Source organism: Vibrio sp. Vb0304 (assembly GCF_033338995.1).
GTDB classification, from domain to species: domain Bacteria; phylum Pseudomonadota; class Gammaproteobacteria; order Enterobacterales; family Vibrionaceae; genus Vibrio; species Vibrio alginolyticus.
Genome location: NZ_JAWOTT010000001.1, coordinates 645,678 through 876,363 on the forward strand (window position 1 = coordinate 645,678; position 230,686 = coordinate 876,363).

Sequence of the window (230,686 nt, forward strand, 5' to 3'; positions counted from 1 at the left end):
CGGCTATATCCCGCACTGACACCAGCCGAATCACTTGTTGCTCTTCCCAATGTAACATTTCAAGAGATCCCCAGTGCGAGTCAGTTTAGTGCGTTCGCAGAATGTACTGAGCGTGGCATTAAAATTCTCGCATCAGAAGGGGAGGAAGCACTTTGCCAGGAGCGTGACGAGGTTTCCAGAAAGGACAATCATCAGCACATTTTGGATGTAATTCTGGCCAGGTTAACAAAGTCATAAGAGTGCAACAATGAGGAGCTTTCTTACACATTGTGTGCTTGGACCAGCAAAGCGAGAAGTAAGTTTTTGCAGGCTTATCCTTTCACCATAGTGCAAGGCCTACTAGTGACCGTGTTATTTGCTCTAACTAAGTACTTGTACCAACATTTTAAAGCTTAGAAGAACACACAAAATACCAACGATTTTCTTAAGAACTTTATTTGGGAAATACTCTGCACAACGCACGCCGAGGCTAGTAGTTAAGTAGCTACTAATGGAGAAGCTGAGCATTGCAGGAAGGTATATGTATCCTAAGACTAAGTTGTTCCAATCTGTATTTTCCCATCCGTTTAACATGTAACCGAGGCTTCCTGACAGCGCGATAGGGAAACCTATCGCAGCAGAGGTTCCAATAGCACGTTTTACTTCAAAATTTTGCTGGACAAGATAGGGGATGATCAACCCCGCACCGCTTATAGAGACAAGTGCTGATACAGAGCCAATCACCGAGCCTACAGTGATATTACCGATAGCCCCATGTGGGTTAGGGTTGTACTCATTTTCAGTGTTGAGAAACATCTTATAAGCAACATACAACATGAATACGCTGAAAAAGCCTGCCAGATAGACTCCTTGTAGATACGATGCTACGAATGTGGCGCAAAATGTTCCGACTAGAACTCCGCTCAACATTTTTACTACCATTGTCGAGTCTACATTCTCTTTTTTGTAGTGAGCGCGCATGCTGCCCAATGTTGTAACAATCATCGAAGCCATTGATGTCCCCAACGCAAGATGCACTACTTCCGTATCAGCTATTCCTTGTAGTGAAAATAGAAACGCAAAAATAGGGACGGCCATTCCACCACCACCCACACCAACGAGTCCTGCGAGAAAGCCAATGCCCAAGCCTGCCGTAATGTAATAGATAATAAAGATAGGTTCGTTCATGATGGTTCTGCCTTCGATAAAATGGTCGTTGCTAAAATGTTACTCGAACGCTAACTTGCTATGGTAACGTTAAGAGGACAGAAAATAATGAATAATGGCCAAAATGGAATTGAGTAAATAAAGTGACAAACTCTGATTACAGCGAATGGAAAAATGGCGCCGCACTGATCGTTAAGGAGTGGCAGCATGAAAGGAGCGACTTCAACCATTTGGATCAACGGCCACATAATTGGCACAGTCATCATCGAGGCCAGTTACTGTGTATAGATGAAGGGCTAATTCAGGTCAAAACCGATGAAGGAACGTGGATACTACCACCTCACCGAGCTGGTTGGATCCCCCCGGGTGCGATGCACAGTGTTTATTTTTGTGGTTCTCTGAAAGGTCGTTCATTACTGTTTACTCCAGAGAGTTGTGAGCGGTTTCCAATGAGACCTTGTGTTATCCAAATGAGCGATGTGTTGAAAGCCCTATCGGTTAGAGCATCGATATGGAGCAAAACAGACGATCTATCCATACAGTCTTTACGTATTCTTGCCGTAATATCCGATGAAATCGTCAATAGCCCTCATGAGTCACTCCACATCCCGCTGCCCAGAGATCCGAGACTGCAAAAAGTTACTCAAGCAATTTTAATAGACCCAAACAGCAAACATTCTGTGGAGCATTGGGCCAATATTGGGGCAGTCTCATCTCGGACGTTAAGACGATTGATTCGAAGTGAGTTAAACATGAGTTTTAGTGAATGGCGGCAACAAGTACTGCTAATACATTCATTAGAAATGATAGCTCGAGGGGAATCGGTGGGAGATATTGCACATGCTTTAGGTTATTCGACGCCCAGTAACTTTATTGCGATGTTTCGTCGGGTCTATGGCGATTCACCCACGCGTTACTTTTCTAATCGCGGAATATAATTTCCGTGCTCGCATGCTCATGATGTTCCCCTAATTATCTTTAATCAAAAAAGGTAAATATTGAAAAGATTAATTGTTATGTTATAACATTTCCTTGTTTGGGGCTCTACAATTTGTTGTTTAAAGAATTGATCTCACAACCAGTAGTCTCCTATTGAGAGAGAGTAAACGTTGATTTCTTCACAAGCGCTGTCTGACTTGACTCTACATGGGGTGGGACTGTGTCAATATGTCCGTGAACTAGAGCGAAATCGTAACGATTACTAGGTCTCATAGCCCTAGAAAATCAACGTTATTAAAACCTTTACCTGACCTTTTTAACGCTTGGGAGGAAGATATATGAGCATTGATGTAGTTGAGAACCCGCTTCGTGTCCAAACAACATCATCGTTGGCGATATCGACATCAGCGAACATACTTAGCGACATCTACAAACCAGAGCACAATATTGCCATATGGCAGCGAACGCTCTCGAAAGAGTTGACGAAGGACATTAATCTGATGCTGGCTCAGGAGCCTAGATTGGCACTGGTACAAAGTGTCACGCCAGATGATGCTGCACAATGGGTACGAAGCAAGTTAGAGGGCTATGCGTGTGCTGATGCGCTGAGTGAAGATGTTGCTTTAATCGTCGATATGTTCTGCTGTTTGTTTGAGGTTAAAGAAGCAGGTTTGAGACTAACTCGCCTAGACAGCCCGATGTGCCCGAAATTTCACTTTGATCGTGTGCCTTGCAGACTTGTCATAACTTATACCGGCCGAGCGACCGAATGGTTAACCAACGATACCATTGATCGCACTAAACTCGGTGCCGGTAGTCTTGGTCAACCTGATCACCTATCGGGCTTATACGACTCTGAAAGTGCCATACGACGAATGCAGCCTGGCGATGTTGCCCTGCTCAAAGGAAGTGGTTGGGAAGGCAATGAAGCCACTGGACTTATACATCGCTCTCCACATGTTGCAGACAATGAACGTCGCTTACTACTCACATTGGATTTCATCTAGAGATATGAGAAAGCTCAAAACGGTAGATGACGTCATGAAGCAGGTAGAGAAAATCTGCCTGCTGCGAGGTAAACAACTCACTACTAAACGGAAATTGATACTGACTTCGCTGCTATATGCGGAGAAGCCGCTTTCTGCCTACGAACTAGTTGACTACTGCAATCACAACTTTTCTCAAAACATTCAAGCGATGTCGGTTTATCGAATACTCGATTTCCTTGAAGCAGAGCACTTTGTCCATAAGCTCAATACATCTAGTAAATACGTCGTTTGTTCTCAAATCGCGTGCGATCAGGAGCATGGCGTTCCACAGTTTTTGATTTGCTCTCAGTGTGGAAAGGTTAGTGAAATAGCGGTTGAAGCCAATGTTATTTCTAGCGTATGTGCGAAAGCCATACAAGAAGGCTTCACCGTTCTTAGCCCACAATTTGAGATTTCCTGTGTTTGCGATGAATGCGCAAAGCGCCCCCTATGAGGCGGACACACGATCTCCCCTTATAGCTTCACAAGGTGACCGAGTATTGGCCACCTTTTCAAATTATCTAAAAGAATGAATTATATGTCAGCAACATTGATTAAAAACGCTCGGGTGGTCAACGAAAGAGCCATTACCGAAACAGATTTACGTATTGTTGATCAAAGAATTGACAAGATTGCTACTAATATATCCGTACAACACGGAGATATTGTAATTGATGCTAAAGGGGCTTATTTACTGCCAGGCATGATTGACGATCAAGTGCATTTCCGAGAGCCAGGGCTGACACATAAAGGCACAATTGCAAGCGAGTCGCGGGCAGCGGTAGCCGGCGGTATTACAAGCTACATGGAAATGCCCAATGTTAGTCCGGCTACAACGACTATTGACTCGTTAGAGCGCAAGTTCGCTCTCGCTAAAGAAAGCTCGTTTGCGAATTATTCTTTCTACCTCGGTGCAACCGAAGACAATCTTGAACAGATTAAACAACTTAACCCCAAACAACATTGTGGTGTGAAAGTATTTATGGGGGCATCAACGGGAAATTTGTTAGTCGAAGATCCGCAAGCGTTAGAGGCAATTTTTCGTGATTCTCCAGTACTTATTGTTACTCACTGTGAAAGTGGGGCTGTCATTAAACAAAATCAGCAAAAGCAACGACTTAAGAAGTCAGAGTTCACCATCGAAGACCATCCCATTTTGCGTGACGAAGAGGCGTGTTACGCCTCATCTGCTTATGCGGTAGAACTTGCCAAAAAATATCACAGCCAACTGCACGTGCTGCACATCACAACGGCGAAGGAGCTAACGCTGTTTGACGCGAGTGATATTCGAGATAAATCAATCACCGCGGAGGCTTGTGTTCATCACCTTTGGTTCAGTAGCAATGATTATGCAGAGCTCGGTAACCTGATCAAATGCAATCCTTCAATCAAATCCCCTAATGACCGTGACGCACTATTGGCAGCGTTAAATACAGGTCAAATAGATATCATTGCAACAGATCATGCTCCTCATACCTGGCAAGAAAAACAAGTGTCTTACGAGCAGGCGCCAGCGGGGTTGCCGTTAGTTCAGCATGCGTTACTTACACTCTTAGATCATGTCCGTTTGGGCCATATGAGCTTGACTCAAGTAGTCGAAAAAACAGCGCACAATCCAGCCATTCGCTATGGCATTCAAGGCAGAGGCTTTATTCGTGAAGGTTACTACGCTGATTTGGTATTAGTTGATGCTCATACCCCAACACGAGTTAGCCACGAAAACAGTTTATATCACTGTGGTTGGTCGCCTTTTGCTGGACATGAATTTTCAGCTCAAATTCAAAAGACTTGGGTCAATGGCGCGCTAGTTTATGCCAATAACAAAGTCATCGATAAACCAGCTGGAGCGATGCGTTTATCCTTCAATCGTTAAGTCGCTGACCGTAAAAAAAGAGCCATAAACAAACTGGAAGCATTATGTTAAGAAGAAACCCAACGGGCCATATGCCACAGGTGTCCTCAACAGCCTTTATCGATCCAACCGCTATTATCTGTGGCAAAGTCATTATTGAGGATAACGTTTTTATTGGACCCTATGCTGTTATTCGAGCTGACGAAGTTAATAACCATGGAGACATGGAAGCTATCGTCATCAAACGTGACACCAATATCCAAGATGGTGTCGTAATTCACTCTAAGGCAGGGGCTGCGGTGACCATTGGTGAGCGCTCATCCATTGCTCATCGTTCGATTATTCATGGTCTTTGCCAGGTTTGTGATGATGTTTTCATTGGCTTCAACTCCGTCGTGTTCAATAGCGTCATCGGTGAGAGGTGTGTTATTCGTCATAACTGTGTCGTCGATGGCCTCGATTTACCCGCTTATTTCCATGTACCACCGATGACCAATATTGGTGTCGGTTTTGATTTAGAGAGTATCTCTAAAGTGCCGCCAGAATATTCAGCTTTTTCCGAATCCGTCGTTTCTGCCAACCATGAACTAGTCCAAGGCTACCGGAGAATTGCCAATGAACTTTAATAAGCCACTGATTTCGCGAGTGCCGACTAACATCATCACTGGCTTTCTCGGGGTGGGGAAAACATCGGCAATAATGCACTTATTGACCCATAAACCTAGCCATGAACGTTGGGCTGTATTGGTCAATGAATTTGGCGAAGTTGGTATTGATGGCAGCTTGTTACAAGGCCAAAAAAAACAACAAGACCAAGTGTTTATTCGAGAGGTCCCCGGGGGATGTATGTGCTGTGCAGCAGGTCTTCCGATGCAAATCGCTTTAAATCAATTATTGTCTGAAGCAAGGCCAGATCGATTGTTGATTGAGCCTACAGGTCTTGGTCATCCTAAAGAAGTACTGCAAGTGCTATCGACCGAGTATTATCGTCAAATTCTCGCTTTGCAAAAAAACATTACTTTAGTCGATGCACGTAAACTATCGGATCCTAAGTACACTGAGCATGAAACGTTTAACCAGCAAATCACTATCGCAGATACAGTGGTAGGTAATAAGCGCGATCTCTATCAAGATGAAGATGAGCAAAAGCTGACGGCTTATATAGCAAAGCTCGGTCTGCGGGAAACAAAAGTGATTTTCGCTGAACATGGCGCTATCCCTTTTCATGAATGTGAGGGAACGACTCGTATTGACGTGCAAAAAACGCCCTCTGTTCTTTATCGTGAAAGAGAGAAAAAGTCACTTGTTCCTGAGTTGCCTATGCCTGAGAGCGGCATTCTAAAAGCAACCAATCAGGGGGAAGGTTTCTACAGTATCGGTTGGCGTATCTCCGCTGAAAACGTGTTCGATCATCAAAAGCTGAGATTATTGCTGCTCGACCTCAAGGTCGAACGAATGAAAGCGGTTTTTATCACGGGAAGCGGTATTTTTGGTTACAATCTAACATCAGATGGACTCACAGAGTTTGAACTAGACGAGTGTTCAGAAAGCCGCCTAGAACTGATCTCTTCCGGTCTAGATGACCAATTTGAAGATAGATTATTTCGATGTTTGGAGAAGGCATCATGATAGAAAAGAGAAAACTCTCCTTTTAACCATAATGTCTTACCTCCTTAAAATTCTAGTGGGGTTTCTTTTAAAGCTGCGCTTAAGGCACTTATGCTGCCGTATTAGGGTGGAGTTAGTACCCGTATTTTCTGCCTATGCGGCTCAGGCACAGTTTTATTCATGGGGTGAGGTATCCACGTTACACGTGGCCTAATTACTTGCTTTAAGTTACACGGAAGAAACACGTCTTTTTTTAGCGAGGGCCATTGCTATATTTGCGGTACTGTAGGCGCTCTCATTGATAAAGTGCGGGTAAATTTCCCCTTTGCCATTCCAATGGATATCATAACCAGCGAAAGTCGCTAATAAAGGTGCTCCTGGTTTGACCGCCTCAAAATCTCTGCCACAAATAGTAGGGTGTACTAGTGCTTGCCGCATACCCTCTTGATCAAGTGGAACCCTGATTTCTTCGGTGTAAAAAAACGCCTCATAATCGCTCAGTAAGCCTATTTGGTTGAGGTTGTGCTTTTCAACATAGTCCAATACTGCGGTAAGCATCTGTTTCATCAACTCCAACGTACTGTACTCTAGGGCACCATGTGCTTGCGCCCCGACCTCAATCATTATTCCATATTGCCCAGCAGTACAAAGGTAAGGTTGCTCTTGCCATTCTTTTCGCTCTTCGAAAAGGATATGTGCTGATGGCATTCGTTGTTTGACGTACGCGCCCAGTTTCCGATAAAAAACATCGTTAGAAAGCAAAATCAACGTCGCTCCCATATTGCTTGTTGTATTGTGCAGGTCAACAATCAACAGTTTTTCTTGGTTTGCATATTTCTCGATAAATTGATGTGTAATCTTGCTTTCATGCAAATCAGGACAATGATTGCTATTCATTGCTGAGAACTCGCGATTTAAGTCTGTATCGATGTATCGGACGTTGTGTTTTACTGCTTCGGAGTTTGCGATGATCGAGCAGGCTGAAAAGGTTGATCTATTGACAGAGTAACGTTTTTCTTTGATTAGTTTATGTAAATAAATACCAGAAAGTTCGTTTCCGTGTGTTCCTGCAACGATAAGTGCTGAATTGAATGTGTTCATTATTGAGCCTTCTCAAAGAGAATGGGTTGAATGACTGGTCTTCTCTTAGCCAATCCAGTGAACTGAATAAACGTTTACTAAACTGAGTAAAAATAATCCTAGATATGTTATAACATAACAATCGTTATTATTGATACTTAGTTTCTCATGAGTCAGTTTAAATTTATTGCTTTAATCGTTGCTGTGTTTTGTTTTTCGGTCGCTTTGCTTCTACCTACAGAGGATGAGCCAAATCAAGATAGTCACAGCGTTCAACTGAATCAAAGCAGTGATTCGTCACCACCTCCATCATCAAAGATAGTGGTTCCCTCAGATGTCAGTTTGACTCCGTTGCCTAAACCTAAACAAATACACTATATAGTTAAAGTGGGAGATACGCTCAGTGGTATCTTCGCTCAATTGGGTCTCCCTTACGGTATTTTGCAGCAAATTCTCTCAGTTGATCTTGATCACCTGCAGCTAGATATGATTAAGCCCGGAGAAGAGCTTGAATTAGTGATGGATGACATGGGGCAATTGAGTCGACTAATTTATCATATGAGCCTTGTAGAGAAGGCTATCTACACTAGAGAAAACGATGGCTCCTTCTCTTACGAATTTCAGGAAATTTCAGGGGAATGGCGTGAAACCTTATTTTCGGGAGAAATCAAAGGGAGTTTTTCAGTCTCGGCACATCGAGTAGGATTGGCATCAGGCCACGTCGCAAATATTACGCAGGTGATGAAAGATAAGATTGATTTTGCGCGATCTCTTAGAGCCGGTGACCGTTTCGATATATTAGTGAAACAGCAATATTTAGGTGAACACAAAACTGGCAATAGTGAGATTAAGGCTATTTCTTTTAACTTAGCGAGGGGCGAAGTCGCTGCATTTCTAGCCGAGGATGGACGGTTCTATGATAGAGCTGGTAACAGTTTGGAGCGAGCGTTTAACCGTTATCCTGTCGATAGGGCATACCGCCGAATCACCTCTGGGTTTAACCCCAAGCGTAAACACCCAGTGACGGGAAGAGTCACCCCGCATAACGGAACGGACTTCGCGACACCAATCGGTGCGCCAGTTTATTCTACTGGGGATGGAAAAGTAATTGCGGTCCGCAAGCACCCTTATGCCGGTAATTATTTAGTGATTGAACATAACAGTGTGTACAAAACTCGTTACCTACACTTGAATAAAATCTTGGTTAAAAAAGGTCAAGTTATAAAGCGTGGGCAAAAAATAGCCCTCTCTGGGAATACTGGTCGTTCAACCGGACCACATTTACATTTTGAAGTTTTAGTTCGTAATCGTCCGGTTGATGCAATGAAAGCCGACTTACCTATCGCGAAGTCGCTTCCTAACATCCAGAAACCTTCATTTTTGGCGCGAGTATCAGAGTTTGATTATCTAGTAGAAACGAAAAACTGAGTCCCGACAATTTGTTAGGGCTCAGTTATGCTATTTTGTGTTGTGAGGTTGGAGCAATAGGTGAGTGTCAATATGTGTTCCTAGAAGAATAATGACTGCGATTTTTTCTTTTACGTGTGCCCACATCCGCAACATCGGACGCTTTGCAACAACCTCCGCCTTTGATCGGCCTACGTGAAAACATCACACCAATTGCGAGCATCGCAATACAACTTAGGAAAATAAGAACGGTAAGAACTAAAGTCATAACACCACCTCCTATAAATCGCTGTATTGTCATCTTTCTCCAATTTTATAAACAAAGCAATGGTCGTTTTGTAACCACTTATTATTTTTATCAATAGTCAGACCTTTGCTTGTGATGAAACGTGATGAGAAACGAAGGAGAGTTCTGAGAAATCAGCCCCTGTGATCTTTACCGATTCTTAAGTTTTGCGTCTAAGACAGCAATTGGATTCCTTCTATAACTCACTAAGTTGTTATGTTATAACATGCGTTCATCCAGAGTTTGTAGGTCAAAAGTATGCCATCAATTCCAGTCACCATTTTGCATGGGTTTCTCGGGTCCGGGAAAACCACGTTTTTACGCAACATTCTTCAACAAGCCGATTCTTCTGGTATTGATCTGTCCGTTATTGTTAATGACATGAGTGAGTTAGACGTCGATGGCGTGCTTATCTTAAATACCGATGCGGTGAGTGAAGAGCAGGGCAACTTTGTTACGATCAGTGGAGACAGCATCAGCAGCCTGAGTGGTGTAAAGCAGCTCGATAAAGCCCTTAAAAAGCTCTGCGCAGAAAAATCGCCAGAATGGGTTGTGATTGAAACGTCGGGCAGTAGTCATCCTTTACCTTTGGTCGAGTACTTCAAAAGTAACGCACAATTCGCACTCAAAGACGTAATTACGTTGGTGGATGCGACTTGGTTGCGAGATGACTATCGACAAGGTTCTGCCTTAATCCCTAAGTGGCAGGAGAACGTGCAGCAGGGTGTTCGCGGCGTTGAAAACTTGTTGGTAGAGCAAATCATGTTCTCAAACCGTATCATGCTCACCAAGACGGACAAAGTGGACGACAATACCGTTCGCAACATCGCACAGGCGATTCACCCGCTTAATGTTTACACCGAGATAATCAAAACGTCATGGGGAAACTTGGATATCCGCATGTCGAAAGGTGAGCAAGACTACAATTTCTTCCTTGTTGAGCAGCTAATCGCAGAACTTCGTGAGACGGTGAATGAGCCGTTGAATCTCTCTGATAAAGACGAACAAAGCCTTGTCGCCAAAGTGATCAAAGACGATCGGCCTTTTCATCCTGCGCGTTTGTGGAATACCTGCCATCAGTATTTAACTAAAGGTGTGTTCCGTAGTAAAGGGTTCTTTTGGTTCCCAACTCGAGACGATGTTTCACTGCTTTGGAGTCAAGCAAACGGCAACGTGGGGCTTGAAATTACAGGCTTTTGGCGTGCTTCGATAATCAATGACGAATCGCAAAACTTCACTGAAGAGCATCGTCAAATCCTGCAAGATAAGATAGACAGTGTTGAAAGCCGCTTTGGTGATCGTCGTTGTCGCTTAACGGTGATTGGGCAAGAAAACGAAATCGATGTGTTTATTGATGCGCTGGAAAACTGCTTTTTAACGGATGCGGAACTGGAGCAATGGCAACAAGGGGCAACATTTGAAGATCCTTGGCCAAAGAAAATAGCTAAGTTGAGTCAGAAGAAGACGCTTTGAATGCACTGGTGAGGATTCCCTCGCTGCATGTTTGCTCGGGTTGTTTCGAGAACGGACTTACTGAATTGGCTCGGTATACCAAAATTGGCTCTGTGTAACGAGAAAGCCTCCCGAATGGTGGGAGGCTTTTTGTATCTCAGTCGTTTACTGTTCCCATTCAGGGAAAGGGTCTTCCAGAGATAACCAATAGTCGAGCCCTTGCTCCATCTCAACTTCTGTTAACAAGCATTCGTTGAGACGAGCAATCAACTTCTCTTGCTCTAATCCCTGACCAATAAACACCAATTCTTGTCGCATATCGCCGTATGGTTCTTGCCAAATGTCGTTTATAGCATCGAGGTAATCTTGATCCGTCGGCCATTCCTCCTTCGGAATCGCTTTCCAAAACATACCCGCAACACCATAACGTGCGATGCCTCCCGCTTGGCTCCATTGACCGACAAACTCTGGTCTGGTTGCTAGCCAAAAATAACCCTTGGAACGAATTAGTTTGCCGTAATCTTTCGCATTGTGGAGGAAGTCGTAAAACTTCTCTGGATGGAAAGGGCGTCTCGCATGATAGGCAAAGCTAGAAATGCCGTATTCTTCGGTTTCCGGTATGTGCTCGCCTCGCATTTCCTTCAACCAACCTGGGGCTTGTTGTGCCTTTTCAAAACTGAAGCTTTGTGTGTCGAGTACCGCATCAAGTTCTACTTCACCATTCGAGATAGGAAGAATAGTGGCCGATGTATTAAGAGTTTTAAGAATCGCAAGAAGCCTTTCGATTTCTGATTTCTCAGCAAGGTCGGTTTTACTTATCAAGATAACGTCAGCGAACTCTACTTGATCAACGAGTAAGTCAGCAACGCTGCGTTCATCGTCTTCACCTAATGATTCGGCTGTCTCTGTTAAGAACTTAGCTTCATCGTAATCACGCAGAAAGTTAATCGCATCAACTACTGTAACCATGGTGTCTAAACGTGCAACGTCTGAAAGTGAGAGCCCGTTTTCATCGGCAAAAGTAAAAGTCTCTGCAACGGGGAGTGGCTCGGCGATGCCAGTGGACTCGATAACTAAGTAATCGAATCTGCCTTCTTGCGCGAGTTTAGTAACTTCTTCAAGTAGATCCTCACGCAGGGTACAACAGATGCAGCCGTTACTCATTTCAACCAACTTTTCTTCACTGTGGTTGAGAGAAACTTCATTCTGAACGGTCGCTGCGTCGATGTTGACTTCGCTCATGTCGTTGACGATGACCGCCACTTTTCTGCCTTGTCTATTGTTAAGAATATGACTTAAAACGGTTGTTTTTCCTGCGCCTAGAAAGCCGGACAAAACCGTAACAGGGAGTTTCTGGGTGTTCATGCTCATGCTCTTTATAGTGTAATGTTATAATATAACAATTAATATAGTCGGTGATCTTAACTCTGGCATCAAGCAGTTTGTGACTGTGTCGAGTACTGCACCTTATTGGCGCATTCATTCGTCGTTAAGTTATACAGATTCAGATGTACGGAATTTAGAGAGCGAACTCTTATCTCGGTGTGGAGGTTCTATGAACGAAGAGAAAAAGCATGTCATGACAGAAGAAGAAATTCTTGCAGCGCCCGAGGCGGATTATATGAATGAAGCTCAGCTCGCATTTTTTGAAAACCGATTATTTGAGCTTTATGAATCGACGTTAGCGCATATTGAACGCGCGAAAGAAGAGATGATTGCGCCAATGGAATTCAGTGACGAAAGCGATAGGGCGTCCAGTGAGGAGCAATCTGCAATCGCATTAAGAATCATAGATAGAGAGCAAAAGCTGTTACCTAAGATTCAACGATCGTTGGCTCGCTTGCGCGCAGGGGAGTATGGCTATTGTTTAGAGTCCGGAGAACCTATCGGCATTCCAAGGTTATTGGCACGACCTACTGCTGAATATAGTGCAGAAGTAAAAGCTCAAATGGAGTCAAAAGAGCACTGGTATAAACACTAAAGCCTCACTATCTTATGACGTCGATATTCTTCTCGTTCACTTGTTTTTTTTGATGTTCTCTGAGAAGTCTAAAGCGATGGCGACTACCGTTAGGTATGGTAGTCATTACCTTTGAGATATTAATAGTTATCGATAGGATAGAAGTAAGTTCTGTATTGTAAATAACGCACCATTTTTGTTTTTCTGAATGAGCTCTCGCTATGTTAGCGTCAAACATTTTCTCTGCTACTTCAAGCTGATCTTCTATCCTTAAAGCTAAATTGGTACTGGAGAAAGTAGCATGATTGACTTTGTGGCAACTTTTATCTTTTTCTTTGCTGTCATCGATCCCATAGGTACTGTGCCCGTTTTTATCGCAGCCACAAAAAGCTATGAAGAAGTGGCAAAGCGTAAGGTCGCTCTGTTTGCGACTCTATTCTCCGCTGCTATCCTACTGTTTTTTGTTGTTGCTGGTGAAATCATACTTACAGCAATGCGTATTCCCTTGTCTGCGTTTCAAATCTCGGGCGGTATCGTATTGTTCTTGTTTGCTTTGACTATGATATTTGGTGAGAGTAAACCAGCAGAAGAAATCAGAACGCTCAATAGTCATCATGATACAGCAGTTTTTCCTCTAGCCATTCCATCAATTGCTAGCCCTGGCGCAATATTAGCCGCCGTTTTACTCACAGAGAACGTGCGGTTTAATATTTGGGAGCAAGTCCAGACCGTGGCTGTGATGCTACTGGTACTATTGGTTGTTTATATCTTGCTATTAATGGCCAGCGGCATACACAGGATTATTGGGAATACAGGAGCTAGCGCTGTAAGTCGGATCATGGGGTTGATATTAGCCGCTGTGGCCACGACCAACACTCTGAATGGGATTGAAAGTTACTTTGACCTTTAAGGCTGTTTCGCAAACTGAGCTGAAGGTATACGTTAAGAGCTAATTTTACGGCGAGATGACCGACCACCTGACAATCACTTTTCTGGCTGTTACTTCTAGCCGGATGTAATCCTTCAGGCTACTCGTGACGACCTTGTTTAAGAGGACCACGGAAAAGTTGAAAGTAAAATGCATAGATGTTGAGGGTATATATCAGATGGGGGAACTGGAGCAACACTTGCCCCCATTGAGCTGTGCCAATACTCAAAGATTAGCTGCTAGAAAACAATATCGATAATTTCTCCGCCTAGGCACTACTCTATAATCTTGTAGTCTCGCAGTATATAGAGCCTAGCATGGAGGAATTTATTAGCTTCAACGTGCCAAGACAAGACTTTTTCATGCCGTGAGAGTATCTGAAAAGTCGGGAGGCTGAGAAGTTTATTCAGTATGGCTCTTATTGGGCAGTTTATGGATCAGCCAGTAACCAAGACTCATACTAAGAACTACAGCCGCAATTCCAATCAGGTACATTGGAGACAAGGTTTCAAAGTCTATAATAATGACCTTTCGGGAGATTGCCATCAGCGCGGTGGCCATGACGATTTTTACATGAATAACATTTTCTCTCAGGTAAATAGTTATATTGATGAAAATTTCAATAGCAATTAAAACGGCCATAAAAGCACCAAAAGTGGCTAGCATATCTGAAATCGTCAGAATGAGTTTAGGTGGCGTGATAAGTTTTTGATATATCGTCCATGCAACATCTATCACACCCATGACGATTACAAACAACATAACTATCGACAATACTCTTACAGACCAATGAATCACTATCTGTAATTTTTTTGTTAACTTATCATTTTTATCGACTTCCATGGCCCTGTTTCCTTCGCTTGTTTATGTTCACTTAACCTTCATATGTTGAAGCTAGACAATTGAATACATGTCGTTTAAAGCATAGTTGCTGTGGTGAGAGATAGAAGCGTCCGAGGGAAGGAAGTTATGAAACTTAGGAGTGGGCACAATGTTGGACACATAATGTAATCTCTGGTGTCATGCGTTATTACCTCATTACCTCATTACCTCATTGCCTCATTTCTGATCGTGACGAGTCGACTGGTGAGGTGGTGATTCATCACCTTCACGGCAAACTGAATGAGCGGATACCACAACGTATTGATACTGGGCAAATCGATGCGCTTGTTGCTGGTTCCTCCGTGCGTTGTTAATAGAAATACAAGCGAATAAGGAGTGGGTAATCGCTCAAAAGTCGGGTGGAAAAGCGGTAAAACGGCGAAAATTATTGGAACTAAGTCAAGGCCCTTTTTTTAAATGAAAAGGCTTATTGATCTGAACACACCACTTCTCCATATAAGTATATCCACAAATACAAACCTCAAATTGGCGATAAAGAGCTTTAATATTGATAAATATATAAACAACTTGGGTGCTGAAGAAATTTCAGTATACTGCGCTTAGGTTACACTGGAGAAAAAATCGCCGTATTCCCTGCGGGGTCCTTTGATAAGAAATAGAAATCGCGTTTGAATATGCAACCAAACGATTTTGCCGCTTGCAGTTTATTCGGTATACAAATAATAAACCTTTGACTAATCCGAAGGTCGGTCAAATGAGAGAAAGTCATGTTTTTTAATAAGTCGCTTCAACAAGAAAATCAACGATTAAAGCAGGAGTTGCAAATCCTGCAGCAAATCCAAACCAGTTTAGATGAAGAGATGATCCGCTTAACATTGGATAGTAAAGGCCTCATTACTTCTGCAAATACTAAGCTACAGCAAGAACTTTTCTTAAATGATGATGAGATCTTAACGAAATCAATTACTGAATTGGTACCGTCAAATTCGCGCAATACAGATCACTTTCATCGAATGAAGAAAGCCGTCCAAGATAAAGTGTTCTGGAATGGGGCATTGCAAGTACAGAAAGGTAATGGTGAGGAAGCCTGGTTAAGAACGATTATCCAGCCTGTTTTAAATGAGCACAGAGAAGTAGAAAGCTTTTTTGTTTTTGCTTCTGAACTTACGCGAACGATCAAATCATCCCGTGAGCAAGAGGACATGCTAAATGCATTAAGTCGTTCTATGGCGGTGATTGAGTTCACATTAGATGGCCATGTTTTAAAAGCCAACGATAATTTCCTAAACACAATGGGTTATACGCTTGATCAGATTCAAGGGAAGCATCATCGCATGTTTTGTGATCAGGAAGAGTCGAGCTCTCAAGCTTACCGTGAGTTTTGGCAACGTTTAGCAAAAGGGCAATTTTCATCAGAGCGATTCAAACGAGTTAACCGTTATGGTGAAGAGGTGTGGCTAGAGGCTTCATATAACCCTATCCATAACGACAGAGGAGAGCTCTACAAGGTCGTTAAGTTCGCGACAGATATTACCCAGCAGGTGATGCAGGAACAGAAAATGGCCCAGGCTGCGCAATTGGCGAACGAAATCTCCCAAGAAACTGGTACACAAACCCTGCAAGGGCAAGAGGTTATAGGCTCAACGTTAGAAAAGATGCAGATACTTTCCGAGCAAATGCAGCAAGCGAACACCGCGATTGACGAGCTTAAAGCGCACTCATCGCGTATTAGCGAGTTGGTAAATAGCATCAGTGGTATCGCTGACCAAACTAACTTATTGGCGTTAAATGCGGCGATAGAAGCGGCTCGTGCGGGTGAGCATGGTAGAGGTTTTGCCGTTGTTGCTGATGAAGTCAGACAGCTTGCTACAAGAACCAATGCAACCACCGATGAAATTGTCACAATGGTCAGTGAAAACCTACAGCGAACAGATAACGCAGTTAAGCTGATCGCTAAATGCCAAAAAGAAGCACTAGATACGCTAGAGCTCTCTGAAAAAGCAGGCAATGTGATGAATGAAATACAAGATGGCGCTAGCCGTGTTGTAGAGGCCGTGGAGCAATTTAACCGCTCGTTGTAGTTAATCAATAGGTTTTCATTGTAGGGGCGATGGGTAAAAAGCAATTCACCTTATTCAACCTGTATTGAGGAGCGTTGAAGTCGCAATACTACTCCTGCCGCAGTCAAGTTAAGCGTTTTGAAGGGGAGGTAGTTCGACACCCGGTACAGGTTTTAGCCAGTTTGCTTGCTGTATAGAATGCTAAAGTAATTTAGTATGCGAAAAGGCTTGCCTTAAGACTTTGCCTGCATTTAATGTATCTAGCAGCAGAACTTCAATCTGCGTGACAACAATACAGGAGAGGATCGGGCTTTCACTTCCGCTCGACAGAAACTCCTTTCAAATTTACACAATAGCGCAGTAAAACTCTCTTGCTGCGCTATTGTGTGTTCCATATTTTGTGAGTACTTATGTTTAACTCAGAACGCAAAGCGACGGTTATTCTGGTTGCGACGACGATGATCGCTGCACTTGGCTGGATATTCTCTAAGGAAACAATACAGGGTTTACCACCTTTTGGCTTTATTGGGGCGCGATTTACTATCGCTTCGCTCTGCTTACTGCCTCTATGTTACCGACCTTTGCTGAAAGCAAACTTAAAAGATGTGCTTTCTGCTGGTGGTGTCGGGCTCCTGTTAGGCAGTGCCGTTATGACATGGATTTACGCTATTTCTATCAGTGATACTCTCGGGGAGGGCGCATTTATCATGAGCCTTTCCATGCTGTTTGTGCCGATTGTTGCATGGGTTATGTTTCGTCAACGACCACAACGAATTTTCTGGCTTTCTTTGCCTATCGCTGTACTAGGTCTTGCTTGTCTTTCTTTAGTTGATGGCTGGAAACAATCGGCCAGTCAATTGTGGTTTCTTGGTGCAGCACTGGTTTTGGCGCTTCATTTTAATGTGAATAGCAAATACTCTCAAAAACTACCTGTGCTGCTGCTTACTTGCGTGCAACTTTTTTCAGCAGGTTGCTTAGGTTTGTTGGTTTCATTTTTTATGGAATCTTTCCCGGCAGAGGTTGACTCCTCTATTTGGTGGTGGTTTGCGTTGAGTACCTTATTAGCGACGAGCTTGCGTTACGTAATGCAAACCATGGGGCAAAAATTTGTTCAGGCAGGTAACGCTGCTCTAATTATGATACTAGAACCAGTTTGGACGGTTATTCTGAGCGTGCTGTGGTATGGCGAAGTGCTAACGGCAAATAAACTAGTAGGTTGTGTGCTTATCTTATTTTCTCTAATTATTTATCGTACTGGCGGGCGGTTTCGCTTCCCTACTCGAAAGTAGAGCAAGTTAACTTGGGTTGGGAGAATTTGAGGTGCCGGATGGCCTTCTACGAAAGTGATAATACGCGGTTACGCAATGCTAATGACACTTTTGATGTAGGCTGCCGACCCAGCTCTTCGCTGATCATCCAGCCAGCTTTAGCCAGTAGCTCTAAGTCGATCCCCGTTTCTATTCCTAACCCTTGGCATAAATATAGTACATCCTCCGTTGCGACATTTCCTGATGCGCCATGAGCGTATGGGCATCCACCCAGCCCAGCTACACTGCTGTCGATGGTATTGATGCCCATATTCAATGCTTGATGAATATTGGCGAGTGCTTGTCCCCATGTATCGTGGAAATGGACAGCAAGCTGGGGAAGAGGTGCAACCAACATGACGGCTTCTAGCATAGCAGCGATACGGTTTGGCGTGCCTGTACCGATTGTGTCGCCTAGAGACACCTCATAACACCCTAAATCGATGAGTGATTTGACCACGCTCGCCACTTGTTTAGGGGCTGTCGGGCCATCGTAAGGGCAGTCGGCAACGCAGGATAGATAGCCACGAACAGGGATGCCGTGTTTGGTGGCTAATCGCATTACAGGTTCGAAGCGAGTTAGGCTTTCTGCAATCGAGCAATTGATATTGTGTTGGCAGAATCCTTCTGAGGATGAAGTGAAAATTGCGACCTGATTGGCGTCAGCCTCCAACGCTTGTTCTAAGCCTTTTAGGTTTGGAGTCAGGGCAGAGTAGGTAACATGATTTCGCCGTGTTATTGCTTTCATGACCTCTATTGAGTCCGCCATTTGTGGCACCCATTTGGGTGAGACAAAAGAGCCCGCCTCAATATGCGTTAACCCAGTATCAGAGAGTAAGTTGATCAGCCGGATTTTAGTTTGGGTCGCAACAGGAGATTCATTTTGCAACCCATCTCTAGGACCTACTTCGACAATCTTTACTTTGGAAGGTAGCATTACTTGTCCTGTGACTTGGTGACCCAACTTGGGCTACGTTTTTCAAGAAACGCTTGCAGCCCATCTTGACCTTGGGGTGATACTCTAATGTCCGCAATGAGCTTGCTAGTATAGTGAATCAGTTGTTGATCAATGGGGTTTTGATGACATTGATGGCAGAGCGTTTTTGCTTTACGCATCGCATCTGGGCTATTCAGTAGTAAAGTCTTGATTACGCTACCGACCGCACTTTCAAGCTGTTTGGCTTCTTTCACTTCGTGCACAATACCAAACCGTTCGGCATCTTCGGCTGAAATGACTTCACCACTTAAGATATAGCGTCTAGCTTGTCTATTCCCCATCGCGCGCATGACGTAAGGCGCAATGGTTGCTGGAACTAAACCAAGCCTAACTTCACTTAAGCAAAAGTTGGCACTTTGGCTTGCGATGGCGATATCACTACAACAAATCAACCCTAAAGCACCACCATAAGCGGAACCTTGAACAACTGCGATGGTGGGTTGAGGGAACGAATCTAATGTTTCCATGAGTCTTGCCAAGTTTTGGGCATCAACGAAGTTATCTTGCCTCGTGCTGTCGGCCATCGACTGCATCCAATTCAAATCGGCCCCGGATGAAAAATGCTTACCGTTACTTCTTAATACCAAGCACCGCACATCCGTTCGTAAAGCGAGATAATCTAGGCGGTGGATCAGCAAGTCGATCGTACAAGCGTCAAAAGCATTGTGTTTGGCTGTTCTGTTTAGGGTAATGGTCGCTACGCCATTATCATCGACATGCCAAAGAACATCATCTTGCCTTTGGGCGTTGGGAACAATGCTTGGTTGCATTTCCTGCATACTAACTTCCTTAATTCATCTTTGGATGTTTACATTCTGAAGACGCCAAACTCGCTATCAGGAATGGGGGCGTTTAATGCTGCCATTAACGCTTGACTCAACACCTGACGCGTTTTTTTAGGGTCAATAATTCCGTCATCCCATAGCCGAGCACTCGCAAAATAGGGATGTCCTTGTGTTTCATACAAGTCTATGATCGATTCTCTAAAAATGTGCTCTTCTTGCTCTGACCACTCTTCCCCCTGACGTTCCTTCGCGTCTTTTCGAACTTGTGTTAAAACGCCTGCTGCTTGTTCTCCGCCCATAACAGAAATACGCGCGTTCGGCCACATCCACATCATGGTTGGATCATACGCTCGGCCGCACATGCCGTAATTACCAGCGCCGTACGATCCACCGATGATCACGGTAAACTTCGGCACGTCAGCACAAGCGACGGCCATCACTAGCTTGGCGCCATGTTTTGCGATGCCTTCTTCTTCAACCTTTTTTCCGACCATAAAGCCGGTAATGTTTTGGAGAAAGAGAAGCGGTGTTTTCCGTTTGGCGCACAGCTCAATAAAGTGCGCGCCTTTTTGTGCCGATTCAGAAAACAAGATACCGTTGTTTGCCACAATACCAATCAAGTGTCCTTGAATACGAGCGAAGCCACACACTAGCGTTCTGCCGTACAAGGCTTTGAATTCGTCGAAATCAGAATCATCGACGATGCGGGCAATAATTTCTCGAACGTCGAATGACAGTCGTAAGTTGGCATTCACAATTCCGTAGATTTCTTCTGCGTCGTAGCGGGGAGGAAGCACGGTGTTTTCTGGCTTAACAGGTCTTGTTCTATTGGCATTGGCAATGGCTTCTCTCGCAAGCATTAGGGCATGTTCATCATTTTCAGCGTAATAATCTGCGACACCAGATTTTCGACAATGCACGTCTGCACCGCCGAGCTCTTCACCCGTCACGACTTCGCCAGTGGCCGCTTTCACCAAAGGTGGCCCCGCCAAAAAAATGGTGCCTTGCTCTTTAACCATAATGGACACATCCGCCATGGCAGGTACGTACGCGCCCCCAGCAGTGCAAAGCCCCATCACAACAGCAACTTGGGGGATGCCTTTCGCCGACATTCTCGCTTGGTTAAAGAAAATGCGACCAAAGTGTTCTTTGTCGGGGAAGACGTCGGACTGATGAGGGAGATTTGCGCCACCGGAGTCCACCAAGTACACGCAGGGGAGTTGGCAACGTTGGGCAATCTCTTGCGCTCTAAGGTGTTTTTTTACCGTGAGTGGGTAGTAGGTTCCGCCTTTTACCGAAGCATCGTTGGCGATGACCATGCATTGAATCCCCTCTATGATACCAATGCCGGCGATAACGCCAGCGCAGGGGATCGCTTCGTCATACACTTGCCAGGCGGCAAACTGGCTGATTTCAAGAAAGTCAGTGTTGTCATCAAGCAAGCGCGCGATGCGTTCTCGTGCGGGGAGTTTTCCTTTTTGCCTCTGGTGCTGAATGGCTTTTTCACCGCCGCCCTGTTTGATGGTCTCGATGTGTTGATTAAGTTGAGTGACCAACGTTTCCATCGCAGCTTTATTGGAAAGAAATAACTCGTCAGTTGGCTTAGTTTTACTTTTGATAATGGCCATAATGACTTCCTTGTCGTATGTTCCGTTAGCGAGATTCTTCGAACAACTCTCGGCCTATTAACATGCGGCGAATCTCTGAGGTACCCGCGCCGATTTCATAAAGCTTTGCATCACGTAGCAAACGACCAGCAGGGTATTCATTGATGTAGCCATTCCCACCGAGCAGTTGTATTGCATCGAGTGCCATTTGTGTGGCGAGCTCTGCACTGTACAAAATCGCTCCTGCCGCATCTTTGCGTGTTGCGTTACCTCGATCACAAGCCGCTGCGACGGTATATACATACGCTTTTGCTGCACTCATTCGAGAGTACATATCGGCGATCTTGCCCTGAACTAACTGAAACTCGCCAATGGGTTTTCCAAACTGCTCTCGTTCATGTACGTACGGGACCACGATGTCCATGCAAGCTTGCATTATCCCGAGTGGTCCGGCAGCGAGGACGACGCGCTCGTAATCCAGCCCACTCATTAACACCTCGACGCCTTGATTCAACTCGCCAAGAATATTCTCTTTTGGCACTACGCAATGGTTAAATACAAGTTCGCAAGTATTCGAGCCTCTCATGCCTAGCTTGTCCAGCTTTTGAGCATGAGTGAAACCTGCGAAGTTACGTTCAATAATGAATGCGGTAATGCCACGTGAACCTGCGCTGACATCCGTTTTAGCGTAAAGCACCACTACGTCAGCATCGGGCCCGTTTGTTATCCACATTTTGTTGCCATTCAGTACAAAATGGTCGCCCTTGTTCTCCGCTTTCAGTTGCATGCTTATCACGTCTGAACCTGCATTGGGCTCACTCATCGCTAGGGCGCCAACGTGCGTACCATCAATGAGTTTTGGAAGGTATTTTTCACGTTGAGAAGGCGTGCCGTTACGAAAGATTTGGTTGACGCACAGGTTAGAATGAGCGCCGTAGCTTAAAGCGACAGACGCAGAGGCACGGCTGATTTCTTCCATGGCAACAACATGAGCGAGGTATCCCATGCCTGCACCACCAAGCTCTTCATCGACGGTCACACCAAGCAACCCCATTTCTCCCAACAAAGGCCATAAATGATTCGGGAACTGGTTATCGCGGTCTATCTCAGCGGCGATGGGCGCAATATGTTCCGTAGCAAAGGCATTAACGTGTTCTCGGAGCATATCGATGGTATCACCAAGTCCGAAATTGAGTGGGGTATAGGTGCTTTTCATAACGTCTCCCGGTATCAGAGGTAAGGTGGAAAAGCCTGTAGCGGTGTTGCTAATTGAGTATAGCGTTTATGTCTGCTTGCTTTTGAGTGTTTGAATACAACGCTCCTTAGCGGCATTCAACTCTGCCATAACGACGCTGATGTCGTTGAGTTGTTGCTGTAGGACGGCTTGTTTCTCTTCAATGATATTGAGCATTTTCAACAACTGTCCTTCGGTTTGTTGCATGTCGTAGAGCTCGAAAAGTTCACGAATTTCTGCCAACGAAAAACCGAGTCGTTTCCCTCTTAAAATCAGTTTGAGGCGAATTCTATCCCTGCGTTGATAAACGCGCATATTGCCTTTTCGCTCTGGTTCAATCAGACCCACGTCTTCATAAAACCGGATACTGCGAGTAGTAATATCAAACTCCTTGGCGAGGTCACTGATCTTGTATTTTTCCATAACATACTTACCTCGAATAAAAATCCAGTTTCTGGAAATCGAACCTTTAATGGGAAGGTCGAACATCAACTTTGAAATATAAACGCCTGCTTGGTGTGTTTTTTCATCTCATTGTAAAGGCTAGTGCTATGCTTACGTAAACGTCAAGAAATCGCGGAATGAAAGTTTGCTAGTGAAAAAGGCGATAAAGGCTGGTGCGGCGCTTGGTGAGTAATTCTATGTAGGGTGTCATCAGTCTGCCAAGTGTTCACATATACCTTAAGGGAATGCGAATCATGGGAAAAGACATCTGGATTGTCAGCGCGAAAAGAACGCCAATTGGGCGCTTTCAAGGCAAGTTGCAAACTTACTCTGCTCCTCAATTAGGCGCACTGGCGATCAAGGCGGCAATGCACGAAGTGAATGTGACTTCGGTGGATGAAGTGTTCATGGGATGTGTGCTTCCAGCAGGGTGTGGACAAGCTCCTGCGAGGCAAGCATCTATGGGGGCAGATCTTCCTTTGGGTGTAGGGTGCACCACCATTAACAAAGTGTGTGGCTCTGGCATGAAGAGCGTCATGTTAGCGCACGATCTCATTAAAGCTGGAACGATTCGCTCTGCCATTGCTGGTGGTATGGAAAGTATGACCAATGCGCCGTATTTGCTGAGGGAGGCGAGAAAGGGAATGCGTATGGGGCACCAGTCTGCGTATGACCACATGTTTCTCGATGGGCTACAAGATGCTTACGAAGGGCACTTAATGGGTGTTTATGCTCAGCAAGTCGCTGACAGGCTTAAGTTCACCAGAGAGCAAATGGATGAATGGGCCGTGATGTCGGCAAAACGTGCGTTGGAAGCTCAAGAGCGAGGCTTGTTTGCCGATGAACTTTCGCCGGTTTCACTCAATACCAAGTCAGAACAAGCGGTGCTGGACTACGATGAGCACCCACGCTCGATTGACCTTGGTAAAATTCCTCAACTCAAACCTGCATTCGATGAAAAAGGTACGGTGACCGCTGCTAATTCGAGTGCCATTTCAGATGGCGCGGCGGCTCTTGTGCTTATGGATGAAGACACTGCGCGTCATCAGGGGCTTAAACCACTTGCGATCATCAAGGCGCACTCTACACATGCCAGAAAACCTGCAGAATTTACTTTGGCACCCGTCTACGCAATTGAGCAACTGCTGTTCCAGCTAGATTGGTCAATTTATGAAGTGGACCTGTGGGAAATCAATGAAGCCTTTGCCGTTGTGACACAAATAGCGGTGGCGGAACTTGGACTAGATACGAGCAAAGTAAATATTAAAGGTGGAGCTTGTGCGCTTGGGCATCCGATAGGGGCTAGTGGCGCACGAATTCTGGTGACATTGATTCACAGTTTGCGTCAGCTACAAGCGCTAGGCACCAATGGTGATCTCGAAGCCAAAAAAGTGATGCGGGGTGTTGCGTCACTTTGTATCGGTGGTGGAGAAGCCACGGCGATAGGCATTGAAATACCGCTTTAATTGAAATTAGAAAGGAGTAAATGATGACTCGTTTGGTTCCCTTGTTTATTGGTGGCGAGTTTCGTGAATCTCAAACATCGGATTGGGTTGAGGTAACCAATCCCGCCACTAATGATGTCATTGCGTACGTTCCATGTTCCACAGAGCACGAGATGGAAGCCGCCATTGATAATGCGAAAGAGACATTCCAATCTTGGAAGGAAGTGGCAATATCCGAGCGTGCCCGAGTTATGCTGCGTTATCAGCACTTGCTCAAAGAGCATCATGATGAGCTTGCCACACTGCTTTCTCATGAAACGGGTAAGATTTTAGCGGATGCCAAAGGCGATGTGTGGCGTGGTATCGAGGTGGTTGAGCAGGCTGCAAACATTGCCAGCAATATTATGGGAGAAACCGTCGAAAACGTTGCCACGGATATTGATAGTTACTCAATGATTCAGCCCCTAGGTGTGTGTTGCGGCATTACGCCGTTTAACTTTCCAGCCATGATTCCGTTGTGGATGTTCCCAATCGCTATCGCTGCGGGCAATACGTTTGTGCTCAAACCCTCCGAACAAGTGCCATTGACCTCTATTCGTTTAGCTGAACTATTTGAGCAAGCTGGCGCGCCGAAAGGAGTGTTGCAGGTCGTTCATGGCCGCAAAGAGCAAGTCGACTTTCTTCTGGCTCATCCTGATATTCGAGCGGTGTCATTTGTTGGCTCGGTTCCCGTTGCCCGTTATATCTACACTACAGGGACTAAACATTTTAAACGGGTTCAAGCTTTTGCTGGTGCAAAGAATCACATGGTGATCATGCCTGATGCAAACAAAGATCAAGTGGTGAATAACCTAATCGGAGCCTCCGTAGGGGCTGCGGGGCAGCGTTGTATGGCAATTTCTGTTGCGGTATTTGTCGGCGATTCAAAACAATGGATTGCAGACCTGAAACTGGCGATGGCGAAAGTACACCCAGGGCCTTGGGATGATGAACAGGCTGCTTATGGCCCACTGATCAGTGAGCAAGCCAAGCAACGCGTATTGGACCTAATCGAAGATGGCAAACAACAAGGCGCAGTGTGTGAACTCGATGGCAGTCAGTGTGAAGTGGACGGCTTTCCCGGTGGAAACTGGATTGGCCCAACCTTGTTTAGCGGTGTAACAGCGAACATGTCGATTTACACGCAAGAGATATTTGGCCCTGTTTTAGTTTGTATGGAAGTCGAAACGTTGCAAGAGGCCATTGAGTTAGTGAATCGCAACCCTTACGGCAACGGAACTTCTATATTTACCGCTAATGGCGCTGCTGCGAGAAAATATCAGCATGACATTCAAGTCGGTCAAGTTGGGATTAATGTGCCAATTCCAGTCCCTTTACCATTTTTCTCCTTTACTGGTTGGAGAGGCAGTTTCTATGGTGATTTACATGCGTATGGTAAACAAGCGGTACGTTTTTATACCGAGACTAAAACGGTGACGGCACGTTGGTTTGATGACGATATTCCGACGGGGCCCAATCTGACCATCCAACTGCGCTGAGTGAATAAAAGGAGCTTTTATGGACTTTGAACTTAATGAAGATCAACGTGCATTTGCTGATACCGCTCAGCAATTTGCCGATGAGTGTTTAGCACCGATGGCGGCGGAGTGGGATGAAAAGCAGATCTTCCCCAAAGACGTATTGAGAGAGGCGGGGGAACTGGGGTTTCTCAGTCTCTACACTCCAGAAGCGCAAGGTGGCCTAGGGCTGAGTCGCTTGGATGCTTCAATTATCTTTGAACAACTGGCCATGGGATGTACGTCCACTACGGCGTTTATGACGATTCACAACATGGTCAGTTGGATGATAGCCAGTTTTGCTACCGATGAAGCCAAAACGCAGTTCTGTCCGAAATTGGTTACGGGGGAGTGGTTAGGCTCCTATTGCTTAACCGAGCCTAATGCGGGATCGGATGCCGCTTCGTTGGCCACAACCGCGAGCAAAAAAGGTGATACTTACGTGTTGAATGGTGGCAAAACCTTTATCTCTGGCGCAGGAGAGACAGATGTTTTGGTCGTGATGGCGCGAACCGGAGAAGCGGGTGCCAAAGGCGTGTCCGCATTTGTTATTCCTGCTCACGCTGATGGTATCAGCTATGGGCGCAAAGAACCCAAAATGGGTTGGAACAGCCAACCAACACGAGCGGTTACTTTTGAAAATGTCGTTATTCCAGCTAGCCATTTACTGGGCGAAGAAGGGCAAGGTTTTGTCTTTGCGATGAAAGGGCTTGATGGAGGGCGTATAAATATTGCGACCTGTTCCGTCGGTACGGCTCAACAGGCCCTTGAACGGGCGGCACGGTACATTCAAGAACGTAAGCAGTTCGGCAAGTCGCTTGCGCAGTTTCAAGCCTTACAATTCAAATTGGCAGACATGGCAACAGAGCTAGTGGCTGCGCGGCAGTTAGTGCGCTATGCCGCCAGTAAACTCGACCGAAATGACCCGGATGCCACGGCTTATTGCGCGATGGCAAAACGGTTCGCAACTGATGTGGGCTTTCAGGTTTGCGACCAAGCGCTGCAGCTTTATGGCGGCTATGGTTACATCAAAGAGTATCCAATGGAGCGTCATTTCAGAGATGTGCGTGTGCATCAAATTCTGGAGGGAACGAACGAAATCATGCGCTTGATCATCGCGCGCCGTTTGCTCTCTGAGGAATCGGCCTTGCTGTAGCGAAGTATTGGATTTGCTCATTGAGAAAGGATTCAGATATGCCATTAACCCAAACTGCCATTCAACATACGATCGCTAATCACGTTGCGCTGGTGACGATGAACAACCCGCCAGCCAATACGTGGACAGCAGAGAGTCTCAAGGCACTGAAATCGCTGATACTCACACTTAACGATGATAACCAGGTTTATTCACTGGTTTTAACTGGCAGTGGAGAAAAGTTTTTCTCTGCTGGTGCGGATCTCAAGTTGTTTTCTGACGGTGACAAAGCGGTTGCGTCAGACATGGCGCGATGCTTTGGTGAAGCCTTTGAAACGCTCTCGGAATTTCGTGGTGTTTCCATTGCCGCCATTAATGGTTACGCCATGGGCGGAGGGTTAGAAGTGGCATTAGCTTGTGATATTCGAGTCGTTGAAGAGCAAGCGGTACTTGCTTTACCAGAAGCCAAAGTCGGACTTTTGCCCTGTGCTGGTGGTACCCAAAACCTCACAGCGTTAGTGGGGGAAGGCTGGGCAAAGCGCATCATTTTATGTGGAGAGCAAGTCAGCGCTGACAAAGCAAAAGAACTAGGCCTAGTTGAGGAGTTGGTTCCCAAAGGCGAAGCTTTAAGTAAAGCGCTGGAGCTTGCTGAATCTGTTGCGAACCAGTCACCATCTTCTGTCGCCGCATGTAAGGCGCTCATTCAAAATATGCGCTCTGCGCCACTTAAGCACGGCTTAATGAAAGAGCGAGAGTTATTTCTGAATCTTTTTGATACGGAAGATCAAGTTGAGGGTGTTCGCGCCTTTTTAGAAAAACGCCCACCGCAATGGAAAAACCGATAGGAGGCCACATGGCAGGGATGGTAACCATTAGTGAAATAGAGTGCTTAGATGGCGTGCACCGCATTGGTATCGCAACGTTAGAAAACACCGCTTCATTGAATGCATTGACGTATGACATGTTGGTCCAACTCAACGATCAGCTTATCAAGTGGCAAGATGATCCACATATGGCTTGTGTGGTACTGACTGGCGCTGGAGAAAAAGCATTCTGTGCTGGTGGTGATGTTCGAGCTATGTATCACGTCATGCATAACGAGAGTAAAGAAAAAATCGTAGAGTTCTGTACGAACTATTTCTCGTTGGAGTATGAGTGTGACTATCTCATCCACACTTACAACAAACCCATTATCGGTTGGGGAGAAGGTATTGTCATGGGCGGTGGGATGGGGCTTTTTATGGGAACCAGCCATAAAGTTGTGACAACAACATCACGCCTTGCTATGCCAGAAATCAATATCGGACTGTATCCTGATGTGGGAGGTACGTGGTTTTTAAGCCAGATAGATCCGCAAGTGGGCTTATTCCTCGGATTGACAGGTTCAATGGTAAATTCAAGTGACGCTGTCACTATTGGTTTGGCCGATTGGTTACTGTTGGAAGAGCAGTATCCCACCTTACTGGATGAGCTAAAGCGGCTCCAGTGGGGCAAAGAAGACGCGAAAGAGTTGGTAACTGCACTACTACAGTTAATGGAAGAACAAGTTATTGATAGCAAACCAACCACGCAAATTTGTCCATACTTAGATCAGATAGAGGAAGCGTGCAAAGGCTTTGATCTTAATGCGATAGCACAGCGAATCATGACTATCGAAGGGAATAGCCAGTGGATAGAAAACGCGAAACAAACGTTCGCATCGGGCAGTCCGATCACCGCGCATATTTGCTTTAGACAAGTGAAAGAGTACCACAGCTTACCGCTTGCAGATTGCTTCCGTTTAGAGTTGAGTTTGTCGGTTCGCAGTGCCTTATTAGGTGAGTTTAAAGAGGGCGTCCGTTCTCGGCTCATTGACCGGGATGGCGAGCCGAGCTGGATGTTTAACAGTGTCAGTGAAGTCGATGAAGATGTTATCGATACTTTGTTTACCTCGCTTTGGTCGGATAACGAGCATCCGCTTGCTAATTTGGGTGAACAAACACTAGGTCAATAAGGAGAATGATCATGAGTACCATCGCATTTATCGGTTTAGGAAGAATGGGGCATCCTATGGCGCAAAACTTACTCGCGTCTGGATTTAACGTGCAAGTATTCGATGTCGATAGCGAAGCCGCAAAGCAACTAGTACCTTTTGGTGCGGTGGTGGCGAGCTCTATCGAAGAGGTAGTAGATGGTGCTAGCACAGTCATCACGATGCTACCAGCAGGGTCTCACGTTCGTTCCGTGTATCTTGGTGACTTACACGGCGGCGTAGGTGTCCTCAATCTTGTCTCGCCAAGTACCTTGATGATTGATTGTTCAACCATTGATCCGGACTCTGCGCGATTAGTCGCCAATGAAGCGGCAAATAAACGTGTGTTGTTTGTCGACGCGCCCGTTTCGGGAGGCGTTGCTGGCGCGAAAGCGGCGACATTAACCTTTATTGTTGGTGGTTCGGATCAAGCGTTTTCTAAAGCCAATGCGATTTTGCAGTATATGGGAAAAAATGTTTTCCATGCTGGCAAAGCAGGCGATGGTCAAATGGCGAAAATCTGTAACAACCTTATGCTCGGCATTTTAATGTCTGGTACGTGCGAGGCATTAAACCTAGGTATCGATCATGGACTCGATCCAAAAGTGCTATCAAACATCATGCTGCAAAGCTCTGGCCGAAATTGGGCATTGGATCTTTACAATCCTTGCCCAGGTGTGATGGACAGTGCGCCAGCCAGTCACGATTACCAGCCGGGCTTTATGAGCAAACTCATGCTAAAAGATCTCGGCTTGGGGTTAGATGCGGCGTTACAAACACATTCTTCGGTTCCGATGGGGTCGTTAGCGCGCAACTTATATTCTTTCCACAACGCGAGCGGCCACGGCGAGCTCGATTTCTCAAGCTTATTTGAGTTATACAAGAGTAAGAAAGGCTAGACCGAGTTTTGTGACAAACCAGCCCGAGATGGTGACCTAAAACGCGCATCATTTCGGCCAACTTAGACTGGTTGAGATAGAGAACATTACGAGCTATGGAGTGCACCAATATGGACATAAAAAGTAGTGTTATTGCCATTACAGGAGCAGGGCAGGGGCTTGGGCAAATGATGGCCATTACCCTTGCTCAAGCTGGCGCTGATTTAGCGTTGTTGGATGTAAACGCCAGTGGCTTAATGGAAACACAAGAGCAGTGTCGAATGCTGAGTGCGAAAGCGTTGACATATCAAGTGGATGTCACCAACGAAATCGATGTTGAAACCACGTTTGAAGCGATTATCCAAGATTTTGGTCAACTCAATGGGTTAGTCAATAATGCTGGCGTATTAAGAGATGGGTTACTTGTAAAAGCAAAAGATGGCGTGATCAGTAAGATGTCTTTGGATCAATTCAATTTGGTCATGAACGTTAACGTGACAGGAACATTTTTGTGTGGGCGTGAAGCTGCCGTCAAGATGATTGAGAGTGGCTCCCAAGGCGTTATCATCAATATTTCTAGTGTTGCGAGAGCAGGGAATATCGGACAAACCAATTATTCTGCGTCAAAAGCGGCGGTCGCGACCATGGCGACAACATGGGCTCGTGAGCTCGCAAGATACGGTATTCGCGCGGCGGCGGTTGCACCAGGTGTAGTTCATACCGCGATGGCAGAGCAAATGAAACCCGAAGCCATAGAGCGATTAGAAAAGATGATCCCAGTTGGCAGGATGGGCGAAACAAGCGAAATCGCGCATGCAGTAAAATACATTATTGAGAGTGATTACTTTACTGGCAGGGTTTTAGAAGTGGATGGCGGCATTCGTATGTAAGTGATCACTGAAATAAGGCTCTGATAGACCTGAATAATAAGTCTCTTTCCATTTCAACATTTTCTATGTTGTGGAGTGCTAATTCTGCGCAACCCAAATGTATTTACAACTTATGTTTGGATTTACCTTGAGAATGATTTCTCACAATCCAATAAAGAGATGTAAATACCACTCAAATATTAAGTGAAATCATTAATTTGATGCTGGTCACACTTTTTGTTTTTTAGTTTCCGCTTCTCATTAAGGCTATCTGCATAAATGAAGTTGATAGTCAGTCTCATTAATTTTAAGTTTCAACTGTTTGTTTTTAAATAATTAATTGTTGAAGCACGAGAAATTCGTGTTGAGGTTAATATTCGATTTAAAGTGTGTAACTTCCATTAATGGAAGGTTAGTTTCCAGTTGTGGCTAATGAGCTTTAACTTTTTACTCCTCATAATGCGCCAAATGTAACATAGTGTTTCAAAGTGTAACAATAAACTCACACTAAGAGTGTGGTTTTGATCTCCACTCAATTCCGTTTTGTTTCGCTCTGAGCCCGACGTTACTCATGCTCAACACATAAACATTCTAATGACTATAACAACTGGTTCTTGGCTTGGTACCAATCGTATCGTAGTAAATAACGGTTCATTCTAGCTGGTTAAATGCTTGATGACGAAGTTGAAAAATTGTAAGTAGAATAACTGCTTATCGAAGTTTCTTCTTGTTCTCATACATTACCTCTGCGCAATTTGTGAGCTCTTATTTACTTTGATTGGCATCTGCTTTGAAACCAGACAACCATCGAGAAAGTTAATGGAAGCCTCAAGATATAAACGCATCTTGTCGAGGGGAAGTTTGGCGTCCGTCATACTTATGCTCTCAGGATGTAATTCAGCTTTACTTGACCCCAAAGGTGCCATTGGTGTGCAAGAAAAAGAGTTAATTATTACTGCTCTTTTGCTGATGTTGATCGTTGTAATCCCTGTGATTTTAATGACGATTTACTTCGCTTACCGATACCGCGCCTCTAATACTGAAGAAGAGTACGCACCCGAGTGGTCACACTCGACCAAAATCGAAGTGGTGGTATGGACAATTCCAATCATCATCATTGCGATTCTTGCGACGATCACATGGCGTTCGACTCATGAACTAGAGCCATCCAAACCTTTGGAAAGTGATGTTAAACCAATGACCATCGAAGTGGTGTCACTCGATTGGAAATGGTTGTTCATCTATCCAGAGGAAAACATTGCGACGGTGAACTATGTGGCGTTCCCGAAAGACGTGCCAGTGCAGTTCAAACTGACTTCGGACAACATCATGAACGCGTTTTTCATCCCTCGCTTAGGTACACAGATCTACGCGATGCCAGGAATGGTAACCAAGCTCAACCTCATAGCGAACCACGAAGGTGACTATAAGGGTTTTGCATCGAACTACAGCGGCGAAGGCTTTTCGCAAATGAAGTTCACAGCTTCAGCAATGTCTGATCGTGCTGCGTTCCTAAATTGGGTGCAGAAAGTGAAGGCGAGCCCTGATCGTATTGAAGATTGGGAGCAATACAGCTCACTGGCAGCGCCAAGTATCGCAGAGCCAGTCACTTTGTTCTCTAGCGTTCCTCCGTTCTTGTTCACCGACGTTGTGACTCAGCATCCTGGTTCAATGAACTGTTTGCCTGAAAACCAAGGATAATCGTAATGTTTGGAAGATTAACTCTTGATTCAGTTCCATTCCACGAACCTATTATCGTCATCACCCTAGCGGTTGTGGCGCTGGTTGGTTTAGCCGTAGTTTACGCGGTGACCAAAGCCGGAAAGTGGCAATATTTGTGGAATGAATGGTTTACTTCAGTAGACCATAAAAAACTTGGCTTCATGTACATCGCAGTAGCGATGGTGATGCTTGTTCGTGGTTTTGCTGACGCAGTCATGATGCGTAGTCAGCAACTCCTTTCTTCTGCGGGTGAAGCAGGTTACTTGCCACCGCATCACTACGATCAAATTTTTACTGCCCACGGCGTGATCATGATCTTTTTTGTAGCGATGCCATTGGTCATTGGTTTGATGAACATCATCGTGCCATTGCAGATTGGTGCGCGTGACGTAGCTTTCCCGTATCTGAATAACTTGAGCTTCTGGCTGTTTGTTGTTGGTGTCATCCTAACAAACATGTCTCTCGGCTTAGGTGAATTTGGTCGTACAGGTTGGCTAGCGTATCCGCCGCTTTCAGGTATTGAGGCAAGCCCAGGAGTCGGGGTCGACTATTGGATTTGGGCGCTGCAGATATCAGGTGTTGGTACGACGTTAACAGGCGTGAACTTCTTCGCGACCATTTTGCGTATGCGTACTCCGTCTATGCCAATGATGAAGATGCCAGTTTTCACTTGGGCGTCTCTGTGTGCAAACATTTTGATCATCATTTCATTCCCAATCCTAACGGTGACTATCGCTCTGCTAACGCTGGATAGATACCTAGGCATGCACTTCTTTACCAATGATCTTGGCGGCAACGTAATGATGTACGTCAACCTGATTTGGGCTTGGGGTCACCCAGAAGTGTACATTTTGATCTTGCCAATTTTTGGTGTGTTCTCAGAAGTCACCGCAACCTTCTCACGTAAAAAGTTGTTCGGTTACACATCGCTAGTTTGGGCTACCGTAGTTATCACGATTCTTGCCTTTGTTGTTTGGCTACACCACTTCTTTACGATGGGGTCTGGCGCGAACGTAAATGCCTTCTTCGGTATTGCCACGATGATCATTTCTATCCCAACAGGGGTGAAGATCTTCAACTGGCTATTCACCATGTACAAAGGCCGCATCCGCTTTACGACGCCAATGATGTGGACGGTGGGTTTCCTGATCACCTTTACTGTTGGTGGTATGACGGGCGTACTAATGGCTGTTCCGGGTGCAGATTTCGTTCTGCATAACTCAGTATTCCTTATCGCTCACTTCCACAACGTTATCATCGGTGGTGTGGTGTTTGGATGTTTCGCTGCGATCACTTACTGGTTCCCGAAAGCGACCGGTTTCACCATGAATGAAACTTGGGGCAAACGTGCGTTCTATCTTTGGATTATTGGTTTCTTAATGGCGTTCCTACCGCTTTATGCGCTGGGCTTTATGGGGATGACTCGTCGTTTAAGCCAAGACATCAACCCAGAATACTTCCCACTGTTGTCGATTGCCGCAGCAGGTACGGTTGTGATTGCGCTGGGCGTATTGTCTCAGTTCATCCAAATTTACGTGAGTATCCGTGACCGCGAGCAAAATCGTGATTTAACTGGTGACCCGTGGGGTGGACGTACTCTTGAGTGGGCAACATCGTCTCCACCGCCGTTCTACAACTTTGCGCACCTACCAAAAGGTGATGTGCTGGATGCCTTCTGGTACCAGAAACAAAGTGGCGAGTTCGATCCAACTAAAGAAGTGGAATACGAACGTATTCATATGCCAAAAAACACGGCAACAGGCATCTACGTGTCGGCTTGGTCGCTCCTATTTGGCTTCGGCATGATTTGGTACATCTGGTGGCTAGCGGCGGCAAGTTTGGTCGGTATTATCGTGACGTGTATTCAGCATAGCTATAACGATGATGTGGATTACTACGTGGAAGTTGAAGAGATCAAAGCAATTGAGGCCGAACGTCGAGCTCAGCTTGAAGAAGCGAAGAAAAACTCAGTGAAAGACAGCGAAAGTAAAGATGATCTGGAGGTGACGTATGCAAACTAATATCGCAGCACATCACGACCATGATCACCACCATGGCACGAATGGCAACAAGCTATTTGGCTTCTGGGTTTACCTGATGAGTGACTGTGTACTGTTTGCGACCTTGTTCGCGACATACGCTGTGCTGTCGAGCAATTCAATTGCGGGCCCAACAGGTAAAGACATTTTTGAACTCCCATTCGTGTTTGTCGAAACCATGCTGCTTCTGTTTAGCAGTATCACATTTGGTTTTGGCATTATCGCGATGAAGCGCAACAACGTTGCTGGTCTCAAACGTTGGATGTTAGTCACGTTCGCGCTTGGTCTTGGCTTTATCTGTATGGAGGTCTATGAGTTCCATCACCTGATTGAAGAAGGCTATGGGCCACAAACAAGTGCATTCCTATCGGCATTCTTTACGTTGGTTGGTACGCACGGCCTGCACGTAACCTTTGGTCTGATTTGGTTAGCGGTAGCGTATCATCAACTGTCGACGAAAGGTCTGAACGACAATATGGCAATGCGCTTTAACTGCTTAAGCCTATTCTGGCACTTTCTAGATATCGTTTGGATTTGTGTCTTTACCATCGTTTACTTACTGGGGGTAATGTAATGGATCAACATGTAGAAACCAGTTCGTCAGATTACGTGAAAGGCTTTATTGCCTCACTGATTCTGACGGTAATTCCGTTCTACTTTGTTTGGACGAAATCATTACCAGATACAACGACCTATGCGATTCTATTTGGATGTGCATTAGTGCAGATATTTGTTCACTTTAAATACTTCTTGCACATGGAAACAAAAACATCCGACGGACGTTGGAACCTTGTATCACTGATGTTTACCGCCATTGTTGTACTTATCCTTATCGCTGGCTCGGTATGGATCATCTACAACATGAACGTCAACATGAAGTTGTAGGTCAAGGTATGCTGAAAAGTTATTTGTCTATCACTAAACCGGGCATTATTTTCGGCAACCTGATTTCTGTTGCGGCGGGGTTCTTCCTCGCCGCAAAAACAGAACCAGCCAGTCTAATGTTGTTCGTTACGACGTTAGTTGGTGTTGGGTTAGTCATCGCTTCAGGTTGTGTGGTGAATAATATTTTCGATCGTGATATCGACCAAAAGATGGCACGTACACGAAATCGTGAAACAGTGAAAGGCAACATCAATATCGATATTGCGTTTGTTTATGCACTTGCATTATTGCTGGTAGGAACCGCACTGTTATTTATCCGAGTGAACCCACTATCCGCTGTCGTCGTGTTGCTTGGCTACGTGTATTACGTGTTCTTTTACACGATGTGGTACAAACGTAACTCGGTGTATGGGACCTTAGTGGGAAGTATCTCAGGCGCAGTTCCGCCATTGGTGGGTTACTTAGCGGTAACAAACTTCATTAGCTTGGAAGCGATTTTACTCTTTACCATGTTCTGTCTCTGGCAAATGCCGCACTCGTATGCCATTGCCATGTTCCGCATGCAAGACTACCGAGAAGCCGGGATTCCCGTATTGCCAGTTAAAGAGGGCATTCATAAAGCGCATCGACACATGAAAGCGTATGTCGTGGCTTTTGGAGCAGCATCATTGGGGTTATTTTTACTAGGTGAAGCCGGGTATGAATACTTAGCAGTTGCAGCGGTTGTTTGCTTTATGTGGACGAAAGTGACCTTTCGCAGCATTGATGACAACAACTACATCGCTTGGTCAAAGTCGGTGTTTAAAGTCTCACTGCTAGTGGTGATGGGGATCAGTGGTGTGCTTGGCGTCGAGTTGATTCCTCTAGCTCTGTAATAACCAAACCTAAGCGTTTGCTACGCGCTAATATCTTTTGCTGCTGAATGCATGAATGACCTTACCTAGAAGTAAGGTCATTTCACTTTCTATTGTCCTTTATTTTCACTGTTTTTCCTGTTCCTCCTCTAGCTTCACTATCACGTATTCATATCTAAAAGCAAAAACAACCAGTGTGTAAAACATAGTGAAGCACGTTTCCGCTGACGCGTAATAATGCCAAGAAATAGCGACTTTTAAGCTAAAAAGTATAAACAGCGCAATAACTCTACTTACCATATGAGAATTCAATATCGATAGTTTGTAATGTAAACATTTGGGGGGAGTGCTAGTTCCCATAGCAGCATACAAACTAACAATGTGAATGTTTGAGTTGAAGCGAAATACAAAAGTTTTACGACTGAAAGTGGGTGAGGAAGCATCTTAGCTCCAGTGAAATGAACACGATTAAGAATCATCCTTTTACATAATCTAAAAACTCACCAAACCTTAACCCAGATTAAAGTTTTGTCGTCTCCGAGGCATTAAGGTGCGCCTGTAGTTTGCAGGTCTCAAGGATTCAGAGAAGGAACAGCCATACATCGTGTATCGCTGTTCCTTTTTCGTTCTTGTTTTCTTGCGAAAAGATAAAACATAAAGACAACTTTAAGAGGACTGGTTTTGAGCATTTTGTTTTCCGAAGCCCGCATTGGCAACATGCCCCTAAAGAACCGTTTTGTGAGAAGCGCAACGTGGGAGAACATGGCGACCGAAGATGGTCACATGACGGCAAAGCTTTACGATATTTACGAAACGCTTGCGAAAGGGGAGGTTGGGCTTATTGTCACGGGTTATGCCAATATCGTTGAAGAAGAGAAACCCAACGCAGGTATGATGGGGATCTACAACGACTCTTTTATTGAAGAATACAAAAAGCTAACAGAGCTAGTACATCAACAAGATTCTAAAATCGTGATGCAAATTGCTTACGGTGGCACCAAAACCACCCATAACGTCGGTGAGCGTGTCATCTTCGCTCCGAGTGACGTGCCTGAGCGTGGTACAAATACGCAAGGCAAAGCGATGACAAAGGACGAAATAGACTACATCGTAAAGGCATTCGCATTGGCGAGTAAACGTGCTCAAGACGCTGGTTTTGACGGCGTAGAGATTCATGCGGCGCACACTTATTTAATTAACCAGTTTTTAAGCCCGTACTATAATCGTCGAGAAGACGAATATGGCGGTGACTTAGAAAATCGCATGCGCTTTCTTTTAGAAATTTATTCTGAAACCAGAAAGCTGGTTGGAAGCGAATTTCCCATCCTCGTTAAACTGACGGCAACTGAGTTCTTTGACGGCGGTTTAACGTTCGATGAAACTCGCGTCGTCTGTAAGACACTTGAAGAAGTAGGCGTTGATGCGATCGTCGTGTCTGGCAATATTCACGGCAAAGCAAACGAACTTGTTGGTCAAACGTTCGATGGTTACACACTACAAAAAGAAGGTTACTTTCACGAATATGGTCACGTGATCAGTCAGGACGTTAGCATACCGGTGATTACTGTCGGCGGGCTGAGCGACATTGATGCGATTGAGAAAATTGCAGAAAACACAGATATCCAATTTTTTGCTGTGTCACGCCCTTTATTGGCTGAGCCGCAGTTGATCAAACGTTGGAAAGAAGGCAATCGCGCACCAGTAGATTGCGAACGTTGCTCAAAGTGTCGTACCAAGCGTGGTAACTTTTGCGTGGTGTATAAGAACCGAAATCGTCGCAAAAAATAGAACGAAGCGAATACACAAATACAAATTAGCCTCCACTCTGAATATGGAGGCTTTTAATTATCCGCATGTTAATCGAACCATTATTTATCTTCTTTTTGATAGTTTAAATAATGCACACAAAGATCGTGAAATGCTTTAGCTTGAGGCGAGATCGTGCGATCGGTTAACGTAAATATACCAATTTGCCTTTCAAGTGGTGGCTCGATAAGCGGAATCCAAACCAAGCGTGTTTCATTGGTTGGGAAAGCAAGCTTCGGTAGGGTCGTGACACCAATCCCAAGTTCTAAGACAGAAAACAGCGAAGTAATATTTTCGACCGAATAGAGCGCTTGCTGACTCAGAGCTCTTGCTGGGGTTGGATCGAGAAGTGTACAAGTGCCGTTACGGATAAAGGGTTGTTCCAACAAAGTTTGCCACTCGATTCCTTCTGGATGACTCGCAATAGGGTTATCCTTTAAACATACCACGCCTATTGGATCGGCTAACAGTGGCGTAAAGTCAATGCCGCCCTCATCGAGGTGAGAGGGGTTACCGAGCGCTAAGTCGACCTCACCGGAGAGTAGGCGAGCCTCGACGCCAGCGGCATTATCGTCTATCAAGCTTACTTCTACATTTGGATACTGTTCGCAAAAGGCGCCCAACACGCTAGGAATGAGCTTCGCTGAAACAGAAGGAACGCTCGCAATTCGCACTCTCCCTTGCTGTCCGGCAGCGGCTGCTTTGAGATCGTTGTCTAGTGCACTGTAGATATTGAGAAACTGAACCACTTTGGGCAGACAAATTTCACCAAACGGGGTCAATTTGGTTTTGTTTCCGGGTTCAAACAGCGTTTGCCCTAGAATTTTTTCAAGCTCTTTTATCGATGTGGACAGTGCCGCCTGAGAACGATTTGCACGATGTGAAGCGGCTCGAAAGCCTCCTTCCTCGACTACCATCACAAAATGCATTAATTGTTGAAGCTTAATACTCATCCCTAATGCCTCTTAATCCCTTTATTTACGTTATTTTAAACAGAGTGATAAGTTTAATTTATCAAATGTCAAAAATTTACCGTTAGATTTATCGCCTGTCAATGTGCATCATTTAACCATATTGAAACAAAGTTGTTACAAAGGTTGAAAGGCACGTGAATACTCCTACTAAAAAACACCCAGTTAAAACCAGTCTATTTGCTTCTAAAGCGCCGCTTGAATGGGCGATAGTCAACAACGGAACCCTGTATACGGCTCAAATTCCTATTGATGACACAGGCGCGGTTGTGGAAGGCGGTATCGAAGCACAAACACGTCAAACCTTTAACAATCTCATTCACACCCTGGAGTGTGCAGGGGAGTCTTTGGACTCGGTGTTGCAGGTCCTGATTTATGTGACTGACAGGGAATACTTAAAGACCGTTAACCAAGTGTACGCGGAATATTTTGAAGCGCCGTACCCAAATCGCGCCGCCATGGTGGTTGCAGGGTTAGCGCGAGAAGAGATGTTGGTGGAGTTTGTTGTCTACGCGTCGGCAAGCCAACCAGAATAAATCCAACGAGAATAATTAGAGATCAGTGAGTGAGTGGCTTGCCATCACAAATCGGAAGAACAAGGAAAGAACCATGACTTTTATTAACAATGTTCAAGCAGAAAAATCCCTCTATATAGCAGGTGAATGGCAATCGGGCATGGACACCATCGCCAATATTAACCCTTCTGATATCAGCGAAAACATTGGCGATTTCGCACAAGCGAGTGTGTCGCAAGTAGAGCAAGCGATTCAAGCGGCTAAATCAGCGCAGCCAGAGTGGGAAAAAACACCAATCGAGCGCAAGCAAGCAGTGCTACAAGCGATTGGTGATGAGCTCATTGCACGATGTGACGAATTGGGCACCTTGCTTTCGCGTGAAGAAGGTAAGCCATTTGCTGAAGGTCGAGGTGAGATTTACCGTGCTGGCCAATTCTTCCAATACTTTGCTGCTGAGGTTCTGCGTCAAATTGGCGATAGCGCTGCTTCCGTCCGTCCAGGTGTCTCCGTTGAAGTTACTCGCGAAGCCGTCGGCGTTATCGCCATTATCTCTCCTTGGAACTTCCCAACAGCAACAGCGGCTTGGAAAATCGCGCCAGCACTTGCGTTTGGCAACAGTGTCGTCTGGAAGCCTGCCAACCTAACTCCAGCGAGTGCCGTTGCACTGACTGAGATTGTCCATCGCCAAGGTTTACCTGCTGGCACGTTTAACCTCGTTTTGGGTAGCGGTTCGCAAGTTGGTAATACCCTTATCAATTCGAAAGATGTGAACGGCGTGAGCTTCACTGGTTCTGTGGACACAGGCCGTAAAGTAGCGGCAGCAACGGCACCAAACTTTGTGCGTTGTCAGCTAGAGATGGGCAGCAAAAACGCGCTCGTAGTGGCGGATGATGCAGACATTCAAATTGCCGTTGAAGCCACAATCGCAGGCTCATTCTCGGGTGCAGGTCAAAAATGTACCGCGTCTTCTCGTCTTGTGGTTATGGACGGAATTCACGACGCGTATGTTGAAGTGCTAATCCAACGCATGAGCGAATTAAAAGTGGGTCACGCACTGGAAGAGGGCGTATTCATGGGTCCTGTTGTTGATGGTAACCAGCTGAATGCGAACTTTGAGTGGATTGAAAACGCACGCCAAGCAGGCGCGGAGCTGGCTTTCGGTGGTGAGCGTCTGAGCCTAGAGCATGACGGTTACTACATGTCACCAACTCTGTTTTTAAATACACAGAATGGCTGGGAAGTGAACCAAGAAGAAGTCTTTGCACCAATGGCAAGCGTGATTCGCGTTTCTGATCTGGATGAGGCAATTGCAGTCGCGAACGATACGCGCTTTGGCCTGACAGGCGGCATTATCACGCAAAGTCTGCGCAATAGCGCGATCTTCAAACAGCAAGTCCAAACGGGCTGCGTCATGGTTAACTTGCCAACTGCGGGTACAGATTATCACGTCCCATTTGGTGGCCGTAAAGAATCTAGCTTTGGCCCTCGTGAGCAAGGGCAGTACGCCAAAGAGTTCTACACCGTAGTGAAAACCGCTTATCAGCGCCCTTACTAAGAACAGCAGGGTAGCTGATGGTGTCAGTTACCCGCACTGAAAGGCTAAGAAATTGTTTAAGGAGTGGTTATGTACCAACAACGGATTGTGATTGACGGATTGCAGTACTGCAATTGGGATCGAGAGTATTTCCAAACGCTTAAGGCGAGTGGCATTACCGCCGTTCATGCCACCATCGTCTACCACGAAACTGCGCGCGAAACCTTAACGCGTTTTGCTGAATGGAACTTGCGCTTCGAGCAAAATGCGGACCTCATCATGCCTATTTATTCAATGGCAGATGTAGAAAAAGCCAAAGCAGAAGGTAAAGTCGGCATCTTCTTCGGCGCGCAAAATTGCTCACCGATTGATGATGAAATTGGCCTGATTGAAGTGATGCGCCGCCAAGGTCTGCTGATCATGCAACTGACCTACAACAACCAAAGCTTACTGGCGACAGGTTGTTACGAACAAAACGATTCCGGCGTAACTCGCTTTGGTAAGCAAGCGATTGAAGAGATGAACCGAGTCGGGATGATCATTGATATGTCCCACAGCGCGGAGCGTTCGACGTTGGAAGCTATCGAGCTCTCTTCGCGTCCAATTTGTATCAGCCATGCTAACCCGACATTTGCGCATGACGCACTGCGCAACAAATCCAACACCGTGATCAAAGCACTGACGGAGCGCGGTGGTTTGATTGGATTCAGTTTATATCCATTCCATTTGCCAAATGGCAGCCAGTGCACGCTGGATGATTTCTGCCAGATGGTAGCGAAAACCGCAGACATGTTTGGCGTCGACCATTTAGGCATCGGTAGTGATCTGTGCTTAAACCAACCGCAACAAGTATTGGAATGGATGCGCAACGGGCGTTGGTCAAAAGCGATGGATTACGGCGAAGGTTCAGCAAGTAACTCGGGATGGCCAGATGCGCTGCCATGGTTCTGCGGCAGCGCAGGGATGGAGAACATCTACAACGGATTAATGGGTCACGGATTCAGTGAATCTGAGGCTGGAAAAATATTGGGTGAAAACTGGTTCAACTTCCTTAAAGAAGGATTAGAGCCTTTTTCATAGCATTCCCCAAAGTAGGAACCGCCTGCCCACATAATAACAATACGGCAGGCGTAAAACTCACATTTGTAGCCAGTCTTTGGCTGCTGCAAAGAACCTCTGGAGCCAGAGTATGTCTGATTTAACCAATAGCATGAAAGCTTCCACGATGAGCGTGTCATCGGGCAAGTCGAAAGCAAAACACAACACATCAACAACAGAAAACACGACGGACAAATTAGGACTGAATAACCCGGCCTTTTGGTATAGCGGTGGTTTCATCGCGTTGTTCGTTGCTATTGCACTTTATGACGGCGAGCTGTTATCTACGATCGTTAACGCTGGCTTTGGCTGGGCAGTTCAGGTATTTGGTCCATACTGGCAGTTACTGCTGCTTCTCACTTTTCTTATTGGTCTTGGCTTGGCTGCAGGGCGAACAGGCAAGGTGATGTTGGGCGGGATTGCAAAACCAGAAATGGACTCTTTCCGCTGGATGGCGATTATTTTCTGTACCTTATTGGCTGGTGGTGGTGTTTTCTGGGCCGCGGCTGAGCCTATCGCACACTATGTTAGCCCACCCCCTTTGTACGGCGCGCAAGATAACCCGCAGCAAGGTGCGGTGAATGCGTTGTCACAATCCTTTATGCACTGGGGCTTTCTAGCTTGGGCGATTGTAGGTAGCTTAACTTCCATCGTGGTGATGCACCTACATTACGACAAAGGTTTACCACTAAAACCACGTATTTTGCTTTACCCAGTCTTGGGCGAACGAGCACTTAAAGGCCAACTCGGTGCATTGATTGACGCGTGCTGCATTATCGCGGTAGCCGCGGGCACCATCGGGCCCATTGGGTTTCTAGGCTTGCAGGTTAGCTACGCGTTAAATGCGCTGTTTGATATTCCTGATGGCTTTACCACTCAGCTTATCATCATCTTGTTTGCGATTGCGCTTTACACCTTGTCAGCACTCAGTGGATTAAGCCGAGGCATGCAACTGCTTAGTCGTTACAACGTGATTCTGGCAATGGCATTGATGGTTTACATCCTGTTTTTTGGCCCTACGAATTTTATCTTTAACGGATACATTCAAGGTGTAGGGAGCATGCTGGATAACTTTATCCCAATGGCGACCTACCGTGGTGATGAAGGTTGGCTAAGCTGGTGGACAGTATTTTTCTGGGGCTGGTTCCTTGGTTATGGTCCGATGATGGCAATTTTTATTGCGCGTATTTCCCGTGGTCGAACTATCCGACAAGTCATTTCCACCATCAGTATTGTGGCTCCGTTAACCACCTGTTTTTGGTTCACGATTGTGGGCGGCTCAGGTCTTGCGTTTGAAATTGCTGAACCGGGTAGCGTGAGTGCGGCGTTCGAAGGCTTTAACCTGCCAGGTGCTTTGCTTGCGGTGACTCAGCAACTACCAATGCCAATGCTGACTTCAATTCTATTTCTGATTTTAACCACGATCTTCATCGTCACGACGGGCGACTCAATGACCTACACAATCAGTGTCGTGATCAGTGGTGAAACGGAGCCGAATGCGATCATCCGTACCTTTTGGGGCGTAATGATGGGTGTGACGGCACTAATCCTGATTTCTCTTGGCTCTGGTGGCATCTCTGCACTGCAATCTTTCATTGTGATTACCGCGGTTCCGGTTTCGTTGATTCTGTTACCGTCACTTTGGAATGCGCCGCAAATCGCAATCAAAATGGCGAAAGAGCAAGGGCTATAACAATTATCTAATTCAAACAACGTGGAGCTTGTGCGGGTGTTTTCCTCCTGCATCCGCACAAACCCTAGTATTCTTACAATAACAAATAGGTGGTGAGCAAAATGGATGCACATCGTTCTACTTATACGGAAGCAACTATGCGCGATGCAGCGATTGTCATGGCAGCCGAAAGGCTTGGCGCAATGCACCAAAACCGAATCAGCTTTGTTCGCAGTCTGATTCGTAATATGGCAAGCCAAAACTGGCAAGTAACCAAGCATGAGTGGCAGCTTTGTCCTCGTGGTTATGGTCATGTGATTTACAAATTGACCACGCCAGAGCACGTTTATCATTTGGTGGTATTCTGTGATGAAATTGCCGACGACGAGCGTAATGATCGCGTAATTGCTGAAAAGTGGGACGTCACATTTGCACTGGTTCAAGGCGATGTTGATGTTACTTTGTTGGAAAGATTGCGAGAAAATGTACCGCTGCAAGAAGCGGGACGTAATCCAAACAACGTACTTGTTCTTGCTCGCGCAAACAAAAGTGTGCGCGTGTTTGAGCACATTGTTAGCGCGCTTTCTCAAGGCGAGCAGCCTGAGCCGAAAGAGTTAGCTGAAGTGGGTTATATCCTGCGTACCACAGCTGTTTATGGTAACGGAAAGTTTGGTATCGCCGATTTCAAACTGTTAGAGAACAACTCAGATTTCAGCCAGTCTTTTAGTGCGCAAATGTGTGCCGTATATATGTTGCGTGAATTCAGCCTAGATTGGGTGCACTATCTGGCACTTCAGCAAGGTGGCGACAACGCGGTGGCTTTGCATCGTGGCTTGCAGCGCTACCTTGGTGTCGGCAATGCGACTGGCTTAGGCATGGCTCCATACTTGATTAATCACCCGTGCATCGTTGACCAATGGATGACCTCTCGCGAACGTGCGGTAGCGCGAGTCTTTGCGATGCCATGTGAAGCGTCGTTCCATGCTCCTTTGCAAGGATTGCTGCAAAAAGCACAGCGTCATTTAGAGCAAGTCATCACCATCAATGAACATCAAGACAGGCTCAATCATCAAGCGATAGCAGACATCAAACAACTGCTATCGGAGCTAACAACGTTAATGGCATTACATCCGAACTGGGCGAGTTTGGTCGAGCATAAGAAAACAATGAGTGTGGAAGCCCAAGAAATCCTCACCTCTTGCTTGATCGAACTCTACCCATCTTTAGTGGATGAATTTGCTAGCCAAATGAATACGGATGAAACGTTATCTATTCCGGGCGGGAAAAAGATCCAAGATTTACTGGAAGTGTTGCAAAGCAAGTACCGCTGGGCGATTGATGCGGATTACTCACTAGCCGAGAACAACTACTGGTTCTGGTATCGCTCACAAGATAAAGAAGAGCCAAGGCTTGGTGTTCGCGGGGAAGAGGCTGGAGAAGAAAAAGAACTGCCGCTTGATATCGGCAGACAAGTGAATCGCTTGTACCAGGCCTTGCTTGACTGTGATGTAGAAATGTCCGTAGCAGAGTTTCTATTGCAAAAACCGGCTTATCGTTCGATCACACGTCGCGTATGGACGCTAGGCAACCGTGCGATGGGGGATATTCAAATGAATGTGCTGCGTAAAGATGCGTTACCAATGCACTTACTGCGCTGTAAATTGGCGATCTTTGGCGCGACTAAGTTTGATCCGCGCTCGGATCGTTGGGTTCGAGTAACCTTCTTCCAGGGCGCGCCGCTGTTAGATGAAATTCACGATCCTAAACTGGCAGACACATGGATTTTCCCTAGCATGCCGCCGCGTGACGAAATTGTGCAAAGTGACAATCAAAAAATCAACGGAGGATTTGCATTATGATCGTCTCTCACAACGAATTGGTGGCCGCGGTTAATAAGGCATTTCTTGGCATGCGCCGTCACTGTGGTGAGGCGGATGTCATTGCGAACATGGTGGCGGACTTGCAAATGGTTGGCTTACATGGAGTTCGTCATTTTAATAACGCCAGTCTGTTTCTTGGGTTAGATTCAGACTGCGCCGTATCGGTGACCAACAGTACGCCGTCAAGCATAGAGGTAGAACTGCACAACGGGAGTGTAGCGTGTCATTTACCCGCGGTGTTGGATTTCGCGCTCGAGAAAATGATCAACCGTAAGTCGATTACCATTACGTTGAAACAGTGTCATAACCGTTGGCTAGGTTTTAGTGAGTTGTTGAAGCTCTCTGCAAAAGGCATTGCGTGCCGTGCACAATGGGTCAATGGCTCTAGTCCCAAGCGAACGCTTTATGTGTTAAACCGTGGACGAATCGCGCCAGAAGTCTTTTTCTCGGATCAGTTTGATGGGCATGATACGGATTTGCATAGTATGGTTATCGAGCTCTCCGTGAACGATTTCGATATCGAGAAAAGTGCACAAGGGTATACCACCCACATTGAAGGTGATGAGTTAAGCCGCACGCAACAAGCTTCTTGGCAAAATGGTATCTTTGTCGAAGACCAAGAATGGGAAACACTGAAACAAACCGCAACCGCGTTGCTGGTGGAGAACAGTGAGCGTTCTATGCTCGGTGCTGGCGGTGTGGTTTAAGCGATGAAAGGCGATGATTCCAAGTAGAAGTGATGAAGGCTGCTCTTTAGCGGCCTTTTTTGTGCGCGAAGTTTGGTCACTTCTGAAGTTCAAAGACTATGATTACCGTTATCCGCAAGATGGAGCAACACAGGTAAGAAAAATGGATCTGCAAGAGAATAAAAGAAATGCCATTGCGTTTTACGAAACCGCCTATCGAGGTAATCCAAGAAAAGCGGTTGAAGACTATGTTGGCGATGAGTACATTCAGCACAATCCATTAGTTGGAAATGGCCCCGAGGCTTTTATCGAGTATTTTGAGCGGATACAAAATGAGTATCCCAATAAAGACATTACGTTTGTGCGAGCCATTGCTGAAGGGAACTTGGTGGCACTACACACTCACCAAACATGGCCTAATGATATTGAATACGTGACAATGGATTTCTTTCGTTTTGATCACAATGGGAAGATCGTCGAACATTGGGACGCTCTGCAAGAGATTCCTAAAGAAACATTGAATGGTCACACCATGTATTAACGAGTCGTTGACGAGTCTCCCATGCCGTTTATTCAAACGGTATGGGAGGTTAAATGATTTGTGGCACTTTAAGTATTAATCATCAAAGCGCTTTTTCGATTCTCACCGCGACGTCTTCAGATACCCAGCCTTTCCACAAGTCAGGGTAGGTATTAAAGAAGTAAAACATCGCTTCTTCACCGTCCGCGTAGTTATCTTCCATCCAGGCCAGCATTTCACTCATTTGCTCGTTGGTAAATCCGCGTTTCTGCAAGTACGCGAATGCTTGGGGTTCTTTGCTCGCAAACGCCTCAGTTGTTACTGTGCGAACTGGAGAAGGTGGGTACATTGTTACTTTTGGTGAAGCGCAATCAGGCTGAGTGGTACAGTTGCGATACTCTTCTAAATCTGTTCCGCTACCAAAATCCACTTTGACCATATCATACTTGCCCAATACGGGGGTCGGTGACCAGTAGTAACCAAACCAAGGCATTTTGCGATCATAGGCTTTGGCGATGGTGCCAGCTAATGCTGCGCCAGATCCTGGGTCAACCATCTCAAAGCCGTGCTCACTTAACCCTAATGCATTAAACAAGTGACCGGAGGTGATTTGGCATGTCCAACCAGCAGGGCAGCTATAAAACGCGAACTTGTCATCATCCTCTGGGTGTTCAAATAGTTTGGCGTGCTTGATGACGCCTTCTATTGTCGCGAGTTCTGGATACTGTTTTACCAGATAGGCGGGAACCCAAAACCCTTCTTCACCACCATTGACAAGCGATTCACTAGCGATGCGCAAGCGTTTATCCGCAATCCCTTTATCAAGTGCTTCTTTAATACCGTTTGTCCATAACTCTGGCGCAACGTCAGGCTGTCCCTTTTCAATCATAGAGGTGCCTGTAGGAACGCTATCACCAGGGATCAATTCCGCATCGCACTGGTAGCCTTCATTTAAGACAAATTGGTCGATGTGCGCCATTAAGCTGGCCGAATTCCAATTCATGTCTGCGATGGTTATTTTTCCGCATTCGTCCGCATTTGCATGAGTAGATAATGCTGATAGCAGCAGAACAGAGAGCATTGAAGGTGTCGTCTTCATGTGACTGAATTTCCTTGTCGTTGTCATTTACTTCAGTATATACATCGGTTTATAAAGATTCAGTGAACAAGTTTTTTTCAGTGACGTTAAGCATAAAAACGGCGATTTATGAAGCGTTTGGTGAGGCGTGTTGAAAGGGAGTTAATACAGCAAGAACACTCCTTCGTAGCCGCCAATCTCAATATGAGAAACATAGTCGCCGATGTTACCGTCTTGATCTACAGGTCGCATAGGCTCTGGAAGTGCGATAGTTATCTTCGGTGAGGAGAAGTAATCGATATTTTTGCCAAAGAAATCAGTCCGATACAGCACTCGGCCTTTGGTGAATTCGCGGGCTAACACCATCTCTGTAGGGCCATGCATCACTACCGCATCGTCTGAGTGATACGCAAAGTACGTATGGGTTGGTAACAAATCGATAGCGCCATTAGGCAAGTCAGGGTGAGCCACTTTGCTCATAGAAGCATCTCCAATCACCGTGTAATCGGCGGAATAGGGCGTGCTGGTGGACATCATTAGCGGAGTCGCCTGATATCCTTCTGGTATTTGATTGGCAGGCTCTCCCAAATCAACGGCAAGCAAGGAGCTAGGTTGATAAGCAATATTCTTTGGTACGCCTGCCTTCCAGAAGTTGTCACTTGTTGTGTTATTACTTCCATATAAGTAGCCATTGTTCCACTGATTAAAGTAAATGCGCTCAGGGTGATAGTTTAAGTAGAACACCGCTAGTGCAGAGTATTGGTCCTGTTTCCAGTTATCCTCAGTGTTGCCAAAGTATTGAACTCGACCATAACGCGTGGTCGCTTGATAAATCACTTTCTGACCCGCTTTGGCGAGTGCAGAGTTATCCCAAAATTTAGCCAAGCCAGCATAGCCACTAAAGCCGGTAGCAGGGAAAAGGTAGTGCTCGCGCAAGTACAAGGAGCCAGCGTTAACCAAGTGGTTTTGCCCATTACGACCGAATAAGTTTGCCGTACCTATGTTGAGGCCAATTAACGCATCTTCATCCAGCGTTGCCAGTTTATTCAAGAACGCCGAGAATTGCGCTTTGTAAGCATCGTCAGCAGCTTGGCTACCCGCCACCAAACCAAGTTCATCCACTGTGCCTCCGGAATATATGTAGAACTGATTTGCACCGAGTAACTTATTCGTATCGTCGTTGTACGCACCATTTAAACCTTGTTTCGCCCATTCAGCTTGGTAATAGTGGCGCATTGTATTGGTAAAAACGGGATTACCGAGATTGGTCAATGCCCAAGAAGAGGTTTGATTCCACATACGACCAAATGGAATAACCCGTGACTCCCAACGAAATCGGGCCGTTGCATTCTTATTCGAACGGTTTTTGTATTCATTCCAAGAAAGATAATTGTCTTGGTTTCGATCTGCAGATTTGTCGAAGCCACGAATTTTACGCCGGCGTTGAATGGTTTGACCTTCCGGTGTCTCCGTTGGTGCTCCTGAGATATTGACGGCAGGGAAGCTATTTTTGAGTTGAATGTTTTCGAGACGTGGGCGGTTTTCTATGTTGCCGTCATGCCAAGTAATTTTCGCAAAGTAAAGGCGGCCGCCGTCGCGTAAAAAGGTGGAGCCAAAGTACTGACCGCCACCATAAGTTTTTCCGCTACCATCATGCGTTGTAGCGCGAACCCAATCCGAAGGAACAGACCAGTTTACTGTTTGGTTTTTAGTCATGTTCTCAGTTTTGTCTTTTTTAATCGCGAAGCGTTTCCATTCTGTTACCCGACCAAACGAGTCGATAGCAGAAGGGTATTCAATCGTGAAGCTGCCGCCTTGAGCAAACTGAGAGAACGTAAAGGCTAAGCGGTCGAACTTCTCTGAGTGATAGACATAGAGGGCTCCACCATTATTCGCCTGGCCAAATACATCAGCATCCCATGGCGGTGGTTGATATAGCCAAAAGCCGGCGTGGTCAGCGCTGGCGGTATAGCCAACGATCATCGGTTTTCGATTGAGTAAGGTATTTTCACCATGGCTTGAGTCGACTTCAGCTAGGATAGTGTCTTCAGAAAAGTGGAGAAAGAAATCTTCGTAGTCAATTCCATTCAGTTCTGCTTGGTTACGTATATCGTTTTCCAGCCAACCTGAGTTAAGTTCCAGCTTTTGGTTGTACATGTAACCAAGCGCTTTTACACGCTCGTTATCACTCTTATCTTTGTAAGCTCCAAACACGATATCGGCATTATCCAACTCCCATTCAAGTGCAGCGGCAGCAGATATAGGCTTATCTTGAAGATCAATACCCTGTTCATGCAATCCAGGTAACACGATTGATGTTCTACTCCAAACGCTGGGTATAGAAAGTAAGCTCAGAGAAGCAAGTGCAATGAGAGAAAAACAATGCGACTTCAACATGGGGTTATCTCACTCATACTTAGATGACTCGAATTAAGGGCCAGAATACAAAGAGAAATTATAGTCCATTCACAAAGTCCTAATCAGGAACCCGCCGATAGAAGGCTTTACCGGAAATCGAGGGGGGAAGCCCGGCAAAAATGAGAAGGTCTGCGTCGGGTGTAGTACGTTCAAAGACTCAAAATTCCATCTACACAAGCACAAAAGTAACCAGAATTTTAACCTTGTTTCGATTGCCATCATATTGTTGGATTTTCATCAACAATTTCAGTTAAAACCAACTGATTAAACCAGTCATATTCTCTGTTGTATTGATTGCTTATCATACAAAAATTTAACGAAATTAATTTTTATACATTTTTATTGCATAAAAAATCCTTTTGAGTAATATAAATGCCAAGTGACAATTAATGCGGTATGTCAGCATGACTATTCAGGTAAGCGGAATCAATAAATCCTACGGTGAGACACAAGTGCTTCACGATGTCAGCTTTAAGTGTGAAAGCGGCGAAACACTGGTGTTACTCGGTCCGAGTGGTGCAGGGAAGAGCTCTCTACTACGTGTTCTTAACCTTCTTGAAGGAGCGGATAACGGCCAGTTAAACATCGCTAATGACGCATTCGACTTTTCAACTGAAATCAAAGAGAAGCAAGGTTTAGCGCTTCGTCGTAAAGTGGGCATGGTGTTCCAACAGTACAACCTATGGCCGCATATGACAGTGATGGAGAACCTGATTGAGGCTCCGGTAAAAGTCGCTGGCATGGATAAAGAAGAAGCGAAGAAGCAGGCAATGCAAATTCTTGCGACGCTGCATTTGGCAGACAAAGCGGATGCATGGCCGATGCAACTTTCTGGTGGTCAGCAACAACGTGTGGCGATTGCTCGTGCATTGATGATGAAACCGGAAGTCTTGCTTTTTGATGAACCGACCGCTGCGCTTGATCCGGAAATTACTAACCAAGTCGTTAAGATTATTAAAGATTTAAGCGAAACCGGAATTACACAAGTAGTTGTGACGCACGAAGTGGATTTCGCCAAGAAAATCGCTAGCCACGTACTGTATTTAGAAAAAGGACACATCGTTGAGCACGGCACAAATGATTCGTTTTCTAACCCGCAAACCGCCCAGTTTGCTGACTACTTAAATCACTAAATCACGTTTTTAAAGTTCAGTCTATTTAACAGATAAGCTCGGCTGTCATTGCGAGTGTCAGCCCACTAAGTACACACGGAGTATTGCAATGAAAAAGATTCTACTAGCTTCACTAATCGGCCTTTCTTCTGCAACTATGGCAGCAAACGCAGCAGCACAAGAAGAGATCAAATTCGCGATGGAAGCGACGTACGCACCGTTCGAATACATGGATGAAAACAACCAAATCCAAGGTTTTGATGTGGATCTGGCGAATGCACTATGTAAAGAAATCGAAGCAAAATGCACCTTCCACAACCAATCTTTTGACAGCCTGATCCCAGCATTAAAATTCAAGCGCTACGATGCGGCAATCTCTGCAATGGACATTACTGAGGCGCGTTTGGAGCAAGTGAATTTCACGAATGCATACTATGACAACTCAGCAGCGTTTGTTTCTATCAAAGAAAAAGTGGCCGATCAAAAAGCACTAGAAGGTAAGCGTGTTGGTGTTCAAAACGGTTCAACACACCAAAGCTACCTGATTGAGCAAATGCCTGGCGTAACAGCGGTTCCTTACTCAAGCTACCAAGACGCATTCATCGATATGAAGAATGGCCGTATTGATTCTGTATTCGGTGACACAGCAGTCGTAGCAGAATGGTTCAAGAAAGAAGACAACCTAGCTTACGTGGGTGAGCACATCACTAACCCTAAATACTTCGGTAACGGTTTCGGTATCGCAGTAAATAAAGGTAACGACGAGCTAGTGAACAAGCTGAACACAGCACTGAAAACAGTGAAAGCAAACGGCGAATACGACGTAATCTACAACAAATACTTCGGTAAGTAATATGGCACTAACGGGTTACTCTTTATCGCTTGTTCAAGCTAGTTGGATGACTGTCCAGCTAGCCTTCACAAGCCTCTTAGTCGGTTTGATTCTGGCAGTGGTATTCGCCAGTGGTGAAATGTCTCGCCGCGTTTTCGTTAAATGGCCAATGACGGCGTTTGTGACGATTGTACGTGGCTTGCCAGAAATCCTTGTCGTGTTGTTCATCTATTTTGGTTCGACGCAGGTTCTGTTTTTAATCACCGGCGACTTTATTGAAGTTAGCCCGTTCTTGTCTGGCGTGGTGGCGTTGTCATTGATCTTCGCTTCCTACGCTTCTCAAACTCTACGTGGCGCATTAAAAGCCGTTGGAAGAGGGCAGAGAGAAGCAGCAAGTGCACTCGGCATCAGTCAAGCACACGCTTTCGTTCGCATTGTTTTACCACAAGCAGTAAGACACGCACTACCAGGTTTAACTAACCAATGGTTAGTTCTGCTGAAAGACACCGCGCTTGTATCACTGATCGGCGTGACGGATTTGTTGAAACAAGCGCAGCTAACATCTGCAGCGACGCATGAAGCGTTTACATGGTACGCAACCGCTGCGGTGATTTACCTAGGCATTACTTTGATTACACAACGTGCCGTCAAACTGATTGATAAGAAGTTCTCAATTCAAGGCATGAGCATGGGACAGGAGGCGACCGCATGAACGAACAACACGTTTGGCAAATGCTGGATGGCTTAGGCACTAGCCTCCAATTGACCGCCGCTTCCTTGGTTGTGGGCTGTCTTTTAGCTCTGATGATGACGCTGACTCTGATCCTACGTACTCCGGGTTTGCATTGGGTAAGTCGTGGCATCATCACCTTGTTCACAGGTACGCCTTTGCTGGTACAGATCTTCTTGGTGTACTACGGTCCGGGTCAGTTTGATGCCGTAAGAGAAAGTGTATTCTGGACATGGTTAAGCCAACCTTGGTTCTGTGCGATGTTAGCGCTAGCACTCAATACCGCTGCATACAGCACTCAGTTGTTCAAAGGAGCGTTTAACGCGATTCCTTCTGGTCAATGGCAAGCGTGTCGTGCATTAGGTATGAACAAAACCGCAACACTAAAAGTGCTGCTGCCATACGCTATTCGTCGTGCGGTTCCGGCTTACTCGAACGAAGTGATTTTGGTCTTCAAAGGTACGTCACTAGCAAGCACGATTACGATCATGGATCTGATGGGCTACGCGCAACGCATTAACGCACAAACCTACGACACGTTGACGGTATTTGGTATTGCAGGCGCATTTTATTTAACGGTAAATGGTGTGCTGACTCTCATTTTCCGTCAGGTAGAGAAGAAAGCATTGGCGTTCGAAGCCGCATAAACCTTCAATCAACACTCATCACTTAGTTTCACAGTGCCTCTGCAAATGACTCTCTTGCAGGGACATTTTTTATATTCGTTATGGCAAATCCCTCAAGTTCCACCAAACTTAATTCAACGTAATTGCATTGGTGGCACCATGGAAAGAAGACACTTTTTAGCGCTGTGGACATTGTTGTTCGTACCCTCTTTAAAAGCGAAAACACCAATGCGGCCAACGCCAGCACAAACTGAAGGGCCATTTTATCCAGTAGTGAACATTCCTCTTCGTCAAAACTTGATTCTGCAAACAGAAGGTTTGGTCGGTGAAGCTATCGTGTTGCAAGGTAAAGTCGTAGATACATCGGGAAACCCTGTCTCGGGTATCAAAGTAGAAATCTGGCAATGCGATGGGCAGGGGATTTACGATCATCCTAAGCAGCCAAATAATGATAAGTTTGATGCTCACTTTGCAGGTTTTGGCGCGGTAGAAACTCAATCGGATGGTCGCTACTTATTCCAGACTTTGTACCCCGTGCCTTATGCCTCTCGTCCACCGCACATTCACGTTAAGTTGTGGCGGGATAACCAAGAGCTTCTGACCACTCAGTTGTACTTAAAAGGCAATACTGGTGATGAATGGTGGGGTGGCAAAGCCCGAGATTATCTACAGTTTGAAACCATACGAACCGACGGGCGATTAACTGGCCAATTTAACTTTGTGATTGGCTAGCTAATCCGGTTAAGCCATTAACTCAACCAATTGCGCCAAGCATTCTTTATCCAGTATCGGATGAGGCTCGACGCCCGTGACCAAAACGATATCCACGGAAGGTAGCGATGGCATATCGTCTAAGATCTTAAGATCCTCGCTAACGCTAATACTGCCCATCGCACCGATAGCCATGCCTGAACGTACAATTGCTCGTTGTGCAGAAGCCGTATTGCAACATGCCAGTAGTTGATAAGGAGTGCCACGTTTGGTTAATCCGTCTACTGCTGCCGCATGGTATTTACAGTCGGTTTGGAATAGGGCGAGAGGGAGAGGTTGGGCGTTCTCAATGTCAAAATCAGGATGAGCAATCCACACGCCTTTGTCGCTCGCTAGCCAATAACCTTCTTCACTATCCGGTGCTCTTGTCACAATAGCGGCGTCTAGCTTTCCTTCATCTAGTTTCTCTCTCAAGGTGATGCTTGGCTCACTGAAGACTTGAATTGAACATGTGGGCTCAGATTGCTGTAATACGCGGATGACTTTAGGCAAGATATTGTCGTTGTAATCCTCTGGGCAACCTAAGCGAAGAGGGCGCTTGTTTTCATAGCGCCTCACTTGTTTCAGTGCTTGATTGTGCAAGCTAACCAATTGCTCTGCGTGAGAGCGTAGTGCTAATCCCGCTTCACTTAAGACAAGATTGCGACCTTCTTTTTCAAACAAACTGACGCTGAGTTCGTCTTCTAGCTTACGCATTTGCGCACTGAATGCGGATTGGGTGCGATTGATCTGCTTGGCTGCACGAGTGAAACTTCCCGTTTCGACAAAAGCCAGAAAGCTGCGTAACGCATCGATATCCATATCTAAAACTCATCCATCGTTTTTGTTGAAGTGTTCCATCAAAACTATCCGTTAGTCCCCTTAAATACAATCAGATATTGTGAATGGGTACTCAAAACACAAACCGCATGGAGGCGTCATGAAACTGTTTATTGCTAACCAAAACTACTCAAGCTGGTCACTGCGCGCATGGCTGATCTTTTCTCAATTCAAACTGGATGTCGAAGTCACCAAGCTCAAATTATTCACGGAAGATTTTTATAAGACCTTGGAAGGTATTACACCAACCGTGAAAGTCCCTACCTTAGTGGATGATGACGCAACCGTGTGGGATTCATTAGCTATTTTGGAATACGTTAACGAGCAATACTTACAAGGCAAAGCATGGCCAAGTAAGTCTGCGGAACGGGCTAAAGCACGCGCCATCGCATCAGAAATGCATTCGGGTTTCTTTAACTTAAGAAGCGAACTCCCAATGAACATCCGCGCACGCAGAAAAGTCGATCTAACGGAGGGAGCACGTAAAGATATTGCTCGCATTGACGCTATTTGGGCAGAGCAAGCAGAATTGCATCCAAACGGTTGGCTATTTGGAGAATGGTCGATAGCGGATGCTATGTATGCACCTGTGGTATTGCGTTTCCAAACTTACGGTATCGAGTTATCCGAAGGTGCCAAAGCTTACCAACAGAAGGTGCTAGCAAGTGAATCTTTACAGCAATGGTTGGAAGAGGCGAGCCAAGAAACGGATATCGTAGAAGAGGACGAGGCAGGGGAAGAAGTATAAGCGCATCTTGCGATCGCCTGTAGCAAGGGAAAGCATGACAAAGCACGCTTTCCTCTTCTAGGATAGTTGTAGTTTCCGGCGCGTTTAAGCTAGGTGTTCAACAATCGCTCTGCCTACGCCGTGTGCGCTCGTTGGGTTTTGACCTGTGATGACACGATCATCCACAATTACAAACTCTTGCCATGGTTGCACTTTAGAGTAGCGCGCTGCGCTGCGTGCAAGAGATTCTTCCAATAGGAATGGGATATCGTTGATGGTGCCGAAGTCGATCTCTTCTTCGCGAGTGAAACCTGTTACTGATTTAGACGCAAGCAGCTTTTCGCCATTGCTAAGCGTGATAGGAAGAAGAGCGCCCGGACCATGACAAACTGCTGCAACAATACCGCCATCTTCATAGTGTTTTGCAGAAATCTTGGCAAAATCTTCGTTGCTCGCTAGGTCTGAAAGAAGACCAAAACCACCCGGATAGAAGATCGCATCATAGTTGTCACCGTTGATTTGTGACACTGGAATCGTGTTGTTGATGCGGTTCTGGAAATCATCATCCGCCAAGATTTTCTCGTTCACTGCGTCGCCTTCGATGTCGGTTCCGTACAGTGGTGCTTGTCCACCTTTGATAGAGGCAATGTCGTAATCGAAGCCTGCACCTAGTAGCTCGCTAAGGGCATGAGTGAGCTCTGGCGCGTAAGTTCCGTTTGCTTGGTCAGTTTCACCAAGAGTCGCATGGTTCGTCACAATGATGAGTACTTTCTTCATGATGGTTTCCTTTTTGGCTTACGTGTATTTGTTGAACACCTTCATACTAATTGCTAAACAAATAAGTGATAATATGATTAATTGGCAAAACATTATTGCTATATAGCAAAGGTAAGTATGGACAGTTTTGAAGGCATCAATGAGTTTGTTACGGTTGCTGAGAGCTTAGGGTTTTCTGCAGCGGCAAAACAGTTAGGTTGCAGTACCAGTCATGTCAGTCGCCAAGTCACAAGATTAGAAGAGCGATTAGGTGTCGCTTTGTTAGCCCGTTCGACAAGAATGGTGAGTCTAACGGAAGCGGGGCAAGCGTATTATCAGCAGTGTAAAGAATTGGTGATTGGGCTTCAGCAAGCCAATGAACAGCTCACCACGCAGCAAACTCAGTTGAGTGGTACGTTACGCGTGAGTGCCGCTGGTGCGTTTTCTGAGAACCATGTAGCGCCTGCCTTGATGGCGTTTGCCAAGCAACATCCTAATCTCACGGTTGAAATTAACTTCAACACCAGCATGGTCAACTTTATTGAAGATGGTTTCGATTTTGCCATTCGTTACGGCAGGTTGAGTGATTCAGGCTTGGTTGCGAGAAAGCTGGTGGATCGTCCCATGGCAGCGGCAGCCAGTCAGCGTTATCTCGATGAACATGGTTTACCAACGCACCCAGAGCAACTCAAGCGTCATAGCTGCATTATTGCCAATAAGGACGTTTGGTTGTTTGAAAAAGACGGCAAGCCTTTAGATGGCGTAAAAGTGCAGGGCAGATGGAAGAGCAATAACGCACACACGGTCTTGCAAGCCTGTGCAGAAGGATTAGGTGTTGCGTACTTACCGAAGAGTAGTTTCAACGATGCTATTTCGTCTGGTCGTTTGGTGCCAATACTAGAGCCGTATTGGGGAAGCGGCAACAGCAGCTGGATTGTTTATCAGAATCGTCACTTTCTACCACTACGAGCGCGATTGGCTATCGACTTCTTGCTTGATCATTTTGTCGATTGGCAGGAGTAATGAGGCTCTGCCAATCGGTTTGTTTATCCATTTGTTAGATCGTCAACATACTAACGTATCTACATGTTTTGATAGCTTGGTCCGCCGCCACCTTCTGGTGCTTTCCACGTGATGTTTTGCGAAGGATCTTTGATGTCACAGGTTTTGCAATGCACACAGTTGGCGGCATTTATCTGAAACTTCAACTTATTGTTCACTTCCACCACTTCGTAAACCCCTGCGGGGCAATAGCGCTGACTTGGTTCGTCATACATGCCTAAATTCACATCAATTGGAATGTGAGGGTAAGTCAGAACAAGGTGACAAGGTTGATTCTCTTCGTGCTGTGTTCCCGACAAAAATACCGACGAAGGCTTATCAAAACTGATTTCACCATCTGGTTTTGGGTATGCAATTGGGTGGCACTCTTGTTTAGGTTTTAACTGCTCATGATCGTGCGAATAGTCCTTGATAGACCAAGGTAACGGCCTCTTAACCAGTGGTTGCCACAGGTTGTGTTCAAAAGTCGAAAGAGCACCGCCCAGTATGCTGCCAAACTTATGAATGTTCGCACCAAAGTTACGCGTTTCAGCGAGTTCGTCATACAACCATGATGATTCGAACAACGACTGGTAGTCTGGCTCAGAAGCTCCAGTTTGTCGGGCCGTATGTACCGCTTCTGCTGCAATGATTCCGGATTTCATTGCTGTGTGGCTGCCTTTAATTTTAGCAACGTTCAAAGTCCCCGCATCACAACCAATCAATAAACCGCCAGGGAATTGCTGTCTCGGCAGAGAGGAAAGTCCACCTTTCGCAATGGCTCTTGCGCCGTAAGCGATGCGCTGAGCACCTTTCAAATGTGGCTCAATAGCAGGATGGTGTTTAAAGCGTTGAAATTCGTCAAATGGACTCAAGTAAGGATTGCTGTAATTCAAGTCGACAATAAGCCCCACGGCGATTTGGTTGTTCTCCATGTGATAGAGAAAACCGCCGCCTGTGGTATTTGTTTCACTCAAGGGCCAGCCAGCGGAGTGGATAACACTGCCAGATACATCCTTACTGTCAGTGGGTAACTCCCATATCTCTTTTAGGCCAAGCGCGTAGTGCTGTGGTTGCTTTCCTGCATCTAGGTCGAACCTTTGAATAAGTTCTTTACCCAGATGTCCGCGACAACCTTCAGCAAAAAGGGTGTATTTTGCCCTTAGCTCGATACCTGGTTCAAAGTTAGGTTTGGCCTGGCCGTTCTTATCTAGTCCCATATCGCTCGTGTTAATGCCTGTCACTGCGCCAGTCTGATCATAATTGATGCTTGCAGCGGCAAAGCCCGGAAAAACTTCCACCCCAAGATTTTCTGCTTGGTTAGCGAGCCAACGGCAAAGGTTGGCAAGGCTAATTACGTAATTATTCTCGCTATTTATCATTGGACGCGGTGTAAGGATGTGAGGAACTCGAATATGGTTTTGTTCAGTAGTAAGATAAAGGAAATTATCTCGTTGAACCGAGGCTGCTAGCGGGGCGTCCATTTCTTTCCAATTGGGGAAAAGCTCATCTAAGGCACTAGTTTCAAAAACAGCGCCAGATAAAATATGTGCGCCCACTTCTGAGCCTTTTTCTACAACGCAAATTGAAAGTGCGTCACCTTCACTGTCTTGGCTGAGTTGAGCTAGCCGACAAGCGGCGCTTAAGCCTGCAGGTCCGGCCCCCACGATCACGACATCAAACTCCATGCATTCTCGTTCCATCTTTATGCTTCCTTTCTATTATCGTCATCTGCGTGACAGGTTTTGGTTTCTATACAGAAAACTATAGCTCAGTTGACGTTAACGTGAAGTGGACTAAGCTCAAGTAATGGATCTGACGTGTTATATGAGGCATGACCATGGAAGACCGACCATTAGCAACACTTGTGCTCGCAGAGCATGACAACCAATCGTTGGCTGTAGGGACGCTGTGTGCAATTAAAGCGGCATTTGAGATTAAGGATGATGATAAATCGCTTCCTGTTTCTGTGTTGCTTATTGGTTATCAGTGCCAATCAGTTTTGGATGAGTTGAATTGTGTTCAGGGTGTTGCAGAAATTATCTGGGTTGATGCGAAGGGATATGAACATGGATTAGCGGAAAATATCGCACCTTTGATCTCACAAGTAGCCAAAAACTACTCACACATTCTTTCTCCTGCCAGTACATTTGGTAAGAATGTGATGCCTCGTGTGGCGGCGTTGCTTAATGTTGGTCAACTTTCTGACGTGATGACAATCGAGTCTATCGATACGGTTATTCGTCCAATTTATGCTGGAAATGCATTGGCGAGAGTCACGTCGAATGATCCCTATAAAGTGATGACCATAAGAAGTACGGCTTTTGATGCCGCAGAGCTATCTGACACACCAGTTGTCCCTAAGCTTACTCAAGTCGACACGGTGATTATCAATAAACTTAGTGAGTTTGTTTCGCAACAAACGCCAGAAAGTGAGCGACCAGAATTGCCAGCGGCTAGAGTAGTAGTGTCGGGTGGTCGTGCATTCGGGAGTAAAGAGAAGTTTGTTTTAGTAGAACAATTGGCTGACAAGCTAGGTGGAGCGGTAGGGGCGTCACGAGCGGCGGTCGATGCGGGCTATGTGTCTAATGACCATCAAGTCGGGCAAACCGGCAAAATTGTTGCACCGGAGTTATACATTGCCGTCGGAATTTCTGGCGCGATCCAGCATTTGGCGGGAATGAAAGATTCCAAGGTGATTGTTGCAATTAATAGCGATCCTGATGCGCCTATTTTTGACATTGCAGATTATAGATTGGTCGGCGATTTGTTTGTGGTAATGCCTGAGCTGTTAGAGAAGCTGTAGATATAGTCTTGTTCCCTAAAACAAAAGGCTTCCAAATTGGAAGCCTTTATCATTTGATTTTAATAAGTTACTTTTCGCTCGGACGTTGCAGGTGCTCTGCAAGTACTTTCGTAAACCTTGCAGCTTCACCACCAGTACAAGCGCGATGATCAAACGTTACGGATAGCGGCATTGCTTTCACCGAAATTGCTTGACCATTTCTTATCACAACTCGGTCGAGTATTCGGCCCGCGCCGACAATAGCGACTTGTGGCGGTGTGACGACAGGTGTTGCGTAAATACCGGCAATCGCGCCGAAGTTGGAAAGCGTAATCGTCGCGTGCTGCAATTGCTCACGACCGATTTTTCTCTCTCTGATCCCTTCAACGGTTTGATCGAGCCAACGACGAACATCTTGTGGCTCGTATTCATCTGCGTGGCGCAAAACTGGTACGTACAATCCATGACGGCTATCTACTGCAATTCCTACATTGACCGTTGTGTGTACACAGCGTGTCATGGTTTCGGCATCAAACCAAGCGTTTAAAGCAGGCTCTTCTTTACACGCATGAACAATCGCTTGAACAAGGCGGATACTGATATCTTCGTTTGGCAGCCAATCTTCCAACAACGCTTCTTCCGTAATGGTTACGGCGGCAACATGTTCGTGCGATTCGGTCATAGACGACACCATGGTACGTCGAGCGCCTTTCAAAACTTCGGTGCCTGGACGCTGTTTTCCGGCTTCGTCGTAAATATCGGCATCAACGATAAGTCCGTTCGGGCCACTACCTGACACGAGGTTAAGATCTACCCCAAGTTTTTGTGCCAACAAGCGAGCCGAAGGCAGGGCGGTAACGAGGTTACTTTCTGTCGTGTTGTGGTTGCCACCAATCCAGAAATCATCAACGTTAACATGATGCGCTTGGTGAGAAACGCTACCGACGACGGTTGCGGCGTCAGCAGTGGCTTTTTTCTCTTCCGTTACTTCTATCCCGGCACCTGTTTCATCAATCTCTAGCAGTAATGTTCCAATATTGACGATTTCACCTTCCTCACCATGACGGCTGACCACACGGCCCGAATAGGGGGCAGGGACGTCTACCGTCGCTTTTGCTGTCTCTACGGTTAAGATCACTTGATCTAATTTAACCATGTCTCCGACATTAACGTGCCATTTGACAATTTCTGACTCAGCGAGACCTTCACCGAGATCGGGTAAATTAAACGTTTTCATTTCCAATCCTCCACGAGTTCGCGCGCTGCGGTCACAATGTCTTCTTTCTGAACCATGAAATAATCTTCGTTACGGTAATAAGGCATAATGGTGTCCATTCCAGTTACTCGTTTAGGTGGGGCTTTAAGTAAGCACATGGCGTGTTCAGCTGTTCGAGCTAATAGCTCAGATCCCACACCACAAGTTTTACTCGCTTCATGAACAACGAGTAAACGTCCAGTTTTTTCTAGTGAGCTGAAAATCGTCGCGGTATCAATTGGCTTAATACTCGCCAAATCAATCACCTCGACTTCAATTCCCTGACTAGACAAGGTTTGCGCGGCCTGAAGTGACTCTACGACGCATGCGCCCCAAGTAACGAGCGTGATATCTCGCCCCTTGCGTAAGGTGAAGCAGGTGTCGAGTGGGAGTGCTTCGCCGTTATCAACGACTTCAGATTTAACGGTGCGATATATGCGCTTCGGTTCGAAGAACATGACGGGATCATTGCTTCTAATTGCAGCGAGAAGTAAGCCGTATGCGCGTTGTGGAGAAGAAGGAATCACCACTTTAAATCCAGCAGTGTGAGCAAATAACGCTTCCACGCTTTCTGAGTGGTGTTCCGGAGCGTGGATACCGCCGCCAAATGGCGCACGGAAAACCGCGGGACAAGTGAGCCGACCGCGAGTTCTGTTACGCATTCGAGCCGCGTGGCACATTAAGTGCTCCATCGCAGGAAAAACGAAACCTTGAAACTGAAATTCGGCGACAGGTCGTAATCCTTGCGTTGCCATACCGACCGCAACCCCGCCGATTAAGGCTTCAGCGAGTGGCGTATCGATGACTCGTTTAAGACCAAACTCTTGCTTGAGTCCAACAGTGGCACGAAATACACCACCATTATCGCCCACGTCTTCACCTAATACGACAACATTGGGGTCTTGTTGCATTTCGTGGTGCAGGGCAAGGTTTACTGCTTCAACCAACGTTAGCTCAGCCATGTCTGCCTCCCTGCATTCTCATTGCCTTGTTGATGAGTTCATCTCTTTGTGCATGAAGCTCTTGAGGTAGCGATTCATACAAATAATCGAAACCGGTTTCTGGTGCTTGTGGCGGTAAGCTCAGATAGCGTTCAACAGCTAACTCTACTTGCTCTTTACAGTAATCTAGCCATTGCTGTTCTTGTTCGTCGCTCCAAGCGCCTTGATTAAGGAGATACGTTTTAAGACGTGCGATAGGTTCGTATTGCCATGCGGTTTGAACATCATCTTCTTTACGATAACGAGTCGCATCATCGGCCGTAGTGTGGTCACTCAGTCGGTAACTCACCGCTTCGATGAGTGTTGCGCCTTTCCCTTTTCTTGCTCTCTCAAGGGCGGTTTTAGTTGCATCATAAACGGCGACGACATCGTTACCATCGACAGTAATACCCGGTATACCTGCACCTTGCGCTTTTTCTGATAAGAAATCGGCGGCACATTGGAGACTACGCGGCACTGAAATTGCCCACTGGTTATTGTTTACGACGAAAACAAGTGGAATATTCCAAGTACCTGCGCAGTTTATTGACTCAAGAAAGTCCCCTTTGGATGTACCACCATCGCCGCACATGACTAGCGCAGCTTCATGGTTACCTTGAATTTTTAGCGCGGAAGCCACCCCGACAGCATGCGTACATTGCGTCGCTATGGGTACACAGTAGGGAAGGTCTCGGCTAGGAACCGGACTGCCCTCAGGAGCAAAATCACTCCCGCGCTCATCGCCCCCCCAGTATTGAAGGTTCTTTTCCATGCCAATGCCACGACACCACATCGCAGGCATATCGCGGTAGTAAGGGACAAAAACATCATCGGCTTTAAGTGCTCTGCCTACCGCAATGCCTATGGCTTCCGCGCCTAAGTGTGAGGGATAGGTCCCTAGCTTACCGGTGCGTTGCAAGGCAACTGCTTTGTTGTCGTAAGTGCGAGTTAATACCATGTCTCGGTAAAACCCGACCAATGTTTCAGTGTCAGCCCAGTTGGGTAGTTGGCCGACTAGGTCCCCACGATGGTCGATAAACCGATGCATGGGTAATGCCTGAACGTTCATCTCAAGCTCCTTTTGACGCTGCGGGTCTTTTGGACTGCAGCTATTCATACAAAACCAGAGTTTGTATGGGTACTCAAACTCTGATATCAGCGCAAAGGCCATACCTAAGGTTGCGTGTGCTTTCGATAGCGGTAGGCATCTGTTCGTCCCTTAAACTATTTGTCGATAACATCGCTGCGATTATTTCACCGCAAGATACAGAGAAAGGCTTTTCTGTATCTAACCCTCTAACTAAATCGTGGTATAGCCAGATACAATAAGTGTAAACAAATTGTTAAATTATGCTTCATTTTGACTTTCGCTCAGTAGTAAAGTTTTGCTTACACCCTAATTTTGCAGAGTAATATGCTGCTATTTTGTTGGTGGTATTTTTAAACTCGAATTTAATTACTGGTTAATGAAACATATTTGCAACAAAATTTGGCTGTAAAATTTGACAAAGTGAGTCATTATTAATGAATCAACTCAAACAGTTGCTAGATGATGAATTGCAAATTTTTGTTGTGCTCGAAGCCTCGACCTTATGAGAATGCATAACTTCTTCCCAACTGAGTGGAATCAAGGTAGGGTGACGGCATTACAAATGTATACCCTCGGCAGTCCTTGAGCTTATCCAAAGTAGGTGGTGCTCAAGTGGAAGTGATTATGGAGAAGTTATGTACCACGCTCATGTTTATTTTCCCCTAAGAGAACAAGATAAAGCGCAAGCCTTGAACGAGATCATCCGTCAAGAGCGTCAAGATGTGCTGCGTGTGTTTCCATTAGTTGGAAGGTTAGTTGGCCCACACAAGATGCCGATGTTTGAAATTCACCTAGAATCATTGAGTGAAGAGTTCTTGGCGTGGCTTGATACGATTCGAGGCGATTTTTCTGTGCTTATTCACCCAGTAAGCGAAGAAGAGTTGCTCGATCACACAGAACGCGCGATTTGGTTGGGCAGAGAGATTGGTGTATTTGAAGAAAAGTTAGAGAAATAGTTGCTCCTCTTGCCCATGCATGGCCGCTTTGAATCCTTCTCTTCTCATTGCGGTCACAGCTTCTGCTTAACGCCTCATCTTCATTGATGGGTGCGGAATCCCTCTCTTACGCTTTGCTGTAGCTATTTTTGTGCTAAACCTAAAAGTAGGCTTTCGAACTTCACACAAAGCGTGAAAATGTCGCTGTTTAGTATGCCGTTGAATGAATTTTGGTGGTAATAAAATAATAAGTCTTTGATAAATCAAATAGGTATAGCAGGGAAGTGCAGTTTACGACCCCAACGCCATTGGCAGTGGCGCCGATAATTTCTGAGGGGGAAGGGTATGTTTTCAATACTCTTGGTTATACTTGCACTCTATATATTTTGGCTGTTGTTTCGCAACGGGCCTGAGTTTGCCGGGCGTACCGCCCAAAAAAAACGTGACTGGGTTGGGCCTACCGCCAACAAAGAAGAGTGGCGAGGATTTTGTACGGATGTATTTCAGCCGTTCAGTTCTCAAACGACTTTCTACGCCATTGCTTATTTTGCCAATTACGTAGCAGCAGCGAACGCAATATCTTGGTCAACGATATACGAAGGCGATTATCCGGTCATCATAAGCCGATTTGGTAGCTACTTCATTTTAAGCACGCATGATGCACTGGTCGTAGCTGGGTTTATTGCGCTTGCTTTCTTTATCATTAATTGGCAACTTGCCATGCGCTGCTCTGGTATTCTTAGCCAGTATCTAGTGCGGATTCTTATTATTAATCAAAAGCGCTTTGTCGCGATTAGCTTGGTGTTTTGCAGCTACTTTTCGTACCTACTGACGCTTGGTATATTCTGGTTGTTCCATGATGGGTATTCAATCTGGCATGGATTAATGCTTAGCCCCGTGTTCCTGTTGTTAGCTTTACTGGTAGCGGTTGTTGTGCCATCTGCAAAAAGAGAAAGTAGTGTACCTTAGATAGGTTTTCCACGTTAAATTACACTTGATTTTGGGATAGTAATTCTTATGCCATTAAGTTAGCATTGCCAGCTTTTTAACGGTCAAAAGGCCACTAATCAGTGGGACAGTGGGAGAAACAATGTTTATCGGCTTTGACTATGGTACTGCAAACTGTTCAGTGGCTAAAATGGAATCGGGTGATCCAGTACTGCTTAATCTAGAAGGAAACAGCCCTTTTATTCCTTCCACCCTTGCTGCACCGACTCGTGAATCGGTATCCGAGCATTTATTTCGCCATCGAGATATTAAACCATTAGATCAAGTTGGTGAGCAGGTTTTACGCCGGGCAATCAATTTAAACCGAGAAGAAAGTATTGACTTAGAATCCGACGACATCGCGTTTGGTCAGGCTGCACTTAATCTCTATTTGGAAGATCCTCGCGATATCTATTATGTGAAATCGCCGAAGTCTTTTCTTGGTGCATCTGGCTTGCGTGATGTGCAATTGGCTTTCTTCGAAGACCTTGTCTGCGCGATGATGGACAATATTAAGTCTCAAGCCGAAAACGATGCGCAGCAAAGTATTACCGATGCTGTGATCGGCAGACCAATTAACTTTCATGGGCGTGGCGGTGAAACGGCTAACATTCAGGCTGAACGCATTTTGTTGCGGGCAGCGAAACGTGCGGGCTTCCAAAATGTGGAGTTTCAGTTTGAGCCTGTCGCGGCGGGCCTAGAGTATGAAGCGACACTCAGCGAAGATAAAATCATTCTAGTAGTCGATATTGGCGGTGGTACAACGGACTGTTCGTTGATCCAAATGGGACCGTCTTGGCGCGGCAAAGCAGATAGGACCGCAAGCTTGTTAGCTCACAGTGGCCAGCGTGTCGGCGGGAATGATCTTGATATCGCGCTAGCATTTAAGCAGCTCATGTTCCCTTTTGGCATGGGAAGTAAAATGGAGTCAGGCATTGTGATGCCGACTACCCAATTCTGGAACCCGATAGCAATCAATAATGTAGAAGCGCAGAGTGACTTCTATTCGCGAGAGAACCTATCAGCGTTAAAGTTGCTTCAAAAGCAGGCTCAAGAGCCAGAAAAACTTGCTCGTTTGCTAGAGGTGTATCATGAGTCTTTAGGCTACAACATTGTTCGCCGTGCCGAAGAGGCAAAAGTGGCACTTTCAGAACAAGCTTCTTACCGAACTGGCATCAACTTACTATCAGAAACGATTGAAGTTGATGTACAACGTGACGAAATGATCGAAGCGATCCAGTCGCCAAAGAATAAAATGACGGCGTTGGTGACAGAAGCGGTAGAGCAAGCTGGAGTTAAACCCGATGCTATCTTTATGACTGGAGGTTCGGCACGCTCGCCAATCTTGCGCGATGCGGTGCAAACCGTACTGCCAAGTATTCCGGTTGTCAGTGGAAACTATTTTGGCTCAGTAACTGCCGGCTTAGCTCGTTGGGCTGAGGTTTGTTTCAAGTAGAAAGAAAGCCGATTAACCGTGGGTCTTTGTTGCCAAACTTATGATTTCATTTAGGCTTGCCAAGTGATGGTTGGATAACTTTGTCGAGAGGTTGAGTTTTAAGCGGGTAGGGAACCTTTTTAGGATCTTAAGTCTTTCAAGGTCATTCTGAATAGCGAGGAACGAGCGTGATTTAGAATCTCTTGCCCGAGCACGCTGTTATGATATATGACGCCGTTTCGCCAAGCGTTATTTATCACCATTGTTCTGAAGAGTCGAGTTAGGACCTGTTGGATAATGATTTTGACTAAGCTGAGATAAAAATGCCCGCTAAATCAGCGGGCACTTTTGTTTGCGTCATTAATGATGCATGTGTTTTTCCATGTGGCCTTGTTTCTCAACCGCCATTTCCACTTCAACCTTACCTGCGTTTTTAAAGGTTAAAGTCATAGGGAAGCGGTCACCCTCTTTAAGAGTTTGTGTTGGATTGAAAATCATTAAATGGAAGCTGCCTGGCTTAAACAACACTGAGTCATTGGCTGGAACGCGCACTTCGTCAATCTTAATCATTTTCATCACACCATCTTCTTTCTTATGCGTGTGAATTTCGACATGCCCTGCGATTGGGCTTTCTGCTGCGATCAATGCATCTTCACTGTCACCGTGGTTGGTTAATTGAAAAAAACCACCGATAACAGGTGCGTTTGGTGGCGCTTCGCGGCTCCATGGATGGTCGATATGAATTTTTCCTGCTTCATAATCGTGCGCTAAACTCAGTGGGCTAGCGATGACAGCAATAAGCGCGATAGCGGCGGTTTTAAATGATTTAAGCATGTGTTTTTCCTTTTGAATGAATAGCTTCTCTGAATGGACAACAAACAGAGTCATCGTTATTTTTGAATAAAGTTGTCAATGATTAGATGCCTGTTAGGCAGGAAAAACACTCGGCGGAGAGTGCTTAGGCGCGATGTGTTTGTAAACGAACTTATCGCATTTTGAAAAATGATAAGTCGTCAGTGCATACTTTACTCGGCGCAGCCAATGGATGGTTGTCAGGTAAAGCCCAATCGCAACCAGAAGAAAGAATTGAACAGCTTGAAGAAGCGGACATTCAAACTGAAAGCCGTCGTGTAAGTTAAGATCTTGGATGAGCTTAGAAGAAGATTGAGCGTTAGCCTCAATCAACGTATTGATATCCACCCATTTGAAACCATCTGCGGTACACAGTAAAACCTTTTCACTTTGGACTTTGTTGAGCCAAGTTGTGCTGTGAACTTGTGTAGGATTAAGAGCGGCTGTGGACGCTAAATACAACTGAAACAACACCGCGATAATAACCGCAATAGCGTGCAAGCGATGGTGTTTGTGCTGTATTAGAGTGTTTTCCATACAATTGAGTGCTTATCTTCTTCGGCGCGGGATACTAACAAATTAACCAAACAATGTAATTATCAGTTTACTAAAAGGTGATGCAAGTGTGCATTATTTGTTTTGTTGCCTATTTTTAACGCTTTAATGTCTTGATTCGGCTGACATTCACAACCTCCAATTCAACTTGTCAGTCTTGCTTAGTCGCTTCTGAAGATACCGAATTAATCTCTCTTATATGTCACTGAAGCTTCGGTTAGTGGGTGTCGTGGTGGTGTTTTTACGTGCTAGATTTGGCTGATATCGATTCAAAATGCACACCGAATCTTCACTTGTTTTCCATTAACGGAATTATGACAGTAATTTAATAAAGGATACGGTATTCTGCGCTCCTTTGTACATGCCAGAAACGTCCGTCCTACTTAGTCGGAGGGGCGATTAATCTTAAGAAATTTCTCAAATGAAATACGAACAACAGATTGGATATCGATACCCTAAAGGTCGATTTGCCATGGTGAGTGTATATGCATTCACCGGTGCTGCGATTTTAGCATCGACTATTTTTTCTCTATTGCTATTTTTGTCTATCGACGAAAACCCGATGATGCAAACCTTATTTGGTGGTTTAGCGATCATTTTTGAAGCGGGTAAATTTTACGCTTGGTATGAATACGGTGAGCGCCGAGCCCATCGCAACTACACAGGAGCAGCAACCGCTCTCGTGTTTTATTTAGTTTTAGCTGCGATTTCCATTGGCGGTAGTATTGGTGGGATTAATAGTGCAACCAATAGTGCACAAAGTCATATTTCGGTAGAGCAGGCGAAAGTGGAAGCGTTTAATCGTCAGATTGCGGCAATCGATAAGCAGATTGAGCTCAACAATATGGCAGCGCAGAAATACATCGAGATGGAGCGTATCGCGACTGGTGTAACTCGCATTCAGGATCAAAACAAAACCTTACGTGAAGAGCAGCAACGCTTGGCTATGGAGCGTGATAGTTTACCGCCGGTTACGCAAGGCTCAGTGATTGGTTTGATTGATAGCCTAGCCAACGCATTTGGTACCACCTCTCAGCAAGCTCAGCTTGGCTTGGTTGTATTTCTTTCGATTCTTTTGGACTTCTTTGCTGCATTTTTTGTTGGCTTGATTGGTGAAGAGCAACGGTTCCGATATTTCTATCGCAGAAATGAGGGCATGATATTGAAAACAGTTCGCGATATAGACCCAGCGCCTGCGGGTTATCTTCCTCATATAAAAGAGGAAGAAGAGCAAGAAATACCAGCTGCGCCGGAGCCAGAAGAACCAAAGGAACCGAAAACCTTGTTAGAGCAAGTTAGCGATGCACTTAAAACGCATCAAATTACGTGCACCAAAAAAGCCGTTGCTAAACAGTTTAGGCTGTCTGCGGAAGAGGTAGACAAGGTATTTGAAGAATTGGCAGAGCTCGGTTTAGTGGGGAAAAAAGCCAACCACCATTATCATTGGATAGGTGAAGCAGAAACCGCATAATTGGTTATCTATTAGAGTTCGGAAAGAGCGTCAATCGGCGCTCTTTTTTTTTGGGAGGGGGGAGTTTCGCTATTAAAGTTAACTACAAGAAAGCGTATCAATCTTTATTGAGCTTTTTGGTTACGTCTTTCACCGTTTTCTTCTCTTTTTCCGGTGTCATTGCATCAACAGCTTTACCCGCCATCCCTTCATCTGGCAATTTGTCTTTTCCTGCATCAACTGCGGTATCTTTCAGTGCCTCTTTAGGCGTACAGCGACCCCCAACACCAACCACGGCTTTTGTCGCAGCGGCTTTAGCTGCCTTTTCTGCATCGCAGTCAGGATCCATAACGCTAGCTAAGCTCGTGGCTGAACCAAAAAACAAGATTAACAAAATGAGGTTGCGTTTTTTCATATTCGTCACCAATGTTGTGAAACATAGGTAAAGTGTAACGGAGAGAAAAGGCTTTGACTGAGAATTTGTTGGTTTGAGCTTGGGAAGCAAAGTAAGGTGAAAAGAAAAAGTGCCACCGAAGTGACACTTTTTCTTAAGCGTAGAAGGGATTAGTTGTCGTAAACGTCTAACTCCACTTCACGGGCAATATTTTGGTCGTTAATGATCACACCTTCGACTTCGACACGAGCACCATTTAGGTTAAGTTCTTCAATGCCTTGGAAGCGTGTTTGCGCATCAATCACAACGGTGGTATTACTTAGTACTTGATCAGCATCATTCTCACAATGCTCGATTTTAAATGCTCTTGAATCAGCATCGTAGTTTGATACATAGCCTTCACATTCAAACTCTTTACCTCGCCATTGGTTGTCATTGTCAAACTCCGACCGCTCAAATTCGATGACGGTAGCGGTGCGTTTGCCATTTTTCATCACAGAGGTCACTTCTACTTCTTGACCTTGTTCTAGATTAGCTTTGCTACCATCCTCAAAGCGTGTTGCGTTATCAATGAAGAAGGCTCCTCGGTAGTTTAGAGAGAACTCACTATAATCCTTGGCAACCCAAGTCACGATACCTTCCACATCGCTGTCATTTTTTAGATCGTCGTAGTCTTCAACTTCTACCTCATGTGCCATGAAGATACCGTTTTGCATTTCACCTTCGGCTTCAATCCATTGACCAATGCTAAGCTGGTTAACGTTGTTATATGCCACCGTTACTTTTCCACGTAACTTAAATGTTCCAGCATTTTCATCGATACTGGTAATACGGCCTTCCAGTTCGTAGTCGTTATCAAGTACTGGGTAATCGTTATCTACGTCGAGTTCGACCACAGACAACACTCGATAACCCGCATCAGCAGTTGGCAATGATGACACCATCACCCAGTCGTTGACTTCTATATCATCACTTAAATCGTCAAACTGCAGCTCTATGCCGTTTACCGTGAATGCTTTCTTCACATGATCAATCGCTGTGACACGTCCTGTAATGGTTGGTTCAAGTGTGACTCGGACGCCATTGTCCGAAGCTTGCCGAATATCTGACCCCACGCGAACCACCATTTTGGGTTTTACATCGGCCAATTGCACTTGTGTGTCGTCATAAACCACCTCAGACACACGATACGTATGTCCATTGACGGTTAACGTGCTTTCTTCAGCGTTGACCGCTTCAACAGAGCCCATCGCTACACTTGGTTTCACTGTTGGTTGAGTTGGTGTGCTATCGCTATTGCTGCCACCACCTGAACCACCACAACCAGACAATGCCAAACCTACTACAGAAATAAGAGCGAGTTTTTTCATTGTATTAACCTCAATTTACGAGCGAGTTTAGGAAATTGCCTGTATCTTATTGGGCATATCGTGAAGAGATCGTGAAGAAATGTGATTTTATGAAAATTTTAATTGTAGATGACAACCATAACGTCTCGGAGACGATTGCAGACTATCTTGAGCTCGAAGGCATGATTATCGATTGTGCGTTTCATGGAGAGGCTGCGATTAAGTTAATCGAGGAAAATCATTACGATGTAATTATCATGGATATCATGATGCCGAAGCTCGATGGCATCAGTACGGTACAGAAGCTTCGACAAGATAAGTTATGTGGAACGCCAATTCTCTTCCTAACGGCAAAAGATACGCTAGATGACAAAATCGCGGCTTTTAAAGCGGGGGGAGATGACTATTTAATGAAGCCATTTGCGATGGAAGAGCTCAGTTTGCGTGTTCATGCTTTGGCTAATCGTGGTCCAAGACAAGATATCGGAACGCTCAAATTTGCAGATATTTGTTTAGATGCGCGTACAGGAAAAGTAACGAGAAAAGACAAAGAAATTAAGCTGAGTCGAATTCAAACTAAAATTTTAAAATTGCTCCTCCAACGTGCTCCAGCAGCGGTCTCGCGCACAGAAGTGATCGATAGTGTGTGGGGAGACGAACCACCGGGAAGTGATGCACTTCGTAGCCATATTTATGGTTTAAGAACCGCACTAGACAAAGGTTTTGAAGAATCACGATTAGAGACTATTCATGGACAAGGTTACCGACTTAAAGCATAACGAATATCCAAGCATTTATCGCAAGATCCGTTGGGGTTTTGGGGTCATGACGTTTGTGATGTTTACTCTTTTTTGGTCGCTGATTTATGTGGCAGAAAACAAACTGGAAGTGCTGAGTTTACATCACTGGCTCGATACTGAAGCTGCGCTTTATAGTGAGAATTTCGAGAAACAGGGCTGGGATGCGCCATTGCCAAACGTATTGGAGTTCAACTCATATTGGAGTGAAGCTCCGACACCGGATTGGTTGCTCTCTTTTACTTCACCTGGTTTTTACGAATACCTGCTTGGTGAAGAAGATAAACACTTTGTTGTATTGAACCATCCCTCAGGGAAGGGGCTTATGTACATTGTATTTCAAGATGACTCAGATGATTACTTGGACGAATACGAAAGCTCGCTGCATCAGTTTACGCTGCTGCTCGGTGGTTTGTTTTCATTTGTCATGGTTGGGTATGGCATTTACATGGTGCGAATATTGTCTCGGCCATTAGCGCAAATTGAAGACAAAATTAGCCAAATGTCACCGGATCAACCCGCTTTCCAAGTTGAAACTAAGTTCAGCGAAACACGCCAGATAGAGCAGACTTTGCTGGATAATAAGAACGATATCGCGGGCTACTTCAAACGAGAACAAGAATTTAGCCGTTTTGCATCGCATGAGTTGAGAACGCCAATCATGGTGATTAAAGGCTCAACAGACATTCTGACGCGTCTTCCTGATCAACCTCGAGTTGCGCAAAAAGCCATCACGAGGATGCAGTCAGCTTGTGACGAGATGCGTGTACTGACAGAAGCGTTTCTCTTACTTGGTAAAGAGAAAATAGAGCCTCAACATTACGGAGAGCATCAGCTTCTTACTTGTTTACAAAAACAAATGGAAGAGCTGGCTCCTTTATTTGCCAAGCAAGATTCGAACTACGCTTTGCACGAACAACATAGTGGTGTCGTGAATGCACCGGAGAGTTTTGTGACCATTGTAATCAACAATCTGATTAAAAACGCCTTTAGCTATAGTGTGGGAGATATTGAAATTGAGTTGAAAGGTCATGCGCTTAAGATCCTAAACCGTCACGATGGCAACGAGACGTACAACGCTGGTTATGGTTGTGGGCTTGTTATCGTACAACGAATATGTGAACGGATGGGGTGGGCGTTAGTACTGGACGATGATGGTGTTCGATTTAGTGCAAAAGTGGAGTTCTGCTCTTAGCTTTGTGCGTATTGATTCAAGTGAGACTTAACGCTCTGGCTTTTTCTTGTCGTACGCATCTAACCCGCAGTCAAACAAGAAAAAACTGGAATTTGAATTAGACTGAAGTTAGTGAAGCGGAAACTCGAGGAACCGTTATGCTCTCTTATCAGGTCAGCCGAAGTATTGAAATTAATAAGAATCAAAGTGAAATTATTGGCTATCTCAAGAACTTCAAACACTGGCCCAGCTGGTCACCATGGATCATTCTTGAACCAAGCTGCGAGCTGACATTCAGTGATAATCAGGGCCACGTTGGAGCTGGTTATCAATGGAATGGTCAGCGTATTGGGACTGGCGCGATTGTACTGGAAAGTACTCAAGAGCATCGATTAGATATGGAGCTACATTTCTTTCGCCCAATCAAGAGCCATGGAAAGGTGACTCTAATCGTGACGCCGTCACAAAATGGCTGTTTAGTCGAATGGCAAATGCAATCTCGCGTCCCTTGGTATCTGTTCTTTCTGAAAAGTATGTTTAAGTCGATGATAGAGATGGATTATCAACGTGGGTTACGCATGCTCAAAAGTAAGCTTGAAACCGGAAGAGTGCATTCAGACTTAGTCGAAATAGGTAACCGAACGTTGCCTCAAATTCATTACATTGGGATCAAGGGTGTGGCTAGCTTGCAGGAATTAGGTTCGGTAATTGAGAAGCATGTTCAGCAACTAGAACAGTTAATTAGTGACGAAACCCTATCCGTGAATGGTGAATTGTTTTGTTATTACCAGTCGATGGATATGCAGAAAGGTACATTCGAGTTTATCACTTGCTTTCCTCTTCATAACTCAGTACCAGCGCCTCAAGGGGCGGTTACCGGTACCATTCCTGAGAGTGAAACATTTGTCGTTGAACACCGAGGTGAATATCAGTTTTTGGGAAATGCATGGGCTTTAGCGATGAACTTGGTTCGTCAGAGTGGTATGAAAGTCAAAACCAGTCCTTTAGGAATCGAACGCTATCTGAATAGCCCGAAGGAAACCACGGAAGAAGAGCTAAGAACGGAAATTATTTTGTTTAAGAAATGACAGGCGCAGGCGAGTAGGGTGTTTAGGTATCATACTGGTTATGCGAAATGTTATTAAAGAATAATAGCCTATCTGTTCCTACCCATAAAAATGCCTCAGCAATCGCTGAGGCATGGTTTTACAGGCCAACTTCTCTTGTTAGAGAATTATTGTGCACGGTATTTACCGCTGTTTAGTTCAATTTTAGACGCTTTTACCCGGCTGTCTGCGTTTAGGTAGTCGCTAATACTTAGCAGATCTTGATCTTGAGATGCTTTTAACACCGCTGATTCCCCCTCTGCGAAGATAACTTCTAATTTTAACTCTTTGGCGACTGCTTTCGCTTCGTTAGGATTGTTTACGGTGATATAAACCAGTCCAGTGGCTTTGGATACGTTACTAAACGCATTCTTAAACACCTCATCACCCGCTTGAAGTTTTACGTCTTCAGATAGGGTTCTAATAGTGCCAGTTTGCACTTTTCGATAATCTTGGCCATTAATCTCAACCGCTTCTGATGGCACAAACAGTTCTGGTGCAGGCTGTTGAGAGAGCTGTTGCTCAGCGTATACACTCGACGTCATGATAACGAGAGCCAGCATAGAAAATGATTTGTATTTCATGTTATTGACTCCTTAGTGTCCAAATATGCGCATCGACCAGTTCTTAATAACACCGGGCTGAGCGTTGTTTGCCATCGGAACGTCATAGATGGTGGAAGAGTTGAAATATGCAATGTAAGAATAGACTTCATCGCCGTTCGTATCTATTGCTCGCAACGTCCATTCGCCTTTTGCATCTTCGCCATAAAATTGGTTAGACAACATTAATTGATCTTTGTAGCCAGTAATCGATGAATCAAGAGATTGACCAACAAGACCATTGCGCGGTGTTTGCAAAACGGAACGAGTCCCTGATGGCGAAATGAGCTCGATAGCTAAGTCGGGCAGACGAGCGTGGTCCAGTGTCAATGTCACTTGAACGGATTCTACTGTCAGCTCATCGGCAATGGCGATACTTGAAGAACCACCAACTAGACTTGCATCGGGTACACTTACTTCTGTAGCGTTATTAACCCATGGCGTAATGACTTGAGTTGGCAAAACACGATTCGTCATGCGAGCACGTTGCATCGCTTCATCTAAATCTACAGCGCCGAAGCCATAAAAAGTATGGAAATCTACGCCTGCTGCGTTTTTTTGCCAAGGGGCAATTGCCTCGTAGCTAACCTGTTCACCTTTATGGTTAGTAAATTCAAGCTGTACGCCTGGATGCGCTTTATCCGTTACTTTTGCTGTCTCCGCTAGTAAAGCACGTACATCACGAGCAGAAAGTGCGTGGTTGGTTGACATGATTGCCGCGATGGCACCCGATGTGTTCGGCGCAGCCGATGAGGTTCCGTTCATCGTACTGGTATAGTTACAGTTCGGATCGAGCTCCGTTCCGCCGTGTAACCCATTAATGCCAAGGCCATCACTGGTATTTTGCCCTTCTTCACAACCCATTAAATCAGTGGTGACCATAGCAGGGAAATCTTGCCCATATTCACCTGCTGGTGCTGCAACCCACACGTTCGAACCCACCGATGAGTAACTCGCTCGCGTACCATCCGCTCGTAGTGCACTAGTGACTAAATTGAAGTAATTGGCGTTATCATAAGACTGAGCAGAGTTGTGCATCGGTAAGCCTTGATTGTCTCCACCAGCAAAGAAGTTACTTGGCAATACGAAGAATCGCCCTGCATTGAAATAACGGTAACCATTACCTGCTGACTTTACAAATACAGCACCTCGACCCCAGGCGTTACTCTCGCTGACGTTTTTCATCACGTCCATTTCAAGTTTTAGTTGAGGGTCGCTTTCATCAAAAGTAATCGGGTTTATAGGGCTGAAACCGTAACTTTGGTTAAATACGCGAACATCACGTGTTGCTGGGTCCATGCCATGGGAGATTAACCAGCCTTCTAATGTCTGGTTGGCTAACCAGTTAAAACCGATGAGGGAAGAGAGAGAAGCGACACCGCGTCCGCCTTCACCGTTGTTGCCGACGGCGCTAATCAAACCGGCTACAGCAGTGCCATGACCATTAGTATCAACCGGATAACTTGGTGGGAATGAAGAGTCTTCGACGAAGTTTCTGCTACCTGTAACTATATTACCTGCAAGGTCGGGGTGATCGATCTGCACTCCAGAATCAATAACGGCAACTTTCACACCAACACCTGCAATCCCCATTGCCTGAGTGAGCTTAGTGTTTAAGTCGTTCCCAGCAACAGCAGGATTAGCCGCAAACGCAGTTTGCCCCGTGTTGTCTAAGTGCCATTGTTCAGAATAGAGTGGATCAAACGCCGAGACGGCAGGTGCAATGCCTACTGCCAACATAGCAGCAAATAGGCGATTAATGCGTATTTCCATTTTTGACCTCATGTCTTTGTTTGGAATTTTTTAGTTCCTGTTTCATATTCCGCTAACAGGAACAAACAAAGCTAACGACAAAGAATAAGGACGAAAACCATTTACAACTTGTTTACATTAAAAGTTCGATGGACAACATAAGTCTTTGTTAATTTGCTGAAACTATGAGGTTTTTATATGTCGTATCGAACATGCATGAAAAGTGAAAAGCAGAAAATACGAGTGTACCGTCTGCTTCAAGAGAGGAGTTATTTAGTTGAAGCGGGTTGAATAGTTGCCATTGGTTTTTTAGGTTCGGCTTTTTCCTTAGGCAGCACGTTATCAATCCATTTTTTAATGTACAACTTATCGAATTCTTTATCACACCACTTTTTGTTTAATCCACGTCGATTGAACTCAGCACCAATCGCCACTTTGGTTTGGTTAGTTGCACGGTTGTAGTAGAGAGTTTCACATAGTTGAGTGTTACTCATTTGCTGGGCATATACGTTGACACTGCTGCTGCGCATTCCCAGTTGAGATGCTTGCTGATTACTGCACGCCATAAGAAATAGAGGCGCAAAAGTAATAATGATTAGATTTTTTTCCATGTGTGCTTTTTTATGATGTAGGGTGAATGATGAACTGGTTTCTGCCAGCTTGCTTCGCATCATACAAAGCTTGGTCTGCCAAGAAAAACCACTGATCCCATTCTTGTTTAATTGTTTGTGCCGACAGTTTGTCCACTGCTCCAAGGGAAATTGTCGCGCTTAATGGTTTAGAGTCAACCACCAATGGTGTGTTTTCAACAGTATATCTCAATCGCTCCAAAAACTTAGCGCAATCTTCAACTCGCTGTACTTCGAATAATAGGACAAACTCTTCTCCACCCCAACGAATGAGTAGGTCACCAGAGCGGGTGGATTCATTAAATAGCGTGGCAATATGAGTCAGCATTTTATCGCCAATATCGTGTCCATATTGATCATTAAAGGTTTTAAAATGATCGACATCTAAAACGGCTAAGGCAAATGTTCTATCTGGGCTTCTACGAGCCATTTTGTCCAACCAAATGTGAAGATAGCGACGGTTATGCAGTTGAGTTAATGGATCGGTAGTATTTTCTTGAGTGAGTGCTTTATTAATACGTCTAACGCGCAGTACGTAACGAAAACCAACGACTCCAATTGCCGCAATAGCGATAAAGTAGAACATTTCTCGATAGCGCTGTGAACGCAGTTCAGAGGCTTGTAGCGCATTTTTTGTTTCTAGCAATTTGAGTTCTTTCTGGGCTAACTTAGCTTCGAGGTCAAACTTAATGTTAATCATCTCTTCACCATGAATATGATGAGAAAACTCAGCCTCTAGCTCTCTTAATTGGGTTAAATAATGAAAAGCAGCTTCATAGTCATTAAGAATTTGATGAGCGTTTACCAGTACCGAAAGCATATCAATACGCTGACGCAGCTCTAATTCACTGGTTGATTTGGTTTGTTCTAGAACGTTAAGCGCTGTTGTAATAGCTTTATCGTATTGTTTGTTTGCGAGGTAAGCCTCTGCAAATGCCTCGTAACAAGACGTTTTTAGCATTTCTAGATTTTTTGGAATGGGCAGGTCTACGCAACGTTGTGCGACCATTAATGCATCATCAATTTTTCCTACCGAGCTCAACATTTGTGAAAAGCTGGATAAAGAGTGGTGCTTGACTGTGTCCGACCCCGTTTGCATTGAAAGTCGAATGGCTTCATTGAAATAATATTCCGCTTTTTTGTTATCTCCGAGGCTCGAGTGAACGATGCTAAGGTTTGCGTAGATAACCCCCATAAAAAAGCTATTATCGTATTGATATTCGCTCTCTAGGTAAGTGTCGAGAGCTTGCGTTAGGTAACTGTTGGCCCGAGCCCAATCTGATGCGTCGATGTAGACCGTCCCAATGTTGTTCAGTGTCATCGCGACTTGTATTTCAAACACTGTTTTTTCTAATAACTCATAGGCATTGCGATAATATTTTAGGCCACTGCGTAGTTGATTTCGAGATACTTCTAGATTGCCTAACCAGCGGTAAGCACGGCCTTCTAATGCTAGATAACCAAGATCACGGGCTGTAGAAACAACGTCATGGAGTAACAATTCTGCGTTCCAGTTATCGTCTTGCTCAATCATTGTTACAGCCTTATTGAGCTGTGCTTCAGCGACGACCCATTCCAAATGGTGCTTTTTACCGAATTCGATTAAATCGGGCATATCTTTCGGTAATGGAACGCCTTCGTAACGCTTAAGGTACTTTCGTGCAAAGTAATACAGAGCAAGAGACTCCGCTGATGCATTCTGTGGCGCATTTAACTCATCTTTTTGAATTGATCGCGGCTTACCCATCGAGCGAAAGTAGAGTTTTAACATGGGCTTGCTTTCTGCTGAAATGTGTTCTTCCAGATAAGCTTGCTTTTCGGTACTCGCCAGTACGTTAGTCGGATGCAAGAAAAGTCCAAGTGCAGTACAAAGTGCGCAAGCCAGGGTTTTAATTGAGAAGTGCATGAGCGTATTAATAAAATCTGATCTCTTAACCGAATACCAGTTAAGTCTACCATTTCTTGTTGGTTAAGTGCGGATGGATTCTCAATGGCAAAGTGTTTTGGGAGTGAGAGACGAGAAGGATCTCTATAATATTATGATTTATAAAAACAAAATCTATTGAAAACTTATGTAATGATTGGAAGATGGCATAGGTAGGGTAACGATGGAAGGTAAGTGAGCATATTCGGTGGACTCAATCTAATGATTTAAGCCGCGGATTCATCGCTCAAAATCAGGGCGAAGTGTAAAAAATTACGTTTCTGTCATAAATATTTAATGTTTGTATGGGTTGTTAAAAAACTGGATATTAGACATAGTGTTATTAAGCCAATAAAAAATGGCTTTTATAATAAATAGGAGATTAACTATGCATAATGAAATGATTCAACCTTCGCACTTCGGCATTATCGGCCGTACCTGCATCGCTTCAGTACTTATGATTGCGGGTGTTTTCGCTCTTATTTAAGAGTCAAGGGTAACGATGATTACCTTTTAAAGAGTAAGAAAATTCAGGGAATCACCTTAACCTTGTGTAAGGTATTCCCCTGAAAATCCAAGCTAGTCTTTAGTTATTAGCTGAAGAAGCTAAAAATTAATGCACTTACCGCCACAATGCCTGCTGCTAGAACAAAGTAAGTAGAGACATTTCCTCGATATTGTTTCATCGCCTCGATTTTATACACCGCTAACATTGGCATAATAAATAAGATCATTGCAATAACAGGCCCTGACAATGCTTCCATCATACCAAGAATACTTGGGTTCATGATCGCCGCCGCCCAGATTGAGAAGAACAGTGCTGCCACGCTGATACGATCAACACGCTTCTCAGATAGGTTAAAATGCTTGGTAATTAAACCATTTAAGCTTTCACGCGCACCTAAAAAATGCCCAAGGAAAGATGAAGTGATAGCAACAAACGCTACTAAAGGACCAAGTGTTGCAATAAATGGATTATCGGTTGCGTTCGCTAGGTAAGACAATACGGATACGTTTTGTTCTTTTGCTTGAGCCAATTGTTCAGGTGACAGTGTTAGCACACAGGAAAATACAAAAATAAGAACAAAGGCAATCAGCATGATGCTAGTGCGGCGAAGAATAACTTCGGATTTGGCATCTGCCTGCTTACCGTAATGGCGACGTTGTACATTTGCAAAGCTTGAAATTGCAGCTGCGTGACTAAACGAGAAAATCACCACAGGAACTGCTAACCACATAGTGCTAGCAAAAGCTGATGCTTCTGGCACATCCATGACAGGCATGGTCCAGTTCGGTATTAAGTAAAATGATAGAAAGGCAAGAATGGCAACAAGTGGGAACACCATAATGGCAAAGGCCCGTAGCATTACTTTTTCACCCGCCATCATAATAGCAATTAGTGCAAACACTAGTACGCCAGAAAGCAAAGGTCTAGGTAAAGAAGCCATATCAGCCTGATTTACCATGAAGCTATCTACTGTGTTTGTTATTCCAACACCATATATCAACAGGATCGGGAAGATCGAAAGAAAATACAGTAGTGAAATAGAACGGCCTGCTTTTGCGCCGAAGTGCTCTTCCACTACATCAGTGAAGTCTGCGTTTTTGATCTTAGAAGATAGTACAAAACGAGCTAAGCCACGGTGCGCAAGATAGGTCATTGGAAAAGCAAGTACTGCCATCGCGACTAAAGGCCAAAAACCACCAATCCCAAGGTTAATTGGCAGAAACAGGATGCCTGCGCCAACGGCTGTTCCAAATAGGCTAAGAACCCAATGTGTATCATGTTTTGACCAAGCTGTGGTTGTGTTTATTTCACTAGGATTTAAGGCATTTCGAGATTCTTTCACTTTAAAACTCGCTTTTATAAAAATAATAATGCTGAAAATGGTAAAGGTTTTAGTGTTTATTATCACACGCTAAGCTTGGTGAATAATGCTGTGAATTTGGGGTGGTTGTAAATTATCCAACTATGAATTTTTCAATAAACCAGAATAAAGTTCTTAAATTTAATTTGTTTAATGGTTGTATGTGTTGAAATTTTCATCTTGTGTGGTTTTTGATTTTGTGGTTAAAACTTAATCACGGATGTATGTTCTAAGTGAGTTAGGCCTAATTTTCAGGAAGAATATTACATTTCTTAAGCACTTAATTGAGATGTTTGTGTCCCGTCATTTAGATGAGATTTAGGTATACTGCTGCCATTCATGTTAAAGAAGGAGTCATTGAATGGACATCTTGTCTGCGCAAAAAGAGGACTTATTTGCCATATATAAGCTCGAAAATACTTTATTTGGAGAACACGCCTATCCTCAATTTTTCTTTCGGCAAGCTTTTGATTGTTGGGGAGAGAGCTTACTGGTAGCAAAAGAGGGAGAGCAGGTCGCAGGGTATATATTGCTAACGACTAGCACAAATGCACATCAATATTGGATCATGTCATTGGCCGTCGATATTCAACATAGAGGTAAAGGTATTGCGCGTTCCCTCCTTGAAAACGTTATTGCGCCGTTGACGTTAGGCTCAAGCGTGAAATTGACTGTCGATCCTAAGAACCAACCTGCATTGTCTTTATACCTCTCCCTTGGCTTTAAAACGTTAGAAGAAGAAGCGCATTATTTTGGTGACGAAGAATCCAGGTTAGTCATGGAATTAGTAAAGTAATACTGCACGATAATGATCGAAATTTGCACACAATCAGTGCGTAGCATTATGTTGCTATAATTGGTTTTAATGTAACCCGTTGTATAGTAAAGGTTTTTAATATTGGCACCTCACTTGCTTTACATAAACGTTCATCGATAACTCGATGCGCCGCTCTTAATAGCAGGCGAGAGCGGTATAGGGTATTACTTTTTGAAAATGTACTAACAGCGTTAAAGGCATTGCTGCCTCTCTCGATTCGGGAGAGGCTTTTTTTTGCTAGTAAGTTGGGCTGAATCGCACTGGAGGTGTTATGTCGCAAGGATGCAAAAAAACCACTTGTCCCTATTGTGGTGTTGGATGTGGTGTCGAGGTCAATGCGAAAGGAATCGTTGGGGATGCGTGTCATCCTGCAAATGCGGGCTCACTGTGCGTAAAGGGTGTCGCGTTGGCAGAGAGCTTGAATATGCCTTCGCGCTTGCTGTATCCAAAGCTTGTCACCAAGCAGCGACCTCAAGGGCAAGAAGTGCAATGGCAACAAGCCACGGATCTGATTGCAGAAAAGATTCATCAAGCGAAAGCAGAGTTTGGACCGGAATCCGTCGCGATGTACGTGTCAGGCCAGTTGTTGACGGAAGACTACTATGTCGCCAACAAACTCATGAAAGGCTATGTTGGCAGCGCAAACATCGATACGAACTCCCGTTTGTGTATGTCTTCGGCGGTTGCGGCTCATGTACGAGCATTTGGTGAAGATGTCGTTCCCGTCAATTACGACGATATTGATAAGACTGAGCTATTGATAATTTGCGGTGCTAATACCGCTTGGACGCATCCTGTTTTATTCCGACGTATTCAACAAGCGAGAGAAAGCAATCCTAACCTCAAGCTGGTGGTCATTGACCCGCGTGAAACGGTCACCGCGCAGCAAGCTGATTTGCATCTACCGATTAAAAATGATGGTGATGTGTCACTCTTCAATGGGCTGCTCAAGTTTCTTATTGAACAGCAATGCATTGATTCTGAATACATAAATTCTTATACCGACGGGTTTGATGCGCTTGCAGAAGAAGCTTCTGATTTACGTTACAGTGTCGCTAATCTAACGTCTTCCATTGGCATTTCAGAGGAAAAACTCACGACATTCTTCCAATGGTTTGCGCAAAGCCCAACCGCAATCACGCTGTTTTGCCAAGGGGTTAACCAAGCCGAAAATGGTGTCGATAAAGGCAATGCCATTATTAATGCACACTTGGCGACAGGTAAAATTGCCAAGTCAGGTTGTGGGCCGTTTTCTATTACAGGTCAGCCCAATGCGATGGGTGGGCGAGAAGTCGGTGGATTGGCAAACCAGTTAGCGGTTCATCGTGCTTTTGACGCAGAGTCTATCAAACAAGTGCAGGCGTTCTGGGATTCACCAGAAATTGCCACTCAGCCCGGTTTAAAAGCCGTTGAACTGTTTGAGGCGGTAGAACGTGGTGAGATTAAAGTTCTGTGGATTATGGCTACCAATCCTGTTGTCTCTTTGCCAGATAACCAATTGGTAAAACGTGCACTAGAGATTTGTCCGTTTGTGATTGTTTCCGATATCACAGCGGATTCGGATGTAGCGCATTACGCGGACCTATTGCTACCCGCCGCTGGCTGGGGGGAGAAGCAAGGCATGGTGACCAATTCTGAGCGTCGACTTTCAAGGCAGCGCCAGTTTCAAACGCCTCCGGGTGAAGCAAAATCAGATTGGTGGACGATAAGCCAAGTCGGGCAAGCTCTGTGTGCATTGGAAAAGACACAAAATGGCTTTGCGTTTACTTCTGAGCGGGCGGTATTCAGGGAATATGCCACGATGACAGGCATGAATGCAGATTCGCCATTGAAGCTAGATCTTTCTCAATACGCCAACTTAACCGAGCAAGAATACGAAGAGTGGGTGCCGACACAATGGGGAGGAGAGCGCCCTTTTGCTGATGGCGTCTATTCACACCCAGATGGAAAAGCGCGTTTTGTCGTGACCAGTGAATCTCCAACGCGCTTAGAAAGAACAAAAGGCTGGTGGCTCAATACGGGCAGGCAACGTGACCAATGGCATACCATGACGCGCACAGGGCATATCGCCCACCTTGCCGCCTCAGAGTTAGAACCAACCGTGTACATGAACACGCTCTCTGCCACTCAAAATCGCTTAAAAGCAGGACAGCTCACCAAGCTGTTTCAGCCTGCTTCAAACACCGGTATTTATGCCAAAGTTGCCATTGATGAAGGTTTGGGTTTTCAGGAGCTGTTTATGTCAATGCACTGGGCGGGTCGATATGGCGGTGAAAGCAGTGTTAATGCGATAGTAAACAGCGCAAAAGACCCTATTTCAGGGCAGCCTGCATTTAAGTCGTCTTATGTTGAAGTGCAAGACGCCGCGGTCAAAACCTACGGTATGTTCATCGGTACACAGTTTGATTCCGTTAAATTTCTCTACAGCGCATTTCAAGCAGAAAGCAATTTGGGCATTTGGCGCTTTGCACATGATAAGCGACCAAAGAAGCAGAGTTTTTGTCGAACGGAAAAGAGCCGCAGAATTACGATAGATATTGCCCAAGGTTGGCTAGCGGTGGACTATGACCTTGTTGGAGACGTGCGTATCATTCGCTCTGTTTTGGTGGTGTCTAGTGAACCGATTCAAACCGACTACACCAACTTTACCGGCTTGATTGGCAAGCCGATGGAGCTATCGCAACTGCTTACCATCACTCAATCGCAAAGCAGTGCCAAACTGGTTTGTAGCTGTTTCCGCGTTACCGATAAACAAATACATGACGCGATGGAGAAACAAGACTGCACGTCAGTGACCCAACTTCAAAACAAACTCAAATGCGGTACTAACTGTGGCTCGTGCGTCTCTCAAATCAAACAAATGGTCGACAGCCATCAGCATCAAAAGGGCAAACAGCAAGCGAACCAGCAAAGTTTGGCTATTCAAATAATGTAAGTCATAAAGAGGATAAGCACATGGAAGCGCCTTATCAAAAGTCTTGGTTTAAGAAAGGACAAGCGAGTCAGAAACAAGAACGCTCGTCTCGCTTTTCTAAGCATGACCAAGCAAGCAAACTGAACCAACTTTTAGAAGACCATTCAGTAGACCTCGACGCGAACCACAAAGGTTTTGTCTCGATCGTCGGAGCAGGACCGCACGATCCTGAATTGTTAACGGTAAAGGCTGTGAAAGCGATTATGTCGGCAGAGGTTCTGCTGTACGACCGTTTGGTGAACAAAGATATTTTGGAGTTGGCTTCGCCACAAGCCGATTGGATTTACGTGGGCAAACGATGCGGACAACCTAGCATTGGTCAGGAAGAAATTTGTGATTTGATGGTATCGCTCGCTCAACAAGGAAAGCGAGTTGTGCGCTTAAAAGGGGGAGATCCATTCGTATTTGGCCGTGGAGGCGAAGAGGCGTTAGCACTCGTCAAACACTCAATCGCGTACGAAGTCATTCCCGGCATTACCGCTGCGATTGGATGTTCAGCAAACAGCTTGATTCCGCTGACTCATCGTGGCGTTGCTCGTAGCGTTACCTTTGTGACGGGGCAAGTGGTAACAGGCGCATTTGAAGCGTGGAGCCAACTGATGCAAAGCGGACAAACGTTAGTCTTCTATATGGGGTTAGAAAAGTCATCGCAAATACAAACGGGTTTAATAGGCTCTGGTTTGAGAGAAGATTTTCCAGTCGCGATCATCACTCATGGTTGCAGCCCTCAACAACAAGTGCATGTTACACAACTCAATCAGCTCAATGATTTATCGATTACACTTAAAGGCGTGAGCCCAGCATTGATTGTGATGGGAGAAGTTGTCAAACTGCGCGAACAACTAATAGAAACCGTACAGTCAGTGACGGAATACGAGGGAATATGAGCAGCATTTTGGAATGTATTAGAACAGTCGGTCGTGGCGAACGTGGTAGAAAACCACTGAACTTTGACCAAGCGTTTCGAGTTATGGATGAATACCTAAACGGAGAGTGCGATGATGATCAAATGGCAATGCTGCTGATGCTGATCCGCGTACAAAACGAGACTCAACAAGAAATCGCTGGCTTTGTGAAAGCATTCCAATCCCGCATGCCTGCTATTGGTGCAGACATCGACTGGCCATGTTACGCAGGCAAACGTGAAGCGGCGGGTCAGCCTTGGCACCTGTTAGCAGCGAAGATCCTTGCCGATAATGGTCATAAAGTGCTGATGCATGGCTATCACGACCGTCAATCTGGACGTTTACACGCAGAAGATTACCTCGACAAGTTTGCTATCGAGAAAGCGGAATCAGCAGAAGAAGCAAAGCGTGTCTTAGAAACACAAAACATCGTGTATCTACCGCTCAGCGCATTTGCTCCACAAGCAGAAACCATGATCGGTTGGAAGAATCGTTATGGGCTTAGAACGCCGATTAATACCGTGGTTCGAGCATTGAATCCGGGGCAAGCAACGGTTGGTATTCGTGGTAGCTTCCATCCTGGTTTCCAACAACTTCATGCTGAAGTCGAATACGAGATCGGTCAAACCGCTCACGCTGTTGTGTCATTCAAAGGACAATCGGGTGAGTCAGAATACAACCCGAAAGTAAGCCAAACAGTATGGTTAAGCCAAACAAGCGGCGTGACATCGCATTACTGGACGGAACAAATGCTGTCTGAGGTGCCAATGCCTGCAAACTGCCCGTTTGGAACGTCAGAAGACGACATGAACCAAATGGCAAATACGGTTCTTGCCACCATGACAGTGGTGCTATTTGCACAAATGCATGACAGGGAAAAAGCATTCGAACGAGCTTTCTCTTACTGGCAAGCCTATTGCGGCCAGCAATAAGATACTATTGTCAATTAATGTAAAACCAACGACGCAAAGTTGTTGAATCTGAATCCATTATCTATTGTTTGAAGAAGGTAAAAGATCCTAGCTCGCCAATGATGTGTTTCACCACGTTGCTCCGTATCAGAGTGGTGAAACCGCAGTTTTAGCCTCAATCGCGTTCGTTTCTCGCTTCGCGTTTGAGAATGAGAAAATCCCATATGGTAAGACACAGAGGACATGGATAATGGTTCTAAAGCATACCACTCCTAGTGAAAAGGCTTCTCATCCGATCCCGCAAGAAGCCTTCGATTGGTACGACGAATACGCCCACGGAAAAATCTCGCGCCGTGAGTTTCTAAATAGGCTGGGTGGCCTTGCTGTGCTTGGCTTTAGCATGACAGCACTGGTCGACGCGCTAACCCCGAATTACGCACTGGCAGAACAAGTTTCATTTAACGATCCTGACATCAAAGCAACTTACGAAACCTTTCCATCTCCAAATGGGCATGGAGAAGGGCGTGGTTATTTGGTGATGCCACAGAAGAAGACCTTAAAATCGCCGACCGTGTTGGTGATTCATGAAAATCGAGGTCTGAACCCTTATATCAAAGATGTCGCAAGACGACTTGCAAAAGATGGCTTTATTGCTTTCGCTCCAGACGCACTTTATCCACTCGGCGGCTATCCGGGGAACGACGATGAAGGTCGCGCCATGCAGAAAGAGATGGACAGAGCCAAGATCGAACAAGACTTTATTGCAGCCGCTAACTTCCTCAAACAATACGAGGGTGGCAACGGTAAATTGGGCGCGGTTGGATTCTGCTTCGGTGGATACATTGTCAACATGCTTGCAGCGGTAATGCCAGAAGAGCTCGATGCAGGTGTGCCTTTCTATGGAACGCCAGCGGCGCAAGAGATCCAAAAGCAAGTCAAAGGGCCGTTGATGATTCACTTTGCAGGGCTCGATAAGCGTGTTAACGACACATGGCCTGCTTATGAGCAGCAATTGATCGCAACCGACGCACAGTATCAAGCGTTAATGTATGAGAACGTCAACCACGGCTTCCATAACGACTCAACAGCACGCTACGCACCGGAAGAAGCAGCACTCGCTTGGGAGCGCACACTCGGCTTCTTCAAAGAACATCTTGCCTCTAGTTAAAACGCTTCAGCTTTAGTTGGCACATTCCTTGTTATGTCTCTCTTAGTGAGTGAGATATAAACAAGGAATGTGCATGACTCAATCAACGTCAAAAACACCCATCATAGTGTGCTGTGATAGCCTACAAGAGCAGGCTCGATTGTCCGGCTTATTGAGCAAAGATTACGACAACATCATCGGTTGCCAATTGGCACAACTAGAAACGTTAATGCAACGAGAACCGTCGGCAAGCGTTGTGGTTGGATGGCAGCAACCAACCGCGGAACTGCGTTTGATCGTCGATTTCTGCCGCAGAAAATCGGCACCACTTCTTATCGTCTTAAAGCAGTTATCATCTAATGATATCAATCGGTTATCAGAAAAAATGGACTATGTGCTCATGCCGCACGATAGTGAGTTTGCGCTTCAGCCTTGGATTGAACATGCGACACTAGTGAGAGCGAAATTCGAAAGTATGCAATCGAAAATTGAATCGCTGACCTTTAAGATCGAAGAGCGCAAGCTGGTGGAAAAAGCCAAGGGGCTGCTGATGAAGATGCACAGCGTTGATGAAGAACAGGCTTATAAAGCGCTACGAAATTCAGCCATGCAATCGAGCCAAACGCTCGCACAAGTTGCCAAGAATTTGATAACTACTTTGGAAGTGTTGGATTAGTCGCTCTACCTCTTTGGGGTTAGGGTGCGTTTTCTAACGTGGTGCGTGTTGCACTATCAGCAAGCAATAACAGGGAATTAGAAACGGTAGAATAAACTAATTCATTGTATTTACTGTGAAAAATAAGTTGGCACAGTAATTGGATTAGTAGAATTGGGTTTATTGTTGAATCGCTTATCTCAATTATCAACGGCGGTAATTGTAGACTTAGCAACGGCGCTACTGCTCTTCGGAGTAGTGGCGCTTTTTTTATGGGAGCAAACCAATGAAATGGAGTTCGATGCTGAAAGTGTCAGCAATTTCGTTATCGGTATTCACCACGGTCAGCGTAAAGGCAGAGTTGGGTGAGCCAGAAATTGAAGACCTGAAGTTTGGTTTTATTAAGTTAACCGATATGGCACCGCTGGCGGTTGCTTATGAGAAAGGTTTTTTTGAAGACGAAGGCTTGTACGTCACTTTAGAAGCGCAAGCAAACTGGAAGGTGCTTTTAGACCGAGTCATCGATGGTGAGCTTGCTGGTGCGCACATGCTTGCTGGTCAGCCATTGGGCGCAACGATTGGTGTCGGCACAAAAGCAGAAGTGATTACCGCGTTCAGTATGGATTTGAACGGCAACGCAATCACGGTTTCCAATGATACTTGGGAGCAGATGAAGCAATACATTCCAAAACAACCAGATGGCAAACCTGTTCACCCAATCAAAGCGGATGCACTGAAGCCTGTGGTCGACAGCTATCTGGATAAAGGTAAACCGTTCAACATGGGCATGGTGTTCCCTGTATCGACGCACAACTATGAGCTGCGTTACTGGTTAGCGGCAGGCGGGATTCATCCAGGTTTTTATGCACCAGACTCAGGTGATAACAGTGGCCAATTGGATGCTGACGTTCTTTTGAGTGTTACACCGCCACCACAAATGCCAGCAACAATGGAAGCGGGCACGATCAAAGGGTACTGCGTAGGCGAACCATGGAACCAACAAGCCGTATTCAAAGGTATTGGTACGCCAGTCGTGACCGATTACGAGATCTGGAAGAACAACCCAGAGAAAGTGTTTGGTGTTTCCAAAGCTTGGGCTGAGAAGTATCCAAACACGCACATTCGCGTAGTGAAAGCCTTGATTCGAGCGGCACATTGGTTGGATGAAAACGACAATGCCAACCGCCAAGAAGCAGTGAAGATGCTATCAAAAAGCGAATACGTTGGAGCCGATGCCGAAGTTATTGCTAACTCGATGACGGGCACATTTGAATACGAGAAAGGCGACAAACGAGACGTGCCAGACTTCAACGTGTTCTTCCGTCATAACGCCACTTATCCGTATTACAGCGATGCGATTTGGTACCTGACTCAAATGCGTCGCTGGGGACAGATCTCAAGCGAGAAATCCGATGATTGGTACATGGATGTCGCAAAAGAGGTTTACCGTCCGGACATTTACCAACAAGCGGCTCAAGCGCTAATTGAAGATGGTGTGTTGAGCAAAAAAGACTTCCCAGATTTCAGTGCTGAAGATGGTTTTCGTGCGCCACAAACACACTTTATCGACAACATCGTTTATGACGGTCGCGAGCCAAATAAATATCTAGAGAAGTTCTCTATCGGGCTTAAAGGAAAAGACAAGGTTTAACCATAACGATAAACGCCACAGGCGAGGGGGATTCGTTTGTGGCAACAAGGATGTAAATTTCTTAGGAGTGAGTATGTCTAGTAATGTCATTTCCCTGTTTCCTGCTAAGCAGGTAGTGAACCGAAGTCGGTTGGTGCTTTTACCCGTCATTGGTTTGCTGATCTTTTTGGCAATGTGGCACTTAGCAGCGAGAGAAGTGCAAACCTCATTAGGTACGCTACCAGGGCCAGTGCAAACTTTTCAGCAGTTCAGCAACCTTGTCGATGACCATTGGCAAGAGCGAGAAAAGGAACAAGCGTTTATCGAGCGTCAGGAAAAGCGCAATGCTGCGAAGTTAGCGAAGAATCCAGACGCGGAAGTGAAGATTCGTCCTTACACAGGTAAACCGACGTTCTTCGACCAAATCGTCACGAGCTTAGTGACTGTAACTGCCGGCTTTCTGTTGGCGACTGTCATTGCGATTCCACTTGGCATCGTGCTTGGTCTGAATCAAGGATTGTATCAAGCGTTCAACCCAATCATTCAACTGCTCAAGCCTGTCTCACCTTTAGCTTGGTTGCCTATCGTAACCATGGTGGTGAGTGCCACTTATGTGAGTGATGACCCGATGTTTGCAAAGTCGTTCATTAACTCTCTGATCACAGTGGCGCTGTGTAGCTTATGGCCGACGCTGATTAACACTGCAGTGGGTGTAACGAGCGTTGATAAAGACTTAATCAACGTGAGCAAAGTGCTTCAACTTTCGTGGTGGCAGCACATTCGCACCATCGTTTTACCTTCTGCCATTCCGATGATCTTCACCGGTTTACGTCTTTCTTTAGGTATCGCTTGGATGGTGTTGATTGCGGCAGAAATGCTCGCGCAAAACCCAGGGTTAGGCAAGTTTGTTTGGGATGAGTTCCAGAACGGCAGCTCAGCATCATTGGGGCGCATCATGGTGGCGGTCATCACCATCGGCTTTATAGGTTTGATGCTCGATAGAGGCATGTTGCAACTTCAAAAGTGGCTGTCTTGGAATAAACAACAAGCGTTGAGATAAGGGAAAAGATCATGGAAAAAGCATTATTAGATCTAACGCGTTTAGGGATGCGATTCCCAACGCCAGATGGCGAGTTCATCGCGCTTAAGAACGTCGATTTACAAATCAATAAAGGCGAGTTTGTGTCTCTAATTGGGCACTCTGGCTGTGGTAAATCAACGGTATTGAACTTAGTCGCAGGGCTACACATGCCAACAGACGGCGGCGTGATCGTCGATGGACGAGAAGTAGCTGGACCGGGACCAGACCGCGCAGTGGTGTTCCAAAACCATTCATTATTGCCTTGGTTAACCGTGTATCAAAACGTTGAGCTTGCAGTAAAACAAATCGCCGGCAAAAAGGGCAAAGCGTGGATTCAGGAACAAGTGAACCACTATTTAGAGTTGATTCAAATGCAGCATGCTGCGCACAAAAAGCCGGATGAAATCTCGGGCGGTATGAAGCAGCGAGTCGGCATCGCCAGAGCACTGGCACTTCAACCAAAGGTTCTACTGATGGATGAACCATTTGGCGCGTTGGATGCGTTAACTCGTGCGCATTTACAGGATGCACTGATGAAGATTCAAGCCGAGTTAAACAATACCGTCATCATGATTACACATGACGTGGATGAAGCGGTGCTGCTATCCGACAAAATCGTGATGATGACTAACGGTCCGGCAGCGACCATTGGTGAAGTGTTGGAAGTGAATCTACCGCGTCCTCGCGAGCGTGTCGCACTGGCAGATGATGCGCAGTATCAGAAGTGTCGACAAGCGGTGCTGAAGTTCCTTTACGAGAAGCAATCCAAAGTCGAGATTCCTGCTTCGAAAGAAGACAAACCCAAAACCGCAGCGCAAACGGCATAAGGAGGCAGCGATGAACAGTCCTTTAACGATTCCAGTAAAGAACGCATTGAGCCACATCGTTGTGGTAGGTAACGGTATGGTTGGGCAACACCTCGTCGAGCAATTAGTGCAGAAAAACGCGCATTTGGAGCACCGAATTACCGTGATTGGTGCAGAGCGTTTTATCGCGTATGACCGTGTACAGTTGTCCTCTTTGTTTGCGGGTAAGTCTCATGATGATTTGATGCTGAGTAACCAAGAATGGTACGACATGCATGGCATCCAACTCGTACTTGGCAGCCAAGTAACAGGCATCGACAGAGAGCAAAAGCGCATTCTCCTTGATGGTGAAGATGTGCTGGGTTACGACGAACTTGTGCTCGCGACCGGTTCTTACCCGTTTGTGCCTCCAATTGAAGGTAAAGACCGAGACAACGTGTTTGTCTATCGCACGCTTGATGACCTTTCACAAATCAAAAAAGCATGTGAAGGCGCAAGAACGGGCGCAGTGATTGGCGGCGGCTTGTTGGGTTTAGAAGCGGCAAACGCACTTAAACTATTGGGGTTAGAAACTCACGTTATTGAATTTGCTCCCCGCCTGATGCCCGTGCAGTTAGACGATGGTGCTGGCTTAGTGCTAAAAGAGAAGATTGAAGCGCTAGGGCTAACCGTTCACACCTCAACGGGTACGGAACGAATCTGTGATGGTGAAACGGCTAAGCATCGTATGGTGTTTAAAGACAAAGATCCTCTCGAAGTGGATGTGATTGTCTTCTCCGCAGGCATTCGTCCTCAAGATGAGTTGGCAAGGCTGGCTGAGCTAGAAATAGGCGAGCGAGGCGGCATTGTGATTAATAACCAATGCCAAACCAGCGATGAGAACATTTACGCGATTGGCGAATGTGCCCTTTGGGAGCAGAAGATCTTTGGCTTGGTCGCTCCCGGTTACACCATGGCGAGAACCACTGCCGATGTCTTGACTGGTATGCCGAGCGAAGGTTTTAAAGGTGCAGACATGAGCACCAAACTCAAGCTGCTTGGGGTGGATGTGGCGTCTATCGGCGATGCACAAATGCAAACTGAAGGCGCACAGGAAATGGTGTTGCAAGATGCGGTTGCAGGTATCTACAAAAAGCTGGTGGTTGATGCGAGCGGTACCCAATTGCTCGGTGCGATTCTCGTTGGTGACAACAGCGATTACGATGCGCTCTTACAGTGTTATTTGAACAAAACGGTCCTGCCAGACCACGCGGCGAACCTGCTGTTTGATACCGGAATGTTAGATGGAGAGATGCCAGACAGCGCCATCATCTGTTCTTGTCACAACGTCACAAAAGGCGACTTAGTTGCCGAGATTCAAGCTGGCACTACCAACCTGACGGACCTTAAAGCCAACACTAAAGCCGGTACTGGCTGTGGTGGCTGTAGCAATATGGTGAAGTCGGTATTGGATACTCAACTGGCAGCCATGGGGGTAGAGGTTAACAACCACCTTTGTGAGCACTTTGAGCTCAGTCGCCAAGAGATGTTCCATATTTGCCAAGTGGAACAGATCAAAGACTTCGACACCTTAATTGCACTGCATGGCAAAGGGCATGGGTGTGATATCTGTAAGCCGACAGCGGCATCTGTGTTTGCTTCTTTGTGGAATGAACACATCATGGAGCCACAGCATCAATCTCTGCAAGATTCTAATGATGCCTTTATGGCAAACCTGCAAAAAGATGGTTCTTACTCGATTGTGCCTCGTGTTCCGGGCGGCGAAATCACACCAGACAAACTTATCGTGCTAGGTGAAGTTGCTCAGCAATACGATCTGTACACCAAGATCACTGGCGGTCAGCGCGTAGATTTATTTGGTGCGCAGTTAGAACAGCTTCCTGAAATCTGGCAAACCTTGATTGATGCTGGTTTTGAAACAGGGCACGCCTACGGCAAATCGGTGCGCACCGTGAAATCTTGCGTCGGTTCTACTTGGTGTCGTTATGGTGTTGATGATTCGGTTGGGTTAGCCATTGAGTTAGAGAACCGCTACAAAGGATTGCGAGCGCCCCATAAGCTTAAGTTTGCCGTATCGGGCTGTACTCGCGAGTGTGCAGAAGCGCAAAGTAAAGACATTGGGGTGATCGCCACCGAAAACGGCTGGAATCTATACGTTTGTGGTAATGGCGGCATGAGACCACGACACGCTGATTTGTTTGCATCTGACTTATCCAAATCAGAGTTGATCACCATGATCGACCGAGTATTGATGTTCTACGTCAGCACCGCAGATCGCTTGCAGCGCACGTCGGTGTGGATGGAGAACATGGAAGGGGGCCTAGATTACCTTAAACAAGTGATTTTGGATGACTCTCTCAACCTATGTGATTCTTTGGATGAACAAATGGCACGAGTCGTAGATACGTATCAATGTGAGTGGAAGAGTACGTTGGATAATCCTCAGAAATTGCAACGCTTCCGTCCTTTCTTGAACAGCACGTCGGGCAGCAAAGTCTTGCCGTACCAACGTGTGCGCGGTCAGCGTATTCCAGTGAAACAGGAGGTGTAAATGGCAGCTTTAACCAAAGTGAAATTGTGTCAGCTTGATGACTTAATGCCGTTTATCGGTGCTACTGTATTGATTGAAGGCGAGCACGTTGCGCTATTCTACATTCCAGATAGCGGTGTTTACGCCGTTCAAGATTGGGATCCAATTGGTAAGGCTAATGTGATGAGTCGAGGGATTGTCGGTGATATTGATGGTGAGATGTGTGTTGCATCACCACTGTATAAACAGCACTTCAGTTTAAAGAGCGGGCAGTGTTTAGAAGACGAAGCGCACGGTCTAAAAACTTGGCAAGTAACGGTCGACGATAATCAGGTTTGTCATATAGTCGAAGAATGATCCTCGAAATTAGCTTGCTCTGTATGAGTGAATTTTTAGCGTAAGAGACAAGCGAATAGAGCTCCAGAGACAGCACAGTATGGCTCTGGAGCTTTTTACTATTTGGAAGGATTCACTTGCAGTTCGGTATAGCCGGTCGAGTCGTCCATCGTTCTGGTAAACTCAAGTTCTGAGTAAGAATGGATGATCAATTCTGCGGTGGTATCTATAACCGTGCCTTCCATTAAATGCCCGCCCCAGACTCGTCCTTCACGATCAGACACCGAGATATGAACGTGCTGATGTTCAGGCGTTAGGGTTCCCATCACAGAGACGATTTCAAATGGCTCTTGTTTGGTTAACGTACTCTCTGCACCTGCCAAACGAAGGTTGAGGTCAGAGACACAACCAACGCATGAAGCAATCGAGCCTGCTTTGATACCATACTGCTCGACCAATTTCGCTAGGTTCAGCTTTAAGTCCATGCCTTTGGTAAGACGTACCGCTATCACTTCAATCGACATGTCACTTCCTAATCAAAACCAGCAAGCAGGAAAGCGCCGTATCCAAATCGGCATAACGTTTGGCTTTGCCAAGCACGCGCATGCCTTGCATGTTGTTGAGAACAAAACGAGCAAGCTCTTCTGGTTTAAGCGTTTTCGGCACTAAGGTTTCTTTTTGTGCATTGGTCAGCGCATCTGCAATGATGTCGATAAGATGGTCAAATAAGAAATGCCCTTTACGCAGTACATCATCGTCTTCACCAGCGTGCTCAATCAACGCATTTTGGATAAAACACCCGCAGCTGCGTTTTCGTTGCAGCTCAGCAAAAGATTTAAGGAACGATTCCAACTCAGGTAAAGACGCATCGTCTTTTTCTAAATCATTCAGTGACGGTAGCGAGACCTTTTTTAAGTAAGTATCGAGCGCTTCGTAGTAGAGCTGTTGCTTGTCACCATAGGTGTTGTAAAGACTGAAGCGGTTGATGTTCAACTCGTCGGTGAGATCTGAGATAGACGTGTTCGCAAAGCCTTTGCGCCAAAACACATCCATAGCCACGAGAAGCTTTTCATCTCGGTCGAAGTTGGCTTTTCTTGCCATAAATTACCTGCCTGGGCCTGCTTATCGGGTAATTAAATTGCTTTGGAGGGATAGTACAGAGAACCTCTAGCGTTCGAACTGAACCAATATGATGAATACCCATCTATTCTTGGGTATCAGCCTCCAAATTCATGTGAACTCACAAACGGCATCAAAAATCTCGCTCAGCAAACAGACCCACAACTGTTTGAAAATTTTTGATAGTGAAGTTCTTGACTGATCGTTTATAAACTGACTACAGTATATCCTAACCAATCGGTTAGAAAAAGATAAAAGGATGTGAAATGAAGCTCTATGAAACCGCAATGACTCCAAGTTGTAAGCGAGTTAGCATTTTTCTGAAGGAAATCGGTGGCGAGGTTGAGCGAATTGCGCTGAACGTTCGTGAGGGCGATAACCTATCTGAACCGTTTAAATCGAAAAGCGTGAATGGCAAAGTGCCTCTGCTGGAACTGGATGATGGTACGACGATCTGTGAAAGCGTGGCGATTTGTCGCTACCTAGATGAAGCGTTTGAAAATGATCTGGCGCTGTTTGGTGCTAACCAGCTCGAACGTGCTCAGGTGGAAATGTGGCATCGTGTGGTGGAGTTCCAAGGACTAAATGCGGCATTTCAGGCGTTTCGAAACATGACCGGAGTTTATGGAGACAGAGAACGTTGCGTTGAAGCATGGGGCGAAGAATCAAAACAACGCGTCTACGAATTTCTGCCTGTCTTAGACAAGCGCCTTGAACATAATGATTTTATCGCCGTAGACCATTTTACTATCGTCGATATAACAGGCTTTATTTTGATCAGTTTCGCAATTAAAGGCCTAGAAATTGATGTGCTATCGACGTCGCCAAACATTGCTCGATGGTATAACCAAATTTTAGCTAGACCTGCATTTCAGAGTTAATGTATTGCAGCGAGTGGATGATAGCTCGCTGCTACCACCTTACCGATTCTTAACTCAGCAGGATATTCAAATTTTTTCAGATTTTTCTTATTTTTTCTCCTATCGCCTATAATTGGAAAAACAACCTCAATTTGCTTCGTTGCGTTTTAGAGCCTTGGGCTCTTGGTCCGTAGACGCTCTCTTTCATCATGGAAAGTCTAATAATAGACAAGGAGAGGTCATGAGTATTCAAGTGAAAACTATCAATAATATTCTAATCGCCCTGTTAATGGTTTCGGTTTTTGGTCTATTCGCACTGTACCTCAATTACACACAGCAGAATGAACAGATTGAAAGGCTGCAAAGTCAGTTAATCGAAAAAGAGCATCAGATACTAATTTCTAATGAAGCGTTGTCTTACACTCGATATCAACACCAATTATTAGCCGAAGACTACAGCCGTTTTAGAAATGAGCAGTCAGTGACTAGTGTTTTGCGTTAGCCAGTAAAGCAACCGTATTAAGGAGGAAGATGAAACCCATTCTTTTGGTCGATGATAGTAAAACAGTACTGCTTTACATCAGCAGTGCATTGGAAAAGCAGGGCTATGAAGTGGTTGCAGTTGAAGACGGAAGAGCTGCGCTTGAGGTGCTAACCCACCGCCCTGATATTCAGTTTGTGCTGAGTGATTTAATGATGCCTGGAATTAATGGTATTGAATTGTGTCGCCAATTAAAATCTAAAGTTAGCGAACGTTACATTTTCTTTGTTCTACTGTCTTCTAGAAATGACCAAAGTTCGATCGTGAAAGGCATTGATGCTGGCGCAGATGATTTCGTAGATAAGAAGACGTCTGTAGAGGAACTTCAGGCCAGAATCCGTGCGGGGTTTCGTACTTTAGAACTGCACAACAAACTCGTTGAGAGAAATAAAGAGCTAGATGCGGCCTATCAAACAATTCACCAAGACCTACAGTCTGCTAGTCATCTGATGGAGCAACTACTCCCTGCTGAATCAACTATTCAGAATGTAAATTTTAGCTATGTCTACAAACCATGCTCCCAGATTGGTGGTGATATGTTGGGGTATTTGGAGCTCGATGAACGACATGTTGCGTTTTATGTATTTGATGTTTCTGGTCATGGTATTTCTTCAGCTTTGATGGCTTTTTCTATTCAACAGACGCTATCTCAAAGTCAGGGGCCTGATTCGATCACGATGGAGTTGAGAGATGACGGCTATTGCGTAAGTGAGCCTGCATCTGTGATTGAACGGCTAAATCGGCGTTATCAGCAAACTAGAAACAGTCAACTTTACTTTACTATGGCTTACGCCATTCTTAACACAAAATCAGGGCAACTTAGCTATTGCACGGCTGGCCACCCCAGGATCTTAGTTTGGCGAACGAGTACGAAAACGATGGAACAGATAGGTGACGATAACTTTATCGTTGGTGCAATGCAGCCGATGGAATATATCGGTAACCAAATTAGTCTGGATGAGGGCGATGCATTGTGGCTTTATTCGGATGGTTTGATTGAAGCGAGGCAGGGTGAGGAGATGTTTTCACTACAACGATTGGCATCGAGTATAAAAGTTGTTTGCACGCTGACAGTTGAAGACCAAGTGGGAGACGTCTTTAAAAAAGTACAATCTTGGCATAACGAAGATGAGTTTGATGATGATGCCAGCCTTTTACAGGTAAAATGGCATGGTGAGAGGCTCGATTTTAAGGAAAAGAATGTCAAAGAGCGAATTTAAACGAACTTACGGGAGCTCCCTTACTCACTCACGAAGTGCGAGCAAAGACGTTGTTCGGTTTTTGATGGGTCATCAAATCCCCTTAAATGCAATTCAATCATTGGAGCTTTGTGTCGTTGAACTCATGAATAACGCTTATATTCATTCTTACAGTGAAATAGAAGGCCTACCAATTGAAGTGGAGTGTAGGGTTGGGGATGACCAAGTGTCCGGTTTCGTGGAACTGAGAGTCTCTGATTGCGGAGCGCCGATCAATGAAAAGACGTTCATCCAACATAAAAATAAACAGATTGAGGCACCTAACTTAATGGATGACGATAGTTGGTCCTCCTCAGGTCGCGGACTGATGTTAGTCGCTCAATTATCTGACCTGTTTACATTGGAAAAAGGTTTCGAAAACAATACGTTTGTTGTAGTGAAAAGGAATAGGGAGAGAAACTAACAACCAAGCAAAGTCGATTTGCTTCACTTGGTCCCTAGCGTTAATCTGACGGTTGCGTTGTATATCATTGTTATTTTGTATTCGTTGTTGGTGCCGGTGATAGTAACGCCTCCAACTCTTCTGGTGTTAGAATATCACTGATGTTTAACATATTACTTTCATCATCTAGCGCCATCTTTGTACGGCTAAGTAAGTACCTTTTTTGAGTTGGTGTTAAGTCTTTGAGAGACTCAATCAACTCCCTGAAATTGCTATTATTCATTGCCATATTTCCCCCAGTTAAGCCTTGAATTTCTTTATTGCATATTCTTCAAGTAAGTGAAGATTTGTTGATTAATTGCAGCTAGCTCTTTAGTAACTATAGCTATATCTGAGCTATCTGGCGCTGTATCGTTTCTGGTTTTTTCTTCTATTCTTTGAAACGCAATGACCGCGGTGTCTTCTCCGAAACTCTCTAAAATGCCCTTTAAACTATGAGCTAATAGATAGAGTTCTGACCAACATTTGCTTGCATATAGCTCATCTATACGCTCTATATCATTCGTGTGATCTTCAAGGTATGTAGAAAAAACAGTGACGATCAGATCTACGTCGTTATCCATGTATGTATTGAGAACATCAAAATTAATCATGTATACCCCTATTAAACGTTGAGGTAGAGGAATGTTTCGGATAATGAAGGCTTAGCCGAAGGTATGAATGGCATAACCAGTATTTGAGCAGAAATAGTTTGCTTGTCGCTTGAGATAAACTTACAAAAAGAAAGTCATTGTTAAAGATATTTTGACTTATATCCAAACGGCAATGGTCGAAATGTAGGGATGAAAAAACTTCAACTCGCGTGTTTTTAACACAAGTAGCAAAGGGGATGTTTCCAAGTAAAACGCCGAGTCGGTAAGTGTCTTGCAGTCCTAGTTTAAGGCTATCGTTACATACGGACGCCAGACGTTCGCCAACTTTGACTATTCCTTCAGTCAAGGCTAACTCTCCTCATTAAGTACAAGTATAAGTTAGCAATCTAGTTGCATATTGGCAAGTAATCTACGGCAAAAAAGGGACTCGCGTCCCTTTTGTATTACTAGCTTTGCTTAGAGTCCTGTTCTATTTGCTTCATAAGCTCGTTGGCTTTCTTCATAGCGCGTCTTGCACTTGAAGTCCTTCGCTTATTAAGCAATATATCGGAGAAGCGTAAGTATTTATCAGCAGTTTTGAATCTTAAATCGTTAACATCCTGAAAACCAATAGGAAAGTTTTTCGAGAACAGATCCACATCCTTCACCAAGTTATCGAGATGAGTTGTCGTCCTTGCCTTTTCTAGGCGAGAATAAAAGTTTTCAAACTCTTCTTGGAACAGGATTCTAGCGGCATCTTCTGGAAACGGTAGAGGGCTGTTGGAATCTAGCGCTGTCTCATATAATTTCATTTCCAGCACTGCATCTTTCATCGCATTACTTATCTGTAAGTTCTCTTGATGCTCTTCTACGTTTGAAAAGAAGGTGTTCCCAACCTTAATAAGAGCAACAAGTGCAGCTGCGTCTTTCTTTTTGAGTGCTTCAGTGAGGTGCTGACCGAAAACATCGCTAGATAACGAACTTGGCGTGAAAGGATAACCTTGATGAATCTGATTTAACTCATCCTTGAGCTCATAGATGGATTTACTGCCGTCTTCTTTACTGTACCGAGACTTTTCAAGTTGACTGTTGATTTGCCTTGCTATCGAAAGTAACGTGGAGTGCTTGCTTGACTGAATATCTAAGGCAAGAACTTCTATTTTATGTGAGTCAGGGTAGTAGGTTTTTGCTTTATCAAGTATGGACTCAATTTCATCATAATTCGGGTAGTTGTTGGCATCAGAATTCAAAACCTGATCAATTTCAGATTCAAACTCGCTGAGAATATAGGTCTTGTGTAAGCGTAATAAGCCAGCCTTAACGACTGGATGTAAGCTTTTTTCACTATCAATCAGTGCCAAACTTTTTTCTGCTGGCGTATCAAGCTGCCACTCTTGTCCGGCAATTTGATCATTTTGCTTGCTAATAACGGTTTCCAAATTGGCGATGGTTTCTTGTTGCTGCTGATAACCAAATACAATGCCGCTAACTAATAATATACTCGCTGCCGCGCCGCTAGCGATAGGCCAATAGCGCATATTCAATTTGCGTTTCAACTGCTCAGGGGTCAGCTCGTTCGGAATGATGCCAGTTGAAAATACGCTTGAAAATATTGGCCACTTAGATGCAGGCATGTTAGTTGGTTTAGAGACCTTGATCTTCTTTTTGAGAGCTTCATTAACTGGAGTTCTTGCGTAAGGGTGTTTGCAACTCAATAGCTCGTAAGCAATACAAAATAGAGCAAACATATCGTCGCTTAAGTTCGGTTCCTTACCGGATAACAGGTTGAGTGATGCATAGTTGGGAGTATAACCAAGCGTTTCAACATTTTCGGATTTACGTTTAGCCGCATATTGATCCTGCTTTAATTGATGAGTTTTAGATACACCAAAATCAAGCAACTTAACGTTACCCTCAGACGTTAAAATCACATTAGCGGGCTTTAGGTCGGCGTGCACTACACCAAGAGAGTGAGCATATGAGAGTGCATCGAGTACCTGATTTAGGATTGATAAAGTTGCATTAAACTTCAGCCCATGGGGCCTAGAACGCTGTATTAAACTCTCTAATGTTTCTCCGTTAATATACTCCATAACTAAAAAGTATATTTCGCCATCAACACCAAAATCAAAAACCCTAATGATATTAGGGTGGCTTAACCTTTGAGTTTGTTGAGCTTCACGTATTAACATGCGTGCAGTCTCTGGTTGAGAAGCAAACTCTTTCTGTAATATTTTTAACGCAACGTAGGGTGTTTCTGAACCTGAAGATTCAAGAATCCTATCTTTAGCTAAGTAAACATCGCAAAGCCCACCATGCCCAATAACCGACTCAATTTCATACCGATTTTTAACGGTCGCTCCTATTAAGCTTTCGTTAATAACATCTTTGTTATTATTTAATGAGTCATCTTTATTGTTTTTTTTCTTATTAACTAACGGAGTGTTTTCTTTTTGAGACAGTTTTGTATTTGTTTCATTTTTATTTTTAACGGAGGTTTCATTATTAGTGAGTTTGGTTGATTTAATTGCATTGTCTCGTTTTTGAGTCTTTACAATTTTAGTTTTATCTCCGCCTTCTTCGTTATTTATAGAATTGTTTTTATTACTGTCTTCCATCACAAGAACTCCGTATAAATGATGGGGGAATATATACCTTTCTGCTCAATGAAAAGTCATTATGTTAGAATTTCTCGGCCAAACTAACATTCGTTTTTTTATTGATGAAAGTCTAAGTGTCAAAAATTTGAACTTGGTTGGATAATTAAAATTGTTGAACAATACGTGATTGCTTTGATAAAAAAATGATTCATTATTCCGTGCATGATTTTCAATGGCAGTATTAAGATTTTTATTAATCTTACTGTTAATAAAAAAGCAGTTAATAATAAAATTAAAAATAATATCTAGCAGGTCTTTGGCGAGGTTTACATGAAGTTGGTTTTAACCATAACAAGTTTTCACAAATTTACTCCAGAGATTGAGAGTGAGTTCGTGTTTGAATCAAGTGATGAACATGCCAAGGTTACATTTGGTAGGTCTGAACAATGTGATTGGACACTACCAGATCCTGAAAGAGTGGTATCCGGAACCCACGGAGAACTGATTAAGTTTGGTGACAAATACTTGATAAAAGACCTCTCAACTAATGGTACTTTTGTAAATAATGCTGTAACTCCTGTGGGTCAAGGAAATGAAATAGCACTAAGCGATGACGATATGGTTAGCTTAGGGGATTATCAAATTTCAGTTTCTATTCAAACAGATACAGATGTATTCAGTCTTGAGACAAGTAAAAGTCTTTCTAGCGCACCCCCTGAAGTAGTCTCAAGTCCATCGGAAGCAGAATTTGTTGACCTAGGCCTTAGTGCTAGTGAACTCTTAAACGAAAGTGTTCCTTCTGACTTTCAGCTAGATATTGGTTTAGTCGATGATTTTATTGATATTCCAAAGCCCGAAAAACAGAGCACCGTATCTGAAACTTTACCGAAAGTTAACCGACAATCAGAACACCTATCGACTCCCAACTTTGATACCAATGGGGGTGAACTTGCGGCTTTTGTTAGAGGGGTGGGTATAGATCCAATGATGATTCCCAGCGATAACCGAGAGGAATGGTTCGAACAACTGGGGGAGTCATTTTCTTTGATGCTAGTTGGTTTAATGGAAACACTGCATAACAGAGCAGTGTTTAAACAAACAAATCGACTTAGTCATACCGCATTTCGTAAGTCAGAAAATAACCCTTTAAAGTTTTCTGCAAACTTAGAAGATGCGATTCATAACTTATATAACCGTCAAACCGCTAGCTTCTTAAAGCCAAATGCAGCCATTAAAGAAGCATTTAATGACATCGAAAGTCATGAGCAAGCCTTAATGAAAGGTGTTGAAGGTACGGTTTCGAGTGTTATGTCACTTGTTGAACCTACTTCTATATACTCAGATGCTTTAGCGAAAGACACGGTTATTAATAAGGTTATTCCAGCTAGGAAATATGCTCAAAGTTGGAAGAGGTTTGAGGATATTCATGAAAAGCTATCCGATGATATTATCAATAAAGAGTCTCCGTTCTATTTAGAAGACTTCGCTAAGCACTATGAATTAGCATTAAAAAACAAAGGCTAGGAATTAGGGTGATGAAAAAGTTTTACCAATATATTTTGTTATTAATTTCAATGGCTTTATTTGGGTGCTCAGCAGCGAACCTAGTTGTTGATCCATACTCAGATTTAGAAATAGCAGCAAGTCATAACATTAATCCTGATTCAAACGGCAGGCCTTCTCCTGTAGTGGTGTATGTATTTGAATTAACGTCAAATACCATTTTCGAAAGCCAGGACTTTTTTTCTATTTATGAAGAAAGTGAAAAAGTCTTAGGACCTGATTTAGTGAATAAATATGAAGTTTCATTAACTCCAGGTCAGAAAGAAACATATCAAGCAAGTATGTCTCCAAAGACAGAATATTTAGGCATTGTCGTAGCATTTCGAGATATTGAAAACTCAAATTGGCGACAAGTCATTAAAGTGGATAAGACCGGTTACAACACATATCAAGTATTGTTAGAAGATCTGTCTTTGGTCGTTAAATAACGTTTAGTTGGCTAATTATAAATGACGCAATACTCCAAGACGGCTTGGTGCGAAGGAATGTTTTTACGTCCCCAGCACTTCCAACAACAAGAACGCGCAACCTCTCAAGAATTCAAGGGCTTACATCAGTTAGGTGGGGTTTACAATTGGGGAGTTTGGAAATGTCGAGTAAAAAAACACGCGCTAAAAGATGGTCTTATTGAACTAGAGCATCTTGAAGCTGTTTTGCCAGATATGACGTTGGTTAATACGTTAATATCCAACGATTCAGTTTCGCCTCTACTTATTGATAAAAACACTGAAAATACGTTAGTAAAAATAACTCTCCCTCTTTCAAGTGTTACAGGTAAAAACGTTTCGGATGTAAGCGAATCGATCGTCTCTCGTTATGTACTTCAAGATATCGACGTGATAGATAACCTTACAGGACAAGATGAAGAAACCATCCAAGTTGCAGCCCTCAACCTTGAGTTGAAAGCGAGTAATGACAAATTAGCGGGTTATGTGGAGTTACCTATCTTAAGGATCAAAGAGGTAACTCCTGAAGGGGAAGTTATACTAGACGATGAGTACGTTCCTCCGCTTATCAATCTCCTGAGCGATAAAGTCATGTCAGCTTATCTACGTAACGTTATCGCGATGACAAAGATGCGTGCTGACGTTATTGCGCAGCGCTTGATTAAGGGCAAATCTGCATCGGCATCTGCTGTTGATTTCATCATGCTCCAAATGTTGAACCGATATGAGGCGAAGTTAAAGCATTTCAGTGAGTTAGATAGGTTACATCCACTGGAATTAGCGACGACACTTAAAGGTTACATTGGTGAGTTAGCCACTTTTTCTAATAAAACTAAAAGACTCCCAAGTTTGCTTGCGTATGATCACTTAGATGTATCAAGTGTTTATAGCGAGTTGAATCAGATACTCAGTCAGTACCTCAGTGTTGTTCTTGACCAAACTGCGACCAAACTTCCGTTGGAGCCTCGCCAATACGGTATTCAAGTGACGCCGCTTCCAGATAAACGCTTGCTTGAGTCATGCCAATTTGTGCTAGCAATTAAAGCAGATACCACAACAGATGAAATAAGACGCCTGGTCCCAGCGCAACTCAAGTTTGGCCCGGCAGAACAGATTCGCGATCTAATTAATAATCAGATCAACGGTATAAACGTAGTGCCGTTGAGTGTCGTCCCGAGACAGATTCCTTACCAAACGGGCTATGTCTATTTCGAAGTTGTCAAGAAAGGGCCATTTTGGATGAGGCTAAAAGATAGTGGCGGTATTGCGCTTCACCTATCAGGGCATTTTCCGAATGCTGAACTTGAGCTTTGGAGTATTAATCAATAGGCGCGCTCTGTATGGAACAAACGATAGTAAAACCAACACCGGGTGGAAGAGCACCCGCATCGAAACCACAATCAGAAAAGTCTGTGGATAATACCGTAGTTATCTCAAAAAGCCCTGAATTGGTGAACAATGATTCAGTGGTCGCTTATGGGAATAACTCTCTACTAGCAGAGGCGAATGGCCTGTTATCTATTATCGGTCAAATTCGGTCGACAGCGACTCATTCCGATCCGTTGTTTCTAAAAGAGACATTGGCACAAAAGCTTAGAGATTATGAGAACCGATTACGTCAGCATGACGTTGATTTGGATACCATTGATACAGCTCGTTATTGTTTATGCTGTTCACTAGATGAAGTTGTCCTTAACACCAATTGGGGTGGGCATTCATTCTGGAGTCACGATTCATTACTCAGCTCCTTCTATGCTAGCAGTCAAGGTGGGGAAGCGTTCTTTAAGCATCTTGATAAGTGCATGGCGAAACCAGATGCGAACTTAGATTTGCTTGAACTAATGTATGTGTGCTTATCTCTCGGGTTTCTGGGTCAATACCGTTTAGAAAAAAATGGACTGGAATCGCACCGTAAATTGAGAAGACAGGTTATTGCTACTCTTAAGTCTTATGGGAGAGGAGTCCCTCAGGAGCTAAGTAATAGTATCGACCAACACATTTTGAATGGCTCAAAGGCTTCTGATAGAGCCCCTCTTTGGGTTGTATGTTCTGTAACGGCGGCATTATTGGTCTGCATATATATGTATTTTAGCTATGAGCTAAATAAGGCATCCAATCGTACCTTTTCTCAATTAGTCAATTTGATTCAACCGCAACAACTTAACCAAGATGCAACGTCAGAATCAAAATCAGCGCCAATTGCAGAAAAGATTTCAATGTATCTAGCAACTGAGATCGGTAAGGGGCTAATCAATGTTGAGCCGCTGCAAGACAGGGTAAGAATTTCGTTAAAGTCTCAAGATCTATTTGAATCAGGTAGTGCTGATGTTGTCGCTTACATCCAACCCGTTATTTCTAAGCTTGCGAGAACATTGGAGTCGACCCAAGGCAAGATCATTGTTACCGGTCACACCGACGATAGGCCTATTTTCACGAGTAAATATCCCTCGAACTGGCACCTATCATTAGCTCGAGCCACTGCTATGTCTGAACAACTGATCTCGAATAGTGCATTAGAAGGGCGAGTGATACCCGAGGGGTTGGGGGATGCAAGACCATTAGTTGAAAACAGTAGTGATGAAAACCGAGCTATTAACCGCCGGATTGAAATCGACCTTCTTGTCGCGAATTAATAATAGGTAGATAGAGATGCGTATTAAAGAAATTGGCAGAATATTTACTCAAAGATGGTTTCTCGGTCTTATCGGTGTCGCTGCTTGTTCTATTTTCATTTGGGTTGTTGGTCCACTTATTGCGATAGCGGGATATGAGCCCCTAAAGAGTGACTTTCAACGGCTAGTCACTATTCTAGTGTTGGTGTTGCTTTGGGCGATATTTAACGTTACCAAGCAGCATAAGCAAAAGGTGAAAGAAGACGAAAGTATTCAAACGTTGCTTGAGGTTGATAGCCAATCAGATAAAGAAGCTGCAAGTGAAATTGACTTAATGCGCGAGCGTATTGAGCAAGCTGTCAAAGTAGTGACAAAAACACACAAAGGCAAGAGAAGCTTGTATGACTTACCGTGGTATGTGTTGATTGGCCCTCCTGGAACGGGGAAAACAACCGTATTAAAGCAGTCGGGGTTAGAGTTTCCATTAGGAGACAGCCTTGGCTCTGACTCTATTGCCGGTGTAGGCGGCACTCGCCACTGTGATTGGTGGTTTGCAAATAAAGCAGTTCTTATAGATACGGCTGGCCGGTATACGACACAAGACAGTCAAGAAAAGGTCGACTCTAAAGCGTGGCATGGTTTCTTAGGATTGTTGAAAAAGTATAGAACGCAAAGACCAATTAATGGTGCGATTGTTACGATAAGCTTAGCCAGCGTGATGTCTCAGACTCGAACCGAGCGAAGTCTTCATGCTCGAGCAATTAAGTCGAGACTTCAAGAACTGAAAAACCAGTTAGGCATGCAGTTTCCGATTTACGTATTGCTCACCAAAATGGATTTAGTTGCCGGTTTCAATGAGTTCTTTGCCGATTTAAGTAAGGAAGAGCGAGAGGAATTATTTGGTTTCATGTTCCCTCGTGAAGTGGATGATGAAAGAGGCGTTATTTCTCTATTCAACAAAGAGTTTCATGGCATGTTGGAGCGTCTTGATGCCCGTATGCTTAGAATACTTGAAACTGAGGACGATTTAGATAAACGCGCGCTTATCTTTGAATTTCCAAAGCAATTAAGAGTGCTACAAGCTAATCTTGACGAGTTTTTAGCTGAAATTTTTGCACAAAACAGTTTTGAAGAGCCTGCCTTGATTCGTGGTGTGTTTATGTTGAGTTCGGTTCAAGAAGGCTTACCAGTCGATAAGCTGATGAATGAATCAACCAATGGACTTGGGTTAAATCGTTTAGCTCTAGCAAAGAGTCAGACTGGTTCCCATAGTTATTTCGTAAAGAATCTTTTTGACAAGGTTATTTTCAAAGAGCAACTGTTAGGAACAGTTAATCGTCACTATCAAAAGCAGTCAGGTTGGATGCGTCGAGGTGTTTACATTGGATGTACAACGCTACTGCTAGGAGCTTCTGCGCTTTGGTTTATGAGTTATAAGTGGAACTCACAATTAATTGTCGACACCAATGAACAAGCTAGCCATATTGATGCAATGATTGGCGCTCAAAGTTTAGATTTTGAAGCGGATATTGTTTCAGCTGTAGAAACATTAGATAGGTTGATGGCGCTTCCTCTCGGAAAGCAAAGCAACTACGGTGATGCCGACTCTGTAAAGAGGTTTGGTCTCTATCAAGGAGACAAAGTATCTCAGGCGGCAAACAATGCATATTCTGATGCTTTGACCCAATATTACGCCCCTTTGCTTCTTGATAGCCTGGTGTCAGAAATGGAGAGCAATCAACAGCATCGTGAGTATTTGTACGAAACGTTAAAAACGTATTTGATGTTATTCAATCCAGACAAATATCAACAAGATGAAGTGTTGGCTTGGTTTAACTTTTATTTCGAACGTCAATATCCGGGTGAGCTAAACGCAGACTTAAGAAGACGTTTGCTACAGCACACTCAATATTTATTAGGCAACGATGGACAAGGCTTTACTTACAACACTGCTGCCGTGACGAGTGCTCGAGAAGTGTTGACTCAAATGTCTCTACCTGAACGTGCTTATCAGCGAATGAAAATACAATTTTCTAAGAGTCATGTACCTTCATTTCGCTTGACTGATGTATTGGGACCTAAAGGGCTTGAGCAGTTCGAGCGAGCTAGTGGAAAACCGCTATCACAAGGCATTTCGGGTTTCTACACGTACAATGGTTTTCATAGCATTTTTCAGATTCAGATCAACCGTACAGTAAAAAGCCTAATGGAAGAGAACTGGGTTTATGGTGACGATCTTAAGGCTCATGAAATTGATCAAGATAGTGCCATCCAAGGCGTTCAGTCTCGATACTATCAAGATTATGTTAATGAATGGAAAACGTTGATCGAAGATATTCAGTTGAAGCAGGCTCCGAGCCTAGAACTTGCGACAGAGCAAGCGAGGGTTTTATCTGGAGTTGAAAGACCAATCGAATCTTTGTTGAGAGCAATCCAAAAAGAGGTTGCTCTATCAAAAGTATCATTGTCAGAAAATCAAAAAGCCACTTCTGAAGTTGCTGGTAAAGTTGCCAAAGTTAAGTTTTCAAATACGGCAGATAGACTAGACATGTATTTACCTGAAGAAAACGGTTTCAATGTTGCTCTGCCAGGTAAAGAAGTCGAATCGCATTTTTCAGAGATCTTACGCCTTGGTGAGCAAGACTTTGATGATATTCAACAAGCAATGGTTAACTTGCGTTCGTATTTAAGTGACTTATCAAGCTCTGGTAACAATCAGAAAATTGCCTACAAAAGTATTTTAGATGGAACCGTTACACAAGATGTAGCAGCTTCTTTTGCTCGTGCTAAAGAACTTTTGCCGAGACCATTTAATCAATGGCTAGGTGAGCTTTCTCAAGAGTCGGTTAAGTTTGCGGAGAGCGGTTCGAAGGATCATCTAAATCAACTTTGGGTAACACAAGTGGTACGCCCTTATCAGCGGACTATTGCTGGCAGATATCCATTCGAGCCCAACGCGAGCAGAGAAGTTAGATTGAAAGACTTTAAGCGATTCTTTGGTTATGGAGGTACGCTTGACGCATTCTTCCAAGAATACCTCGAACCGTTTGTGGATACTTCGAAAAGTCGTTGGCGATTAGAAAAGGAAATTGGAGTTCGTCCAGAAACACTAATGGTCTTTCAAAGAGCGCAACGTATCAGGCAGTCTTTCTTTGAATCTGATAATTCATTACGCGTAGAGTTTGGGATGAAGCCTGTTTATCTAGACCAGCACATTACTCGATTTGTCTTAGAGTTGGGTGGACAAGATTTGGTTTATAAGCATGGACCAGCAAGAGCTAAATCGTTGAGTTGGCCTGCCGGTCAAGATCAGACTCGAATTGTGTTCACACCACCTGAATCTAAACGCGAAATTGCGCATACCTATGAAGGTGAGTGGGGCATATTCAAGCTTTTGGATCAATCACTTAAAGCAAGGCCAGAATCGCGTAAAGACAATATAGTTATGATTGATTTAAAGGGAAATAAGGTGCAGCTAGAGCTTATTCCTTCTAGTGCCATTAATCCGTTTTGGTCAAATGAAATGGAGAGGTTCAGATGTCCACGAACCTTATAACATCAGGCTGGGGCTATATCGGTAAAATGCCTGCAAAAGGGGACTTTGTGAAAGATGGTTTATCACAAGATTTCTCGGAGCGTTGGCATGATTGGCAACAGGCGGTTATTGCAGTCAGCAGGGAACAACTGGGTGAAAGCTGGAATGAGCACTTTTTAACGGCTCCTGTGTGGCACTTTGCTTTGGATATTAGCTATTTAGAAGACTCAACCTACATTGGTAGCATGATTCCTAGTGTTGATGCATGCGGTAGATACTTTTTCTTTACTATAGCTCGTGCCGTAAAAGGTGAAGCTGCGCAATATTGGGGTGACAGAGCTTGGACCGAGGACAGTGCCGCTCTTGCTCTTTCAGTACTTGAGGACGACTTTGTCTTTGATGTTTGGCATAAGAGTACTCAAGAAAAAAATGACCTCGTTGCGAATGTAACAAGTGAAGTGAAGCCTCTAGAGTTTCTTTATCAAAGCCAAATATCTACAGTTTTTCATGATCACGGCAATACTGATCAAAACACGCTTTTGAATTACCTCATTAAAGAAAAATTGAGTAAACCATGTTTTTGGTGGACTGAAGGTTCAACGAAGGTTGAACCATGCATGTTCATTACTAGTGGATTTCCTTCAATTGGTCAGTTTTCAGCCATGCTTGATGGCGGCTGGAAAAAGTGGAATTGGTAGGATAGAAGAATGAATTGGAACTATTTTACCTTTGCTAAATCGCACGCAGGAAAAGTACGCCCTTATAACGAGGATGCTCTGTTGGATATGACAGAACAGCATATTTGGGTGGTTGCCGATGGAATGGGTGGACACAGTGCTGGCGATATAGCAAGCCAGATGCTAGTGGATAGAGTCGCGCACCACATGCAGGATGTCTCCAATACTAATATCGATGATATCCGAAGAGTGGTTCAAGAAGCGAACTTAGAAATTTACCAATACGCACAAAATCACTTAGACGGTAAAACGATGGGAACAACACTTGTTTTGTTGTTTATTCAGGATGGGTATTACCACTGTCTTTGGGTGGGTGATAGCCGAATTTACCAGCTTAGAAGTGGTAATTTTGTCCAAAAAACACGTGATCATAGTCAAGTCATGGACTTAGTGGATCAGGGCTTATTGGCATTTGAAGATGCCGAATCGCACCCTCTTGCAAATGTTATTACCAGAGCTGTTGGGGTCGACGAAAGTGTCACTATTGATCAAGTTTCAGGGCAGCTGGCTGACGGCGATCAGTTTCTACTCTGTAGCGATGGACTCTCTAAGGAACTTACGAGTGATGAAATTCATCGGACATTGTATGCAGACTCAGTCAACCAAGCTGGATTAGCTCTCATGCATTCGGCTTTGGTTCGGGGCGCAAGTGATAACGTAACTTGTGCTTTGATCAAAGTTCGCCAAGCGCAAACGGAGTGCGAAACAGTAACTAGAGAAGACGCGACGATACCTGTCTTTCTAAGAGGGAGAGCTTATGAGTAATGAAATGTTTGATTGGTATGAACAAGCGTTGGCTCCTATATCTCAAGAAAATCCTACAGGTATTGATCCTAGAGAGGATGTATCACCACAGTCTGCTTACTATCGGTTGAAAGATCAGCGTATGGCCGCCCGCAACGCTGAACGTAATGCTCTTATAGAAGAAGAAAGTATCTATACCCACAGTAATTTATGGCGAGTATTTATTGAAGATGTCCCAGAAATACTCACGAATCAGTCTAAAGATTTGGAATTTGTTGCCTGGCTTATAGAAGCCCTAACTCGATTGTATGGTTTTCGTGGTATGGGCGTTGGCTACAAACTCGCAACCAGTTTAATTGAGAACTTTTGGGATGATCTGTACCCAATGCCTGATGAAGATGGTATTGAGACAAGAATATCGGCGATTATTGGCCTCAATGGTATCGATAGTGAAGGAACACTTATTTTTCCAATTGCTTGTATACCATTGACTGACTTAGGCGTGGAGCAAGCTTATGCCTATTGGGAATATCAGCAAGCTATAGAGCTTGAGCGCTTAGACGAAGATAAGCGCCGAAATCGAGTCGAGCTTGGGGCTGTTGAGCTATCTGAAATTATAACTACGGTTAAGTCGACTTCTGATACGTTTTATCAAGAATTAATCACGGATTTGGAGTTCGCTACAGAATCATTTAATGAATTCAGTCAGCGATTAGACGAAGCGGTCGGTGATGTGACTCCTAGCTCTTATATATCAAAAAGACTCGAATCAATACACTCGGCATTAAAGCACCTTCTAGGAGATCGTTTCAATCAACCACAAGCCGTGTTTGAAGAGCTAGAGGATCTTGATGAATCTTCTTCTGAACAACCGTTAAGTTCACAAAGTTGTGATGCATTATTAGCGACAAACATGAAATCACGAGAGCAGGCAATTAGACAATTGCAGCAAGTAGCTGATTTCTTCCGAGAGAGTGAACCTCACTCACCAGTTTCTTACTCCATCGAACAGATTATTCGTTGGTGTGGGATGCCTCTGCCGGAGTTACTGGCGGAACTTATCTCCGACGGGGATGCAAAGAAAAGCTACTTCCGTTTGGTTGGCATAGCAGAACAAAATGAAAATTAATAAAGGGAGAATGGTATGACGAGTATCCACTCGAAACTATCACGAGTACGGAAGCCTCGTGTCCACATTACCTATGATGTTGAAACTGAAGGTACGACTCTTAAGAAAGAACTGCCTTTTGTTGTAGGTGTAATGGGTGACTTCGCTGGTCAAAACACAGAAGCGTTGAAGCCATTAAAAGACCGCCGTTTTATTCAGATCGATCGAGATAACTTTGACGATGTACTCAAAAAAATGAATCCATCGGTGAAGTTTAAAGTTGCGAATAAGCTTGCGAATGACGATTCACAGTTTGAGGTCGATTTAAACTTTAAATCAATGCAAGACTTTGAGCCTGCTGCGATCGTAAATCAAGTTGATCCACTACGCCAATTGATGGAAACGCGTAATAAACTGCGTGATTTGATGACAAAAGTTGACCGCTCAGAAGAGCTTGAAAATATCCTAGAGGATGTTTTGAACAATACAGACAATCTGGCAAAACTTGCAGGCGAGTTAGATCTTGGCAAGAAAGCGAAGTCAGACAGTACTGAAGGAGCGGAATAATGACGACTGAAGCTGAAAAACAGTTAGATCCAACTGTTAATGAACAGACAACTTCATTCTTAGATCAAGCTATTGGTGCGACTAAGCAGACCGAAGCTTCTCGTGCTGAGGAGCTGATTAAAACGCTCGCTGAAGAAGCAATGAAAGGGACAGTTACTTGGAACAAAAACCTAACAGTAACTTTTCGTGAAGCGATTAATTTGCTCGATAGGCAGATTTCTGATCAGTTGTCTGAAGTAATGCATCACCCAGAATTACAGAAACTCGAAGGTTCTTGGCGCGGCTTAAATTATCTAGTGATGAATTCAGAGACCAGCTCTACTCTGAAAGTTCGCATGATGAGCATGACCAAGAAAGAGCTACATAAAGACTTGAGCAAAGCTGTTGAGTTTGATCAAAGCCAGATCTTTAAAAAGGTTTACGAGTCTGAGTTTGGTAGTGCTGGTGGTGAACCGTATGGTGCATTGATTGGAGACTATGAGTTTACCAACCACCCAGAAGATATTGAGTCGTTACGCCTAATGTCAAATGTAGCGGCTTCTGGCTTCTCTCCATTCTTGTCCGCGGCTTCACCAGCACTATTCGGCTTTGATGAGTGGACTGAGCTGTCAAAACCACGCGACCTAGATAAGGTATTTGAATCACTAGAATACGCCCAATGGCGTTCGTTCCGCGAGAGTGCCGATTCGCGCTTCGTTAGTCTGACGATGCCAAAAGTCCTTGCTCGTTTGCCATACGGACAAGCTACCGCTCCAGTCGAAGAGTTTGGGTTTGAAGAGTTCGAAGTAGATCCTGTTTCAGGTATTGCTGTTAACGCTGAACATAACGACTACTGTTGGATGAACTCTTCGTATGTTCTTGGTGTTAAGTTAACCGACGCATTTTCAAAATATGGATTTTGTACTGCCATCCGTGGTGCAGAAGGCGGCGGTCGAGTGGATAACTTGCCAACGCATTTCTTCATGAGTGATGATGGCGACCCTGATATGAAGTGCCCAACAGAGATTGGTATTACCGACAGACGTGAGGCGGAGCTTGGTAAGCTTGGTTTCTTACCGCTTTGTCACTACAAAAACACCAACTATGCAGTGTTCTTTGGTGCGCAAACCTGTCAAAAACCAGCGAACCATGAATCCCCTGAAGCAACGGCCAATGCGGCCATTTCTGCCCGCCTACCTTATATGATGGCAACATCTCGTTTTGCGCATTATTTGAAAGTAATGGCTCGAGATAAAATTGGTAGCTTTATGGAAGCAGAAGACGTTGAGTCTTGGCTGAACCGCTGGATCCTAGGTTACGTCAATGCTTCTGAAGGCGGTGGTCAAGAGATCAGAGCGAAATACCCTCTAGCAGACGCTCGTGTTCAGGTTAAGGAAATTCCTGGCGCACCTGGTTCTTACAATGCCGTAGCATGGCTGAAGCCTTGGTTACAAATGGAAGAACTGACCACATCTTTGCGACTTGTGGCCAAGATCCCTCAGTCAGGTGGATAAGAAACGAATTGGCTGGTCGAAAGGCCAGCCATGACCAATCTTTATGTTCTAGATGGAATTAGCAGTGTCACTTAACTTTCGCGACCCTAGCAAGCTAAAACATGAGTTCAGTACCGGAGGCTACGCTGAACTTGATAGCCCGTGGTTGACTCGATTCAATGAATCTTCTGATCTTGTATCGTCAGCGCGAATTTGGCTAGAAGGTACACGTTCAAGAGATTTGGACAGCTTTCGTCATAGTGTGATGAACACAATTAACCGCATTGATGAGCTATTAGAATCTCAACTAAATGAAATATTACATCATCCTGAGTTTCAACAGCTCGAAAGGGGGTGGGTTGGAGTTAGGTATTTATGTGAACAGGTTGATTCTCGTTCATCGGATTCTGTAAAAGTTAAGGTTTTAACGGCGACATGGAATGAAATCAGTAAAGATGCTTTAAAAGCCATCGAGTTTGACCAATCAGCACTATTTAAGTTGCTCTATCAAAATGAATATGGGATGGCAGGGGGAGAACCCTTTGGTGTGGTGGTTGGAGATTATCAGCTTCGCTGTGATCCTAGTAAAAATTATTTTGATAGAGATCTGTCTGTGTTGAGTAAGATCTCTCAGTCTGCAGCTGCAGCATTCAGCCCATTTATCATGTCTGCATCGCCAGAGATGTTTGGTGTTGATAGTTTCGCTCAACTCTCTGCGATAAGAGATATAGCGGCCCAATTTGAACAGGAAGATTATGCAAAGTGGCGTAGTTTGAGAGACAACGATGACGCTAAATTTATTGGTTTGACTGCACCTAACGTCTTGTTCCGTCAGCCATACAAAAGTGATGGCTCGCGGAATGATAAATTCAATTTTCAAGAACACATCTACGACTCCAATCGAGATTTGCTATGGGGGAGTAGTGCGTACTGTTTTGCTGCCGTATCAATTAGAGCATTTCAGGAACATGGTTGGTTCACGCATATGCGAGGGATTAAACAAGGCGATTACAGTCAGGGTATTATCGTCGCTCCTACAAGGAGCAAGATGCGTGTTAATGGCAAGAATGATCGTGAAAGATGTCCGTTAAACTTGAAAATCTCTGAGAGAAAAGAACAAGAATTGTCTGAGTGCGGTTTTATTTCTATTTCTCCAATACCTGAGACCGATATGGTGGGGATGACCTCGAATGTATCTCTCTACAAGCCCAAACAATACGCAGAAAAGCATATTTCAACGAATGCAAAACTGACATCGATGTTGCAATACACATTGTGTGTATCGCGAGTCGCACATTATCTCAAGGTTATGGGGCGTGACAAAATTGGTGGGTATCAAGACGCAGAAAGCCTAGAGCGTGACTTTCAACGCTGGTTACATCAGTACACTACCGCATCAGATGAAGCGTCTGATGAGCTTCGAGCTAAATACCCCCTAAATGAAGCGAAAATTACAGTTCGAGAGAAAAGAGAAACTCCTGGACATTATTACTCAGTTATCCATTTGCGACCGCATTTTCAACTCGATCAAATGGTATCTAGCATTAAATTAATTACCGAATTATCACCAGAGCACATGGTGTAAGGAAATAACAATGACTCAATGGAAAAATGCTTTGTCCCAAGGCCTATTGCAACACGCTCTAGAGCAATTAATTGATGAAATTAAAGCAACCCCTAAAGATGCGAGCTTGAGAAGTTCCTTCATTGAGCTTCTTTGCATTGATGGGGACTTCGAGCGTGCGGACGCTCAGCTCATGCAATCGATTAAATTGTTTCCTGAGTATCTGCCTGGTGCAAGTCAGCTACGACATTTAGTGAAAGCAGCTCAAGCTAGAAAGGATTTTATCAATGGTGCGGCTAGTGCCAAAGTATTAGGTGATGAGGAATTAACTAAAGAGCTTGTTCGATTTAATCTTGCTCTCGGAAATCAAGAGTACGAAGAAGCGTCACGTCTATCGCATCGCATTGAAGAGCATCGTACTATTAAAGGGTTTAACGTAAACGGCACAAACTACGAAGATGCTAGAGATATTGATGATCGTTTAGGTGGTTACATTGAACTGTTTTCTACAGCAGGTAACTATTTTCTTGTACCCATATCGAGTATCCATACGCTAGAAGTTAAAGCACCTGCTTCTTTGTTAGAGAGTATTTGGCGACCTGTCGAGTTTGATATCGATGGACTTGGTGAAGGCGAAGGCCATATGCCTTTGACGTATGTCGACTCAGAGACCGATGCGCAAAAGTTAGGTCGAGAAACGGATTGGAAGCAGATTGGTGAGCAAGAATCTTTTGTTGGCTTGGGTCAAAAATGTTGGTTAGTCGGTGACTCAGCGCTTCCAATCTGTGATTTGACTACATTATTAGAACAGAAACAAATAGCGTAGAAATATCATGTCGTTAACCGTTTCTCTGCTCGACAAATTGATAGATAGTGATCCTCTCGCTCGGGATGAGAAAGACTTCCCTGCAAGCCAGCAACAGATGTTGAGCAGCTTACTTAGAGATCTAGAGTCGATGCTGAATAGTCGTATTGGATGGAAAAATATTCCTGATGATCTTCTAGAGGTTCGTTATTCAATATTGAACTATGGGCTGCCAGATTTTTCCTCAATGCCCTATAGCAGCCAAGAAGGGCAGAATCAGCTTTGCGACATCGTTCATGATGCAATTAAAGAGTTTGAGCCGAGGTTAAGGAACCCTCATGTCCAGATTTCGGACGAGAAAAACGCTATTGATAGGGTATTGAGGTTACAGATAAATGCCACTTGCTTAATTGATAACAGTATTCATGAAGTGCGATTCAATTCTGAAGTAGAGCCGGTAAATTTAGGTATGAAACTGAGTAGAGCAAAATGAGTGAAGAGTTTCTCAAGTACTATAATCGCGAGTTAGCTTATTTGCGTCACAAAGGGCAAGAGTTTGGTGAGCAGTATCCCAAGATTGCCGCGAGACTTCGTATTAGTGAGGAACAGGTTGACGATCCACACGTAGAAAGATTGTTAGAAGGCTGCGCATTCCTAACAGCAAGGATTAGACAAAGCTTAGACAATAGTTACCCTCAATTTACAGAGTCTTTGATGGGACAGTTATATCCTGATTTTCACGCCCCAATCCCGTCAATGTCAGTCATTAAAATGAGCTGTTCTAACTCCACTTCCTCTTATTTTGATGTAGAAGAAGGCGAGCGAGTTGTTATCGGTGCTCCTGGATATCATGAGTGCGAGTTTAGAACTTGTTATCCGGTCAGAATGTATCCTGTTGATGTGACCTCTGGCGTTTTTAAAAATGCGCCTTTCAAGCCAGTTGGCTCACGATGGGAAAGCAATGCTCATTCAGTTTTGAAAGTACAGCTCACGGCTCAAGATGAAGAGACTCCTCTTGGTGAAATGGGGGTAGAACGGCTGCGCTTCTATTTAAACGGTCAATCTCAATTGACTTTTAAGCTCTACCAAATGCTGTTTCAAAACCTAATTGGTTTATCTGTTGTTGTGGATGGCAAAGAAGTTCGTCCTTTAACCAAAAGACATCTTTCTGAAGTGGGATTTTCAGAAGATGAGAAAGTTGTGCCATACAGTAAAAGAAGCTTTTCAGGAGCAAGATTACTTGTTGAGTATTTACACTTTCCTGAGAAGTTTATGTTCTTTGATATCACCGAACTTGGATTATCAGAGCTAGATCTTAGAGAGCAAGTCGAACTGTATTTTTACTTTGATACCAACGATGACTGGCTTCCAAAGCAAGTGGACGAAGAAAGCTTAATGGTAGGCTGTGTGCCTGTGATCAACTTATTTAAAAGTATTATGGAGCCTAAGCGTATTCTACCAACTGAATACGATTACCACTTGTCTCCACAATACCAAGAAGCTGAAAGTAATGAGGTTGTCTCAATTTCTGACGTAACGTTGAGAAACTGGAACAAAACGTACCACAATTTGCCATGTTATCACGCTGGTGAGCACACGCATTATACGAACACTAGTGAGATTTATTGGTTGATGAGACGTGAGGATAAGAACTGGGCTGGTGGGTATGATGAGCCAGGTAGAGAAACTTACATTTCTTTTGTTGATAAAAAACATCAATTGTTCAGCCCGGATAGCCGGGAAAACTGGTTAATGTACGTGGAAGCTGAGTGCTGTAACCGCAACTTAGCGCAGAAACTTCCATTTGGAGGTGGGCTGCCGCAAGTATCTTTACCGGAGGTAAATGACAATTTCGAATCTGTTCGTTGTTTAGTTTCTTTATCAGAAACTATTCGGCCAGAAATGGATGAAAGCACACGATGGCAGTTAACTAAGCTTTTAACTTTAAACCATTTTACCGAGGAAGATGGTTTAGCAACTTTGAAGCAGACCCTTAATCTCTATGCATTTTCTGGGACAGCAGAAACGAAAGCGGTAATCGATGCTTTAACTAAGTTAGAGTTTGAGCCTACTACAGGAAGAATTAGTCAGAAAGGCAAAGTTGGATTTGCGCACGGTATAAAAGTTATTTTGACGGTTTCTGATCAAATTTTACCTAAAGAGCAGATCTTTCTCTTAGGTAGTGTTTTATCTGTTTACTTCTCGCAATATGCTGAAATTAACATTTTTACGCAGTTAGAAATAAGACTTAAGTCCACGGGAAAGTTTTTCCACCTATGGCCCGCATTAACTGGCGATAAGGTGTTGCTATGAGCGCGGAACAATTTTATCGAGAATTAAAGCAACATCCATTGTTTGAAGCGATTCATCTTATTGAACACGAAGTTCTGCAAGCAGAGGCGCAAATAGGAACAGATGCGTTACCGAAGCATGAAAAGCTAAACTTAAAGGTTAATCCATCATTAGGTTTTGAAAATGCTCAGCTTTGTGAACTGAAAAATATAGATGACAGCAAGTTAGAGATTGAGACCAATTTAATAGGCCTAACGGGTGAGCAAGGTGTGCTTCCCCAGCACTATAGTGAATTAGCTTTACATCGCCAAAAAGAAGGCGATACGGCTATGGTGGACTTCTACGATATTTTCAATCATCGCTTATTATCTCTTTATTATCGATGTTGGCAACTGAGTCAGCTGACAGTTCAATCTCGTGCGCATGCGCAGGGCGCGCGTTCGCCGTTAGAAAGCTGTAAATCGGCATTAACTGGGGAAGGGAGTTCACTGTCCCTGCACTATGGTGGTGTGTTTGCTTCACCAATGAGAAGTAAAGGTGGACTAAAAAGTATTCTTGAATGTTTATCTGGATGCCAAGTAAAAGTTCATGAATTTCAAGGACAATGGTTACACCTTACGAAAGAAGAGCAAACACGCCTTGCATCCCGAACTATGCCTGAAGGGCAGTTTGCTCAACTTGGTTTAGGAGCTTCTTTGGGTCCGAAAGCATGGAATATCAACGCGGGGACAACAATAGAATTTCTGCCAAAAGATAAACAGCTAGTTAGTAAATTGCTTCCTAACCAACCCAATATAGAAATCATTAAGAACGCTGCTTATGAGTTGATTGGAAAACATAAACAACTGAAGTGGCAGCTCACCACCAAACATAGTTTGCTACCACAAGCTTGTTTATCGAAACAGCAGGGGCAGTTAGGTATTGGTTCTGTGCTTAAAAAACACGAACGTACAAAAGATCGAACTATAACAATTACTATTTAAAGGAAATGTAATGGCTTCACTCTCACTTTCAGCGTTGGTCGAAAGATTGTCTCCTCAGGCTAAGGAAACGCTTGAACAGGCAGCTGCTATGGCAAGCTCCCGAACTCATCACAGTATTGAAATGTCTCACTGGTTAATGATGATTATCCGCCATCCTGACGATATTTACTCTGAAGTTTTTGACGAATTTGATGTCGATAAAATCAAGGTTGAAACCGATATTCAAAAGGCATTAGAAAAATACAAAACAGGATGCCAGTCGGTGCCTGGGCTATCAGCTCATACGGTGACTGTTATGCAAAATGCCTTGTTATCTGCAACCATTGAATTCAATCAAGAACAGTTGGGGTGCATCCATCTTTTATTTGCCTACTTGTCTGATGATACGTTAGTCAACATGGCTGGTTCGATTAGTCCTGAACTAAACAAGATAGAACCATCTCGCTTATTGAACTTTAAAGAAAGTAATGCGCCTCAATCAAGATCGAATGACTTAGCGCAGTCAAACGCGAATTCCGCCTTGAATCAATTTACAACAGACCTTACTGAGCAAGCTAGGGAAGGTAAAATAGATCCGGTGATTGGTAGAGATAATGAAATTCGCCTAATGATCGATATTTTATTAAGACGCCGACAAAACAACCCGATTCTTACGGGAGAAGCTGGTGTTGGAAAAACAGCCGTTGTTGAAGGTTTGGCGCAAAAGATCATTGATGGCGATGTACCTCCCGCTTTGCAAAATGTGGCAATTAAGTCTCTGGATTTGGCGTTACTGCAAGCCGGCGCAGGCATGAAAGGTGAGTTTGAAAACAGGCTTAAGAACCTTGTTAAGGAAGTAAACGACGCTCCACAGCCTATTATATTGTTCATTGATGAAGCTCATGGCCTAATTGGCGGTGGTGGGCAAGCGGGCCAAGGTGATGCGGCGAATATTCTGAAGCCAGCATTAGCGAGAGGTGAACTCAGAACGATCGCAGCAACAACGTGGGCAGAGTATAAAAAGTATTTTGAAAAAGATGCAGCTTTAACTAGGCGTTTTCAAGTCGTAAAGGTTGATGAGCCTGCCCCTGAACTCGCGATCGAAATGTTACGAGGCTTACTTGATGTAATGGCACAACACCACGATGTTCATATCACTAACCAAGCTCTCAATGCAGCGGTCCAACTCTCAGCTCGATACATTAATGGTCGTCAACTGCCAGATAAAGCGGTTTCTGTTTTGGATACGGCCTGCTCTCGAGTTGCGTTAAGTCAGTCATCTACACCGGGAGGTCTAGATGCGAAAAGAAATAAACTTAAAGCAAAGCAAGCTGAGTATGAGCATCTTAGCCAAGAGAATCAGCTAGGAGCATCTCTTGATGTGCAGCTGCAAAGTGTCCGAAAAGAGATTGATGCGCTATCTAATGACATTATTGAATTAGAAGTACTTTGGGAAAAAGAAAAAGAATGGGTAAGTGAAGCTAAGTCACTTAGAACCCAAATAATCCAGGAGGGTTCTGAGACTGCGAGAGACAAGTTACAAGAGCTTGAAAATAACCTCTCCGCTAACTCACAGCCCTTAGTTTTTTCGCATGTAAATGAAGCGCTAATCGCAGAAGTTATTTCGGATTGGACCGGTATACCGCTGGGTAAACTTCAGGATGATGAAATCCAAGCAGTATTGGGTTTGAAAGAAAGTTTGTGCAAGCGAGTTGTCGGGCAGGATCACGCTTTAGAGCTCATGTCTGAAGTGATAAAAACTGCGAGTGCGCAGCTCACGGATGAGACACGACCAAATGGTGTATTTCTCCTAACCGGACCAAGCGGAGTGGGTAAAACCGAATCGGCTTTGGCGATTGCAGAGAAAGTGTATGGTAGTGAAGAAAATGTCACGACTATCAATATGTCGGAATTTAAGGAAGAGCATAAAGTCTCATTGCTATTAGGTTCTCCTCCTGGTTATGTCGGTTATGGAGAAGGAGGTGTACTGACTGAAGCTGTTAGACGTAAACCTTATAGTGTAATTCTCCTCGATGAAATGGAAAAAGCGCACCCTGGTGTTCAAGATATTTTTTATCAGGTATTTGATAAAGGCTCAATTAAAGACGGTGAAGGTCGAGATATAGACTTTAAAAACACTATTATTATTATGACCGCGAACACAGGGACCGAAACGACGATGTCTTTGTATTCTGATCCTGATTTAGCGCCTGAGCCGTCAGCACTAAAAGATGCTTTACGCGATGATTTGTTGGTTGACTTTAAACCAGCATTTTTAGGGCGTGTGAATGTATTACCTTATTTGCCTCTATCAAGAAAAGTATTGATAGAAATAACAAAACTAAAGTTGGATAAAATTACGACTCGTATTCGTAAGCACTATAACGCTGATCTGTTTTTTGATGAGGAACTAATTAATGATATTGTAGACAATAGCAATGAGTCTGGGAGTGGTGCGCGTGTGGTACAAACAACCATAGAAAATACATTGCTTCCGAAGATTTCTCATGAAATATTGCATGCAATTCTTAATGATAAGACGTTTGATGAAATTATTGTTAAAGGTACAACTAGTGGACTTGATGTCTCAATAGTTTAACATCCTTTACACTCTCAATAATAATTGGGAGTTGGTTCATATTAACTATTATTTTTTATAAAAAACGCTTAAATTAAATCTTATTTAAAGATATAACAGGGCGTATTTAAAATGAAGTTTTTGATACATTAATCACTAATTATCACCAAACGTCAGATAATTAAATTACTACGATATATGTCAATTAATAATGCTATAGGAGATTAGCATGCAGTCTAATACGTATCTTAAATACGCAGATATTAAGGGTGAGGCAACAGCCGAGCAATACAAAGATTTGATTACACTACTATCTGTAGATTGGAGTGTAGGTCGTGAGATCTCATCATACACTGGTACAGCGATGGACCGTGAAGCGAGCGCTACTCGTCTATATGATTTGACTATCACTAAACTTCAAGACCGTTCTTCTCCTGACTTATTTAAAGAAGCGACGATTGGTAAAGGTAAACCAGCGGTTTTCCATATTACTAAGCAGGGTGAGAAGGTTGAAGAGATCATGAAGATCGAACTGACTGATGCGATGATTTCTAACTACTCAGTTTCTATCCAAGACGATCGTCCAGTTGAAACTATCACAATTTCTTACACAGAAATGATGATGACAGTGACTCCTACTGACGATAAGAACAACACTTCTGCTCCATTGGTATACGGCTACAGCGGTGTTAAAGGTCAACAAATGTAATTTTCATGCGGGGGAGTATTCCTCCGCATTTTTTTGAAAGAAGTATTTAATGAAAAGAGCAACTCAAGATAACAATTTCATCCGAATTTCTTCCCCATTCGGTAAAGATGCCATCATACTAAACTCGTTTGAGTATAAAGAAGAGATCTCAGAACTTTTTTCATTGCGTGCTAAAGCTTACTTTAATGATCAACGAAGTGAGTTAAACGAAATTATTGGTAAGGAAGTTACCATTACCCTTGAAAATAATGAGGATGTTTCATCAAATCCTCGTTATATGCATGGTTACGTTTCTGCTGCAAGATTAGAAGGGAAAAGGGTTTCTAATACACATAAAGGCGAAAATTATAAAAACATAGAATTATTAATAGAGCCTAAATTACGTTTCGCTGAATATCGAAAAAATTGCAGAATATTTCAGCATAAAGATATAAAGGAAATTATCTCTGAAGTACTATCGGAGCATAGTGTTGCCTTTAGTTTTGAGCTAACCAAGTCCTATCCTAAATACACGTACAAAGTACAATATGAAGAATCAGATCTTGAATTTGTTCGACGTCTGTTATCGGAAGAGGGGCTATCATTTTGTTTTACACATACTAAGTCTGCCCATACGCTCAATATTTTTGATGACATCAGTTTTTATAAGCCGGGTACTGAGTTTTTAGTCGATTTTGATACAGGTACGGCGAAATCTAGCCACATTTCTTCTTGGCATGAAACGCAAATTCTGACTACTAAAGCGAGTCAAAAGTCAGGCTATAACATGCTCAAGCCTTCTTCGAATCCTAAAAATACTGCAAAGGGTGAAAGTGATTTTTTTACAGTGCCTGAAAGCGAGTATTTTGAATACATGGGTGAAATGGAGAGCAATGATCAATACGCACTGAGAAACACGCATGCAATAGAAGCACTACAGCAAAATGCATATTTGTGTCGTGGCGAGGCTACGTGCAGAACATTCAGCGTAGGCAAGTGCTTCAAGTTTAAAAAACATGAAGATAAATCTCGAGTTGGCAAAGAATATGTACTGTCTTCTGTTTTTTTGTCTGCTGCTGTTTATAACCAGACTGGTCAAGGTGGCACCGGTGCGCAAGGTGTCAAAGTCTCGTTTAGTTGTGTTGACTCAAAGACAATCCTTCGTCCTTCAGTTAACTATCCGAAACCTCAGATGAAAGGTTTACAAACTGCAATAGTTACGGGGAACAAAGATGGTGAAATTTACATAGACAAACATGGCCGTATCAAAGTTCAGTTTCACTGGGACCGTGTTGGTAAATACGATGTAAATAGTTCATGTTGGATTCGTGTTGCGCAAAATATCGCAGGTAACGGATGGGGGTCGGTGTTTCACCCTAGAGTCGGACAAGAGGTCATCGTCGAGTTTGTCAACGGAGACCCTGATCAACCAATCGTTACGGGGTCACTATATAACGGTAGTCAACTCCCTCCTTACGCTTTACCAGAGCAAAGTTCTCAGAGTGGTTATAAATCACGCTCTGTACAAAAAGGTACATCCAATTTTAATGAGTTGCGCTTCGATGATAAGCCTGGTGAAGAGCACATTTATCTTCATGCTGAAAAACTGTTCCAAATGCTAGTTGAAGACTGTGTTGATATCGCCGTTGAAAACAGTAAAACCGAAAAAGTGACCAATGATGTTAATCAAGAGGTTGGTCAGAACGCGAGCTTGAAAGTAGGTAAAAACTTTTCGAATGAAACGGGTGAAGTGCTGTCTTTTAATGCAGGAAAGAGCGTCGAGATCAAAGTAGGTGGTGCTTCTATTCAGATGTCTAGCTCTGGAGAAATCAATATCAAAGGTAATAAAATATCCATTAACGGCTCAGCTATTGCTCTTAAAGCTGGGCAAATTTCATTGAACTAAGGTGATTTAAAGTGGGTAAACCAGCCGCAATTTTGGGCAGCTTTCATCTTTGCCCTAAAAAAACAGGAAAGATACCGCATGTCGGTGGTCCCGTCGTTGTTGGTTCACCAAACGTAACGATTGGCGGGATACCTGCGGCAAGACAAGGCGACAAGCTTATTTGTATCGGTCCTCCGGATAGTATCTCAGCAGGTTCTTCTAGCGTAACAATCAACGGTAAACCAGCCGCGAGAGTCGGCGATTCAACGTCTCATGGTGGCAAAATTCTATCTGGTATGCCTACGGTTTTAATCGGAGGCTAGATGCCACTCGCATTTCAAACGCATCTTCTATCCTTTAATGGCCGTTCACACACCGTTCGCGAGATAGCTGATGATTCTTTTAGATTGTCCGAGGAAATCCGACCCCCTGACTTTGCTCAATCAATAGATGAGCATATATTAAGCCTCGTGCGCTCTGAGCGCGAGAGTCTTGAGCAAGCTGATATCAAAGGGAATCTCTGTGTTCTTTTACCCTCTTCGGTAGACAAAAGCTTGCTTAAAGCATTGATAAGCGAGCTTTCTATTTTCGTTGACCAAACTGTCAATACTGAAATTTACTTTTATCCTTATGGCCAAGCTGCATTTTTGATGGCACTAAATCGGATAAATCGTGAAGTTAATGAAACGCAAGCGACTTGGATACTGGCTATAGAGGTTACGAGTGATGTAGAAGGGCATGTCAAACCTCAAAGCTCTATCATTTTAACCAAGTGTTTTTTTCGACATTCAGGTCTTGTGCCTGATGTTGTTCGAATTGACTTAGATGCCAAACAACAACGCATCGCCGTGGACAAGGTGTTTAAGCAATTAGGAGTAAGTTGTGAACATCCACTCAGTCAATTGTATTTATCCGTTAATAAGGAAGAACCGCAATGGTTAAACTCAATGCAATTCTTGTCTCCGTGGGTGACCGATCAAACTCAGTATCAATTTGTTGATATCAAACTTGGCGGATTGGGTGCATGTGGCGGCGTTTTAAAAGCGTTAGTGATTGATGAGCTTCAAAGAAGCAGCCCCTGCCCAGACTTTCACGTGTTGCAAGCGGACATCGAGTCAGATGGCTATGCGGTAGGAGTAATATACAATTGGCGTAGTGAATAGGTCTGGCTATTGCTTTTCCTTCTAGTAGTAGCTGAGGTTTTAGTGATGCAAATGTTATGGGGGATTGACTCGAAACTGGCCCTTTAATGATGTTTGGACAATGACTAGGCGCAGCTTGCTTTTCAAAATAGCTTTGCTCACCGCGTTTTTACAGTGTTCTTCTCGCTTTCTGATTAAATAGCCAGCCCTAGAACACAAACCACATGAAAAGCTGTTCGACTCAAGATATCCTTACCGAAATAAAATAACTTGAGTTTTGGCTTGTTCGAGATCCCACCCGTGACGCATTCCTTTTTATAAACGGTACATGGACTCTGACAGAAGCAAGCCTACTCATAGAATTGGCGGAAAGTGAATTCGAATGAAGTTTATCCACACCTCAGATTGGCATCTTGGTCGACAATTCCACAACGTATCACTACTCGAAGATCAACAAGCAGTACTCGAACAACTGATTAACTATATTGAACGCAACCCCGTCGATGCAGTTGTAGTGGCGGGAGATATCTATGACCGTTCGGTGCCACCAACGGTTGCAATAGAACTGTTAAATCGAGTCGTGAAACGCATTTGTACCGAGTTAGAAACACCAATGATATTGATATCTGGCAACCATGATGGTGCAGAAAGGTTAGGTTTCGGCTCAGAGCAAATGAAAAATGCAGGTCTCCATATTGTTAGCAACTTTGAAGATATGCTCACTCCCATCATCATAAAAACGGACTCTGCGGATGAGGTCGCGTTTTATGGTATGCCTTATAACGACCCTGAACAGGTCAGGTTTGCCTACAAAGCCTCGGTATCCACTCATGATGAGGCTCATCAATTGCTTGTTGAGCAAATTAAAGAGCGCTTTATCTCTACGCAAAAGCGCGTGCTCGTGAGTCATTGTTTTGTTGATGGGGCCATCGAGTCAGACTCTGAACGACCATTATCTATTGGTGGCTCTGATCGCGTGAGTCATGAACACTTCTTAGATTTTGACTACGTCGCACTTGGTCATTTGCATCAGCCTCAAAAGAAAGGCGCAGAGCATATCCGCTACTCTGGCTCACTCATGAAGTATAGCTTTGGTGAACAGAACCAGAGAAAAGGTTTCACGTTAGTTGAACTGGACAAGAAAGGATTTGTTTCTGCAGAGCATATTGATCTTACGGCTCCTCATGAAATGCGCATTGTAGAGGGCGAGCTGGATAAAGTTATTGATCAAGGCAAAACAGACCCTAAGAATGAAGATTATTTGTTAGTTCGTTTGATGGATAAACATGCGATTTTAAACCCAATGGAAAAACTTCGTTCAGTGTATCCAAACGTTTTACACCTTGAGAAACCTGGCATGTTAATTGGGGTAGAGCAGGAAATGGCGCAAGCAAAGTTGGCGCGAAGCGAAATTGATATGTTCCGAGATTTTTTTATTGAGGCGCAAGATAGCCAGTTGTCTAAAGAGCAAGAGCAAGCTGTTACTGACATTATTAAGCAATTATCACAGCAATAGGGACCAAAGATGAAACCAATTAAACTTACCATGCAAGCCTTTGGTCCGTTTGCAAAAACCGAAGTCATTGACTTTGAAAAGCTTGGCCGTAACCCTCTGTTTTTGATTAATGGTCCTACAGGCTCAGGTAAAACGTCGATCTTAGATGCCATTTGCTTCGCCCTTTATGGTGAAACCACAGGTAATGAGCGACAAGGTATTCAGATGCGGTGTGACTTATCCGCGCAAGATTTACCAACCGAAGTAGTTCTCGAATTTTCGTTACACGGCAAACAATACCGAGTTGTTCGATCCCCTGAGCAGGAAGCGCCCAAGGCCCGTGGTGAAGGGATGACGATTAAAAAGCACACTGCGGCTCTTTATGAACTCGGTGAGACTGAAACGCTTATCACCAGCAAGACGACTCAGGTTAAAACTGAAGTTAGCAATATTATTGGCTTGAATGAAACTCAATTTCGTCAAGTTATGGTGTTGCCTCAAGGAAAATTCCGAGAACTGTTGCTTGCTAGCTCTAAAGAGCGTGAAGAAATTTTTGGCCAGCTCTTTCAAACTGACATATATAAAAAAATTGAGTACGCGCTCAAAGATAAAGCGAGTGCAATTAGTAAAGCGAAAGGCGAATTTGATAATCAAATTCGAGGTGCTTTACAAGTTGCAGAAGCGAGTTCTGAACAAGAACTATTACAACAACTGGAACAAGTAACTAAGCAATTAGAGTCTGATAAAAAGAATGAGCAAGCAGCGTTAGATAAGCTCAATACTGCTAAATCTGAATTGCAAAAAGCGGAAACCTTGAATGGAGAGTTTTCGAAACGAGAGCAAGCAGAAAGCGCACTCAAGCTGCATCTAGAACACTCAGATTCGATAAAAGCTCGTCAACAGCAATTAGAAAACGCTAAAAATGCCAATAAGATAGAGTTGCCCTATATCTCATTACAAAATGCAAAAGCTCAAACGCAAGAGCTTAGGCAAAAAATCGTAGCTTTGAAAGAGAGTCTCGAAAAAGCTCATGTCGTTGCGAGAGAACAAGAAAACTTGCAGCAAAGTGCAAAAGAGGCCGCGGCAAAGGTCCCGCAGTTAACGCAACTGCAGTATCAGCTTGAAAGTACGAAAAACAAGTTGGTCGAGAAAGACAATTTGGAAAGTAAAATAACGGCGGGTTATCAACAAAAACAACAATTTGAAGCAACGTTAAAACAGTACATAGAACTAAAAGATAAGTTAACGTTACAGGCCCAGCAGGGACAGAAGGAGCTAGAGAAAGCACGAGTTGATGTTGCGCTTATTGGCAGCATCGATGCGGAAATAAAACAAAAACAACGGCTGCTACAGGATCTAAAAAAGCTGCATGATCTTACTTTAGAGCTCTCTAAACTCAATGCGCTAACTGTAGATAAGCAGCAGTCACTAAACGAAGCCAGTCAGCGCTATATGCAGTGTCAACAAGCCGCTGATACGATAGAGCTTAAGTGGCACAACGCTCAAGCGGCAGTATTAGCGCAGCGACTAAAAGCAGGTGAAGCATGCCCGGTGTGTGGTAGCGAAACGCATCCTAACCCCGCAACGTTTGTTGAAGAAGCCGTTACAAAAGAGCAAGTTCAGGCGGCTAGAGCGAAAGAGCGAGAAGCTCAAACCTTGTTGAACCAACTAAGCAATCAGCTAGAACAACATAACGTTGTCATTAGTCAGTATCAGAATCAGTGTAACCAGTTGAAAGAGGAGTTGGGTGAGTATGCTACATCTGAGATCTCGACGGTTCAAAATGATTTGCAAGCGATCAATGCTCAACTCCTACGTCTACAAGCTATTGATATTGAAAAGCTAGAAAAGAACGTTGAACAGCTTAATCAACGCTGCGTCGTGGGTGAAAATAAAATTCATGAGCTGCAGAATCAAATGGCGGCAAATGAATCAACCGTTAAAGCGAACCAAGAACAATTGGCTCAATTACAAGCTTCTATTGACCCAAAATACAGTTCCGCTGACTTGCTTGAACGTGAAATTTTGCTGACAAACGAGCAAATTCTGAGTTTGAACACAGGCTTAGAAAAGGCGCAAAACGCTTTGCAGCAAGCGATATTGGAGAAATCAAATGCGGAAAGTCACTTAGCGACGAACAAGCAGTGGTTATCTGAGTCAGAGCAAAAACTTAGCCAAGCAGAATTAGCGTGGAATGAGGCACTACAGGCGAGTAAATTTGAGGATGAAAGCCATTATCTAAGTAGTCGAGTGGGAGATGATGAACTTCAAGCCTGGCAGCAAGAAATAGACAGCTTCAAACAGGCACAAACCAAGCTTGAGCAAACACTACATGATTTAAATCATGCATTAAAAGATCTTGAAAGGCCTAATTTAGAGTCGTTTAACGACAGGCTAACCACTCTGCAGGCGCAATATATTGAAGTAAGGAATCAACTTGATACCACACGCTCAATATTTGAACGCCTTGAAAAGGTTCGTAAAGATATTGCCGTGTTGCATGAGAAAAATAGTAAGTTAGAAGAAGAATACAAAATCTTTGGTACGTTGTACGACGTTGCTAGCGGTAAAACAGGCAGCAGGGTTAGCCTACATCGCTTTGTTCTTGGTGTACTGTTGGATGATGTGCTGATTCAGGCCTCTCAACGCTTAAGCCTTATGAGTAAAGGGCGCTATATTCTTGCTCGAAAAACAGAGGGCTTCAAAGGCGCTGCGGGTCGCGGCTTAGATTTAATGGTTGAAGATGGCTACACAGGAAAAACGCGTGATGTTGCGACACTTTCCGGCGGTGAATCATTTATGGCAGCGCTTGCTCTGGCACTTGGTTTGTCGGATGTTGTGCAATCCTATAGTGGCGGTATCCGTTTAGACACTTTATTTATTGATGAGGGCTTCGGTAGTTTAGACCCAGAGTCTTTAGATCTTGCTATTCAAACGCTAGTGGACCTGCAACAGACTGGGCGCATGATCGGTGTTATTTCTCACGTTTCTGAGCTGAAAGAGCAAATGGCGCAGAGGATTGATGTTGAACCATCAAGACTTGGTTCAACGGTGTCGATTAAATCTCAATGTCGCTTCGCTGTCTAATTCAGTGACTACTGTTAGATCAAAAAGCCCCTATTGTTAGGGGCTTTCTGACTAAGTCGCTACTGTTCGCAAAAGTGGCCTTCTTTTGGTGATTGGGTAATCGCATATTCGCCATCAAGGTTGCGATAAACAATCGTGTTCCAAACAGAGCCATCATCCAATTCAAACTCAATAGCATAGTTGACGCCGCTAACGATTTGCGCGTGAACATTCAGTATTCGTTTAAACGACGCTATTGTGTCCATTTTCTTTAAAACAAAGGCCATTGCCTTTTGTGCATCAGGGGTCGCGTTAAACTCATTCCACCCACCTGGCATGTTTCCTTGTGCATTACATACATTTGCCGAGGTCGTTAATTGTGTCGTTTCGCTCGGCTTTTCCTGCTGACAACCTGCAAGTAACACCAAAAGTGCACAAACTGACACTGTTTTTAATTTCATAACAATAACCTCTGTCTATAACGCAACGTATTATAGGAGGGTGATATGCCTACGAATGTCTATGTTGTGCAAAGTTTCTATATGCATAGGGTTAAATGCTGACAAAATGTACAAGCATGGTCAGCTTGTAAGTCAAAAATAGAGCAATCTTGTTATCGATTTGCAGAGATGACGAGGTTTCGGTGTTCAGCGCGCTATTGATGATGAAGAATTGTGATGTGTACCTATGAGGGCGATGGTGCGGCTTAGTGATCGATTTGTTATCTTCTAGAGTAAAATCAATCACTAATTAAAATTTAGGTGTTGTATGAAATCGATAAAAATATTTTTACTTTTGTCACTTGCAACTTTATTTGGTTGTACCTCGAAGCCGGATGGGGTGGAACCCGTGAATAATTTCGATTTAGAGCCATATCTAGGTAAGTGGTATGAGATTGCACGCCTAGACCATTCATTTGAGCGAGGCTTATCCAACGTTACCGCTGAGTATCAGGTTCGTGAGGATGGTGGGGTCAAGGTGATAAACCGTGGATATTCCGAAGAAGAGCGACAGTGGTCAGAAGCTGAAGGCAAAGCTTATTTTGTTGAAGATGAAACGGTGGGACACTTAAAGGTTTCCTTTTTTGGGCCAATATATTCTTCTTACATTGTGTTTGAGCTAGGTGAAAACTATGACTATGCGTTTGTCTCAGGTTACAACCACGACTACTTGTGGCTATTGTCTAGAACTCCTAATGTTGATGAGAAAGTAGTGGAGCGCTTTAAGTACGTAGCTAAAGAGAAAGGTTTCGCTATCGACGAGCTCATTTTTGTTGAACAAGAGAAACAACGGCAGCTTTAAGTTCATCAGCGTGGCTGAAAAAGCGGACAGAGGGGCAGCTTCCTAATTAAGAGCTCAGTTTGTCATTTCGCTTAACAGTAATTTGTTACCGCGTAACTTAATGTGGTCAAAATGGATATAGCCCCATCATTTGTGATTACTCGTGATGGGGCTTATATAAATTTGAGTGAGCGTCGAAAGGTTGATCTATCAACAAACGGTTATGGTTTACTTAATCAAACGAACGATCAGGGAACCTGGTGCTCGAATAGATTCAACATTGTGGCTAAGTACTGTGCCGCTTGTTGGGGCGGTGTAGCGTTTAATCTCAGCGCCAAAGCTGTCGTATTGAATCGCAAGAAGTTGGCCTTGCTCGACAAAATTCATCAAACTGACATGAGGCAGTACAAAGCCGCCGTGTGTCGCTTTTACACTGACGATTTCGTTTCCTTCCAAGCATGACGTAATAGGGTCCATATCACCTTCAACAATGTTATGCTTTTTCAGCACATTAAAAATGCCTGTTACAGTTCGACTGATAAGTTCTTGCTCGGTGTATCGCCCCATACCTACTTCAACTGTAATGCTTGGGACACCATGGTTATTCCAAACCGTTTCAAGGACGCCAGCATCTCCAGGATCATTTAAAATCGCATCAGGATTAATGAGACGAGCCATTTCTAATGATTGCTCGATTCGGAAATCTGCAAACACGTAAAGTGGATAGGCCGCACCACTGGTTTGAGTGTGAAGGTCAATGGCTAAATCAGCATTTGGCTTGAGCAAATCATTCCACAATGCATATAAGTAACGTTGGGCCTCATTGCCGTTTTGGTCACCAGGAAAAAAGCGGTTTAAGTTTGCAGGAGACGCGTCAGGGTCTGCGGAATAGAAATCGCGGCTGTGGTTTAGCATACCTGGCATGTTAATGGTTGGAACAATAGTGACAGTACCAGCGACTTCAGTGCCGATGAGCTCTCGAGCAGTTTTCTGCGCTGCTAACACACCATTGTACTCATCACCATGAACCCCTGCGGTAATCATGATCTTCTTGCCAGGTTTTTCACCTTTGAACACTAGCACAGGTAGGTGTTGCCACTGAGAGAGAGCATTCGTTGCGATGCGAAACCAAAACTTATGCTCGCCCGAATTTAGGTCTGCTACATTGAGAGATTGAATCACTTGATGACCCTGAATCATGTCATCGAGAAATTGTGTTGCCATTAAAGTTACCACTCCAAAACCATAAGCTAATCTAAAACCTTAGCGTCGTCATACCATGAATATTAATAAGGCGAGAACATGTCTCGCCTTAATTACCAATTGGTTTCGTTTTACGCAAAACCCATAATATGAGCTGCGATAACGACGATACTTGATAGGGTAAAGAGTAATAGAATAAATCGCCAGCAGAATTTTGCCCAGTCACCCCAGTCGATACGGCAGACACCAAGCGTTGCCATGAGAGATGCCGAAGTAGGGACGATAACGTTAGTAAAGCCATCGCCAAGTTGGAATGACAAAACTGCCACTTGGCGCGTAACTCCTGCAATGTCTGCCAGAGGGGCCAGTAGAGGCATCGTTAGTGCCGCTTGTCCAGAGCCCGAAGTGACGAAGAAGTTGAAGATAGATTGGAATACATACATTAACCATGCCGCAGCCACGTCAGGAAGCCCGCTAATTACGCCGCCAACACTGTTTAGAATTGAATTCAGTACACTCGCTTCATCAGTTGTACCACCACCAAGGATCAACAATACACCTTTTGCACAACCCACTAATAGGGCAGGTGCAAGCATAATAGCTGCACCTTCTTTAAATGCATCAGCTGCGCAGTTTAGCGTCATACCGTTCAGGCGAAAAATCGTACCGATGATCGCGACAACAAAGCCCATAGTGAAAAATTGAGACGCGATTTCTGGGATGTACCATGCGTTAGCGACTACGCCCCAAACGACCCACACCGTGGTCGCAATAACCGTAAGGATAACGAGTGTGTCACCTAGGTTCCAACGAGAATCTTGATTGCCAAGCTCTTGCTGACGGAAATACTGGTCTGTGCGATGGCTGTAAGAAAGTTTAGGATTTGACTTCACACGAGCGGCGTAGATCATTGTGAAAGCGATACCGATTAACGTAAAGCCAGCCCATAACCCCATGCGTACTGTCATGCCGGATAAAACAGGTACACCCGCAATGCCTTGCGCAATAGCGACGGAGAAAGGGTTCATCCAAGAAGTAGCAAAGCCAATTTGAGTCGCAACATAGGTAACCATTACCGTAGTGATACCATCATAACCAATGCGAACCATAAGCGGCGCGATAATAATCGCAAACGCTACGGCTTCTTCACCCATACCAAATACCGCACCGCCTAGCGAGAACAGCAAAAATAGCACTGGAATGAATAGCGCTTCGTTACCTTTGGTCTTATCGATAAGGCGCAGGATACCGTTATCGATTGTGCCTGTGCGCATTACAACGCCGAAAGCACCGCCGATAACCAACATGAACATAATCACGCCGATTGCGCTGCCCCATTTAGAGCCAGAAACTAGCCCTTCGAAAGGGAAGTTCATCAGACCAATGCCACCACCAGAAGCAAACAGGCCAACCTTGTTGTAAACCAGTTCACCGTTTTCGTCGGTTGCATAAGAGAAAGAAGAAGGATCGATAACTGTGCGAGTTTTTTCTGCACCGTCTACCATGTAGGTCACCTGTTGGCTATCAAAATGACCAGCAGGAATTAAGTAGGTAAGAATCGCAGCAAGAATACCAACAATGAAGATCAAAATGAGGGTATCTGGCATCTGCCACGACTTAGGGGTAGCAACCGAGTCTGCTGGTTGCGCATGTGTGTGAGACATAACTTACTTCACGTCAAATTCAATAAAGCATGAAATATCGATAAAATAGAATAAAAAGTCAATATTAATGCTTATGTTGAACTATAAATTCATCAAATATTTGAAGTGAAGTTAATTTGATTGTTTTGTGGTCAAATGTTGGGTTAATGTTTCAATATGCGTTGAGTTTGGATGATTCACGAGCTTTCATAGTACATCTACAGGTGATCTAATCACTTGATTTCTGTCTGTTCTGCATAAAAAGCAGCGACATCACGAAGGTCTTCATCATTTAACATTTTTAACTGTGCTGCCATCATTTCTGCAAGTGGCCCTTTACGCTCACCGGCTTGATAAGATTTCATTGCATTGTAAAGGTACTGAGCATTTTGACCAGCAAGGCTTGGATAGGTGTTGTTCGTTGCGATGCCTGTAACACCGTGACAATAGACACAGCTAGGTGATTTGATTTTACCTTTATCAGCATCACCAAACGGCTCGGCATGGATAGCGGAAGAGAAAATAAAAGAGATTAGAAGTACAAATCTGAGCATGGAGGTTATCTATTCGCTAAAAATCATGCCGATACAATAAAGCTTCCCCTTAGGGGAAGCTCAATGATCAAAATCAAATTAAAGTAGAGATTTTATACTTGATAAGAAAGTGTCGATGTCTTTCGCTGAAATATCTTTATGAGTTACAAAACGAATTGGATTTCCAGGGGTTATCGTGATGTTTTGTTCCTTTAGTTTCGCAGCGATACTTACTATGTCCACTTGAGGAGCAAGCTTCGCGAACACGATGTTCGTTTGAACAAATTCAGGGTTGACTGAAAAACCAGGCAGTTCTGCTAAACCTTCCGCTAAGGTTTTTGCGTTGATGTGATCTTGTTTTAGCTGTTCCACTTGTTCGGTAAGGGCAAGTTTGCCTGCTGCGGCAAGAATACCCGCTTGACGCATACCACCGCCGACCATCTTTCTTAAGCGACGTGCTTTTGCGATGTAGTCTTTGCTACCAAGCAGTAGCGAGCCAACAGGGGCAGCCAGACCTTTCGACAGACAGATCGTCATTGAATCAAAGTACTGACCGATCTCTTTTACCGGAACATCAAGTGCAACGGCTGCGTTAAAAACGCGAGCGCCATCTAGATGCATCTGCAAGTTATGTTTATTCACGAAGTCACGTGCTTCTGCTAAGTAAGACAGAGGTAGTACTTTACCATTAATTGTGTTTTCTAAGCTGAGAAGCTTAGTGCGAGCAAAGTGACAATCATCTGGTTTAATCGCAGCAGCCAGTTTATCAAATGGTAGCGTGCCATCTGGGTTGTTTTCGACTGGTTGAGGTTGAATTGATCCCAAAACCGCCGCGCCACCAGCTTCGTATTTGTAGTTATGTGCTTGTTGCCCACATAGATATTCATCTCCCCGCTCGCAATGCGCCATTAAACCGAGCAGATTGGCTTGAGTGCCTGAAGTGGTAAACAAAGCTGCTTCGAAACCAGCAAGCTGCGCAGCAAATTTTTCAAGCTCATTGACCGTAGGGTCATCACCATAAACATCATCCCCAACGGGGGCCTTAAACATGGCTTCTCGCATGGCTTGGGTGGGCTGTGTAACGGTATCTGATCGAAAATCCATGAATGTCTCCTTGGTCAAAGTCCTAAATATATCCGCAAAGGCGCGCTTTGCTTAAGCAAGCGATCGTTTTGGCATCGGTGATCGTGCCATCGACAATCTTTTCTTCGAGTTGCTTGATTGACAAGGTGACGACCTCAATCACTTCGTCTTCATCGCACTCGTAACGGTTTGTTTTGTTGAGCTTTTCGGCAACAAATAGATACTGTATCTCATCACAAAATCCGGCAAGAGGGGTGACTTGGCCGAGAGACGTGAATTTCTCTGCACTAAACCCAGTTTCTTCCTCTAACTCTCTTTTGGCGCAGCAGAGTGGCTCTTCGTTGCCTTCCCTGGTACCAGTAGGAAGTTCCAATAGCCATTTATTAAGTGAAGGCCGAAATTGGTGGACAAGGACAATCTCACCCTCCGCTGTAATAGGGAGAATCACTGCAGCGCCCGGATGATGGATTGTGGTGTGCGTAATTGCCTGTCCTGTAGGAAGCATAACGTCTTCTTCAATCAGAGAAATTTGCTTCCATTTATGAATTATCTTGCTCATGCAGTTATGAACCCTAGCTGTTACCGCATTTTTGACGTTTTTCGACATTAACCACAAATGGTGGGAAACAAAAGCAAAAAATACTGCAACACGACGAAAGCGTTTGCACTTTAAGTGAGCAATGTCTCATAAATGGAAACTTTGATTGCTTCGTCAAGATGGGGAAAAGCATCTGCTATAAGGGGAATTCGACAAAATACATTTGTAACAAAGTTATAACAAGTGTATAAAAATGTTAACGCAATACCACTTCAGTAGCCGGAGAACGTATGACACAAACCTTATTTGCCTCAAATGCCGAAAAAGCGCTTCTCTCAGAACGCATCAATAAATTGGCGAAAGCGTTAACGGATGGCGTTTATGAGCGTGAACATACGATCAAGCTCTGCCTTCTTGCTGCACTTGCTGGTGAAAGTGTTTTTCTTTTAGGCCCCCCTGGTATTGCAAAAAGCTTAATTGCCAAACGACTCATCCAAGCGTTCGATAACAGCAGTTACTTCGAATACCTGATGACGCGCTTCTCAACCCCTGAAGAGGTGTTTGGGCCACTGAGTATCCAAGAGCTAAAAGACAACGGCCGTTATGTTCGCTTAACTAAAGGGTATTTGCCAACTGCACAAGTCGTATTTTTGGATGAAATCTGGAAGGCGGGGCCTGCAATTCTTAACACATTGCTGACAGTGGTTAATGAGAAAACATTCAAAAATGGCAGCGATATCGAGCGTGTGCCAATGCGCTTGTTGGTATCGGCTTCCAATGAATTACCCGATGAAGATAGTGGATTGGATGCGCTCTACGACCGCATGTTGGTGCGTGTGTTTGTGAATCGAATTCAGAATAAACAAAACTTTAAGTCGATGTTGACTGTGGGCACATCGCAAGAGGCACAAGTACCAGAAGGCCTAGCGATAACTGATGAAGAATATCATCAATGGCAACAACAGCTCGACAAATTGACGTTAACCGACAATGCATTCGAAAAGCTTTTCCAGCTTAAAACGATGTTAGAAAGCAAAGTTGAAGCTCAGTTTGGTGATGTGGCCAATACCGACATGTATGTCTCTGACCGCCGCTGGAAGAAAGCCGTGAAGTTGTTAAAAGCGAGCGCGTTTTTTAATGGTCGCGATGAAATCAATCCGCTTGACCTTCTACTGCTGCAAGATTGTCTATGGAACAGTCCTGAATCGCGAGATGTGGTACGTGAAGTGGTTCAAGAGTTCGCCTTAAAACATGCATTTGATCAACAAGACGCGGAGCAGGAAATTGAGTACTGCCGAGAGTCTTTGGTTGATGTTCAACATGAACTTGAAGATGCCTACCGCATGACGTTAACGTCTGAAGCGGCAACGGGTATTTTGCGTAAAGAAACCATGCGCTTTGATACCTCTAAAGCCAAGATGTACAAAGTTGGCGCAGCCGTTAACTTAGTTAAATTGGTTGTCTTGCAAAGCAACATGTCGGTTTCAGAATCAGAAAAAGGTGATAGCCGCTGGGTTTATGTACCCAAAGATGAGTTAGATCGAGTCATTAAAGAGGGAAGCGGTGATGTGTATGGTTACGTCAATCAAAACACCAACATGTGCCGTTTACGATTTGACGTTGACGCGGCGAACAACCTAGTTATCCGTGATATCGCGAACCGAGGCATTTTGGTTAGCCTAGTGACTCAAGAGGGCTTGGATGTAGAGCTCTACCAAAAGTGGTTAACGCAGAGCGAAAAAGCCGTAAATCAGCTTAGTGAGGCAGAACACCATATGCGCAAGGTGAAAGCGAACTTTCATGATGCGCTTCCGCATAGCTTTGTTGATCCTGAATTACCCCGCCTAATGGAGTCGAGTCTGCAACAGGTAAGTCAGAGACTTGAATCAATCCAAGCAGAAAGTGAAAAAGTTATCCAACGCTTTAAAAACTTACATCAGTTTTTCTCATAAGGAGACGACATGCTAGGTGCAGACGGACTTAACCTTGCGCTGATGGTGGCCGACTCCGGCATCATCGATAGCGCAGTTAATGATTTGATGGCTCGTTCACAAGTCATGATGATGGCAGAAAACCGAGGCGTTAAATCTTCGGTCAAAGGTCACTTGTTAAAGTGGCGAGGCAGCGTTAAAAAACGGATCACCAAGGTATGTGAGACAGAGCGTTTCCAACAAGAGCTGTCTTTATATCAAGAGGTTATTCATTGGGATGAAGAGGCGTTTTTTGAAAACATCGAAGGTGTGATTAAAAAGCTGGAATGGCACTCTGCGTTTTACATGCAAGCTCGCCGAATGATGGAAAAGAACAAAGGGATGAATAACCCTATGTTCCCACATTACTTTTGTGACCAATGGTACCAAAGCCTCACCGATGCAATAAAACAAGCGCAAGTAAGCGAGCTTGAAGCCAATAAAGAAAAGGTGCTGAATGACCTGTATCAACGTATGGAAACCATGCGTAATATGGATAAAGTCACGGAGTCGGGTGATGCTGAAAGTGTAGGGCGCCTGTGGGATATGGCATCTGCCAAGTTGAGTAAAACAGACTTAACGGTGATGAAACGCCATGCTGAGTTTTTGAAGAAGCACCAAGGCTTGCAAGAAATTGCGGAGCAACTCGGTCGTATGGCGGGGCAAGTAAATGATCCTGAACTAAATCGTGCGCCCACTGAAGAACTTCAATTGGTCGAAGAGAAAAGTGATGAGGCGACGGATGATATTGTCGGTATTCACGAAAGCGATGATCTAAATAAGCTACTTCCCAACGAAACGATGTTTTTGGCGTATCCTGAACTTGAAGTTGTGTTCTATAAACACTTAGTTGATAAACGGCTCATGAACTATCGTACACAAGGCAAATCGCGCACGTTACGTAAAGTTAAAGCTCACCGACCTGACCATAAAGCGGTAGATATCGAAAAAGGCCCCTTCATTGTTTGTGTGGACGCGTCCGGTTCCATGAGTGGCTTTCCTGAGCAATGCGCCAAAGCCATGGCTTATGCTCTGATGCAAATCGCACTAGCGGAGCAACGTGATTGCTATGTCATTATTTTTTCTACGGAACACATTACCTACGAACTAACCAAACAAGATGGTCTGCGCGAGGCGGCGGACTTTCTAACTTATAGCTTCCATGGTGGTACAGACTTAGAGCCAACTTTGATTAAATCTATCGACTTGATGAGCGGTGATAAATATAAAAACGCAGACATGGTAGTCATTTCCGACTTTATCGCGCCAAAACAACAAGACGAGTTACTGGCCAAAGTGGATGCGCTCAAAGCGAAGAAAAACCGTTTTCACGCGATTAGCTTATCGAAATACGGAAATCCTGCATTAATGTCGATGTTTGATCACACTTGGTCTTATCACCCTAATGTTGTGGGAAGATTGCTAAAAAGGGTCAGCAACTATTAAACGCCTTAATGTTTCATGGGACAAAACGAACTGAAAGCTAGATTTATATTGCTTCGTTTTAAGCCAATAAGATCGAACTTTGGTCGAATTGACTTAAAAGAAATCAAACGAACAGAAAATGAAATATTTTTGTTTGACTATCTTCTCTCAATCCGTAAAGTAGCCACCAACGCAACGGGGTAGAGCCCTGAAGCGTAATAAAAAAGGCGCCTTGGCAGAGTGGCTATGCAGCGGATTGCAAATCCGTGGACCTCGGTTCGACTCCGGGAGGCGCCTCCATTATTCTTTTGAGAGCGAATGGCTTTCGAGAATAAATGCGACACTAGCTCAGTTGGTAGAGCGCAACCTTGCCAAGGTTGAGGTCACGAGTTCGAACCTCGTGTGTCGCTCCAAATTATTCAGATATGGCCATGGCGGTATCTCGATGCCAAGTGCATCAACTTAAAACCAGCGAAAGCTGGTTTTTTTGTATCTGAAGACTGATAAATTCATACCATCTCTTTTTCATTACCTGTGAGCTTAGCAACCCCATCTCTGTCACGAGTTTCTGATATTAAGTGTGACCCGATGTTTCGCACCTCAGCCAATTTCAGTTTACAATACGGGCTTCCAAAGGATTTGGACGAAGACGCATGAGAAATACCGACGATTACATCATTTTTTATCACTTGATCGAGCAAGGTTCATTCAGTGCTGCCGCGAGACATATGTCACTGACCAAATCGGTCGTCAGTAAACGCATTGCCAAGCTTGAACAAGAGCTTGGTGTACAGCTTCTCTACCGAACAACGCGAACGCTAACGTTGACTGAAGCAGGACGAGCGTTTTTTACTCATGCAAAAGCGGTTTATCAAGCGGTGGCAACGGCGGAAGAATCCATTGTGGGTTTAGGTAAAAACTTATCTGGACACATTAAAATTTCGGTGCCTACTATCTCTGGTGAATTAATTCTTCCTCAAGTGATTAATGAATTTAATCAGAAATACCCAGACATCAATATCGATATGGATCTAGATAATCGTTTCGTCGATATCGTGAATGAACGTTTTGATTTGGCAATTAGAACGGGTGTGTTGCCAGATTCTAGTCTGATTGCAAGAAAGCTGGTGGATGCGAATTGGATCATTTGCGCGTCACCCCAATACCTAGCTAAACATGGCATACCTAAACAACCTCAAGCCTTGGCTAAACACAATTGTTTAGTCTATTCCTACCAAGAAACCGGAGCGCATGAGTGGGCGTTTAAAGATGGAGACGAGGTATATCAAATCACCGTCGACGGTAACCTCTGTACCAACAATTCTTCTGTATTGAGAAATGTAGCGCTGTTAGGGCAGGGAATCATCTATGTACCGCGTGTATTGGTTTATGAAGACTTAAAACAAGGCAGTCTGATTCAGTTATTTAAAGACGAAACAGCCAAATGTTTGGGTATTTATGCGGTGTATCCCTACACTCGTCAGCAACCAGAAAAAATTAAGATCTTTATCGATCATCTATACTCAAGCTTTCAAAGTCAAAACCATCGATTTTAAGCCAATAACTCAACACCGATCGTTATATTGGTGTTGAGCTTATGTTTCCATCTTCATTTCTAAGAATCCTCTTAAATTTAGGGGCTTACGCTTCTCCTCGTTTTCTTCACTAATATTGATAACAAGATACCCCGCACAACTGTTAACAAATGGTTTTGCTATTGTTTCTTTTAAGAAACGGTCTGTTTCTTACGTTAAATTTCTCAAATGTGAAAGATAAGTGACAGAAAAATAAAGAATTATTTTGTTTGTTGTTTATTGATTACGTATTGCTCGCCCGTCTGACATAGACGCAGAGAAATGGACTGCTTATAGTGGCTCAAACGCTATGCCTGCCGCTAAGCGGTGTTGTGAGCGAAGTACAATAACTAGAGATACGGATATGAAACAAAAGCAGCTGATTGAAGAATTTAAAACCATCGTTGGGGAAGAAAATGTTCTAACCGACGAGGTTAAAACGAAATATTACCGCTCGGGGTTTCGTTCGGGTAGTGGTAATGCGCTTGCTATCGTGTTTCCTAACACTCTTCTAGAACAATGGAAGATTATTAAACAGTGTGTTGAAGCAAACTGCATCATTATCATGCAGGCGGCTAAAACAGGTTTAACAGAGGGCTCGGCTCCGAGTGGTAATGATTATGATCGCGATGTGGTTGTGGTCAATATTACCAAAATCAAGAAGATTCACTTATTAGATGGTGGTAAGCAGGCGGTTTGCTTGCCTGGTGCGAGCTTACACTCTTTGGAGAAAGAGTTGAAGGCAGTGAACCGAGCACCGCATTCTATCATCGGCTCTTCATCGCTAGGTGCCACTGTGGTCGGTGGTATCGCCAATAACTCAGGCGGTGCGCTAGTTAAGCGTGGTCCTGCTTATACGGAACTGGCGATCTATGCGCAGGTGGATAAGCAAGGCCAGTTACATTTGGTGAACCACCTTGGTATTGAAGGATTAGGTGAAACGCCAGAAGAAATTCTAACAAACCTGCAAGAAGGGAACTTTGACCCAGCGAAGATCATTCATGATGAGCGAATGGCGTCAGACAAAGAATACGATGAACGTGTTCGAGACGTGACTTCTGACATTCCTTCTCGCTTTAATGCCGATGAACGCCGATTATTTGAAGCTAGTGGCTGCGCTGGCAAGTTGGGTGTTTTTGCCGTTCGGGTTGACAGCTACCCAGTCCCAGAAAAAGAGCAGGTTTTTTACCTTGGCACCAATGACCCTGCGAAACTAACGAAGTTGCGAAAAGACTTCTTATCTACGTTTGATAACTTGCCTGAGATGGGAGAATACTTGCATCGAGATATCTTCAACATGGCAGAGAAGTACGGCAAGGATGTGTTCTTATCCATCGACTTGTTAGGCACAGATAAGCTGCCAAAAATGTTCGCACTTAAAGCTAAGGTAGAAAATTTCTTAGAGCGCATCCCGTTTGTCAGTAAATATCTGCCAGACACCATTTTGTACTACGCGAGCAAGTTGTTCCCACAACACTTACCAGAGCGAATGCTGGATTTCCGTGACAAGTATGAGCATCACCTGGTATTGAAAATGAGTGATGGTGGTATTGCTGAAGCACAAAAATACCTCAAAGAAGTTTGGGCTGTTGAAGACGACTGTGATTTCTTCGAGTGTACGCCGGAAGAGGGTAAAAAAGCTTATTTACATCGCTTTGCAGCAGCAGGTGCAGCAATTCGTTACGAGACGATTCACCGAAAAGACGTAGAAGACATCGTTGCACTTGATATCGCTTTGCGACGTAATGATGAAGAGTGGCTAGAAACTTTGCCTGAAGAGGTAAGTAAGAACCTTGTTCAAGCGCTCTATTATGGTCACTTTATGTGTTACGTCTTCCATCAAGATTACATTTTCAAAAAAGGGACTGACACGAAGTTGATGAAAAAGCTGATGCTAGAGCACCTCAATAGCCGTGGTGCCAAATACCCAGCAGAACATAACGTGGGTCACTTGTATGAAGCCGAAAACTCGTTGCAGAAGTTTTACCACGAATTAGACCCAACCAATACCTTTAACCCTGGTATTGGTAAAATGGACAAATATAAGCGCAATTGTAACTGCTGTGCGTGATGTGCTGTCTCACCATGATTAATAATCGTTGTTCATCGTTAAAATGATGAGCATAAGATAAGCCCTGATGACACTCGTGACATCAGGGCTTTGTGTTTTGGGTCTTTTATTGATGACTGGTATCGGCTTTGAAACAACGACTAAAGAGCACGTACTGCGGCGGCGGCGATGATGCCTGCTGCAATTGCGGGTAGAGGCTTTTTCACGATGAACATGACAACAGCAGTAGAAAACAGTGCTGCTCTAGCACCATTATCACCCTCTACTGCTAGCGGAGCTAAAAGGGCAACCAGTACGGAGCCTGACATCGCAGTAATGAAACGTTGAACCCGTTCGCTAATTGGAATGAATGACATAACATACACTCCGCCCCAGCGGGTTATGAGCGTGACTAACGCCATAGCGATGATGATAAGCAGTGTGCCACCTATGGTTGTTTCGATGTTCATGCTTTCTTCTCCTTCCAACAAGCACCCAATACTCCGCCAGTAATGGCGCCAACCACTACGTGGCTATTCTCTGGCAAATACCAATACGCCAACATAGAAGAGGCTGCTGCTATGGCCCAAATAGAAAGGATTCTTAAGTCTTTCGGCCCGGCCACCACCATAGACAGCAGGAAGCATCCCATAACCATATCGAGCCCGAGGCCCACCGGATCTTTGATTGCGCTACCAAAATAAATGCCGATCCAGGTGCCCACAATCCAAAAAGACCACATCGCTAAGCCGCCACCAACAAGCAAGCCAAAGCCTGGTTCTTTTCTACCAAATGCATTGAGTGCCATTGCCCAGTTAGCGTCTGATGCTACCAGCATTACACCGTAACGTTTTGTTGGTGGGAGTTGTCGTAACCATGGATAAAGTGTGGCTCCCATCAAGAGGTGACGAGCATTAATAGCAAATACAGTAATAAGAACTGGAATGAGAGGGACTTCTGCTCCCCACATTTCTAACGTGGCAAATTGTGAAGCACCGGCGAAGACCAGTGTGCTCATCAACATAGTGGGAAATACATCTAGTCCAGTCTGTACCGCAGCAACACCGAAAGCGAGGCCAAATATGACCACGAACATAGAGAGGGGTAAAAGTTGGGTGAATCCGTTCCAGACGTCAAGCCGATTAAATTCGTGCAACTCAGCGGAGGAGCGTTGAAGATGTTGAGTATTTTCTGTCATAGAGATACCTAGCTAGCAGGCAAAAGGGCAGTGCCATACGAGTGTGTTTGTTATTCTTTTGTAAACCTCATGTTTAACATCAATTGGAGGGGCTTTCAAACACTAAGTGCTATATAAAATTGAGCCATCCAAGCGGCTTTAAGAAACAGAGTGTAGAGAGTCGCACTTGGTAGTGCTAAAGGAGAGTAAAACAACAGAAATAGTAAGTTCTGTTCAATTGATAACATCACGAGCTAGTACAGATTAGTAAATAAGAAAGAAAGCGAGCACGAGGCTCGCTTTTTCGCTCTGTTACGAATAACTGAATAGGTTTATTTTACGTAGACACGAGGGTTCGCGCTTCCCCAAACCGTGTATAGTTCAGGGAAGATGACTTCTGCGTGTTTTTCCATCTCAGCAGCTGAAATCGTTTTGCCTTGTTGGGAGCCAAACAAAACAACTTCAGAACCAGGCTCAACATCTTTGATACCTGTAACATCTACCATAGTAGTGTTCATTGAAGCAACGCCCGCAACTTTTGCACGTTGGCCATTGATCAGAACTTCTGCTGTATTCCCCATTTTTCGTGGATAACCATCAGAGTAACCAACAGGAATGTTCGCCATTAAGCTTTCTTTGCTTGTTGTATAGCTGCTGTCGTAACCGACTGTGCTATTTTTTGGCAGGTGGTGAACGGATGCCACGCGTGTTTTGAAAGACACGATAGAAGGGTACTCTGGGTTAGTTGGTAAGTCTCCGTATAAAACGCCACCAGGACGAACCATATCAAGCTGCGCCTCAGGAACATTAAGCGCGGTGTAAGAGTTAGCTACGTGCAGTAAAATGTTGTCGCGTTTTAGATTCGCTTCTTTAATCAGCCATGCAGAACTGTCTTTGAATGAAGCTAACTTTTGGCGCACGTCGTCTGCATTGTAGTTAGGGAAATGAGTCATGATACCAACAATATTAACGCCAGCTTGTTGAGCGATTTCTAGCGCTTCTTTCTTGCCCGCTTCTGTCGTCATATCAACACCATTACGCCCCATACCACCGTCGTTCAGAGCAAGGTGAACTTTGATTTCTTTACCAGCTTTCTCGGCTAGTTTAGACAGTGCTTTAGCTTGCTCTGCTGTGCCTATCAACTCTTCGACATTTAGGTCGATTACGGCTTCAATCTCTCCAATATCCGCTGAGCGTACACGCATAAGTTGGCCTTTAAAGCCACTGTCGCGAACAGTTTGTGCTTCGGCGTTACTTGCAACGGCAACGCAAGGAATTTGTTGCTCGATAATAGTCGGCATCAGGCCTGCGATACCATTGCCGTATGCGTCGGCTTTCATCACGGCGCAGATTTTCGTTTTGCCATCCATGTGCGATTTAAACTGTTCAATATTATCGCGGAACTGACCTAAGTTTATTTCTAGCCAAGCGTTAGCACCTTGAACTTGCTCTGCTTTTGCTGCTGTATTGCTAATTTGAAGAGGAGCGGCAGTGGCTTGCATTACAGGAACCGCGATTGCAGCAGCGATAGTCAGTGATAGTAAGGTTTTATTTAAGCGCATAAAGTCTCCGTACGCGTTTTTTGTATTGGTTATGTTATTGAGTACTTGGGGAAAGTACCTGACGAAGTAAAACGCTCCAAGTGGTGCTTTGGAGCGTTTGTTAAGATAGTGATTGAATATATACCTAAATATACCTCAGTGATGACATTCAATTTAAGCAAATCGGGATTGATTTGATATCTACTAAGGTATCCACTGAGTTTAACTCAGTTTAAAGCGGCTCATTACATCTTTAAGAGAAATGGATAGCTGGCTTAGTTCGCGGCACGCCTGTGCGGTTTGCTCCGAACCTTGCGAGACTTCTTGAGATGCCAAATGTATGTTTTCAATGCTGCGGTTAAGCTCTTCTGCAACAGAGTCTTGCTGGTTACAAGCCGTGGCGATTTGGGTACCCATGTCTGAGATGTCCGAAATCGAATGCTCAATGTCGCTCATCAGCTGTTTTGATTGAATGCCTTGTTCTGCACATTCTGAGATACTGGTTCTAGAAAGTTCAGTGGCTGATTTTGCGTCTTTTGCAAGTGATTGTAGCTGCTCAATGATCGAAGTGATTTCACTCGTTGAATCTTGCGTACGGCCGGCAAGCGTTCGAACTTCGTCTGCAACGACGGCAAAGCCACGACCAGACTCACCAGCACGCGCCGCTTCAATGGCTGCATTAAGTGCAAGTAGGTTGGTTTGATCGGCGATGTCGCGGATAACATCCACGATCACGTTAATTTTATTCGATTGCTGTTCAAGCTCTGCTACGGTATCGCCTGCAGCGCCAATTACGTTTGAAACTTCATGAATCGCGTCAACCATACCTTGGGTTTCACGAACACCGTGTTGTGTGCGGCGGTTTGCTTCGTTAGCTTGGTTCGCTGAGTCTTCAGTGTTACGAGCAACATCGGCTACGGCCGCTTTCATTTCTGTCATTGCTGTTGCGATGTGCGTAATTTGCAGCTGTTGATCTTTCATACCAGACGCAGAAATATCGGAGATTTGGTTCATCTCTTCGACAGCGCTGCTTAACTGAGTAACTGCAGCAATCACGTTATCGATAACTTGGCGTAAGTCATCTTGCATCTTAGTGGTCGCGTCTGCCAGTTCACCAAGCTCATCATTGCCGATTGCTTTGCGGTCAATGTCACTTGATAGATCACCTGTTGCGATGGCATTTGCTTGCTCAACAACAAGTTTAAGTGGGCCACAAATTAGGCGAGTCAGCACGTATGTCATGCCTACCATGATCAGTAGAATAATCACGTTACTTGCAATTGAAGAATTACTCAATCCATTTACAGAGGACAGGATATGAGTTTTGTTGCTATCCATAGCTTCTTTAAGGAGACGGATTAGTTCGCCTAACTCTGAGTCAACCGCTTCGAAAGCAGACAAAGAGTTCGCCAAAATAGGGTGGGCCTTGCTTTTGTCGTTAGCTAGCATCGCTTCATTGTACTGGTCCATAGTAACCAAGTACTTTTTCCACTGACGCATAAGACGCTGGTAAGTTTGCTGCTCTTCGCCAGGCCAGATAGTTTCACCGTAAGCGTTGAGCTCTCTAGTGATCTTTTCGCGTTCTCTAATATTGTTAGAAATTTTAGTTTTGACTTGGTCTGCGTCTTCATAAGTGTACGCAGCAAATTGAGCTCGGCGCCAGCGAGACAAGTGATCTCGAATCGAATCGACCCTTTCCATTGCAGGAAGCGTATCGTCGGTATAGTTTAAAAGCTCAGATTTGATGCTTTTGAGCTCTGTAGATAAAAACACGCCAAATGCAATGTTGACGATGGCAATGAGTAAAAACGATAGCGATATCTTTTTCGCTATAGAAAGATTCTTGATAGACATTAGTGATATACCTTGTTTTTCTTATGTTGTGTCGCCAAAGTAAACCACATCCTTATATGTGATATATGTCCATTAAATTACTGCAACTCGTGTAACGTACCATTATTTATTGATATTTTCGATAATGAATTGAGCTTTGTTTGAAAATAAAAAAAAGTCAATGATTTTATAAAGGTACGACCACATTCGATATAAAGTTATCGGTAACAAAATATGATGTTCTGTACGCAGTCGTGCCAAGAGCAGGGAATCAAATTGTTACAGATGTTACAGCGGTGAAAAGATCAGCGTTCATAACGTGATAGTCGCGTGTTTACCTCGAAGCAGTTACGGGCACTAGTATGCGTATGACTTAATAGCTAATGAAAGGGAACGGGTGCTTATTGGTCTAATTGAATGCCAAATGTACTAGTCAGATCGCTTTTTAAGCACTTAAATAAAAAAGATAAAATTTATTGTTGACCAGATAAATTAATCCGTTAAAGTACGCCTCGTTCTCACGGCAAAGGTCGATGAGACAGATGGTGTCTAACCCATAGCATGATTGCGTTGCCCTGGTGGTGGAATTGGTAGACACAAGGGATTTAAAATCCCTCGGCGTTCGCGCTGTGCCGGTTCAAGTCCGGCCCGGGGCACCATCAAAATCTTTGGTGACAGAGATACAATATCAGAAAGGCGCCTTGGCAGAGTGGCTATGCAGCGGATTGCAAATCCGTGGACCTCGGTTCGACTCCGGGAGGCGCCTCCACTATTTCGAAAGCCAGTCTTAAATGACTGGCTTTTTTCGTTTTTAGTCCGCCTTTTCGTAACCCTTCGCGCTTTCCTAAAGTCTCCCATGTTTTGATCACCATTCAATATTTTTAATGCGCTAATCATTGATTTTATAAATGTTAGACAACTCAATAATTGTATAGTGTGATTGGTGATAGTTTCTCTTCGATTGTAATCCGAACTTTTTGTATTACAGGCAGCAACCTAGCTAGCGTCATAGTTAGTATCGCTTGGTGCGTATATGCAGAAAGGAGGATTCTAGTCCTTAACGTGAGAGAAAAATAATGAAAACATTCAACCTTAAACCTACACTTTTACCCTTAACTTTGCTGCTCAGTTCGCCTGTAATGGCGGCACAAAATGGCACCATGATGCAGTATTTCCATTGGTATGTGCCAAATGACGGTGCACTCTGGACACAAGTTGAAAACAACGCGTCGGCACTATCTGATAACGGCTTTACTGCGTTATGGTTACCACCCGCCTATAAAGGTGCTGGTGGTAGCAACGACGTCGGTTATGGCGTTTATGATATGTACGATTTGGGAGAGTTTGATCAAAAAGGTTCGGTGCGCACCAAGTATGGCACCAAAGATCAGTACCTAAGCGCCATCAATGCTGCCCATAAAAACAATATCCAGATTTATGGCGATGTGGTGTTCAACCATCGCGGTGGTGCGGATGGAAAGTCTTGGGTTGATACCAAGCGAGTAGATTGGAACAACCGAAATATTGAACTTGGTGATAAATGGATTGAAGCGTGGGTAGAGTTTGATTTCCCTGGGCGCAACGACAAGTACTCAAACTTTCATTGGACGTGGTACCACTTTGATGGCGTGGATTGGGACGATGCTGGCGAAGAAAAAGCTATCTTCAAATTCAAAGGTGAGGGTAAGGCATGGGATTGGGAAGTTAGCTCGGAAAAAGGCAACTACGATTACCTTATGTACGCTGACCTAGACATGGATCACCCTGAAGTGAAGCAAGAGCTGAAAGACTGGGGCGAGTGGTATATCAACATGACGGGTGTGGATGGGTTTAGAATGGACGCGTTGAAGCACATCAAATATCAATACCTGCAAGAATGGATTGATCACCTACGTTGGAAAACAGGGAAAGAACTATTCACGGTCGGAGAGTACTGGAACTACGATGTTAATCAGTTGCATAACTTTATCACCAAAACTTCTGGCAGCATGTCTCTATTCGACGCACCGTTACATATGAACTTCTACAATGCGTCTAAATCGGGTGGTAGCTACGATATGCGTCAAATCATGGATGGTACGCTGATGAAGGACAATTCAGTCAAAGCGGTAACCTTAGTAGAAAACCATGACACTCAACCTTTGCAGGCTTTGGAGTCGACGGTTGATTGGTGGTTTAAGCCGCTCGCTTACGCGTTTATCTTATTGCGTGAAGAAGGCTATCCATCCGTGTTTTATGCAGATTACTACGGCGCGCAGTACAGTGATAAAGGGCATGACATCAATATGGTCAAAGTGCCTTACATTGAAGAGCTAGTAACACTGCGTAAAGATTATGCGTATGGCAAACAGCATTCTTATCTCGACCACTGGGACGTAATTGGTTGGACTCGAGAAGGTGACGCAAAGCATCCACATTCAATGGCCGTGATCATGAGTGATGGACCTGGCGGCTCGAAGTGGATGTATACGGGTAAACCAAGTGCTCGCTACGTAGACAAGTTGGGTATCCGAACTGAAGAAGTTTGGACTGATGCGAATGGTTGGGCTGAGTTCCCAGTAAACGGCGGATCTGTCTCGGTTTGGGTTGGCGTTGAATAATCCATTCCTGTGATTTTGATACAGAGTAGGCAATTCTTGATAAAACTCTTCAATGAATCAATGTGTTATTTGATATTCATTCGACAAATGAGTAACTTATAGTTGAGCATAATCTAGAGGAAGATAAAGAATGGAATCTATTGCTGATGTATTGGTTGTGGCTATTGTGTTCGGTGCCATATTTGGGGGCGGGATAATAAAGTTAATCTTGAACCATCGTAAAGAAGTAAGAGCGTTGGAGATATCTGAACGTAATACGATGAGCCGAGAAGAACAAGATAACCTTAACAAGCAAATTGGTGACTTGAAGCGACGTGTTGAAGTGTTAGAGCGAATTGTCACAGATAACAAATATCAACTTGAAAAAGAAATCGCCTCTCTGTAGATCACCACTTAATCGTAAAGCCGGCGAAGTCCGGCTTTTTGGTGTCTGTACGTCATACCTTTCGGATGTTTAACTCAGCGTTCATCAAAAAAGTCTTTGTCGCGGATGTATTTACTCATAAAGTGATAAGAGAACGGTCGCATTAACCAACTAAATAAGGAGCGCCCAAGCCGTATGAGCGTTGGGGTGTTCTCGTATATTCTCCCGTTATATAACCATAGCATTTTGCCTACATGCCAATACAAAAAAGGTACGGGCGGCATAAAGGTCACGATGTCGATGTCGCAACAAATCCTGTATGTTTTGTGCCCCAAACGGTAGCGTTTCTTAAACGTCCAATCTCCGACAGCGGGCTGTCCGAAAGTGACCACGCGTTTAATGCTTTTGGGGTATTTTTTCTCAATATAGTCAGCAAAAACACTGCCAATCGCGCCACCTGAAGAGTGGCCAGTAATAGTGATTCTTTTTCCCCTGAGAATAAGTGGTACAACGATACCTTCGAGGCGTTCGATCACGGTCAACCCTAACCGATCTTCATTCCGGCTCGGTAAACTTTCTTGGAACAACAGATGATAGAAACCCGCGTGAATGCGATAGTTTAGTCCCAACCTTCGACAACTTCTCGTCCACATCGCGAAGTTCAACAACCAATCACTGATACTGTGTGAGCCTTTAATCACTACGACCACTTCACTCTGTTTTTTACTCCAGAGCACGCGAATCATAATCTTACCGTGTTCATTTCTAATGACTCGTTGCCCATTAGGATCGAATCCATATTGAGTTTGTCTGAAGACGCGAGGGTAGGCGAGATTACAAAGCACCGCATAGCGCTCGTATTGGTATCGTTTTAATGGTTTCACGTTATCTTTCTTAGTGGAGCCCAACGATTGACTGTAATTAATGAATATTAAGAATACGTGAACCTTGATTTAGGGTCGGTAGAGATTTTGTGTATTGGAATCGCGAATGAAAGACTCAAACTGGCTTAAATGCGTCAAGATGGTTTGGCGAGAGAGTTCATGATGTTCGCTAAGTACGTTAATTAGCTTTTTCAAAGCCTTACGATCTTGTTTATTGAGATTTGCTGTTTCTTTGAGTTGTGCGAAAAATTCAATTTGACTTGAAGTGTCGTTAAAGTCACCGAGCTTGTCTTGCAATAGTTTTAGTTGTTTCACGTTGTTTTTGTGCTGTTGGGAAGGATAGAGCGTGGAAAATCCTTCTAACAAATAACGAAGCGCTTTGCACTTTATCCGCATCGAATGAATCACGCTGTCACGACTTTTGTCCGAGATTTTGCGTCGTGCTTTATCAACTTTTTTAAATTGAACGGAGATTTTTTGGCTTGCGAAAAGTAACGCAGGTACGTTGCTATCCACTGGTTCGTGTTGCGTACTTCGCAACATACTATTCCTGATCAAAGTGCAGTGCGTTGTGTATTCTTGTGTAGCTAGCCAACGCGTAACTTTTGCTTGTTCGTAAGCACGTTCAGATTCTATAAAGCAAAAAAGTTGCTCAAGAGACGATTTGTGATTTGGGAGCATTTCAATGTATTGGTTTTTGTCCAAGATAAATACGTCCAAATCACGCAGCTTGTTTGTTTTCTTCATCATTATTCTTAAATGAGGTTTCAAAATACGCTGTTCAAAAGGAGGGATCAGTTCGCGAAGTAGTGAGCATAGTGAGCGTATGCGCCTCAGTGTGACGCGATATTGGTGTGTATATTCAGGATCCAAGTCGTCGATGACTCCCTGCTCCAGAGAGCGTGCATAATCAAATTCAGTAAGGAAGAAGTGGGGCACTACGAAGTCGAGTTCGGAGTCGGCATGTAAGGGTAAGTGAAATGATGGTTTTCGAAACATGATGAGCGCTATTTTGTTCTCTGAAATACACGTTAAGTTTATACCCATACTGTTAACTTGCGCGATTTGTTGGCTCTTCATTGATATAAAATGAGAAGGTTAAAAGGCACGAAAGCAAAGCGTATTGATGATCAAATAAGCAAAATGATCGCCCTTTGTTCGTTAGAGTCGTCTTTTTAACCATTTGAATAAAAAAGACTAATTTTTTGTTGACCAGATAAATTAATCCGTTAAAGTACGCCTCGTTCTCACGGCAAAGGTCGCGAGATAGATGGTGTCTAACCCGTCGCATGATTGCGTTGCCCTGGTGGTGGAATTGGTAGACACAAGGGATTTAAAATCCCTCGGCGTTCGCGCTGTGCCGGTTCAAGTCCGGCCCGGGGCACCATCAAAATCTTTGGTGACAGAGATACAATATCAGAAAGGCGCCTTGGCAGAGTGGCTATGCAGCGGATTGCAAATCCGTGGACCTCGGTTCGACTCCGGGAGGCGCCTCCATTCTTTTACTTGTCCATGAGTTCCGATAGTAACCTGTAGGATCTCAACTTCTCAGATTGTTCAAACACCATCGTGTTTACCATAATTTCATCTGCCCCAGTGCGTTCCAAAAGTTTCTCAATTTTCTGTCTTACATATGTTTGATCACCATGGATAGATTCACGTAATTGAGTTTCAACGTGAAGCTTTTCCTGTGTTGACCATAGTGGTGCCATACTTTTCACTGGTGCGCGAAGTTTTTCGCGATTGCCGCGAATCATTTTTAAGAATTTTTGCTTCTCTGTTGTCGCGAGAAAATCTGCATGTGACTGAGTATCCGCTACGATAACGTTGGCACAAATCATCACATAGGGTTGAGCTAAATGCTCGGATGGGACAAACTCATCTCGATAAAAGTTTAGAGCACGAGACATTGCATCTGGAGCAAAGTGTGCAGCAAATGCGAAAGGTAAGCCTCTCTTAGCTGCTAAACGTGCGCTGTATGTACTCGACCCCAGAAGCCAAATCGGCAGAGATGTGTTGTTACCTGGATAAGCCGCGACTGGTTGATTTCGAGATACGGGACCAAGAAAGAAATTAAGTTCCTCCAACAGCTCTTCAAAGTCAGGATCCATATGCTCTGGTTCCCGCCTTAATGCATGCATTGTTTGGTAGTCGGTGCCTGGTGCGCGTCCTAATCCGAGGTCAATACGACCAGGGTATAATGCCTCTAACGTTCCGAATTGCTCTGCAATAACTAGTGGTGCATGGTTAGGTAACATGACTCCACCTGATCCTAAACGGATCGAGTTCGTGTGCGCTCCAATATGACTGAGTAATACACTGGTTGCGGCACTGGCGATGTCGGGCATGTTATGGTGTTCAGCCATCCAAAACCGATGATAGCCCCAGGACTCGATTGATTGAGCTAATTCAACGGAGCGTTCGAACGTTTCGGTGAAGTTTGTTCCGTCGGACACGGGTGCCAAATCCAGAACAGATAAACGAGGAAAAGACATAGGATAGTTATAGCCTGTTAATGAATCTTAACTATCATATGGTGGTGAAAGTTGACGTTTAAAAGGGGAGGATTAACCATTCACAATGGATTATTTTTCTTCAATGCCTGGAGAGCGTTTAGCTTACGAGTTTAGCTTTTGCTATGTGATAAAAGCGGCTTTATTACTGTAAGTGGCCACAGTGGTCGATGTCGTTGAATATTCGCATGTAGAACGTTTCCACAGCTACTTTAGATTAAAACATAGGCCTCTTTAACAGCGAACTGCTGTTGTCGACAATAGTGAACGAGCTAGCTTTAGAACGTTTTGACTGATACATAGACTTGTCTGCCGCTGTTAATAATTCATGTACATTCGACCCATGCTCAGGATAGAGTGCAATACCAATGCTAGCTCCGACGCATAACTCTTTACCTTTAAAATGAATTACTTTTTCTATTTCTTGGATATAGCGTAGTGCACATGCAGACAGAGACGTACCTGTTGTGTGTGAACGATGAATAATAATAAATTCATCTCCACCAAAGCGGCCTACCATGTCTGATTCGTCGATAATACTTGATAATCTACTAGCTACAGATTTTAACACTGCATCACCTGCCTCATGGCCATGGCTATCGTTAATATCCTTAAATAAATTTAAATCTATAAAAAACAAACTAAAACTATTCTCACTGCCTCTGAAATTACGCGTAAGCTGGATCAAATGTTTTTCTATTGCTCGACGATTGTAGATATTAGTTAAGGAGTCGTGCTCAGACAAAAATACCAAACTTTCTTTTTGACGATTTAGAACTGAAGTTTGATTCTCTACTTCTTCTTTAAGTTTTGATTTTGATATTGTTGTGTGGTTTAACAATGCCGCCATTTTATTGAAGTAACAAGACAGATTTTCAAATTCCGTGAATTGATTTTCTGAAGGGATTTTATAGTCAAAATTTGACCTGCTTAATTGTTTTATTCCATTTATAAACCTTTGAAAGCTTCTCTTGAACTTTATTTTTATATAAAAGCATAATAGCATAACAACCAGAGAGATAAAAATAATACCTGCTTGAGTGTAATAATTTAAATTTTGTAGTTTTGTAGACTTATTATTAAGTATTTTTTTATAAATATATATTATTTCATTATTCATATCCTGGGATACAATGTTTATTCTGGATTGTATGACAGGATTTGATTTATTATAATTTACGACTGAATCATAATGGCGATCTTTGTCTAGTAAATGATTATTTTCGTATTGAACTAAAAAATACAGTTCGAGATTCATTTTTTTTAGGTCTTTAGTAAGGTATAAAACATCTTCATTTTGAGATAATAATTCGTTTAATTTGTTATGAGAAATCATGAATTGTGTGAAATTGTTTTTTCCCCTATTTTGAGTGTAAGCCCAAAGATAACTACTTAATGACTCTAATGATATTTGTATGTCCATTATTTGGTTTAATTGTTTCTTGGCTTTATAATCTTCTATTTTTATGAAGCTTATGTATACTATAACGCTGATACATAGTATTACGCTTAGACTGAATAGTGATGCTAAATAGTGGTTTAACGAACGATGCATTTTAATCTAGACCATCAAAATATGAATTGATATAGTTTTCTTTAAATATTTTTCTGTAATTTGGAATCTGTCCTTCTACATAGTTTTGTTTTAATGCCCAATTAGCTTCTGATTGTAATGTAAATAATAAAGAATTCGTTAAATTTAATCGAAAGTTATAATCATCCCAACTCCAAGATATTTCTTCAACTGTTGTGTTAAGTTTTTGTGATAGTATTTTCATTGTTAAATGAGGGTTTTTATCCATCCAGTTAATTGAGTGATGAAGTGACTTTATTATTTTCATTACTTCTTGATCTGATTTTTCAATGTGTATTTCTTTTGATACAAGCAAAAAGTAAAGTTTATACACGCCAATAATTCCTATGTTCTTTACTTCTTCATTTATTCTATTCTTGGCCATAAATCCGTATGGCTCCCAAGTAGATATTGCATCGACGTTTCCTTGCATTAAATGATTTATAATAACCTGCGTTGTTGATGATATTTTTTCTACTTTTTCTAAATCAATGTCATTTACCTGTAGCAACAAGTCTAAGTAATATTCGCTAGCGCTCTTTTTTATTACACCAACCTTTTTTCCTGGTAATTTATCTATACTTTCTATGCCAGACCGCTTTTTAGTTAGCAGCTTAATATCATTCGTAGAAGATGCAAAAGAAGTGATTAATGCTAAATCTTTGTATTCAAAGCTTTTAAACATCAGTACGCTTTCAGAAAAAGTGGCGTAATTAACATGGTTTTCTAGAAGTAGGTTTGAACATTCGACCCCTCCAAAGCACATGATAAGTTCGACGTTTAAATCGTTTTCTTCAAACGCACCTATGTGCTCTGCAATGATAAAAGGGGCTGACAGAGGCGTCTTAGATATACCGATTGTTGTAGGTTTGTGGATAGCATTTGATACCGTTGTTAACTTTAAATAAGCAACTACTAATGCAGAAAGAACTAAAATTATGATAACTGTAGAAATCTGTTTTGTATCCATCAAAAACAACTCCCTTCATAATAGTAGTAATTAATCTATCAGTTAAATGAGTGTAGTTGCTTATTGGGTTGATGCTAGGAGAGGAGGGGATTTATTTGTATCGTGCCAAATTTATGAGTACCTAGGGGTAATTTCGGTAACTGGCTTAGATATAAAGAATTTATCTTTAGTTAGTTCAAGTTGTAGCAAATGACTGATTTCATAACATGATGATTTATGGAGAGATATCAACTTTTTAAGTTGAAAAATTGTACTCCATTTTTGCCATTTTTCTTTATCTCATACATTGCGTGATCGGCTTTTTGATACACTTCATTAAACGGTTGCTTTCCTTTGTTAAAGAGACAAACACCGATACTCATTCCTATCGTTACTTTATGTAAGTCTTGATTTATCGCTGGAATGATTGAATCTAAGAGTTGATTGCAAAGTTGGGATATTTCCTCTCGACTTGAATGCCAGTTTAAGATAACAAATTCATCGCCTCCTATGCGTCCAACTTGAGACTTGCTTGACGCAAGCTCTGTTAAGCTATTGGCGATATTGATGAGGAGGGTGTCGCCAGTATGATGGCCTAGCTGGTCGTTAACTGCTTTAAAATTATCTATATCAACAAACACTAAAGCAGACTGCTGAGACGGTTCGGTTTGAGGTTGATGATTAAAGTTTTCCTCAATTGCTTTTCTATTTAACAATCCAGTCAATGGATCACTCGAAGCCAACTTGGCCAGTTGCTGCTCATAACGCTTTTCTTTTGTAATATCGATATGAGTACCCATCATCCGTAGTGGTTCGCCATCAGAACCATACTCGACGATGCGCCCTCGATCGTAGACCCAGCTATCACTGCCGTCTTTATGAATCATGCGATGCACTACCTCATAAAGGTCGGTCTTGCCTGCTAGGTGATCTTCAAATGCACCCACCGCAAGATCATAATCTTCAGGGTGGAGATTGTTTTTCCACGTTTCAACCGTCGCGGTTAACTCATGGGGCTGATAACCTAGCATTTTTCCCCACTGCATATTGAATATCGTCAAAGTACCTGAAGGAATATGCTGCTCCCACAAACACAGTCCATTACTGTCGAGTGCAGCATTCAACTTTTCTTGTAGTCGCGCATTCTTCCGCTTCAGCTCTTCATTTTCTTTTTCTAAGCAGGCAATTCGAGTTAGATATTCTTCCATTTTGCGCATAATTTACGTCGATTTCGGAGCGACAATATACGAAAAATACTTTGCAATTTCTATGATTGAGCTTGGAGATATAAGTATTGAATATGCGGTAAATAATAAAGAATCGGTGATGTTACTTAAGAGCTGCAAAGTAAATGCTTGGAAAAAGAAGGAAATAGGGGGTAAGCGAGGGGCTCTCCTGGTGCAAAGTCTTAAATGGAGGCCTTTGCACCGGGACTACTGAGGGTTAGCGGTTTAGTGCACCACAACGCTCAGGCTGGTATGTGATATCGACAATTTCAATTGTCTTCACTTGATTATTTGGCATTGGCCATTCAAGTTTTTGGCCGACAGACAAACCGATCAGTGCACTGCCTACGGGCGCGAAAATAGAGATATCATCACTGCTTTTCAGTTCAGAAGGGTAAACCAGTGTCTTTGTCATGGTTCTATCTTCACCTGAAAATTTAAACTCTACAGTCGAGTTCATCGTGACCACGTTATCTGGCATTTGTTCTGGCTCAAGAACTGTTGCTCGGTCGAGCTCTGCTTCTAATTCCACAAGCTCCGCTGCGATGTTTGGCATTTTATCCAACAAGGCCGTGATTCGGTTCATATCTAAGCTTGAGATGTAGATAGAATTGTTTTCTGACATTTTATGACTCCCAAATAAAAGGCCGCCTCACAAAAATGGGACGGCACTCTATATGTCAATTACGGTATCAATCATATGGACGCTATTCCATATGAACTAAACCTGATTTTAGTCTTTATAGTGCGACTTAGCTAGTAAAAAATTTTTGTTGTGAAGCTTGATTTTTCTAAACCTTTCAATCACTTCAGATATTGTTCTCTGATCACCTTGAAACGGTGAAGTCAAGTGAGTGCGTCGTTTAGAAGCAAAGCAGGATTTATCGTAGGTGTGCTCGGTTTCGATGGTCAGCCTTACTTCATAAAGCAAAACGGTATAGTCCGTTGCTAGCATGGCTTCGGTTATCTCAGTTTGTTAAAACTACCAATATCCGTTAATAAATTACTTTTTATTTCGCAATAGTCAGATAAATACGTTCATCTACCCCTTTAGGGTAGTTTGAAATTGTAATTGATTTACATCATGTATTAATTTTCTTTCACAATTAACAATGAGCTCAGTGATAAGAACCTAACCCTTAGGAATTATAATGAGCAAGTTGAAGCTAGTAGTCATCGGTAACGGTATGGTAGGGCACCGTTATATTGAAGACTTAGTCGAGAAAGCTGATATGTCTAATATAGACATTACGGTTTTCTGTGAAGAACCTCGTGTCGCATACGACCGTGTGCACCTTTCCTCTTACTTTTCTCACCATACTGCAGATGAACTTTCTTTAGTAAAAGAAGGCTTCTACGAGAAACACGGTATTAACATGCTGATCGGCGAACGCGCGATTAACATCAACCGTGAAAACCGCATTGTTCACTCAAGCACTGGCCGTGAAGTTCAATACGACAAGCTGATTCTTGCTACTGGCTCATTCCCATTTGTTCCACCTATCAAAGGTCACGAAAGCAAAGACTGTTTTGTTTACCGTACTATCGAAGATCTTAAAGCGATCGAAGCGTGTGCGAAGAAGAGCAAATCAGGCGTTGTTGTCGGTGGTGGTCTGCTAGGCCTTGAAGCAGCAGGCGCACTGAAAGCACTGGGTGTAGAAACGCACGTTGTTGAGTTCGCGCCAAAACTAATGGCTGAGCAACTTGACCTGGCTGGTGGTAACCAGCTTCGTCAAAAGATCGAGCGTATGGGCGTGAACGTTCACACCAGCAAAAATACGCTTGAGATTGCGCCAGAAGGCACAAACGCACGCAACGTTATGCGTTTTGCTGACGGTTCAGAACTAGAAACAGACTTCATCGTATTCTCTGCAGGTATTCGTCCACAAGACAAACTAGCACGCCAAATGGAGCTAGAAGTGGCACCTCGTGGCGGTGTTGCTATCAACGATCATTGTCAGACTTCTGATGAGAACATCTACGCGATTGGTGAGTGTGCGTCTTGGAACGAAATGTTCTACGGCCTTGTTGCTCCTGGCTACAAGATGGCGACAGTTGCCGTTGATCACCTACTAGGTAACACAGAAAGCAAATTCGAAGGCGCTGACATGTCTGCGAAGCTGAAACTTCTAGGTGTAAAAGTAGGTTCAATCGGTGACGCGAACGGTCGTACTGAAGGTTGTAAGAGTTACGTTTACCAGAACGAAGAACAAGAAGTCTACAAACGTCTTATCGTTTCTAAAGACAACAAGAAACTGCTTGGCGCGGTTATGGTTGGCGATACGTCTGACTACGGCGACCTGCTTCAACTTATGTTGAACGAAATCGACCTACCAGAACACCCAGATGCGTTGATCCTTCCTGCACACGCAGGCGCTGAGAAACCAGCACTAGGTGCAGATGCTCTACCAGAAAGTGCAGTGATCTGCTCTTGTTTCGACGTAACCAAAGGCAAGATCGCACAAGCGGTTGCTGATGGTCACCACACATTGGGCGACATCAAAGCCGTGACGGGCGCGGGTACAGGCTGTGGTGGTTGTATTCCTCTAGTGACGTCTGTTCTAAATGCTGAGCTTGCTAAATCTGGTATCGAAGTGAAGAACGACGTGTGTGAGCACTTTGCATACTCACGCCAAGAGCTGTTCCACCTAATCCGTATTGAAGAGATCAAAACGTTTGATGAGCTTCTAGAGAAATACGGTAAAGGTTACGGCTGTGAAGTTTGTAAACCACTGGCTGGTTCTATCTTGGCTTCTTGCTGGGGTGAGCACATCCTTAAGCCACAACTGGTTAAGCTGCACGACACGAACGATAACTTCCTAGGTAACATCCAAAAAGACGGTACTTACTCTGTTATCCCACGTATGGCGGGTGGTGAAGTAACACCTCAAGCACTGAGTGCACTAGCGAACGTTGCAGCAGAATACAACCTATACACCAAAGTAACCGGTGCTCAACGTATTGGTCTGTTTGGTGCTCAAAAAGACGATCTTCCAGAGATCTGGCGCAAGCTTATCGACGCTGGTTTCGAAACAGGTCAAGCGTACGCAAAAGCACTTCGTATGGCGAAGACATGTGTGGGCTCTACTTGGTGTCGTTACGGTGTTCAAGACTCTGTTGGTCTAGGTTCTTACATCGAGAACCGTTACAAAGGCATTCGTACACCTCATAAGATGAAGTTCGGTGTTTCTGGCTGTACTCGTGAGTGTGCGGAAGCACAAGGTAAAGACCTTGGCATTATCGCGACTGATGCAGGTTGGAACATGTACGTATGTGGTAACGGTGGTATGAAGCCTCGTCACGCAGACCTACTTGCAAGTGACCTAGATAAAGAAACGCTGATTAAGTACATCGACCGCTTCATGATGTTCTACATCCGTACTGCTGCGCCACTACAACGCACATCAGTTTGGATGGAAAACATGGAAGGTGGCGTTGACTACCTACGCGAAGTGATTGTTGAAGACAAACTTGGCATCAACGCTCAACTAGAAGCAGACGTAGCGAAGCTTGTAGACGAGTATGAGTGTGAGTGGACTGCGACCATCAACGACGAATCACAACTGACTCGTTTCGCGCACTTCATCAACTCTGACAAGCGCGATGAAAACGTCGTGTTTGTACAAGAGCGCGAACAGCACCGCCCAGCAACCTTCACGGAAAAGCACCCTGAAGCGAAAGGCGACATCCTACACGTAGCGATCACTGAAGCATAAGGGAAGGTTGATTATGTCATTTGAAAAGATTTGCCAAATCAGCGATATCGTACCGGGCACGGGTGTTTGTGCTTTGGTTGATGGTCAGCAAGTTGCGGTATTCCGCCCAACAAAAGCAGAAGAAGTGCTGGCGATCAGCAACACAGACCCGTTCTTCCAATCAAACGTGCTTTCTCGCGGTTTGATCTGTGAGCACCAAGGCGAGCTTTGGGTGGCTAGCCCACTTAAGAAGCAACGCTTTAACCTGACAACAGGTGCGTGCATGGAAGACGAGCGTTTTAGCGTGAAAGCGTACAAAACCCGCGTAACAAGCGGCGAAGTAGAAATCTCTGCGTAAGCTTGGTTTTCATTCCCTCCTCTTAGGGGAGGGAATGAACTGAAACCTAGATTTAATAGACAAAGGCTTTCCAAGCATCAACTCAGGGGAACAGGGAAGCGAGGTGTTGTAGACAGCGTTCAGGTGTCAACGGGAAGCCTTTCTCTATTCAATCTTTAACTTTTTAACTTTCAATTTTGGATAAGGACACATTCATGTCTACTGATTTTAAGCCTGCAGAATTCGTGCAAACCATGATCAATGTTGGTGAAGCGAAAACCAATACAAGCACGCGAGATCTTCTGCTTCGCGGTACGATGGCTGGCGTTATTCTTTCGCTTGCGGTGGTGGTTGCTATTACCGCGATTGTACAAACGGGTATCGGCCTTGTAGGAGCACTTGTTTTCCCCGTTGGTTTCGTAATTCTAAGTGTGATGGGTTATGACCTAGTAACCGGTGTTTTTGGTCTAGCGCCTCTGGCTAAGTTTGCGAACCGTCCGGGCATCACTTGGGGTCGTATCTTCCGTTGTTGGGGTCTTGTGGGCTTGGGTAACCTTATCGGTTCTCTGATCGTTGCTTACCTAGTGGCTATCTCTCTAACAGGTAACTTCTCTCTAGAACTGAACGCAGTAGCGAAGAAATTTGTCGCTGTTTCTACCGCGCGTAGCCTTGGTTTTGAAAACATGGGTATGGACGGATGGATCACATGTTTCGTACGCGGCATCTTCTGTAACCTAATGGTGTGTCTAGGCGTTATCGGCAACATGACGGCACGTTCGGTGTCTGGTCGCGTAGCAATGATGTGGTTCCCAATCTTCATCTTCTTTGCGCTAGTATTTGAACACACTGTAGTAAACATGTTCCTATTCCCACTAGGTATGATACTAGGTGCGGATTTTGGTATCGCGACTTGGTTGAACTTCAACCTTATTCCAACCATTCTAGGTAATATTGTTGGTGGTCTCGTAATGACTTGTATTCCACTGTACCTAACTCACGCGAAAACAGCGCCTTCTATCAACGTAGTTGAAGAAGAAGTAAAAGCAGAGCCTGCAATCGCAAAATAAACCGCTTTTATCTGGCCCTACCTATGGTAGGTAGGGCTGTTCAACTCATTTAACTTTCGATAAGTATTGTATTGATTTAGCTATAAAAAGTAATAACCCCTTGGGGTGATTTTAACCTTGAGTTAATGACTTGAGTGTTACTTTTTATGTCCAAATTTTCGATAGGCGTTGATATGACAACTGTTAACTCATCTTTAAACAGCGGCTTTGTTTCTCTTGTTGGTGCAGGTCCTGGTGATCCTGATTTACTCACAGTAAAAGGCTTAAAAGCCATTCAAGCGGCTGAAGTTGTTGTGTACGACCGATTGGTATCAAAAGAGATTCTTGAGTTGGCCCATGCATCAGCAGAGATGATTTATGTTGGGAAAAAGCTCGATTTTCACTGTGTACCTCAAGATCAAATCAACCAAATCTTGGTGCAGAAAGCGCAAGAAGGTAAACGCGTTGTGCGCCTAAAAGGTGGGGACTCATTTATCTTTGGCCGTGGTGGTGAAGAGCTAGAAGAGCTAGCGGAATTTGGTATCAAATACGAAGTGGTTCCGGGTATCACAGCAGCAGCGGGTGCAACGGCTTATGCTGGTATTCCATTAACGCACCGTGACCATGCGCAAAGTGTTCAATTTATCACTGGTCATGTACAAAAAGATGGTCGTGAAATTGAGTGGCATTCACTAGCTCAGTCTAATAACACGCTTGTATTCTACATGGGTTTGAAGCAAAGCGGCCATATTATGGATAAGCTGATCACACATGGGTTAGATCCTGAGATATCATGCGCCATTATTGAAAACGGTACGCGCCCAGAGCAGCGCGTGTTCCAAGGAAAGTTGAACGAGCTATCGATCATGGCAGAGCAAGCCGTGAGTCCAGCATTGATTGTGGTTGGCAGCGTGACTCAACTTCACAACAAGTTGGATTGGTTCGCAAAGTAATACTGCCCAGAAGTGACTATATTTTACAGGGGCTTTGTTGCCTCTGCATTTCTTGCTTACGCATAGGCATTTGATCAATGAGGTTGTTGATAAACGACCAGTCTGTTTCTGCGCCCCAGCGGTGCTTTTCTAGACCATCTTTACCAAGCAAAATAGCGGTATGAGAACCTTTTTCGACCTCATAAAGACGAGCTAGCATTTTTAGGTCGAACTCTTCTTTAAGCCAAGCAGGAAAAGTATAACCTTGTTCTGTAATGACCAGCGTGACGACATCTCTGTCTTCCAACTCACACTCATTCATAAGTGTTTCTAGCAAGAATTGTTTGACGTATTCATCATTTTCTGGCGCAAAGTAGAGCACACTTCTATGTGGCCAGTATTTGGAGTGCGCTGGATAACCAAATGCTGTCGATGACAAGATACAAGAAAGCAGTATCACTAGTAACTTTCCGCCCATGACAGTTCCCCTAGAAACCCAAATAACTTTTTATACGTTAAGTTTAGTGGAATTGGCTCATTGTGCTTTTTCCAAAACTGGCATAGGGTAGGCAGCAAATAAATTGAGCGTAGAAATAGATGAGTTCGGAAAGCAAACAAAAAATCGCCATTTTGGTTGATGTACAGAATGTGTATTACACCTGTCGCGAAGCGTATCGAAGCAATTTTGATTACAACCAGTTTTGGTATGTTGCCACACAAGGGAAAGAGGTGGTAAGTGCTCGTACTTATGCTATTGCGAGCAATGATCCCAAGCAACGTCAGTTCCACCATATTCTTCGGGGTGTTGGCTTTGAGGTGATGCTTAAACCCTACATCCAGCGTCGTGATGGTAGCTCGAAAGGCGATTGGGATGTGGGTATTACTCTCGATGCAATTGAAATTGCTCCCGAAGTTGAGGAAGTGATTCTAGTTTCGGGAGATGGAGACTTTAGTCTGCTAGTAGAGAGAATTCAGCAGCGCTTCAATAACACGGTGACCGTTTATGGTGTACCTAAGCTAACATCCCAAACTCTGATTGATTGTGCCGACAATTTTGTCGCGATTGATGACGATTTCTTGCTGTAGTAATAGTGCAATAAAGAAAGGCGAGTCACTCAGGCTGTACGAAACGTACAATGACTCGCCTCTAATTTATCGTTGATTTGGCTAGTTACGAAGGAATGATCATTTGCCCTAGCAAGTAACCCAAGCAACACGCACCAATCACGCCGATTAAGCCCACAGACATGAATGAGTGGTTGAAGTACCACTTACCAATCTTAGTTGTGCCCGAGGTATCGAAGTTCACAGTCGCGATATCTGAAGGGTAGTTTGGAATAAAGAAGTAGCCGTATACCGCTGGCATCAAGCCGATAAGCAGCGCAGGTTCCAAACCTAAGCCGAGACCAACAGGCAGCATCATGCGAGCCGTTGCAGCTTGAGAGTTCACCACAACCGACACAATGAATAACGCAAGCGCGAATGTCCAAGGATAGTTGGTTACCATCTCTACGATGCCAGATTTAAATTGAGGCATAGCGTACTGAAAGTAGGTATCTGACATCCATGCAATACCGAAGATAGCAATCGCCGCCACCATACCAGATTTAAATACCACCCCATTTGGTACGTCACGCGGGTCAGTTTTGGTCGCAAGCAAAATGATACCGCCGAAGCAGAGCATCATCATTTGAATCACAACTGCCATGCTGATTGGCTTCGAGCCATCTACGATGGTACGAATGTCTGGCCACATCGCGATAACGACGATAACCAAGATAGAAGCAATGAACAGCAATACAGAGTTACGAGCACTTGTTGGTAGTACTTCATCAAGAGACGTTGCAGTTGTGTTGAGGATCTTTTCGCGCCACACAGGATCTTTCAAACGCTCTTGGTATTCTTCATCGTCGTCTAGCTCTTTACCACGCTTTAGGCTGTAAAGTGACATCAACAACGTACCGAATAAGGTTGCAGGCACAGTAACGAGCAAAATTGAGAGCAGAGTGATCTCGTGTTGAATATCAGAGAGTTGCGCCAAGTAGTAAACTACGGCCGCTGAAATTGGCGAGGCTGTGATTGCGATTTGAGACGCGACAGAAGCGGCAGCCATAGGACGCTCTGGACGAATGCCGTTTTTAAGCGCAACGTCGCCAATGATTGGCATGATAGAGTAAACCGCGTGACCTGTACCAAGTAGGAAGGTCATAAAGTAAGTCACGAACGGAGCAATAAGGGTGACGCGTTTTGGGTTCTTACGAAGCACACGCTCGGCAACTTGCAGCATGTATTTCAAACCGCCGGCGGCTTCAAGAATGGAAGCACATGTTACCACCGCTAAAATGATCAACATAACGGTGACAGGAGGAGAGGTTGGCGGCATCTTAAAGATGAAGACTTCAATCACTAAGCCAATTCCGGATACGACCCCAAGGCCGATACCACCATAACGTGAGCCGATATACAGCATCACGAGCAAAAATAGAAACTCAAGATACAACATGTGGATTTCCTTATTCAAAACAGAGGGCTACATAGCCAAATTACCTCTTTGTATTGTCTCGATATTCAGAAAGAAAATACTTCATGTTGTTCACAATCCGCTGGATAAGAAACAGCAATATTCAATTATTGGCAATAACTCACGCTACACAGGGAAACTGTTAACACAGTTTTATCAGGGTGTTTTTATGCTGTGTATTTTTGCGATCATGTGAGCGTTAAATGCGAAGAGGTTTAAGAGTTTGTTGCTATTCATCGCATACGTAACCAGACCTTACAGCTTCACAGAACTCGGAAATACATTCATAACTAACCCTAAGAGTGCTTCTTTGTTATGAAAACGCAAAGGATAATAGTTTGCATTGCGATTGGTGCTTGGGTATAAAGGTGTCAGAATGACTACACCAACAATAAGCCATCATGTCTGAGCAATTTTTCCCGCAACTGTTTCAAACTTCGAGTGAGATTACACCTTACCTACACGGTGATATCGGCGAGATAGGGCAAGAAGCTATCCATATCGAGAATGATATCAACCCGATCATCCAAGGCCTTTACCAGCAAATCTCGGAGGCTCATCCGGAAGCGGGAAAAGCATATTGGTTGACAAGAACGTGGGATTTACTTTGTTGGCAGCCAGTTTATGTCGCATTCATCTCTATTTACGGTTACCACACGTTGCCAAACATTCGCGAGATAGCGCAGCACCTCAAACCTTGTTTTGTTTCTGGGTACCGATTCGCCGACGAAGCGCATATACATGGCGAGCCAGAAGCGTTGATAAAAGAGGCGGGGCGTCAAATCCGAGAACTGTTCGACTTCTATCAACAAGAGATGAGTCAATGGACACGCATTCGTCCTGGCTTCACCCATCAATTGATGTCGGACGGAATCATGGCTTGTTTAATTCGTCTCCAACAGCGCTTTCCGCAAATGACTAACTCGACACTTCAGGAGCATGCGGTCTTGTGGCTAAGCGCAATGGGTTTGGATGTTGATAATAGCCGCTCACTTCATGAGACGGGATCTGATCAGCCGCTAAAGTTAGTAAGAAAAAGTTGTTGTTTAGTCTATAAGTGTGAAGGCAGAAAGCTTTGTGCAGATTGTCCTCGTTTAGAGGAAAATCGACAGCTTATGAGCAAGAAGGTTCTTAATTAACATTTATTTAACTTGTGTAACAGTGCTCGATTTGAGAGTGAGAATAAGTATCATTGCATGCTCTTGTTGACAACAAAAAGATAAATACAATGATGAAAAGGACGTTTTCTTTCAATCTCATCGTACTTGCGATGAGCAGTGGATACGCAGTTAGCTCAATAGCAGCAGAAGATCTTCAACAAACATCGACTCCGAGCGATGAGCAATTGGTTGTTGTAGGCAGTGTGATGCCGAAATCGATCTCCGATATTCCAGGAACGGTTTGGTTTGTTGGCCAAGAAGAGATTGCTCAGCAATATCGTGCGGGCAAGACACTGGGTGATATTCTATCTGCAACCATCCCTTCTTTAGACGTCGGCACCGGTGGTCGAACTAATTATGGTCAGAACCTTCGCGGTAGAGCAATGTTGGTAATGATTGATGGTGTCTCGTTACAGTCTTCTCGCCCGATTAGTCGTCAGTTAGACGCAATAGACCCATTCAACATCGAGCGAATTGAAGTACTATCTGGTGCAACCTCCATTTATGGTGCAGGCGCTACTGGTGGTGTTATTAACATTATCACCAAGAAAGCGTACTCGGATGACTTGTCGTTTGAATCCTACATGAGTGGCACTACAGGCTTTAATAGCAGCGATGACTTTGATTACAAACTCGCTCAGTCTATCTCGGGTGGTAATGAGCGAATTACCGCTAGAGGTTCGGCTGTGTACACCGAGACACAAGGTGCATTTGACGCAAATGGCGACATTGTCACCCCAGACATTTCACAGGGCTCCTTGCAGTATAATTCAACGCTCGATGTTATGGGATCGACCGAGATTCAAATCTCCGATGCCAGCAAGTTAAACCTTGTCGCACAATACTATGACAGCCAGCAAGATTCGCCATACGGTTTGTACATTGTTAACAATAAATTTGTTGATGTACGAGAGGGGTTCGATTCCGACCGTGAACATGGTACAGAGCGAGTTCTCTTAAGTGCGAACTACGCTCACGACAGCGTATTCGGTCATCAACTGATAGGCGAGTTATCTTACCGTAGTGAAGACCAAACCTTTACTCCTTATTACCAAAGTGCCTCTCAACAAAAAACAGAAGTTTTTGCTGGGCGCTTAGCGTTAGCTAAAAGCTGGGAGTCATTCAAACTTGTTTATGGTGTCGATGCGTACTTAGACCGTTTTGAAAGTAACCAGGCTCTGTTCGATCCAACCATTGCGAACAGCTCTGGGAACTTAATTAATCGAACCTATGCCGAAGTGGGGCGTTACCCAGATGTTGATGTGGCGTCTTACGCAATGTTTGTCCAGGGGGATTACCAAATCAATCAAGATTGGTCAGTACAAGCAGGCTACCGCTACCAATACATGGACAATAAGATTGATGATTTTGTTGCCTATAGTATACAAAAGAAGATCGCATCGGGTAATGGTGTATCAGCGGATGCGGTACCAGGTGGCAGCACTGACTACTCTGTGAGCTTATTTAATTTGGGCACCATTTATCAGCTTAACGATGAATCTCAGCTTTGGGCGAACTTCTCTCAAGGTTTCGAACTTGCTGATCCTGCAAAGTACTACGGCCAAGGTAGTTACGATGCCGCGGATGCAAATGGTCACTACGCGTTGAACAATAGCATTAATGTATCTGACTCAAAAATGTCGGGCATCAAAACGGACAGCTATGAAATTGGTTACCGATTAGATACGGATACTGTCGCACTGCAAGCGGCGGGTTACTACTCGGTTTCGGATAACTCAATCAAGTATGACAAGAAGACGCTCCTAATCACCAATGTTGATGACGAGCAACGTGTATACGGTGCCGAAGCAAACATTAACTACTGGGTAAACCGTGATATTTTGTTAGGTGCATCAGGTCACTATGTGGTTTCTGAGCTGAAAACCAACGGTAAGTGGGAAGATCTAAGCGCGGGTAAAGCAAGTACATCAAAAGCGAGCGCGTGGGCGGCTTACTATCAGGATGGCTATTCAGTACGTTTACAAAGCCAGACGATGTTTGATTACGAAGATGACGCAAACAATAAACTAGATGGATACACTACGTTTGATCTTCTTGGTAACGTAACACTACCTATCGGGCAGTTAGGTTTTGGTATTCAAAACCTATTTGACGAAGACTACACAACCGCTTGGGGACAACGTGCGCAGATTCTTTATGCAGCACACTACGATTCTGCAGCGTACGACTACAAAGGAAGAGGTCGCACATTCACACTGAACTACAGTGTCGAATACTAAAGCTAACTATCTCCGAATATCAAAAAAGCCGCTTGAAGCGGCTTTTCTTTTAGGCTTGATCTGTCTGCGCTGTGTCTACAACGTTTTCCGTGTGTTCTGAAGCTTGGTTTTGTTCTTCAGCTTCCATTTTCGCGCGTTCAGCTTTGGAGATATAACGCGGCTTATTGCTCTTATGTAGCTTAGCGTTATGCTTCTTCTGCTTCGCTTTCAAGATCTGATTGATTTTCTTCTTGCGGTTCATGGTGGTGGTCCTTTAATTTAGCGAGGCAGGATAGTTACTTTTTTATCAAGTTACAACTAAATAAGCGCCGGTATCGGTCGCAAAATTCAAGTACGTTCCTATGTCCAATCATCTATCGCGTTTTAATGGAGCCCAAATGAAAACACTGTACACCGAACGTTTGATACTGCGTCTTGTGAGTGTAGATGATGCACCATTTATACTAGAACTTTATAACCACCCAGACTTCTACCGTTTTGTCGGAGACAAACAAATTCGTACCGAATATGAAGCGGCGCGTTACATAAAAGAAAACATGCTACGCATGCAACAAATTAAAGGCGTGAGTTTACTCGTTGTAGAGAAGAAAGAAGATGGGCAACCCATCGGGATTTGTGGGTTGGTTAAACGTGACACATTACAACACTATGATCTCGGATATGGATTTTTACCTTCCGCTTATGGCTTCGGCTACGGAACGGAGTCTGCAACCGCAGTGCTGGAATACGCTAGAGAGGAAATGAAACTCGATAATTTGGTTGCCATCACCAATAATGACAATATTCGTAGTATAAGTTTGCTCAAAAAACTGGGCTTTGAGTTTGAACGAGTTGAGCAGCAATATGATAATGGCCGCACGTTAGAACTTTACACAATGATGTTGTGATTTTTGGATAGCGCATGAGCGATATTTTACTTGGCAAACTCGCCACTGAATTTAAGACAGTAAAAGCCATGGTAGAGGTTTACTGTCATGACCATCATGGAACAAAACGTGACTTATGCTCAGAATGTCGTGAGCTGCTTGAATACGCAGAAGTGCGCCTCGACCGCTGTCCTTATGGAGAGAATAAACCGACGTGTAACAAATGTCCGATTCACTGCTACAAACCAGAGCCGAAAGAACAAATGCGTTTGGTCATGCGTTACTCTGGCCCCAGAATGTTACTGAAACATCCCATCTTGGCGGTTCGTCATTTGCTTCATGAAAAGCGCATGGTACCGGAAAACCCTGCAGCGAACGCGTCAAACCGTCACAAGCGTTTATCTAAACAAAAATGCGAAGAATAAAAAAACGAGGGCGACATGCCCTCGTTTTCGTTGAGTAGAAGCGGCGTGGTTAGAGGCCAGCGGCCATACGCTGCTTGGTTTTGCTCGCAGCAAGTAGCATGTATACGCCAGTCGCAACCAAAGCGGCAAACAAGTAGCCTAGCAAGCCGTGTTCTTGGCCCATGAATTTATCAGCGACAACAGGACCAGCAACAGAGCCGATGCTGTAGCTAAACAGCATGACTTGTGTCGCAGAGACAATAAAGCGTTCATCAAGACCTTCGCAACCTAAGTTGATTGCAATCGGGTACAAAGCAAAAGTAGCTGCACCTAAAAAGAATAATGCAGCAGCCAATACCACGGCTGACGAGGAAATAAAGGTCATACCGATCGAAAAAATACCCAAAATACAGAAAAACGCCATTAGCACTGTGCGGCTCATGTATTTGTTTAACGCGGTCACCATTGGTTGAACTAGCATGCCACCTAGAATCACTAGCGCCATCAATGTACCAATGTCTTGATGGCTAATTTTACGGTTAGTTAACTCAACTGGCATTAATCCGTAGATCGCGCCTAAGGTCAAACCTGAAACAACACAACCAATAATTGCTGCATGGTTTAGTTTGGCAATTTGCTTAAATGATAAAGCGGTTGATTCATGGCTGTTTGGCTGCTCACACTCAATGAACATTAGCACCAGCATCGCCATTAGGATCAACGTCGTGATCGCAATAAACGGAACGCCGCCACTTACGCCAAGCACGCCAATACCAAACTGGCCTAATGCTGAACCACCATAAAGCGATAGCATGTACAAGCTCAAACGTTTCGCACGCGATGCTTCGTCTCCAGACATTAGCCAAGACTCAACAATGACAAAAACACCAGCAACCGCGATACCCGCAATAAAGCGAGCGGCAAGCCACATCAATCCGTTAGCAAACACGGGCAGTGTGACGATAGTTAGCGAAAATACGGCCAAGCAACCAATAAACGCGTTACGGTGACCAACTTGACGTACGATACGTTCAATAAAAATAGCACCGGTTAATAAGCCGCCATAAAACACACTCGCCAACCAACTCGCGTAATCTGCTGAGATGTTGTATTCACCGAGCATGAGAGGGATCAAGCTCATTAAATAGCCCGAAGCCACCGCATAAAGAGACAGTGCGACGACTGGAACTGTAACTCGTGGTGATGCTGCAGGAACGACTGTGTTTTCCACTGTTTTGCGCCTATAAGTTAAATGAAATCTAAGGGTTATTCGGCGCGAATATGAGGCTAATAGTTAGGCAAGTAAAATGATAAATTTAAGTCGTTTCGATAAATAATATTTGTTAACTAGATAGGTTGATAAGTTGCATAAAAACGCCAACCTACAAACAAGGTTGGCGTGGAAGATTATTTAGTAAGTGCTTGATTTAACCATTGATCGAATTGAGTTTTAGGTAACGCACCATTGATCATATCAACGCGTTGACCATTCTTGAAAACCATAATGGTAGGAATACTGCGAATACCAAATTGCGTCGCAAGTTGTTGTTGAGCTTCGGTATCAATCTTAACAAAACGAGCCGTTCCGGCTTGCTCATGAGCAACATCAGAGAAAACAGGAGCAAAACCAACGCACGGGTTGCACCATGGGGCCCAAAAATCTACTACAACAGGCATATCACTTTGTAATAGAGCAGAAAAGTTATCTTGTGTACCTTCGATAGGCGAGCCGTCTAAAAGTGCACTTTTACATTTACCGCAAGTTGCAGATTCGGCAACGCGCTCATTAGGGACACGATTTAGACCGCCGCACGAAGGGCAGCGAGTTTTAAACGATGACATGACTTCTTCCTTTATTACGTATTGATGAAAACATGACTTACCAGTCAGCCTCATTATTTGTATACTTATTTTTTAACCTGCCGAAATAACGCAGCGCAGGTTTGTATTTGAGCCTAAGGTTCTAAGAAATTTTATTAAAATACAACAATAAATAGGTCTGCGATGACAAATTACTACGCTGAAATTACAGGTTGGGGGAAATGTGTTCCGCCAGCCGTGCTCTCTAACGATGATCTTAGCACTTTCCTCGATACTTCCGATGAGTGGATTCGTACCCGCACTGGTATCGAAAACCGCCGTATTAGTCATGTAAACACGTCAGACATGGCGACCGTTGCTGCTAAACATGCATTAGCTCGAGCAGGTGTCGATGCAGCAGACGTGGATTTAATCATTGTGGCGACTTGTTCACCAGATTCATTGATTCCAAATATCGCGTCTAAGGTACAGCAGAACCTAGGTATTCGTGCAGCCGCTGCCTTTGACTTAAATGCCGCATGTACGGGATTTGTCTATGGCCTAGAAACGGGCACACGTTTGATTCAATCAGGTAACTATCGTAACGCGATCATTATTGGTGCGGAAAGATTGTCTTTCTACATCGATTGGGCAATGCGAGATACCGCTGTTCTATTTGGTGATGGTGCGGGCGCCGTTGTGTTATCAAGAACGGAAAAAGAAACGGGTTTACTACAGTCTCAAATCGGTTGTGACGCAAAAGGCCGCGATATTCTGTCCGTACCAAAGTTTGGTACTTGTATGGATCGCTTTGCGGAAGACAACGGTTACTGGGATTTCAACTTTGTAGGACAAGAAATTTTCAAACGTGCAGTAAAAGGCATGGGGCTAGCTGCGAAAACCGTACTGAAAGCATCACAGTTAACGACGGAACAAATCGATGTTGTGATTCCGCATCAAGCGAATATTCGTATTATTCAAACCTTGTGTGACCTGTCTGGAATTCCACACGACAAAGCGTTTGTTAACATTCAAAACTATGGCAATACTTCAGCTGCGACGGTGCCAATTGCATTGTGTGAAGCGGTAGAGCAAGGTCGAGTTAACCCAGGTGATAACATGCTTCTCGCTGCGTTTGGTGCTGGTTTGACATGGGGTGCGGCAGTATTGAAATGGGGTGACCGCGTAACGCCAATTGGTGAAAGTGATGCGGTTCTGCCTGAATGTGAGCAATCCGCGCTAGAATTACTTGAGCGTGCCATTAAGCTGTGTAACGAACGCCGTCGCGACGAGGTGTAACGGACACTTTGCAAACATAAGATGAGTAAGGGAGCGCGAGGCTCCCTTATTTGATGATGTGTTCTACAGCTAACCTGTAAAATATCTTAAGCCATAAAACCCAGGTTTGAATGGGTAAAATTACGGATGTTCGGGAACACGTATTCCAGTGCAGCGTTATCACTCACGCCCATCCACTGTGCTAGTGTTGAACCAACTTGATCAGCGGCAATTTTGGGTATGAGTCGGCCTTGAGAGTAATCATCGTTTCCGCCCAGTATTAGTTCCGGCCATGTACCGATAGGTTGTTTCCCATTTACCGCGCCTCCAATTAATAGTTGATGGCCACCCCAGCCATGATCGGTACCATTTCCGTTGCTCATCATCCGTCGACCGAAGTCAGACATAGTGAAAGAGGTGACTTGCTTGTTTAGCCCTAACCGTTCGACTGCACGATACATTGCTAAAAGGTTTGTCGCGAGATCCTCAAGTAACACTGGATGACGTGCCAATTGCGAATCGTGCAGGTCATACCCAGAGTGTTTAACGAAAAAGACTTGTCGTTGCTGCTTCAGGACATCTTGGCTTGCTATCAATTTGTACACGGTTTGCATCTGCTTGCCGAGCGTCGATGACGTAAACAGCGGCTCGTCAGCAATGTGGTTGAGTTGCTCGCTCAGTACACTGCTCATTACCATCGACTCATCAACCATCAAATTAAAATGACCATTAAATGGATTGTCAGTTTGATGAGAGAGAAGGCGATCATAGATACCTTTGTATAAAGGGTTATCAATCGCGGTAAGCTGAACCGCGCGATCTTTTTTCAGGACGGTTTGGCGGTGTTCCATTGCCCGTAACCAAAGCGAGTTGCCATGCACACTGTATAGCGGTGTTATTTCTGATTCAGAGTTTAATACATCCAACATTCTGCCAGCCCAACCAAGATTTTTAGACTCGCTCATTCCACCAAGTAACCAAGCGTCTGTTTGAGAATTATGAGAAAACAGTTGCTCGGGAAGTGATGCTTCACCTTGCTCAATAGCTTGTTTGGTGACGGGATGGTTGAGAATGCCACTATTGAGCACGATGCTGGCATCGCCTTGTTCGAAAACGGAAGTTAACGCATTTAACTTTGGGTGTAAGCCGAGCTTCACTGGGTGATTTGAGCTATCGACAGCACTTAAATTGATAGGGAGTATGTCTTCTTTGGCGACAGAGAGTGGCCCTCTGACTTTGGAATATTGACGATAGTGCGCCTCCGATAATGGCAGTATGGTGTTGAATGCATCGTTTCCGCCTGCTAAATACACACATATTAATGCTCGAAAGTCATTGGATGGCGCTGCGAGAGAGTAACCTGGCAGACTAAGAGAGGCTAGTGCGCCCATCGATAGCGTGCTTTGTATAAAATGTCGTCGTGAAATATCCATAATTCACTCCTAATCCTGAATATAGAATTCGTCGCCAGAAATGGCGGTAAATATCACTAGAGCGAGTTTTGTTGTTGGCACATAGTCCCCACGATAATCATTCAGGGCGGTGAGCATGAGCTCTTTCAATTCAGCAGAAGCCGTTCCAGCAAAGAAACGCTCGTTAACCAATTCGACTAAGGCACGGTGATCGTCCAGAAGAAGATAAAACTCGTTAAGATCGAAGTGGTAGGAATCACCACCTCCTCTACGAGTGCTGGTTAACATATAGTTGACCAAATCGGTATAAACAGACCAATTGAGAAGTTCATACTCTGGAGAGTTAATACCAGACTCCGTAAACTCGTTAGACGGCTGATAGTCTGGAGAGTAAAAATTAAACACGGAAGGAGAACGAAGCGGCCCTTGATTAGCGATGTTCATCATCGTTGTTGCGTCTTCGTAACGTGATCCTTTAACCGTAAAACCTGATGCTCGATGAAAATTAGTCAGGACCAGTATCGGTTCTTTCACTTTTATAGGCGGGGTATCCGTCATCCCTAATGCTTCAGGGTCGAGCAATATGGCTCGAACAACGGCGGTTAGATCGCCTTTTTCTCCTTCCCCATTGTTGTTAAATATCGTTGCAACACGCGCGACGTACTCTGGGCTTGGATTTGAACTGACCAAACGTTGGATAAGTAATTTTGAAACAAATGGAGCAACATTTGGGTGAGACATCAACATATCAATCACTTTTGAAAGCTCTTCTTGTGCGGTTAGACCCGATGGGATCACGTTCCCTAGAAATCGCTTCTCGCCGGTGTCGTGTCTTTGACTGATAACTCGCATCGGTTTCACGAATGCGATGTCGGAATTTTTCCATCCAGTTAATGCTCGCGCGAGCTCTTGAATATCAGTTTGATTGTACGTGGGGATAGGTTTGCCTGTTGCGTGGTTTAGCTTTTTACTGCCATCTAAATTGAGTTCATACAAACCGATAGTGAATAACTGCATTAACTCTCGAGCAAAGTTCTCATCGGGAAGCGTTCCTGTCGCACTATTTTCTTTTGCACTACCGAGCATAGACAAATAGCTCCCCATGACTGGATGGATGGAAACGTCATACAACAGGTCTCGGTAGTTGCCAAACGCATGCTCAACCAACAGATCGTAGTAATTCACTAACCCTGTAGGTTTGCTGGAAAGAACGCCGCCATAACGAGAAACGACTACGATCTGACTCAATGCATAAGCCGTTCGCTGCCTAAGCTGATCTTCAGCAGTAACAACAATTTGATACCAAGCATTTTCTCGGTTTGACTGTAGGCCTTTAGAAAAAGGCGTTTGATAAAGTGGTTGATGGTAGGTTGCTGGCAGGTTGATTTGTTTCTGTATCCAATCCTCTAACCCGTTTTCCCTAACCTCATTAATTAACGCAGGTGTTGGTCCAAAAGAGGTTTGATAGAGAAAACGCGCAACGGTTTGTTCGGATGGGGATTGCTGTATTTGTGCTGATACATTAGACACATGGCTCAGCAATAAGATAACCAATCCTAGTACCCAAGCAGAGATTTTATTTAGCTTCTGACGTCTCATAGTTAACTCGCTTACCCGAAGTAACGATTTAAGTCCATTTAACGGGAGTTATTAAGCTCTTTTGAGCTGTTTAGTAAATTTATGAAAATCAAGCAGCTGCATAGGCGAGTATAGTAGCTATAAGTGGTGAACAAAAAACTCAAACGATGAATTTGGTACTATAGTGCTAGAAGTTTTTGATGCTACTTTTTCTAAGATACTGATATTAAATATGGCCAATGAAGAGTAACAAGCAGAGATATCGCAATGGATATATAAGGGGGACAGCTAAAGTACTGTTAACAAGAGATTGGTATGTTTGTTAAGGCTTAAGTTAGTTTCAAGAAATTATTGAGCCAATAAATAAAGTCCATTGGTTTGCACAAGAGAAAACCACACGGATGTTCTCTTGTACAAAGCAACAAAGGTTATTTTCGGGCAAGCTTATGGTGAGCACGAGAAAAGTGATCGGCACAAAATGCGCCCACAATCGAGAGTTCGCCAGCCAGACAAAGCGAAGCTGCGACTTCGGCTAACGCTTTCGCATTGCCGTTGCCGTGCAAACCCAAAATATCCAAACATGCTTTTTGCGTTGGAAGGCCAGTACCACCGCCAACCGTTCCCACCATGATGTTTGGCAAGGTCACGCACGCGTACAAGTTGCCTTGAGCGTCCACATCCATACGAGTGATTCCAATGGCAGACTCTGCAACGCAAGCGGCATCTTGACCACAAGCAATGTACAGCGCGGCAAGGGCGTTTGCGTAATGCGCGTTGACGCCAATTGTCCCGCTGAGTAAACCGCCCACTGTGGTCATTTTGCCAAATTGAACCATAGACTCCGGCGTCGTATGCAGATATTTTTCCACTAACTCAGCAGGAATGGTCACTTCGGCGGATACTTTCTTACCGCGTACTGAGCGCAGTGTGTGCGCGTTTGGTTTTTTGTCGCCTGATAAGTTGCCATCCAAGAATGCTTGAGTTGGTTTGATTGGGCTGGTCGCCAAAATATGATGGAACACTTCGTTTGTTGCGATGGTCACCATGTTTTGTCCGGAAGCGTCACCAGTCACGTATTCAAAGACCAAATAAACATGGTTTCCTTCGATATTTACATTGATGTCTTTGAGTTTGCCATGTGAGGTGGTGGATTCCGAAATTTGACGAAATACGTCAAACTGGGTCACAACCCAACTGACGAACTGGCCAGCGTCGGCAAGGTTATTAAAGGCGAACACTGGTGTTCGGCTCACCCCTTCACTTAGTAACAATGCGCTCGCGCCACCAGCGGCGGTGATAAGATTTGCGCCACGGTTGTAGGAAGCGACTAACGCGGCTTCTGTCGTTGCAAGCGGAACCAAAAAGTCATCGTTCGCATACAAGCCGTTGACGCGCAAAGGGCCTGCAATGCCGACCGGCACATTAACAGTACCAATGAAATGCTCGATGTTGTTGGAGTAAGCATCGCAATGTGACTGCGTGAAAGGATCAAGGAGATGATCTTTATTGGTCACGTGTTCCAATACTTGCCAACGGCGCGCCAAATGCTTATCCGACAGGCCAGGGCTTAAGCAGAGACGTTTCTCTGGCTTGTGAAACTTCGGTTCTAATGCCGATTGAATCTTACTGCTGGTTTCGATATCGGAAAGGGCGGAGCTTTGAACAGGGTTATCTTGGTTTAACTTCGGCATACAAACGTTAACTGAAAAATCGAACCAGAGATTGTAGTGATTGAGGCTTTGATTACAACGTTGATTATACGTTTTGCAACAAATACCACTGTGCAAGCGCCTTTATTATCCAAGTGATTTGATATTGGAGCGACGAATTTATCGGACATAAATGGGTTTTGACAATGAATGTTGAGTAAATGGTAGATCCGGGAGGTTATGGCTTTTAGAGAAACTGGCCTGTAGGTGTTTGGATTCGACAAGGTGTAAGCATGAGTGCCTTAAAAGCGGAATGGTTCAATCTATGAAAGGAATAAATTGTCTAACCCAGTCCCTTGGGTCAGACGTTAGTTTGAATCAGTTATTCAAAAACTAGTTGAAGGCGCGAGCCACACGTCCCGCACTTTGAATACGGTAATGACCAACGTAAGCAGGAACAAATACAGATTGTCCTTTTGAGGCAGTTAACGTCTCACCGTTATCACTGATGAGTGTCAGGTCGGCATCAATCGCCATCAAAATCTCTGCGCTATTGGCATCAACCACTTCATTGTTCGGTTGGTTAAGAATGCTGAAACTAAAGTCTGCCACTGGAACGGGGTAAAGGCTCTGGCAACCATTGGCATTGGGTTTTAGGACAAGGCTGTGAAACGGCTTAGGCACAAAGTCTGTGCATTTAACCAGTTCTTCAACATCCATATGTTTCTGCGTGAGTCCTGCACGCAAAACGTTATCTGAGTTCGCCATGATCTCTAATCCCGTACCTTTAATGTAAGCGTGTGGCGTTCTTGCGCTCAGGAACATGGCTTCGCCAGGTTGCAGCGTGATGACATTCAACAGTAATGGCGCAAACAAGCCGACATCGCCAGGGTATTGAGTGGATAGATCCAAGATGAGCTGGAAAACGTCGTTGTTAGTACCTTGCTCTGATTGGTCTGAAGCTTGGGCAAGAAGCTGTTTCAGTGCACGCTCTTTTGTTTCGCCTTCCATGGTCAGAATGTGCACAAAGAAATCGCGTAAACCTTGTGAGTTGATTTCGCGTTTGAATGCATCTAGCGGTGTGCGTAGCTCATTGATATCGCAAAGGCCAAATGCCTCAATAATCTCGTCATACGAACGAAAACCGTTCATGGCTTGGTAACTTGTCAGCGCGTACACCAACTCAGGTTTATGGTTTGGATCCTTGTAGTTACGATGGCTTGCGTTTAGTGGGATCCCGGCACTTTGTTCTTTTTCGAAGCCTATTTCGGCATCTTGTTTGCTTGGGTGAACTTGAATCGACAGTGCATGTTCGGCCGCTAAGATCTTAAACAGAAAGGGCAGGTCGCCAAATTTCGCTGCGGTTTCTGCTGATAAGTAAGCGGGTTGGTTTTGTTTGATCAGTTCAGACAAAGGCAGCGTGTTTTGCTCAACCTGAACTTCAGAGCAGCCGTTTGGGTGAGTACCCATCCATACTTCTGCTTGAGGCTCATTCGTTTCGTTAGAAAAGCCAAACAAATCGTGAATAGAAGAGGTGCTTCCCCAGGCGTAGTTTTGGATTTTGTTGTTCATTTGAAAGAAGCTATGCGATGAAATAGTGTTCAAATTCATGAATTTTTCCCATAGTTAACCCTCCGAACTGAATCGGAAGAAAAATTGAGCAGAGATACGTTAAATAAGGAGGGCGAGCGCGGTTAGGTCACTCGCCAATTTGCCCTAAGGGCGATAAGTCGATTTACAACCGAGGCTTTGGTTCGAGTGGTTTTCGTGATGGCTGCGCTTGCAAAAATGGCAGCAACAAAAGGCCAATGACGGCTGCACAAACTGAAATGGTGATGAAGAAACCCGTCCAATGATATTCTTCAAGAATTAACGCCAGTGGATAACCAGACAATGCTGCGCCCATGTAGGCGAACAAGCCCACGAATCCTGTTGCCGCGCCGGCAGAATCTTTGTGAGAGCACTCCGCCGCCGCCATACCGATCAGCATTTGTGGTCCAAAGACAAAGAAGCCGATGGAGAACAATCCCGCCGCTTGGAATGCAAAGTTGGTCAGAGGCATCAGCCAAAGCGCAGAGACAGATAAGAAAATCCCAATCGCGAACAGCAAGTTCATTGGCCCACGGTTACCGCCAAAGAGTTTGTCTGAGCCCCAACCCGCAACCAATGAACCAACAAAACCGCCGATTTCAAACATAGACAGAGCAGCGTTGGCGTTAATCAGGCTATAGTGATGCTGCTCGGTCAAGTACAGGTTTCCCCAGTCATTGATTGCGGTACGAACGATGTAAACCAACACATAACTGAACGCGAGCAGCCAGATGTATTTGTTGTTAAATACGTACGATTTCAGAATTTCGCGGTAGGTGAGGCCACGTCCGTAATTTTCTTGCGCAAGTTCTAGCGCGTCGTTGCGCCATTGGCCGACACTTGGTAAACCCATTGTTGTGGGTTTGTCGCGCAATCGCCAACAAACGAATAGACCGAGTAATACACCGATGATGCCGGGTAGAATAAAACCTTCACGCCAGCTGTAGTGCAACGTTATATAGCCCACCAAAATAGGGATCAGCGCGCCACCAACGTTGTGTGCGGTGTTCCAAATCGCCCATAAGAAGCCACGCTCGGAACGTGAATACCAAGTGGTTAACAGCTTCGAGCATGAAGGCCAGCCCCAGCCTTGGAACCACGCGTTTAAGATCCACAGAGTAATGAAAGCCGCGAGTGAGCTAGAAAAGCCGAACGCGATGTTGACCAGACCTGTCGCAATCAATCCTAGTCCCATGAAATAACGAGGATTAGAGTGATCCGAAATCGTGCCAGAAATAAACTTCGAGCAGCCGTAGGTGATGTAGAAAAGCGTACCGATAAGACCCAAATCGCCTTTATCTAAGCCAAGATCGGTAATCATCGCTGGTGCGGCGTAGTTAAAGGTCTTACGGGTAAAGTAGAAACCTGCGTAGCCGATGTACATCCCCAACATAATGTGCAAACGCCAATGGCGGTAACGCTGGTCGATTTGCTCGTTGCTTAGACTCGGTTGAGTAAATTTAGGTGAACGTAAAAATCCAAACATCTTGAGTTACACCTTAGGTAAAGTAATGCTGATTTGTGTGCCGATCACTTGATCGCTGGTGGAGTAGATAACCATTTTTCCACCTAACGCGTGCACACGCTCTTGCATGCCGCGAACGCCCATGCCTTTCATACTGTCCTGAACTTTGAAACCGACACCATCATCGTGAATCATCAATGACACCGCCGTTTCTCCAATTGTCAGTTCAATATTGATCAACTGCGCTTCTGCGTACTTGGCAGCGTTATTTAATGACTCTTGGCATAAACGGAATAGGGTTACTTTGAGTGTGTCACTCAGGCTTGTGTAATCGCCTTGCCAGTTCAGTTGAACAGTCGTTCCGTGATTGGCGAATTCCATCTCTCGCGTCAGTTGCTCGACGGATTCTTTCAAGTCCAAATCATCCAGCATTTTGGGTCTTAGCTTGCTTAACAGTCGCTTAGTAGTGTCGTACACGTTGAGGGAAAGCCCTTCAATCATGTCGGCGCAACCAACGCGTGTTTCTGCGTTATTTACCCGCTTAATGATGTTGGCTTGTGTGCGGATTGCCGTGATGTTCTGGCCGATTTCGTCATGTAGCTCGCGCGCAATATCGCGTCTTACCGATTCTTCCGCTTTGATAAGCTGGCGAGACAAATTCTGATTGCGTGCAAGTTCGCCGCGCAGTTTGTGATTGAGGTCTTTTTGTTTCTGAACCCCTAAGCCGAGCATAATGCCGGTGATGGTTTGCGCCGAGAGAGATAATAACAAATCGGTGATTTCTAGATTTGATACGCCGCTGCGAGCCGCAATCAGCGCAATGCTGTTGAGCATGGTGGCGAGCAGGGCTCCTTGCCAGCCGTAACGCAGAGCAAGCACGATGATTGGAATCGCCATACAAAATGGCGCAAATCGTTTTAGCTCTTCAGGCAAACTGGTTTGCACCAAAATACTGCCGATCAAAAGTAGCGCATAAAGCACGATATGACGCACCTGAAATACAACGGCATTACTTAGTAGGAGAGAGCTAAGCGGAGACCAACGACTTTGGAACAAATAACTCCATAACAAGTAGCACATAGGCACCACGAGCAAGCCTCCAGAAATGCTAGCCAGCCATACCATGTAAACCGAAGGAACGTGAAAACCAACGGCCATCACATTAATAAACGCGCTAATGATAATGACTGCGCTCATCACGGCTAAATGGCGGTTTTGGTCTCCGTAGTAGTATTTTTTCGCAATCAGAGTGACCGGGATACTGGCAATGCTCGCAATCAGCACGGTAAGCCACTGCGGTTGACCCAGTAACATTGCAAGTGCGATGGAAAGTCCCCACTCCGAAAGGTAAATCGTCGGCCAATAAGCGGTGCGAGTGTGTAGGGCGACACCTAATCTTAAAGCGAAAGGAAACAATAAGATCGCCAGTTCGGGATCATTGACAAAGTAATAGGCAATCACCCATAAGCAGAACCAGGCGCAAGCCATAACAAATAGTCCGCAAATGGTGGTAACAGCGTAAGCTCGCATTAAAAGGACTCTTGAGAAAATAGTTTGGCGAGCTCAACGTTGTTTTTCACGCCGAGTTTGTCGATGGCATTCGCACGATGCACATGCACGGTCTTGTGGCTCAAGCCAAGCTCTGCCGCGACAGACTTTACATCCAACCCGGTCGCAAGTAGCTGACATACCTCGTTTTCACGTTTTGTCAGTTGGCATAGAGAGGTGGTGTTGTCGCTAGGCGTTGCAAGTTTAAGTGCAATATCTGATGTGAGGTAACAGCCGCCAGAAGCACTGGTTCTCACGGCTTGAATAAGTTCGTCTGGGCTACAGCGTTTACTAAGATAGCCTTTTGCACCTAGCTTTAGTGATTTTTCCACCATCGCAGGGGAGTCATGCACGCTAAGCATCACGCAGGCAATGCCAGTTGGTATTTCGCTAAGAAAGTTTAAGCCGCTTTCATCTGGCATGGAGATATCTAGGATGACGACATGAGGGTGTACCGCAGGCAAGCCTTTGCGCGCTTCGGCGACAGAGCCGAATTCACCGACAACGGTAATATCACTTTCTAAATTTAATAATTGTGCGAAACCTGAACGCACGATGACGTGATCATCAACTAGAGCAACATGAATCATTATTACAACCAAATAGAGCAGACGACTAACAACAATAAGCTCCAACAGGAGCCAATAGAAAAACCTTTAATGATACTGAATTGATCAACTCATTTTAATGATCTTGCGCGCTTTACCGAAGTAAAGCGCGCAGAGAAGTTAGGCTTGGTTTTGTGCAAGTTGAAGCTTCTTCGCATGTCGAATCTTCTTCTCTTCCGCGATAGCGACGAAAGCAAGCAAAACAATACAAATCATGGCGGAGGTATCTAGAGCTGCGAAGGTACCTTTCCAACCTGTTAAGCCGAAGATAGGTGTACCGTCTGCAATCATACCGAGACCAAGTTTCGCGAAGCTGTCACCGATTAGGTAAGCGAATGTACCTTTTACGCCGTCAGCCACACTGATTGCTTTTTTAGGGACAAAACCAACCGCGGCAACACCGATAAGAAGTTGCGGACCAAACACCAAGAAGCCCAATACAAATAGTGAGGCTAAGTACATGAACTCGCTAGTGGCGTGTTGGTAGAACTCAAGCGATACGATGATCAAACCAAGAGACACACAAGCAACCAATGCGCGGCGACCGTTTGCTAAGTCAGATAAGTAACCCCACATCAAAGTACCCACAAGCGCACCGACTTCGAATAGAGTAAAGCCAGAGATTGCCGTTTCTTTTGACAGACCAAGTTCTTGGTACGCGTATACCGTTGACCATTGGTCGATACCGATACGAACGATGTAAAGGAAGATGTTGGCAAAGCAAAGTAGCCAGATAACTTTGTTTTTAAGAACGTATTCAACAAAGATTTCTTTTTTGGTCATCTGGTTTTCTTCAGCGGCGGTGTCTTCTTCACTCACTGCTTCATCGAAAAGTTCTTCTACTTTACCTAGACCGTAAGCTTCTGGAGAGTCGCTACCAAAGCGCATACCGATAAAACCAACGATGATCGCGATGATAGAAGGGAACACGAACATGCCGATTACGTGTCCGTCGAATAGGTAGTTGGCACCGAAAAGAGCAACACCCGCTGCGCCCGCACCACCAACGTTGTGTGACATGTTCCACAAGCCTAGGTAAGAGCCGCGTTTGTTACGAGGTGTCCATTTTGTAATGGTTGAGTAACTAGAAGGGCCACCAGTACTTTGGAAGAAACCACTCAGAGCGTAGAAAGCCACCATCAAGAACAGGCTTGCACTACCGCCGCCCATGCTGAAGCTGAAACCAAGCATTGCAAGACCAGAAAGGATCAGCATAAAAGGGAGGAATTGCTTGGTGTTCTTACCGTCAGCGTAGTAAGAGACAACGGTTTTACCGATGCCGTATGTGATGGAGAAGCCAAGGCCAATAAGACCTAGGTCTGTCATGCTCAAACCGTAAGTTGAGATCATGTCGTTTTGCGCGACATTGAAGTTCTTACGAATCAAGTACATGGTTAGGTAGCCGATAAATACGACCAAGTAAGATTGGATGAACGGTTTAAACCACATCTTTCTTCTAACTTCGACAGGAAGATCGAGGGTCGGCTTCCGCACCTGTTCGAGGAATTTTAACATGATGAACTCTCTTGTAATTGTTTTAGAAACACAACGGCGACCGTTATGTGCTCTTGTTACTTTTGACTGAGCGGAATTCTAGAGAGTGGTTTTGTGAGGCACATGAGATGGTTGCCTAGATCGGCTAGGAAAAATTCCTAGAAATGCCTAGGAAGGCGGAAAAGCGTGAAAAGAGTCACACAAAATCCTTACTAATTTATGGGTTTTTGACAGGGTTCTTATCGGATTGGAAAGCGTTCAAATGCAAGCAGGTTAATACATGCAAGCTTAGTGCTGACAAGGGGTGAGCACGTTTGGTTGGAGAGAATAGTGGCTGGTCGCTAAGTATCAATTGGGAATCAGAAGCAAACAACAGAGGCCCAGAGGTCTCCGTTAGAAATATTAGGAATTCGGCTAGGTTGACGTGTTAAGGCGCAGGGCTGTATAGACGCGGCGAGCCGTATTTTGGCAAGTGAATTAGGTTCAAATGGTTTCTTCTTGCCCATTCGACGGTTAACGCTGTCGGTGCAGATAAGCAAACCAGAGTGGGGATACGCGCGCGAACGGCTTTGTGGATCAACTCTAAGCTGCAACGGCTTGTCATGATTGCGAAGCCACTTTGAGGTTCGATGTGATTGTTGGCCAATGCGCCAATCAACTTATCTAGCGCGTTGTGACGGCCGATGTCCTCTCGGCACAACTTGATGTTGCCTTGTAAATCTGAAAATAAAGCGGCGTGTAGCGCGCCAGATTCACGTGCGGCTTCTTGATGCAGTGCGACTTTGTCTCGCAGCCCTTCGAATACATCGGAGCGCGGAGGAAGAGACGGTGTTAGCGGTGCTAAATCAGGCAAAGCTTGTTCCAGAGCCTCGACGCCACAAATGCCGCATCCGGTTGTGCCTGCAAGATTCCGACGTTGTGTTTTTAGCGCCCAGAAAGCGCGGTTGCTGATTTCTACTTCCGCATAATGAGATTCGTGATCGCCACCAATTTCAATGTCTTTGATCTCTTTGAAGTCGTGGACGATGCCTGTGCTTAGGCTAAACCCTTTCACAAAGTCTTCCAGATGGCCTGGCGTCACCATCATGACCGCTTGGCTAATGCCGTTATAGCTGATAGCTAAAGCTGACTCACTCGCCAGCGACATTTGTTGCACTGGGCGGCCATCAATCAATTCTCGGTAATTGAACGCACTTGGTTGAGGTGGTGCTTGATTGAAATCGGACAGTTCAAAATAAGATTGAGTAGTACATCTCATGAAATCACCTCATAAGCCGTTATGTATGCCAAAAATTGACGTGTGGGTTGTTGTTATCGATTGAATATGTTCTTCGCTTCTGCGAAGCACTGATCGGTTAGCGCGGAGAAGGGTTCTTGTTTTCGCTTTAACAAACCTAGCGGGGCGTGAACGGCGGCTTCTTCGATAGGGATAATGCGAAGCGTATCGTTCAACTCTTCTAATCCACAGTTCAGCGGCATAATGGCGCAACAAAGGCCACTGGTTACTGCTTGGATCAAGTGAAAGGTGGAGTTACTTTCAATGACGGTTTGCGGAACCAGCCCTTTACTCACAAAGCTAAGATCAATTGAGTGGCGATAGTGCATACCCTTCGAAAGCAGCCCTAGCGGAATGTTATTGAGTGACTCCCACAACACTTCAGATTCGGCAAAATCAAAATGACGCTCATCGAATAAAACGCCAAGTTTGGTCGAGTATAGCTCGATAACATCGAAGTAAGCGGTGTTGACTTGATCGACATAACACATCCCCAAATCAAGTTGATTGCGATTGAGTTGGTCTATGATCTGTTCGGTCGTCATGGAGAGTATTTGAAAGCGTAACTCAGGGAACTGTTGAGCTAATGGTTTGAGCAATTCCATCGGGTTTTGGCTGGCGAGTGGCACCATTCCAAGCCGAAGTGAACCGACCAACTGACCACGGCAGTTAGCAGCCTCGGCTTGCAGTCCATCATGAGCGGCTAAGACGGTTTTCGCCCAAGCTAAAATGCGTTCTCCTGCTTCAGTAAACCCTTCAAATCTTTGACTTCTTTGGATTAATTCGAGATCGAGTTCTTCCTCTAAGCTTCGGATTCTCATGGACAAGGTAGGCTGCGTAATGTGGCACAATGCGGCGGCTTGACCAAAGTGTTTGGTCTGTTCAAGTGCGATGAGATATTTAAGTTGTTTGATATCCATAATGGCTTGTTAACCTTGCGTTGTGAGTCACATGTACGGGGGGAACTCCCTAAAAAGGGCACAGCACTACCGTACTTTTTAAGCGCTGGAGCGTTTTAACTGGGGAATGGAAAACCAAAACCAAGTCAAGAATAAAACCTCACTCAAAATTGATCTGAATCAAGGCTATTCCTGATATTAATTAGGGTCAAATTTAAAGTATCTATAGTGTGATAGATATTATCTATTATCAAGAGTGGCGATTTTATTGAGTTCGTTAAGCGAACTAGGTGGAATCGGATGGGAAAACGATTAACCTCATAAATTGTATTGATTAAAAATGTGATGACCGTCAGTGGAAAAATTCGTCATAGATTTTGTTTATCACTCGGTCAGGATTATCAATTGGACGCATATTGAATAACGACTTAATCTTTGATTTAGATCAAGGCGCAACAATGCGAATTGAATCTAACAGTCTTAGAAACAGTAGGCGGGTATCCGATATCAAGAATCTAGATAAGTAAACGCTCGGACAAGCGAGAGCATGTTGAGTGGTTACTTATTTGGATTAAAAAATACATGGATTAGAAACTAAGCCCTTCAATACTTCCGCATTATCTCAATAAATAACGCGCTTGTTTTCACGGGCACCCTGCTTGCTGGTATATCTGCGAGGAGTAAAGTCGTGAGCCAAAAAGAACAAATAAAAACATACAAAGGTCCAGCTGGTGGTTGGGGGGCACTGAAAGCCGTAACCAGAAGTTGGTGGGGCAGTGAAAATGCAGTTAAAAACATTCGCACTATGCTCAAAACCAACCAAAATGGCGGTTTCGACTGCCCGGGATGTGCATGGGGCGAGTCGCCAGATAGTGGTAAAGTCAATTTTTGTGAGAATGGCGCGAAAGCGGTAAACTGGGAGGCGACCAATCGTCTGGTTGATCCTGAGTTTTTTGCCAATCACAACGTTTCATCTCTCTCAACGCAAACCGATTACTGGTTGGAATACCAAGGCCGTATCACGCACCCAATGCGATACGATGCCGAGTCCGACCACTATGTACCTGTCTCTTGGGATGAGGCTTTTTCTCTTGTGGCTAAACATCTCAATCAATTGGATTCACCGCACCAAGCTGAGTTTTATACCTCTGGTCGTGCAAGCAACGAAGCGGCGTTTTTATATCAGCTATTTGTGCGCGCATTCGGTACCAACAACTTCCCAGATTGTTCCAACATGTGTCACGAAGCCAGTGCAATAGGGATGAAAGACACTATTGGTGTTGGTAAAGGCACAGTGATCTTTGATGATTTTGAAGAAGCTGATGCGATTTTTGTGATTGGTCAAAACCCGGGCACGAATCACCCACGAATGCTTGAACCTCTGCGCGAAGCGGTAAAACGTGGTGCACAGGTTATCTGTCTAAACCCGCTCAAAGAGCGCGGATTAGAGCGTTTCCAAAACCCACAAATGCCGATTGAGATGTTGAGTAACGGCTCAGAGCCTACCAACACGGCGTACCTGCGTCCTGCTTTAGGTGGAGACATGGCAGTGTTTCGTGGCATCGCGAAATTCTTGTTGCAATGGGAAAGCGAGGCATTGCAAAACGGTGGCAAAGCGGTATTTGACCGTGAGTTCATCAAGCAACACACGATAGGTATTGATGAGTATTTGGCTGAAGTGGACGCAACCTCTTGGGAACACATCGCTGAACAATCGGGTCTTGATTTAAGTGAAATCGAGATGGTGGCGAGCATGTATCGACGTGCAGAACGTGTGATCATGTGTTGGGCAATGGGGTTGACTCAGCATCGTCACTCTGTGCCAACCATTAAAGAAGTCGCAAACGTGCAAATGTTACGAGGTAACGTTGGAAAGCCGGGCGCGGGTCTTTCACCAGTGCGTGGTCACAGTAACGTTCAGGGCGACCGTACGATGGGCATTGATGAAAAACCTTCAGATCTGTTATTGGATCGCATTGAAAGTCGATTTAACTTTGCCGTCCCGCGTGGTGAAGGCCACAACACTGTGCAAGCCATTAAAGCGATGGAAGAAGGACAAGCGAAAGTATTTATCGGTTTGGGCGGTAACTTTGCACAAGCAACGCCAGACACAGAACGTACGCACAACGCGATGCGAAACTGTAATTTAACCGTACACATTTCGACGAAGTTAAATCGTTCTCACCTTGTCACAGGTAAAGATGCGCTTATTCTTCCGTGCTTAGGCCGTACCGAGATTGATCAGCAAGCGACGGGCCCACAAGGTGTGACGGTTGAAGATACTTTCAGCATGGTGCATATCTCATTTGGTCAGCTAAAACCGCGTTCGGAGCATTTGCGTTCAGAACCAGCGATTATTGCTGGTATTGCCAATGCGACACTCGGGGCAAAACCAATTGATTGGTTGTGGGCAATTGAAGATTACGACCGTATTCGCGATTTGATTGCCGACACGATTCCGGGTTTTACCGACTTTAACCATAAGCTTAAACACCCAGGTGGATTCCACTTGGCAAACCCAGCTGCCGAGCGTCGATGGAATACACCAAGCGGCAAAGCACAGTTCAGCTCTAGCGAGTTGCCGAAGCAGTTGATCAGCGAAGCGATACTCGAAAAAGGCCAAAAGCCAGATTTGATTTTGCAAACCATGCGCTCACACGACCAATACAATACGACACTTTACGGCTTAAATGATCGTTATCGTGGTGTATTTGGCATGCGCGAAGTGCTGTTCATCAATGAAGCGGATATTCGTAAACTCGGTTTTGAACCGGGCGACAAAGTGGACATGGTGTCATTATGGGAAGATGGCGTAGAGCGTCGCGTAAGCGGATTTACGCTTGTTGCCTATGATGTGCCAGCAGGTCAGGCGGCGGCTTACTATCCAGAAACGAACCCATTGGTTCCTTTGGACAGTTATGGGGATAGAACGTTTACGCCAACCTCTAAGTTTATTGCGATCAAATTGGAAAAATCGACATCCGATAAGATCGCTTTGGTGGAAGCGGAATAGTGACCAAACCGGCACAACGACATTTCCGATAAGCAAACGGCTGATATTAATTATCAGCCGTTTTTAATTGCGCTCAGTCTGCATTTAGTGCGCATAGCTTGTGTATAATGTTAATGACATTATGCTGCTCGATAATAGACAGATAAGGCCGATTTGAATCTAATTTCAAGTAGTAAAACTAATAAGAAGATGCTTATGACCTTGAAAAATATAATTAAATTAACAATCAGTCACTTAGTGGCAGTTTCTATTGGCATTGCGATAGGTATCTATACTTTACCGATCCTTATTGCACCACCTGCGCCGACCGATGAACAAGTTGCTAAGAGCAAGCAAGGTGCAGAATACAGCGCAGTGTTTAAGAGGGAACTCAAAGGTAGCGATGCTTTTCATTGGGGAGAGGGAGAAATTCATTTGAGTTCTGAAGTCATTACGTTGGTAGGAAAACTCGCTCCCGGACCAGACTATAAACTCTATCTATCTCCTAAGTTTGTCGAAACGGAACAAGAGTTTAATGACCTTAAATCTGAGATGAGCTTAATTGGTGATGTCAAAACGTTCGATAACTTCGTTGTTGAGGTTCCTCAAAGCACTTCAATTTCTGAATACAATACGGTTGTTGTATGGTGCGAGACATTCGGTGAGTTCATTACTTCGGCAAAGTATCAATAAACCTTAGCAGTAGAGTGAAAGGCTTTTCTTTTCACTTTACGCTAGGATGTTGTTTCGCATAATTAAGAGGCAAAGACTCTTAAACATTCTAAATTTAAGAGCCTTTGTTTAGAGTTATTGACAGAACCATTCGACTTGTAAGTCGTTTGCACCTTTCAGGCTACGTTCTGGAAAAACAAGATTTCGAACTATTTAGAGTTATTCTCTGTTTGGCTTGTTTCGTTCGATGACGCTAATCGCAATGGCTAAAAATAGAATATCTTTTACTAAAAAGAAGTTTGTCACCAAAACCCCATCAGACACTTTCCATGTATTCGGTGTCGTAATTAGAAAGCTGAGTGTCGCAAGAAAAATAATTGCGGCGGCTATGCCAGAAAAATAAGCGACTCGTGTGTTTTTAAGGCCAACGATTAATCCAATAGCGACAATGATTTCTGTTGCGCCAATGATGTTTGATACGGCTTGAACTGACATCACATCATACAACCAACTCATCAGAAAATGATTTTCAACGAGCGGTTGTATAAGCTTGGCCTCTGTAGGTGTGAATTTATAAATACCAATCCATATTAGAACTAAAGAAACGCCGAAAACTCCGATAAGATATCCAATTGAGTCACATTGATGATGGCTTTTTACGTTTTGCATAATTAACTACATTCTCCTGTTTGTTAGCGCTTCCAACAAGACCTATAAGGTTGGTAGAAAATTTCATAGGTTTTTTTCGCTCAAACAACAGATATTAAAAATCACGTGATACAGAATTACGTGTTTGATAGAACTTAAGGATATTTCGTGGAAGTTAAAATTTTTCAGGTTGACTCGTTTACATCAGAGGTTTTCAAAGGTAATCCCGCGGGTGTTTGTATCACAGAGTCAAGCCTTGATGAGGAAACGATGTTGGCCATCGCGGCCGAGATGTCGTTATCTGAAACGGCATTTCTGTCACTCAATACAATGCAACTTCGTTGGTTTACACCGAGGACGGAAGTTGCTTTGTGTGGACACGGCACACTTGCAACGGCGCACGTTCTGAAAGAGCAGGGGTTATATAATACTGGAGATACGATTGAGTTCGTTACGCTATCTGGGGTTTTAACTGCACAACTCGATCATGAAGAAATTCATTTGGTGTTTCCTGCGCCAACTTTAGATATGAGAGCGAGTATTAACAAAGACTTACTTCATGGCTTGGGGCTAGATGCCGCCAATGTAGTCGCCTACGGTCAGTTTGATAATAAGCAGTTGATCGTCATTAATGATGAATTTGTGCTTGAACAGCTCGACCCTGATTTTGGTGCGCTGCTTAAACAAAAAGGCCGTGGCGTCGTCATCACTGCTCAATCAAGCACTGACGCCGATTTTGTCTCTCGATACTTCGCGCCTTGGGTAGGTGTTAATGAGGACCCAGTTACAGGCTCTGCACATTGCGCTTTATGTGTTTACTGGGCTAAAGAGCTCAACAAAAAGCAACTGAAAGGCTTCCAAGCCTCCAAGAGAAGTGGGGTCGTCCATACAGAGTTGTTAAGCACTGAGCACGTTAAGCTTTCTGGAAATGCAGTAACGATATTGCGAGGATATATGAGAATCGCGTAGCGGTCCTTGTGGGAATGATTTTATTTTCGTGTTACCCAATGCTCAATAGTGAAGACGCTTGAATGCTGCTTATTTAAGTGGCTGATTTTTTTTGTAAAAACACCCCTGGCACGGTGGTGTATAACGATTGGAGAGTTATATGAAAACTATCGGTCTTCTAGGTGGTATGAGCTGGGAGTCGACGCTTAGTTATTACAAATTGATCAACGAAGGAGTCAAAGAGGCGTTAGGCGGCCTAAATTCCGCAAAAATTTGTATGTATAGCGTGAATTTTTCGGAGATAGAGAAACTTCAACATCAAGGTAAATGGGAAGAAACGGCAAGCATTCTATCTGATGCTGCATCTTCAATAGAAAAAGGGGGCGCTGACTTCATTCTTATTTGTACTAACACAATGCACAAAGTTGCGCCTCAAATTGAAGCCAGTATTAATATCCCCATACTACATATCGCAGACGCGACTGCTGAGTTACTTCGTGAGAAAGGGGTTCAAAAGGTCGGACTCCTTGGTACTCAATTCACAATGGAGCAAGACTTTTATAAAGGAAGGCTTTCCGACCGTTATGGGCTTGATGTCATAATTCCCGATCAAGACGACCGCTCTAAAGTACATAACATTATTTATAAAGAGTTATGCCAAGGTGAAATCAAAGAGGAGTCAAGGACGATATACTTGCAAATTATTGAAAAACTAAAAGAGCAGGGAGCTGAAGCTGTGATTCTCGGGTGTACTGAAATTGCCTTACTTGTAAACCAAAGTCACACCGATGTTACACTACTCGATACCACTTCTATCCATGCTCAAGCAGCAGTCCGTTTGGCAATTGAAGGTGAATGATCTACGCTTTCTTTCCTGCAAAAAAAGAGAAAACCAAGCACGTGGTTTTCTCTTTTTATTATCAAGTTATAAGCGAGCAAATTTGAGAGTTCTGTATCCACCAATCAAGTTGCGGGCTTTGTAACCATTGTTGACCAGCTGACGGTATGCTACGTTACCACGTAACCCAACTTGACAGTAAATCACGATCTCTTTGTCTTTAGGAAGTTCGTGCATGCGACGACGTAGTTGATCGACAGGAATATTAATTGCACCTTCAAGATAACCAACGGACTCCAATTCACCAGGATTACGAACATCAAGTAACAGTTGGTCTTCTGTCAGTGAATCCATTTCATCATAATGAATCGCAATCGCGTCACCTTTGATGATGTTATTTGCCACAAACGCCGCTTGGTTAATTACATCTTTAGCAGAGCCATAAGGTGGCGCGTAAGTTAGCTCGAGGTGTTGCAGTTGCTCTACCGTCATACCAGCACGCTGAGCAACTGCCATTACGTCGATACGTTTATCAACACCGTCTTTACCTACTGCTTGCGCACCTAATATTTTACCTGTTACTGGATCAAACAGCATTTTGAATGACACGGTTTCTGCACCTGGGTAGTAACTCGCGTGACTTGCTGTATGCACATACACTTTTTCATAAGCGATGTTTTCACGTTTCAGCTGTTTCTCGTTTTTACCAGTAGAAGCGACGGCTAAATCAAAAATCTTACAGATCGCCGTGCCTTGCGTACCTTGGTAAGTTTCTTGGCGGCCAAGCATGTTGTCTGCTGCCATTCGGCCTTGACGGTTTGCCGGGCCCGCAAGTGGCACTAGAGTTTGCTCGCCAGTCACAAAGTCTTTCTCTTCTACCGCGTCGCCGACAGCGTAGATCGAAGGATCGCTGGTTTGCATGTATTCATTGATATAAATACCACCAAGAGCGCCGATTTCTAAGCCAGCTTCTTTTGCTAATTTGGTCTCGGGGCGAACACCAATTGCCATAATCAGAATATCGGTGGTGAGTCTTTCACCATTGTTTAGTGTTAATTCCAATTCACCTTCTAGATGTTGGTGTTTTTCGCTCTCACCAGAGTCGAAACTTGCCACGTGCTCGTTAGGTACGAATTTCACCGACTCAAGTGCGACGCCAAGTTTAAGGTCGATGCCTTTCTCACGAATTTCAGCATGTGCGAAGCCAGCCATTTCACGGTCAACGGGCGTCATCACTTGATCCGCCATTTCAACTAATGTGGTTTTTATGCCTAGCTGGTGGAAGGCTTCCATCATTTCCAAACCGATAAAACCACCACCAACGACCGTAGCGTGTTCAACTTTGTTGGTTTCGATCGTTTTAATGATGCGATCCATATCTGGAATATTGCGCAGCGAGTGCGTTAACGGGTTATCAATACCCGGAATAGGCGGCACAACTGGACCTGCGCCAGGGCTGAGTAGAAGAAAGTCGTAGCTCTCTTGGTATTCAGAGCCATCAAGCAAATTGTTAACCGTAACCGTTTTGTCTTGACGGTTAATAGAAACCACTTCGTTCATCACACGGACATCAACATTGAAACGCGCTAAAAAGCTCTCAGGCGTTTGAAGAAGCAGTTTGCTGCGCTCTTGGATATCGCCACCAATGTGATAGGGTAAGCCACAGTTTGCAAATGACACAAATGGACCGCGTTCAAACATAATGATTTCTGCGTCTTCACTAAGACGACGAGCGCGAGCTGCTGCAGATGCACCTCCAGCAACCCCACCAATAATCACGATTTTGCTCATGGATTTCTCCTGCTGAATGATCGAAAACGCCTACACCTTACTTAAATAAATTAGCTAAGTCTAATGTTATTTAATCTACATTAGCATTGACTTAATAATATTAATTAGTAATATCTAATGAAATGTAATGTAGTAATGAAGAGGCATAAGAATGGGCGACAGTATGCTACAAAGTGCGACCGAAGCGAGTGAGCTGCTTAAAATTATGGCTCATCCAGAGCGCCTAATCGTGATGTGTAAGCTGATTGAAGGCGAGAAAGGGGTTGGTGAACTGTTTGAAGGTTCATCATTAAGCCAATCTGCTTTTTCACAACATCTCACCGTATTGAGAAAGCACGACATTATTAAAGCTAGAAAAGTTTCTCAGCAGGTATTTTATTCAATTTCTGATGAAAGAGTTGGTCCGTTGGTTGAGGCCTTTAAGCAAGTTTTCTGTAAGTAATTAGTTTGGCGGTTGCTATGTTTGAAGTTCCTTGGATGTCGCTGTTGGGCGGCATAATAGTTGGCGTATCAGCGATAACACTGATGCTATTTACTGGCAAGACTGCTGGGATCAGTGGGATCTTAAACGGTGCCGTTGAGAGCGCAGACCGCGTTTGGCGAATTGTTTTTTTAATTGCGATGGTATTAGGTGGCTTGTTTGCTGTTTATGTTCTTGGCGGGCATGTACCAGATCAGTACAGCGGTTCTCTTATTTTAGTTATCGTTGCTGGCTTGTTAGTCGGTGTTGGTACGCGTATCGGCAATGGTTGTACTAGTGGCCATGGCATTTGTGGAATAGGGCGTTTCTCAATCCGTTCTGTGGTCGCGACGTGTACTTTTATGGCCACAGCCATGTTAACCGTCTTGCTAGTATCGTGAGGAATAGTGTCGTTATGAAAACTCACGTAATGAAAAGTATTAAGCAAATGTCCGTTGTTGCATTTTCTGGTGTGCTCTTTGGTATTGGTATGGTGGTCTCTGGTATGGCAGATCCGGCAAAAGTGATCGGCTTTCTTGATATTACCGGTTCATGGGACCCAAGCTTAGCCTTCGTTATGGGCGGAGCACTTGTTGTGTTCGTTCCTGCTTATCTTTTATTAATAAAGCCAAGAAGCGAATCTGTGTTTGGTGATGAGGTTGTCTGTCCGACTTCTAAAACGATAGACAAAAAGTTAGTCGTTGGTGCAGCACTGTTTGGTATTGGTTGGGGCTTACTGGGTGTGTGTCCTGGTCCTGCGGTTGCCAGCCTTTTTACTGGCAACACACAAGTTCTGCTCTTTATAGCGGCAATGTTGGTTGGGTCATTCACCGCTAAAAGAGTGGTTCGTCAATAAAGAAAGTACTTCAACGTTAAAAAGAGTACTTAAACGCTAAAAAGTGAGTGTCGTAGAAACCGGGCAATGGTCACTCAGTTTATAGTCGAGTACATCTTGTGTTTTGAAAACGGTTTGAACACCAGACGACGCCTTTAAATCACCACTCGCAATGATGTGGTCTATCACCGAGCGGAATTGGTGGGTTTTATTCGGATTACGATTAGAGCGCACTTTACATTCCGCTTTAGTGTCTTTAGTCACTAGCTTTGCACTAGCTTTGCACTAGTATTGTCCGATATCACGTCCCACAACCAATCTCCTTGATAACCCAAGTTGTGGTTAAAGTCGCCAAGCACGACATAATGTTGTTTGTTGTCCTCGCGCGCCTTTATCCACTTAGCTAGTGCCTGTCCTTGTTGTTTCACTATCTTACAATCGCGGTTATTACGATACGCGCCACTGCAACCCGCTTTCAGATGTACAGAGAGTAGGTGAGTCTCGTTTTCTTGGTTTGGATTTAAAACAAGGTAGCTCGCGAAGCGAAGCTTGCTGTTGCCTCGTGTGATAGAGAAGTCTGGCTTGTCTAATACGCTTACGCCATTGCGCACGGCAAAGCCTGTGTATTGGTTGGTGTCGTTAAACTGAAGGTGTCGGTTGGAGGCGTTTGAACGATCGGAAAGATAAATAGTGAAGTCATTGCCAACGGCTTTTTGGATGGCAGCAGCACTTTCGACTTCTTGAAAAGCAAGAATGTCGGCTTGTGTTTTATCCACATAGTGGGTCAGTTTTTCAAAATCTTGTGGTGTTCTCGACACTTTTCCACCATCTATAAATAACCATTCTATGTTCCAACTGGTTAGATTGATGGAGTTTTGAGCAAATGAAAGAGAACTAAAAAGTAATATTAACGTAACAAAAAGTGATCGCATTTTGGCCTGTTGCACTCCTATCTTTTAGCGTATTCCTTTCCATCCTTTATCCTACAAGACCTCCAAAAATAGCAAGTAGATTTAGTACCAATTTTGCAATTTTCATGGTTTTCTTCGCAACTGAGATCAACGCCAATAAGATCGATTTCTTCTTGTTCGCTAGCCAATCTTTATTGATCAAAATCAATGTTTTCGAGTGGTGCTTCTCGTTAAATACGCCACAATATATTGTGTTGCTAGAATAAAAAATAACCCCATATAGTGTGTTTGTGGATAACTCTGTGAGTATGCTCGGGTAAGGAGAACAAGGTGAAACCAATCGTAATCAAACGCGACGGATCAAGAGCTCCGTTCAACAGGGATCGTATCCAAGCAGCAGTTGAAGCAGCAGCGGAAAACAAAGATAAAGATGTCGCTATTTATGCTCTTAATGTGGCTCTTGCTGTCGAGTTACAGTTAAGAGAACACGATGAAGTTCACATCCATGAGATTCAAGACTTAGTCGAAAATGAACTCATGCAAGGTCCTTACAAAGCCCTAGCGCGTTCTTACATTGAATATCGCCACGATCGCGACATCGCTCGTGAGAAGCAAAGTGCACTAACTCGCGAAATCGAAGGTTTGATTGAAGAAAGTAATCTGGATCTAATCAACGAGAACGCGAACAAAGACGGCAAAGTAATTCCGACTCAACGTGACTTGTTGGCTGGTATCGTAGCGAAACACTACGCGAAGACGCACATTCTTCCTCGCGATGTGGTTCAAGCGCACGAAGTGGGTGACATTCACTACCACGATTTAGACTACGCACCGTTCTTCCCAATGTTTAACTGTATGCTTATCGATCTTAAAGGCATGCTGACGCATGGTTTTAAAATGGGTAACGCTGAGATTGATACGCCAAAATCAATTTCGACTGCAACAGCGGTAACAGCACAAATCATTGCTCAAGTCGCGAGCCACATTTACGGCGGTACAACCATCAACCGTATTGATGAGGTTCTAGAACCGTACGTAATCACAAGCTACGAGAAACACCTAGAGATTGCAAAAGAGTGGAACATTGCTGAGCCAGAAGAGTTCGCAAAAGCGCGCACTGAGAAAGAGTGTTACGACGCATTTCAATCTCTAGAGTACGAAGTAAACACGCTGCATACAGCGAACGGTCAAACCCCATTCGTTACGTTCGGTTTTGGTCTTGGTACAAGCTGGGCATCCCGCCTGATCCAGAAATCGATTCTGAAGAACCGTATTGCAGGTCTAGGCAAGAACCGTAAAACAGCGGTATTCCCTAAACTTGTATTCGGCATCAAAGATGGTTTGAACCACAAATCAGAAGATCCAAACTACGACATCAAGCAACTTGCGCTTGAGTGTGCGTCTAAGCGTATGTACCCAGACATTCTTAACTACGACAAAGTAGTGGAAGTAACCGGTTCATTCAAAACGCCAATGGGTTGCCGTAGCTTCCTTGGTACTTACGAAGAAAACGGTGAGCTGATTCACGAAGGTCGTAACAACCTTGGCGTCGTGAGCTTGAACCTTCCTCGTATCGCTATCCGTGCAAACGGAAGCGAAGAGAAATTCTACGAGCTTCTAAATGACCGCCTACGTCTTGCTCGTAAAGCACTAGAGACACGTATCTCTCGCCTTGAAAACGTGAAAGCACGTGTGGCCCCAATCCTATACATGGAAGGCGCATGTGGTGTTCGCTTGAAAGCAGACGACTCAATCGCAGATATCTTCAAGAACGGTCGTGCGTCTATTTCTCTTGGTTACATCGGTGTACACGAGACAATTAACGCGCTATTCGGTACAGAAGCGCACGTTTATGATGACGCTGTTTTGCGTGAAAAAGCGGTCGCGATCATCAAGCATCTAAAAGATGCTGTGAATCAATGGGCTGACGAAACAGGTTATGGCTTCAGCTTATATGCAACGCCAAGTGAAAACCTATGTAGCCGTTTCTGCCGCATCGATGCGAAAGAGTTCGGCGTAATTGAAGGCGTAACAGACAAAGGTTACTACACCAACAGCTTCCACCTAGATGTTGAGAAGAAGGTGAACCCATACGACAAGATCGACTTTGAGATGCCTTACCCAGAAATCTCAAGCGGCGGCTTTATCTGTTACGGCGAGTTCCCGAACATGCAACGTAACGTTGAAGCACTAGAAAACGTATGGGACTACAGTTACACCCGAGTGCCTTACTACGGTACAAACACGCCAATTGATGAGTGCTACGAGTGTGGCTACAACGGCGAGTTTGACTGTACAAGTAAAGGCTTCACTTGCCCAAGCTGTGGTAACCATGACTCAACTAAAGTATCAGTAACACGTCGAGTTTGTGGCTACCTAGGCAGCCCAGATGCACGCCCGTTTAACTTCGGTAAGCAAGAAGAAGTGAAGCGCCGAGTTAAACACCTGTAAGGTTTACTACCACTCGTTTTAACACTTTGAAAATCAACTTTAAACAGGTTGATTTTCTCTTTCGCGATAACACAGAGACGCATTATGAATTACCACCAATACTATCCAATTGACGTTGTTAACGGACCGGGTACGCGCTGCACGCTGTTTGTGTCGGGTTGTGTGCATCAGTGCCGTGGGTGTTATAACCAGTCGACGCAACGTTTGGATTCTGGTGTACTTTTCACGCAAGAAGCGGAAGACAAAATCATCGCTGACTTAAACGACACGCGTATCAAACGCCGTGGCTTGTCGTTGTCGGGTGGAGATCCGCTTCACCCTGCTAATGTGCCTCATATTTTGAAGATAGTGAAAAGGGTGAGAGAGGAGTGCCCAGGTAAAGACATTTGGGTTTGGACTGGCTACACGCTGACGGAACTGAATAACGCGCAAAGGGAAGTGGTGCAATACATCGATGTTTTGATTGATGGTAAGTTTGAACAAGACAAGAAAGACCTCAATCTCGAATGGCGTGGCAGTTCAAACCAAATCATTCATCGCTTTACGGACATCTAATCAAGCATTCTCCGCACATAAAAAGGGCTCACGCGTGCATAACGGGTGAGCCCTTTTGGTGTGAGTTCGTTAATGTCTTTTTGGTTACGCTGTCACCGATTGGTCATCTTCAACCATATTATTTATCCAACGTTTAGATTGAATACGGTAAGTCGTCAGTACGCCTTTCACTAACTCTTCCGCGAGCAGAGACATCAAGACAAAATGCAAAGGCAGCCCTAACACCATGCCTGTGTAATAAGTAAGGGGGATGCCAATAGCCCACTGACCGAACGTGTCGATGAAAATGCTATAGCGAATATCAGCGCCACTCTTTAGTACGCCGCCAATCCCAACCATGTTAAACACCCTCAAAATCATACCTAGCGCCATGACTAAACATACGTTAAGTGCCATGTCTGCATCGGTTAACGGGCTCAGTACCAATAGGTGATGAATCATGGGCGAGCTCAACCACACTAGGAAAAACAGCAAGGTGGCTAAGATTGCGCTGGTTAACACATACCACCACGCCGTTTTCTCGACTCGGTCATAATGTTTTGCACCAATATCATTCCCAAGAAGAACGGATGCAGCGACCGCAAATCCCATAAAGGTTGAAATCAGTACCCCTTCAATCGGTGATAAGAATGAGATGATCGCCAGTTCTGAAACGCCCAATTGACCATAGATGATGCTGTAAACGATCAATCCACCAGTCCAAAGTGCATCGTGGACCAACATGGGTAAAGAAACCTTAAAGTACTTTTTTCGATACTGTTTTAAGCGGCCTTGTACCCAATCGAACTTAGTCGGAATTAGGTAAGCATATCGTTTGTAGAAAAAATAAATCAAGACGGCGGTTTGGAAAAATCGAGAAACAAAACTACCTACGGCTGCACCAAATACGCCCCATTGAGGGAAACCAAATAAACCAAAAATCAAAACATAATTAAGCGCGACGTTAACGACAATGGCGGAGATACTAACGTTGGTTGCCAGTTTGGTTTGGCCCACGGAGCGCAATACCGCTTCAATCGGTACTACTATCGCCGTAGCAATGAGGCTAAAGCCCGTAACCACAAGATAATCACGTGCATAAGTGACGTATTCAGGATCGTCTGACATAAAAGAGACGATCTCTTCATCAAAAATCGCATAAAGAACGATAAACGGCAGCGTCACCAAAATGGAAATAAACCAAGATTGCGCCAACGTTCTGCGAATTCCGGCTAGGTTTCCTGAGCGGTAGTATTGAGAAGCAAGTACGGTAACTGCACCGCACAGGCCAAAGACAACCGCTAGGTTGAAGAAAAAGATACGATTTCCAACTCCAACTGCTGCCGTTGCAGATTCTCCGAGTAGGCTTACCATGAAAATATCCACGACGCCGAGCAAAGCAAAAAGCATGGACTGAAGTGAAACAGGTAGGCCAATCGTAATCAGCTTTTGCCAAAATGCTTTATCGATGTATTCGCGTGTTAAGAGCATCGCATTTCTCCTTAAAGATTAATGCGAGTAGTTTATCCTCATGATTTGGCGCTGTATTTTTCAAAGGAATCCAAAACCTTTGTAAAACTCTCTACTAACGCACATGTGAGCCAATAAATCATGGAAGATAAACAAGAACGCTACGCGATTTCAGAAAAAACTTATCAAGAGTTTATTGATCACAGTCGAGTATTAGCACTTGAGGAGAGAGGCATTGTGCAGTGCGGCATTGCCACTTGTCGTGACTTCTTCACTGTTTATCGTAAAAACCAAAAGAAACACATGCTGCTCTATACGGTGCGTGGTAAAGGGTGGCTAGAGAGTGGGACTTATCGATACGATTTGGAACCGGGCTCGTTGATTACAGTACCCGCAGGTGTTGAAAACGGTTTTGGTATAGAAGAAGAACCTTGGCAGATCGCGTGGCTTTTTCTTGCTCCTGATAGAGAGTGGCCGATATTAGAATGCGATGTTCGCTACCAGCTTTCATCTACACCTGAAGTGATGTATGCATGTATCCAAACGTTACTACGCAGCATTAACCTTCCAATCGATTATGGTGGTGCGGTAGGTGAGCATAGTGTGGCTCAGTTAGAGCTGATGTTAAACATGCCGCCCTCAGAGTCGATATCACGCAGCCAATTGAGGCTTCGGCGTGTATTTGACCTTGTCCAACGTCAGCTCCATAAGGATTGGAGCGTTGAGCAGGTGGCGGCTCTATATCCATGTTCGGAGCCTCATTTGCATCGACTGACTCAAAAGCAGTTTGGTCGAAGCCCAATGGCACATTTAACGCGTATGCGCATGGAATATGCTGCTAGGTTACTTCGTTCAACAGAATGGCCAATTCAGCATATTGGAGAAATAGTCGGATATCCGACCAGCGCTAACTTTAGTACACGTTTTAAAGCGTGGTCGACCATGACACCAAGAGAGTTTAGAAAAAACGGTAGAGTGGATTGGTACAACGAGGAGTGAATCGTTCTTTTTCTGAACGATAGAGCGCACAAAACTCACCGCAATCCAGAATTTTGTTCTCTAATTGATGAAATAAGTGAAAAATCATTTCGTCATTTTTTGCGATGGTGTTAACGTGAGGTTCGGTACTTGAATTTCAAAGGGTTATGACTTTCATGTTTTCTAATCTCCCAACTCCCGTATTAGATCCTATTTTATCTCTATCCGTTGCATACCGTAACGATGAACGTCCAAACAAGGTTGACCTTGGCATTGGCGTATACAAAAACAGCGCAGGCGAAACGCCGATTATGAAAGCCATTCAAATGGCGCAGGATGTCGTTGTTGAAACTCAAAAAACCAAGTCTTATGTTGGTCTTGCAGGTTGCGAAGAATTTAATAAAAGCATGATCGATTTGCTACTGACGGGAACGTCTGCAATGGATCGTGTTGCAGCTATTCAAACGCCAGGTGCAAGTGGTGCGCTGCGTATGCTCGGTGATCTAATGAAGATCGCACAGCCAGATACGACGGTTTGGATTTCCAACCCAAGCTACGTAAACCACAAGCCAGTGATGGAAGCAGCAGGCCTTAAAGTTAAGTTCTACCACTATTTCTCTTCGGAAACGAAACAAGTAGACACCGAAAAAATGATGGATGATCTTGCGAAAGCTGGGCCTTCAGATGTGGTACTTCTTCATGGTTGTTGCCACAACCCAACTGGTGCGGATATTGACTTCTCTGCTTGGCAAGCCATTACAGAATTGTCGCAGAAGAACGGTTTCATCCCATTTGTGGACATTGCTTACCAAGGCTTCGGTGATGGCCTAGAAGAAGACGCAAAAGGCCTTCGTTTTATGGCAGATAACGTTGAAGAGATGTTGATTACTACTTCATGTTCGAAGAACTTTGGTCTGTACCGTGAACGAACTGGTGCAGCGATTGTGGTTGGTAAGAACATGCATGATGTAACCAATGCAAAAGGTAAACTCCTCACTCTAGCTCGCTCGACTTACACGATGCCACCCGACCATGGTGCAGCTTTAGTTAAGACCATTCTGCAAGATGACAATCTCACTTCCGTTTGGAAGCAAGAATTGAGTGAAATGCAACATCGTTTGGTTAGCCTTCGTCAAAGTTTGTGTAACGAGTTGAGAAACAACCATAATACAGATCAATTTGATTTCATTGAGGGTCACAAAGGCATGTTTACTGTGCTAGGCTTTAGTGGAAACCAAATGGCGCAACTGCGTGAAGATTATGGCATTTATGGTGTTGGCGATGGTCGAATTAACATTGCCGGACTTACCGAAACTCATATTCCATACGTAGCGGACGCAATTAAGAAAGTATCTCAAGCTTAATTGGAGTGTGGATGAAAAACTGGAAACTGATTCTGCCGCTTATGATGAGCGGCAGTTTAATTGCTTGTACGTCAACTCAAACGACGCAGGAACCTGTTGAGCCAGAGTCGCCAAAGGTCGAAGAGCCCGTTAAAGTCGAGCCAGAAGTGAAACCTGATGTAGATCCAAAGCCAGAGGTGGAGCCCAAACCAGAAGCGAAACCTGAGAAAAAGCCGGAACCAAAGCCTAGGAAGCCAGTCAAGGTCACAAAAACACCCGATGGCATGTTAATTCTTGGTTCTGAAGAATGGGTTTATGTTCCTGAAATTGACCAGACTTTCAAGGCTAGAGTCGATACAGGTGCGACAACATCATCAATTAGTGCGACTGACATTGTTCCGTTTGAGCGTGATGGTAAAGACTGGGTTAAATTTAAGATAGATTTAGGTGACAAAGACACCAAAGAATTTAAAGTACCCGTTGAGCGCTGGGCTAAAGTTAAGCAGTCTTCGTCAGAAGAGGTGGATAAACGAGCGGTGGTAAAAGCCTACATTACCGTTGGGGATCACAAAGAAAAGACAGAGTTTACGTTAGCGGATCGCGGACATATGACGTTTCCAATTTTGCTTGGTCGAAGCTTTTTTAGAGATATCGCCGTTGTAGATGTATCGAAAAAATATGTGCAAGATAAACCTAAAAAAAACGCTAAAAACTGATGTATTACAGCTAGTTTCTGCTACAAGCTAATAATTCGTGATTAACAAAAAATGGCCTCCAAAATTGGAGGCCATTTTTATTGAATCATATGCTTGCTTGTGATGCCCTGGTAGTCATAGTCATGTCCACTAAAATGCAAAACGAGCAGACATTACAATTTGCTGGCCATAGACACCATTATTTTTGAAATCTGCACCAAGCGATAGTTGCTGAGTTGAGTGGAATCGTGCGCCCAGATTGTAAATGGTGTTCGAATCGTCATTATCTATGATTTGGCCGATACGGCCATGTAGCTCAACATTTTGCATAAACCAAATACGAGTGCCAATATTCACTTCCGTGCGCCACTCGTCGCCCACTTTATCACTGCCGTTCTCTTTAATGTTGTGTACCAACATTTGGCCATAAATATCTGCAAATTGGCCTGCTGGCCCATTAAAGCCTATACCACCAGCAATGTCCCAGTCTCCGCTGAATTCACTGTCTGCGCGAGCAATGAAATGGGTATTCTCTGTAAAGTAGGTATTGAACTCGCCACCAAATGTACCAGGGCTAGTGCCCATGCGAAATTCCATCGTGTTGTAGTTGAAATTATTTGCGTGTGCGGAAAGTGGCAAAATAGCACACAAACCAAAGGCTGCAACCTTTAGAGCTTTACCTAGCATGGTGTCTCCGGGCAAGATGATTAAAATGAACAAAAAAATGGTCTGCAAAAAGCAGACCAAGATTGATAAAGCTATCATTTTAAGTGCTTGCCGTCACTATTTAGCTGTAATCGTCACTACATCATGTTGATATGCACAACAATCGGGGTTTGTTTTACATGACCACGAGTTGTTCGACTTCAATCTCTGGTTTGTTCCCGCCTTCAAATTCGCCAAACAGACGGACTTTAGTCGTGTGATCAATCGGAGTATTTAGCTGAATATCGTCATCGAGTTCGACCATCACTTCACCGGAACCATCGCTAAAGACAAACTTATCCGCGCGAACTTGACGCAATAAGTTACCTTCAACGACCACATCTTTTTCAGTAAACATATTGGAGTCGTTTAGCAAGGCATCCAATTTTTCCACAGTGACAGGACCGTTAAACTGCAAGTTTGATTGGTTTTGAGCGTTATCTTTCGCGAACGCGATAGAAGGAGCAATAGCTAAGGCGGCGATTGTTGCGATAATTGTATTCTTTTTCATGTTACATCCTCATCGGTTTGTTTTGATGGGGTCATTAAAACAGGGCTTGTTTGAACCAATGATGATTTCAACATTCATATTCTATTCATTTGCTTGAGTAAGTGGGGACGATGACGTTATGATTGTTCATCTTCCTCTATTCCTTACAAACATTCATGAAATCAGCGATCCCATCTTTAATGGTTCAAGGCACCACTTCGGATGCCGGAAAAAGTGTCCTTGTGGCAGGTTTATGCCGTGTATTAGCACGAAAAGGGATAAATGTTGCCCCATTTAAGCCACAAAACATGGCACTAAATAGTGCGGTAACCAAAGATGGCGGTGAAATAGGTCGAGCACAGGCCGTTCAGGCACAGGCGTGTAATATTGAGCCAACTGTACATATGAATCCGGTTTTAATTAAACCTAACAGTGATACAGGTGCTCAGATCATTTTGCAGGGTAAGGCGATTTCCAATATGGATGCGGCTGGCTTTCATGATTACAAGAAAGTGGCGATGGATACGGTGTTAGATTCCTTCTCTCGTCTGACTCAAGAATTTGATTCGATCATTATCGAGGGTGCGGGGAGTCCTGCTGAAATCAATCTACGAGAAGGCGATATTGCAAACATGGGTTTTGCTGAGGCCGCTGATGTACCAGTGATCATTGTCGCTGATATTGATCGTGGTGGAGTGTTTGCACATTTGTACGGAACACTTGCGTTACTTTCTGAATCTGAACAAGCGCGAGTAAAAGGATTTGTTATCAACCGTTTTCGAGGTGATATTCGTTTATTGCAATCGGGCCTCGATTGGCTAGAAGAAAAAACAGGTAAACCTGTACTTGGTGTACTTCCTTTTCTTCATGGTTTGAATTTAGAAGCAGAAGACGCGATCACTGCACAGCAAGAGTTGCACTCTGAGGTAAAACTGAATGTTGTTGTGCCTGTTTTAACCCGGATTAGTAATCATACTGATTTTGATGTGCTGCGATTGAATCCAGACATCAATCTACGTTATGTAGGTAAAGGCGAAAAAATAGATAAAGCCGACCTGGTTATTTTGCCTGGGACCAAATCGGTCAGAGACGATCTGGATTATCTAAGAAGCCAGGGGTGGGATAAAGATATCTTGCGTCATATTCGTCTTGGTGGAAAAGTGATTGGTATCTGTGGCGGCTACCAGATGCTTGGAAACTTGATTGATGATCCAAACGGCGTCGAAGGCCAACCAGGTCAAAGCGAAGGACTTGGCTTGCTTGATATCACTACGACGCTAACTAACAGCAAACAGCTTACAAACACACAAGCACAGCTTTCTCTTAACGGCAAAACAGCCAATGTAAAGGGTTATGAAATCCACGTAGGGCGAAGTGAAGTACGGGGCCTGCAACCTCTTACATTCAATTCCGGTGAAGCGGAGGGGGCGATCAGCGAGTGTGGCCAAATCATGGGAACCTACCTTCACGGGTTCTTTGACGAGGCAGATGTCTTAAGCCTGGTATCAGAATGGGTAAACGGCATCCAAATCAAACAACAAGACTTTGAAGAGTTAAAGGAGCAAGGCATTAATCGCATCGCAGATGCGATAGAACAACATATGCGCCTTGATTTTTTGTTTAAATAGCCCATTAACTGATTGAACTTTATATTTAAATAACCTGTTCTTTCGCTTGCCTTGTATTGGAGTATCTCTATGAAAGCATGGAAACAGTATGCTTGCCTTACGGTAGTATTAAGCATTTCATTTTCAGCAAACGCAGCAACGAACCTAAAAGTGTATGCAGCCTCTTCTATGACGAATGCGATTAACGAGATCGCGCAAAACTTTGAAGAAAAGTATGACGTTTCTATCACTCCCGTTTATGGTGGTTCTTCTTCTATCGCTCGACAAATTATCAATGGCGCACCAGCGGATGTATTCATTTCTGCGAACACGAAATGGATGGATTATTTGGTCGATAAAGACGTCATTTATCATGACAATGTCACAAATCTAGTGCGCAATAGCTTAGTGTTGATTGCTCCTCAGTCTTCAGAATTAACCTCATTTAACTTTTCTGATGCAAAGGCATGGGAGAAGGCATTGCATGGAAATCGTCTTGCTTTAGGCAATCCGACGTCAGTACCTGCTGGTATGTACGCGAAAGAGTCATTGACTACACTGGGTGTATGGAAAGCGGTTCAAACTCACGTCGCACCAGCAAAGAATGTGCGCTTAGCTTTGGCGTTGGTTGAACGTGGAGAAGCGCCTTTAGGTGTGGTCTACAAAACCGATGCTCAGTTAACTGATAAAGTCAAAATTCTCGGCGAATTTGCGAGTGATACGCATGCGGCTATTGTTTACCCGGCTGCAATTGTGAATGATTCTACTGAGTCGGAGCAGTTCTTCCAGTACCTAAAATCGGACGAAGCCGCACGCGTTTTTGCTCAATATGGCTTTCAGCAATAAACCGGCCTTCAATTATAGGAACGAAGCGTGACAGAACTGGAATACCAAGCCTTAATGTTAAGCCTCAAAGTAGGCGCGTACGCAGTACTTTGGCTGATTCCTCTCGGCGTTTTTCTTGCTTGGCTACTTTCTCGAAAAACGTTCTTTGGTAAATCGATTCTCGATAGCTTAATTCATTTACCACTGGTATTGCCGCCAGTGGTAATCGGCTATTTATTGTTGATTTCTTTAGGACGACAAGGGTTCCTTGGAAAGTGGCTCTATGAAAACTTAGGGGTAGTATTTAGCTTTAATTGGAAAGGGGCAGTAGTCGCTTGTATTGTCGTGGCTTTGCCTTTGATGGTTCGTTCAGTACGCTTAAGCTTAGATAGCGTCGACCCTAAATTGGAGCACGCGGCCTCTACGTTAGGCGCTTCTCCTTTAAAAGTGTTTCTCACCGTCACGTTACCACTGACCATTCCCGGAATTATTACGGGCACGATGCTGTCATTTGCTCGTAGTCTTGGCGAATTCGGGGCGACGATCAGTTTCGTCTCTAACATTCCGGGTGAGACCCAAACGATTCCGCTGGCAATGTACAACTTTATTGAAACGCCAGGTGCAGAAATGCAGGCGGCTCGTCTGTGTATCATTTCTATCGCGTTAGCCTTGTCTACATTAATGATCTCTGAATGGCTAAATCGTAAAGCGGCAAGCAGATTGGGTGCGAAGCAATGACGATTAAAGTCCAATTTAAACAAATGCTTGGTGAGACAGACTTCGACATCAAACTTAAGTTACCCTGTAATGGAATTAGTGCCTTGTTTGGACGATCTGGTGCAGGTAAAACGACGTTGATTAACATCATCAGCGGATTGGTCACTCCAAGGCAAGGGTATGTTGCGGTTGGTGAGCATGTTTTGTTTGACAGTGAACAGGGAATCAACCTACCAACGCACAAGCGTGGTATTGGTTATGTGTTTCAGGATTCACGTTTGTTTCCTCACTATTCAGTTCAAGGCAATTTGTTATATGGCGTTAAAGAAAAAGATGACGAGTATTTTGATGCAGTCACCGAACTCTTATCTATCAAACCGTTACTAAAGCGCTTTCCGGTATCACTTTCTGGTGGTGAAAAGCAACGTGTTGCGATTGCGCGCGCATTGCTATCTAAGCCCAATTTGCTTTTGATGGATGAGCCACTTGCCTCACTCGATATGCCAAGAAAGCGTGAGGTAATGCCTTTTCTCGAGGAGTTGTCGGAGAAGGTAAATATTCCTATTATCTATGTCACACACAGTCTCCAGGAAATTTTAAGGCTTGCTCAGCACCTTGCAATTATTGACCAAGGTAAAATTTCGAGTTCAGGTAAGCTTGAGGAAGTGTGGGCTTCTCATGCTATGCGTCCATGGCAATCTTTCTCAGATCAAAGCAGCTTATTTGAAGGCCGGATTGCTGAACATCATGAACGTTATGCACTGACTTGTATCAGCCTTGCACCTAATGTATTCCTGTGGGTGCAAAAGATTGACGGAACACCAGACACGCCAATACGCTTGCAAGTGCGTGCCAACGACGTTTCTATCACGCTCGAGCAACCCAAGGCGACGTCGATTCGAAATATTTTGCCTGCTATTGTCGATTCCATTGAGGCGTTTAACGCAGCCGATGACAAGCAGAGTATTAATGTATCACTCAAGCTAGACGAGAAATGTTATTTGTGGGCAACGATCACACCGTGGGCCCTTGATGATCTCAACCTAAAAGTTGGTAGCCGTGTTTTTGCACAAATTAAAGGTGTCAGTGTGACACAAAAAGATATGGCACTAGCGCCTCATTAACCGTTTAGACTGATTTACGCTTCATGATCAAAAAAGGCCGCAAAGTGCGGCCTTTGTTACTAGAAGAATGTCGGAATTACTTCGCGAATACTTCTTTGAATTCACGCTTAAGAAGTGGGTCACGGCGTGCTTTCTTAAGTTGCTTAACCATGTCTTTCACACAGTTGTGAAGCACATTATCAAGTAGTTGAGCACGGTATTCTTCTTTATCTTCATCTGTCATGTTTTCTGGCAGATTAAGAGTCGGAAACTCTTCCATCACATTAATACCAGCGAATGCTTGGCCTACAGAAACTAGAGCATGAAACTGTTCAAAGTTGTCTAGAATGTTCTGTGCACTTGCTGGCATTTCGTCCCATGATTCACGTACCGCTTCTTCAGACACTTCATGGATAGAGGTAACCATTTCGAACATTTGCTCTGGAACTTCGTCAAATTCGATAACTCTACGTAGCTCTGGAGAAATGCTGGCTAGATCGATTTTTTTGCTTTCGCTGTTAGTTGCTTCTGACATGGTGTGTCTCTCATTACAAAAAGGCGGGAATATTAATACCAAATGCATCAAATAGCTATACCCATTAGTCCGCAAGATGACCAAAGTGAATGAGTTTGTTGAACTTCTGCTCACAGGCCATGATTAGATAGGGTAACGTCCAGTCTAACTGCTTTATGCAATGGATTCCGTGATATTCAAACAAAAATATAGCACTTAATTATGAGTCGAATGCAACAACTCTATGAGTATGGTATATGTTTAATAAAGACATAATTAAAAATGGAACGCGTTATGCAACCGACAGGGACATCGATGCGAATCCTTCTGGTTGACGATGTTCAGCTAGACAGGATGCAGTTGGCTATTCGTCTAAAGCAACTTGGACATATTGTAAAAGCCGTAGGTAGTGGACTAGAGGCGTTAAATACCTACGAGAGTTTTGATCCGGAACTGGTGTTACTCGATATATCAATGCCAGATATGAACGGTTTTGAAGTCTCTCTTCATATAAGAGAAACGTTTCCGGATTGGATCCCAATTATTTTCTTGAGTAGTCACGAAGAGCCAGAAATGATTGCTAAAGCCATAGATGCGGGCGGTGATGACTATTTAATTAAGCCGGTAGATAAACTGGTACTGAACTCTAAACTTATCGCAATGCAGCGTATTGCTCATATGAGACGAGAGCTTAAGCAAGCGACAGCTCAATTAGAGCAAGTTAATCAACTTTTGACTCAACAAGCGAATGAAGATGGCCTAACCAAACTCTATAACCGCCGTTATATCGACCATAAGTTGGAATCGATGGTTGCATGGCATGGCCGTCACAATATGCCAATGGCTTTGATTCTATTGGACGTCGATTTTTTTAAACCGTTTAATGATAATTACGGTCATATTGAGGGCGACCGTTGCTTGCAAGCGATTGCGAATCAACTCAAGGCTACTTTTTGTCGCTCTGGGGAATATGTAGGTCGATATGGTGGAGAAGAGTTTGTCGTGTTGCTAGGGTGTACCGACACTCAAACAGCAGAAAGAGAAGCCGAGCGTATACAAGAGGCTATGTATTTTCTCGATTACCCACATGAGTATTCTAGTGTGTCAAATAGAGTGACAGTGTCACAGGGTGTTTTTGTTTTTCAACCGACAGGGAAAGAAGTGCAATCAGACTTGTATGCAACCGTTGATAAAGCACTATATACCTCGAAGTCTTTGGGAAGAAACACACATACTGTGGTCAATTCTTTTTAAAAACAAAATCTTATGAATGTCACTCTTTTTGTTGCGTTGTCACTTTTTGGTGGTTGTTTTAAAGCTAACTCAAAGTAAGATAGGCAACACAGTTCGAACGGAATGTCGCAATCGGGCGTATACCTTATACCTTTGATTAGATAGATAACATCGGGATAGTGGCAACGATGATTGCAGTTATTATGCTGATGGGGAAGTTCGGTTTTGTTGTAAACCCAGACAAGCTTGTTAACTTTCACGATTGGTGAGGGTCTAACGAAGCTTTATACAGTTACGTCCGGCCTTTTTCGCTTTGTAAAGTGCTTCGTCCGCTGATTTAATAACGTCCAGAGGAGCTTGCCCATTCCGGCTATCAGCAACTCCGAAACTTGCGGTAACAAAAACCGACTTTCTTTTCGAACTGTTGCTACCACGACGTTTTTGTCCTTGTTTATGGTTCTCAGGGCGAGATTCTTCATCGCGTAATATCATCTCGTATTCTGCAATCGATTTGCGAGCTTCTTCCAAAAAGTTCTTACATTCGTCAGCGTATTTGCCTTTAAAAACGATGGTAAATTCTTCTCCGCCAAATCGATAAACTTTTGCGCCGCCTGGGGTTTTAGTGAGGCGCGAAGCGACCATTTTTAGAACGTCATCACCAGTATCGTGACCGTAGGTGTCGTTAAACTTTTTAAAATGGTCAACATCAAGCATTGCGATCGTGAACTTCTTACCCATGTGTTTTAGATCGAGATCAAGTGCACGTCTGCTTGGAATCAGCGTTAGGCTATCGGTGAAAGCCAGTTGATGGCTAGCGGAAGCGGCATAAATAATGATAAGCAGCCCTGTTAGCGTAAACATGGTGCTTGATATGTACTGCACATCAAAGAAAATGAACGTCGCAGACGCCAATACCATGGCAGAGTAGGTCATCGCATGGATAATTTCATTCTTCTTTAAAACAAGGATTCCAAGAAAACAGACAATACCCACGCAATATAAAACAAGAATTAAAGGCAGTTTAGAGACCGTCGGTACAATAAATAAAATACCGCTTGTCCATTGTTCAAACCCTCCTTCAACGTAATATGCTAGCGTTAGATAAGACCAAAGAACGAACATTGCTAACATCAAGATGTAAGTCAACATGGCTCTAGAGTCAAAACCTTCTTTACTAAACAAAAATACCGTAAGAAACGAGACAGGAAGTAACGTGGCTAAAATGGTTAGCTCAAGTAAAGCGGTACCACTTTGAAGCGGGACTTGTAGGCGGTGCTGTATCACGAAGTAGGCTAGCAACATTGCCAAGCACACCATGGACTCTCTGCCTTGCTTAAATGAATAACAAAGGAGTAGCGCACAACCTAATAGTATGTACGGCAAGTTTGCGGCAATGCCCCAGTTTGCCTGAGTCATCTGAATAATGCTGTCCATGCCCGAACTCACTATGCCCAGTAGCAAAAAAGGGAATAAGAATCTGAAGCCTGATGAAGTCATTGACGATGAGGACATCTATTACAAACTGCCTGAAAATAGTTGACTATATAATTGGTTAGGTAAATCGTTTTATCAATATGGATATTTATCCGTTATTGAATTTCGAACTTTGAGAACTAGCAAGAATACGTCTATTTGTTCCTTTTCCCAAGTATTTTGGAAGACATTACGGCAAAAAGAGAGAGATTGATTAAATTAAGAGCAATCAATAAGTTGTTATAAACAAGTCGTTGCTATACTCATTTCATAGGAAAAAGGAGATTTACAGATGCAGATAAGCTCAGATGTGCACAATTACATGGAAACATTAGTAGGCCAGGTTCTCAGTTTGCCCGAATTTTTAGAACAGTATGACAACGAACAGTTAGCCGATATTGCTTGCCTTGCGCTTATCCAGCTCAAGCCTGTCTATATCCGTCATGATATTGATTTTTTGTCTTCACTTCCTGAACAAAAATTAAGCCAGTTTAAGCAAAGCGCGGATATAGCGGTGAAAAACGCCGCAGAAATGGTGAAAGAAGACAGGCGTAAGAACCGAGAGTATGATGTGCCTGTAATTTTTTCCCATACTAGTTATGATGATGACAAAGAGTTGGATTGGTATGAAAAACCGATCCTTAACGTTAATATCAAGTAAGAGTCGCTCAGTTGACTAGTGAGTTGACCCAAGGAGGAATCGTGGGATTTTTTTCGCGTTTGTTTGGTGGTAGTGAGAAAACCGCTGAAGCTAAAACTATCGAGCCAGTTGAGTATAAAGGTTTCTTTATTTACCCAGAGAGCCTTTCAGAGGGCGGACAATATCGCATCGCTGGTCGAATAGAAAAGCATGACAATGATGAAGTGAAAACACATCGGTTTATTCGCTCCGATTTACTTGGCTCAGAGCAAGATGCCAATGACCTTATGTTGAAGAAATCTCAAATGTTTATTGATCAAATGGGCGATAAAATCTTCGACTAGCAATTTACTGCAATTTGATTCCAGTCATCTTAAAAAGAGCCATTAGTGTATATGCTAGTGGCTCTTTCTTTTTAACGCTTAAATCTCTGTTAAGTCAGTATTTAATCGTTACCTGGTTAGACCTCAGTCTAGTACGGTGTTGCGTTGTTATTTTTCGTGCACAGAGCGACAATCATTCATTACTTAGCGTTATATGTAATGAAATTTAGTATTTAAATTACAAAACACTTGAAGTAATGAGACGCGTTCGATACAAACAGAATAATAACAGGGCTGTTAGTCAAGGTGTTATTGTGCAAATGGGTGTCCCCAAACATCATCTTTCGTTTGCAATTGTCTTGCGTGGTAAACAGATAGAAATAAAAAAGAATTAGAGTAGAGCGACGCTCTGTTTTGGGACTAATTTATTGATATGTATACAAGGAGTATGCGTTTTGCAAATCGGTGTACCTAAAGAGATACTCGCGGGTGAATCGCGAGTGGCTGCATCGCCGAAGTCGGTTGAGCAGTTAATAAAATTGGGATTCGATGTCGCGATTGAATCCCAAGCGGGGGTGCTAGCGAGTTTCGATGATGCCGCTTATGAAGCAGCTGGTGCGAAAATCGTTTCTAGTGAAGAAGTTTGGGCATCTGGCCTTATTTTAAAAGTTAATGCGCCAATTGTGGATGATGAGCAAGGCATTGACGAAATTGCGTTACTGCAAGATGGAGCAACACTGGTTAGCTTTATTTGGCCGGCTCAAAATGCTGAGTTGATGGAACAACTTTCCAGTAAGAACATTAACGTTCTTGCCATGGATTCCGTTCCTCGTATCTCACGTGCACAAGCCTTAGACGCGCTATCTTCGATGGCTAATATCGCTGGTTATCGTGCAGTGGTTGAGGCAGCTCATGAGTTTGGTCGTTTCTTTACAGGTCAAATTACGGCTGCCGGTAAAGTACCTCCAGCGAAAGTATTGGTTGCGGGTGCTGGCGTCGCTGGCTTGGCGGCTATCGGTGCTGCAGGTAGCTTAGGTGCTATTGTCCGTGCGTTTGACGTTCGCCCAGAGGTAAAAGAGCAAGTTGAATCGATGGGCGCTGAGTTCCTGACCGTTGACTTTCAAGAAGAGTCTGGCTCTGGGGATGGCTACGCAAAAGAAATGTCTGATGACTTCAACAAAAAAGCGGCAGAGTTATACGCAGAGCAAGCTAAAGATGTTGATATCATTATTACGACCGCGCTCATCCCTGGTAAACCTGCCCCGAAGTTGATCACCAAAGAAATGGTCGACAGCATGAAAGCGGGCAGTGTAATTGTCGACTTGGCAGCTGCTAATGGCGGTAACTGTGAATATACAGTGAAAGACCAAGTTATCATGACGGATAACGGCGTAAAAATTGTTGGTTACACTGACATGGTTGGTCGTTTGCCAACACAATCTTCTCAGCTTTACGCGACAAACCTTGTCAATCTTCTAAAACTGTTGTGTAAAGAGAAAGATGGCAACATCAATATTGATTTTGAAGATGTTGTTATCCGTGGCGTTACCGTGGTGAAAGAAGGTGAAGTTACTTGGCCAGCGCCACCAATTCAGGTTTCAGCTCAGCCGCAAGTGAAACAAGAACAGCCTGTGAAGCCAGAGCCTAAAGTAGAAGAACCTACGTCTCCAACGAAGAAAATTATTGGTGTGGCAGCGGCTGTTGGAGCCTTTGCATGGGTAGCATCGGTTGCTCCAGCGGCGTTTCTTTCTCACTTTACTGTATTTGTTCTAGCGTGTGTTGTCGGATACTACGTAGTATGGAATGTTACCCATGCACTTCATACTCCACTAATGTCAGTAACGAATGCTATCTCTGGCATTATTGTCGTTGGTGCATTACTGCAAATTGGACAAGGTAATGGCGTCGTTTCATTCCTATCTTTTATTGCCGTATTGATCGCGAGTATCAATATCTTCGGTGGTTTCACCGTCACCAAGCGTATGCTTGAAATGTTCCGCAAAGATAAATAGGAGTCACAATGTCTGCAGGATTAGTACAAGCAGCTTACATTGTTGCTGCATTATTTTTCATCATGAGTTTGGCGGGACTTTCAAAGCAAGAGTCTGCTCGTAATGGTAACTACTACGGTATCGCTGGTATGACGATCGCGCTGATAGCGACGATCTTTAGCCCAGATGCGCAAGGTTTTGGTTGGATCATTATCGCGATGGCGATAGGTGGTGCGATCGGTATTTTCTATGCGAAGAAAGTAGAAATGACCGAGATGCCAGAACTGGTTGCGATTCTACACAGCTTTGTAGGTTTAGCTGCGGTTTTAGTTGGCTACAACAGTTACCTAGATGCGCCAGAAGCAGCAACACATGCTGAGCATGTTATCCACCTTGTAGAAGTATTCTTGGGTGTGTTCATCGGTGCCGTAACTTTCACCGGTTCAATTGTCGCATTTGGTAAGCTGCGTGGTGTGATTTCTTCGTCGCCACTTAACCTGCCTCATAAGCACAAAATGAACCTCGCAGCGGTTGTTATTTCTACGCTTCTTATGATCTACTTCGTAAAAGCAGATGGCAGCATGTTCGCTCTTATTGTGATGACTTTGATCGCGTTCGCATTCGGCTACCATTTAGTCGCTTCAATCGGTGGTGCTGATATGCCAGTTGTTGTCTCTATGTTGAACTCATACTCAGGTTGGGCAGCAGCGGCAGCAGGTTTCATGCTCGCAAATGATCTATTGATTGTAACAGGTGCTTTGGTAGGTTCATCAGGTGCGATTCTTTCTTACATCATGTGTAAAGCAATGAACCGTTCGTTTATCAGTGTTATTGCCGGTGGTTTTGGTCAAGAGATAGTGATTTCAGGTGACGAAGAGCAGGGCGAATATCGTGAAACAACGGCTGAAGAAGTTGCAGAGATGTTGAAGAACTCAAAATCAGTAATCATCACTCCAGGATATGGCATGGCAGTAGCTCAGGCACAATACCCTGTTCATGAAATTACTGATGTACTTCGTTCACAAGGTATTGAAGTTCGCTTTGGGATTCACCCAGTAGCGGGTCGTCTACCGGGGCATATGAATGTGTTACTCGCTGAAGCAAAAGTACCGTATGATATCGTTCTTGAAATGGATGAAATCAATGATGACTTTGCAGAAACCGATACCGTATTGGTTATCGGTGCTAACGATACGGTCAACCCAGCCGCACTGGAAGATCCGAACAGCCCAATCGCTGGTATGCCCGTATTGGAGGTATGGAACGCGAAAAACGTAGTGGTATTCAAGCGCTCAATGAACACTGGTTACGCAGGAGTACAGAACCCACTGTTCTTCAAAGAAAATACATCAATGCTATTTGGTGATGCGAAAGAAAGTGTTGAGTCTATTTTTAAAGCACTTTAACCATTCTTGATTTAAAACTATACAGGGTCAGCAATCGCTGGCCCTTTTTTGTTCCGTTTCAATGTTATAGTAATGCAAATCCTTCTGTTAGCAGATGTCAATTGCTTGTAGATTGATGTATAGTTTTGGCTAATGTAACAAGTGACGGTAACAGTTTGATTAAAAAGTTTTTGCTCGGTTTTGCAACTGTATTGCCGCTTTTTTCGGCACCTGCATTTTCCGATTCACTACCAGAAAGAATAGATACGTTTACAGAGCTATTTAACTATGAAGTAGCTCTTAAGTCGTACGATATTCGTATTCTGCAATCAAATTATCCTACCAAGTTACTTGCGCCAGATTCGCTTCTGCCGCAAACGTCTGACTATCCGTTAAAAGATATCCAACAGCTTTACAGCTTGGCGAATACTTGTCGTGGCAAATTACCATTAAGTCCTTTAATTACTGAGCCTTTAGTATTTACAAGAGCGATTTGTAAAGGGACGCAGCTGACACCTCGTTGGTTCTCGCGTAGTGGTCTCATTCACCCTGGTGGTGGGACGTACGCGGCACGTTATGTGGATAAGTATCCAGAACTCAAACCCAAACTATCTCAGTACATGCATATAAAAGAGCGTGATAACGAGGAAGGGGATGAGTTGCTAGAAAGCTTGAAAAACATGGATGACGACGCCATTAATGCTTTGATTGCAGGCGCGAGCATGTTTATTGAAGGTAACGAACTTTGGCTAAGACGTGGTGACCGTTACTTTGTTTTCGAGAAAGATATCTGGCAAGAGAACGTAGCGAATGCGGGTCTGTCATACGCTCTAGCCTCTCAAAGCAAAAGTTGCTTTGTTAAACGAGGCAATATTTGTTGGGATGTAGAAGATCACTCGCAAGTTTTGCGGATCAGTATGATCATACTGGTAATCGCCAATATTCTTTTGGTGATTGGTTGGGCGGTGTACCGTTGGAATAGCAAGCGAGAAGAACTACGTAGTAGAATGCTCGTGTTGCAAATTTTAACGCATGAGCTCAGAACACCGATTGCATCTCTGTCACTAACGGTTGAAGGCTTTCGTCGAGAGTTCGAGCATTTGCCTGAAAGTGTGTATGACGAATTCCGCAGATTGTGTGAAGATACGCGCCGCCTGCGTCAATTGGCAGAAGCAAGTAAAGATTATTTGCAATCTGATAACCAAATGCTTGCAACAGACTGGGTACCATCCGTTGCAGATTGGTTAGAATTTAAGATCGAAGAAGAATTTGATAGTGCCGTGCTTTTTAACATCAATGAAGATGTGGCTGCTAAAGTTAATGTGTACTGGTTAGGAACTTGTATCGATAACTTGCTTCGTAATGCGCTTAAGTACGGTGTCGCACCGGTTGAATTGGATGTCTCAACTAGTGAAGAAAAAATAGTATTCCAAGTCCGAGATGCAGGAGGCCTAACGGCTAAAGATTGGGCAAATTTGAAGAAACCGTTCGTAAGTAAGAGCGGGTTAGGACTTGGATTAACAATCGTTGAATCTATGGTAGGCCGCATGGGCGGAAAAATGTCCTTAATGGGACCACCTACAACTTTTATATTGGAGATACCTTGTGAAACAGACACTGCTTCTCGTTGAGGACGATAAAAACTTGGCTGACGGCCTGTTAGTAAGCCTGGAACAAGCAGGATATGAGTGTTTACATGTGGAGCGTATTGCAGACGTAGAGCCACAATGGAAAAAAGCTGACTTGGTAATTCTCGATCGCCAACTCCCAGATGGTGACTCTGTACAATGTCTCCCAGAATGGAAACAGATTAAAGACGTACCAGTTATCTTGTTAACGGCACTTGTTACCGTAAAAGATAAAGTTGCAGGCCTTGATTCCGGCGCGAACGACTACTTAACAAAGCCTTTTGCTGAGGCGGAGCTTTTTGCGAGAATCCGTGCACAGCTACGAGCACCGGATTCAGCAGAACAAAGCAACGCTGATAAAGTGATTACAAAAGACTTAGAGATTGACCGCTCGACTCGTGAAGTGACTTATAAAGACGAGCTAATTACGCTTACGCGAACAGAGTTTGATTTGCTGCTATTTTTGGCGTCAAACTTAGGTCGCGTGTTTACTCGTGATGAGCTACTTGACCACGTTTGGGGTTACAATCACTTCCCGACAACACGTACGGTTGATACACATGTACTACAGCTTCGTCAAAAACTGCCAGGACTGGAAATTGAAACACTTCGTGGTGTTGGCTACAAGATGAAAGCATAAGTCGTAATGAAAATACTACTCCCTGTAGTTCTCTCATTAGCGTTAGTGAAACCAGTCCATGCGATGGACTGGTTTCAAACTAACACGCCTTTAACACAGGCACATCAACACTTACTTGAAGATGATCTTGCGGGTATGTTCAACTCTCTTGTTGAACTCTGGCAAACGGAACCAAGTAAAGATTTGACTCCTCACCTTAATGATCTTCTTGGTCAGTCACTATCTAAAAACTGTGGCAAGGCTCTCACTGGTGTAACGCTGCCTGATTGGATAAGTGGTGTGAACGTTATTCGTCAGACTATTCAAAGCCCTGGGCGAGATACATTTAGATTGGTGATCAAGCTAAGAGCTACAACTGACATCGAAAATATTTCATTTAATCGATGGGTGGATGATTCTATATCCGCGGACAGTTCATTCAGCTATGAACAACAGCCGAGCGGGACAGAACTTGCCAACGAGCGTAGCTACTCGAAACGCTATAACTTAACAGGTAAACTAGAAGCTGGTTTATATCACTTAACCGTTGTTTCTACTGATAAACAAGAGTATCGAACTTGGGTAATACTTGGAGATTCAAACTCTTCTCAATATGTTCGTTGGACATCTAAAGAGAATTGGAAAGTAGAAAAGAGCGCACTTCGTAATCCCCATTGTCCATTACCGCAACTTGAAGTCGGTTTGTATGACTACATTGATGGCCAGTACGAGCAAATGTGGAAAAAGACTTACGAGTCTAACTATCCAAATTCATTGGAGCTAGCGGGTGTCCCAAACGATAGATACGTATTGGCGGTAAGTATCAATAGTCGCCGTTGGCAGGGCGATATAATTGTTGAGCAGGCTCAAACTATTAGCCGAACCTATGATCTTTCTCAGGAAGAATAGTTAAAGAAATACTACTTGTGCCGATAAAGGTTCAGGACGAACTAAAATCACAAGTGTAGTATGAAAAACAAATATAAAATTCTTGCCACTTCTGTTGCTACTATTCTTTTCGCTAATGCTGCTTCTGCTGCTACTTATGCGATAGAGGCTCGTAGTGATGCAATGGGTGGCGTTGGTACCGTATCAGCAACTTATCTAACTGCGCCTTTTTTCAACCCCGCTCTTACTGCGATTTATCGCCGAAATGACGATGCAGGCATGATCGTGCCAAGTTTTGGTGGCAGCTACGATGATCAATATGATCTAGTTGATGAGATCGAACGCATCAGCAAATTGACAGACGTCGATGAAATCAAAAAATCGATGGATGCTATCGATGGGAAAAAGACAGACTTTGATCTTGGTGGTGTCGTTGCCATTGGTATCCCCAACAAATTCTTATCTGCAACTGCATACGGTAAGCTATACACTGAATCATTCGTACAACCAAATGTTGATACCTCAGGTACTAATCCATTAGATGATAGCTATGTACAAGGTGTTTCTATTGGCGTGGCTGAAGCAGGTATTTCACTTGCTAAATACACTAATTTCATGAACCAACACATTTCTTTTGGTGTTACTCCTAAACTTCAGCGTATATACACATACTCATACGCCACGAGTTTTCAGAATTTTGATACTAAAGACTTACGTGAAAATGAGACCGCGGAAACGATGTTTAACTTAGACGCCGGCGCACTTTGGTTCTTTGGCCCATATCGTCTCGGTATTTCAGCGAAAAATTTGATCGGAAGAGACGTTAAAACAAAATCATTCCAGTATGGCAGTGATACGATAAAATCATACGAATATAGCATGCGTCCTGTATACACTGTTGGGGCAGGGATTGTTGCCGATTACTTTACGATGAGTGTTGACTACGATCTCAACGAAGAAAAACGTTTTTCATCCTTTGATGATAATACGCAAATGATTCGAGCTGGTATTGAATTTGATATTTTGCGTCAAATGGCATTACGAGCAGGGTATATGAAGAACTTAGCTCGAAGTAATGACGAAGGAACCATTACTGCTGGTATCGGGTTGTCTCCACTTAAGTTGTTCGAATTGGATATCGCAGCTCAGTACACAAACGAGAACGCTATGGGTGCATCCATTAATTTCCTTGCTACCTATTAATTGAATCGTTATAGTCAGCTCCTCAAAATGAGGAGCTTTTTATGTTTGACGATTTACCCCCTCTATCTCACCAAGAGCAACAACAAGCTGTAGAGAGAATTCAAGAATTGATGGCGAAGGGCACAAGTACTGCAGAAGCTATCAAAATTGTTGCAGAACGGATTCGATCTGAGTACGCAGAAAAACAACAGCAACAAAACTAATCAATTCATGGACAGGGCATACGCCCTGTTTTTTGCCTTTCTATTTTCTATTCCTTTACATTCCCAAACACCACCCTAATTACGCTGTAACTACAATTTACTAAACCTCTATGATTGTAATCTTGTTCAATTGCCTTTAAGACTAAATAGCGAGTTGGTAAAATTTTACCTAATCGTGTTAACCTTAGTTTTCGTAGCACAGGTAATTAGGCATTTTTTAAAGAACTCATAAATTAAACTCAATAATATCAATTATTTACCTCGGACATTTAATCTGCCAACCATATTGGTTGCGATTGATCTTGTAATTTAATTACAAAGCGCGAGAGGGTTTCGTTCCAAGGTAGAGGATTATGCTGAAAAAAGAAAAAAGATACACCGTAACTTATAACGGTAATTAAACTAGACTTATTAAATACGCGATATAAGAACAGTAAGCACTCGCAGACATATGTAATAGATGAATCGGAAGTTCATCTTATTTAGCTGCTTTTTTAGCCGAAATACGTCTCCTGGATTTGAGCGGAGCGTTACATATTGAACACGCTTAACCTAAAGTAGTTTTACTAAACTAGGCGACGTTGAAGTGGGTAATATGAAACCTCAAGAGTAGTAGAAATCAAGAGCAGTAACGCCTATTACAACGTAACGTTTCCTGACGTCCTTCCTGTTAAATAGTCCGATAATTAGAGAAGAAATTGGGAAAACATCGTTGATCTTTGGATGAGTAGCAGTAGTTTTGATGTTGTGTTCGCTCTATGTGGACTAGACTTAATATGAGAACAAAAACTAACCAAGGGAGGAATGATGGGTTACAAGCACGTTTTGGTTGCTGTCGACTTATCTAAATCTAGCCAAGCCGTTATCGAAAAAGCAATAATGCAAGCAGATAACTCAAGCAGCAAACTCTCATTTGTTCACGTAGATGTTGATCGCATAGTCATGGAAGCGAAGGAAGAGCAAGAATTGGAAAGAAGGCTGCAAGAGCTCGCTGATAAATGCTTATACCCAGTAAACGAGACCATGGTAGTAATCGGCGATCTTCATATAAAACTATCGGGAATCGTCAAAAAAGAGGGGATAGATTTAGTTGTCTGTGGTCATCATCACAACTTATTGAGTCGCTTTTTTTCATCGATACCAAAGGTTGTGAACGAAGTTGAAGCTGATTTATTAATCGTCTATTTAGACGAGTGATCGACAACTCTTGTTCGCACTCATCATTTTTTGTCACTAAAAAGCCGAACTTTTATGTTCGGCTTGGTGTATCGGTGATAATAAAAGTTTTTAGCTAGGAATGATTGATGCCTCATGAGATAAAACAGATGCAGACTCCGCGTTTGACTGCAGATCAAAATGTACGTTAACTTGCACGCCTTCTCGCTCAAAAGTGACATCATCAAAATCGGTCATAGCGATTTTGAATCCATTTCTAGCAAAAAAGCCAGTCACCATAGTTCGCTGCTTAATTTCTAATGCAGACGCGAGTAGCTTATCCATGGCATTCTCCTTGGTTATTGTGGGGATATGGGTAGAAGATACACATAGATTGGTATGAAATCAATTTTATATAAAGTCGCTTTTGATGAAAATTTTAATGTAAGTCAATCTATCGTTTACCCCACGTGATTTATTCCGCGCAAAACCTTGATAACAAGACGGCAGAGCATCTCACATTGTGATAGCAAGCATAAAGATGGGGGTGTTAATAAATACCGCCGAAACAATATGTTACAAAGGTTAGCGTTAGGCGTAGTTGAGTAGACAACGCAAAATTCTAAATCTGAACAACCGCCCTAAAATGACTCACTCTTCAATACTTGTGATAACTAAGACCTAATAAAAGTAGATATCTCAGCTAGCTTTCTTGGCAAAGGGTTTTGATAAGGGTAGGCAATATACATGGAACGTTCTATATCAAAAGTTTGCGATATTCGGATGTTTTTGTCTATATAGTTACTTTTAATAAGATAGTTTGGAATGACACCAACCCCAACTCCCTCAGAAACAAAGTTTATTAAAATAGAGGTGTTATCAACTTCGATAACATCAGTATATTGATTTTTAATTGATTCCTTATTCGAATGATGTTTGTAGATTAATAGTGTTTTGTTGTTGGCATTACTTACCCTAGATATCAAAACATCACTATAATCACCAATTTTATGTGCAATAAGAGTGTCATCAATAACATTATTAAGCCTAATCGCTAAATCTACGTTGCTTTCTAATAAATTTTCTACATTGTTACTTGACGATATTTCAAAATCAACTTTTGGATATCGTTCTTTTAAGTTTTTAGAACAGAACCAAAAATAGAAGAGGCTATAGAGTTGGGCATTGTGATTTTAAACTTTCCATCAATGCATTCACTCAACGAGCTAGCTCTGTAATTTAACTCGTGCAAACTCTCTAACGTCTTGATAGCAAGCTCTCTAATGCTTTCGCCATGATCAGTTAAAACGAGTTTCCTTGTTGTTCTGTGGACAAGTGTTACGCCAAGTTGTTTTTCTAATGCTGCTAGCTGCCTGCTGACTTGAGCTTTAGACTTTCCAAGTTCTTTTGATGCCTCTGTAAGAGAGAGGTGTTTACAAATGGCTGCAAAGCAGATCAGCTCATTGTTCATCAATTCCATGATTGTTACCTTTTTGCAACTCTGAGTCACGTTGTCTTTTAACTGGTGGGAAAGTATAACTTGCATCATCGGAGGGGGGCAATGATATTTAAAAGCCGCCATGAAATAATGGCAGACTACTATCTTAATAAAACTATATTGGATATTAAGTTGAACCGATATCCTGAAGAAATTAACTCAATCGGATTAAATATGGAAAATAAAGATTTAAAAATAAAGAATTTGTCTCGTGAAATTACTAAGTTGGATTCGGGTGATTTAATTGTTGATTGTGCATCATTGATAATGACTCATTACATATCGGAAAAAGTAATAATAAAAGTTGAAATTGATTTTTTAAATTATAAAGTTAAACGTGTAAGGATATTAAAATATGAAGACTGCAATACAAAATTCGAAAAGATTTGTTTATCAGAAAGATACATTATATAGAATAATAAATAATATTAGTACTTTGTATACCAAATCACTAGTAAAATTATTTGGTGAAGAGCTGAGAATCCATCATTGCAAACATAAGATTAATGTAAGAACCACTAACGAGTTGAGTGAACATATGAAGAAAGATCTAGGTATAGATTGAAAAGTAGAGAGTTTACATCTGTTAGATTCCTTGTTCCTATAAAACTAATGTAGTACTTACACGTTTGGGTTAAGCAAATGCGTGTCCATGTTGACTCATGTTGAATGAGCAAGATGCAGAACCAACGTGTACAGTGTTGAACGTAACCCAAGATACAATGAAGGAACTTAATCAGCCACACGGTTTTAAAGTTGATGACTGGTTATTATCAAGTTGTCGCTGTGGTGAAATCAAAGTTCACGGTCCATACAAGACAGCTGATGAGGCTTGCAAAGCAGCAACAGCCAAATACGGTGTAACTAAACTGACTTCACCAATGCTAATCTTCTAACTCTTAAGTTCGCATTATGTATATTATGTTAAATTGCATATCGCCGTACGCTAAATGCTGTCTGAGTATGCTCCTATTCCCCTGCAGATTTTAAATTTAAGGGCCTTACTGTGAGCATTAAACATAATGGTTATTTACCATAAAATAGCTAATATCGATCTATCAATCTACGATTGCTTGCTCTTCAATTAGCAACTTATAAAAAATGGCGTCTATTTCTTTAGACGCCATTTTTGTTTACTGGAAATATTAAATTAGCCACCGGCTAATTTGACTGTCATGCCTTTCTTTTCAAGATGTGCCTTGATCTTGTCTCTAGCATCACCTTGAATCTCGATATTGCCATCTTTTACAGAGCCACCACAGCCACAGACTTTTTTGAGTTCTGCCGCTAATAACTTTAAAGGTGCATCATCCAAGTCTAAACCTGTAACAATGCATACGCCTTTACCTTTACGGCCTTTCGTTTGGCGCTGAATCCGAACAACACCATCGCCTTTAGGGCGAGATACTTTTTCTTCTTCCGGTTTAATTCGACCGGTTTCTGTTGAATATACCAGAGTCATTCTATTGTTTCTTTTGTTGTTGAGCTTGCATCGCTTTTTGCTTTGCAACCAAATAAGCTTCGATATGGCGTTGAATAGCGGCTTTACTGCCCTTGATCAGTTTACCATTAAACATACAGTACCAAGAGTTAGGTTGGCCTGTATCGTTTTGAATAGTATAGCCGTTAAAGACCTCTGATTTTTCAACACCAGTTTGCTGCACTCTCTGTCCGAGTGAAGCAAACTCTTTGGGATCAATAATCGATGCGGTGTCACACCACCAATCAATGCTTTTCTTTACCGCCGTCAAACTTCCCTGTAAGACGTGGTTCTTGATTTTAACCTTCCAAACACTGCCATCTGATCCGACTGACTGCAGGTTAAAACCTCTATAATTTGAAATCGCCATACCACTGAGTCATCTGTTTAATGCGTTGATATAATCATAATTGCTACTGAACAATATTCAAATACGGCTTGAATAAACCTTGCTCTAGAAAACAACTTGTATCATAAAACGCGTCTCGATAACGTTAATCACTTTGCACTGTTTATACAATCTTCCAAGAACTCATGAAATTTGTGCCCGTTGTTTTGAAGCATTTTAGGGAACATTGAGATCGGAGTCATTCCTGGAAATGTGTTTACTTCGTTTAAGTAAATCTCATCATCTTCCGTTAGGAAAAAGTCGATACGAGATAAATGACGAAGATTCATTTGTTTAAATACCGTCTCTGACGCGTGTTGGATGGAATCTAATTGTATTTGAGTTAGATTCTTCGCCTCAACTTCTGTGAGCGAGTGACTTGAACTGCTGTACTTTTCATCGTACGAGTAAAAAGCACCATCAGGCGCGATGACCTCGCCTGGCTTAGTGATATGTAGTTGGCCATTCATCTCATATGCAGCAACTTCAAGTTCTCGAGGTTTTACTGCTTTCTCAACCAACACTTGGTCAGAAAACCCAAAAGCATCATTTACTGCATTAGAAAGCTTGTCTTTTTCTGTGACACTGTAACAGCCAACGGAAGAGCCTTGGCGAGCGGCTTTAACAAAAACTTTTCCCCACTTTTCAAAGGCTTTATGAGCTTGAACGTGAGCTTCTTCATCGTTTCGCGTTAAGAATAAGTATGGCGTATTGGGTATGCCGATAGCGTCGTACCAAAGCTTAGATGTGATTTTATTGAAACTATTGCTACTCGCTTCTGGCCCGCAGCCAAGATAAGGAATACCTGCGATTTCAAACAGAGATTGAATGTCGCCTGTTTCGCCAGGAAAACCATGTATACAAGGCACGATGAAATCAATGGTTTGATTAGATTCACTTGAGCACAACTGCTTGGTATTGAGATCCAAGTAAACCAACTCACCTTGGTTGGTCATCCAACCTTCGTTTTTTATTTCTAC

208 protein-coding genes, 6 tRNA genes and 3 pseudogenes (2 of these 217 only partly in view) are annotated in these 230,686 nt (G+C 44.0%); 140 read left to right on the forward strand and 77 right to left on the reverse strand.

Annotated elements, in window-relative coordinates:
- Positions 1-237: the final stretch of an alpha/beta hydrolase family protein gene (locus R7P35_RS02815; protein WP_062730946.1), read on the forward strand. The gene continues 783 nt to the left of window position 1, outside the view; only the last 237 of its 1,020 coding nucleotides appear in the window; its start codon lies beyond the left edge, outside the window; the stop codon is at positions 235-237.
- A 123-nt stretch (positions 238-360) separates the two neighbouring features.
- Here R7P35_RS02815 and R7P35_RS02820 read toward each other — a convergent pair whose 3' ends face one another.
- Positions 361-1,167 (reverse strand): sulfite exporter TauE/SafE family protein, encoded by an 807-nt coding sequence (locus R7P35_RS02820; RefSeq protein WP_062730947.1) that lies wholly within the window; start codon positions 1,165-1,167, stop codon positions 361-363.
- Between the two features lie 122 nt (positions 1,168-1,289).
- Here R7P35_RS02820 and R7P35_RS02825 point away from each other — a divergent pair, with 122 nt between their 5' ends.
- The 6 genes from R7P35_RS02825 (at position 1,290) to R7P35_RS02850 (ending at position 6,594) form a co-directional block, all read left to right on the forward strand.
- Positions 1,290-2,084 (forward strand): AraC family transcriptional regulator, encoded by a 795-nt coding sequence (locus R7P35_RS02825; RefSeq protein WP_213904519.1) that lies wholly within the window; start codon positions 1,290-1,292, stop codon positions 2,082-2,084.
- A gap of 339 nt (positions 2,085-2,423) precedes the next feature.
- Positions 2,424-3,092 (forward strand): DUF1826 domain-containing protein, encoded by a 669-nt coding sequence (locus tag R7P35_RS02830; RefSeq protein WP_025767648.1) that lies wholly within the window; start codon positions 2,424-2,426, stop codon positions 3,090-3,092.
- Positions 3,093-3,096: 4 nt separating this feature from the next.
- Positions 3,097-3,567, forward strand: coding sequence for a Fur family transcriptional regulator (locus R7P35_RS02835; RefSeq protein ID WP_025767649.1), 471 nt, complete (start codon positions 3,097-3,099; stop codon positions 3,565-3,567).
- Between the two features lie 84 nt (positions 3,568-3,651).
- Positions 3,652-4,986 carry a dihydroorotase gene (locus tag R7P35_RS02840; protein WP_025767650.1) on the forward strand — a complete coding sequence of 445 codons (1,335 nt, stop codon included), beginning with the start codon at positions 3,652-3,654 and terminating at the stop codon, positions 4,984-4,986.
- 44 nt (positions 4,987-5,030) lie between these two features.
- Positions 5,031-5,591: a carbonate dehydratase gene (locus R7P35_RS02845; RefSeq protein ID WP_017635738.1), complete on the forward strand. Its 561-nt coding sequence runs from the start codon at positions 5,031-5,033 to the stop codon at positions 5,589-5,591.
- The gene (locus R7P35_RS02850) at positions 5,581-6,594 is read left to right on the forward strand and encodes a CobW family GTP-binding protein (protein WP_025767652.1); all 1,014 of its coding nucleotides are present in this window, start codon (positions 5,581-5,583) and stop codon (positions 6,592-6,594) included. Before R7P35_RS02845 ends, R7P35_RS02850 begins: the two co-directional genes overlap by 11 nt.
- Positions 6,595-6,801: 207 nt before the next feature.
- On the opposite strand, the gene R7P35_RS02855 is transcribed toward R7P35_RS02850, so the two are convergent.
- Positions 6,802-7,674: an aspartoacylase gene (locus R7P35_RS02855; RefSeq protein ID WP_025767653.1), complete on the reverse strand. Its 873-nt coding sequence runs from the start codon at positions 7,672-7,674 to the stop codon at positions 6,802-6,804.
- Between the two features lie 147 nt (positions 7,675-7,821).
- Here R7P35_RS02855 and R7P35_RS02860 point away from each other — a divergent pair, with 147 nt between their 5' ends.
- Entirely contained in the window at positions 7,822-9,081 is a 1,260-nt protein-coding gene (locus tag R7P35_RS02860) for a peptidoglycan DD-metalloendopeptidase family protein (protein ID WP_033906942.1), read from the forward strand.
- Between the two features lie 523 nt (positions 9,082-9,604).
- The gene (locus tag R7P35_RS02870) at positions 9,605-10,819 is read left to right on the forward strand and encodes a CobW family GTP-binding protein (RefSeq protein WP_025767655.1); all 1,215 of its coding nucleotides are present in this window, start codon (positions 9,605-9,607) and stop codon (positions 10,817-10,819) included.
- 144 nt (positions 10,820-10,963) lie between these two features.
- On the opposite strand, the gene zigA is transcribed toward R7P35_RS02870, so the two are convergent.
- Entirely contained in the window at positions 10,964-12,163 is a 1,200-nt protein-coding gene (gene zigA / locus R7P35_RS02875) for a zinc metallochaperone GTPase ZigA (protein WP_033906943.1), read from the reverse strand.
- Between the two features lie 190 nt (positions 12,164-12,353).
- On the opposite strand from zigA, the gene R7P35_RS02880 reads away from it, so the two are divergent.
- Both R7P35_RS02880 and R7P35_RS02885 read left to right on the forward strand, forming a co-directional pair.
- Positions 12,354-12,779 carry a TraR/DksA C4-type zinc finger protein gene (locus R7P35_RS02880; protein ID WP_025767657.1) on the forward strand — a complete coding sequence of 142 codons (426 nt, stop codon included), beginning with the start codon at positions 12,354-12,356 and terminating at the stop codon, positions 12,777-12,779.
- A 280-nt stretch (positions 12,780-13,059) separates the two neighbouring features.
- On the forward strand, positions 13,060-13,668 hold the full coding sequence (locus R7P35_RS02885) for a MarC family protein (RefSeq protein WP_005375727.1): 609 nt from the start codon (positions 13,060-13,062) through the stop codon (positions 13,666-13,668).
- Between the two features lie 420 nt (positions 13,669-14,088).
- Here the strand turns inward: R7P35_RS02885 and R7P35_RS02890 are convergent, their stop codons facing one another.
- Positions 14,089-14,529, reverse strand: a complete 441-nt coding sequence (locus R7P35_RS02890; protein WP_005375731.1) for a phosphate-starvation-inducible PsiE family protein — start codon at positions 14,527-14,529, stop codon at positions 14,089-14,091.
- A gap of 179 nt (positions 14,530-14,708) precedes the next feature.
- Here R7P35_RS02890 and R7P35_RS02895 point away from each other — a divergent pair, with 179 nt between their 5' ends.
- The 4 genes and pseudogenes from R7P35_RS02895 to R7P35_RS02905 all read left to right on the forward strand — a co-directional run bounded on the left by R7P35_RS02895 (position 14,709) and on the right by R7P35_RS02905 (position 17,878).
- On the forward strand, positions 14,709-14,882 hold the full coding sequence (locus tag R7P35_RS02895; protein WP_153294768.1) for a hypothetical protein: 174 nt from the start codon (positions 14,709-14,711) through the stop codon (positions 14,880-14,882).
- A 507-nt stretch (positions 14,883-15,389) separates the two neighbouring features.
- Positions 15,390-16,076, forward strand: a pseudogene (locus R7P35_RS26575) (PAS domain-containing protein); the annotation flags it as partial.
- Between the two features lie 129 nt (positions 16,077-16,205).
- Positions 16,206-16,610 (forward strand): methyl-accepting chemotaxis protein, encoded by a 405-nt coding sequence (locus R7P35_RS26580; protein ID WP_372082083.1) that lies wholly within the window; start codon positions 16,206-16,208, stop codon positions 16,608-16,610.
- A gap of 389 nt (positions 16,611-16,999) precedes the next feature.
- Positions 17,000-17,878 (forward strand): DMT family transporter, encoded by an 879-nt coding sequence (locus tag R7P35_RS02905; protein WP_213867792.1) that lies wholly within the window; start codon positions 17,000-17,002, stop codon positions 17,876-17,878.
- A gap of 46 nt (positions 17,879-17,924) precedes the next feature.
- Here R7P35_RS02905 and R7P35_RS02910 read toward each other — a convergent pair whose 3' ends face one another.
- The 5 genes from R7P35_RS02910 to R7P35_RS02930 all read right to left on the reverse strand — a co-directional run bounded on the left by R7P35_RS02910 (position 17,925) and on the right by R7P35_RS02930 (position 22,942).
- The gene (locus tag R7P35_RS02910) at positions 17,925-18,833 is read right to left on the reverse strand and encodes a hydroxymethylglutaryl-CoA lyase (protein ID WP_054574355.1); all 909 of its coding nucleotides are present in this window, start codon (positions 18,831-18,833) and stop codon (positions 17,925-17,927) included.
- Positions 18,833-19,672 carry an enoyl-CoA hydratase-related protein gene (locus R7P35_RS02915; protein ID WP_064369188.1) on the reverse strand — a complete coding sequence of 280 codons (840 nt, stop codon included), beginning with the start codon at positions 19,670-19,672 and terminating at the stop codon, positions 18,833-18,835. Before R7P35_RS02915 ends, R7P35_RS02910 begins: the two co-directional genes overlap by 1 nt.
- A gap of 29 nt (positions 19,673-19,701) precedes the next feature.
- Positions 19,702-21,306: a carboxyl transferase domain-containing protein gene (locus R7P35_RS02920; RefSeq protein WP_176311598.1), complete on the reverse strand. Its 1,605-nt coding sequence runs from the start codon at positions 21,304-21,306 to the stop codon at positions 19,702-19,704.
- Between the two features lie 25 nt (positions 21,307-21,331).
- Positions 21,332-22,501: an isovaleryl-CoA dehydrogenase gene (locus tag R7P35_RS02925; protein WP_005375766.1), complete on the reverse strand. Its 1,170-nt coding sequence runs from the start codon at positions 22,499-22,501 to the stop codon at positions 21,332-21,334.
- 66 nt (positions 22,502-22,567) lie between these two features.
- Positions 22,568-22,942: a MerR family transcriptional regulator gene (locus R7P35_RS02930; protein WP_017821195.1), complete on the reverse strand. Its 375-nt coding sequence runs from the start codon at positions 22,940-22,942 to the stop codon at positions 22,568-22,570.
- Positions 22,943-23,217: 275 nt separating this feature from the next.
- Here R7P35_RS02930 and R7P35_RS02935 point away from each other — a divergent pair, with 275 nt between their 5' ends.
- The 13 genes from R7P35_RS02935 to R7P35_RS02995 all read left to right on the forward strand — a co-directional run bounded on the left by R7P35_RS02935 (position 23,218) and on the right by R7P35_RS02995 (position 38,145).
- Positions 23,218-24,429, forward strand: coding sequence for a thiolase family protein (locus R7P35_RS02935; protein ID WP_005375769.1), 1,212 nt, complete (start codon positions 23,218-23,220; stop codon positions 24,427-24,429).
- Between the two features lie 23 nt (positions 24,430-24,452).
- Positions 24,453-25,946 carry a CoA-acylating methylmalonate-semialdehyde dehydrogenase gene (locus tag R7P35_RS02940; protein ID WP_005375771.1) on the forward strand — a complete coding sequence of 498 codons (1,494 nt, stop codon included), beginning with the start codon at positions 24,453-24,455 and terminating at the stop codon, positions 25,944-25,946.
- A 19-nt stretch (positions 25,947-25,965) separates the two neighbouring features.
- A complete protein-coding gene (locus R7P35_RS02945; RefSeq protein ID WP_005375772.1) occupies positions 25,966-27,120 on the forward strand; it encodes an acyl-CoA dehydrogenase family protein in 1,155 nt (384 codons plus the stop codon).
- A 38-nt stretch (positions 27,121-27,158) separates the two neighbouring features.
- Positions 27,159-27,944 (forward strand): enoyl-CoA hydratase, encoded by a 786-nt coding sequence (locus R7P35_RS02950; protein WP_005375773.1) that lies wholly within the window; start codon positions 27,159-27,161, stop codon positions 27,942-27,944.
- An 8-nt stretch (positions 27,945-27,952) separates the two neighbouring features.
- A complete protein-coding gene (locus R7P35_RS02955) occupies positions 27,953-29,092 on the forward strand; it encodes an enoyl-CoA hydratase/isomerase family protein (RefSeq protein ID WP_054579006.1) in 1,140 nt (379 codons plus the stop codon).
- An 11-nt stretch (positions 29,093-29,103) separates the two neighbouring features.
- A complete protein-coding gene (mmsB, locus tag R7P35_RS02960) occupies positions 29,104-30,009 on the forward strand; it encodes a 3-hydroxyisobutyrate dehydrogenase (RefSeq protein WP_213904518.1) in 906 nt (301 codons plus the stop codon).
- A gap of 110 nt (positions 30,010-30,119) precedes the next feature.
- Positions 30,120-30,878, forward strand: a complete 759-nt coding sequence (locus R7P35_RS02965) for an SDR family oxidoreductase (RefSeq protein WP_005375778.1) — start codon at positions 30,120-30,122, stop codon at positions 30,876-30,878.
- A gap of 798 nt (positions 30,879-31,676) precedes the next feature.
- Complete coding sequence (gene cyoA, locus R7P35_RS02970; protein WP_005388604.1) at positions 31,677-32,558, forward strand: ubiquinol oxidase subunit II; 882 nt, start codon at positions 31,677-31,679, stop codon at positions 32,556-32,558.
- 5 nt (positions 32,559-32,563) lie between these two features.
- Entirely contained in the window at positions 32,564-34,600 is a 2,037-nt protein-coding gene (gene cyoB, locus R7P35_RS02975) for a cytochrome o ubiquinol oxidase subunit I (RefSeq protein ID WP_005375781.1), read from the forward strand.
- Entirely contained in the window at positions 34,590-35,192 is a 603-nt protein-coding gene (gene cyoC / locus R7P35_RS02980) for a cytochrome o ubiquinol oxidase subunit III (RefSeq protein ID WP_213889785.1), read from the forward strand. The genes cyoB and cyoC overlap by 11 nt, the downstream gene beginning before the upstream one ends.
- Positions 35,192-35,503 (forward strand): cytochrome o ubiquinol oxidase subunit IV, encoded by a 312-nt coding sequence (gene cyoD, locus R7P35_RS02985; RefSeq protein ID WP_005375783.1) that lies wholly within the window; start codon positions 35,192-35,194, stop codon positions 35,501-35,503. Before cyoC ends, cyoD begins: the two co-directional genes overlap by 1 nt.
- Complete coding sequence (gene cyoE, locus R7P35_RS02990; protein ID WP_033906955.1) at positions 35,464-36,378, forward strand: heme o synthase; 915 nt, start codon at positions 35,464-35,466, stop codon at positions 36,376-36,378. The genes cyoD and cyoE overlap by 40 nt, the downstream gene beginning before the upstream one ends.
- 660 nt (positions 36,379-37,038) lie before the next feature.
- Positions 37,039-38,145, forward strand: a complete 1,107-nt coding sequence (locus tag R7P35_RS02995; protein ID WP_213889787.1) for an NADH:flavin oxidoreductase — start codon at positions 37,039-37,041, stop codon at positions 38,143-38,145.
- An 80-nt stretch (positions 38,146-38,225) separates the two neighbouring features.
- On the opposite strand, the gene R7P35_RS03000 is transcribed toward R7P35_RS02995, so the two are convergent.
- The gene (locus R7P35_RS03000; RefSeq protein WP_318091667.1) at positions 38,226-39,116 is read right to left on the reverse strand and encodes a LysR family transcriptional regulator; all 891 of its coding nucleotides are present in this window, start codon (positions 39,114-39,116) and stop codon (positions 38,226-38,228) included.
- 155 nt (positions 39,117-39,271) lie between these two features.
- Between R7P35_RS03000 and R7P35_RS03005 the strand changes: the two genes are divergently transcribed.
- The 7 genes from R7P35_RS03005 (at position 39,272) to R7P35_RS03035 (ending at position 47,060) form a co-directional block, all read left to right on the forward strand.
- The gene (locus R7P35_RS03005; protein WP_005375789.1) at positions 39,272-39,670 is read left to right on the forward strand and encodes a RidA family protein; all 399 of its coding nucleotides are present in this window, start codon (positions 39,272-39,274) and stop codon (positions 39,668-39,670) included.
- Positions 39,671-39,743: 73 nt separating this feature from the next.
- Positions 39,744-41,204: an aldehyde dehydrogenase family protein gene (locus R7P35_RS03010; protein WP_213889789.1), complete on the forward strand. Its 1,461-nt coding sequence runs from the start codon at positions 39,744-39,746 to the stop codon at positions 41,202-41,204.
- A gap of 69 nt (positions 41,205-41,273) precedes the next feature.
- A complete protein-coding gene (locus tag R7P35_RS03015; RefSeq protein ID WP_213876118.1) occupies positions 41,274-42,263 on the forward strand; it encodes a membrane dipeptidase in 990 nt (329 codons plus the stop codon).
- A 109-nt stretch (positions 42,264-42,372) separates the two neighbouring features.
- A complete protein-coding gene (locus R7P35_RS03020; RefSeq protein ID WP_005388593.1) occupies positions 42,373-43,974 on the forward strand; it encodes a BCCT family transporter in 1,602 nt (533 codons plus the stop codon).
- 101 nt (positions 43,975-44,075) lie between these two features.
- Positions 44,076-45,812 carry a hypothetical protein gene (locus R7P35_RS03025; protein WP_213904517.1) on the forward strand — a complete coding sequence of 579 codons (1,737 nt, stop codon included), beginning with the start codon at positions 44,076-44,078 and terminating at the stop codon, positions 45,810-45,812.
- The gene (locus R7P35_RS03030) at positions 45,809-46,540 is read left to right on the forward strand and encodes a DUF3726 domain-containing protein (protein WP_025767672.1); all 732 of its coding nucleotides are present in this window, start codon (positions 45,809-45,811) and stop codon (positions 46,538-46,540) included. The genes R7P35_RS03025 and R7P35_RS03030 overlap by 4 nt, the downstream gene beginning before the upstream one ends.
- Before the next feature lie 142 nt (positions 46,541-46,682).
- Positions 46,683-47,060 (forward strand): nuclear transport factor 2 family protein, encoded by a 378-nt coding sequence (locus R7P35_RS03035; RefSeq protein ID WP_025767673.1) that lies wholly within the window; start codon positions 46,683-46,685, stop codon positions 47,058-47,060.
- Between the two features lie 82 nt (positions 47,061-47,142).
- Here R7P35_RS03035 and R7P35_RS03040 read toward each other — a convergent pair whose 3' ends face one another.
- Together R7P35_RS03040 and R7P35_RS03045 are read right to left on the reverse strand one after the other, a co-directional pair.
- Positions 47,143-48,138 carry an ABC transporter substrate-binding protein gene (locus tag R7P35_RS03040; protein WP_005375798.1) on the reverse strand — a complete coding sequence of 332 codons (996 nt, stop codon included), beginning with the start codon at positions 48,136-48,138 and terminating at the stop codon, positions 47,143-47,145.
- A 141-nt stretch (positions 48,139-48,279) separates the two neighbouring features.
- The gene (locus R7P35_RS03045; RefSeq protein WP_044129517.1) at positions 48,280-50,514 is read right to left on the reverse strand and encodes a hypothetical protein; all 2,235 of its coding nucleotides are present in this window, start codon (positions 50,512-50,514) and stop codon (positions 48,280-48,282) included.
- Between the two features lie 425 nt (positions 50,515-50,939).
- Here R7P35_RS03045 and artP point away from each other — a divergent pair, with 425 nt between their 5' ends.
- From artP to R7P35_RS03070, 5 genes are all read left to right on the forward strand, one after another.
- Positions 50,940-51,668 (forward strand): arginine ABC transporter ATP-binding protein ArtP, encoded by a 729-nt coding sequence (gene artP / locus R7P35_RS03050; RefSeq protein WP_017634245.1) that lies wholly within the window; start codon positions 50,940-50,942, stop codon positions 51,666-51,668.
- 88 nt (positions 51,669-51,756) lie between these two features.
- Positions 51,757-52,500, forward strand: a complete 744-nt coding sequence (locus tag R7P35_RS03055) for an arginine ABC transporter substrate-binding protein (protein ID WP_047100941.1) — start codon at positions 51,757-51,759, stop codon at positions 52,498-52,500.
- A 1-nt stretch (position 52,501) separates the two neighbouring features.
- Entirely contained in the window at positions 52,502-53,191 is a 690-nt protein-coding gene (artQ, locus tag R7P35_RS03060; protein ID WP_042521067.1) for an arginine ABC transporter permease ArtQ, read from the forward strand.
- The gene (gene artM / locus R7P35_RS03065; RefSeq protein ID WP_005388569.1) at positions 53,188-53,856 is read left to right on the forward strand and encodes an arginine ABC transporter permease ArtM; all 669 of its coding nucleotides are present in this window, start codon (positions 53,188-53,190) and stop codon (positions 53,854-53,856) included. Before artQ ends, artM begins: the two co-directional genes overlap by 4 nt.
- A gap of 138 nt (positions 53,857-53,994) precedes the next feature.
- The gene (locus R7P35_RS03070) at positions 53,995-54,567 is read left to right on the forward strand and encodes a protocatechuate 3,4-dioxygenase (RefSeq protein WP_042521065.1); all 573 of its coding nucleotides are present in this window, start codon (positions 53,995-53,997) and stop codon (positions 54,565-54,567) included.
- Between the two features lie 9 nt (positions 54,568-54,576).
- Here the strand turns inward: R7P35_RS03070 and R7P35_RS03075 are convergent, their stop codons facing one another.
- On the reverse strand, positions 54,577-55,407 hold the full coding sequence (locus tag R7P35_RS03075) for a LysR family transcriptional regulator (protein WP_042521063.1): 831 nt from the start codon (positions 55,405-55,407) through the stop codon (positions 54,577-54,579).
- A 118-nt stretch (positions 55,408-55,525) separates the two neighbouring features.
- Between R7P35_RS03075 and R7P35_RS03080 the strand changes: the two genes are divergently transcribed.
- Positions 55,526-56,173: a glutathione S-transferase family protein gene (locus R7P35_RS03080; protein WP_042521061.1), complete on the forward strand. Its 648-nt coding sequence runs from the start codon at positions 55,526-55,528 to the stop codon at positions 56,171-56,173.
- A gap of 84 nt (positions 56,174-56,257) precedes the next feature.
- Here R7P35_RS03080 and R7P35_RS03085 read toward each other — a convergent pair whose 3' ends face one another.
- Positions 56,258-56,929 (reverse strand): type 1 glutamine amidotransferase domain-containing protein, encoded by a 672-nt coding sequence (locus R7P35_RS03085; protein ID WP_005388562.1) that lies wholly within the window; start codon positions 56,927-56,929, stop codon positions 56,258-56,260.
- A 117-nt stretch (positions 56,930-57,046) separates the two neighbouring features.
- Between R7P35_RS03085 and R7P35_RS03090 the strand changes: the two genes are divergently transcribed.
- A complete protein-coding gene (locus R7P35_RS03090; protein WP_042521059.1) occupies positions 57,047-57,931 on the forward strand; it encodes a LysR family transcriptional regulator in 885 nt (294 codons plus the stop codon).
- Positions 57,932-57,990: 59 nt separating this feature from the next.
- On the opposite strand, the gene R7P35_RS03095 is transcribed toward R7P35_RS03090, so the two are convergent.
- The gene (locus R7P35_RS03095; RefSeq protein ID WP_042521057.1) at positions 57,991-59,652 is read right to left on the reverse strand and encodes an electron transfer flavoprotein-ubiquinone oxidoreductase; all 1,662 of its coding nucleotides are present in this window, start codon (positions 59,650-59,652) and stop codon (positions 57,991-57,993) included.
- A 137-nt stretch (positions 59,653-59,789) separates the two neighbouring features.
- Here R7P35_RS03095 and R7P35_RS03100 point away from each other — a divergent pair, with 137 nt between their 5' ends.
- Positions 59,790-60,755, forward strand: a complete 966-nt coding sequence (locus tag R7P35_RS03100) for an electron transfer flavoprotein subunit alpha/FixB family protein (RefSeq protein ID WP_042521055.1) — start codon at positions 59,790-59,792, stop codon at positions 60,753-60,755.
- Positions 60,756-60,822: 67 nt separating this feature from the next.
- On the opposite strand, the gene R7P35_RS03105 is transcribed toward R7P35_RS03100, so the two are convergent.
- Genes R7P35_RS03105 through pdhA form a run of 3 tightly spaced genes read right to left on the reverse strand, consistent with a single transcriptional unit; the run spans position 60,823 to position 64,038 of the window.
- Entirely contained in the window at positions 60,823-61,971 is a 1,149-nt protein-coding gene (locus tag R7P35_RS03105; RefSeq protein ID WP_042521053.1) for a dihydrolipoamide acetyltransferase family protein, read from the reverse strand.
- Positions 61,968-62,951, reverse strand: a complete 984-nt coding sequence (locus tag R7P35_RS03110; protein ID WP_042521051.1) for an alpha-ketoacid dehydrogenase subunit beta — start codon at positions 62,949-62,951, stop codon at positions 61,968-61,970. Before R7P35_RS03110 ends, R7P35_RS03105 begins: the two co-directional genes overlap by 4 nt.
- Positions 62,944-64,038 (reverse strand): pyruvate dehydrogenase (acetyl-transferring) E1 component subunit alpha, encoded by a 1,095-nt coding sequence (gene pdhA, locus R7P35_RS03115; RefSeq protein WP_025998586.1) that lies wholly within the window; start codon positions 64,036-64,038, stop codon positions 62,944-62,946. Before pdhA ends, R7P35_RS03110 begins: the two co-directional genes overlap by 8 nt.
- A 65-nt stretch (positions 64,039-64,103) precedes the next feature.
- Here pdhA and R7P35_RS03120 point away from each other — a divergent pair, with 65 nt between their 5' ends.
- The 4 genes from R7P35_RS03120 (at position 64,104) to yegD (ending at position 67,437) form a co-directional block, all read left to right on the forward strand.
- Complete coding sequence (locus tag R7P35_RS03120; RefSeq protein WP_152560954.1) at positions 64,104-64,298, forward strand: hypothetical protein; 195 nt, start codon at positions 64,104-64,106, stop codon at positions 64,296-64,298.
- Positions 64,299-64,694: 396 nt separating this feature from the next.
- Entirely contained in the window at positions 64,695-65,015 is a 321-nt protein-coding gene (locus R7P35_RS03125; RefSeq protein WP_005375836.1) for a DOPA 4,5-dioxygenase family protein, read from the forward strand.
- Positions 65,016-65,339: 324 nt separating this feature from the next.
- The gene (locus R7P35_RS03130) at positions 65,340-65,963 is read left to right on the forward strand and encodes a hypothetical protein (protein ID WP_005375837.1); all 624 of its coding nucleotides are present in this window, start codon (positions 65,340-65,342) and stop codon (positions 65,961-65,963) included.
- Between the two features lie 121 nt (positions 65,964-66,084).
- Positions 66,085-67,437 (forward strand): molecular chaperone, encoded by a 1,353-nt coding sequence (yegD, locus tag R7P35_RS03135; protein WP_005375838.1) that lies wholly within the window; start codon positions 66,085-66,087, stop codon positions 67,435-67,437.
- Between the two features lie 339 nt (positions 67,438-67,776).
- On the opposite strand, the gene R7P35_RS03140 is transcribed toward yegD, so the two are convergent.
- Together R7P35_RS03140 and R7P35_RS03145 are read right to left on the reverse strand one after the other, a co-directional pair.
- Positions 67,777-68,250, reverse strand: coding sequence for a copper chaperone PCu(A)C (locus R7P35_RS03140; protein ID WP_042521048.1), 474 nt, complete (start codon positions 68,248-68,250; stop codon positions 67,777-67,779).
- A gap of 93 nt (positions 68,251-68,343) precedes the next feature.
- Entirely contained in the window at positions 68,344-68,805 is a 462-nt protein-coding gene (locus tag R7P35_RS03145) for a hypothetical protein (protein WP_005375842.1), read from the reverse strand.
- Positions 68,806-69,244: 439 nt separating this feature from the next.
- Between R7P35_RS03145 and R7P35_RS03150 the strand changes: the two genes are divergently transcribed.
- The gene (locus tag R7P35_RS03150; RefSeq protein WP_017634220.1) at positions 69,245-70,294 is read left to right on the forward strand and encodes a hypothetical protein; all 1,050 of its coding nucleotides are present in this window, start codon (positions 69,245-69,247) and stop codon (positions 70,292-70,294) included.
- Positions 70,295-70,391: 97 nt separating this feature from the next.
- Here R7P35_RS03150 and R7P35_RS03155 read toward each other — a convergent pair whose 3' ends face one another.
- Both R7P35_RS03155 and R7P35_RS03160 read right to left on the reverse strand, forming a co-directional pair.
- Complete coding sequence (locus R7P35_RS03155; RefSeq protein WP_017634219.1) at positions 70,392-70,688, reverse strand: hypothetical protein; 297 nt, start codon at positions 70,686-70,688, stop codon at positions 70,392-70,394.
- A 149-nt stretch (positions 70,689-70,837) separates the two neighbouring features.
- On the reverse strand, positions 70,838-72,037 hold the full coding sequence (locus R7P35_RS03160; protein ID WP_042521046.1) for a DUF5666 domain-containing protein: 1,200 nt from the start codon (positions 72,035-72,037) through the stop codon (positions 70,838-70,840).
- A gap of 89 nt (positions 72,038-72,126) precedes the next feature.
- Between R7P35_RS03160 and R7P35_RS03165 the strand changes: the two genes are divergently transcribed.
- From R7P35_RS03165 to R7P35_RS03175, 3 genes are all read left to right on the forward strand, one after another.
- Positions 72,127-72,795 carry a response regulator transcription factor gene (locus R7P35_RS03165; RefSeq protein WP_025767686.1) on the forward strand — a complete coding sequence of 223 codons (669 nt, stop codon included), beginning with the start codon at positions 72,127-72,129 and terminating at the stop codon, positions 72,793-72,795.
- Positions 72,767-74,008, forward strand: coding sequence for a sensor histidine kinase (locus R7P35_RS03170; protein ID WP_158155235.1), 1,242 nt, complete (start codon positions 72,767-72,769; stop codon positions 74,006-74,008). Before R7P35_RS03165 ends, R7P35_RS03170 begins: the two co-directional genes overlap by 29 nt.
- A 137-nt stretch (positions 74,009-74,145) precedes the next feature.
- Positions 74,146-75,075 carry an SRPBCC family protein gene (locus R7P35_RS03175; protein ID WP_005375849.1) on the forward strand — a complete coding sequence of 310 codons (930 nt, stop codon included), beginning with the start codon at positions 74,146-74,148 and terminating at the stop codon, positions 75,073-75,075.
- Between the two features lie 146 nt (positions 75,076-75,221).
- Here the strand turns inward: R7P35_RS03175 and R7P35_RS03180 are convergent, their stop codons facing one another.
- From R7P35_RS03180 to R7P35_RS03200, 5 genes are all read right to left on the reverse strand, one after another.
- The gene (locus R7P35_RS03180) at positions 75,222-75,677 is read right to left on the reverse strand and encodes a hypothetical protein (RefSeq protein ID WP_005375850.1); all 456 of its coding nucleotides are present in this window, start codon (positions 75,675-75,677) and stop codon (positions 75,222-75,224) included.
- Positions 75,678-75,689: 12 nt separating this feature from the next.
- Entirely contained in the window at positions 75,690-77,468 is a 1,779-nt protein-coding gene (locus R7P35_RS03185) for a S8 family peptidase (protein WP_017820240.1), read from the reverse strand.
- A 248-nt stretch (positions 77,469-77,716) separates the two neighbouring features.
- Complete coding sequence (locus R7P35_RS03190; RefSeq protein ID WP_005375861.1) at positions 77,717-78,058, reverse strand: hypothetical protein; 342 nt, start codon at positions 78,056-78,058, stop codon at positions 77,717-77,719.
- 10 nt (positions 78,059-78,068) lie between these two features.
- On the reverse strand, positions 78,069-79,982 hold the full coding sequence (locus tag R7P35_RS03195) for a tetratricopeptide repeat-containing diguanylate cyclase (RefSeq protein ID WP_005375864.1): 1,914 nt from the start codon (positions 79,980-79,982) through the stop codon (positions 78,069-78,071).
- Between the two features lie 611 nt (positions 79,983-80,593).
- Positions 80,594-81,850 (reverse strand): aromatic amino acid transport family protein, encoded by a 1,257-nt coding sequence (locus R7P35_RS03200; RefSeq protein ID WP_005375868.1) that lies wholly within the window; start codon positions 81,848-81,850, stop codon positions 80,594-80,596.
- Positions 81,851-82,229: 379 nt separating this feature from the next.
- Between R7P35_RS03200 and R7P35_RS03205 the strand changes: the two genes are divergently transcribed.
- The 11 genes from R7P35_RS03205 to nirD (R7P35_RS03255) all read left to right on the forward strand — a co-directional run bounded on the left by R7P35_RS03205 (position 82,230) and on the right by nirD (R7P35_RS03255) (position 95,681).
- Positions 82,230-82,664, forward strand: coding sequence for a GNAT family N-acetyltransferase (locus tag R7P35_RS03205; protein ID WP_005375870.1), 435 nt, complete (start codon positions 82,230-82,232; stop codon positions 82,662-82,664).
- Positions 82,665-82,956: 292 nt separating this feature from the next.
- Positions 82,957-85,620 (forward strand): nitrate reductase, encoded by a 2,664-nt coding sequence (locus R7P35_RS03210; protein WP_213904515.1) that lies wholly within the window; start codon positions 82,957-82,959, stop codon positions 85,618-85,620.
- Positions 85,621-85,640: 20 nt separating this feature from the next.
- The gene (gene cobA, locus R7P35_RS03215; RefSeq protein WP_065275355.1) at positions 85,641-86,546 is read left to right on the forward strand and encodes a uroporphyrinogen-III C-methyltransferase; all 906 of its coding nucleotides are present in this window, start codon (positions 85,641-85,643) and stop codon (positions 86,544-86,546) included.
- On the forward strand, positions 86,543-87,496 hold the full coding sequence (locus tag R7P35_RS03220; protein ID WP_065275354.1) for a glycosyl transferase family protein: 954 nt from the start codon (positions 86,543-86,545) through the stop codon (positions 87,494-87,496). Before cobA (R7P35_RS03215) ends, R7P35_RS03220 begins: the two co-directional genes overlap by 4 nt.
- Positions 87,497-87,725: 229 nt before the next feature.
- Positions 87,726-88,643 carry a dienelactone hydrolase family protein gene (locus R7P35_RS03225; RefSeq protein WP_009704599.1) on the forward strand — a complete coding sequence of 306 codons (918 nt, stop codon included), beginning with the start codon at positions 87,726-87,728 and terminating at the stop codon, positions 88,641-88,643.
- A 73-nt stretch (positions 88,644-88,716) separates the two neighbouring features.
- Positions 88,717-89,298, forward strand: coding sequence for an ANTAR domain-containing response regulator (locus tag R7P35_RS03230; protein ID WP_065275353.1), 582 nt, complete (start codon positions 88,717-88,719; stop codon positions 89,296-89,298).
- A gap of 265 nt (positions 89,299-89,563) precedes the next feature.
- Positions 89,564-90,928 (forward strand): CmpA/NrtA family ABC transporter substrate-binding protein, encoded by a 1,365-nt coding sequence (locus tag R7P35_RS03235; RefSeq protein ID WP_005375887.1) that lies wholly within the window; start codon positions 89,564-89,566, stop codon positions 90,926-90,928.
- Between the two features lie 73 nt (positions 90,929-91,001).
- Positions 91,002-91,967 carry an ABC transporter permease gene (locus R7P35_RS03240; protein WP_012842517.1) on the forward strand — a complete coding sequence of 322 codons (966 nt, stop codon included), beginning with the start codon at positions 91,002-91,004 and terminating at the stop codon, positions 91,965-91,967.
- An 11-nt stretch (positions 91,968-91,978) separates the two neighbouring features.
- Positions 91,979-92,815, forward strand: a complete 837-nt coding sequence (locus R7P35_RS03245; protein WP_005450080.1) for an ABC transporter ATP-binding protein — start codon at positions 91,979-91,981, stop codon at positions 92,813-92,815.
- A gap of 10 nt (positions 92,816-92,825) precedes the next feature.
- Positions 92,826-95,345, forward strand: a complete 2,520-nt coding sequence (nirB, locus tag R7P35_RS03250; protein ID WP_065275352.1) for a nitrite reductase large subunit NirB — start codon at positions 92,826-92,828, stop codon at positions 95,343-95,345.
- Positions 95,346-95,681, forward strand: coding sequence for a nitrite reductase small subunit NirD (gene nirD, locus R7P35_RS03255; RefSeq protein ID WP_017634206.1), 336 nt, complete (start codon positions 95,346-95,348; stop codon positions 95,679-95,681).
- Positions 95,682-95,779: 98 nt separating this feature from the next.
- On the opposite strand, the gene R7P35_RS03260 is transcribed toward nirD (R7P35_RS03255), so the two are convergent.
- Together R7P35_RS03260 and R7P35_RS03265 are read right to left on the reverse strand one after the other, a co-directional pair.
- On the reverse strand, positions 95,780-96,184 hold the full coding sequence (locus R7P35_RS03260; RefSeq protein WP_042604124.1) for a PPC domain-containing DNA-binding protein: 405 nt from the start codon (positions 96,182-96,184) through the stop codon (positions 95,780-95,782).
- A gap of 1 nt (position 96,185) precedes the next feature.
- On the reverse strand, positions 96,186-96,761 hold the full coding sequence (locus R7P35_RS03265; RefSeq protein WP_005387553.1) for a TetR/AcrR family transcriptional regulator: 576 nt from the start codon (positions 96,759-96,761) through the stop codon (positions 96,186-96,188).
- A gap of 284 nt (positions 96,762-97,045) precedes the next feature.
- On the opposite strand from R7P35_RS03265, the gene R7P35_RS03270 reads away from it, so the two are divergent.
- From R7P35_RS03270 to R7P35_RS03285, 4 genes are all read left to right on the forward strand, one after another.
- A complete protein-coding gene (locus R7P35_RS03270) occupies positions 97,046-97,660 on the forward strand; it encodes a glutathione S-transferase family protein (RefSeq protein WP_005375905.1) in 615 nt (204 codons plus the stop codon).
- A gap of 220 nt (positions 97,661-97,880) precedes the next feature.
- Positions 97,881-98,141, forward strand: a complete 261-nt coding sequence (locus R7P35_RS03275; protein ID WP_017820228.1) for a hypothetical protein — start codon at positions 97,881-97,883, stop codon at positions 98,139-98,141.
- 29 nt (positions 98,142-98,170) lie between these two features.
- Positions 98,171-99,400 (forward strand): PP2C family protein-serine/threonine phosphatase, encoded by a 1,230-nt coding sequence (locus R7P35_RS03280; protein WP_064376518.1) that lies wholly within the window; start codon positions 98,171-98,173, stop codon positions 99,398-99,400.
- Positions 99,401-99,464: 64 nt separating this feature from the next.
- Positions 99,465-99,842, forward strand: coding sequence for an ATP-binding protein (locus tag R7P35_RS03285; RefSeq protein ID WP_230856642.1), 378 nt, complete (start codon positions 99,465-99,467; stop codon positions 99,840-99,842).
- Positions 99,843-99,912: 70 nt separating this feature from the next.
- Here the strand turns inward: R7P35_RS03285 and R7P35_RS03290 are convergent, their stop codons facing one another.
- The 3 genes from R7P35_RS03290 to R7P35_RS03300 all read right to left on the reverse strand — a co-directional run bounded on the left by R7P35_RS03290 (position 99,913) and on the right by R7P35_RS03300 (position 103,071).
- Positions 99,913-100,104, reverse strand: coding sequence for a hypothetical protein (locus R7P35_RS03290; protein WP_025767706.1), 192 nt, complete (start codon positions 100,102-100,104; stop codon positions 99,913-99,915).
- 34 nt (positions 100,105-100,138) lie between these two features.
- Positions 100,139-100,474, reverse strand: a complete 336-nt coding sequence (locus R7P35_RS03295) for an Hpt domain-containing protein (RefSeq protein ID WP_031781126.1) — start codon at positions 100,472-100,474, stop codon at positions 100,139-100,141.
- A 446-nt stretch (positions 100,475-100,920) separates the two neighbouring features.
- Positions 100,921-103,071, reverse strand: a complete 2,151-nt coding sequence (locus tag R7P35_RS03300) for a serine/threonine-protein kinase (protein WP_182016113.1) — start codon at positions 103,069-103,071, stop codon at positions 100,921-100,923.
- A 312-nt stretch (positions 103,072-103,383) separates the two neighbouring features.
- Here R7P35_RS03300 and tagH point away from each other — a divergent pair, with 312 nt between their 5' ends.
- The 22 genes from tagH to R7P35_RS03410 all read left to right on the forward strand — a co-directional run bounded on the left by tagH (position 103,384) and on the right by R7P35_RS03410 (position 132,335).
- Positions 103,384-104,577 carry a type VI secretion system-associated FHA domain protein TagH gene (tagH, locus tag R7P35_RS03305; protein WP_005375931.1) on the forward strand — a complete coding sequence of 398 codons (1,194 nt, stop codon included), beginning with the start codon at positions 103,384-103,386 and terminating at the stop codon, positions 104,575-104,577.
- Between the two features lie 11 nt (positions 104,578-104,588).
- Complete coding sequence (tssJ, locus tag R7P35_RS03310; protein WP_017820223.1) at positions 104,589-105,044, forward strand: type VI secretion system lipoprotein TssJ; 456 nt, start codon at positions 104,589-104,591, stop codon at positions 105,042-105,044.
- Positions 105,045-105,065: 21 nt separating this feature from the next.
- Positions 105,066-106,391 (forward strand): type VI secretion system baseplate subunit TssK, encoded by a 1,326-nt coding sequence (gene tssK, locus R7P35_RS03315; protein WP_085569002.1) that lies wholly within the window; start codon positions 105,066-105,068, stop codon positions 106,389-106,391.
- An 11-nt stretch (positions 106,392-106,402) separates the two neighbouring features.
- On the forward strand, positions 106,403-107,695 hold the full coding sequence (gene tssL / locus R7P35_RS03320; protein ID WP_033907010.1) for a type VI secretion system protein TssL, long form: 1,293 nt from the start codon (positions 106,403-106,405) through the stop codon (positions 107,693-107,695).
- Between the two features lie 16 nt (positions 107,696-107,711).
- Positions 107,712-111,230 carry a type VI secretion system membrane subunit TssM gene (tssM, locus tag R7P35_RS03325; protein WP_025767709.1) on the forward strand — a complete coding sequence of 1,173 codons (3,519 nt, stop codon included), beginning with the start codon at positions 107,712-107,714 and terminating at the stop codon, positions 111,228-111,230.
- On the forward strand, positions 111,212-111,907 hold the full coding sequence (tagF, locus tag R7P35_RS03330) for a type VI secretion system-associated protein TagF (protein WP_005375944.1): 696 nt from the start codon (positions 111,212-111,214) through the stop codon (positions 111,905-111,907). The genes tssM and tagF overlap by 19 nt, the downstream gene beginning before the upstream one ends.
- A 9-nt stretch (positions 111,908-111,916) precedes the next feature.
- A complete protein-coding gene (locus tag R7P35_RS03335) occupies positions 111,917-112,711 on the forward strand; it encodes a PP2C family protein-serine/threonine phosphatase (protein ID WP_318091670.1) in 795 nt (264 codons plus the stop codon).
- On the forward strand, positions 112,704-113,819 hold the full coding sequence (gene tssA / locus R7P35_RS03340; RefSeq protein ID WP_053307735.1) for a type VI secretion system protein TssA: 1,116 nt from the start codon (positions 112,704-112,706) through the stop codon (positions 113,817-113,819). The genes R7P35_RS03335 and tssA overlap by 8 nt, the downstream gene beginning before the upstream one ends.
- 15 nt (positions 113,820-113,834) lie before the next feature.
- A complete protein-coding gene (gene tssB / locus R7P35_RS03345) occupies positions 113,835-114,365 on the forward strand; it encodes a type VI secretion system contractile sheath small subunit (RefSeq protein ID WP_005396385.1) in 531 nt (176 codons plus the stop codon).
- Positions 114,365-115,858 (forward strand): type VI secretion system contractile sheath large subunit, encoded by a 1,494-nt coding sequence (tssC, locus tag R7P35_RS03350; protein WP_005375950.1) that lies wholly within the window; start codon positions 114,365-114,367, stop codon positions 115,856-115,858. Before tssB ends, tssC (R7P35_RS03350) begins: the two co-directional genes overlap by 1 nt.
- A 52-nt stretch (positions 115,859-115,910) precedes the next feature.
- Entirely contained in the window at positions 115,911-117,422 is a 1,512-nt protein-coding gene (tssC, locus tag R7P35_RS03355) for a type VI secretion system contractile sheath large subunit (protein WP_025767712.1), read from the forward strand.
- A gap of 10 nt (positions 117,423-117,432) precedes the next feature.
- Entirely contained in the window at positions 117,433-118,227 is a 795-nt protein-coding gene (locus tag R7P35_RS03360; protein ID WP_005387519.1) for a type VI secretion system accessory protein TagJ, read from the forward strand.
- 7 nt (positions 118,228-118,234) lie between these two features.
- Complete coding sequence (gene tssE, locus R7P35_RS03365; protein ID WP_042520997.1) at positions 118,235-118,699, forward strand: type VI secretion system baseplate subunit TssE; 465 nt, start codon at positions 118,235-118,237, stop codon at positions 118,697-118,699.
- Positions 118,696-120,519: a type VI secretion system baseplate subunit TssF gene (gene tssF, locus R7P35_RS03370; protein WP_025767713.1), complete on the forward strand. Its 1,824-nt coding sequence runs from the start codon at positions 118,696-118,698 to the stop codon at positions 120,517-120,519. The genes tssE and tssF overlap by 4 nt, the downstream gene beginning before the upstream one ends.
- On the forward strand, positions 120,516-121,481 hold the full coding sequence (gene tssG / locus R7P35_RS03375) for a type VI secretion system baseplate subunit TssG (protein ID WP_025767714.1): 966 nt from the start codon (positions 120,516-120,518) through the stop codon (positions 121,479-121,481). Before tssF ends, tssG begins: the two co-directional genes overlap by 4 nt.
- Before the next feature lie 10 nt (positions 121,482-121,491).
- Positions 121,492-124,059, forward strand: a complete 2,568-nt coding sequence (tssH, locus tag R7P35_RS03380) for a type VI secretion system ATPase TssH (RefSeq protein ID WP_258458356.1) — start codon at positions 121,492-121,494, stop codon at positions 124,057-124,059.
- A gap of 208 nt (positions 124,060-124,267) precedes the next feature.
- Positions 124,268-124,747, forward strand: coding sequence for an Hcp family type VI secretion system effector (locus R7P35_RS03385; protein ID WP_005375967.1), 480 nt, complete (start codon positions 124,268-124,270; stop codon positions 124,745-124,747).
- Positions 124,748-124,796: 49 nt separating this feature from the next.
- Positions 124,797-126,632, forward strand: coding sequence for a type VI secretion system tip protein TssI/VgrG (gene tssI / locus R7P35_RS03390; protein ID WP_017820211.1), 1,836 nt, complete (start codon positions 124,797-124,799; stop codon positions 126,630-126,632).
- 11 nt (positions 126,633-126,643) lie between these two features.
- Positions 126,644-126,934, forward strand: a complete 291-nt coding sequence (locus R7P35_RS03395; protein ID WP_005375969.1) for a PAAR domain-containing protein — start codon at positions 126,644-126,646, stop codon at positions 126,932-126,934.
- Positions 126,935-127,774: a hypothetical protein gene (locus R7P35_RS03400; RefSeq protein ID WP_025767716.1), complete on the forward strand. Its 840-nt coding sequence runs from the start codon at positions 126,935-126,937 to the stop codon at positions 127,772-127,774. It abuts the gene before it with no gap.
- 361 nt (positions 127,775-128,135) lie between these two features.
- On the forward strand, positions 128,136-129,269 hold the full coding sequence (locus R7P35_RS03405; protein ID WP_025767717.1) for an exonuclease SbcCD subunit D: 1,134 nt from the start codon (positions 128,136-128,138) through the stop codon (positions 129,267-129,269).
- 9 nt (positions 129,270-129,278) lie between these two features.
- Positions 129,279-132,335 carry an AAA family ATPase gene (locus tag R7P35_RS03410; RefSeq protein ID WP_258458355.1) on the forward strand — a complete coding sequence of 1,019 codons (3,057 nt, stop codon included), beginning with the start codon at positions 129,279-129,281 and terminating at the stop codon, positions 132,333-132,335.
- A 59-nt stretch (positions 132,336-132,394) separates the two neighbouring features.
- On the opposite strand, the gene R7P35_RS03415 is transcribed toward R7P35_RS03410, so the two are convergent.
- The gene (locus R7P35_RS03415) at positions 132,395-132,775 is read right to left on the reverse strand and encodes a cystatin domain-containing protein (RefSeq protein ID WP_213904512.1); all 381 of its coding nucleotides are present in this window, start codon (positions 132,773-132,775) and stop codon (positions 132,395-132,397) included.
- A gap of 307 nt (positions 132,776-133,082) precedes the next feature.
- Between R7P35_RS03415 and R7P35_RS03420 the strand changes: the two genes are divergently transcribed.
- Positions 133,083-133,616: a lipocalin family protein gene (locus tag R7P35_RS03420; protein WP_025767720.1), complete on the forward strand. Its 534-nt coding sequence runs from the start codon at positions 133,083-133,085 to the stop codon at positions 133,614-133,616.
- A gap of 207 nt (positions 133,617-133,823) precedes the next feature.
- On the opposite strand, the gene R7P35_RS03425 is transcribed toward R7P35_RS03420, so the two are convergent.
- From R7P35_RS03425 to R7P35_RS03445, 5 genes are all read right to left on the reverse strand, one after another.
- Positions 133,824-134,819, reverse strand: a complete 996-nt coding sequence (locus R7P35_RS03425) for a succinylglutamate desuccinylase/aspartoacylase family protein (protein WP_053303674.1) — start codon at positions 134,817-134,819, stop codon at positions 133,824-133,826.
- Between the two features lie 110 nt (positions 134,820-134,929).
- A complete protein-coding gene (gene yfcC, locus R7P35_RS03430) occupies positions 134,930-136,462 on the reverse strand; it encodes a putative basic amino acid antiporter YfcC (protein ID WP_318091671.1) in 1,533 nt (510 codons plus the stop codon).
- A 212-nt stretch (positions 136,463-136,674) separates the two neighbouring features.
- A complete protein-coding gene (locus R7P35_RS03435; protein WP_017633643.1) occupies positions 136,675-136,995 on the reverse strand; it encodes a c-type cytochrome in 321 nt (106 codons plus the stop codon).
- 78 nt (positions 136,996-137,073) lie between these two features.
- Positions 137,074-138,078, reverse strand: a complete 1,005-nt coding sequence (gene ltaE, locus R7P35_RS03440; RefSeq protein WP_042520986.1) for a low-specificity L-threonine aldolase — start codon at positions 138,076-138,078, stop codon at positions 137,074-137,076.
- Between the two features lie 22 nt (positions 138,079-138,100).
- Positions 138,101-138,616: an NUDIX hydrolase gene (locus R7P35_RS03445; protein ID WP_318091672.1), complete on the reverse strand. Its 516-nt coding sequence runs from the start codon at positions 138,614-138,616 to the stop codon at positions 138,101-138,103.
- Positions 138,617-138,885: 269 nt separating this feature from the next.
- Here R7P35_RS03445 and R7P35_RS03450 point away from each other — a divergent pair, with 269 nt between their 5' ends.
- The 6 genes from R7P35_RS03450 to dld all read left to right on the forward strand — a co-directional run bounded on the left by R7P35_RS03450 (position 138,886) and on the right by dld (position 145,635).
- Positions 138,886-140,547, forward strand: coding sequence for an ATPase RavA domain-containing protein (locus R7P35_RS03450; protein WP_053303672.1), 1,662 nt, complete (start codon positions 138,886-138,888; stop codon positions 140,545-140,547).
- Between the two features lie 9 nt (positions 140,548-140,556).
- Positions 140,557-142,011 (forward strand): ATPase RavA stimulator ViaA, encoded by a 1,455-nt coding sequence (gene viaA / locus R7P35_RS03455; protein WP_213904509.1) that lies wholly within the window; start codon positions 140,557-140,559, stop codon positions 142,009-142,011.
- Positions 142,012-142,216: 205 nt separating this feature from the next.
- Positions 142,217-142,290, forward strand: a tRNA-Cys gene (locus R7P35_RS03460).
- Positions 142,291-142,327: 37 nt separating this feature from the next.
- Positions 142,328-142,403: transfer RNA gene (locus R7P35_RS03465), tRNA-Gly, on the forward strand.
- A gap of 240 nt (positions 142,404-142,643) precedes the next feature.
- Positions 142,644-143,546 carry a LysR family transcriptional regulator gene (locus tag R7P35_RS03470; protein WP_053303670.1) on the forward strand — a complete coding sequence of 301 codons (903 nt, stop codon included), beginning with the start codon at positions 142,644-142,646 and terminating at the stop codon, positions 143,544-143,546.
- A gap of 382 nt (positions 143,547-143,928) precedes the next feature.
- Positions 143,929-145,635: a D-lactate dehydrogenase gene (dld, locus tag R7P35_RS03475; RefSeq protein ID WP_053303669.1), complete on the forward strand. Its 1,707-nt coding sequence runs from the start codon at positions 143,929-143,931 to the stop codon at positions 145,633-145,635.
- A gap of 140 nt (positions 145,636-145,775) precedes the next feature.
- Here the strand turns inward: dld and R7P35_RS03480 are convergent, their stop codons facing one another.
- The 4 genes from R7P35_RS03480 to R7P35_RS03495 all read right to left on the reverse strand — a co-directional run bounded on the left by R7P35_RS03480 (position 145,776) and on the right by R7P35_RS03495 (position 150,186).
- Entirely contained in the window at positions 145,776-146,084 is a 309-nt protein-coding gene (locus R7P35_RS03480; protein WP_005375985.1) for an AzlD family protein, read from the reverse strand.
- The gene (locus tag R7P35_RS03485) at positions 146,081-146,812 is read right to left on the reverse strand and encodes an AzlC family ABC transporter permease (protein ID WP_213904508.1); all 732 of its coding nucleotides are present in this window, start codon (positions 146,810-146,812) and stop codon (positions 146,081-146,083) included. The genes R7P35_RS03480 and R7P35_RS03485 overlap by 4 nt, the downstream gene beginning before the upstream one ends.
- Before the next feature lie 311 nt (positions 146,813-147,123).
- The gene (alr, locus tag R7P35_RS03490; RefSeq protein ID WP_213904507.1) at positions 147,124-148,353 is read right to left on the reverse strand and encodes an alanine racemase; all 1,230 of its coding nucleotides are present in this window, start codon (positions 148,351-148,353) and stop codon (positions 147,124-147,126) included.
- A gap of 201 nt (positions 148,354-148,554) precedes the next feature.
- The gene (locus tag R7P35_RS03495) at positions 148,555-150,186 is read right to left on the reverse strand and encodes a methyl-accepting chemotaxis protein (RefSeq protein ID WP_025767731.1); all 1,632 of its coding nucleotides are present in this window, start codon (positions 150,184-150,186) and stop codon (positions 148,555-148,557) included.
- Positions 150,187-150,737: 551 nt separating this feature from the next.
- Here R7P35_RS03495 and R7P35_RS03500 point away from each other — a divergent pair.
- The 4 genes from R7P35_RS03500 (at position 150,738) to R7P35_RS03515 (ending at position 153,150) form a co-directional block, all read left to right on the forward strand.
- A tRNA-Leu gene (locus R7P35_RS03500) sits at positions 150,738-150,824 on the forward strand.
- A gap of 36 nt (positions 150,825-150,860) precedes the next feature.
- Positions 150,861-150,934, forward strand: a tRNA-Cys gene (locus R7P35_RS03505).
- A gap of 307 nt (positions 150,935-151,241) precedes the next feature.
- Positions 151,242-152,765, forward strand: a complete 1,524-nt coding sequence (gene amyS / locus R7P35_RS03510; RefSeq protein WP_025767732.1) for an alpha-amylase — start codon at positions 151,242-151,244, stop codon at positions 152,763-152,765.
- Positions 152,766-152,895: 130 nt separating this feature from the next.
- Complete coding sequence (locus tag R7P35_RS03515) at positions 152,896-153,150, forward strand: hypothetical protein (protein WP_005375990.1); 255 nt, start codon at positions 152,896-152,898, stop codon at positions 153,148-153,150.
- A 74-nt stretch (positions 153,151-153,224) separates the two neighbouring features.
- Here the strand turns inward: R7P35_RS03515 and R7P35_RS03520 are convergent, their stop codons facing one another.
- Complete coding sequence (locus tag R7P35_RS03520; protein WP_005375991.1) at positions 153,225-154,013, reverse strand: lipase family protein; 789 nt, start codon at positions 154,011-154,013, stop codon at positions 153,225-153,227.
- 69 nt (positions 154,014-154,082) lie between these two features.
- Complete coding sequence (locus tag R7P35_RS03525) at positions 154,083-155,012, reverse strand: CHAD domain-containing protein (RefSeq protein ID WP_025767733.1); 930 nt, start codon at positions 155,010-155,012, stop codon at positions 154,083-154,085.
- Between the two features lie 301 nt (positions 155,013-155,313).
- On the opposite strand from R7P35_RS03525, the gene R7P35_RS03530 reads away from it, so the two are divergent.
- Positions 155,314-155,400: transfer RNA gene (locus tag R7P35_RS03530), tRNA-Leu, on the forward strand.
- Between the two features lie 36 nt (positions 155,401-155,436).
- A tRNA-Cys gene (locus R7P35_RS03535) sits at positions 155,437-155,510 on the forward strand.
- Between the two features lie 5 nt (positions 155,511-155,515).
- Here the strand turns inward: R7P35_RS03535 and R7P35_RS03540 are convergent.
- From R7P35_RS03540 to rnk, 5 genes are all read right to left on the reverse strand, one after another.
- The gene (locus R7P35_RS03540) at positions 155,516-156,508 is read right to left on the reverse strand and encodes an LLM class flavin-dependent oxidoreductase (RefSeq protein ID WP_025767734.1); all 993 of its coding nucleotides are present in this window, start codon (positions 156,506-156,508) and stop codon (positions 155,516-155,518) included.
- A gap of 235 nt (positions 156,509-156,743) precedes the next feature.
- Entirely contained in the window at positions 156,744-157,949 is a 1,206-nt protein-coding gene (locus R7P35_RS03545; RefSeq protein ID WP_226977227.1) for a GGDEF domain-containing protein, read from the reverse strand.
- 133 nt (positions 157,950-158,082) lie between these two features.
- Complete coding sequence (locus tag R7P35_RS03550; RefSeq protein ID WP_005376042.1) at positions 158,083-159,069, reverse strand: ABC transporter substrate-binding protein; 987 nt, start codon at positions 159,067-159,069, stop codon at positions 158,083-158,085.
- A gap of 227 nt (positions 159,070-159,296) precedes the next feature.
- Positions 159,297-160,256: a GGDEF domain-containing protein gene (locus R7P35_RS03555; RefSeq protein ID WP_025767735.1), complete on the reverse strand. Its 960-nt coding sequence runs from the start codon at positions 160,254-160,256 to the stop codon at positions 159,297-159,299.
- A 235-nt stretch (positions 160,257-160,491) separates the two neighbouring features.
- Positions 160,492-160,899 (reverse strand): nucleoside diphosphate kinase regulator, encoded by a 408-nt coding sequence (rnk, locus tag R7P35_RS03560; RefSeq protein WP_005376048.1) that lies wholly within the window; start codon positions 160,897-160,899, stop codon positions 160,492-160,494.
- Positions 160,900-161,425: 526 nt separating this feature from the next.
- Here rnk and nirB (R7P35_RS03565) point away from each other — a divergent pair.
- The 4 genes from nirB (R7P35_RS03565) to cobA (R7P35_RS03580) all read left to right on the forward strand — a co-directional run bounded on the left by nirB (R7P35_RS03565) (position 161,426) and on the right by cobA (R7P35_RS03580) (position 166,305).
- Positions 161,426-163,990, forward strand: a complete 2,565-nt coding sequence (gene nirB / locus R7P35_RS03565) for a nitrite reductase large subunit NirB (protein ID WP_318091673.1) — start codon at positions 161,426-161,428, stop codon at positions 163,988-163,990.
- A 13-nt stretch (positions 163,991-164,003) separates the two neighbouring features.
- The gene (nirD, locus tag R7P35_RS03570) at positions 164,004-164,327 is read left to right on the forward strand and encodes a nitrite reductase small subunit NirD (RefSeq protein ID WP_025767738.1); all 324 of its coding nucleotides are present in this window, start codon (positions 164,004-164,006) and stop codon (positions 164,325-164,327) included.
- 194 nt (positions 164,328-164,521) lie between these two features.
- Entirely contained in the window at positions 164,522-165,373 is an 852-nt protein-coding gene (locus tag R7P35_RS03575) for a formate/nitrite transporter family protein (protein WP_025767739.1), read from the forward strand.
- 173 nt (positions 165,374-165,546) lie between these two features.
- Positions 165,547-166,305 carry a uroporphyrinogen-III C-methyltransferase gene (gene cobA / locus R7P35_RS03580; RefSeq protein WP_053349923.1) on the forward strand — a complete coding sequence of 253 codons (759 nt, stop codon included), beginning with the start codon at positions 165,547-165,549 and terminating at the stop codon, positions 166,303-166,305.
- Positions 166,306-166,321: 16 nt separating this feature from the next.
- On the opposite strand, the gene R7P35_RS03585 is transcribed toward cobA (R7P35_RS03580), so the two are convergent.
- Complete coding sequence (locus R7P35_RS03585; protein ID WP_005387976.1) at positions 166,322-166,762, reverse strand: DUF4174 domain-containing protein; 441 nt, start codon at positions 166,760-166,762, stop codon at positions 166,322-166,324.
- A gap of 119 nt (positions 166,763-166,881) precedes the next feature.
- Here R7P35_RS03585 and R7P35_RS03590 point away from each other — a divergent pair, with 119 nt between their 5' ends.
- On the forward strand, positions 166,882-167,370 hold the full coding sequence (locus R7P35_RS03590) for an NYN domain-containing protein (RefSeq protein ID WP_213904506.1): 489 nt from the start codon (positions 166,882-166,884) through the stop codon (positions 167,368-167,370).
- An 85-nt stretch (positions 167,371-167,455) separates the two neighbouring features.
- Here the strand turns inward: R7P35_RS03590 and R7P35_RS03595 are convergent, their stop codons facing one another.
- The gene (locus R7P35_RS03595; RefSeq protein WP_005376060.1) at positions 167,456-168,787 is read right to left on the reverse strand and encodes an anaerobic C4-dicarboxylate transporter; all 1,332 of its coding nucleotides are present in this window, start codon (positions 168,785-168,787) and stop codon (positions 167,456-167,458) included.
- A gap of 419 nt (positions 168,788-169,206) precedes the next feature.
- Here R7P35_RS03595 and R7P35_RS03600 point away from each other — a divergent pair, with 419 nt between their 5' ends.
- Both R7P35_RS03600 and R7P35_RS03605 read left to right on the forward strand, forming a co-directional pair.
- A complete protein-coding gene (locus R7P35_RS03600) occupies positions 169,207-169,944 on the forward strand; it encodes a siderophore ferric iron reductase (protein ID WP_017820185.1) in 738 nt (245 codons plus the stop codon).
- A gap of 89 nt (positions 169,945-170,033) precedes the next feature.
- Positions 170,034-172,205 carry a TonB-dependent receptor gene (locus tag R7P35_RS03605; protein WP_213904505.1) on the forward strand — a complete coding sequence of 724 codons (2,172 nt, stop codon included), beginning with the start codon at positions 170,034-170,036 and terminating at the stop codon, positions 172,203-172,205.
- 49 nt (positions 172,206-172,254) lie between these two features.
- Here R7P35_RS03605 and R7P35_RS03610 read toward each other — a convergent pair whose 3' ends face one another.
- Positions 172,255-172,446 carry a DUF2986 domain-containing protein gene (locus tag R7P35_RS03610; protein WP_005376066.1) on the reverse strand — a complete coding sequence of 64 codons (192 nt, stop codon included), beginning with the start codon at positions 172,444-172,446 and terminating at the stop codon, positions 172,255-172,257.
- Between the two features lie 136 nt (positions 172,447-172,582).
- On the opposite strand from R7P35_RS03610, the gene R7P35_RS03615 reads away from it, so the two are divergent.
- Both R7P35_RS03615 and R7P35_RS03620 read left to right on the forward strand, forming a co-directional pair.
- A complete protein-coding gene (locus R7P35_RS03615) occupies positions 172,583-173,092 on the forward strand; it encodes a GNAT family N-acetyltransferase (protein ID WP_054865303.1) in 510 nt (169 codons plus the stop codon).
- 14 nt (positions 173,093-173,106) lie between these two features.
- Positions 173,107-173,496, forward strand: a complete 390-nt coding sequence (locus R7P35_RS03620) for a nitrous oxide-stimulated promoter family protein (RefSeq protein WP_104980715.1) — start codon at positions 173,107-173,109, stop codon at positions 173,494-173,496.
- A 49-nt stretch (positions 173,497-173,545) separates the two neighbouring features.
- On the opposite strand, the gene R7P35_RS03625 is transcribed toward R7P35_RS03620, so the two are convergent.
- Both R7P35_RS03625 and trxC read right to left on the reverse strand, forming a co-directional pair.
- Positions 173,546-174,706: an MFS transporter gene (locus R7P35_RS03625; RefSeq protein ID WP_033907039.1), complete on the reverse strand. Its 1,161-nt coding sequence runs from the start codon at positions 174,704-174,706 to the stop codon at positions 173,546-173,548.
- Positions 174,707-174,882: 176 nt separating this feature from the next.
- The gene (trxC, locus tag R7P35_RS03630) at positions 174,883-175,317 is read right to left on the reverse strand and encodes a thioredoxin TrxC (protein WP_005387991.1); all 435 of its coding nucleotides are present in this window, start codon (positions 175,315-175,317) and stop codon (positions 174,883-174,885) included.
- A gap of 162 nt (positions 175,318-175,479) precedes the next feature.
- On the opposite strand from trxC, the gene R7P35_RS03635 reads away from it, so the two are divergent.
- On the forward strand, positions 175,480-176,574 hold the full coding sequence (locus tag R7P35_RS03635; RefSeq protein ID WP_104980711.1) for a ketoacyl-ACP synthase III: 1,095 nt from the start codon (positions 175,480-175,482) through the stop codon (positions 176,572-176,574).
- Positions 176,575-176,660: 86 nt separating this feature from the next.
- Here the strand turns inward: R7P35_RS03635 and R7P35_RS03640 are convergent, their stop codons facing one another.
- The 10 genes from R7P35_RS03640 to R7P35_RS03685 all read right to left on the reverse strand — a co-directional run bounded on the left by R7P35_RS03640 (position 176,661) and on the right by R7P35_RS03685 (position 190,093).
- A complete protein-coding gene (locus tag R7P35_RS03640; RefSeq protein WP_053349916.1) occupies positions 176,661-177,986 on the reverse strand; it encodes a DUF1501 domain-containing protein in 1,326 nt (441 codons plus the stop codon).
- A gap of 9 nt (positions 177,987-177,995) precedes the next feature.
- A complete protein-coding gene (locus R7P35_RS03645; RefSeq protein WP_104980709.1) occupies positions 177,996-179,564 on the reverse strand; it encodes a DUF1800 domain-containing protein in 1,569 nt (522 codons plus the stop codon).
- A gap of 407 nt (positions 179,565-179,971) precedes the next feature.
- The gene (locus R7P35_RS03650; RefSeq protein WP_104980708.1) at positions 179,972-181,234 is read right to left on the reverse strand and encodes a hydroxymethylglutaryl-CoA reductase; all 1,263 of its coding nucleotides are present in this window, start codon (positions 181,232-181,234) and stop codon (positions 179,972-179,974) included.
- Positions 181,235-181,585: 351 nt separating this feature from the next.
- Entirely contained in the window at positions 181,586-182,803 is a 1,218-nt protein-coding gene (gene manA / locus R7P35_RS03655) for a mannose-6-phosphate isomerase, class I (RefSeq protein ID WP_005376084.1), read from the reverse strand.
- Between the two features lie 124 nt (positions 182,804-182,927).
- A complete protein-coding gene (locus tag R7P35_RS03660; protein WP_318091675.1) occupies positions 182,928-184,268 on the reverse strand; it encodes an MFS transporter in 1,341 nt (446 codons plus the stop codon).
- A gap of 6 nt (positions 184,269-184,274) precedes the next feature.
- Entirely contained in the window at positions 184,275-185,777 is a 1,503-nt protein-coding gene (uhpB, locus tag R7P35_RS03665; RefSeq protein WP_138940303.1) for a signal transduction histidine-protein kinase/phosphatase UhpB, read from the reverse strand.
- Positions 185,777-186,385, reverse strand: coding sequence for a transcriptional regulator UhpA (gene uhpA, locus R7P35_RS03670; RefSeq protein WP_005376090.1), 609 nt, complete (start codon positions 186,383-186,385; stop codon positions 185,777-185,779). Before uhpA ends, uhpB begins: the two co-directional genes overlap by 1 nt.
- A gap of 138 nt (positions 186,386-186,523) precedes the next feature.
- Positions 186,524-187,918: a hexose-6-phosphate:phosphate antiporter gene (uhpT, locus tag R7P35_RS03675; protein WP_021707729.1), complete on the reverse strand. Its 1,395-nt coding sequence runs from the start codon at positions 187,916-187,918 to the stop codon at positions 186,524-186,526.
- A gap of 406 nt (positions 187,919-188,324) precedes the next feature.
- Positions 188,325-189,155: a formate dehydrogenase accessory sulfurtransferase FdhD gene (gene fdhD, locus R7P35_RS03680; protein ID WP_047101073.1), complete on the reverse strand. Its 831-nt coding sequence runs from the start codon at positions 189,153-189,155 to the stop codon at positions 188,325-188,327.
- A 53-nt stretch (positions 189,156-189,208) separates the two neighbouring features.
- The gene (locus R7P35_RS03685) at positions 189,209-190,093 is read right to left on the reverse strand and encodes a LysR family transcriptional regulator (RefSeq protein ID WP_054730252.1); all 885 of its coding nucleotides are present in this window, start codon (positions 190,091-190,093) and stop codon (positions 189,209-189,211) included.
- A gap of 667 nt (positions 190,094-190,760) precedes the next feature.
- Here R7P35_RS03685 and R7P35_RS03690 point away from each other — a divergent pair.
- Both R7P35_RS03690 and R7P35_RS03695 read left to right on the forward strand, forming a co-directional pair.
- On the forward strand, positions 190,761-193,085 hold the full coding sequence (locus R7P35_RS03690) for an FdhF/YdeP family oxidoreductase (protein WP_169628660.1): 2,325 nt from the start codon (positions 190,761-190,763) through the stop codon (positions 193,083-193,085).
- Positions 193,086-193,280: 195 nt separating this feature from the next.
- Positions 193,281-193,757, forward strand: coding sequence for a DM13 domain-containing protein (locus R7P35_RS03695; protein ID WP_005376099.1), 477 nt, complete (start codon positions 193,281-193,283; stop codon positions 193,755-193,757).
- 198 nt (positions 193,758-193,955) lie between these two features.
- Here the strand turns inward: R7P35_RS03695 and R7P35_RS03700 are convergent, their stop codons facing one another.
- Entirely contained in the window at positions 193,956-194,405 is a 450-nt protein-coding gene (locus R7P35_RS03700; protein ID WP_005376100.1) for a YkgB family protein, read from the reverse strand.
- A 147-nt stretch (positions 194,406-194,552) separates the two neighbouring features.
- On the opposite strand from R7P35_RS03700, the gene R7P35_RS03705 reads away from it, so the two are divergent.
- Positions 194,553-195,353, forward strand: a complete 801-nt coding sequence (locus R7P35_RS03705) for a PhzF family phenazine biosynthesis protein (protein WP_042520943.1) — start codon at positions 194,553-194,555, stop codon at positions 195,351-195,353.
- A gap of 139 nt (positions 195,354-195,492) precedes the next feature.
- Complete coding sequence (locus R7P35_RS03710) at positions 195,493-196,191, forward strand: aspartate/glutamate racemase family protein (protein WP_054575437.1); 699 nt, start codon at positions 195,493-195,495, stop codon at positions 196,189-196,191.
- A gap of 66 nt (positions 196,192-196,257) precedes the next feature.
- On the opposite strand, the gene R7P35_RS03715 is transcribed toward R7P35_RS03710, so the two are convergent.
- Positions 196,258-197,961, reverse strand: a complete 1,704-nt coding sequence (locus tag R7P35_RS03715) for an FAD-dependent oxidoreductase (RefSeq protein ID WP_053303645.1) — start codon at positions 197,959-197,961, stop codon at positions 196,258-196,260.
- Between the two features lie 151 nt (positions 197,962-198,112).
- Here R7P35_RS03715 and R7P35_RS03720 point away from each other — a divergent pair, with 151 nt between their 5' ends.
- Genes R7P35_RS03720 through R7P35_RS03730 form a run of 3 tightly spaced genes read left to right on the forward strand, consistent with a single transcriptional unit; the run spans position 198,113 to position 199,277 of the window.
- Positions 198,113-198,403, forward strand: a complete 291-nt coding sequence (locus R7P35_RS03720) for an ArsR/SmtB family transcription factor (RefSeq protein WP_005376206.1) — start codon at positions 198,113-198,115, stop codon at positions 198,401-198,403.
- Between the two features lie 5 nt (positions 198,404-198,408).
- Complete coding sequence (locus R7P35_RS03725) at positions 198,409-198,822, forward strand: YeeE/YedE family protein (protein ID WP_372036149.1); 414 nt, start codon at positions 198,409-198,411, stop codon at positions 198,820-198,822.
- Positions 198,823-198,836: 14 nt separating this feature from the next.
- Positions 198,837-199,277: a YeeE/YedE family protein gene (locus tag R7P35_RS03730; RefSeq protein WP_205391164.1), complete on the forward strand. Its 441-nt coding sequence runs from the start codon at positions 198,837-198,839 to the stop codon at positions 199,275-199,277.
- Positions 199,278-199,313: 36 nt separating this feature from the next.
- Here R7P35_RS03730 and R7P35_RS03735 read toward each other — a convergent pair.
- A pseudogene (locus R7P35_RS03735) lies at positions 199,314-200,188 on the reverse strand (endonuclease/exonuclease/phosphatase family protein).
- 309 nt (positions 200,189-200,497) lie between these two features.
- Between R7P35_RS03735 and nrdD the strand changes: the two are divergent.
- Both nrdD and nrdG read left to right on the forward strand, forming a co-directional pair.
- Positions 200,498-202,618, forward strand: a complete 2,121-nt coding sequence (gene nrdD, locus R7P35_RS03740; RefSeq protein ID WP_005388026.1) for an anaerobic ribonucleoside-triphosphate reductase — start codon at positions 200,498-200,500, stop codon at positions 202,616-202,618.
- An 84-nt stretch (positions 202,619-202,702) separates the two neighbouring features.
- Positions 202,703-203,173 (forward strand): anaerobic ribonucleoside-triphosphate reductase-activating protein, encoded by a 471-nt coding sequence (gene nrdG, locus R7P35_RS03745; protein WP_017634628.1) that lies wholly within the window; start codon positions 202,703-202,705, stop codon positions 203,171-203,173.
- A gap of 84 nt (positions 203,174-203,257) precedes the next feature.
- Here the strand turns inward: nrdG and R7P35_RS03750 are convergent, their stop codons facing one another.
- Entirely contained in the window at positions 203,258-204,643 is a 1,386-nt protein-coding gene (locus R7P35_RS03750; protein ID WP_318091678.1) for an MATE family efflux transporter, read from the reverse strand.
- A gap of 120 nt (positions 204,644-204,763) precedes the next feature.
- On the opposite strand from R7P35_RS03750, the gene R7P35_RS03755 reads away from it, so the two are divergent.
- The 3 genes from R7P35_RS03755 (at position 204,764) to R7P35_RS03765 (ending at position 207,659) form a co-directional block, all read left to right on the forward strand.
- A complete protein-coding gene (locus R7P35_RS03755) occupies positions 204,764-205,621 on the forward strand; it encodes an AraC family transcriptional regulator (RefSeq protein ID WP_064376844.1) in 858 nt (285 codons plus the stop codon).
- 155 nt (positions 205,622-205,776) lie between these two features.
- Positions 205,777-206,964, forward strand: coding sequence for an aromatic amino acid transaminase (locus R7P35_RS03760; RefSeq protein WP_047101084.1), 1,188 nt, complete (start codon positions 205,777-205,779; stop codon positions 206,962-206,964).
- 11 nt (positions 206,965-206,975) lie between these two features.
- On the forward strand, positions 206,976-207,659 hold the full coding sequence (locus R7P35_RS03765) for an ATP-dependent zinc protease (RefSeq protein ID WP_318091679.1): 684 nt from the start codon (positions 206,976-206,978) through the stop codon (positions 207,657-207,659).
- A gap of 129 nt (positions 207,660-207,788) precedes the next feature.
- On the opposite strand, the gene R7P35_RS03770 is transcribed toward R7P35_RS03765, so the two are convergent.
- Positions 207,789-208,325: a hypothetical protein gene (locus R7P35_RS03770; RefSeq protein ID WP_017634623.1), complete on the reverse strand. Its 537-nt coding sequence runs from the start codon at positions 208,323-208,325 to the stop codon at positions 207,789-207,791.
- Between the two features lie 154 nt (positions 208,326-208,479).
- Positions 208,480-208,854: a YgiW/YdeI family stress tolerance OB fold protein gene (locus R7P35_RS03775; protein WP_005376220.1), complete on the reverse strand. Its 375-nt coding sequence runs from the start codon at positions 208,852-208,854 to the stop codon at positions 208,480-208,482.
- Between the two features lie 155 nt (positions 208,855-209,009).
- Between R7P35_RS03775 and R7P35_RS03780 the strand changes: the two genes are divergently transcribed.
- The 4 genes from R7P35_RS03780 to modC all read left to right on the forward strand — a co-directional run bounded on the left by R7P35_RS03780 (position 209,010) and on the right by modC (position 213,106).
- Positions 209,010-210,461: a cobyric acid synthase gene (locus R7P35_RS03780; protein WP_213904500.1), complete on the forward strand. Its 1,452-nt coding sequence runs from the start codon at positions 209,010-209,012 to the stop codon at positions 210,459-210,461.
- Between the two features lie 69 nt (positions 210,462-210,530).
- Positions 210,531-211,286: a molybdate ABC transporter substrate-binding protein gene (modA, locus tag R7P35_RS03785; RefSeq protein WP_136976386.1), complete on the forward strand. Its 756-nt coding sequence runs from the start codon at positions 210,531-210,533 to the stop codon at positions 211,284-211,286.
- A 27-nt stretch (positions 211,287-211,313) separates the two neighbouring features.
- Complete coding sequence (gene modB / locus R7P35_RS03790; RefSeq protein ID WP_064376841.1) at positions 211,314-212,003, forward strand: molybdate ABC transporter permease subunit; 690 nt, start codon at positions 211,314-211,316, stop codon at positions 212,001-212,003.
- Complete coding sequence (modC, locus tag R7P35_RS03795) at positions 212,000-213,106, forward strand: molybdenum ABC transporter ATP-binding protein ModC (protein ID WP_005388041.1); 1,107 nt, start codon at positions 212,000-212,002, stop codon at positions 213,104-213,106. Before modB ends, modC begins: the two co-directional genes overlap by 4 nt.
- Before the next feature lie 76 nt (positions 213,107-213,182).
- Here modC and R7P35_RS03800 read toward each other — a convergent pair whose 3' ends face one another.
- Positions 213,183-213,620 (reverse strand): DUF3069 domain-containing protein, encoded by a 438-nt coding sequence (locus tag R7P35_RS03800; protein ID WP_054865313.1) that lies wholly within the window; start codon positions 213,618-213,620, stop codon positions 213,183-213,185.
- 273 nt (positions 213,621-213,893) lie between these two features.
- Here R7P35_RS03800 and R7P35_RS03805 point away from each other — a divergent pair, with 273 nt between their 5' ends.
- A complete protein-coding gene (locus R7P35_RS03805; RefSeq protein ID WP_017634619.1) occupies positions 213,894-214,853 on the forward strand; it encodes a diguanylate cyclase in 960 nt (319 codons plus the stop codon).
- 252 nt (positions 214,854-215,105) lie between these two features.
- Here R7P35_RS03805 and R7P35_RS03810 read toward each other — a convergent pair whose 3' ends face one another.
- Positions 215,106-216,344 carry a sensor domain-containing diguanylate cyclase gene (locus tag R7P35_RS03810; RefSeq protein ID WP_025998618.1) on the reverse strand — a complete coding sequence of 413 codons (1,239 nt, stop codon included), beginning with the start codon at positions 216,342-216,344 and terminating at the stop codon, positions 215,106-215,108.
- 253 nt (positions 216,345-216,597) lie between these two features.
- Between R7P35_RS03810 and R7P35_RS03815 the strand changes: the two genes are divergently transcribed.
- The 10 genes from R7P35_RS03815 (at position 216,598) to R7P35_RS03860 (ending at position 226,382) form a co-directional block, all read left to right on the forward strand.
- Positions 216,598-216,966 (forward strand): late competence development ComFB family protein, encoded by a 369-nt coding sequence (locus R7P35_RS03815; RefSeq protein ID WP_005376241.1) that lies wholly within the window; start codon positions 216,598-216,600, stop codon positions 216,964-216,966.
- Between the two features lie 41 nt (positions 216,967-217,007).
- On the forward strand, positions 217,008-217,289 hold the full coding sequence (locus tag R7P35_RS03820) for an HlyU family transcriptional regulator (RefSeq protein WP_017634616.1): 282 nt from the start codon (positions 217,008-217,010) through the stop codon (positions 217,287-217,289).
- A 434-nt stretch (positions 217,290-217,723) separates the two neighbouring features.
- Positions 217,724-219,280, forward strand: a complete 1,557-nt coding sequence (locus tag R7P35_RS03825) for a Re/Si-specific NAD(P)(+) transhydrogenase subunit alpha (RefSeq protein WP_054575447.1) — start codon at positions 217,724-217,726, stop codon at positions 219,278-219,280.
- Positions 219,281-219,288: 8 nt separating this feature from the next.
- Positions 219,289-220,665 carry a Re/Si-specific NAD(P)(+) transhydrogenase subunit beta gene (gene pntB, locus R7P35_RS03830; protein WP_005376248.1) on the forward strand — a complete coding sequence of 459 codons (1,377 nt, stop codon included), beginning with the start codon at positions 219,289-219,291 and terminating at the stop codon, positions 220,663-220,665.
- Between the two features lie 155 nt (positions 220,666-220,820).
- Positions 220,821-222,275, forward strand: a complete 1,455-nt coding sequence (vxrA, locus tag R7P35_RS03835) for a sensor histidine kinase VxrA (RefSeq protein WP_025767766.1) — start codon at positions 220,821-220,823, stop codon at positions 222,273-222,275.
- Positions 222,250-222,912, forward strand: a complete 663-nt coding sequence (gene vxrB / locus R7P35_RS03840; RefSeq protein ID WP_005376251.1) for a response regulator transcription factor VxrB — start codon at positions 222,250-222,252, stop codon at positions 222,910-222,912. The genes vxrA and vxrB overlap by 26 nt, the downstream gene beginning before the upstream one ends.
- Before the next feature lie 6 nt (positions 222,913-222,918).
- Positions 222,919-223,800, forward strand: a complete 882-nt coding sequence (locus R7P35_RS03845) for a DUF2861 family protein (RefSeq protein ID WP_017820158.1) — start codon at positions 222,919-222,921, stop codon at positions 223,798-223,800.
- A gap of 60 nt (positions 223,801-223,860) precedes the next feature.
- Complete coding sequence (locus tag R7P35_RS03850) at positions 223,861-224,982, forward strand: conjugal transfer protein TraF (RefSeq protein WP_025767767.1); 1,122 nt, start codon at positions 223,861-223,863, stop codon at positions 224,980-224,982.
- A gap of 41 nt (positions 224,983-225,023) precedes the next feature.
- Entirely contained in the window at positions 225,024-225,185 is a 162-nt protein-coding gene (locus R7P35_RS03855; RefSeq protein WP_005376257.1) for a YoaH family protein, read from the forward strand.
- An 807-nt stretch (positions 225,186-225,992) separates the two neighbouring features.
- Complete coding sequence (locus R7P35_RS03860) at positions 225,993-226,382, forward strand: universal stress protein (protein WP_042520919.1); 390 nt, start codon at positions 225,993-225,995, stop codon at positions 226,380-226,382.
- Positions 226,383-226,472: 90 nt separating this feature from the next.
- Here R7P35_RS03860 and R7P35_RS03865 read toward each other — a convergent pair whose 3' ends face one another.
- Complete coding sequence (locus tag R7P35_RS03865) at positions 226,473-226,685, reverse strand: hypothetical protein (protein WP_025767769.1); 213 nt, start codon at positions 226,683-226,685, stop codon at positions 226,473-226,475.
- A 329-nt stretch (positions 226,686-227,014) separates the two neighbouring features.
- Positions 227,015-227,820: pseudogene (locus R7P35_RS03870) on the reverse strand (LysR family transcriptional regulator).
- A gap of 81 nt (positions 227,821-227,901) precedes the next feature.
- On the opposite strand from R7P35_RS03870, the gene R7P35_RS03875 reads away from it, so the two are divergent.
- Positions 227,902-228,252 (forward strand): hypothetical protein, encoded by a 351-nt coding sequence (locus R7P35_RS03875; RefSeq protein ID WP_213904497.1) that lies wholly within the window; start codon positions 227,902-227,904, stop codon positions 228,250-228,252.
- A gap of 248 nt (positions 228,253-228,500) precedes the next feature.
- Positions 228,501-228,734, forward strand: coding sequence for a hypothetical protein (locus tag R7P35_RS03880; RefSeq protein WP_025767771.1), 234 nt, complete (start codon positions 228,501-228,503; stop codon positions 228,732-228,734).
- A 254-nt stretch (positions 228,735-228,988) separates the two neighbouring features.
- On the opposite strand, the gene yciH is transcribed toward R7P35_RS03880, so the two are convergent.
- From yciH to R7P35_RS03895, 3 genes are all read right to left on the reverse strand, one after another.
- On the reverse strand, positions 228,989-229,300 hold the full coding sequence (gene yciH, locus R7P35_RS03885) for a stress response translation initiation inhibitor YciH (RefSeq protein WP_005376292.1): 312 nt from the start codon (positions 229,298-229,300) through the stop codon (positions 228,989-228,991).
- A gap of 1 nt (position 229,301) precedes the next feature.
- Positions 229,302-229,688 carry a DUF3319 domain-containing protein gene (locus R7P35_RS03890; RefSeq protein WP_042520874.1) on the reverse strand — a complete coding sequence of 129 codons (387 nt, stop codon included), beginning with the start codon at positions 229,686-229,688 and terminating at the stop codon, positions 229,302-229,304.
- A gap of 128 nt (positions 229,689-229,816) precedes the next feature.
- Positions 229,817-230,686 carry the 3' portion of a D-alanine--D-alanine ligase gene (locus R7P35_RS03895; RefSeq protein ID WP_033907069.1) on the reverse strand. Its footprint extends 120 nt past the window's final position, so the window shows 870 of its 990 coding nt (coding positions 121-990); its start codon lies beyond the right edge, outside the window — the gene reads right to left on this strand; it ends in the stop codon at positions 229,817-229,819.

Bases quoted from the DNA above. Each gene is read 5' to 3' on its own strand.
- R7P35_RS03225 (WP_009704599.1), top strand. From the start codon at position 87,726: ATGGTTCTAAAGCATACCACTCCTAGTGAAAAGGCTTCTCATCCGATC.
- R7P35_RS03145 (WP_005375842.1), bottom strand. From the start codon at position 68,805: ATGGAAAACACTCTAATACAGCACAAACACCATCGCTTGCACGCTATT.
- cyoA (WP_005388604.1), top strand. From the start codon at position 31,677: ATGGAAGCCTCAAGATATAAACGCATCTTGTCGAGGGGAAGTTTGGCG.
- R7P35_RS02885 (WP_005375727.1), top strand. From the start codon at position 13,060: ATGATTGACTTTGTGGCAACTTTTATCTTTTTCTTTGCTGTCATCGAT.
- R7P35_RS03335 (WP_318091670.1), top strand. From the start codon at position 111,917: ATGAATTGGAACTATTTTACCTTTGCTAAATCGCACGCAGGAAAAGTA.
- R7P35_RS02955 (WP_054579006.1), top strand. From the start codon at position 27,953: ATGGCAGGGATGGTAACCATTAGTGAAATAGAGTGCTTAGATGGCGTG.
- nirB (WP_065275352.1), top strand. From the start codon at position 92,826: ATGAACAGTCCTTTAACGATTCCAGTAAAGAACGCATTGAGCCACATC.
- nirD (WP_025767738.1), top strand. From the start codon at position 164,004: ATGTCATTTGAAAAGATTTGCCAAATCAGCGATATCGTACCGGGCACG.
- R7P35_RS03715 (WP_053303645.1), bottom strand. From the start codon at position 197,961: ATGAGCAAAATCGTGATTATTGGTGGGGTTGCTGGAGGTGCATCTGCA.
- R7P35_RS03100 (WP_042521055.1), top strand. From the start codon at position 59,790: ATGGAAGACCGACCATTAGCAACACTTGTGCTCGCAGAGCATGACAAC.
- R7P35_RS03180 (WP_005375850.1), bottom strand. From the start codon at position 75,677: ATGAAATACAAATCATTTTCTATGCTGGCTCTCGTTATCATGACGTCG.
- R7P35_RS02845 (WP_017635738.1), top strand. From the start codon at position 5,031: ATGTTAAGAAGAAACCCAACGGGCCATATGCCACAGGTGTCCTCAACA.
- R7P35_RS03730 (WP_205391164.1), top strand. From the start codon at position 198,837: ATGAAAACTCACGTAATGAAAAGTATTAAGCAAATGTCCGTTGTTGCA.
- R7P35_RS03720 (WP_005376206.1), top strand. From the start codon at position 198,113: ATGGGCGACAGTATGCTACAAAGTGCGACCGAAGCGAGTGAGCTGCTT.
- manA (WP_005376084.1), bottom strand. From the start codon at position 182,803: ATGAATTTGAACACTATTTCATCGCATAGCTTCTTTCAAATGAACAAC.
- modA (WP_136976386.1), top strand. From the start codon at position 210,531: ATGAAAGCATGGAAACAGTATGCTTGCCTTACGGTAGTATTAAGCATT.
- yegD (WP_005375838.1), top strand. From the start codon at position 66,085: ATGTTTATCGGCTTTGACTATGGTACTGCAAACTGTTCAGTGGCTAAA.
- R7P35_RS02850 (WP_025767652.1), top strand. From the start codon at position 5,581: ATGAACTTTAATAAGCCACTGATTTCGCGAGTGCCGACTAACATCATC.
- yciH (WP_005376292.1), bottom strand. From the start codon at position 229,300: ATGACTCTGGTATATTCAACAGAAACCGGTCGAATTAAACCGGAAGAA.
- R7P35_RS03845 (WP_017820158.1), top strand. From the start codon at position 222,919: ATGAAAATACTACTCCCTGTAGTTCTCTCATTAGCGTTAGTGAAACCA.
- R7P35_RS03590 (WP_213904506.1), top strand. From the start codon at position 166,882: ATGAGTTCGGAAAGCAAACAAAAAATCGCCATTTTGGTTGATGTACAG.
- R7P35_RS02855 (WP_025767653.1), bottom strand. From the start codon at position 7,674: ATGAACACATTCAATTCAGCACTTATCGTTGCAGGAACACACGGAAAC.
- R7P35_RS03270 (WP_005375905.1), top strand. From the start codon at position 97,046: ATGAAGCTCTATGAAACCGCAATGACTCCAAGTTGTAAGCGAGTTAGC.
- R7P35_RS03235 (WP_005375887.1), top strand. From the start codon at position 89,564: ATGAAATGGAGTTCGATGCTGAAAGTGTCAGCAATTTCGTTATCGGTA.
- R7P35_RS03515 (WP_005375990.1), top strand. From the start codon at position 152,896: ATGGAATCTATTGCTGATGTATTGGTTGTGGCTATTGTGTTCGGTGCC.
- cyoB (WP_005375781.1), top strand. From the start codon at position 32,564: ATGTTTGGAAGATTAACTCTTGATTCAGTTCCATTCCACGAACCTATT.
- R7P35_RS03045 (WP_044129517.1), bottom strand. From the start codon at position 50,514: ATGTTGAAGTCGCATTGTTTTTCTCTCATTGCACTTGCTTCTCTGAGC.
- R7P35_RS03545 (WP_226977227.1), bottom strand. From the start codon at position 157,949: ATGGACATACAAATATCATTAGAGTCATTAAGTAGTTATCTTTGGGCT.
- tssC (WP_005375950.1), top strand. From the start codon at position 114,365: ATGACGACTGAAGCTGAAAAACAGTTAGATCCAACTGTTAATGAACAG.
- R7P35_RS02930 (WP_017821195.1), bottom strand. From the start codon at position 22,942: ATGGAAAAATACAAGATCAGTGACCTCGCCAAGGAGTTTGATATTACT.
- R7P35_RS03685 (WP_054730252.1), bottom strand. From the start codon at position 190,093: ATGGATATCAAACAACTTAAATATCTCATCGCACTTGAACAGACCAAA.
- R7P35_RS03070 (WP_042521065.1), top strand. From the start codon at position 53,995: ATGGAAAGAAGACACTTTTTAGCGCTGTGGACATTGTTGTTCGTACCC.
- R7P35_RS03210 (WP_213904515.1), top strand. From the start codon at position 82,957: ATGTCGCAAGGATGCAAAAAAACCACTTGTCCCTATTGTGGTGTTGGA.
- mmsB (WP_213904518.1), top strand. From the start codon at position 29,104: ATGAGTACCATCGCATTTATCGGTTTAGGAAGAATGGGGCATCCTATG.
- pdhA (WP_025998586.1), bottom strand. From the start codon at position 64,038: ATGAACGTTCAGGCATTACCCATGCATCGGTTTATCGACCATCGTGGG.
- R7P35_RS03405 (WP_025767717.1), top strand. From the start codon at position 128,136: ATGAAGTTTATCCACACCTCAGATTGGCATCTTGGTCGACAATTCCAC.
- R7P35_RS02935 (WP_005375769.1), top strand. From the start codon at position 23,218: ATGGGAAAAGACATCTGGATTGTCAGCGCGAAAAGAACGCCAATTGGG.
- R7P35_RS03595 (WP_005376060.1), bottom strand. From the start codon at position 168,787: ATGTTGTATCTTGAGTTTCTATTTTTGCTCGTGATGCTGTATATCGGC.
- R7P35_RS03555 (WP_025767735.1), bottom strand. From the start codon at position 160,256: ATGGAAGAATATCTAACTCGAATTGCCTGCTTAGAAAAAGAAAATGAA.
- nirD (WP_017634206.1), top strand. From the start codon at position 95,346: ATGGCAGCTTTAACCAAAGTGAAATTGTGTCAGCTTGATGACTTAATG.
- trxC (WP_005387991.1), bottom strand. From the start codon at position 175,317: ATGTCATCGTTTAAAACTCGCTGCCCTTCGTGCGGCGGTCTAAATCGT.
- R7P35_RS03205 (WP_005375870.1), top strand. From the start codon at position 82,230: ATGGACATCTTGTCTGCGCAAAAAGAGGACTTATTTGCCATATATAAG.
- tagH (WP_005375931.1), top strand. From the start codon at position 103,384: ATGAAGTTGGTTTTAACCATAACAAGTTTTCACAAATTTACTCCAGAG.
- tssC (WP_025767712.1), top strand. From the start codon at position 115,911: ATGGAATTAGCAGTGTCACTTAACTTTCGCGACCCTAGCAAGCTAAAA.
- dld (WP_053303669.1), top strand. From the start codon at position 143,929: ATGAAACAAAAGCAGCTGATTGAAGAATTTAAAACCATCGTTGGGGAA.
- R7P35_RS03150 (WP_017634220.1), top strand. From the start codon at position 69,245: ATGAAATACGAACAACAGATTGGATATCGATACCCTAAAGGTCGATTT.
- R7P35_RS03615 (WP_054865303.1), top strand. From the start codon at position 172,583: ATGAAAACACTGTACACCGAACGTTTGATACTGCGTCTTGTGAGTGTA.
- R7P35_RS03700 (WP_005376100.1), bottom strand. From the start codon at position 194,405: ATGCAAAACGTAAAAAGCCATCATCAATGTGACTCAATTGGATATCTT.
- tssA (WP_053307735.1), top strand. From the start codon at position 112,704: ATGAGTAATGAAATGTTTGATTGGTATGAACAAGCGTTGGCTCCTATA.
- tssK (WP_085569002.1), top strand. From the start codon at position 105,066: ATGACGCAATACTCCAAGACGGCTTGGTGCGAAGGAATGTTTTTACGT.
- R7P35_RS03760 (WP_047101084.1), top strand. From the start codon at position 205,777: ATGTTTTCTAATCTCCCAACTCCCGTATTAGATCCTATTTTATCTCTA.
- R7P35_RS03875 (WP_213904497.1), top strand. From the start codon at position 227,902: ATGATATTTAAAAGCCGCCATGAAATAATGGCAGACTACTATCTTAAT.
- R7P35_RS02920 (WP_176311598.1), bottom strand. From the start codon at position 21,306: ATGGCCATTATCAAAAGTAAAACTAAGCCAACTGACGAGTTATTTCTT.
- tssM (WP_025767709.1), top strand. From the start codon at position 107,712: ATGCGTATTAAAGAAATTGGCAGAATATTTACTCAAAGATGGTTTCTC.
- R7P35_RS03020 (WP_005388593.1), top strand. From the start codon at position 42,373: ATGTCTGATTTAACCAATAGCATGAAAGCTTCCACGATGAGCGTGTCA.
- R7P35_RS03075 (WP_042521063.1), bottom strand. From the start codon at position 55,407: ATGGATATCGATGCGTTACGCAGCTTTCTGGCTTTTGTCGAAACGGGA.
- R7P35_RS03175 (WP_005375849.1), top strand. From the start codon at position 74,146: ATGCTCTCTTATCAGGTCAGCCGAAGTATTGAAATTAATAAGAATCAA.
- R7P35_RS02860 (WP_033906942.1), top strand. From the start codon at position 7,822: ATGAGTCAGTTTAAATTTATTGCTTTAATCGTTGCTGTGTTTTGTTTT.
- R7P35_RS03000 (WP_318091667.1), bottom strand. From the start codon at position 39,116: ATGAGTATTAAGCTTCAACAATTAATGCATTTTGTGATGGTAGTCGAG.
- R7P35_RS03495 (WP_025767731.1), bottom strand. From the start codon at position 150,186: ATGTCTATCAAGAATCTTTCTATAGCGAAAAAGATATCGCTATCGTTT.
- R7P35_RS03260 (WP_042604124.1), bottom strand. From the start codon at position 96,184: ATGTCGATTGAAGTGATAGCGGTACGTCTTACCAAAGGCATGGACTTA.
- R7P35_RS02890 (WP_005375731.1), bottom strand. From the start codon at position 14,529: ATGGAAGTCGATAAAAATGATAAGTTAACAAAAAAATTACAGATAGTG.
- nirB (WP_318091673.1), top strand. From the start codon at position 161,426: ATGAGCAAGTTGAAGCTAGTAGTCATCGGTAACGGTATGGTAGGGCAC.
- R7P35_RS02915 (WP_064369188.1), bottom strand. From the start codon at position 19,672: ATGCAGGAAATGCAACCAAGCATTGTTCCCAACGCCCAAAGGCAAGAT.
- R7P35_RS03805 (WP_017634619.1), top strand. From the start codon at position 213,894: ATGCAACCGACAGGGACATCGATGCGAATCCTTCTGGTTGACGATGTT.
- R7P35_RS03865 (WP_025767769.1), bottom strand. From the start codon at position 226,685: ATGGATAAGCTACTCGCGTCTGCATTAGAAATTAAGCAGCGAACTATG.
- artQ (WP_042521067.1), top strand. From the start codon at position 52,502: ATGGCACTAACGGGTTACTCTTTATCGCTTGTTCAAGCTAGTTGGATG.
- R7P35_RS02835 (WP_025767649.1), top strand. From the start codon at position 3,097: ATGAGAAAGCTCAAAACGGTAGATGACGTCATGAAGCAGGTAGAGAAA.
- R7P35_RS03755 (WP_064376844.1), top strand. From the start codon at position 204,764: ATGGAAGATAAACAAGAACGCTACGCGATTTCAGAAAAAACTTATCAA.
- R7P35_RS02910 (WP_054574355.1), bottom strand. From the start codon at position 18,833: ATGCTACCTTCCAAAGTAAAGATTGTCGAAGTAGGTCCTAGAGATGGG.
- viaA (WP_213904509.1), top strand. From the start codon at position 140,557: ATGCTAGGTGCAGACGGACTTAACCTTGCGCTGATGGTGGCCGACTCC.
- R7P35_RS03640 (WP_053349916.1), bottom strand. From the start codon at position 177,986: ATGGATATTTCACGACGACATTTTATACAAAGCACGCTATCGATGGGC.
- R7P35_RS03230 (WP_065275353.1), top strand. From the start codon at position 88,717: ATGACTCAATCAACGTCAAAAACACCCATCATAGTGTGCTGTGATAGC.
- R7P35_RS03110 (WP_042521051.1), bottom strand. From the start codon at position 62,951: ATGGCTGAGCTAACGTTGGTTGAAGCAGTAAACCTTGCCCTGCACCAC.
- fdhD (WP_047101073.1), bottom strand. From the start codon at position 189,155: ATGAGATGTACTACTCAATCTTATTTTGAACTGTCCGATTTCAATCAA.
- tssB (WP_005396385.1), top strand. From the start codon at position 113,835: ATGACGAGTATCCACTCGAAACTATCACGAGTACGGAAGCCTCGTGTC.
- R7P35_RS03030 (WP_025767672.1), top strand. From the start codon at position 45,809: ATGATCGTCTCTCACAACGAATTGGTGGCCGCGGTTAATAAGGCATTT.
- R7P35_RS03415 (WP_213904512.1), bottom strand. From the start codon at position 132,775: ATGAAATTAAAAACAGTGTCAGTTTGTGCACTTTTGGTGTTACTTGCA.
- R7P35_RS03275 (WP_017820228.1), top strand. From the start codon at position 97,881: ATGAGTATTCAAGTGAAAACTATCAATAATATTCTAATCGCCCTGTTA.
- R7P35_RS02840 (WP_025767650.1), top strand. From the start codon at position 3,652: ATGTCAGCAACATTGATTAAAAACGCTCGGGTGGTCAACGAAAGAGCC.
- R7P35_RS03140 (WP_042521048.1), bottom strand. From the start codon at position 68,250: ATGCTTAAATCATTTAAAACCGCCGCTATCGCGCTTATTGCTGTCATC.
- R7P35_RS02950 (WP_005375773.1), top strand. From the start codon at position 27,159: ATGCCATTAACCCAAACTGCCATTCAACATACGATCGCTAATCACGTT.
- R7P35_RS03160 (WP_042521046.1), bottom strand. From the start codon at position 72,037: ATGAAAAAACTCGCTCTTATTTCTGTAGTAGGTTTGGCATTGTCTGGT.
- R7P35_RS02945 (WP_005375772.1), top strand. From the start codon at position 25,966: ATGGACTTTGAACTTAATGAAGATCAACGTGCATTTGCTGATACCGCT.
- R7P35_RS03295 (WP_031781126.1), bottom strand. From the start codon at position 100,474: ATGATTAATTTTGATGTTCTCAATACATACATGGATAACGACGTAGAT.
- uhpA (WP_005376090.1), bottom strand. From the start codon at position 186,385: ATGATTCATGTTGCTCTAGTTGATGATCACGTCATCGTGCGTTCAGGT.
- R7P35_RS03085 (WP_005388562.1), bottom strand. From the start codon at position 56,929: ATGAAGAAAGTACTCATCATTGTGACGAACCATGCGACTCTTGGTGAA.
- R7P35_RS02820 (WP_062730947.1), bottom strand. From the start codon at position 1,167: ATGAACGAACCTATCTTTATTATCTATTACATTACGGCAGGCTTGGGC.
- R7P35_RS03300 (WP_182016113.1), bottom strand. From the start codon at position 103,071: ATGGAAGACAGTAATAAAAACAATTCTATAAATAACGAAGAAGGCGGA.
- tssG (WP_025767714.1), top strand. From the start codon at position 120,516: ATGAGCGCGGAACAATTTTATCGAGAATTAAAGCAACATCCATTGTTT.
- R7P35_RS03400 (WP_025767716.1), top strand. From the start codon at position 126,935: ATGCCACTCGCATTTCAAACGCATCTTCTATCCTTTAATGGCCGTTCA.
- yfcC (WP_318091671.1), bottom strand. From the start codon at position 136,462: ATGTCTCACACACATGCGCAACCAGCAGACTCGGTTGCTACCCCTAAG.
- pntB (WP_005376248.1), top strand. From the start codon at position 219,289: ATGTCTGCAGGATTAGTACAAGCAGCTTACATTGTTGCTGCATTATTT.
- R7P35_RS03775 (WP_005376220.1), bottom strand. From the start codon at position 208,854: ATGAAAAAGAATACAATTATCGCAACAATCGCCGCCTTAGCTATTGCT.
- R7P35_RS03780 (WP_213904500.1), top strand. From the start codon at position 209,010: ATGAAATCAGCGATCCCATCTTTAATGGTTCAAGGCACCACTTCGGAT.
- uhpT (WP_021707729.1), bottom strand. From the start codon at position 187,918: ATGTTAAAATTCCTCGAACAGGTGCGGAAGCCGACCCTCGATCTTCCT.
- uhpB (WP_138940303.1), bottom strand. From the start codon at position 185,777: ATGCGAGCTTACGCTGTTACCACCATTTGCGGACTATTTGTTATGGCT.
- R7P35_RS03090 (WP_042521059.1), top strand. From the start codon at position 57,047: ATGGACAGTTTTGAAGGCATCAATGAGTTTGTTACGGTTGCTGAGAGC.
- R7P35_RS03185 (WP_017820240.1), bottom strand. From the start codon at position 77,468: ATGGAAATACGCATTAATCGCCTATTTGCTGCTATGTTGGCAGTAGGC.
- artM (WP_005388569.1), top strand. From the start codon at position 53,188: ATGAACGAACAACACGTTTGGCAAATGCTGGATGGCTTAGGCACTAGC.
- R7P35_RS03750 (WP_318091678.1), bottom strand. From the start codon at position 204,643: ATGCTCTTAACACGCGAATACATCGATAAAGCATTTTGGCAAAAGCTG.
- R7P35_RS02940 (WP_005375771.1), top strand. From the start codon at position 24,453: ATGACTCGTTTGGTTCCCTTGTTTATTGGTGGCGAGTTTCGTGAATCT.
- tssJ (WP_017820223.1), top strand. From the start codon at position 104,589: ATGAAAAAGTTTTACCAATATATTTTGTTATTAATTTCAATGGCTTTA.
- R7P35_RS03650 (WP_104980708.1), bottom strand. From the start codon at position 181,234: ATGCCGAAGTTAAACCAAGATAACCCTGTTCAAAGCTCCGCCCTTTCC.
- R7P35_RS03800 (WP_054865313.1), bottom strand. From the start codon at position 213,620: ATGTCAGAAGCAACTAACAGCGAAAGCAAAAAAATCGATCTAGCCAGC.
- R7P35_RS03485 (WP_213904508.1), bottom strand. From the start codon at position 146,812: ATGACAGAAAATACTCAACATCTTCAACGCTCCTCCGCTGAGTTGCAC.
- R7P35_RS03480 (WP_005375985.1), bottom strand. From the start codon at position 146,084: ATGAACATCGAAACAACCATAGGTGGCACACTGCTTATCATCATCGCT.
- R7P35_RS03855 (WP_005376257.1), top strand. From the start codon at position 225,024: ATGTTTGACGATTTACCCCCTCTATCTCACCAAGAGCAACAACAAGCT.
- R7P35_RS03610 (WP_005376066.1), bottom strand. From the start codon at position 172,446: ATGAACCGCAAGAAGAAAATCAATCAGATCTTGAAAGCGAAGCAGAAG.
- cyoC (WP_213889785.1), top strand. From the start codon at position 34,590: ATGCAAACTAATATCGCAGCACATCACGACCATGATCACCACCATGGC.
- R7P35_RS03035 (WP_025767673.1), top strand. From the start codon at position 46,683: ATGGATCTGCAAGAGAATAAAAGAAATGCCATTGCGTTTTACGAAACC.
- R7P35_RS02895 (WP_153294768.1), top strand. From the start codon at position 14,709: ATGCGTTATTACCTCATTACCTCATTACCTCATTGCCTCATTTCTGAT.
- tssH (WP_258458356.1), top strand. From the start codon at position 121,492: ATGGCTTCACTCTCACTTTCAGCGTTGGTCGAAAGATTGTCTCCTCAG.
- R7P35_RS03055 (WP_047100941.1), top strand. From the start codon at position 51,757: ATGAAAAAGATTCTACTAGCTTCACTAATCGGCCTTTCTTCTGCAACT.
- R7P35_RS03010 (WP_213889789.1), top strand. From the start codon at position 39,744: ATGACTTTTATTAACAATGTTCAAGCAGAAAAATCCCTCTATATAGCA.
- R7P35_RS03420 (WP_025767720.1), top strand. From the start codon at position 133,083: ATGAAATCGATAAAAATATTTTTACTTTTGTCACTTGCAACTTTATTT.
- cyoD (WP_005375783.1), top strand. From the start codon at position 35,192: ATGGATCAACATGTAGAAACCAGTTCGTCAGATTACGTGAAAGGCTTT.
- R7P35_RS03280 (WP_064376518.1), top strand. From the start codon at position 98,171: ATGAAACCCATTCTTTTGGTCGATGATAGTAAAACAGTACTGCTTTAC.
- R7P35_RS03130 (WP_005375837.1), top strand. From the start codon at position 65,340: ATGTTTTCAATACTCTTGGTTATACTTGCACTCTATATATTTTGGCTG.
- R7P35_RS03095 (WP_042521057.1), bottom strand. From the start codon at position 59,652: ATGGAACGAGAATGCATGGAGTTTGATGTCGTGATCGTGGGGGCCGGA.
- cobA (WP_065275355.1), top strand. From the start codon at position 85,641: ATGGAAGCGCCTTATCAAAAGTCTTGGTTTAAGAAAGGACAAGCGAGT.
- alr (WP_213904507.1), bottom strand. From the start codon at position 148,353: ATGCGCTTAAATAAAACCTTACTATCACTGACTATCGCTGCTGCAATC.
- R7P35_RS03125 (WP_005375836.1), top strand. From the start codon at position 64,695: ATGTACCACGCTCATGTTTATTTTCCCCTAAGAGAACAAGATAAAGCG.
- R7P35_RS03880 (WP_025767771.1), top strand. From the start codon at position 228,501: ATGTTGAATGAGCAAGATGCAGAACCAACGTGTACAGTGTTGAACGTA.
- R7P35_RS02965 (WP_005375778.1), top strand. From the start codon at position 30,120: ATGGACATAAAAAGTAGTGTTATTGCCATTACAGGAGCAGGGCAGGGG.
- R7P35_RS03195 (WP_005375864.1), bottom strand. From the start codon at position 79,982: ATGCACTTCTCAATTAAAACCCTGGCTTGCGCACTTTGTACTGCACTT.
- R7P35_RS02925 (WP_005375766.1), bottom strand. From the start codon at position 22,501: ATGAAAAGCACCTATACCCCACTCAATTTCGGACTTGGTGATACCATC.
- R7P35_RS03155 (WP_017634219.1), bottom strand. From the start codon at position 70,688: ATGAAAAAACGCAACCTCATTTTGTTAATCTTGTTTTTTGGTTCAGCC.
- R7P35_RS03540 (WP_025767734.1), bottom strand. From the start codon at position 156,508: ATGTCTTTTCCTCGTTTATCTGTTCTGGATTTGGCACCCGTGTCCGAC.
- R7P35_RS03645 (WP_104980709.1), bottom strand. From the start codon at position 179,564: ATGAGACGTCAGAAGCTAAATAAAATCTCTGCTTGGGTACTAGGATTG.
- R7P35_RS03265 (WP_005387553.1), bottom strand. From the start codon at position 96,761: ATGGCAAGAAAAGCCAACTTCGACCGAGATGAAAAGCTTCTCGTGGCT.
- R7P35_RS03410 (WP_258458355.1), top strand. From the start codon at position 129,279: ATGAAACCAATTAAACTTACCATGCAAGCCTTTGGTCCGTTTGCAAAA.
- rnk (WP_005376048.1), bottom strand. From the start codon at position 160,899: ATGTCAGAAAACAATTCTATCTACATCTCAAGCTTAGATATGAACCGA.
- R7P35_RS03425 (WP_053303674.1), bottom strand. From the start codon at position 134,819: ATGGCAACACAATTTCTCGATGACATGATTCAGGGTCATCAAGTGATT.
- R7P35_RS03220 (WP_065275354.1), top strand. From the start codon at position 86,543: ATGAGCAGCATTTTGGAATGTATTAGAACAGTCGGTCGTGGCGAACGT.
- R7P35_RS03245 (WP_005450080.1), top strand. From the start codon at position 91,979: ATGGAAAAAGCATTATTAGATCTAACGCGTTTAGGGATGCGATTCCCA.
- R7P35_RS03450 (WP_053303672.1), top strand. From the start codon at position 138,886: ATGACACAAACCTTATTTGCCTCAAATGCCGAAAAAGCGCTTCTCTCA.
- tssL (WP_033907010.1), top strand. From the start codon at position 106,403: ATGGAACAAACGATAGTAAAACCAACACCGGGTGGAAGAGCACCCGCA.
- amyS (WP_025767732.1), top strand. From the start codon at position 151,242: ATGAAAACATTCAACCTTAAACCTACACTTTTACCCTTAACTTTGCTG.
- R7P35_RS03635 (WP_104980711.1), top strand. From the start codon at position 175,480: ATGACAAATTACTACGCTGAAATTACAGGTTGGGGGAAATGTGTTCCG.
- R7P35_RS26580 (WP_372082083.1), top strand. From the start codon at position 16,206: ATGCAGCAAGCGAACACCGCGATTGACGAGCTTAAAGCGCACTCATCG.
- R7P35_RS03285 (WP_230856642.1), top strand. From the start codon at position 99,465: ATGGGTCATCAAATCCCCTTAAATGCAATTCAATCATTGGAGCTTTGT.
- R7P35_RS03695 (WP_005376099.1), top strand. From the start codon at position 193,281: ATGACCTTGAAAAATATAATTAAATTAACAATCAGTCACTTAGTGGCA.
- R7P35_RS03770 (WP_017634623.1), bottom strand. From the start codon at position 208,325: ATGCTAGGTAAAGCTCTAAAGGTTGCAGCCTTTGGTTTGTGTGCTATT.
- R7P35_RS03710 (WP_054575437.1), top strand. From the start codon at position 195,493: ATGAAAACTATCGGTCTTCTAGGTGGTATGAGCTGGGAGTCGACGCTT.
- tagF (WP_005375944.1), top strand. From the start codon at position 111,212: ATGTCCACGAACCTTATAACATCAGGCTGGGGCTATATCGGTAAAATG.
- R7P35_RS03860 (WP_042520919.1), top strand. From the start codon at position 225,993: ATGGGTTACAAGCACGTTTTGGTTGCTGTCGACTTATCTAAATCTAGC.
- R7P35_RS02870 (WP_025767655.1), top strand. From the start codon at position 9,605: ATGCCATCAATTCCAGTCACCATTTTGCATGGGTTTCTCGGGTCCGGG.
- R7P35_RS03445 (WP_318091672.1), bottom strand. From the start codon at position 138,616: ATGAGCAAGATAATTCATAAATGGAAGCAAATTTCTCTGATTGAAGAA.
- R7P35_RS02830 (WP_025767648.1), top strand. From the start codon at position 2,424: ATGAGCATTGATGTAGTTGAGAACCCGCTTCGTGTCCAAACAACATCA.
- R7P35_RS03040 (WP_005375798.1), bottom strand. From the start codon at position 48,138: ATGAAGACGACACCTTCAATGCTCTCTGTTCTGCTGCTATCAGCATTA.
- R7P35_RS03080 (WP_042521061.1), top strand. From the start codon at position 55,526: ATGAAACTGTTTATTGCTAACCAAAACTACTCAAGCTGGTCACTGCGC.
- tssE (WP_042520997.1), top strand. From the start codon at position 118,235: ATGTCGTTAACCGTTTCTCTGCTCGACAAATTGATAGATAGTGATCCT.
- R7P35_RS03850 (WP_025767767.1), top strand. From the start codon at position 223,861: ATGAAAAACAAATATAAAATTCTTGCCACTTCTGTTGCTACTATTCTT.
- R7P35_RS03435 (WP_017633643.1), bottom strand. From the start codon at position 136,995: ATGCTCAGATTTGTACTTCTAATCTCTTTTATTTTCTCTTCCGCTATC.
- R7P35_RS03240 (WP_012842517.1), top strand. From the start codon at position 91,002: ATGTCTAGTAATGTCATTTCCCTGTTTCCTGCTAAGCAGGTAGTGAAC.
- R7P35_RS03025 (WP_213904517.1), top strand. From the start codon at position 44,076: ATGGATGCACATCGTTCTACTTATACGGAAGCAACTATGCGCGATGCA.
- R7P35_RS03015 (WP_213876118.1), top strand. From the start codon at position 41,274: ATGTACCAACAACGGATTGTGATTGACGGATTGCAGTACTGCAATTGG.
- R7P35_RS03290 (WP_025767706.1), bottom strand. From the start codon at position 100,104: ATGAATAATAGCAATTTCAGGGAGTTGATTGAGTCTCTCAAAGACTTA.
- R7P35_RS03575 (WP_025767739.1), top strand. From the start codon at position 164,522: ATGTCTACTGATTTTAAGCCTGCAGAATTCGTGCAAACCATGATCAAT.
- R7P35_RS03585 (WP_005387976.1), bottom strand. From the start codon at position 166,762: ATGGGCGGAAAGTTACTAGTGATACTGCTTTCTTGTATCTTGTCATCG.
- R7P35_RS03105 (WP_042521053.1), bottom strand. From the start codon at position 61,971: ATGAAAACGTTTAATTTACCCGATCTCGGTGAAGGTCTCGCTGAGTCA.
- nrdG (WP_017634628.1), top strand. From the start codon at position 202,703: ATGAATTACCACCAATACTATCCAATTGACGTTGTTAACGGACCGGGT.
- R7P35_RS03525 (WP_025767733.1), bottom strand. From the start codon at position 155,012: ATGTTTCGAAAACCATCATTTCACTTACCCTTACATGCCGACTCCGAA.
- cyoE (WP_033906955.1), top strand. From the start codon at position 35,464: ATGGATCATCTACAACATGAACGTCAACATGAAGTTGTAGGTCAAGGT.
- R7P35_RS03360 (WP_005387519.1), top strand. From the start codon at position 117,433: ATGACTCAATGGAAAAATGCTTTGTCCCAAGGCCTATTGCAACACGCT.
- R7P35_RS03890 (WP_042520874.1), bottom strand. From the start codon at position 229,688: ATGGCGATTTCAAATTATAGAGGTTTTAACCTGCAGTCAGTCGGATCA.
- modC (WP_005388041.1), top strand. From the start codon at position 212,000: ATGACGATTAAAGTCCAATTTAAACAAATGCTTGGTGAGACAGACTTC.
- R7P35_RS03765 (WP_318091679.1), top strand. From the start codon at position 206,976: ATGAAAAACTGGAAACTGATTCTGCCGCTTATGATGAGCGGCAGTTTA.
- R7P35_RS03170 (WP_158155235.1), top strand. From the start codon at position 72,767: ATGGACAAGGTTACCGACTTAAAGCATAACGAATATCCAAGCATTTAT.
- R7P35_RS03550 (WP_005376042.1), bottom strand. From the start codon at position 159,069: ATGGATACAAAACAGATTTCTACAGTTATCATAATTTTAGTTCTTTCT.
- R7P35_RS03600 (WP_017820185.1), top strand. From the start codon at position 169,207: ATGTCTGAGCAATTTTTCCCGCAACTGTTTCAAACTTCGAGTGAGATT.
- cobA (WP_053349923.1), top strand. From the start codon at position 165,547: ATGACAACTGTTAACTCATCTTTAAACAGCGGCTTTGTTTCTCTTGTT.
- R7P35_RS03120 (WP_152560954.1), top strand. From the start codon at position 64,104: ATGGGTACTCAAACTCTGATATCAGCGCAAAGGCCATACCTAAGGTTG.
- R7P35_RS03385 (WP_005375967.1), top strand. From the start codon at position 124,268: ATGCAGTCTAATACGTATCTTAAATACGCAGATATTAAGGGTGAGGCA.
- R7P35_RS03815 (WP_005376241.1), top strand. From the start codon at position 216,598: ATGCAGATAAGCTCAGATGTGCACAATTACATGGAAACATTAGTAGGC.
- zigA (WP_033906943.1), bottom strand. From the start codon at position 12,163: ATGAACACCCAGAAACTCCCTGTTACGGTTTTGTCCGGCTTTCTAGGC.
- ltaE (WP_042520986.1), bottom strand. From the start codon at position 138,078: ATGGATTTTCGATCAGATACCGTTACACAGCCCACCCAAGCCATGCGA.
- R7P35_RS03605 (WP_213904505.1), top strand. From the start codon at position 170,034: ATGATGAAAAGGACGTTTTCTTTCAATCTCATCGTACTTGCGATGAGC.
- R7P35_RS03190 (WP_005375861.1), bottom strand. From the start codon at position 78,058: ATGGAAAAAAATCTAATCATTATTACTTTTGCGCCTCTATTTCTTATG.
- tssI (WP_017820211.1), top strand. From the start codon at position 124,797: ATGAAAAGAGCAACTCAAGATAACAATTTCATCCGAATTTCTTCCCCA.
- R7P35_RS03165 (WP_025767686.1), top strand. From the start codon at position 72,127: ATGAAAATTTTAATTGTAGATGACAACCATAACGTCTCGGAGACGATT.
- R7P35_RS03620 (WP_104980715.1), top strand. From the start codon at position 173,107: ATGAGCGATATTTTACTTGGCAAACTCGCCACTGAATTTAAGACAGTA.
- R7P35_RS03810 (WP_025998618.1), bottom strand. From the start codon at position 216,344: ATGTCCTCATCGTCAATGACTTCATCAGGCTTCAGATTCTTATTCCCT.
- tssF (WP_025767713.1), top strand. From the start codon at position 118,696: ATGAGTGAAGAGTTTCTCAAGTACTATAATCGCGAGTTAGCTTATTTG.
- R7P35_RS03470 (WP_053303670.1), top strand. From the start codon at position 142,644: ATGAGAAATACCGACGATTACATCATTTTTTATCACTTGATCGAGCAA.
- R7P35_RS02905 (WP_213867792.1), top strand. From the start codon at position 17,000: ATGTTTAACTCAGAACGCAAAGCGACGGTTATTCTGGTTGCGACGACG.
- R7P35_RS03660 (WP_318091675.1), bottom strand. From the start codon at position 184,268: ATGTTTGGATTTTTACGTTCACCTAAATTTACTCAACCGAGTCTAAGC.
- artP (WP_017634245.1), top strand. From the start codon at position 50,940: ATGACTATTCAGGTAAGCGGAATCAATAAATCCTACGGTGAGACACAA.
- R7P35_RS02880 (WP_025767657.1), top strand. From the start codon at position 12,354: ATGAACGAAGAGAAAAAGCATGTCATGACAGAAGAAGAAATTCTTGCA.